At 30.0% G+C, this 230,686-nt stretch carries 173 protein-coding genes, 1 tRNA gene and 1 pseudogene (1 of these 175 only partly in view); 81 read left to right on the top strand and 94 right to left on the bottom strand.

Going from position 1 to position 230,686, the window contains the following annotated elements; all coding sequences use genetic code 11:
• Window positions 1-61: 61 nt before the first annotated feature.
• Together ACULEV_RS05845 and ACULEV_RS05840 are read right to left on the bottom strand one after the other, a co-directional pair.
• The gene (locus ACULEV_RS05845; protein ID WP_445457735.1) at window positions 62-685 is read right to left on the bottom strand and encodes a response regulator; all 624 of its coding nucleotides are present in this window, start codon (window positions 683-685) and stop codon (window positions 62-64) included.
• Complete coding sequence (locus tag ACULEV_RS05840) at window positions 682-2,577, bottom strand: sensor histidine kinase (protein WP_445457734.1); 1,896 nt, start codon at window positions 2,575-2,577, stop codon at window positions 682-684. Before ACULEV_RS05840 ends, ACULEV_RS05845 begins: the two co-directional genes overlap by 4 nt.
• A gap of 292 nt (window positions 2,578-2,869) precedes the next feature.
• On the opposite strand from ACULEV_RS05840, the gene ACULEV_RS05835 reads away from it, so the two are divergent.
• Window positions 2,870-4,027 (top strand): T9SS type A sorting domain-containing protein, encoded by a 1,158-nt coding sequence (locus tag ACULEV_RS05835; RefSeq protein ID WP_445457733.1) that lies wholly within the window; start codon window positions 2,870-2,872, stop codon window positions 4,025-4,027.
• A 131-nt stretch (window positions 4,028-4,158) separates the two neighbouring features.
• On the opposite strand, the gene ACULEV_RS05830 is transcribed toward ACULEV_RS05835, so the two are convergent.
• Window positions 4,159-5,931, bottom strand: coding sequence for a MutS-related protein (locus ACULEV_RS05830; RefSeq protein ID WP_445457732.1), 1,773 nt, complete (start codon window positions 5,929-5,931; stop codon window positions 4,159-4,161).
• Between the two features lie 212 nt (window positions 5,932-6,143).
• Between ACULEV_RS05830 and mnmE the strand changes: the two genes are divergently transcribed.
• The 8 genes from mnmE to ACULEV_RS05790 all read left to right on the top strand — a co-directional run bounded on the left by mnmE (window position 6,144) and on the right by ACULEV_RS05790 (window position 12,832).
• A complete protein-coding gene (gene mnmE, locus ACULEV_RS05825; protein ID WP_445457731.1) occupies window positions 6,144-7,565 on the top strand; it encodes a tRNA uridine-5-carboxymethylaminomethyl(34) synthesis GTPase MnmE in 1,422 nt (473 codons plus the stop codon).
• A 266-nt stretch (window positions 7,566-7,831) separates the two neighbouring features.
• Window positions 7,832-8,392, top strand: coding sequence for a helix-turn-helix domain-containing protein (locus ACULEV_RS05820; protein WP_445457730.1), 561 nt, complete (start codon window positions 7,832-7,834; stop codon window positions 8,390-8,392).
• A complete protein-coding gene (locus ACULEV_RS05815; protein WP_445457729.1) occupies window positions 8,389-9,534 on the top strand; it encodes a tyrosine-type recombinase/integrase in 1,146 nt (381 codons plus the stop codon). Before ACULEV_RS05820 ends, ACULEV_RS05815 begins: the two co-directional genes overlap by 4 nt.
• The gene (locus ACULEV_RS05810) at window positions 9,521-10,528 is read left to right on the top strand and encodes a hypothetical protein (RefSeq protein WP_445457728.1); all 1,008 of its coding nucleotides are present in this window, start codon (window positions 9,521-9,523) and stop codon (window positions 10,526-10,528) included. The genes ACULEV_RS05815 and ACULEV_RS05810 overlap by 14 nt, the downstream gene beginning before the upstream one ends.
• A 142-nt stretch (window positions 10,529-10,670) precedes the next feature.
• The gene (locus ACULEV_RS05805) at window positions 10,671-11,027 is read left to right on the top strand and encodes a helix-turn-helix domain-containing protein (protein WP_445457727.1); all 357 of its coding nucleotides are present in this window, start codon (window positions 10,671-10,673) and stop codon (window positions 11,025-11,027) included.
• Between the two features lie 198 nt (window positions 11,028-11,225).
• A complete protein-coding gene (locus tag ACULEV_RS05800; RefSeq protein ID WP_445457726.1) occupies window positions 11,226-11,456 on the top strand; it encodes a hypothetical protein in 231 nt (76 codons plus the stop codon).
• A 4-nt stretch (window positions 11,457-11,460) separates the two neighbouring features.
• Window positions 11,461-12,114: a hypothetical protein gene (locus ACULEV_RS05795; protein ID WP_445457725.1), complete on the top strand. Its 654-nt coding sequence runs from the start codon at window positions 11,461-11,463 to the stop codon at window positions 12,112-12,114.
• Window positions 12,115-12,124: 10 nt separating this feature from the next.
• Window positions 12,125-12,832 carry a hypothetical protein gene (locus tag ACULEV_RS05790; protein WP_445457724.1) on the top strand — a complete coding sequence of 236 codons (708 nt, stop codon included), beginning with the start codon at window positions 12,125-12,127 and terminating at the stop codon, window positions 12,830-12,832.
• Window position 12,833: 1 nt separating this feature from the next.
• Here the strand turns inward: ACULEV_RS05790 and ACULEV_RS05785 are convergent.
• The 20 genes and pseudogenes from ACULEV_RS05785 to ACULEV_RS05690 form a co-directional block, all read right to left on the bottom strand.
• Window positions 12,834-13,271, bottom strand: a pseudogene (locus ACULEV_RS05785) (IS1 family transposase); the annotation flags it as partial.
• A gap of 32 nt (window positions 13,272-13,303) precedes the next feature.
• Complete coding sequence (locus ACULEV_RS05780; protein WP_445457723.1) at window positions 13,304-20,194, bottom strand: AAA domain-containing protein; 6,891 nt, start codon at window positions 20,192-20,194, stop codon at window positions 13,304-13,306.
• An 11-nt stretch (window positions 20,195-20,205) separates the two neighbouring features.
• Window positions 20,206-23,862, bottom strand: a complete 3,657-nt coding sequence (locus ACULEV_RS05775) for an ATP-dependent DNA helicase (protein WP_445457722.1) — start codon at window positions 23,860-23,862, stop codon at window positions 20,206-20,208.
• Between the two features lie 104 nt (window positions 23,863-23,966).
• Complete coding sequence (locus ACULEV_RS05770; protein ID WP_445457721.1) at window positions 23,967-25,316, bottom strand: hypothetical protein; 1,350 nt, start codon at window positions 25,314-25,316, stop codon at window positions 23,967-23,969.
• Window position 25,317: 1 nt separating this feature from the next.
• Complete coding sequence (locus ACULEV_RS05765; RefSeq protein ID WP_445457720.1) at window positions 25,318-25,704, bottom strand: hypothetical protein; 387 nt, start codon at window positions 25,702-25,704, stop codon at window positions 25,318-25,320.
• 2 nt (window positions 25,705-25,706) lie between these two features.
• Entirely contained in the window at window positions 25,707-30,257 is a 4,551-nt protein-coding gene (locus ACULEV_RS05760; protein WP_445457719.1) for an Eco57I restriction-modification methylase domain-containing protein, read from the bottom strand.
• Window positions 30,258-30,260: 3 nt separating this feature from the next.
• A complete protein-coding gene (locus ACULEV_RS05755; RefSeq protein ID WP_445457718.1) occupies window positions 30,261-33,098 on the bottom strand; it encodes a helicase-related protein in 2,838 nt (945 codons plus the stop codon).
• Window positions 33,099-33,106: 8 nt separating this feature from the next.
• Complete coding sequence (locus ACULEV_RS05750; protein ID WP_445457717.1) at window positions 33,107-38,257, bottom strand: DEAD/DEAH box helicase; 5,151 nt, start codon at window positions 38,255-38,257, stop codon at window positions 33,107-33,109.
• A 991-nt stretch (window positions 38,258-39,248) separates the two neighbouring features.
• Entirely contained in the window at window positions 39,249-39,410 is a 162-nt protein-coding gene (locus ACULEV_RS05745) for a hypothetical protein (protein ID WP_445457716.1), read from the bottom strand.
• Window positions 39,411-39,493: 83 nt separating this feature from the next.
• Entirely contained in the window at window positions 39,494-40,369 is an 876-nt protein-coding gene (locus ACULEV_RS05740) for a PorP/SprF family type IX secretion system membrane protein (protein WP_445457715.1), read from the bottom strand.
• Between the two features lie 18 nt (window positions 40,370-40,387).
• Window positions 40,388-43,861: a PKD domain-containing protein gene (locus ACULEV_RS05735; protein ID WP_445457714.1), complete on the bottom strand. Its 3,474-nt coding sequence runs from the start codon at window positions 43,859-43,861 to the stop codon at window positions 40,388-40,390.
• A 141-nt stretch (window positions 43,862-44,002) separates the two neighbouring features.
• On the bottom strand, window positions 44,003-47,119 hold the full coding sequence (locus tag ACULEV_RS05730; protein ID WP_445457713.1) for an FG-GAP-like repeat-containing protein: 3,117 nt from the start codon (window positions 47,117-47,119) through the stop codon (window positions 44,003-44,005).
• Window positions 47,120-47,305: 186 nt separating this feature from the next.
• The gene (locus ACULEV_RS05725; RefSeq protein WP_445457712.1) at window positions 47,306-47,782 is read right to left on the bottom strand and encodes a hypothetical protein; all 477 of its coding nucleotides are present in this window, start codon (window positions 47,780-47,782) and stop codon (window positions 47,306-47,308) included.
• A gap of 500 nt (window positions 47,783-48,282) precedes the next feature.
• Window positions 48,283-48,930: a response regulator gene (locus tag ACULEV_RS05720; RefSeq protein ID WP_445457711.1), complete on the bottom strand. Its 648-nt coding sequence runs from the start codon at window positions 48,928-48,930 to the stop codon at window positions 48,283-48,285.
• Between the two features lie 309 nt (window positions 48,931-49,239).
• Window positions 49,240-49,611, bottom strand: a complete 372-nt coding sequence (locus ACULEV_RS05715) for a hypothetical protein (protein ID WP_445457710.1) — start codon at window positions 49,609-49,611, stop codon at window positions 49,240-49,242.
• 65 nt (window positions 49,612-49,676) lie between these two features.
• A complete protein-coding gene (locus ACULEV_RS05710) occupies window positions 49,677-51,080 on the bottom strand; it encodes a TolC family protein (RefSeq protein ID WP_445457709.1) in 1,404 nt (467 codons plus the stop codon).
• A gap of 29 nt (window positions 51,081-51,109) precedes the next feature.
• The gene (locus ACULEV_RS05705; RefSeq protein WP_445457708.1) at window positions 51,110-54,280 is read right to left on the bottom strand and encodes an efflux RND transporter permease subunit; all 3,171 of its coding nucleotides are present in this window, start codon (window positions 54,278-54,280) and stop codon (window positions 51,110-51,112) included.
• A 23-nt stretch (window positions 54,281-54,303) separates the two neighbouring features.
• A complete protein-coding gene (locus tag ACULEV_RS05700; protein ID WP_445457707.1) occupies window positions 54,304-55,434 on the bottom strand; it encodes an efflux RND transporter periplasmic adaptor subunit in 1,131 nt (376 codons plus the stop codon).
• Window positions 55,435-55,657: 223 nt separating this feature from the next.
• Window positions 55,658-56,236 carry a TetR/AcrR family transcriptional regulator gene (locus ACULEV_RS05695; protein ID WP_445457706.1) on the bottom strand — a complete coding sequence of 193 codons (579 nt, stop codon included), beginning with the start codon at window positions 56,234-56,236 and terminating at the stop codon, window positions 55,658-55,660.
• A gap of 99 nt (window positions 56,237-56,335) precedes the next feature.
• Window positions 56,336-59,182: a two-component regulator propeller domain-containing protein gene (locus ACULEV_RS05690; protein ID WP_445457705.1), complete on the bottom strand. Its 2,847-nt coding sequence runs from the start codon at window positions 59,180-59,182 to the stop codon at window positions 56,336-56,338.
• Between the two features lie 863 nt (window positions 59,183-60,045).
• Between ACULEV_RS05690 and ACULEV_RS05685 the strand changes: the two genes are divergently transcribed.
• The 8 genes from ACULEV_RS05685 to ACULEV_RS05650 all read left to right on the top strand — a co-directional run bounded on the left by ACULEV_RS05685 (window position 60,046) and on the right by ACULEV_RS05650 (window position 71,037).
• On the top strand, window positions 60,046-62,316 hold the full coding sequence (locus ACULEV_RS05685; protein ID WP_445457704.1) for a hypothetical protein: 2,271 nt from the start codon (window positions 60,046-60,048) through the stop codon (window positions 62,314-62,316).
• Window positions 62,317-62,597: 281 nt separating this feature from the next.
• Window positions 62,598-62,834, top strand: a complete 237-nt coding sequence (locus ACULEV_RS05680; RefSeq protein WP_445457703.1) for a hypothetical protein — start codon at window positions 62,598-62,600, stop codon at window positions 62,832-62,834.
• Complete coding sequence (locus ACULEV_RS05675) at window positions 62,834-63,187, top strand: transposase (protein ID WP_445457702.1); 354 nt, start codon at window positions 62,834-62,836, stop codon at window positions 63,185-63,187. The genes ACULEV_RS05680 and ACULEV_RS05675 overlap by 1 nt, the downstream gene beginning before the upstream one ends.
• A gap of 974 nt (window positions 63,188-64,161) precedes the next feature.
• Window positions 64,162-65,082 carry a tetratricopeptide repeat protein gene (locus ACULEV_RS05670; protein ID WP_445457701.1) on the top strand — a complete coding sequence of 307 codons (921 nt, stop codon included), beginning with the start codon at window positions 64,162-64,164 and terminating at the stop codon, window positions 65,080-65,082.
• 11 nt (window positions 65,083-65,093) lie between these two features.
• Window positions 65,094-65,273, top strand: coding sequence for a hypothetical protein (locus tag ACULEV_RS05665; protein ID WP_445457700.1), 180 nt, complete (start codon window positions 65,094-65,096; stop codon window positions 65,271-65,273).
• A 2-nt stretch (window positions 65,274-65,275) separates the two neighbouring features.
• Window positions 65,276-67,018 carry a hypothetical protein gene (locus ACULEV_RS05660; protein ID WP_445457699.1) on the top strand — a complete coding sequence of 581 codons (1,743 nt, stop codon included), beginning with the start codon at window positions 65,276-65,278 and terminating at the stop codon, window positions 67,016-67,018.
• Window positions 67,019-67,163: 145 nt separating this feature from the next.
• Window positions 67,164-69,839 (top strand): McrB family protein, encoded by a 2,676-nt coding sequence (locus ACULEV_RS05655; protein ID WP_445457698.1) that lies wholly within the window; start codon window positions 67,164-67,166, stop codon window positions 69,837-69,839.
• On the top strand, window positions 69,832-71,037 hold the full coding sequence (locus ACULEV_RS05650) for an McrC family protein (RefSeq protein ID WP_445457697.1): 1,206 nt from the start codon (window positions 69,832-69,834) through the stop codon (window positions 71,035-71,037). Before ACULEV_RS05655 ends, ACULEV_RS05650 begins: the two co-directional genes overlap by 8 nt.
• A 252-nt stretch (window positions 71,038-71,289) precedes the next feature.
• On the opposite strand, the gene ACULEV_RS05645 is transcribed toward ACULEV_RS05650, so the two are convergent.
• A complete protein-coding gene (locus ACULEV_RS05645) occupies window positions 71,290-74,286 on the bottom strand; it encodes a DEAD/DEAH box helicase (RefSeq protein ID WP_445457696.1) in 2,997 nt (998 codons plus the stop codon).
• A gap of 395 nt (window positions 74,287-74,681) precedes the next feature.
• On the opposite strand from ACULEV_RS05645, the gene ACULEV_RS05640 reads away from it, so the two are divergent.
• On the top strand, window positions 74,682-74,879 hold the full coding sequence (locus tag ACULEV_RS05640; RefSeq protein WP_445457695.1) for a YqaE/Pmp3 family membrane protein: 198 nt from the start codon (window positions 74,682-74,684) through the stop codon (window positions 74,877-74,879).
• A gap of 158 nt (window positions 74,880-75,037) precedes the next feature.
• Here ACULEV_RS05640 and ACULEV_RS05635 read toward each other — a convergent pair whose 3' ends face one another.
• Together ACULEV_RS05635 and ACULEV_RS05630 are read right to left on the bottom strand one after the other, a co-directional pair.
• On the bottom strand, window positions 75,038-76,879 hold the full coding sequence (locus tag ACULEV_RS05635; protein ID WP_445457694.1) for a hypothetical protein: 1,842 nt from the start codon (window positions 76,877-76,879) through the stop codon (window positions 75,038-75,040).
• Window positions 76,880-77,057: 178 nt separating this feature from the next.
• A complete protein-coding gene (locus ACULEV_RS05630) occupies window positions 77,058-78,134 on the bottom strand; it encodes a ligand-binding sensor domain-containing protein (RefSeq protein ID WP_445457693.1) in 1,077 nt (358 codons plus the stop codon).
• Between the two features lie 186 nt (window positions 78,135-78,320).
• Here ACULEV_RS05630 and ACULEV_RS05625 point away from each other — a divergent pair, with 186 nt between their 5' ends.
• The 4 genes from ACULEV_RS05625 (at window position 78,321) to ACULEV_RS05610 (ending at window position 82,407) form a co-directional block, all read left to right on the top strand.
• Window positions 78,321-79,169 carry a helix-turn-helix domain-containing protein gene (locus ACULEV_RS05625; protein WP_445457692.1) on the top strand — a complete coding sequence of 283 codons (849 nt, stop codon included), beginning with the start codon at window positions 78,321-78,323 and terminating at the stop codon, window positions 79,167-79,169.
• Between the two features lie 178 nt (window positions 79,170-79,347).
• Entirely contained in the window at window positions 79,348-79,908 is a 561-nt protein-coding gene (locus ACULEV_RS05620; RefSeq protein ID WP_445457691.1) for a 2'-5' RNA ligase family protein, read from the top strand.
• A gap of 174 nt (window positions 79,909-80,082) precedes the next feature.
• On the top strand, window positions 80,083-80,499 hold the full coding sequence (locus ACULEV_RS05615; RefSeq protein WP_445457690.1) for an SseB family protein: 417 nt from the start codon (window positions 80,083-80,085) through the stop codon (window positions 80,497-80,499).
• Between the two features lie 369 nt (window positions 80,500-80,868).
• Window positions 80,869-82,407 (top strand): hypothetical protein, encoded by a 1,539-nt coding sequence (locus tag ACULEV_RS05610; RefSeq protein ID WP_445457689.1) that lies wholly within the window; start codon window positions 80,869-80,871, stop codon window positions 82,405-82,407.
• Between the two features lie 408 nt (window positions 82,408-82,815).
• Here the strand turns inward: ACULEV_RS05610 and ACULEV_RS05605 are convergent, their stop codons facing one another.
• Together ACULEV_RS05605 and ACULEV_RS05600 are read right to left on the bottom strand one after the other, a co-directional pair.
• On the bottom strand, window positions 82,816-83,619 hold the full coding sequence (locus tag ACULEV_RS05605) for a lysophospholipid acyltransferase family protein (protein WP_445457688.1): 804 nt from the start codon (window positions 83,617-83,619) through the stop codon (window positions 82,816-82,818).
• A 92-nt stretch (window positions 83,620-83,711) separates the two neighbouring features.
• A complete protein-coding gene (locus ACULEV_RS05600; RefSeq protein ID WP_445457687.1) occupies window positions 83,712-84,359 on the bottom strand; it encodes an NUDIX hydrolase in 648 nt (215 codons plus the stop codon).
• Window positions 84,360-84,427: 68 nt separating this feature from the next.
• On the opposite strand from ACULEV_RS05600, the gene ACULEV_RS05595 reads away from it, so the two are divergent.
• The 6 genes from ACULEV_RS05595 (at window position 84,428) to ACULEV_RS05570 (ending at window position 88,154) form a co-directional block, all read left to right on the top strand.
• Window positions 84,428-84,871: a DUF4268 domain-containing protein gene (locus tag ACULEV_RS05595; RefSeq protein WP_445457686.1), complete on the top strand. Its 444-nt coding sequence runs from the start codon at window positions 84,428-84,430 to the stop codon at window positions 84,869-84,871.
• A gap of 81 nt (window positions 84,872-84,952) precedes the next feature.
• Window positions 84,953-85,417 carry a YHS domain-containing (seleno)protein gene (locus ACULEV_RS05590; RefSeq protein WP_445457685.1) on the top strand — a complete coding sequence of 155 codons (465 nt, stop codon included), beginning with the start codon at window positions 84,953-84,955 and terminating at the stop codon, window positions 85,415-85,417.
• Between the two features lie 65 nt (window positions 85,418-85,482).
• On the top strand, window positions 85,483-85,950 hold the full coding sequence (gene msrB, locus ACULEV_RS05585) for a peptide-methionine (R)-S-oxide reductase MsrB (protein WP_445457684.1): 468 nt from the start codon (window positions 85,483-85,485) through the stop codon (window positions 85,948-85,950).
• An 8-nt stretch (window positions 85,951-85,958) separates the two neighbouring features.
• Window positions 85,959-86,447 carry a DinB family protein gene (locus ACULEV_RS05580; protein ID WP_445457683.1) on the top strand — a complete coding sequence of 163 codons (489 nt, stop codon included), beginning with the start codon at window positions 85,959-85,961 and terminating at the stop codon, window positions 86,445-86,447.
• A complete protein-coding gene (locus ACULEV_RS05575) occupies window positions 86,435-87,115 on the top strand; it encodes an NRDE family protein (RefSeq protein WP_445457682.1) in 681 nt (226 codons plus the stop codon). The genes ACULEV_RS05580 and ACULEV_RS05575 overlap by 13 nt, the downstream gene beginning before the upstream one ends.
• A complete protein-coding gene (locus tag ACULEV_RS05570; RefSeq protein WP_445457681.1) occupies window positions 87,108-88,154 on the top strand; it encodes a D-alanine--D-alanine ligase in 1,047 nt (348 codons plus the stop codon). The genes ACULEV_RS05575 and ACULEV_RS05570 overlap by 8 nt, the downstream gene beginning before the upstream one ends.
• Here the strand turns inward: ACULEV_RS05570 and ACULEV_RS05565 are convergent.
• The 10 genes from ACULEV_RS05565 to ACULEV_RS05520 all read right to left on the bottom strand — a co-directional run bounded on the left by ACULEV_RS05565 (window position 88,151) and on the right by ACULEV_RS05520 (window position 96,098).
• On the bottom strand, window positions 88,151-88,528 hold the full coding sequence (locus ACULEV_RS05565) for a YchJ family protein (protein ID WP_445457680.1): 378 nt from the start codon (window positions 88,526-88,528) through the stop codon (window positions 88,151-88,153). The genes ACULEV_RS05570 and ACULEV_RS05565 overlap by 4 nt on opposite strands.
• 46 nt (window positions 88,529-88,574) lie before the next feature.
• Window positions 88,575-90,179, bottom strand: a complete 1,605-nt coding sequence (locus ACULEV_RS05560; RefSeq protein ID WP_445457679.1) for a class I SAM-dependent methyltransferase — start codon at window positions 90,177-90,179, stop codon at window positions 88,575-88,577.
• Window positions 90,180-90,366: 187 nt separating this feature from the next.
• Window positions 90,367-91,824: a sigma 54-interacting transcriptional regulator gene (locus ACULEV_RS05555; RefSeq protein ID WP_445457678.1), complete on the bottom strand. Its 1,458-nt coding sequence runs from the start codon at window positions 91,822-91,824 to the stop codon at window positions 90,367-90,369.
• Window positions 91,825-91,902: 78 nt separating this feature from the next.
• On the bottom strand, window positions 91,903-92,328 hold the full coding sequence (locus ACULEV_RS05550) for a hypothetical protein (protein ID WP_445457677.1): 426 nt from the start codon (window positions 92,326-92,328) through the stop codon (window positions 91,903-91,905).
• A gap of 74 nt (window positions 92,329-92,402) precedes the next feature.
• Window positions 92,403-93,524, bottom strand: a complete 1,122-nt coding sequence (locus ACULEV_RS05545; protein WP_445457676.1) for a vWA domain-containing protein — start codon at window positions 93,522-93,524, stop codon at window positions 92,403-92,405.
• Between the two features lie 143 nt (window positions 93,525-93,667).
• Entirely contained in the window at window positions 93,668-93,889 is a 222-nt protein-coding gene (locus ACULEV_RS05540; RefSeq protein WP_445457675.1) for a hypothetical protein, read from the bottom strand.
• Complete coding sequence (locus ACULEV_RS05535) at window positions 93,858-94,025, bottom strand: hypothetical protein (RefSeq protein WP_445457674.1); 168 nt, start codon at window positions 94,023-94,025, stop codon at window positions 93,858-93,860. The genes ACULEV_RS05540 and ACULEV_RS05535 overlap by 32 nt, the downstream gene beginning before the upstream one ends.
• Window positions 94,025-94,567, bottom strand: coding sequence for a hypothetical protein (locus ACULEV_RS05530; protein WP_445457673.1), 543 nt, complete (start codon window positions 94,565-94,567; stop codon window positions 94,025-94,027). The genes ACULEV_RS05535 and ACULEV_RS05530 overlap by 1 nt, the downstream gene beginning before the upstream one ends.
• Window positions 94,567-95,109 (bottom strand): hypothetical protein, encoded by a 543-nt coding sequence (locus ACULEV_RS05525; protein ID WP_445457672.1) that lies wholly within the window; start codon window positions 95,107-95,109, stop codon window positions 94,567-94,569. The genes ACULEV_RS05530 and ACULEV_RS05525 overlap by 1 nt, the downstream gene beginning before the upstream one ends.
• Complete coding sequence (locus ACULEV_RS05520; protein WP_445457671.1) at window positions 95,109-96,098, bottom strand: hypothetical protein; 990 nt, start codon at window positions 96,096-96,098, stop codon at window positions 95,109-95,111. The genes ACULEV_RS05525 and ACULEV_RS05520 overlap by 1 nt, the downstream gene beginning before the upstream one ends.
• A gap of 83 nt (window positions 96,099-96,181) precedes the next feature.
• On the opposite strand from ACULEV_RS05520, the gene ACULEV_RS05515 reads away from it, so the two are divergent.
• From ACULEV_RS05515 to ACULEV_RS05490, 6 genes are all read left to right on the top strand, one after another.
• Window positions 96,182-97,186, top strand: a complete 1,005-nt coding sequence (locus tag ACULEV_RS05515; protein ID WP_445457670.1) for an SIMPL domain-containing protein — start codon at window positions 96,182-96,184, stop codon at window positions 97,184-97,186.
• Window positions 97,187-97,316: 130 nt separating this feature from the next.
• Window positions 97,317-97,949, top strand: coding sequence for a Crp/Fnr family transcriptional regulator (locus ACULEV_RS05510; RefSeq protein WP_445457669.1), 633 nt, complete (start codon window positions 97,317-97,319; stop codon window positions 97,947-97,949).
• Entirely contained in the window at window positions 97,949-98,734 is a 786-nt protein-coding gene (locus ACULEV_RS05505) for a sulfite exporter TauE/SafE family protein (protein ID WP_445457668.1), read from the top strand. The genes ACULEV_RS05510 and ACULEV_RS05505 overlap by 1 nt, the downstream gene beginning before the upstream one ends.
• A gap of 60 nt (window positions 98,735-98,794) precedes the next feature.
• Window positions 98,795-100,204 (top strand): MBL fold metallo-hydrolase, encoded by a 1,410-nt coding sequence (locus tag ACULEV_RS05500; RefSeq protein ID WP_445457667.1) that lies wholly within the window; start codon window positions 98,795-98,797, stop codon window positions 100,202-100,204.
• A gap of 127 nt (window positions 100,205-100,331) precedes the next feature.
• Window positions 100,332-101,555 (top strand): redoxin domain-containing protein, encoded by a 1,224-nt coding sequence (locus tag ACULEV_RS05495; RefSeq protein WP_445457666.1) that lies wholly within the window; start codon window positions 100,332-100,334, stop codon window positions 101,553-101,555.
• Between the two features lie 168 nt (window positions 101,556-101,723).
• Window positions 101,724-101,804, top strand: a tRNA-Tyr gene (locus ACULEV_RS05490).
• Between the two features lie 62 nt (window positions 101,805-101,866).
• On the opposite strand, the gene ACULEV_RS05485 is transcribed toward ACULEV_RS05490, so the two are convergent.
• A complete protein-coding gene (locus ACULEV_RS05485) occupies window positions 101,867-102,559 on the bottom strand; it encodes an SIMPL domain-containing protein (protein WP_445457665.1) in 693 nt (230 codons plus the stop codon).
• 44 nt (window positions 102,560-102,603) lie between these two features.
• Window positions 102,604-103,236, bottom strand: a complete 633-nt coding sequence (locus ACULEV_RS05480) for a rhomboid family intramembrane serine protease (protein WP_445457664.1) — start codon at window positions 103,234-103,236, stop codon at window positions 102,604-102,606.
• Window positions 103,237-103,319: 83 nt separating this feature from the next.
• Between ACULEV_RS05480 and ACULEV_RS05475 the strand changes: the two genes are divergently transcribed.
• Complete coding sequence (locus ACULEV_RS05475) at window positions 103,320-104,192, top strand: lysophospholipid acyltransferase family protein (RefSeq protein ID WP_445457663.1); 873 nt, start codon at window positions 103,320-103,322, stop codon at window positions 104,190-104,192.
• A 1-nt stretch (window position 104,193) separates the two neighbouring features.
• On the top strand, window positions 104,194-104,778 hold the full coding sequence (locus ACULEV_RS05470; protein WP_445457662.1) for a non-canonical purine NTP diphosphatase: 585 nt from the start codon (window positions 104,194-104,196) through the stop codon (window positions 104,776-104,778).
• Here the strand turns inward: ACULEV_RS05470 and ACULEV_RS05465 are convergent.
• The gene (locus ACULEV_RS05465) at window positions 104,768-105,376 is read right to left on the bottom strand and encodes a trimeric intracellular cation channel family protein (protein WP_445457661.1); all 609 of its coding nucleotides are present in this window, start codon (window positions 105,374-105,376) and stop codon (window positions 104,768-104,770) included. The genes ACULEV_RS05470 and ACULEV_RS05465 overlap by 11 nt on opposite strands.
• A gap of 181 nt (window positions 105,377-105,557) precedes the next feature.
• On the opposite strand from ACULEV_RS05465, the gene ACULEV_RS05460 reads away from it, so the two are divergent.
• Both ACULEV_RS05460 and ACULEV_RS05455 read left to right on the top strand, forming a co-directional pair.
• Complete coding sequence (locus ACULEV_RS05460) at window positions 105,558-107,402, top strand: DEAD/DEAH box helicase (RefSeq protein WP_445457660.1); 1,845 nt, start codon at window positions 105,558-105,560, stop codon at window positions 107,400-107,402.
• A gap of 90 nt (window positions 107,403-107,492) precedes the next feature.
• The gene (locus ACULEV_RS05455; protein ID WP_445457659.1) at window positions 107,493-108,266 is read left to right on the top strand and encodes a carboxypeptidase-like regulatory domain-containing protein; all 774 of its coding nucleotides are present in this window, start codon (window positions 107,493-107,495) and stop codon (window positions 108,264-108,266) included.
• Window positions 108,267-108,337: 71 nt separating this feature from the next.
• Here the strand turns inward: ACULEV_RS05455 and ACULEV_RS05450 are convergent, their stop codons facing one another.
• The 5 genes from ACULEV_RS05450 to ACULEV_RS05430 form a co-directional block, all read right to left on the bottom strand.
• Entirely contained in the window at window positions 108,338-108,991 is a 654-nt protein-coding gene (locus ACULEV_RS05450; protein ID WP_445457658.1) for a TrmH family RNA methyltransferase, read from the bottom strand.
• A 30-nt stretch (window positions 108,992-109,021) separates the two neighbouring features.
• Window positions 109,022-111,244: a TonB-dependent receptor gene (locus ACULEV_RS05445; RefSeq protein ID WP_445457657.1), complete on the bottom strand. Its 2,223-nt coding sequence runs from the start codon at window positions 111,242-111,244 to the stop codon at window positions 109,022-109,024.
• Between the two features lie 72 nt (window positions 111,245-111,316).
• On the bottom strand, window positions 111,317-112,615 hold the full coding sequence (locus tag ACULEV_RS05440) for a tetratricopeptide repeat protein (RefSeq protein WP_445457656.1): 1,299 nt from the start codon (window positions 112,613-112,615) through the stop codon (window positions 111,317-111,319).
• Window positions 112,616-112,705: 90 nt separating this feature from the next.
• Window positions 112,706-113,251, bottom strand: a complete 546-nt coding sequence (locus ACULEV_RS05435; protein ID WP_445457655.1) for a DUF4331 family protein — start codon at window positions 113,249-113,251, stop codon at window positions 112,706-112,708.
• Window positions 113,252-113,276: 25 nt separating this feature from the next.
• Complete coding sequence (locus ACULEV_RS05430; RefSeq protein WP_445457654.1) at window positions 113,277-113,924, bottom strand: DUF4331 family protein; 648 nt, start codon at window positions 113,922-113,924, stop codon at window positions 113,277-113,279.
• Between the two features lie 107 nt (window positions 113,925-114,031).
• On the opposite strand from ACULEV_RS05430, the gene ACULEV_RS05425 reads away from it, so the two are divergent.
• From ACULEV_RS05425 to ACULEV_RS05400, 6 genes are all read left to right on the top strand, one after another.
• Window positions 114,032-114,562 (top strand): RNA polymerase sigma factor, encoded by a 531-nt coding sequence (locus tag ACULEV_RS05425; RefSeq protein ID WP_445458523.1) that lies wholly within the window; start codon window positions 114,032-114,034, stop codon window positions 114,560-114,562.
• Window positions 114,555-115,337, top strand: a complete 783-nt coding sequence (locus ACULEV_RS05420; protein ID WP_445457653.1) for an anti-sigma factor — start codon at window positions 114,555-114,557, stop codon at window positions 115,335-115,337. The genes ACULEV_RS05425 and ACULEV_RS05420 overlap by 8 nt, the downstream gene beginning before the upstream one ends.
• A gap of 183 nt (window positions 115,338-115,520) precedes the next feature.
• Window positions 115,521-116,867: an adenylosuccinate lyase gene (gene purB, locus ACULEV_RS05415; RefSeq protein WP_445457652.1), complete on the top strand. Its 1,347-nt coding sequence runs from the start codon at window positions 115,521-115,523 to the stop codon at window positions 116,865-116,867.
• A gap of 118 nt (window positions 116,868-116,985) precedes the next feature.
• Window positions 116,986-117,504, top strand: coding sequence for a CAP domain-containing protein (locus ACULEV_RS05410; RefSeq protein ID WP_445457651.1), 519 nt, complete (start codon window positions 116,986-116,988; stop codon window positions 117,502-117,504).
• A 155-nt stretch (window positions 117,505-117,659) separates the two neighbouring features.
• A complete protein-coding gene (locus ACULEV_RS05405; protein WP_445458522.1) occupies window positions 117,660-120,047 on the top strand; it encodes a CAP domain-containing protein in 2,388 nt (795 codons plus the stop codon).
• Between the two features lie 93 nt (window positions 120,048-120,140).
• Complete coding sequence (locus ACULEV_RS05400) at window positions 120,141-122,372, top strand: cation:proton antiporter domain-containing protein (protein ID WP_445457650.1); 2,232 nt, start codon at window positions 120,141-120,143, stop codon at window positions 122,370-122,372.
• Between the two features lie 62 nt (window positions 122,373-122,434).
• Here ACULEV_RS05400 and guaB read toward each other — a convergent pair whose 3' ends face one another.
• Entirely contained in the window at window positions 122,435-123,907 is a 1,473-nt protein-coding gene (gene guaB, locus ACULEV_RS05395; protein ID WP_445457649.1) for an IMP dehydrogenase, read from the bottom strand.
• A gap of 346 nt (window positions 123,908-124,253) precedes the next feature.
• On the opposite strand from guaB, the gene ACULEV_RS05390 reads away from it, so the two are divergent.
• Entirely contained in the window at window positions 124,254-125,762 is a 1,509-nt protein-coding gene (locus ACULEV_RS05390; protein WP_445457648.1) for a sulfatase-like hydrolase/transferase, read from the top strand.
• Between the two features lie 96 nt (window positions 125,763-125,858).
• Window positions 125,859-126,950: a hypothetical protein gene (locus ACULEV_RS05385; protein WP_445457647.1), complete on the top strand. Its 1,092-nt coding sequence runs from the start codon at window positions 125,859-125,861 to the stop codon at window positions 126,948-126,950.
• 568 nt (window positions 126,951-127,518) lie between these two features.
• Here the strand turns inward: ACULEV_RS05385 and ACULEV_RS05380 are convergent.
• The 13 genes from ACULEV_RS05380 to ACULEV_RS05320 form a co-directional block, all read right to left on the bottom strand.
• On the bottom strand, window positions 127,519-127,929 hold the full coding sequence (locus tag ACULEV_RS05380) for a DUF4259 domain-containing protein (protein WP_445457646.1): 411 nt from the start codon (window positions 127,927-127,929) through the stop codon (window positions 127,519-127,521).
• A 208-nt stretch (window positions 127,930-128,137) separates the two neighbouring features.
• A complete protein-coding gene (locus ACULEV_RS05375) occupies window positions 128,138-129,118 on the bottom strand; it encodes a phospholipase D-like domain-containing protein (RefSeq protein ID WP_445457645.1) in 981 nt (326 codons plus the stop codon).
• Window positions 129,119-129,776: 658 nt separating this feature from the next.
• Window positions 129,777-130,331 (bottom strand): DUF7010 family protein, encoded by a 555-nt coding sequence (locus tag ACULEV_RS05370; protein ID WP_445457644.1) that lies wholly within the window; start codon window positions 130,329-130,331, stop codon window positions 129,777-129,779.
• A 154-nt stretch (window positions 130,332-130,485) separates the two neighbouring features.
• The gene (locus tag ACULEV_RS05365; RefSeq protein WP_445457643.1) at window positions 130,486-131,133 is read right to left on the bottom strand and encodes an SGNH/GDSL hydrolase family protein; all 648 of its coding nucleotides are present in this window, start codon (window positions 131,131-131,133) and stop codon (window positions 130,486-130,488) included.
• 3 nt (window positions 131,134-131,136) lie between these two features.
• Window positions 131,137-133,569 carry a TonB-dependent receptor domain-containing protein gene (locus tag ACULEV_RS05360; RefSeq protein ID WP_445457642.1) on the bottom strand — a complete coding sequence of 811 codons (2,433 nt, stop codon included), beginning with the start codon at window positions 133,567-133,569 and terminating at the stop codon, window positions 131,137-131,139.
• A complete protein-coding gene (locus ACULEV_RS05355; RefSeq protein ID WP_445457641.1) occupies window positions 133,550-134,839 on the bottom strand; it encodes an HTTM domain-containing protein in 1,290 nt (429 codons plus the stop codon). Before ACULEV_RS05355 ends, ACULEV_RS05360 begins: the two co-directional genes overlap by 20 nt.
• Window positions 134,840-134,928: 89 nt before the next feature.
• Window positions 134,929-136,041 carry an imelysin family protein gene (locus ACULEV_RS05350; protein ID WP_445457640.1) on the bottom strand — a complete coding sequence of 371 codons (1,113 nt, stop codon included), beginning with the start codon at window positions 136,039-136,041 and terminating at the stop codon, window positions 134,929-134,931.
• A gap of 64 nt (window positions 136,042-136,105) precedes the next feature.
• Window positions 136,106-137,311: a DUF4856 domain-containing protein gene (locus ACULEV_RS05345; protein ID WP_445457639.1), complete on the bottom strand. Its 1,206-nt coding sequence runs from the start codon at window positions 137,309-137,311 to the stop codon at window positions 136,106-136,108.
• A 135-nt stretch (window positions 137,312-137,446) separates the two neighbouring features.
• Window positions 137,447-137,821, bottom strand: a complete 375-nt coding sequence (locus ACULEV_RS05340) for a hypothetical protein (RefSeq protein ID WP_445457638.1) — start codon at window positions 137,819-137,821, stop codon at window positions 137,447-137,449.
• A gap of 12 nt (window positions 137,822-137,833) precedes the next feature.
• Window positions 137,834-138,697 (bottom strand): hydroxymethylglutaryl-CoA lyase, encoded by an 864-nt coding sequence (locus tag ACULEV_RS05335; protein WP_445457637.1) that lies wholly within the window; start codon window positions 138,695-138,697, stop codon window positions 137,834-137,836.
• Window positions 138,698-138,727: 30 nt separating this feature from the next.
• Window positions 138,728-139,753, bottom strand: a complete 1,026-nt coding sequence (locus tag ACULEV_RS05330) for a quinone-dependent dihydroorotate dehydrogenase (protein ID WP_445457636.1) — start codon at window positions 139,751-139,753, stop codon at window positions 138,728-138,730.
• A gap of 180 nt (window positions 139,754-139,933) precedes the next feature.
• Complete coding sequence (locus ACULEV_RS05325) at window positions 139,934-140,428, bottom strand: hydrolase (RefSeq protein ID WP_445457635.1); 495 nt, start codon at window positions 140,426-140,428, stop codon at window positions 139,934-139,936.
• 4 nt (window positions 140,429-140,432) lie between these two features.
• Entirely contained in the window at window positions 140,433-141,206 is a 774-nt protein-coding gene (locus ACULEV_RS05320; RefSeq protein WP_445457634.1) for an MBL fold metallo-hydrolase, read from the bottom strand.
• A 108-nt stretch (window positions 141,207-141,314) separates the two neighbouring features.
• Here ACULEV_RS05320 and ACULEV_RS05315 point away from each other — a divergent pair, with 108 nt between their 5' ends.
• A complete protein-coding gene (locus ACULEV_RS05315; RefSeq protein WP_445458521.1) occupies window positions 141,315-142,772 on the top strand; it encodes a TonB-dependent receptor in 1,458 nt (485 codons plus the stop codon).
• Between the two features lie 160 nt (window positions 142,773-142,932).
• On the opposite strand, the gene bcp is transcribed toward ACULEV_RS05315, so the two are convergent.
• Window positions 142,933-143,385, bottom strand: coding sequence for a thioredoxin-dependent thiol peroxidase (gene bcp, locus ACULEV_RS05310; RefSeq protein ID WP_445457633.1), 453 nt, complete (start codon window positions 143,383-143,385; stop codon window positions 142,933-142,935).
• A gap of 70 nt (window positions 143,386-143,455) precedes the next feature.
• Between bcp and ACULEV_RS05305 the strand changes: the two genes are divergently transcribed.
• A complete protein-coding gene (locus tag ACULEV_RS05305) occupies window positions 143,456-144,115 on the top strand; it encodes an endonuclease III domain-containing protein (protein WP_445457632.1) in 660 nt (219 codons plus the stop codon).
• Window positions 144,116-144,135: 20 nt separating this feature from the next.
• Here the strand turns inward: ACULEV_RS05305 and ACULEV_RS05300 are convergent, their stop codons facing one another.
• The 7 genes from ACULEV_RS05300 to ACULEV_RS05270 all read right to left on the bottom strand — a co-directional run bounded on the left by ACULEV_RS05300 (window position 144,136) and on the right by ACULEV_RS05270 (window position 159,262).
• A complete protein-coding gene (locus ACULEV_RS05300; RefSeq protein WP_445457631.1) occupies window positions 144,136-144,279 on the bottom strand; it encodes a hypothetical protein in 144 nt (47 codons plus the stop codon).
• Between the two features lie 53 nt (window positions 144,280-144,332).
• Window positions 144,333-144,917, bottom strand: coding sequence for an RNA polymerase sigma factor (locus ACULEV_RS05295; protein ID WP_445457630.1), 585 nt, complete (start codon window positions 144,915-144,917; stop codon window positions 144,333-144,335).
• Between the two features lie 259 nt (window positions 144,918-145,176).
• Window positions 145,177-150,240, bottom strand: a complete 5,064-nt coding sequence (locus tag ACULEV_RS05290) for a glycosyl hydrolase family 18 protein (RefSeq protein WP_445457629.1) — start codon at window positions 150,238-150,240, stop codon at window positions 145,177-145,179.
• A 171-nt stretch (window positions 150,241-150,411) separates the two neighbouring features.
• The gene (locus tag ACULEV_RS05285) at window positions 150,412-152,472 is read right to left on the bottom strand and encodes a beta-N-acetylhexosaminidase (RefSeq protein ID WP_445457628.1); all 2,061 of its coding nucleotides are present in this window, start codon (window positions 152,470-152,472) and stop codon (window positions 150,412-150,414) included.
• 165 nt (window positions 152,473-152,637) lie between these two features.
• The gene (nagB, locus tag ACULEV_RS05280; protein WP_445457627.1) at window positions 152,638-154,575 is read right to left on the bottom strand and encodes a glucosamine-6-phosphate deaminase; all 1,938 of its coding nucleotides are present in this window, start codon (window positions 154,573-154,575) and stop codon (window positions 152,638-152,640) included.
• Window positions 154,576-154,634: 59 nt separating this feature from the next.
• On the bottom strand, window positions 154,635-156,218 hold the full coding sequence (locus tag ACULEV_RS05275; protein WP_445457626.1) for a RagB/SusD family nutrient uptake outer membrane protein: 1,584 nt from the start codon (window positions 156,216-156,218) through the stop codon (window positions 154,635-154,637).
• An 11-nt stretch (window positions 156,219-156,229) separates the two neighbouring features.
• On the bottom strand, window positions 156,230-159,262 hold the full coding sequence (locus ACULEV_RS05270; protein WP_445457625.1) for a SusC/RagA family TonB-linked outer membrane protein: 3,033 nt from the start codon (window positions 159,260-159,262) through the stop codon (window positions 156,230-156,232).
• A 299-nt stretch (window positions 159,263-159,561) separates the two neighbouring features.
• Here ACULEV_RS05270 and ACULEV_RS05265 point away from each other — a divergent pair, with 299 nt between their 5' ends.
• On the top strand, window positions 159,562-160,602 hold the full coding sequence (locus tag ACULEV_RS05265) for a sensor histidine kinase (RefSeq protein WP_445457624.1): 1,041 nt from the start codon (window positions 159,562-159,564) through the stop codon (window positions 160,600-160,602).
• Entirely contained in the window at window positions 160,592-161,290 is a 699-nt protein-coding gene (locus ACULEV_RS05260; protein ID WP_445457623.1) for a LytR/AlgR family response regulator transcription factor, read from the top strand. Before ACULEV_RS05265 ends, ACULEV_RS05260 begins: the two co-directional genes overlap by 11 nt.
• A 71-nt stretch (window positions 161,291-161,361) precedes the next feature.
• Here ACULEV_RS05260 and ACULEV_RS05255 read toward each other — a convergent pair whose 3' ends face one another.
• The 12 genes from ACULEV_RS05255 to ACULEV_RS05200 all read right to left on the bottom strand — a co-directional run bounded on the left by ACULEV_RS05255 (window position 161,362) and on the right by ACULEV_RS05200 (window position 185,380).
• Window positions 161,362-162,768, bottom strand: coding sequence for a carbohydrate-binding protein (locus tag ACULEV_RS05255; RefSeq protein WP_445457622.1), 1,407 nt, complete (start codon window positions 162,766-162,768; stop codon window positions 161,362-161,364).
• Between the two features lie 24 nt (window positions 162,769-162,792).
• Window positions 162,793-164,685, bottom strand: a complete 1,893-nt coding sequence (locus ACULEV_RS05250) for a glycosyl hydrolase family 18 protein (RefSeq protein WP_445457621.1) — start codon at window positions 164,683-164,685, stop codon at window positions 162,793-162,795.
• Between the two features lie 60 nt (window positions 164,686-164,745).
• Window positions 164,746-167,151: a carbohydrate-binding protein gene (locus tag ACULEV_RS05245; protein ID WP_445457620.1), complete on the bottom strand. Its 2,406-nt coding sequence runs from the start codon at window positions 167,149-167,151 to the stop codon at window positions 164,746-164,748.
• Window positions 167,152-167,595: 444 nt separating this feature from the next.
• Window positions 167,596-169,800: a beta-1,3-glucanase family protein gene (locus ACULEV_RS05240; RefSeq protein ID WP_445457619.1), complete on the bottom strand. Its 2,205-nt coding sequence runs from the start codon at window positions 169,798-169,800 to the stop codon at window positions 167,596-167,598.
• Window positions 169,801-170,026: 226 nt separating this feature from the next.
• Entirely contained in the window at window positions 170,027-170,785 is a 759-nt protein-coding gene (locus ACULEV_RS05235) for a glycoside hydrolase family 16 protein (protein ID WP_445457618.1), read from the bottom strand.
• A gap of 4 nt (window positions 170,786-170,789) precedes the next feature.
• On the bottom strand, window positions 170,790-173,093 hold the full coding sequence (gene bglX, locus ACULEV_RS05230) for a beta-glucosidase BglX (protein ID WP_445457617.1): 2,304 nt from the start codon (window positions 173,091-173,093) through the stop codon (window positions 170,790-170,792).
• Window positions 173,094-173,190: 97 nt separating this feature from the next.
• On the bottom strand, window positions 173,191-174,837 hold the full coding sequence (locus ACULEV_RS05225) for a glycoside hydrolase family 16 protein (RefSeq protein ID WP_445457616.1): 1,647 nt from the start codon (window positions 174,835-174,837) through the stop codon (window positions 173,191-173,193).
• A gap of 12 nt (window positions 174,838-174,849) precedes the next feature.
• Window positions 174,850-176,448, bottom strand: a complete 1,599-nt coding sequence (locus ACULEV_RS05220; RefSeq protein WP_445457615.1) for a hypothetical protein — start codon at window positions 176,446-176,448, stop codon at window positions 174,850-174,852.
• A 12-nt stretch (window positions 176,449-176,460) separates the two neighbouring features.
• Window positions 176,461-177,936, bottom strand: a complete 1,476-nt coding sequence (locus tag ACULEV_RS05215; protein ID WP_445457614.1) for a RagB/SusD family nutrient uptake outer membrane protein — start codon at window positions 177,934-177,936, stop codon at window positions 176,461-176,463.
• Window positions 177,937-177,946: 10 nt separating this feature from the next.
• Window positions 177,947-181,000: a SusC/RagA family TonB-linked outer membrane protein gene (locus ACULEV_RS05210; protein WP_445457613.1), complete on the bottom strand. Its 3,054-nt coding sequence runs from the start codon at window positions 180,998-181,000 to the stop codon at window positions 177,947-177,949.
• Window positions 181,001-181,226: 226 nt separating this feature from the next.
• Complete coding sequence (locus tag ACULEV_RS05205; RefSeq protein WP_445457612.1) at window positions 181,227-184,028, bottom strand: triple tyrosine motif-containing protein; 2,802 nt, start codon at window positions 184,026-184,028, stop codon at window positions 181,227-181,229.
• 110 nt (window positions 184,029-184,138) lie between these two features.
• Entirely contained in the window at window positions 184,139-185,380 is a 1,242-nt protein-coding gene (locus tag ACULEV_RS05200) for a T9SS type A sorting domain-containing protein (protein WP_445457611.1), read from the bottom strand.
• Between the two features lie 484 nt (window positions 185,381-185,864).
• On the opposite strand from ACULEV_RS05200, the gene ACULEV_RS05195 reads away from it, so the two are divergent.
• The 5 genes from ACULEV_RS05195 to ACULEV_RS05175 all read left to right on the top strand — a co-directional run bounded on the left by ACULEV_RS05195 (window position 185,865) and on the right by ACULEV_RS05175 (window position 190,786).
• On the top strand, window positions 185,865-186,299 hold the full coding sequence (locus ACULEV_RS05195; RefSeq protein ID WP_445457610.1) for a c-type cytochrome: 435 nt from the start codon (window positions 185,865-185,867) through the stop codon (window positions 186,297-186,299).
• 79 nt (window positions 186,300-186,378) lie between these two features.
• Window positions 186,379-189,168, top strand: a complete 2,790-nt coding sequence (uvrA, locus tag ACULEV_RS05190) for an excinuclease ABC subunit UvrA (protein WP_445457609.1) — start codon at window positions 186,379-186,381, stop codon at window positions 189,166-189,168.
• A gap of 64 nt (window positions 189,169-189,232) precedes the next feature.
• Window positions 189,233-189,595 carry a four helix bundle protein gene (locus tag ACULEV_RS05185; protein WP_445457608.1) on the top strand — a complete coding sequence of 121 codons (363 nt, stop codon included), beginning with the start codon at window positions 189,233-189,235 and terminating at the stop codon, window positions 189,593-189,595.
• 53 nt (window positions 189,596-189,648) lie between these two features.
• A complete protein-coding gene (rlmH, locus tag ACULEV_RS05180) occupies window positions 189,649-190,122 on the top strand; it encodes a 23S rRNA (pseudouridine(1915)-N(3))-methyltransferase RlmH (RefSeq protein WP_445457607.1) in 474 nt (157 codons plus the stop codon).
• 163 nt (window positions 190,123-190,285) lie between these two features.
• The gene (locus ACULEV_RS05175; RefSeq protein ID WP_445457606.1) at window positions 190,286-190,786 is read left to right on the top strand and encodes a hypothetical protein; all 501 of its coding nucleotides are present in this window, start codon (window positions 190,286-190,288) and stop codon (window positions 190,784-190,786) included.
• Window positions 190,787-190,847: 61 nt separating this feature from the next.
• On the opposite strand, the gene ACULEV_RS05170 is transcribed toward ACULEV_RS05175, so the two are convergent.
• Together ACULEV_RS05170 and folP are read right to left on the bottom strand one after the other, a co-directional pair.
• Window positions 190,848-191,579 carry a hypothetical protein gene (locus ACULEV_RS05170; RefSeq protein WP_445457605.1) on the bottom strand — a complete coding sequence of 244 codons (732 nt, stop codon included), beginning with the start codon at window positions 191,577-191,579 and terminating at the stop codon, window positions 190,848-190,850.
• Between the two features lie 27 nt (window positions 191,580-191,606).
• Complete coding sequence (folP, locus tag ACULEV_RS05165) at window positions 191,607-192,434, bottom strand: dihydropteroate synthase (protein ID WP_445457604.1); 828 nt, start codon at window positions 192,432-192,434, stop codon at window positions 191,607-191,609.
• Window positions 192,435-192,552: 118 nt separating this feature from the next.
• Here folP and ACULEV_RS05160 point away from each other — a divergent pair, with 118 nt between their 5' ends.
• The 10 genes from ACULEV_RS05160 (at window position 192,553) to ACULEV_RS05115 (ending at window position 201,726) form a co-directional block, all read left to right on the top strand.
• Window positions 192,553-193,095: a DUF1599 domain-containing protein gene (locus tag ACULEV_RS05160; RefSeq protein WP_445457603.1), complete on the top strand. Its 543-nt coding sequence runs from the start codon at window positions 192,553-192,555 to the stop codon at window positions 193,093-193,095.
• 127 nt (window positions 193,096-193,222) lie between these two features.
• A complete protein-coding gene (locus tag ACULEV_RS05155; protein WP_445457602.1) occupies window positions 193,223-194,338 on the top strand; it encodes a BT_3928 family protein in 1,116 nt (371 codons plus the stop codon).
• A gap of 338 nt (window positions 194,339-194,676) precedes the next feature.
• The gene (locus ACULEV_RS05150) at window positions 194,677-195,177 is read left to right on the top strand and encodes a TlpA family protein disulfide reductase (RefSeq protein WP_445457601.1); all 501 of its coding nucleotides are present in this window, start codon (window positions 194,677-194,679) and stop codon (window positions 195,175-195,177) included.
• Window positions 195,177-195,926, top strand: a complete 750-nt coding sequence (gene tpiA / locus ACULEV_RS05145; RefSeq protein ID WP_445457600.1) for a triose-phosphate isomerase — start codon at window positions 195,177-195,179, stop codon at window positions 195,924-195,926. The genes ACULEV_RS05150 and tpiA overlap by 1 nt, the downstream gene beginning before the upstream one ends.
• A 718-nt stretch (window positions 195,927-196,644) precedes the next feature.
• Window positions 196,645-196,869 carry a YgaP family membrane protein gene (locus tag ACULEV_RS05140; RefSeq protein ID WP_445457599.1) on the top strand — a complete coding sequence of 75 codons (225 nt, stop codon included), beginning with the start codon at window positions 196,645-196,647 and terminating at the stop codon, window positions 196,867-196,869.
• Between the two features lie 32 nt (window positions 196,870-196,901).
• Window positions 196,902-197,279 (top strand): hypothetical protein, encoded by a 378-nt coding sequence (locus tag ACULEV_RS05135; RefSeq protein WP_445457598.1) that lies wholly within the window; start codon window positions 196,902-196,904, stop codon window positions 197,277-197,279.
• A gap of 56 nt (window positions 197,280-197,335) precedes the next feature.
• Window positions 197,336-198,376 carry a glycoside hydrolase family 130 protein gene (locus ACULEV_RS05130; RefSeq protein WP_445457597.1) on the top strand — a complete coding sequence of 347 codons (1,041 nt, stop codon included), beginning with the start codon at window positions 197,336-197,338 and terminating at the stop codon, window positions 198,374-198,376.
• A gap of 249 nt (window positions 198,377-198,625) precedes the next feature.
• Entirely contained in the window at window positions 198,626-199,147 is a 522-nt protein-coding gene (locus ACULEV_RS05125; RefSeq protein ID WP_445457596.1) for a helix-turn-helix domain-containing protein, read from the top strand.
• A gap of 312 nt (window positions 199,148-199,459) precedes the next feature.
• Window positions 199,460-201,331, top strand: a complete 1,872-nt coding sequence (locus ACULEV_RS05120) for a PAS domain S-box protein (protein WP_445457595.1) — start codon at window positions 199,460-199,462, stop codon at window positions 201,329-201,331.
• On the top strand, window positions 201,328-201,726 hold the full coding sequence (locus tag ACULEV_RS05115; RefSeq protein ID WP_445457594.1) for a response regulator: 399 nt from the start codon (window positions 201,328-201,330) through the stop codon (window positions 201,724-201,726). Before ACULEV_RS05120 ends, ACULEV_RS05115 begins: the two co-directional genes overlap by 4 nt.
• 395 nt (window positions 201,727-202,121) lie before the next feature.
• Here the strand turns inward: ACULEV_RS05115 and ACULEV_RS05110 are convergent, their stop codons facing one another.
• Entirely contained in the window at window positions 202,122-202,820 is a 699-nt protein-coding gene (locus ACULEV_RS05110; RefSeq protein ID WP_445457593.1) for a DUF1826 domain-containing protein, read from the bottom strand.
• A 436-nt stretch (window positions 202,821-203,256) separates the two neighbouring features.
• On the opposite strand from ACULEV_RS05110, the gene ACULEV_RS05105 reads away from it, so the two are divergent.
• The 5 genes from ACULEV_RS05105 (at window position 203,257) to ACULEV_RS05085 (ending at window position 207,166) form a co-directional block, all read left to right on the top strand.
• A complete protein-coding gene (locus ACULEV_RS05105) occupies window positions 203,257-203,508 on the top strand; it encodes a hypothetical protein (protein WP_445457592.1) in 252 nt (83 codons plus the stop codon).
• Between the two features lie 281 nt (window positions 203,509-203,789).
• Entirely contained in the window at window positions 203,790-204,140 is a 351-nt protein-coding gene (locus ACULEV_RS05100; protein WP_445457591.1) for a hypothetical protein, read from the top strand.
• Window positions 204,141-204,224: 84 nt separating this feature from the next.
• Entirely contained in the window at window positions 204,225-204,599 is a 375-nt protein-coding gene (locus ACULEV_RS05095; protein WP_445457590.1) for a hypothetical protein, read from the top strand.
• A gap of 243 nt (window positions 204,600-204,842) precedes the next feature.
• Window positions 204,843-206,438 (top strand): RNA-directed DNA polymerase, encoded by a 1,596-nt coding sequence (locus ACULEV_RS05090; protein WP_445457589.1) that lies wholly within the window; start codon window positions 204,843-204,845, stop codon window positions 206,436-206,438.
• Window positions 206,435-207,166 carry a hypothetical protein gene (locus ACULEV_RS05085; RefSeq protein ID WP_445457588.1) on the top strand — a complete coding sequence of 244 codons (732 nt, stop codon included), beginning with the start codon at window positions 206,435-206,437 and terminating at the stop codon, window positions 207,164-207,166. The genes ACULEV_RS05090 and ACULEV_RS05085 overlap by 4 nt, the downstream gene beginning before the upstream one ends.
• Window positions 207,167-207,210: 44 nt before the next feature.
• Here ACULEV_RS05085 and carB read toward each other — a convergent pair whose 3' ends face one another.
• Window positions 207,211-210,063: a carbamoyl-phosphate synthase large subunit gene (carB, locus tag ACULEV_RS05080; RefSeq protein ID WP_445457587.1), complete on the bottom strand. Its 2,853-nt coding sequence runs from the start codon at window positions 210,061-210,063 to the stop codon at window positions 207,211-207,213.
• A gap of 305 nt (window positions 210,064-210,368) precedes the next feature.
• A complete protein-coding gene (gene rpmH / locus ACULEV_RS05075) occupies window positions 210,369-210,530 on the bottom strand; it encodes a 50S ribosomal protein L34 (RefSeq protein WP_008464848.1) in 162 nt (53 codons plus the stop codon).
• A gap of 165 nt (window positions 210,531-210,695) precedes the next feature.
• Here rpmH and ACULEV_RS05070 point away from each other — a divergent pair, with 165 nt between their 5' ends.
• Entirely contained in the window at window positions 210,696-211,211 is a 516-nt protein-coding gene (locus ACULEV_RS05070; RefSeq protein WP_445457586.1) for a DUF2892 domain-containing protein, read from the top strand.
• A 64-nt stretch (window positions 211,212-211,275) separates the two neighbouring features.
• Here ACULEV_RS05070 and ACULEV_RS05065 read toward each other — a convergent pair whose 3' ends face one another.
• Window positions 211,276-212,169, bottom strand: coding sequence for a lytic transglycosylase domain-containing protein (locus ACULEV_RS05065; protein ID WP_445457585.1), 894 nt, complete (start codon window positions 212,167-212,169; stop codon window positions 211,276-211,278).
• A gap of 3 nt (window positions 212,170-212,172) precedes the next feature.
• A complete protein-coding gene (locus ACULEV_RS05060) occupies window positions 212,173-212,844 on the bottom strand; it encodes an alpha/beta hydrolase (RefSeq protein ID WP_445457584.1) in 672 nt (223 codons plus the stop codon).
• Window positions 212,845-213,049: 205 nt separating this feature from the next.
• On the opposite strand from ACULEV_RS05060, the gene ACULEV_RS05055 reads away from it, so the two are divergent.
• A complete protein-coding gene (locus ACULEV_RS05055) occupies window positions 213,050-213,331 on the top strand; it encodes a GNAT family N-acetyltransferase (protein WP_445457583.1) in 282 nt (93 codons plus the stop codon).
• Between the two features lie 521 nt (window positions 213,332-213,852).
• Here ACULEV_RS05055 and ACULEV_RS05050 read toward each other — a convergent pair.
• The 3 genes from ACULEV_RS05050 to ACULEV_RS05040 form a co-directional block, all read right to left on the bottom strand.
• The gene (locus ACULEV_RS05050; RefSeq protein ID WP_445457582.1) at window positions 213,853-214,803 is read right to left on the bottom strand and encodes a hypothetical protein; all 951 of its coding nucleotides are present in this window, start codon (window positions 214,801-214,803) and stop codon (window positions 213,853-213,855) included.
• Window positions 214,804-215,168: 365 nt separating this feature from the next.
• The gene (locus tag ACULEV_RS05045; RefSeq protein WP_445457581.1) at window positions 215,169-215,402 is read right to left on the bottom strand and encodes a hypothetical protein; all 234 of its coding nucleotides are present in this window, start codon (window positions 215,400-215,402) and stop codon (window positions 215,169-215,171) included.
• Window positions 215,403-215,413: 11 nt separating this feature from the next.
• Window positions 215,414-216,580: a THUMP domain-containing class I SAM-dependent RNA methyltransferase gene (locus tag ACULEV_RS05040; RefSeq protein WP_445457580.1), complete on the bottom strand. Its 1,167-nt coding sequence runs from the start codon at window positions 216,578-216,580 to the stop codon at window positions 215,414-215,416.
• 222 nt (window positions 216,581-216,802) lie between these two features.
• Between ACULEV_RS05040 and ACULEV_RS05035 the strand changes: the two genes are divergently transcribed.
• The 9 genes from ACULEV_RS05035 (at window position 216,803) to ACULEV_RS04995 (ending at window position 222,429) form a co-directional block, all read left to right on the top strand.
• Complete coding sequence (locus tag ACULEV_RS05035; protein WP_445457579.1) at window positions 216,803-217,546, top strand: SAM-dependent methyltransferase; 744 nt, start codon at window positions 216,803-216,805, stop codon at window positions 217,544-217,546.
• Window positions 217,546-218,256 carry a ZIP family metal transporter gene (locus ACULEV_RS05030; protein WP_445457578.1) on the top strand — a complete coding sequence of 237 codons (711 nt, stop codon included), beginning with the start codon at window positions 217,546-217,548 and terminating at the stop codon, window positions 218,254-218,256. The genes ACULEV_RS05035 and ACULEV_RS05030 overlap by 1 nt, the downstream gene beginning before the upstream one ends.
• A 75-nt stretch (window positions 218,257-218,331) precedes the next feature.
• On the top strand, window positions 218,332-219,144 hold the full coding sequence (gene murQ, locus ACULEV_RS05025; RefSeq protein WP_445457577.1) for an N-acetylmuramic acid 6-phosphate etherase: 813 nt from the start codon (window positions 218,332-218,334) through the stop codon (window positions 219,142-219,144).
• A gap of 10 nt (window positions 219,145-219,154) precedes the next feature.
• Entirely contained in the window at window positions 219,155-219,619 is a 465-nt protein-coding gene (locus tag ACULEV_RS05020; protein WP_445457576.1) for a hypothetical protein, read from the top strand.
• 2 nt (window positions 219,620-219,621) lie between these two features.
• Window positions 219,622-220,326 (top strand): hypothetical protein, encoded by a 705-nt coding sequence (locus ACULEV_RS05015; protein ID WP_445457575.1) that lies wholly within the window; start codon window positions 219,622-219,624, stop codon window positions 220,324-220,326.
• A gap of 4 nt (window positions 220,327-220,330) precedes the next feature.
• Window positions 220,331-220,558 (top strand): DUF6095 family protein, encoded by a 228-nt coding sequence (locus ACULEV_RS05010; RefSeq protein ID WP_445457574.1) that lies wholly within the window; start codon window positions 220,331-220,333, stop codon window positions 220,556-220,558.
• Window positions 220,545-221,126, top strand: a complete 582-nt coding sequence (locus tag ACULEV_RS05005; RefSeq protein WP_445457573.1) for a DUF1572 family protein — start codon at window positions 220,545-220,547, stop codon at window positions 221,124-221,126. The genes ACULEV_RS05010 and ACULEV_RS05005 overlap by 14 nt, the downstream gene beginning before the upstream one ends.
• Before the next feature lie 108 nt (window positions 221,127-221,234).
• A complete protein-coding gene (locus tag ACULEV_RS05000) occupies window positions 221,235-221,600 on the top strand; it encodes a DNA topoisomerase IV (protein ID WP_445457572.1) in 366 nt (121 codons plus the stop codon).
• A 58-nt stretch (window positions 221,601-221,658) separates the two neighbouring features.
• Complete coding sequence (locus ACULEV_RS04995) at window positions 221,659-222,429, top strand: TerC family protein (protein WP_445457571.1); 771 nt, start codon at window positions 221,659-221,661, stop codon at window positions 222,427-222,429.
• 134 nt (window positions 222,430-222,563) lie between these two features.
• Here ACULEV_RS04995 and ACULEV_RS04990 read toward each other — a convergent pair whose 3' ends face one another.
• From ACULEV_RS04990 to ACULEV_RS04975, 4 genes are all read right to left on the bottom strand, one after another.
• The gene (locus ACULEV_RS04990; RefSeq protein WP_445457570.1) at window positions 222,564-224,303 is read right to left on the bottom strand and encodes a cytochrome-c peroxidase; all 1,740 of its coding nucleotides are present in this window, start codon (window positions 224,301-224,303) and stop codon (window positions 222,564-222,566) included.
• A gap of 55 nt (window positions 224,304-224,358) precedes the next feature.
• Window positions 224,359-225,804, bottom strand: coding sequence for an alkaline phosphatase PhoX (locus ACULEV_RS04985; protein ID WP_445457569.1), 1,446 nt, complete (start codon window positions 225,802-225,804; stop codon window positions 224,359-224,361).
• Window positions 225,805-225,970: 166 nt separating this feature from the next.
• Window positions 225,971-228,217 carry a multicopper oxidase domain-containing protein gene (locus ACULEV_RS04980; protein WP_445457568.1) on the bottom strand — a complete coding sequence of 749 codons (2,247 nt, stop codon included), beginning with the start codon at window positions 228,215-228,217 and terminating at the stop codon, window positions 225,971-225,973.
• A gap of 3 nt (window positions 228,218-228,220) precedes the next feature.
• Window positions 228,221-230,686, bottom strand: partial view of a heavy metal translocating P-type ATPase gene (locus ACULEV_RS04975; protein ID WP_445457567.1) — the 3' portion only. 54 nt of this gene lie beyond the right edge of the window; the window shows 2,466 of its 2,520 coding nt (coding positions 55-2,520); the start codon falls outside the window, past its right edge — the gene reads right to left on this strand; its stop codon occupies window positions 228,221-228,223.

The raw sequence follows: 230,686 nt of genomic DNA, 5'->3' as shown, positions 1-230,686 counted from the left end.
ATTACTCCAATCAGATTCGTTTATACCAAATTTATAAATGATTGAAATATCTAATTTCCCTTTAAATATGATTTTCATGTGCAAAAGCAATTAGGGCTTTCACAGATGGTAATTGCAATTTTTTTAGAATATTTTTGCGATGTGTATCCACCGTAAACTGACTGATAAACAACTGCTCTGCAATTTCTTTAGAGGTATGTCCTTGTTTAATATAGGTAATTATATCAAGTTCTCGTTTGCTCAATAGGCTTACATACAATGGTTGATTGGTTGTTGGTAATTTGAGAGAAGGTTTTGATAAAAATACATTTTCTCCATTTATAATATCATACAAAGTAGTTTTAAGTAATTGGGCATCTGTAGTTTTAGGAATATACCCATTAGCATCAGACGCTTTTGCATCGGCAATAATAGAAGCAGATTCAAACATTGAAATTATAACTACTTTTATTTGCGGGTAACGTTCTTTAATATACTTACAAAAATCCAATCCACCCATACCAGGTAATTGAATATCCAATAATACCAATTCAGGAGACGAATTATTGAATGCGTGTAAAGCATCTTCAGCCATATTATATATTGCTGTCAGTCTAAAATTTAAATCATCTTCTAAAATCCGCTTAAGCCCTTCAGCAAACAGTGAATGATCATCAACAATTATAGTATTGTATATTTTTTTCATAGTGTTGTTTGGATTTTAAATGGAATGATTATAATGACAGTTGTTCCAGTCTGACTGCTAGAAAAGTGAACTTGTCCGCCCCAACGTTCTGTGCGTGAATATACATTAGGAATACCCATCCCTTTTTGAGGTTTTTGAAGGTCAAAACCTTCACCATTATCTTCAACTATTAGTTGCACTTGGTCTTTATCAGTAATGAGTTGTATGGTGGCTTCAGTAGCGTTGGAATGCTTAATAGTGTTTAATAACAGTTCTACAGCAATTCTGGAAAGAGGTTTTACTAAATAATCAGGTATAAGAGTATCATTACCAGATACAATTAATTTAAAATCTATTTGATTTAATCGTTGTAAGTTGGAAATGGTTTGTTCGATAATGTTGGAAATTTTTTCATTATTGAAATCAGAAACCGTTAGTTTAGTAAAGAACTGCCTCACATCATTATTTGCTTTGGTAATCATATTTTTTAAACCAATATCAGAAGTATATTGGTTAGTGATAATCAATTTAATAGCACTAATGGTTGTACCCAAATCATCATGTAAATCTTGCGCTATTTTACGACGCTCTAAATCCTGTATTTCAATCTCTCTAAGTATTGCCGATGCTTCCTTTTCAGCTTTTTCTTTTATAAGACTCAAATTATTATGAATTGTATGTTTATATCGTATGGCTAAAACTATTGCAAAAAACAGCACTTCTAAACTAACAATCCAGTAAAAATAATTAGGATAAGTAATGGTATAATAATTAAATATCCCTGAATAGTTAAGAAAATATCCTGCTGGATTGAAATACAATAGTAGTAAGGCTAGGACAATTCCATAAAGAAAATAACCCTTCATATACATTAAATAAATAATGATACAGAAATTATTAACCATACTTAAAACAATGCAAACAATGGTTGAATACCACATAAATTTAAAAACATCTGCTCCAAAGTGTAATGATTCCATCTCAACAAAATATATAAGAGTATATACTATTGCTATCCATAAAAAGATATAGTTGAAAAAATGAGATGTTTTAAAAATTGATATAGGTATAGACCTTTTACGACCAATAACATATACAATTATTTTATAATGCAAAGACAAAGCGATAAGACTTAAGAAAAGGGAATGCAATCGGTTGATACTATAAAATAATATAGGTGAATCAACAATAGGAATCATTAACTCTTCAGACAACATTAATATTACGATACACAATAAATAAAAACCATAGTATAGAAAAGTTAATTCTTTTATGACAACGCTAAATAGAATGCTTAGCAAAGCAATTAAAAAAAAGCAACCAATAAAAAAACCTATCGTCCCATAGAAATTAATTTCCCATAACAAATTGTGTTTAGGTATTGTGAAATCGGTTATGGCATTTTGGGTGTGACGTACATTTGTTATCTTCATAAGAAGTTGCTGGTATTCACCATAGTTCAAATGAATTTCCGCAACAGGAAACCTTGTTTTTATAGAACGATCTTTAAGAAGAGTTTGATTGGTTACTTCTGTATGAAGTTGCCACTGGTCATTTTTAAATACATATACCGAAACTGAATCAGCCTGACTGTATAAAGCCCACCAATATTGATGATAATCTTCCGATATATTAACTACTTTCAGATATAGCCATGTATCATAAGGATTTAAACCTAAATTAAGAACACTTCCTTTTTTCCAATGCTTGAATCTTTCGTTTTTTAAGGCATTTTGTGCCAACTCAACACTTCCTACACTAGAACTATCTACCCAAAACGTCAAATACTCTGAAAGATCAAAGCCATTATGACCATTTACATAAAGTGTATCTTTATATAGTGTTTCCTGTTGAGCTGAAAGATCATTAAAAAAGCAAATGCTAATACTCAATATTAGATAAATGTGTTTCATTCTATAAATTCAATTATCAAATATCCAACAATTCATGAAACTTAAAAATACCTAAAAGTTGGTATAGTATCAAAATCATAAGGTATTTAATTTTATTCTAATTAAAATACTATAATATATGACCTTTAAATTACTACTCGTTCTCTTTAGATTTCTTGGTAATTCACAACTATCTCAATGAACTTGATTTTTCATTTAACCCTGAAAACATTGACCTTAAACGATGATGGATTTAAAACGCAATTAGTGAACAAGCAACTTTAAAAACAAATTAAACTTTAAATTTATAATTATGAGAAAAAAATTACTTTTTACATTCGTAGCTACAATATTAGTCTTGACGAATTCCAATTCGCAAATTACAGATTACATTTCAGGACTAAATTCGCCAACGAAAATGACATTAGACGGAACCACTATTTATATAAATGGATGGGAAAATATTTATTCAATAGACACTTCTGCTGGTTCGCCCTCTGCAAATTTAATTTATACATTACCCGCTAATTTTTATTGCTACAAAACGCAAAAACTAGGAAATGATTTATTTATTTTGGTTGAAAATTATATTGAAGCAACAGATGAGTTTTTTGGTAGCCAAATTTTAAAATTAGATTTAACCAATACAAGTGCTGGCACTCAAGTTATTGTTACTACTACAAATTTTATTTCTTCATTTACGCTTCATAATAATACCCTCTTTTATTTAGAAGAAATAGAAACAGCACCCGATGTTTTTACAATAAGCCTTTATAGTTTTGACGCCTTTGATGCTACCCCAATACCAACTTTAGAATTTAACAATTTAGATACAGGTGTTGTAGAAGACATGGATATTTATAATAATACCTTGTATATGTCTGCTCGGGATTTTGAAATGATAAAAAGTCTAGATTTAAGTTCTAGTGCCTCTACTTTAGAAGATTATGTCATAGGATTAAACTTTAACAAAGGAACATTTTTAAGTCAAAACAATGAGTTGTATATCTGTAATGCGCATCAAATAGAAAAAATAGATGTAAATGACTCATCTGCTGATTTGGTGTTTGTGGGCGATCAAACCATTTACCAAGACTTAGACGATGAGGGAAATCCTTATTATGCTAATTTTAGAGACGTAGTTCTAATAGGAAACACATTATATATGACCTTAGAAGAACAAGGAAGAATAGTAACATTAACTGACATGACTTTAGACAATGAGGCTTTTTCATCAAATAAAAATTCTTTGAAAGTGTATCCAAATCCTGTTAAAGACATACTACATGTTGACATATATAACGAAGCCATTAAAACGGTAGAACTATATAATTTAAATGGGCAAAAACTGGATACTTTTAATTTTGGCTTTGAATCTTTATCTGTAAATCATCTTTCTCAAGGGTTATACCTATTAAAAGTTAGCACTCAAGAAGGAAAAACACATGTATTGAAACTCGTAAAGGAATAATAAAATAAAGAATTTTTAGCTAAAAATAATTTTACTTTTAACTAAATTACTTCATTAACTTTCTTAGTCAAAAAGAGGTCGTCCGAAAAATACTTTTCAGGCAGCCTCTTTTTTATTTGACAAACTTATTTTTAAATAACTCCTATTTTCTTCATTAAAAAAGTAGCACTTTTATTTTTACAAATGCCATCGCGTAAAGTATAATCAAAATGCAAATCGTTATTATTTATTTCCACCTCAAAACATTTGTTAATTAATTTATTAGGAAATTCATCGGCTGTTAAACATACCTCAATATCATGAGTGGCTATAGCTCCTATTGCTTTTTGACCAATCATTTTTTTAATCACCTCTACTGTTCCAGAACGCTTATCATCGGAATTTGTGCCTCTTAAGATTTCATCTAATAATACAAACGAACGCTTCTCTTCTAATGCATTCATAATTTGTTTTAATCGCTTAATTTCTGCATAAAAATAAGATTCACTATCAGATAATGAATCAGACAATCGCATGGAAACTAAAATAGGCATAGGATGTACATTTGCCTGTGAAGCACAAACTACCGAACCTATTCTTGCTAAAACCATATTAACGCCTAAACTTCTTAGAAAAGTACTTTTACCAGACATATTTGATCCTGTGAGAATAATAAAAGACTTGGGTTGAAAATCAATCGTATTAGTTACTCTGCTTTTAGCATTTAATAGTGGATGAGACATTTTCGTAAAAGAAATCTCATGATTTTCATTCAGTATTGGAAAAGTAAAATCTGGATTGTTATAGGAAAAATTAGCTAAACTTTGTAAAACTTCAAATTCTCCTATAACGGCAAGCCAATTCTCTAAATCCTTAGCATGATTAGTCTTCCATTGTATAATTGCTCTCAGACTAATTATATGATATAAAAAAAATCCGTTTAAAAATATAGCTACTAAAGGATTAGCAACACTATCTAGAACGGAAAATAATCTCGATAATTTATGTAACGAAACACTCGCTCTTATAGATTTTGTTTTTAAATTATTTTGCAAAGCAATTAATTTCTTGGATTTAAACGCCTCTTGTTCAATATTAGCAATCATTAATCCGTATTGCTTTACTATTTTATCGATCGCAGTAGAATATTCATTTTCTAGTTTAATTCTCTTAAAAAATCTAGAGGCAAAACCTAAATTCAATAAAAAAGAAGCAACCAAATAAGAAAACAAATTATTTGAATCACTAAAATAATAAGCAAATGCAAGAAGAATAAATACTATTGGTAAAACATAAGACAAAACAACTGCTAACCTAGAAAAAGGTTTACTATTATAATTGCTCCATTCTATTAACTGTTTGTAATATTTTTCGGTGTCTTTACTAATTTTGGCATTAGCCATAAAATCTTGTCTCCATTCAATTTTTGAGGCTAGTTCTTTAATAGCTTCTTGGTTGTCAATTATAGCATCATTAGGAACTTGATTTAATAATGCATTTGCTAATGTTTTTTTACCAATGTAAGTATGCGTTCTATTTAAATTTTGGAATAATGAATTCTCACCAAAAATATCCAAATCATATCCATATTCATGATGCACATCAGTAAATTCCAATCCGTTTTCAAAAATATTCTTCTCATTATTTAAAAAGGCCAATTCGTTATCATTTATAGCTACGATAGCTTCTTTATGCTTTTTCAAATTATTCTTTTTATCATAATAACGCAATAAAAAAAAGAAAGCAACAAGAGAAATCAATCCTATAAACAAATACAATTGACTATATTCTTTATAAAGCGAATATCCTGAATAAAGGACAATAAGAATACTTAAAAACCGAAGAAAACTCAGTAAATTAATTTCTTTTTTAATTTTTTTTATTTCAGCTTGCTTCGCTTTTTTAAGGGATAAATAAAGGCTCATATCTATAATTTGAGTACAAATATAGTTTTTCAATGTCAATGTCTATTTTAAATTCAAGAACAAATTTTTAAACACAATTTATAAACTTTGGTAAACACTTATCTATCCAAAACTTTAATCAGTTAGTTGCTTTTATTTCTCTATTGGTACTTCCTTTCTCTTTCTTGTTCCCTTTCATTTTTAGTTTTATCTTTGCAGTCTAATTTATCAAAATGATTTCACAAGAAACTATTGTTGCCCTTGCTACTCCATCTGGTGCTGGTGCCATTGCAATTATTCGATTATCTGGTAAAGAAGCTATTAGTATAGCTTCACAAGTATTTCAATCGGTTTCTGGTAAAGACATTGGTAAACAAAAAACGCATACTATTCATTTAGGACATATTACAGAGGGTTCAAAAGTATATGATCAAGTATTGCTTTCCCTATTTAAAGGACCCAATTCTTACACGGGTGAAAATGTAGTGGAAATATCCTGTCATGGTTCTACTTTTATTCAACAACAAATTATTCAGTTATTACTTCGTAAAGGAGCAAAAATGGCTCAAGCAGGTGAATTTACTTTACGTGCATTTTTAAATGGCAAATTAGACCTTTCACAAGCAGAAGCTGTTGCCGATTTAATTGCCTCTGATAATGAAGCGAGTCACCAAATAGCGATGCAACAAATGCGTGGTGGTTTTTCTAACGAAATTGCTAAGCTACGTGAAGAGCTTTTAAATTTTGCTTCCTTAATTGAATTAGAATTAGACTTTGCTGAAGAAGATGTAGAATTTGCCGACAGAACTGCTTTTCATGAACTATTAGAACGTATTGAGTTTGTTTTAAAACGATTAATCGATTCATTTGCTGTTGGAAACGTAATTAAAAATGGAATTCCTGTAGCTATTGTGGGTGAACCCAATGTGGGAAAATCGACTTTATTAAATGCATTATTAAACGAAGAACGAGCTATAGTTTCAGACATTGCAGGAACCACTCGTGATACCATTGAAGACGAATTAGTCATTGAAGGAATAGGCTTTCGATTCATTGATACAGCTGGTATTCGTGAAACCAAAGATGTAGTAGAAAGCATTGGTATTCAAAAAACATTTGAAAAAATTGAGCAAGCGCAGGTTGTATTACTTTTAGTTGACAGTTCTCAGTTGTCAGTTATCAGTTTGCCTAATGTGAAAGTTGAAATAGCAAAAATCAGCAATAAATTCCCTTTAAAACCTTTAATCATTGTTTTAAATAAAGTAGATCAATTAACTCCTGAAGCAATTGCTACTTTCAGAAACGAGTTAACAGACAACTCGCAGCCTACAACCGACAACAGAAAACTGATAACCCTTTCTGCTAAACAAAAAACTGGCATCGACGAACTAAAAAACACCCTACTCTCTTTTGTAAACACAGGTGCTTTACGCAATAATGAAACAATAGTAACAAACACACGTCATTATGATTCTTTATTAAAAGCATTAGAAGAAGTACAAAAAGTAAAATGGGGTTTAGATTCAGGTATTTCCTCTGATTTAATGGCAATTGACATTAGACAAGCCTTATTCTATTTTGGTGAAATTACTGGTGAAGTTACCAATGATGAGTTGTTAGGGAATATTTTTGCTAATTTTTGTATTGGCAAATAATTGACATAAAATAAATATAAAAATCAATCAATTTTACAAACAAAACCCTTTAAAAACCTACTAAAAAGTAGGTTTTTTCTTTTTTCAACATCTTTCATTTTTTTTAAAATTTATCCCTATTTTTTAATTATTTGTACCTCCCTTGTACCTCTAAAATTATTTTTTTCTATATTTGAAAAATAAAGCGAATTTATGGCACTTATTTCTTCTTAAATAAACTTAAGAAAACGTAATTGTCTTTGTAGAAAAAAAATAAAATCTAGCGAATGAGTTCAAATCTATCCATAAAAAAAATATGCGAATGCTGTAAAAATGAGTTTATTGCTAAAACAATAAAAACACGTTACTGTTCGCATAATTGCAATAGAAAACATTACAAACTAGTCAAGAAAAAGGGTGAAATTGAAATCGTTGAAAAAGCAACGAAATTAAACATCACCTCTATTGAAGAAGTCAATAAGAAAGATTTTTTAACCGTTAGTGAAACTGCATTGATTTTGAATATGTCTAAAAGAACAGTCTATCGTTTAATACAAAGCAAAGAGCTCAACTCTTATAATTTTTCAACAAGAAAAACTTTAATTAGAAGAAAGGATATCGATTATTATTTCGAATTAAACATGAATACTTCTAATTTAAACCAAGAACAAATTAAAGAGAATATTACTCCCGATAATGCTTATAATTTAAATGAAATAGTTGAAAAATATAATATATCAAGTAGTGCCTTGTATAATATAATAAACAGGCTAAATATTCAAAAGAAAAGTTTTGGCAAGCACGTTCTAGTTAAAAAAGAGGATATAGATAAAATTTTTATATCATGATAAAAGTTACTTTACGAAAGAAAAAATTAAAATCTGAAAAGGAAAGTTTGTATTTGGATTATTATCCTGAAATCATCAATCCCAATACAGGAGAAAAAACAAGAAGAGAGTTTTTAGATTTACATGTTTTCATCAATCCTAAAAATCAGGAAGAAAAAAAATTCAATCAAGAAGCTTTTGAGGTGGCAAATCTTGTGAAATCAAAAAGAGAACTTCAGATAAGAAATAAAGAGTTTGGATTTAAAGAAAATATAAACATCAATATCGATTTTGTAAATTTCTATCAAAATATAGTAGATGAATATTATAATAAAACTAGTGAGTCAAATTACAACACTTGGAAGGCCTCTTTAAATCATTTTATAAATTTTTCTAATGGTATAATTATGACCAGTCAATTAGATGTTAATTATATTAATCGATATAGAACTTATTTATTAAATGTAAAAACCACTAGGAATTCCAAAGAACCAAAAAAAATATCTAGAAATACTGCTTCCTCCTATTATAAAAATTTCATTTATGTTTTAAAACAAGCCTATAAAAGAAACTTTATTGAAACAAATCTAGCTGATGAAGCTGAGTATATTAAAGAAGAAGAAACCCATAGAGAATATTTAACCGAAGAAGAATTAACTCACTTATGGCAAATTCCCATTAAATATGAAAAAGTGAAGCATATGTCACTTTTTTCTGCTTTGAGTGGTTTACGTTTTGTAGATATCAATAAGTTAGAATGGAAAGACGTCTACAAAGACAAACATCAAGGATATTATATTCAATTTAGAGAACAGAAAACAAAAAATATAAAAAACCATCCTATTTCAGAAACTGCCTATAATATTCTTAAATCACAGGAGACTTCAAAAGGATTAATTTTTGGAGGAATTAAATATTCACAAATCACTAGACCATTAAAAGCGTGGTTGGTCGATGGAAATATTACAAAAAAAATTTCTTTTCATAACTTTAGACACAGTTACGCCACGTTGCAATTAGCAAACGGAACAGATATATATACGGTATCCAAATTGTTAGGACATAAGAATGTTGCAACGACGCAGATTTACACAAAAATATTAGACAAAAATAAAATTGAAGCTGCTAACCGCATAAATTTAAATTTAGATGGAATTTCTTGATAAAATTGACGATATAATTGCAACTGAACATAAAAAAATAGAAGATTTAATAAAGAAAAAATTTAAAGAGTTTAAGAATCAAGGCAGAAAACCTGAGTTTGCAATTGACGAAACCAGAACTGTACTATTTGAAACATTTATAAAAACAAATTTTATCGATATATATCATTCTCATTTTGATACATATTATCATTTATTTAAAAACTCAATTGACACATATGATAATAAACAAGATGCAATTAAACTAGTGTTACAAAATGAAATGTATAAAGCATATCTTTCCTTTGATAAAATTAATAAGATACCAAACCACCAATACAGCGATGAATTTGACAACTTAACTTTTGAAAATTTCGTTATTTATTTATTGCAATACGATACAGCAAAACAAATTGAAGCTTTACTTTTAAAAAATAGTGATTTATATATTCTATTTTATAAAAACGATTATAGTGGTGATTTTTATTTAAAGCCTTTTGAAGGACATGTAATCAATAGTACTATTTACAAGAGACTCCATAAGAAATTTTATCCTAATGAATTTATCCCATATGCTAAAGAAGAAACTGACGAATATAACAATATTAGATATGTTATAATAACAGAAGAAACAGAAAAAAATACACCTAATGGTATAAAACAGATTAAAAATAATCAAAAGAAACATGATTTTAATGTAGATGAGCAAGCATTACTATTAAATCTTTGTATCGCTGATGATAATTCAATTCCTACAACTGAAAAGATTAAACTATTAATTTTAATAGGAGAAATTAAAGATAAATCAATATTTGAAGGTTCCTCTGCGTCAAATTTATTTTATCAGAAAGTGAATAAAGGCGTTTTTAGAAAAGGAAGTAGTAAAATAATGTTATCTATTGTTGATAATGTTTTGAATAAAATTGAAAATATCGAGTTAAATATTACAAAACAAAGATTAATAAAACATAGAATTACTTTAGTAAATGAACAAAATAAAACAAAAAATGTATAAAAACAAATAACAAACTTAAAAACAAAAAGTTGTAATTCAAATTGTTACCTTATCCGTAAACCATCCCTAAGCTATCCCTAAAGTATTTCTTAAGGGATTTTTCTTTTATACGTTTGCTGGGTCAATAATAAAAACCAAAATTATGAGCCAACAATTTTACATGCTCTCAGAAGAAAATATAAAAGTACTTGCAGAGCAAATTACAGCAAACATTCAAAACAAGTTGGAAGGAACAATTATTTCTACTCCATCTCCAACAACTTCTCCAGACGAATTTTTAAACATTGAAGAATTAACCAAACTTATCGGTTTAACAAAACCTACAATTTATGGTCATGTTCATCGTAATACCATTCCTTATATTAAAAAAGGTAAAATGTTGCGTTTCTCAAAATTAGATATTCTCCATTGGTTAGAAAACGGAAAGAACAATTCTAAAGCCGACTTGGAAGCAAAAGCTAACGAGTATTTAGCAAAAAAATCACTATTTAATCGTTAATCTAACGTAACCTTTACGCATATGGAAAGTTATTTATACACCTGTCATTATTGTAACAAGGAATATAAACCTAAAAGAAGAAAGAAACAAAAGTACTGTAGTAATAGTTGCAGAACGCTTGCTTTTAATCTAAAAAAGAAAACGCAACTTAGCCTTCCAACACAAAAAAATAAAACCAGTAAAACTTCGATTAAAAAAATGAGTGTTGCAGGCATTGGAAATGCTGCTGTTGGAACATTTGCAGCAAATACTATTACGAATTGGTTAACTAGAGATGAGAATAAACCTGCTACGAAAAAAGACATTAAGGAAATTAAAGAATTAGTCTTACAGAGGTATCATGAAATTCTAAATATGCAAACTGATCATTATGGTAACTATCCTTATTATGATATAGATTCTAGAACAGTAGTTTATCTAAAAAAATAAGAAAATGGAAAATTCAATAGATAAAGGATTTATTAAATTAAAACGAAATATACTTGATTGGGAATGGTATCAAGATAATAACACCTTTAGAGTAATGCTTCATTTGTTGCTTAAATCTAATTATACCACGAAAAAGTGGCAAGGTCACATCATTTATCCAGGAGAATTAATTACATCGACAAAAAATTTAAGCAAAGAATTAAAGCTATCCGAAAGCATTATTAGAACCGCTTTAAAAAAGCTTAAAACGACAAATTATATTGTTACTCAAAGCACAAACAAATTCACTAAGATAAAAATAACAAAATCAACTATTTATGATGAAATACCTATTTCAAGTAACCAACCAATTGAAGTTCCAAACACAAACAAAAAACAATCCGATAACACACCAATCACAACAACTAATAAAGTAAATAAAGAAATAGAAATTAAAGAAAGAATAGAAATTTTTAAAACACAAATTTTCAATTTCAGAAATCAATTTTCAATGGATGTCTTACAACAGTTTTTAAAATTTTGGACAGAAGAAAACAAGCAAACTGAGCGGCTGCGATTTGAAGAAGAAAAATTTTGGAATTTAGAGACTCGATTATCCAGTTGGAAAAATTATAATACTAACTCAACCGACAAAAAGAAGATATATACTAACCGATAAACAATACCACATGGAAATTGATATAAATTTATTGACTAAATCAAATGAATTTGAATTGATAAAACCTAGACTTCCTGAAACTATTGAAGCAAAAAAAATATATCAGTTTTTTAAAATTCAATACTTTAGAGATCATCAAGTGCCTTTTATTGAAAATATAGAAGCGAAACAATTGGTTTATACCTTAATTTACTATTTCCAAAACAAAGATAATTTCTTCAATTCCAACCTACTCTACCCTATCATTGGCACCAACTTTTCATTGCAAAAAGGGTTAATTATTATAGGTGGTTATGGCACAGGAAAAAGCACCATTTTAAAAACATTTCAAAACTTAATCAATTCAGTTTTCAAATCTCAAATTACTTTAAAATTCAATGCAGTAATTGATGTGGTTCAAGAATTTGAAACTACTATACAAGAAAATATATCAGCTTTTAATGAAAAATATAATAACGGATATCGAATATTTGATGATTTAAAAAGTGAAAAAGAAGCATCTCGGTTTGGGAAAAAGGATATATTTAAAGAAATACTTTTTAAAAGATGTGAAAATAAAAAAATCGCTTCTATTATAACAGCCAACTATCAAGAAGAAAATCCAAATAACATGGAATTAGCCATTGAAGAATTTTACAGGTATGAAGGCAGAGTGTATGATCGAATTATAGGAAGTTTCAACTTTATACAATTACAAGATAAGAGTTACAGAAAATAACTCAACTCCAGAAATAAATGCATAATACACATTGCAACTGTATGTAACTTCTAGAAAGACAAATGGTTTTGCGTTGCAATCGTTTTAAATGGGTTCGCATAGACAAATTATTTCTTTCAATTTGATTCGTACCAAAACGTGTTACTCTATGTATTACTTTATTTATTAAAGATTTATAATGTACTAACCCATCAGTGTAAATGGCTTTTGGTGTTGAAAGTAATAATGAATTAGTTACATATTGAATGGTTCTTTTGGTTCTTCTTCCTAAACTAAAACTCACTACTCGTTTTGTTTTCCTTTCCATAGCATATACTATCCATATGGGTTTGTCTTTTCGTTTTAAATAGCAACGCATTTCATCTACTTCATAGCTTTTATTCTTAAAGAAAATAGGATTCTGAATCTTTTTAGCAATAGCAATTATTCTTTTTAAAATATTTCTATTTTTATTAAAATTTTGACAATTTATTAACTTTTAAATTGAATATCAATAGCCGTCGTACCTTCTTTTACAATATATTTTTTTTGGGCAACATTGTAAACATTTACAAGTTGATGTTTATTAGTAACAATATTCTTCTCAATAAATTTACTGTCTCCGAATAGCTTTTCTTCTATTGTACTGGAATGAATAGTGATATCATCAAGTTTTACATCCATTTTGTTTTTTAAAATATCCTCAATACTGTGACTATTGTCTTGATTTATTTTTACAAGATTATTAATCCCTTGAGTGTTATTATCAGGATATAGGATAACTAAATAATCTTTTGCTCTACTTATAGCAACATTTATCAAATAATGTTTATGAACAAATGCACCATAACTTGGATGTGAAATCGAATGGTTTGGTGGATTTAGGACAAAATATACAATATCACATTCATCACCTTGAAAACCATGAACTGTATCTGTTATTATATTTAGATTATGATTTAAGTCTAGAGATTCAATCATCTTATTGATTAGAGTTGCTTGAGAACGATATGGGCAAACTATACCAATTGTCCATACCTCATCATTATTCATGTTTTTCTCAAAATGGATTATCATCTCTAAAACTAGAATGGCTGAGTAAATGTGATATGGACTTTTTCTTAATTTTGAAGGACTATATACAGAATCATCAAGATTTATTGGGAATTTTAATAATGTGATTTGTTTAATTCCCAGTTGTTGAACTTTTTCTGGCAGAGGTCTTACATTTTTTGAACTATCTTTTCGACTGGATCTATCATGTTTTAAACTATCATTATATGTAAATTTACTAAAAAGACTTCCTATTAATTCAATACTTCTATACTGTATTTTAAGGTTTTCGATTTTATTGTTTTCACCATAAATAGGAATTAACTGTTGCTCATTTACGTCAAAACTTTCTAAGCCAATTAACGAATATATATTTGCCTCCTTATTAAAATCAGAAGGTAAATCTTCGTTGTCAATATCCATTACTGGAGGAATTTGATACGGATCTCCACCAATCCAGTATTGTGTGATTTTATTTTCGAATTGACTTTTGCATTTATGCAATGCATACATTATATATGATAATGGTATCATAGATGATTCATCAAAAATCACATAATCCCAATCCATATCTGAAAGACGAGAAGTTATCAGTTCTTTTTCTTCAATTTTTAAAGTTATTTCCTCATAGGGTATTCTATGAATTGTACTTATACAAACACATTTAGGATAAGCGTCATAAATGAATGTTGCCTTATCTTTTAATAAATCTCTTTCAATCACATCATTTGAAAACGTTGCTCCATATCGAACAAGCCAATGATCATCATGACCTACTTTACTCATTATTCTTTCAGTAAGTACATCCGCTGCTTTATTGGTAGGAGTAAGAACTAACACCTTTAAATTAGGCTTTTCATTCATTAATTTTGCTAGTCTTTCAGCAATTGTTGTTGTCTTTCCTGTTCCAGGAGGACCAAAAATAAAATGGATTTCATGAGAAAGATTTTCTTTTAGGTTATAATTGTCTTCCCAGTCTTTTTCATGGCCCAGCCTTTTAAAAGCATTATATAATCTATCTAATAAATTTACTGATCTAGAAAATTTTAATTCAACTCTTTTTACATCTTTTAAATTAGCGTCAATTAAATCCTTTGGTTTTGATAGCATAGCCCATACTACCTGCCCTTTTTTAGAAATATCTTGTACTTTTACTTCTAGGGATTTTCTATTATTAAATGTAAAAATTGCAGTAAAGTCAGTACAGTATTCAATAGTTGGAGTAACGTTTCTATTTGGGTCTTTTAGTTTTATTAACCTTTGTGAGTCAACTTCCCATTCAGCAGCAAAAAATGATATTTCTTGCTCTGGCTTAGAAACATCTGATTCATTATCTTGTAGCTTTTGAATTTCAATAAAATCTAAAAACCATTTATAGGAATATTGGTTTATTGACAAACTTTCTCGGAGTTCTTTTCTATGTGCAATTACTTCTAACTCTTTTCTCTTTTCATCAACAATCTTTCTCATTTCATCATCAATTATTGGATTGTTAAGTAATTCGATAATTTTCATTTGATGAGACTGATGTAATTCTATTAAATCATCAATGGCATTTAGAGTTAGCCAAGTTGTTGTCTTTAAGAAATTAGAAATTTCTTGGAAACTAAATTTCCTAGGGCAATGAATGATATTTTCTTCAAAATGATATTCATCTGTATTTATGCTCTTAATGTAATTACCATCTAAACTCAATTTAATTGGTAAACCATTGTAATAATGGAGTGATATTTCAGGGTATTTTAGTTTCCATTCAAGATAAAAATTATATAACCACTCTTCTCTTATTGAAATTATTTGTTCAAGGTCATTTTCTTTCTTAATTTCAATTTTTCTTAATGAGTCCTTTAGAGCTTCCGACTCAGACCATGTGGATGCATCATAAACTTTTACATTTTCTACTCTAATGATGTCTCTTAAATCAATATTTAGTTTTAATAGTTCATGAAATATATTATTGTCATAATAGTAAATATTATTTTCAGTATTTAATACAAGATTGTATTCATTTGATTCTTGATTATTTATAGGAAGAGGCATGTTAAGAAAACCATTTTGAATACATTTTTTCACTAATGCTTTTAGTAAGTCATAGTTTTTATGAAAATTAGATAGTTGAAAATTAGGCTTCACATTGTTTATTAATAAAATTGTATTTGCTAAAAGTTCTACAGGTAATAATTCCAGTTCAGCAATATTAAATATCTTAAGAGTATTATCATCAATTAAAACTTCACGTAAAGTATTTATTAATGACCATGGTAAATTGAAACCAATTGCTGAAAGTAAAGAGGCTTTAAGTCGTCTTCGTTCTTCAATTTTTTCGTCCCAACTCCATTTAAAAATATGTTCTGGTAAGGATTCTTTTTCCTTATATGCGTATTTAGCTGAAACGTATAATGTAGGGTTGAAACCAAACACTGAAGACCATGAATTACTATAAGTTAAGAGATTACTACCCCTATAATGACAAAGTAGGAAGTCTAATATATTTATTTGCTCCTCTACAGATAGGTTTTCTTTTAATATAGGACCTAGTAAAGTGCCGCCTTCAATTACAGGCTGTAAATAAAGGCTAACACTTTCTAAATTGAAATATGGGGAAATACTAGATAATTTTAAAATAGCAGCGACCTTATCATATGCTTTATCTAGGTATGAATCAGTACTAAACAAGCTAAATATTTCATTTGAAAGTGCAAATTGACCATCAAGTTTGACTGTTGATTCACTATGTATTAATGAGTAATTTGATAAACTAATTTCCTTATCAATGTATTTTTTATAAAGCAAGATATAGCATAATTGTGATGCATTTGCTAAGTATCCATTACTTTTGATAGAACTATTTATTCGTAATAAAATATCTTCTTTATTTTCTGATTCATTCAAATTGAACAGCTGTCCAAGTTTTGACTTATCATACTGATAGTCATTGTGGAGTTTTTCAATAATAGACTCTATATGTTTTGAATATCCTGTTTCGTCAGAACTAAATATATCCGAGAGTTTTAAATGGTATTCATTTGCTTCTCCAAAATATATTGAATCACTATTTGAACTTATAGTATCATTTAAGTTGATAGCTTTTGTTTCATCTATTCTAATTGAAATTGAGGACTGAAGAATAGGTTTTGGAATTGAAATATCTGCAAAAGAAAGAGCAACCTTAATTACATTTTTGAGCTTTTCATATCCCTTGTAATCTTGTAAATTGATAGATATAAAACCGCATTTATTTAAGAACTCTATTTTTACTGAATCTTCTTGTGAAACAACTATTTTTGAAAGAGAATAAATAAATGTATCATCATTATCTAGCCACTCGTTAATAAAATATTCAACAAGTTCCTTGTCTTTTAGAGTAATAAGTCCTTTTAACTCATTTATGTTTGGCGATATAATTAAGTTTTGATGATATTTTTTTAAATGATTATCAATTGTAAAATCGTCTTTTAAACACCAAGCAATATTTTCATTGTCTTTTTTTTGCCTTATTGAGTAATCATTTTTGGCTTCTACAATAATAAATTTTTCAAATAATGGCATATTAGCATTAATACAAGCTTTAGCAAGTACAATTATATCTTCTTTGGCTATTACCATTTCCTTTTCAATCGACAAATTTTCGAATGTAGATTTGTTTAAACTAAATGGCAGTTCTTTTAAAAAAGGTAAAGATTCATGTAACGGTAAATCTTTTTTAAAATATAATTTATATAGGTCGGTTAACTTTTTATAATTGTCAGTTGTTAGCGAGGACCATTCTGGTTGATAATAAATTTCATCTGATGCGATTGAAAATTGGGTAGCAGTTGGTATAAATATGTTATTAGATAAAGATTGTGGTTGTTTTGTAGTTTCTTGAAAAGAAATAATATCCGCATAAAAAGATTTTATATCCTTTTTTATTAAACCTTTTTTATCTGAAATAATATTATCCCATAGTGGAATTACAACTTTAGTGTAGGCTTCTTCTTCAGAAATTAAATATTTGTGTAATTTTTCTGTGTATTCATGATTGCTAATAATAAATGGTTTTAGCCATAGTTTAGTTGCTTCTTTCAATAATGAACCAAGTGATACGATATCTCCTTGTTCGTTTGCAAATAGTCGTAGTACTTGCATTCGTTTTTTTTGATCCTCCCCAAAGTCATCTTTTGCTTTTTCAAGGGTTTGACAAATGAAATGTTTTTCGTCAATTGTTAAACTTGTTTTTTCAAATCCAGAGCTTAAATATTCATTAAGAACTTTATAATCATTATAGGAAATGGATTGTCTTGTCCTGATAAAATCTTCAATGTGTGGGTATTTTGAAAAGCCCTCTTTGGTACAAACAAACCCAGATTTCGTTAAAAGTTCTTTAAGGGATTCTAAACCCTCAAACAATAATAAATATTTAGTATCATCTTCAAGGTTCTTTAATTGATTAATACTTTTTATGTCACCATTGTCAAATTCAAATAAATCTAGTGCATGAAAATTATCTTTAAATATTTCCGTAGAGATACTTGTTCCTGTTACATTTGAAATATGGTTGTTTATTTCCAATAATATTGTATTTCTGAATTGTTTATTTGATTTTAATAATAGGTTAACTTTTTCATAAATTTCCTTTTCATGTAATAGATCAAGTATAGAAAATTGCTTTAGACCTAAAATACTCTCAACCGAATCTTTCAGTAATTCATCATTGCCCCAGTAGAACCATTTAATGTTTAATCCAAAAGTTTCTGGATTGATATCCAAGTTCGTGACTTTAATTCTTATATTTTGTGGATCTGTTTCAATGTCAAATCCATATTCTGAATTAGATACTACTGGAATATTTGATTTAAGATAATCATGAATATTACTGATTAAAGGTTCATTAATCCAAGTTCTATCAGTATCATCGCTAAGTTGTGAAAGTAATAATATTGGATAGATTTCAAGAAATTTTTCTCTTTCGGATTTAATTTCAGATGAAGAGAATTTTCTGATACTTTCGATTAATAATTTTGAAAATGTTTCTAATAACCTTTCATTAATTGCGTCTGAATGTAAAGAGGTTCTTGCTGATTTTTTATAAAAAGCATTTGAATGAAGAATAAATCTTAATTTGTGTTTCTCTTCACTAAGTGGAAAAAAAAGATAAAAGTTGGGAACATTATTTATTAATTCTAAAGCATTAATATAGTCGGTATATCCGAAAAGAAATTGAATGTTAGAATCACTTTCAGCTATTTTTTGTTCGCTCTCTGAAAGTTCACCACTCTTGCCGAATCTAATGTATTTATATTCATCGGAATTTTTTTCGATCACGTAACTTTCAAAGTTTAGTGCCGCATTTGTTATATCGTCACCATTTAAGTGTACATTTTGTAGCCCTCTCACCTTAGAATCAGCAACTTCATTCAGTATTGATAAAGAAAATCTAATTCCTTCTTTTAAATTATTATTTGCCAGAACTTTACTTTTTTCAGAACCTAATTTCAGAAAAAAAAGCGAACCTGATTTATAGTCGTCAAAAGGAATAACATCACTATACTTTGACAACCATTTAGAAAGATTTTTTACCTCACCTAATGAAAAAGCGTTATTACTTTCTTTGTAGTAAGCATCCCTTATTAGTTCATTAGGCTGAGTGGGAAAATTTGTGATTAATATTTTGAAAAACCAAGGTTCGTCACTTACTATTTTAAATTTTTTCTCTTCATTCTCTCTGTAGGTTTCATATTTTTGGGATTCAGGGGTAATTTTAGTACCATTTTCATCAATTAGAGCTTTAAGTTCGTTATTAGACCAGCTGAATAATATTGGTCCATAATTTTTGTCTAATAACTCATCTAATCCATTTTCTTTACCTACCAGCCTATGTGCTAACTTAAAGCCAATACCAAATTTCCCAATAGTATGTTCGTCTTCTGTTTTTGTTGAAACACCAACATTTAGTATTGATTCAATTGCTGGAAAATCAAATTGCCAACCGTTGTTTAGAACAATTAGATATTCATTTGGTTTTCCATCTTCATCAACTTCATTTTCATCTTCTCCCCATATCATTATAAAATGACTACTATTTGCATCCACAGCATTTTGTAAAAATTCATACACGGCCTGAGCATCTTGGGCCATATCAAGAAACCCTTTAAGAAATCCTTTAATTCCATCAACAACTCCTTTAGATTTTTGACCATGGTATAAATCGAAGAAACCAAAAACATTGTTACCTGTTTCACTATTGTAATGTTTTGTACCAATAAAGTGTTCATCTCTATTTAGGTCGTTTGTTTCTCTAACTTTTGTTTTAAAAAATGTTCGAAACTCTCTAATGTCTTTTATTTTCATAAAAATTTTAATTACAGTAGTTTTTGAATTTCATCTATAACTCTTTCAATTTCTTTGGAGTCGATACCACCTTTTTCGCTTTCTGTAGTAATGAATAGGTTTTCGTTTATACGATATCCGTTTTCTTCGTAAAACTTCTTTTTCTTTTCCCAATCAGCTTTGTAACTTGGAACAGAGAGCATTCCTAAATGTTCTAATATAATAATGTCCCCAGCAGCATCTATAAAGGTGAAGTCTGGGATTCTCTTTTGACCATTTTTACCTATGAATTCTCTTTCGTATTCAAATGGTAATTCGCGATATTCTAATTCATTTGAGATGATAACTTCTGATTTGCTTCTAACCAACAAACCTTCTTTTTTTGTTTTATGAATTAATCCCTCAACAAATGGAATGTGTGATTTTGCTTCTCTTATTGAAGGTTTAAACATCTGAGTATTTCTTTTTGATGTCTCAGAATGTTGTGGTTTGGACAAATTAATTATCCAATGCGGATTGTCACCTTCTATTAACAGAATTAATTTTCTTTTTGCTCTGGTTAAAGCGGTATAAATCAACTCTCGTGATATTATTCTTCCAGTTTTAGGAATTACCAGAAAAACATATTCAAAATCACTTCCTTGACTTTTGTGTACCGTTATGGTGTAGGCCAATTCAATATTGGCTTCATCTGTTTCTGCCTGCCCTTGTGATCTGTAACCGAAAGTGATGTTTTCATCCATCCCTGTAAAAGCGACATTTGCATGCCCTTTGTATGTATGCGATACGACACCTAACAGTCCATTGGAAAGCTGATGCTTCTCATTACCAGGATAACCGTCTTTCCATTCATTTTTGGTTTGTATTACTTTATCGTATTGACCAATTTTATAATCCCCAATTTTAGCTGCATCTTTTAAGTTTTTTCTAAATTGATTTTGAATTATTTGGTTCAGGCTGAATGTTCCCCAAAAAGGTGCCTTTACAGGGGTCAGGATTTGAAATGATTCAATTTTTGAAGTATCAATTTTATCACCATTTATTCCAATAAATTTATTTAGAGTAACTTCGTCATTTTCATCCTTAAGTTTTAGAACCTCAACTAAAGTTTGATTTATTTTTTTATACAATTCCTTTTCGGTTTGCCAGTTTTCTACTTTCAGGTCGTTCATGCTGTCATTATCTCCTAGTTTAGAAAAAATCAAATCTGCATTTTTACTAGGTTTTAAACCCGAGTACCAAGAAGCTAACGTAAGACAATCTGAATTCTCGCCTTCAACAGTTCTAACCACTTCTTTTAACCTTGCCAGTGATTGAATGGCTTCAGTATCTTCATCATCAGACTTAATAGATTCTATGTAATTACATAAATCTGAAAAAGGTCTTCCTGCACCTATTGGAGGTAATTGATAAGGATCGCCAACTAAAATAATCCTATTGATGTGTCCCAAATCTAATGCTTGAAACAATCCGTATAAATCATCTTCAGTTAGCATAGAGCATTCATCAATGATTACATTTTGTTCCCCTTTGTATTTTTCTGTTCCCGAGAATTTTGGTTTCATTTGAATCCAATCGAATCTTTTTTGTTTCGATAAGAATTGAGCAATTGTAAAAGCTTCAGCATTTGCCATTTTCCCTAATTTAACCCTAGCTTTGCCAGTTGGAGCTAATAAGAGAATCCCTTCTTTCATTAACTCTTTACTCCCAAAAAGCGCCCCTAGAACTGTTGTTTTTCCCGTCCCAGCTGGACCATGTAATACGGATAATTTTCTACTAGTTATTTGTTGTAAAGCTGTTACCTGATCTTTAAGGGCCGCTATATGTCTATCATTATCAAAGCTGAATATTTTACCACTTTTATTAATTACTTTTTTAATCAAATCAGCCCAATCTTCTTTAAGTGGTTCCAATTGTCTTTTACTTCTTGCTAAAAAGACTTTACGTAAATAAGTTTCAATTTCAGTATATATTTTTAATTGTATGGCTTCCGTTTCTTCTGTTTTAATGTATTCAAATTTTGTTTTAAAAAAATCAAGATTACTAACAATGTAGCGGGTTGGTACAACTGTTGTTCGTTGCAAATTTAATAGATTTAAACCTTCAGTAATTTCATTAATAGAGAGCAATGTATCTCCATTTGCAGCGGCTACTTTAAGAATACTAATTATTAAAGCTCTTATTCTTCTATTGTCTAATGGTGATTCGACAAGTTGTGGTTTTTCTGGTATACATTCACCCTGAATGGATGCATCCTCAAATAATCCATTGTCTATCGTTTCAACTGCTATTGGATAATGATCCTGATCTCCACTATCTTCTTCTGCTATCAAATATGGATTTGCTAGGATTTCCTTTTCTGAAACTTTAACACCTATTTTATTTCTAAGAATAGGATCAAACCAATTTTTGATTTGTTTATCACTTAATTCAAAACGTGATAATAATTGTAATAAGTTTTGTCGGTCTAGTGTTTCATTAATCCAGATATCTTTAAAATGTACAAATTCTTTACTATAGGGTTTACCATACAATGTAGTGGTACCATAAATTAAATCCTCCCAAAGATACCAAGGATTGTCTTTGGTTCCAAGTTTCTTTTCCTTTCTTAAATCCTCTTCTAAAGAATGGCCATATTGGAAACCTAATGCAATTAAAGCATTTGCAAATGATGGGAATGGTCCCATACTTTCTTTTACTTTTCCAATTTGTCTGTCAATCCAAATTAAGTTTTCTGTCCAATGTCCTTTAACAATGCCATGTTCCCTAATTCTTTCAACTATAGCTCGCAACTTTGCCAAAATGATAAGCATGGTACTGTCATTTACCCACTCGCTACCATAAGCGAACTCTTCGATGATTTCCTGACGACTACCGGTATCCTGAAGCGTTAGCTTAATCTCGTCAAGTAGTTCGTATTTTGTTTTTTTACCTTCTTTAGTTTTATGGATATAATCTTCGGGTAACTCTAAATATTCCTGATAAGGAATAAGAACTCCTTCGCTTTGAGGTTCATTAGGGTTGATGCCATGTGTGATTAATCTATCCCATAGTGGAAAAGTATGACTCTCTTTACTTTCATATTCTAGTACTGAAGATTTCTTTTTAATAACACCAACACCTGCAATTAATCTTCGTATATCTTCATCTATAGGATTAGCTCCTTTAACATAATAAATGGCTAGCGAATGATTTTCTTTTATGGGATCAAAAAATTTTTGAAGTACAGCATTTTGGGCTTTTGCAGTATATAGCCAAGAAGAGTTAAATGGAGGATTCTCATCATATGGTAAATCAGGATACCATTCTTTTAGTGTTTTTTGATTGCCTTTTAACATCCACCAAAATGGTACTACAAAACTACTAAAAGGTGGTACAGATACAGTAGTTGGTTTTAATGCTAAATGTGGTAAATCTTTACCATTAGGACGGTTATATGGATGATTGAAAGTTCTTTTATAAGCAATAGTATTCATGAACGCACCTCCTTCGGCTTTGCATGGTGGTAAAAATGTATCTTGAATTTTGTTCCAAGATTTGCCCGCATTTTTCTCTTCTAGATCCGCTTTTTTCTCTGCTGAAATTCGAGGTAAGTGTATACAATAAGTGTTTTGGGAAGGATGGTTACAAACTGTTCCATTCCATTTGTTATCGTGCCAAGCAATGCGTATTGATAAATGTTTGTTCATTATAGTATGTTTAACCTTTGTACAAAAAACTGTTATTAACCTCAAATATTTTCAGGATTTTTTAGCCAACTAATCAATAGTTATTTTACTTTTTAATTATTATGCTACAGTCTATCTTTCAATCCTAATAATTTAATTGCATTTTGATATAAACAGTCTTCTCTATTGTCATCTGGGTTTTGAACTTCTAACGCGTTATGAAAACAAATTTCAGCATTTTTAAAGTTAGCATTACAGATATTGAATTCTTCAAAAAAAGGACAGCGTTGATTTCTATCAGTTTGCAAATTATAAAATACTTTAACAATACCTAGAAAATAGATTAATGAATCTACCAAAGCTACATTTTTATGAGTAATTACGGCTTTCTTATCCTTGTACCTTATAATTGGTGTTCCTGTGGATTTTATCATTTTTAACCAATTATCTTTATTTCTTAATACTTCTGGATTTTCAAAAAATCTCTTACAGCTATGTGTTTGGGAAATATTAAGTAAAAGAGAAAAATAAATTTTTTGCGCAAATTGATAAAAACTTTGGTCTTCATATTTTTTGCATAATTTTAGAAAATCTGTAATATTCTTTAATGCTGCGTAATGTGTATATGAAAATGAAATAATTTCTGAAGGAGTCTTTAAGAACGCACTGACCAAATTATTAAGATTTAAATCTTCAAGATTGTTTTTGTTGTCCTGAAGAAAAATGAAAAAACGGCAAATCACATGAACTGGATTAGCTGAGCATAATGCTGTGTGAGTTAAAAGAACAAGCCCTTCAGCTATTTTTTTATATTTTTTTGCAAAAAAAAATTCAAAAAGCATCCAATACATCGGATCCTTATCCATGATAGAATTACCTGATGAAAATGCATTGGTTGTTAAAAATTTGTCATGTATATGTTGGTCATTTAAATTTGCAAAAAGACAAGCGGACAATTCAGCCATATGCTCTCTAACAGTCTTATTATTAATTGTATATAAAATTCGTCCATTTCCAATAACCACACTATTGTGATTGAGATCAATAATTGTATAATTTGGAAATGTATTAGTTGTCTCAAGCTGAATATTATTTTTGTCTGTACCTAGTTTTTTTTGAAACCTTTGGAGGGTTTCAATTCCATCATTCCATAATCCAGACTTTTTATTTTCTAATTTAAGAGGTAATTTGACTTTAGAATTATCTTCACCTCTTGATGCAGCTATTTTATTTATTCCAAGAACAAAATCACAAAATACTAAACCGCCCCAATTAGTGTAAAAATTTTGAAGAAAATGAACATATTCATGTATAAATAACATTTCTTTATTAGTTCCTTCAAAAGATTTTGAGCCATTAAAAATAGCATCTAGATCAATATCCTCTTTGTTGAAATTTAAATCAATATTAAAAGATGTCCAATCATAAGATATTCCAACACGTGAATTGTCAATGAAGACATAGTATTCTTCCATTTTAAATATTTTTTAATTTAACACCTCTCAACTTTTTACCTCCATAATTAAAGGAAAATAACTTATCATTCGAATCTGATTTCTCAATAATATGTGGCCAAACTCTTAAAACCGTCATAGCAAATTCAAAACGGTCAATCTTTTCATCCATTACTCTACAAACTATTGTTTTGTATCCTTCTTCAGATTGTTTAATTATAGGAATTGAAATTCCTTTTTTTTGAAAATCTACAACAAGAAAAATTGAGTCTTTTAAATCATTTTCAGTTATTTCATTGTCTTCCCAACGTTCAATTTTATATTTTTTTTGCTTTTGAAGATTATGAACATCTTCTAATATTTTCAACACTGGACGTGGGTAATTGGAATCAATGTATATTTTCATCATACTTATGATTGGTAGGCTAATACTGCTTCTATGTCTTCTTTGCTTATTTCATAGTCTTCAATGATTTCCTCAATTGATTCAGGTCCCGAATAGAAACGTAAAATTGTTTCTACATTTACTCCTTTTTGACTGATTATTGAAGGTTTTCCTCCACCAACTTTAGGTGTAATTTCAATTCGTTTCAAGCCTTTTGCAGGTGTAATTCTTTGTGCAATACCTGACGTATCGAATTCAATATCCCTGAAAAATTCTCTAACGATATCCAGATTAAATTGGTTTTTACCATTTAATGTAACGTTACCGTCTTCAAAGTCCCAAGTGATGTCACTTCCTGATACCCTTAATTTTTTATTTACATTATTTGTTGCAAAAGGAAATGACTTTCCAGTTTTATCTGCTAAGTCTTGTCTTGCTTTAAAAATGGCTCTTATGTTAAAATTATTTTCAATTAATTCACCAATAACCACTAATTCAATTAATCCATGGAAGCTGATACGACGATTATCTATATCTGTTTTAACTGAACCGTCTAAACCTTCATAGTCTATTTCTGCCAATTTATTAAACCAACGTCTTACTCTTTCTGTTGGTTTATTTATAATTCGAGCTACATCGGCAATAGTATAAATCCCCTCTGTATTAGTAAACTCTTTCATAATTGTATCATTTGAAGTGTCAAACATTGACACCTGATTGGTTTCTTGTTTTTGTACTTTAGTCTTTTTCTCCTTCACCACCTTCTCTTTCTTCACTGGCTTTTTCTTATCCCATAAGCCAGCTGCTACTTCTTCTGCGTGGATTTTATGATTGAGTTCTAATAGGCGTTTTAATACTTCTTTGCGTGTTTCTGGGTGGATGGTGTAACGCACACGGTCGTTTTCTGGTAAATAATCTACTTCATAAAAATCATGACGTAAGGCAATATCTTGCCAACCGTAAGCTTCTAAAACCGCTTCATCCATTTGTTTGTGCAGTTCTCGTAGTTTGATAATACCTTGCACTGCTTCCTCAAATGAAATGGTATTAGGTGTTTTTTCTAAGTGCTTTTGTAAGGCAAAGACTTGCTTGTCTTTTAAATCTAATTTATTTAATTGAATGCCATTGCTATGAAATAAATTATATGTTTTGGTTAAACCAAATTGAATGTTTATCATTAATTGCTTACGAAATTCACTATGATTAAATCCTATATCATTTAAAAATTTTTCATTGCAATTTATTGGAAAAGGAAAAGTTTCATAACATCTTGAAGGAGCATATCTAAAACCTTCTCCCATTCTGTTACCATATTTTACACTCCATTCATAATGTATATTGGACTGAAAAATAGTATAAAAATCAAAATTGTCTTTAGCAACTACAAATACAGTTTGTGAATAGGCATTTTCACTTGATAATTGAGAAACATTAAAGTGTTTGTAAGTTTGAGCAAGTACAAATACATTTTTTAAATTTTTTATTGCATTTCTCATTCCTGGTCTACTTTCTCCGTAAATCCACCATTTCGAAGGCAAACTACCTCTCAAAGCATAATCACCAATTATTTCAAAACCATTGTCATCAACTTTCCATCTTTGTCTTTCTGGTTTTACTAACCTTTCAATTTTTTCCAAGCAAATTGGATAATCAGAGGCGTAAGGTGGACCTATTTGTTTTTTTTGTTCTAAATCATATTCTTCATTTAATGGAAAGTCAAAAAAATTAATTATGTGTCTCGAGTTTCTTTGAAGATAATCGTCATTTAAATCATTACCATTTATAAATGGAAAAATTACATCTTTATTTTTACTATTACTTGAAATTAAAATATTAGCTTCTTCATTTGTCAGTAAAAAACCATCGCCTAAAAAATAATATCCTGTAAAAATTTGATTTTTATTTTCATCTAATGTAAATGGCTCTCCAATATCAAATCCATTACTTAAAAAGCTAGAAATGAAATTTACTCTTTCTTCATTTAAAATAACATTTTCTTTTACAACATTTCCCTTTTTAAAAGTAATCAAACTTACATTAACAGTGGCTTCTCCAGGCCATTTAATAGACTTAACGGCATGAATAATTGTAGCTTCTTTTTTTACTAATTCTTCCAATCCACCAAGTCTTAGGTCTCCATTTGATATACTACTTGTGGTAATTACGGAGAAATAATTATCTTTTTTTATGATATCGAAAATCCTATTAAAAAAATAAACAACTAAATCATTAATTCCTACATGAAAGAAGTTTCGTAGATATTCTAAAAATTGATCACCAAAAGCTTTTTTTAATTTTTTATCACCTAAATAAGGTGGATTCCCTAAAATACAATCAAAACCACCTTTTTGAAATACTTGCGGAAACTCTAAAAACCAATGAAAGAAGTGTTTTTCTTGTGCTATTGTCATACTGGCACCTCGGTCAATAATTTGTGCATTGGTTTTTAAGTAACTTACATATTGGCTGTGGGTAGTTAATTTTTCTTTGTTATCTTCAGTTTTAGGAATAAAGAATTGTGCTACTTGTATATCGGCTATTTGTTTTAATCTAAACCACTTTTTATCTTGTGTTAAATCGTGATAGGCTTTTTCCTTTTTAGCAATTTGTTCCGGGGTGTTTTCTGGTAACTGCGTAAACGTAGTAAAGTCTTTTTGCAAATCTTTTAAATCGTCATCGGCAGATGCTACATCAAATGTAGTTAATTGCCCTTTGGTTTTTCGTTCTAAGTCGTTTCGTTTTTTAAAAGCACTCGCGATGTCTTTGTCGTCACCTAGTAAGGTTTTAAAGGCTTCGCTGGCAATACCGTTTTCTAGTTCTTCAAAATGCGCTAAACCTACAATGGCATTTCCGTTTTTAATGTGGTGATCTAAAAAGTTCAACGGTTGCCCTGGTTCATGCGCCTCTAACCATAGCGCTACTTTACACAATTCTACCGCTAGTGGGTTTAAATCCACCCCATAGATACAATTTTTAATTACATCACGAACAGCTACACGTAAAACCGATGGTGTGGGTTGGTCTTCGTTACTGCGCACTCTTGCCAACTCAAAACCAATACGTCGCGCTGCAGATAATAAAATATGACCGCTACCACAAGCCACATCACAAACGGTAATGCTTAATAAGCCTTGTTCTGGATCGGCTTCTTTTAGTTTATCAGCAATGATGTAATCTAAAGAGTGTACGATTAATGGTTTTACCAATTCTTCAGGTGTATAGTGTGATCCTGAGGAAGAACGATCGTCTCCTTGTTTGAAATAAAACTCCCCATTTTCTACTACGGGTTCAAACTCTAATAAACCTTCGTACACCGAACCGAATTCCTCTACGTCTAAATCGGCATAATTGACACGGATGGTTTGTTTGTTTTCGTTTTCAAAAGTAACCAAGTATTTGAATACTTCTAAAACCGTTTTGTTGTTTAAAACCGTGTCGTTTAGACTTTGAATAGCGTTGTTACTAAATATACCTGAACCTAGTGCATCTATTCCTAAGGCTTTCCCTGTATTGGCATCTTCAAACAAACGGAAAGTCATGAGTAACGATTGCCAAAGATCGGTTTTCTTAGGATCGATGTATACCGCTTTGTTTACCAAATAGGTTAAGCGTTGGATGCTGTAAAACTTATAGTAGATGTCTTTTAGTTTCTTTTCTTCTTCGGTTAGGTTTTCCTTATAAATCAGATTACGTTCTTCGATTACCAATAAAAATAATACCCGATATACTGATCTTAAGATATGTAGATAGTACTGCTTCGCATTGATCTTATTCTCTTCAAAAGATTGCTGTAACTCTCTGTTTTCAGGTTGTTTTAATAAACCATTAGCCAAAGAAAGGATTGATCTTTCTACCGCTTGACTCAAACGTTCACGAATACGGGAACCTGATGCCAAAGCTTCGTTGTGGTAATACTCTAAAATAGCATCTTTGGCTTCTTCTTTAGTGTCTTTTAAACGCGAAGCATGCAATAAACGATAGAAAATAGCAAACTCGGCATAATGGCCTTCTTCTACCATTTGCTCTAAGTTGAACTCCAAATAACTTAAACGTGATAAACGAGTGGCATCACGCAACACTCTGAAATGGATTCCGTTGGTTACAAAACCATAAATGTGTTCGGTAGAATTGATGTATTCCTGCATTAACGCATGAGGCGATAATCTAGGGCCACTTTCTGCTTTTTTATCTAACGATTGTTCTGAACCTACAATGTGAATGGGGAAACCATCTTTATTGCTGGCTCTGTGGGAAATAGCATAGGATTTACCGTTAACTATTTCAGCATTAGACAGTGCCACTTCATAACCTAATTGGTTTAGTAGTGGTAATATCCAATACCTGCGGGTTTCGGTTACACCATTGTCGGTAGGCTGAAAAGCATTTCGTTTTTGTTTGAAAATTTGCCAATGCGTATTGATCAAACTCCAAGCATTGCTGATTTCATCACGTACTAATTCATTGGGTTTTAACCCAAAGTCTTGTGCCTTTTGATGGCTGATGTTATCTTGACGAATGCGATCTAAAATTTCACTCGTAAAGATATTACCTTGTATGTTAATAGTTGTGAATTTCATGACTTAAAAAATTGCTTTAGGTTTTGGTAGTAAAATATAAACGCCCATTACATCTGGTGGTAATACAGGAGTCGATTTTTCGTAACTTCTTCCACCAATTAAAGCTTTAAATCTTCCGTGTGCTTCTACTAATTTATCGGCACGTTCTGCTGCAATAGCTATGAAAGCGTCTTTTTTATTTTCAAAAGAATGCAATTCCTGGTCTAGTAATTGTTGTTGTCTTTCTAAAGGTAAGTTACTTAATGGAATTGCTTTAGCTACTAAATTTTGGACTTCTTTAAAATCGATAGCCTTTAAATCTCCATTTTGCTCTGAATATCCCCATAAACACATTTCTTCTGCCACGGATTCGTTTTTAGAACGAACTTCTTTTACTACATTTCTTACTCGGAACATCACAAGTGTAGTTTTGCTTGTTACACTTTCGGTTTGAATGACACTGGTACGCGCTAAATTATAATTATTCCCTTCATCATCAAAAGCATTACTGATTACATAATGACACAATTGTTCTATAAATCGATGATTACGACCAATGTATTGATATCCTTTTGGAGTGGGAGAATTGAATGCGATTTTGGTTTCTGTTTTCCCTTTTGCTTGTTCGGTTGCTGTTAATAAAGCCACTTGCAAATGTTTAGGCAAGTTAGTGACTTGTATTCTATAACCATCGAAATCTTGTGTTACTGAAGCTCCTAGTAAAGACAATGCATAAGTAGCAAAACTTTCTACCACTTGTGGATCTCCGATGGCTTCATCTACTTCTTCTAAATCTTTTTTGATGGCTTCTGCATCTACTGATTCTTGAGCAAAAATAGAACGTAAGTTTTCTCCTTTTTTCCTAGCCAATTCTAGTTCGTTATCAATCTTAATTTTATCCTCTTGGAACAGTGTTAATTGATCTGCTTCTGAACTAGTTTTTAAGATTTTATGCGTTAGTTCCGCCATTAGTGATTTGTTGTTTTCACCAATAGGGATAGTAACTCCAATACTTCTTTGAATTTCACGCACTTTACGAATTAACACTTCCAGAATGAATTTATCCATCGGATTGTTTTCTCCGTAAAGCATATAGGTTTTGATTTCCTTTGAAGTTTGTCCGAAACGATCGACACGACCTTCACGTTGTTCAATACGGTTTGGATTCCAAGGTAAATCATAATGCAACACCGCATTGAAAAGATCCTGTAAATTGATTCCTTCACTCAAACAGTCTGTTGCAATCAACACCCGTTTTTCATGTTCGCCCATTCTTTGGATTTCTTCTTTTCTTTGTTCATCAGCTAATTCTGAGGTGATGGCTTGTACCAAAACATTTTTTGGAAGTGCTTGTCTTAACTTTTCTTCAACATATTTAGCAGTAGCGATGTAATGACAGAAAATTATAGGCTGAAATCCTATTTTCAACCATTTTTGAATGATATCAATTGTATGCTTTATTTTTAAATCAGTATCCGGATTTTCAATTAGTAGTTCAGCCTTACTTAACAAGTTGGTTAAACCTTGTAATTCATTAGCCTTATAGTCTACAGCGTTTAACAAATCATTTCTTGAGAAATCTACTCCAAAGTCATTTTCTTCGAATAAGGTATTTTCAACAGCTTCTGTTCCAATTTCTACTTCTTCTTCCTCAGAAGTTACTTTAGTATGACGCTTTTCTAACATTTCTTTTGCCATCACTGGACTTGACATAGCCCCTTTGATTAAAGCAATAGCTGCCCATGAACGTAACAATTTGGTGTTCTCATTATCGGTTTCCACTTCCGAAATACCACGAGCAAATGCCACTAAATCATTGTAAAAAGCCTTTGTTGTTTCTGATAAAGTAAAACCAACTTCTTTGGAATCTCTATCAGGAAACAGCGTATCTTCATTCAACCATTTGCGGATGTTTTCTCTTTTTCTTTGAATGAAATATTTAGCAATGTTCTTTCTTTCCGCTTGGCTTAACTTTTCAAAATCTAATTCTCTGAATGATGGTTTTAACAAGCCTAATAACGATAAAAACTCCTCGTCTTTACCACTATGCGGTGTAGCAGTTAACAAGACTAAATGACGTTTTTCTTGTTCTGCAATATCATGAATTAAATTGTATCGCTGTTGTTGATTTTTAGAAGTAGCACCTTTTGGTAATGTGCAGGTATGTGCTTCATCTACCACTACTAATTCAGGGCAATCGTTTAAAAATATCCCTCTTCTTTTATCTGTTTTAATGTAATCTACAGAGATTACTTGATAAGGTAAATGATGGAAAACAGAACGGTCATCTGGTACCAGTCTATCTAATCTTGAAGCCGTACTCGAGCGAATGATTTCAGCATCAATATCTAATTTATCTTTTAATTCTTGTTGCCATTGTTCACATAAATGTGGAGGACAAATTACAGCAAACCTTTTAATTTCGCCGCGTTCCATTAATTCTTTTATAATTAATAATGCTTCAATGGTTTTTCCAATACCCACATCATCAGCAATTAAAAGACGAGTTATGTCTTGTTTTAATGCCATGACTAAAGGAACCACTTGATACGATCTTGGTCTAAAAGATAGTTTTCCCATACTTCTAAATGGTCCAGCTGCATTTCTTAATGAAAGACGGGATGCATTGTATAATAATTTGGCGGTTTCAAAATTTCCTATTTGATTAGGTGTGGGTTCTTTGAAAGTTGCTTTGTCAATTTTCTCAAAATCTTTAGCTAATGGCAAAAAAATACCGGTAATTTCTTCATCAGATCCTCCAAGAGGTTTTACTAAAACCACTTGTTCTTCATTAGAAGGTAAAACCATCCAATCGCGATTTCTGTAGCGGACTAAATTACCTGGTGTATATTTTGTATTCATTACAATCTTTATTTTACTTTTCTAAAAATGTCTTTTCTTCTAATCATCAAATCTTCAATTGGCTCTGAATAATGCCATCGAATGACGTCAATTGCTCCTTCTTGTAATATTTTATTGATCATTTCATCACTTTTCTTTACCTCATCTTTATCATGAACTGATCCGTCACAAAATAGTAATGTAGGACCAAAACCAGTATTAAAAACAAAATCGGCACTGATATAATAGTCCTTTAAATTCACCTGTGCTTTATCTGGTAAAACATAGCCGTTTTCATAAAGATATTTTATCAATTTTTGTTCTGTGCTACTGTTTTTATCATAAGCATCCAATAAATATTTGTATTGCTCTTCACGGTCATTATCAATTCCTTGAACCAATTCTACTTCGCAATCCATCAAATTCTCCAATGTTTCTTTAATATCATAACGATTTAATACTTGGTGGTGAATTTGGTTATAATAACTTAATAAATCTTGATAAGTTGCATGCGGTAACGATCTTCCAATTTCTGTTTCCTCTCTTGTTTCAGCATCAAAATGAAGAATTTCATAACTTGCTCTGAACCATTCTTTCATTTTAATAGGATCTGAAATCAATTGAGATAAGATCCCTAGTGAACCTTCAGAAGCTTCATTTATTAGAATATTTGGTTTTTCTTGATCTCCCATAATACTCACGGCAATTTCACTTTCTTCTACTAAAAATAATTTTTCAATACCGCGTTTTAAAGCATAACTCAATGAAATAACTTGATTTGGTGTAGCGCCAATATTCCCTAAAGGTTGAATGTACAATACATCTGATGTATCTTTTGTGTAAAGTGTTATATCTTTTGAGTTCTCTTGTAATTCTGGATTATTTTGAACGTTTCTTTCTTGTACCCAAACACCATTTCTTTGATCAATTTTAAATCCATCATCTTTAGATCTTTTTGCTTTTTTATTGACTTTAACCAAATTAGCCGTTTTACTAAAATAGAGTTGTAATAGTTTTTCTCCTCCTTTTTTTAAAACTACTGATTCTGTATTTTCAATTCCTTGTGGAAAATTAAAGTAGGATACAATCTCATATCCAGATCTACTTCTTTCTTCTTCGATACAAGAAATTTTTTGTAGCGGGATTCCTTCACATTCTGAAAATTCTATTACGTTTGAAAAATTGCTAATGGCATCCCCTTTTAATTGACTTTTGCTAATAGGGTCGATATTTGCTGTTTTAATTTCATCATTAAAATAGGCATATCCAGTTTTATTGGATACCATTATTTTTTCAGTTGCATTTTCCAAATCAGAAATCATCATCCTATTAATTCTAAACTTACTTCCCGAATGATATACTGTGTTAGCTGGTCCAAATTCAGATAGTGCTAAGTTTCTAGGGCGAGAAAGTACTTCAACGTCGTCTCTGTAACTTTTACCTAGTACCGCTCTGACAGGTAGTCTAGTGAAATTATAACCTGGTAAGAAACCTTCTGCTGCTAAATATCGGAATACATAAAACTCTGAATTATTTGAATTTTTTTGTTCCTTATTAATTAATAAATCAATTTGCTTTCTAGCAAATCTTTCTTGTTTTGCTGCTTCTTTTCTTTCGTCACTATCAACTTTATAAGTATGATTGTCTATTATAGCTTGTGCTTTATTTCTAAGTGTACAAGCATTTTGAAACATTCGAATCCAACGTGTAAAGGCATTTGAAAATTGTGTTGGAAATTTTTCAATTTTAGAGTCAATCCAACGTTTCGTAAACCAGTTTGTGTTTTTTAATTCTGGTAACATTGACAATGTTATTTTTTCAAACTCTTCCAACAATGATGCTTTATTGATAGCACACAAATGTTCTATTCTTTCTTGAATATCATTTTTAACAAATATCTTTTGTTCGTTGTTAAGATCTAAAACTTCTGCAGCAGAACTTTTCAATTCACTTATTTCTAAATTCATTAACAAAAAGGCATTCAAGTGAGAGGCTATTAATTCTTCATTAATTAGATCAATTCTCGGAGTCTGAACTGTTCCTGCCACCATTTCTGTTGCATTCTTAAAATAATTTACATCATGTGGTGACATGGTTGAACAGTAAGTGAACACCAATGCTGTTTGTCCTCCACGTCCAGCACGACCACTTCTTTGAGCATAATTTGCTGCATTAGGTGGTACGTTTCTCATATGCACAATATTTAAATTGGCAATATCGATACCTAACTCCATTGTAGGTGAACAAAACATTGTAGATATTTCACCTTTTCTAAAAGCATCTTCTCTTTCAATTCTTTGTGCAGAATTAATTTGGCCAGTATGTTCTTTTGCAATTAGTTCTTTATTGAATTTTGTAAAATCTGTTTTATATAAATTTTGAAAATAACTGTTTGGTTTCAAATCTTTTAAATCTGATTGGAAATTAAATCTAGTGTGATCCAATCGAATCGTTTTTTCATCTCCTTTTAGCCATAACAATTGATCCGCTCTAAGTTTAAAATAGCTAAGTTCAGGATTTCTTCTGTCTTGTTCAACAGTTATTAGGTTTGTAATATGTAATAAATTTAAAATACTTTGCATGAAAGTATCATAATTGTCTCTATTAAGCTTATCTAATCCTTCTTCTACTAGACAACGATTTATGTATTTTCCAAGATTAGAACGATGTCCCATCGAAATTATAAATTTACCTTTTGGCCTAGGGGAAGGAATAGACAATACCATTTCTGTTGGTTTGTCGATTTTTTCGTTATAATCTAACGACCATAATGAATCTGGATGAAGTCTATCTCTCATTAGAGATTCATTATTTGCAATATCTTTGAAAAACTTATGATCTAAAGCAAAATTAGTTCTAAAATAATCCAAAATATTTCTAAGAAACTCTTTTCGCTTTTCAACCGATATACGTGTTAAATATTCAATGTTTTGAAAACGATCTTCAAGGCTTACTAATTTATCAAGATTTTTATAGTCGATTTCTAAAAGAGCTACTTGTTCTAGGTTTGGTAAGGTATAACGCCAACCTCTTTTTAAGTCTTGAAAAATTCTATACTTTAAATATTCTTTTAAGGCTTCAATATTCCTTTCATCAGGAAATTCAGGATCACTAGATGGGTATAAAGCATACTGTACCTCTTTCAAATTTAAACTTTGAAACAAAAACTCGGCAATTTCATAAATTTCTATTGGTTTACTAGAATTTTGTAACGCATTGAATAATGCAGCTCTCAACCTTATTGTTGTGTAAAAATCATTGAAGTGTCCTGCTTGCAATGATGCATCTTGTCTATTATCTGTGAAACTCAGTAGTTTTTGATCTTGCAATGCTTCGCCTTGGTCTACCAAACTTTTTACAACAGCGTATGAAATTACAGATGTAGCAGTACTTCTTCCCTCAGAACCTAATCTTGATAACTTAGTAAAATCACTTGTCTTACTATCTTCATATATAATTTGAGCCGTTGGATCGATTCTTAATTTGGCAGGTATAAAATATCCTTTAATTGGAAAATTAGGTTCAAATGAAAATTGACCATCACTATTAAAATAGATTTCGTGTGGCATTAACATTTTGTAGTATGGAAGTAAATCTGATCCTTGTTTGTTTAACCATTGTGAAGGAACTAAATCAATGTAATCAAGATTCCAAAATTCCTCCCCTTCATCAAGAACTATATATCCATTTTTAAAATCTCTAATATCTGGATTTTTTTGATTAATTTCCTCTTTCTTCTTATTTACGAATTCTTTATTTGGTATGATGGGTATTAAATTACCCTCATCAACATTTAATTCTACACAAATAAAATCATAACCAGAATATCTAGAAAACAATAAAGGATATAGTTTTTTTTCTTTTCCATCAATCTTTAAAAAAGGTTCATCAGATGACGCAATTGTTCTTGTTTTTCTTGGCTCTAACGTCACAGAAATTGAACCTGTTTGCGAAATAAATTGATGAAAACGAAATGGTAAAAATGACTTCCTAGTTCCAGCTATTCTGTTTTCTTCATTTATTTTTTCAGCCCATTTTAGTAAATCAACAATGCAGCTTTTAATTTCCTCTTTAGGTAGAGATGTAACTTTATGAATTTCTTCTGTTATTTGATCAATATTCAAAGGTTTACCTCTTTCTAATGTTCCAAAATTAGATTTTAAAGCTACATTCATTTCAAGCCAATTGGCAAGATCATTCGAAACAAAATCATCTTCATTACCATTGACATCAATTCCTTTTTTAATAGCATTAGCCAGCATAAAAGAATTTACCTCTTTTGCTTGTGTACAAGGTTCTAAGTATTCATTAATTATAACTTCAGAACTAAATTGTTTACCAAATATTTGAGTTGCTACTTCTGCTACTTTTTTCTTTTTTTCTTCAGGTGAACCATGAGAAGCCATTGTAGCTGATGTCCCAATGAATATAATTTCGTTCATAGCTAAAGCTTGAACTCTTCGATTTAATATACTCACATCTGCCCCTTGTCTGCCTCTATAGGTATGTAACTCGTCATATACCAAATACTTAAGATTTTCTTTTATTGAATCTCTTAACCATTTTTCGGACTGACGTGTCATTATCAATTCTAACATCATGTAGTTTGTCAAAATGATGTCAGGTTGATCAGTTTTAATTTTTTCTCTTATATCACCTCCTTCTTGACCTGTATATTGTGCAAAGGTTATTGGAAAATCTTCCCCATAAGCATTAGCATATTTTTTAATTTCTTCAAACTGAGAATTAATTAAAGCATTCATTGGGTAAACCAAAATTGCTTTTACACCCTTCTTTTTTTCAAATCCTCTGCTGAATAAATCATTAAAAATTGTAGCTAAAAAAGTTAATGACTTACCTGAGCCTGTTCCTGAAGTAACAACAAAACCACAATCTTTGACTCCAAGTTCTATAGCTTCAACTTGATGTCGGTATAATCTATAAGATCCTAATGCTTTAGAAAGATTAGGATGAACGGTTGCTTCATTAATTAATTCTTCAAATGATTTGCCTTTTTCAAATGAAGGGTTAAATTGAATTAAAGGCTCAGGTATAATGTTTTTTACTAAAGTTTCATTCTGAATATATTTTAGAATCTTTGAATCATTTATATTAATAAAAGACTGAAGGTATTCTTTGTAATCGGATATAACTTGATTGTGCGTAATGAATGCATCCATTTTAGTTTGCTAATTTAATTGTAAAATTATGGAATTCGTAAATTTAAAAATTTTAAATAGTAAATCAATTTAAATAATACTGAACTTTGCATTAACAATAAAGAAAAACAAGTTTCATAAATATTATCCCTGAATTTTAAGTAGCCTCTATTATTTATTACCTATTTATTTGATTAAATTAATAGTATTTTAGTAAAAGAACCAAATATAACGTTTAAGAACTTCACTATATCGAAAATCTTACAATATCGGCAAAGTATCAATATTATGCTTTAACTTTAAAATATAAAAGCTAAGCATATACTTATGCAACTTATTATAAAATTGTATAAATACTAAATAAAGTATTTTATCTTAAAAAAAACTCATTTTTTATACTCTAATTGTGAATAAATAATGATATCTAAAAAGAAATATTTTTACATTTTGAAAATTACAGGACAAAAACCTATGAAGTCTTTGATGTTAAAAACCATTGTTAATTTTTTTTTTAAGATTAAAACGCTGTCGCTTTCATAAATTTGTACCTTACTTGTATCTCTACATTAAAAAAACCATGTATACATAAGTTTTTAATTTCTGTATTGGGAAGTAGTTTTTTTTAGTATACAAAAAGAAAAAGTTTCATTTTGAGCTAAGAATGTGATGCTTCCAGCATGACAAGCTTGTGGTTAAAGTTTTGTGTTTGAAAAAAAATTATAGATAGAACAAAACAAGTTTCAAAACTCAACTTAAAGCCTCTAACATTATAATTAATACCTTTTTGTTTCTAATAATAGTCTTTTAGAGTATAAATAATACCTTTTTGGTTATAATTATAGTCTTTTTGGTTATAATTAATAGCTTTTAGATTATAGTTATAATATCAGAGTGTATAATTTCAATCTTTTTCATTATAAATAATACCTTTTAGCTTATAATTAGAGTGTTTTAGGTATAAAACAAAAAAAGACCCCATTGCTGGAGTCTCATTTTTTATAAATTTAAATACTTATTCTGGCTTGTTAGCACTACCCTTTCTGCTTCTTTTAGCAAAACGTTGGCTCAAATCTTCATAGATAGGTTTTGCTGTTACAATTCCTTTACTATGAGCTTCTTTTACTTGTCCGTAATACAACATCGAAGCTTGTAATGCTTCACTACCTGCTAACATGATAGTGTCATTTAAATCTGAAGTAAGTTGCGAAGCTAAATTAGCAATGGGATTTAATAAAGAAACAACTGCTTCGCCTTTTATTAAAACTCAAAACTCAATCCAAATTCATGCGTTCCATTATCATACTTGTTGATGTCACTCAAATTGGATTCATAGGCATACCCTAATTGGAGTCGGTCTTTAATTGTGATATAAAAAAGTCCGCCTATGGCTCTATCCACTCTATAATTTACACCTACATCAAACTTTTCGAAAAACTCAAAAGTCCCGGTAGCCTCTGTAATAATTTCTTCTTCTGATAAACGCACTAATGTAGAAGGTATAAATGTAATACTATTTGCTATTTTTAAATGATAGCCTCCGCTTACATAAAGTTGGGCTTTATTATTAGCCTGAGTGGCTACTCCATTTTCATCTGCAACTCGGTCGGTCTCAAAAAGCCTAGGAACAGACAATGATGCAAAATAGTTTTCGTTTTTTAAATAAAAACCTACGCCCACATTAGGATTGAAATAATTGGTATTCTGAGAAAGGAAAGGATCAGCGGGTAAATGTAACTTTTCAAAATCTATATTGACAAAGGAACCTCCAGCTTGAATTCCAAATAATAAATCGGTTGCTTTTGCTACTTGAATTTTATAGGAAAAACTTGCAAACAAGGAAGTATTTTGTTCAATAAAAACTTTATCTGCAATAACAATAGCTCCTATACTCATTTTATCTTTTATGGGAATTCCCAAACTTATACTTTGCGTTTCAGGAGCATAATCAATTCCTAAAAACTGACTTCTAAAATTGGTTTTTATAGTTACTTTTTCATCAACACCAAAAGCGGCAGGATTAAAAAAATTAGTGGTGTAACGGTACAAAGAATAACTTGGTTCTACTTGGGCTATCCCTTTTAGTGAAATAATGAAAAGGAATAATATCGAAAAAAATATTTTATATAGTTTCATTTTATCTTTTATAAACAATTAGTAATTAATGTATAACCATCCTTTAATAAACAAGGAGCCATCACCGAAAATATTAATACTAAAATAGTAAGAACCCACAGGAACTAGTTCTCCTGATCCGTTTCTATTTCCAGCCCAATTGTTTTGATAGTTAATAGCGTCATAAACAGCAACACCATTCCTATCAAACACTTCAATTTTAGCCTTTGGGAAATTGGTGATATTTTCGATAACCCAAGTATCATTCTCCCCATCATTATTAGGAGATATTCCTAAAATAGGAGTAATATCAGGGTTTAGTTCTGTATCACAAGAGTCGGCTATATTATCCAAATCTAAATCGAAACCTGTAAAAGACACATAAGCAACAGCCGTACTGCTATTTCCATTATTATCAGTAACTGTTAACGATACCAATTGAACCTCATCCAGTCTAGGGCAATTAAAATTTGTTGTATTTAATGATATACTTTCTACACCACAAGTGTCATAACTCCCATTATCAATCATTTCTGGAGTGATGGTAGCATTTCCTGAATTATCAAGTGAAACAGTAATATCTTGAGTACTAACGATGGGGTTAGTATTGTCTTCAACTGTTACAAATGCAGTCGCATTATTAAGATTGCCACTTGCATCCGTTACTGTAAGGGTTACCAAAATAGGAGTTCCAATATCTGAACAGTCAAAAGAAGTTTTATCTAAAGAGAAAGACGTTATTGTACAATTATCACTACTTCCATTATTTATCATAGATGGTGTTATACTAACATTACCCGAAGCATCTAATGAAACTACTATATCTTGTGTAACTACTTCAGGATTTTCCGTATCAACAACAGTCACTATTTGTGTACAAGTTGCTGTGTTTCCAGCTGTATCGGTTGCTGTCCATGTTACAGTTGTATCTCCTATTGAGAAAGTTGTTGGTGCATCATTACTTACTGTTGGTACACCACAATTATCGGTTGCGGTTGCTACTCCTATTGAAGTAGTTGAAGTACATTGACCTAAATCTGTATTTATAGTAATGGCTGATGGACAAGTAATTACAGGATTTTCATTATCAACAACTGTGATTATTTGTGTACATGTAGCTGTGTTTCCAGCTGTATCTGTTGCTGCCCATGTTACAGTTGTATCTCCTATTGGAAAAGCTGTTGGTGCATCATCACTTACTGTTGGTACACCACAATTATCGGTTGCGGTTGCTACTCCTATTGAAGTAGTTGCGGTACATTGACCCAAATCTGTGTTTATAGTAATGGCTGATGGACAAGTAATTACAGGATTTTCATTATCAACAACTGTGACTATTTGTGTACATGTAGCTGTATTTCCAGCACTATCTGTAGCTGTCCATGTTACAGTTGTATCTCCTATTGGGAAAGCTGTGGGTGCATCATTACTTACTGTTGGTACGCCACAATTATCGGTTGCCGTTGCTACTCCTATTGAAGTACTTGAAGTACATTGACCCAAATCTGTGTTTATAGTAATGGCAGATGGACAAGTAATTACAGGATTTTCATTATCAACAACTGTAACTATTTGTGTACAAGTAGCTGTATTTCCAGCTGTATCTGTTGCTATCCATGTTACAGTTGTATCTCCTATTGGGAAAGCTGTGGGTGCATCATTACTTACTGTTGGTACGCCACAATTATCAGTTGCCGTTGCTACTCCTATCGAAGTATTTGAAGTACATTGACCTAAATCTGTATTTATAGTAATGGCTGATGGGCAAGTAATTACTGGAATTTCGTTATCAACAACAGTCACTATTTGTGTACAAGTAACCGTATTTCCAGTAGTATTTGATGCTGTCCATGTTACAGTTGTATCTCCTATTGGATAAACTCCTGATGCATTATTTGTGTTTGTGAAATCATTGGTAACAGATACATCACAAGAAATAGTTCCATAAATCCAAGCTGTAGCTGTATTGCTATTAACTAAAGTGCCATCATAACCGTTTCCTGTTGCATCATATACAGAAGAATCTCCAGAATCTTCATCCAAATGATAATAAGCTACTAAATTAGCATCTGCTTCTGAAACACAAGTATACATTGAAGCCACAATAGCTGCATTACTTCTTTCTTGGTTCCAAATTCGTACCTCATCAATTTTACCCTTAAAAACTTGGTTACCATCGGTTCTACAACCAATAGTCATACGATTATCATTTCCCATAGTACTTGAACCTCCACTAACAGTGTTTTGCAGTTCAACACCATTGATAAGAACGGTAATTATTTTTGAGGTAGCATTCCATCGAAAAGTAATATGTGTCCATTGATTCAAAGGGATGACATTTTGAGTATTTACACTATAAACATTGGAATTATCTTCTATAAAGATATAAAGTACACCAGATAAACTTACTAATGAGCTTACAAAATTATCCGAATTCAATTGTGCAAAAAATAATCTACTAGTATTAGTGGAAGACGCTCTATTGACCCACATTTCAACAGTAAAATCATTTGTACCAATAGTATTAAATACAGTGGGAAGTGGAGCTGTAATATGGTCATTTATTCCGTCTAGTTGAATAGCGTTTCCATTAGTATATCCTTCAAAATCTGGAAGTACTACATTGGCTTCACATTGCCCAGCATCATTATTTACAGTACTATTTTCTGGGCAAGCTACAGCTTTAATGTAAGCTGTTTTAGTAAGTGTTTTAGAACATCCATCAAGATCCGATACCGTTAAGCTAACTGTATAATTTCCTGAAGCAGTATAAGTATGAGAAGGGTTTTGTGTAGTTGAAGTTGGACTTCCATCACCAAAATCCCAAATCCAACTAGTAATTGGAGCTCCAGAAGTGCTTAAATTGGTAAAAGCAACACTTGTATTGGATTGTATCAGTGTTTGATTAGCTTGGAAATTAGGATTAGGTCCAATGACTTGTACCATATTGTTAAACACATCAGAATTTGAATTACCAAAACTATCTGTAACAGTAAGTGAAACCGTATAACTCCCAGAAGTAGCATATGTATGCGAAGGGTTTTGGTCAGTAGAAGTACTACCATCACCAAAGTTCCACAACCAACTAACAATAGGGGCTCCGTTTGCTACAGAAGCGTCAACAAAATTTGGTGTTAAAGGACCACAACCAAAATATCCTAATGATGGTCCACCAATATCAGCCACAGGAGCAGATATCTTAATATAAGCTACTTTGTTTTCAAAATCAGAAACTCCTGTTATAGTATCTTGTATGGTTAGCCTTACTGTAAATGCACCAAAATTAGTATAAGTATGAATTGGATTTTTAGCAGTTGATGTACCTCCATCTCCAAAATTCCACAACCAAGTATCAGGAATAACTGATTCATCTGTAAAAAAAACCGTATGTGGTATTGTATTTCCTACTACTGGACTTGCTGTAAATTCTGCAGTAGGTGCAGTTTGTGCTTGAAGTATTAAAATTTCAAAAAAGAAAAAGAATACTGTGGTAATAGTCTTTTTTATACTCATGATTATTATTTTTATACCACAAAACTATAGTATGTAGTTTGGTTGTAAAATACGTAGGGTAAGTAAATATTACGTAGGGTACGTAAATAACAAAGCACTGATAAAATATCAGTGCTTTGTTATAATTTAAAATAATTTCGATTATTCTTTGCTTATTTTCTTCAAAATAACTCCTTCATTAGTGTATAATTGAATAAGATAAGTACCTGTGTGTAAAGTACTCATCTCTAAAGTATAGGAAGTCATTGTATTATTTTCAAGAATATTCTTTTGTACCAAACGTCCAGAAAGATCGTAAATTGCTATACTTTGTATGCTACTATCAGAATTTGATTGGATCATTAGGTTATCTTTTACGGGATTAGGATATATTGCAAAACTTTCTTCAATAGAAGGAATGACAGTACTTAATGTAGAATCATACGCCTCATACCAAGAGATTCTATCACTAAACTTCCCAACAACAATATCTAAATCACCATCATTATCCACGTCTCCTCCAACTATACTTGAAGTACTATTTGAATTAGAGGTAATTAAAATCTTTGTGAATGTTGGATTTAAAGCTCCATCATTTTCATAATAATCGAAGGTATTGACATTAGCTACTAGAACATCCAAATCACCATCACCATCCACATCACCCACATTCACTGTCAGTAAATCGCTTACAGTAGATGAAATTACTATTTTTGTAAAAGTAGGATTCGTTACGCCATCATTTTCGTACCAAGCAATAGTGTTATCTGCTGTAGAAGTTGACAAAACATCTAAATCGCCATCATTATCAAGATCCCCCAAAGAAACCGATTTAACTGTCATAGCATTTGTCGTAATTATATTTTTAATAAAGCTCGGATGGGTCGCACCATTATTTTCATACCAAGATACTGTGCTGTCATATTGTGTAGCAACTAAAATATCTAGATCACCATCATTATCGAGATCTCCCATAGAAACATCATGTATACCACTAACCGTGGTACTAATAACATTCTGACTAAAACTAGGATCGGTAGCACCATCATTTTCAAACCAAGCCAAAGTTTGATCACTTTGAGAACCTGAAATAATATCTAAATCACCATCATTATCTAAATCACCAACTGCGACTATAAAAGCCCAATCTGCTGTTGTCGTTATAATGATTTTTGTAAACGTAGGGTCTGCATTACCATCATTTTCATACCAAGCTACGGTATCATCTTGAGAAGATGAAGAAACAACATCTAAATCACCATCATTATCTAAATCAGCCACCACTACACTTGTTGCAACATTAGCTGTTAGCGTAATTGTATTTTTTGTAAAAAAAGGATTTACTAGATTACCATCGTTTTCAAACCAAGCAATAGTGTCATCATTAGCGGATGAAGATACAATATCTAAATCACCATCATTGTCCACATCTGCCAAATTAATTTCTGTAACATAATCTAAAGCTGTCGTTACTGTATGATCAATGTAAGATACAGGTGAAGATAAACTAGCAGTCTGTACTACAAAACTAAACATTGTAGGTTGCTGCAAAAAGGAACCTTCTTCCGACGATAAGTTAGTGGTCAATACTACTGTAATAACCTCACCTGGTTTAAAATTACTTAAGGGATCAAATTGCAGTGTAGCTGTACCTCCTCCACTTAGAGTTCCTTCAATAATACCAGTTTGGGAACCCGTAATCAAAACAGCCTCTAAATTAATTGTAGTAGGATCAAGTGTTGTAGTAAAATTTATTGTAATAGAACTAGCTGTGGGAATACTTGTTGCCTGAGCTACAGGGGAAACAGTTGTAACTTGTAGTTTTGTAGTGGCTTCATACCAAGCAATTGTATCATCATTAGTTGAGGCTAAAAACAAATCTAAGTCGCCATCACCGTCAACATCACCAACACTAATACCATTAGCACCATCTGCTGAATGTGTTACTACTTGCTCTGTAAAACTGGGAGCTATTGCACCGTCATTTTCAAACCAAGAAACGGTGTCGTCATAATTTGAAACTGCAAAAATATCTAAATCGCCATCTCCATCAATATCAACAATAGAAACTCGTCTTGCTCCATCTGCAGCGTTGGTTAGTACAATTTTTGTAAAAGTTGGATTAGAACCACCATTATTTACAAACCAAGCAATAGTATCATCGTCTCTGGATGAAGCAGCAATATCATAATCGCCATCACCATCTAAATCACCAAATGAAACATCTGTTGCATTGTTAACAGATGTACTAATGATTCGTTCTGTAAATAAGGGATCTATTCCTCCATCGTTTTCAAACCAAGAAACAGTGTCATCATATCTAGAGGTAGAAAAGATATCTAAATCACCATCACCTTCCATATCTCCAACAGCAAGGGTGTAGGCTCCATTCGTGGCTGTAGTAATTACTATACGAGTAAATGTTGGATCAGCTGCACCATCATTTTCATACCAAGCTACAACGTCATCAAATAAAGAAGCCGATAATATATCTAAATCGCCATCGCCATCCATATCTCCTACTGTAACACTCGTAGCAAAATCAGCAGTATTGGAAACAACTATCTTAGTAAAAGAAGGTGTAGCATTACCATCATTTTCATACCAAGCAATGGTATCATCTTCGGCTGAAGCTGATAAAATATCCAAATCGCCATCATTGTCTAAGTCACCAACAAAAACAGCAGTAGCAAAATCGGCTGTGTTTGTCACTACATGTCTAATGAAAGTGGGTTGCTCAGTTCCATCATTTTCATACCAAGCAATAGTATTGATAATTGAAGCAGCAGTAACTACATCTAAATCGCCATCATTATCAATATCAGCGGTATAGAGATCTGTAGCATAATTTTCTAGAGTTGATATTTCTCTTTTTAAAAAGCCTAACGGAGCAGTAACAGCATTGGAAATAACTGTAAAATAAAAAACAGTAGGATTCGTTAACGCTATATTTCCTAAGGTAAGGTTACTAGTGACCACTATCGTAATCATTTCACCAGGTTTAAAAGGGATATTTGGATTAAAAGTTACAATTGCCGTTCCTTGACCAGAAAAAGATCCAGGAATCAATCCTGATTGTGATCCTGAAACAATAATAGTATTTGCATTTATGGTTGCTGCATCTGTAATGCTATCAAAAGTTAGTATAATATCCGTATTTGCTAAAATATGAGTAGCATTTCTCAAAGGAGTAGTGGCAATTAAATTTTGAGCAAGACTTTTTTGGTCATTCAAAAAAAGAGCTGCAATAATTACCAATAATAAGTAATATTTTTTCATCGCATTTGTGTTTTAGTTTGTGAGTACAATAGTATAATAAACATACACTAAAAACCATACGTACGATGGGTAAATATTACGTAACCTACGTATATCATAAAAAAGACCTTAACCACAATTTTGTGTTAAGGTCTTACTAATTAAATTACTAGGAACTCATGTAATGTAAGATTAGATAGAAATGAGTTATTTCTTCTTCCAGCCTCCTTCACCTCCTGCTCCTGCAAATGCTAAAACACCTGTAGGAACTCCTCTAAAATCACCAATAGGCATTCCGTCTTCTCTAAAAAAAACAGCCGCTACAACACCTATTCCTATTTCTCCACATGTTACTCCTACAGATGTTGTATTCTTCCATAAACCACTCCAATCTGCATAACCTGTGCTAAGGTTTCCATCACATTTTATATCAGCTATTCCAAAACCATATACTCTATGATCCCAAACATAAGGATAGTCTTTAGAGTCTTTTGGCGTACACATAAATCGTCCATCGATACCTAACATACTAAATTCAATTTTTGCATCTATAGGGTCTAATAACTTACCACTGTTAAGAATATAGTCCTCAATTTCACTATCAGACATTTTTCCCGTTAAAATCTTTTTAATTAAGCTATTAAAAGCTGCTGTCTGTTCTGGATTTTGTTTTAAATCATTCATATTTATTTGTTTTAAATTACTGGTTATTCTTTACTATATCCTTATAGAGTATACTATTTTGTTACTACTCAAATAATCAATTGATTAATAGAAAAACTTAGTAACAACTTACTCCAATTAAAAATGAATCATAACTATTTATTTTTGTGGCCAATTCATTTTCTGCCATATAATGTTCTTAAAAAAACACTACTACTGTAAGGATAATGCAATATCCAATTTTTATAAACACCATAAAATACGTAGGCTTAGCAATTATTGCGTAATCTACGTATGTTTAAAAATGGTGTTACAAACAAAAAGACCTTAACACAAAATAGTGTTAAGGTCTTTTCTAAGACTAAGTACTACTCACTCAAAACTCATCTTTTAATAAGTTTTTCTGTTTGTACTCCTTTATTAGTAGTTATTTTAATACTATAGTTAGCTACCTATAGCAACTCCTAATTGAGATGCATATTGTTTAGCTATAGTAACGTATTGATTTTCTGTTCCAAAAATTACAAAGACATTATAATTTCTTTATAATCGTTGGTCCATTGCGTTAAAGTGTCTAGAGAAGGTTCTAGTTCTAATTTAGCAATAATATTAGCGCGATGTTTTTCAATCGTTCTTTTAGAAACTTTGAGCGTTTCACATATCTCAGCTGAATTTTGACCTTGGGCAATAAGTCGAATGATGGTTCTTTCTGATGGAGTTAATAAGCCTACTTTTCTAAGTTCGTTATCTACAGTATATTTGATATCTTCCTGAAACGATTTGCTAAAATAAAACTCATCTAATAAAACAGCTTTGATACAAGTTTCAATTTCTTCAAGGTTGTCTTCTTTTAATAAATAACCGTGTGTACCTACTTTTTTTGCCTGAACTATAAATCCCTTTTCTTTGTGATAAGTCATTACAATGAATTTGGTTTCTAACTGTAAACTCTGGCAGTTTTTAATTACTTCAAAACCATTAAAAAAAGGCATTTCAATATCTAGTAGAGCAATATTTGGCTTATGTAAGGCTATCATTTCTACAGCAGCAGCTCCATTATTGGCTGTAGCCACAATGTTATAGCCCGCATTTTCTAGTTCTTCAGCCAGTCCTTTCAACATGATAGGATGATCATCAGCTATGATTAAAGAAATGTTTCTTTTGTTCATTTTTTCCTGCTTCAATTTAAAGAAAGGCAAAATACAACTTATCTATCAAATAGGAAAAGATAATTTCTATAAAACTATAATACATGTAATCTTTTGACGTCAATTACTTCTAATATAAATGATAGCTAATACCATAAGTAAACATGACAAGAATAAACCGATTTCGCTAAGCGTTATATTTTTATTTTTCATAATTCTTATTTTTAAAAAGTTGTCAATTATTATTGAGTATCTCACTAGTCTTTTTTTTATCTTTATTTTCATCTTCTTAATCTATTTTTTGGAAATAAGAAGCACTAAGAAAATTAGCTAGGGCAATGGTTTAACCCTTTCCCAAATCATAACTTCATTAAATAATCCACTTAAGATTTTTAAACACATTGTATTTATATCTATTAATTTTAATTTGGCTTCATGTTCTACTTTTTGTTCGTCGTTATAATAAGTACCTCCATATAATTTAGTGGTTGACTTTTTTATCATTTGAATAAGTATTACTTGATGCATTCTTTCCTTCTTTTCACATTTTTTAATTTTACCATAGTAATAAGAACCCTCTTTATAAATTTCAATACATAATTTACCTTTATTGGTTTCCCAATCTCCTATAAAACTATCTTGAGCAAAAATTTCACCCGTTATACATAATAATAGCAATCCTAAAAATATTTTTTTTATCATAATCTTAAAATTGAAGTGTTAAAAATTGCTCTTGCAATTACTAGCAAGAGCAATTCTATTTTATATTATTCCCATCCACCTCCAAGAGAGCGGTATAGTTCAACGTTTGCTGACAATCTTTCCTTTTTTAGTAAGGCTAATTCTAATTCAGCTTGTAATAAATTGCCTTGTACAATGATGACTTCAATATAAGTTGCTAATCCATTTTTAAATAATAATTCTGCATTTCCTACAGCTTTTTGTAAGGTTGCTAGTCTTTCATTGGCCAACTCATATTGCTCTTTACTTTTTTCAATTTTCACAAGTGCATTTGATACTTCGCTAACAGCAACAAGTACTGTTTGTCTAAATTGAATTACTGCTTGCTCTCGTTGTACTTTGGCTATCTCATATTGAGTTCTTATACTTTTACGATTTAAAAGTGGAGCTGTTAATCCTCCTGCAACCGAACCAAACAATGAGGCAGGAATGTTAAACCAATTACTAGATTGAAAGGAATTAACTCCAGTAGAAGCTGTAATATTTAAAGCAGGATAAAAATAAGCTTTAGCTACTCCTACAGTAGCATTTGCTGCTTGTAGAGCTAATTCCGCACTTTTCACATCAGGTCTTTTACTAACCAATTGAGCAGGAATACCCGATGAAAAATCTTCACTAACGAGTAATTCATCAAGCTTGCTATTTCTTATTTTAGCTTCAGGAAATGTACCTGTTAGCACACTAATCGCATTTTCTTGCAATTGGATATTCTGTTCTAACTCAGGAATTAATTTAGCCGCAATTAAACGTTGAGCTTCCGTTTGTTGTTTCGCTAAAAGCGTTACTTGACCTGCTTCATATTGCAAATTCACCATAAATAGAATGCTATCATTCAAAACCAAAGTCTTTTGCGCTATTTCTAATTGTGCATCTAACATCAATAAATCATAAAATCCTTTAGAAACGTTAGCTACAATCGCTGTTTGTGTTGCTTTTTTAGCTTCAGTAGTTTGCAAATAAGAAGCCAACGCTTTCTTTTTCTGATTTCTAAATTTACCCCAAATATCAGCTTCCCAAGATAAATTAAATCCTGCGCTGAAGTCTTCAATATGGTTTTTACCCAAAAATAAATTGGTGCTAATACCATTCAAACTATTTTCAGAAAGTCGGGTTGTTGATGCAGTCGCAAACGTATTAACTTGTGGCACTGAATTCCACTTGGATTGTTTGAACTGCAGATTAGCGATACTGATATTTTTTTCAGCTATTTGCAAATCATTATTTTTTTCTATGGCCTCATCAATTAAGCGAACTAAATCTTGTTCCACAAAAAAGTCCTTCCATTTAATAGTAGCAATAGATGCGGTATCAATAAATACTACATTTCTATAGCTTTGAGGAACAGCTACTGTTATTTCTTTTTGTTGAGCCATGGCACTAAATGTGGTTGTCAACAGCACAAGGACTCTATATATATTATTTTTTATCATGTTATTCTTGATTTTATTTTGGTCAAAAATTAATGTTCCTCTTTTTTCTCGTTGTTAAGTACTGCCAAAGGTTTTCCTGAAACTAATTCATGTAAATATTGAAACACAACAAATAAAACAGGAATAATAAAGACACCTAATAGCACTCCTGAAACCATTCCTCCAGCTGCTCCAATACTAATAGAGTGATTTCCTAAGGCTGAAGGTCCAGTCGCACGCATCATTGGAATAAGTCCCACAACAAAAGCAAACGATGTCATGATAATGGGTCTTAAACGTAGTTTAGCAGCTTCTAAGGATGAAGCCAACAACGATTTACCAGCACGTCTCCTTTGAATCGCAAATTCTATTATCAAAATGGCATTTTTGGCTAGCAATCCTATAAGCATAATTAAGGCAACTTGAACATAAATATTATTCTCAATTCCAGTTATACCAATAGCTAAGAAAACTCCAAATATTCCTGTTGGAATAGATAACAATACTGCTGCTGGAAGTATATAACTTTCATATTGTGCAGCTAATAAGAAGAACACAAACAAAAGACTTAATCCAAAGATAATAGCGGATTGCCCTGATGAAGTAAGTTCTTCTTTCGTAAGTCCAGAAAATTCTATGCTATATCCTTTAGGCAATTGCGTGTCTGCTACTTCTTGTACTGCTTGAATGGCTGCACCCGAACTAAATCCTGGAGTAGCAATAGCATTTACACTAATGGAATTAAAAAGATTATATCGAGAAGCCGTTTCTGGACCATTAACTGGTTTTAGTTTTACTAATGTGGAAACAGGAACCATTTCACCTAGTCTATTTTTTACATAAATACTTCTTAATGATTCAGAATTGTTTCTAGATTCCACATCTGCTTGTACAACCACTCTGTAATATTTACCAAATCTATTAAAATCAGAGGCTTGAGCACTACCAAAGTAAGCTTGCATCGTTTGCAAAATATCCCTAACATTCACCCCCAATTGTTCTGCTTTCACATCATCAACTTCCATTTCAAGTTGTGGATAATCGGCTTTAAAACTAGTAAAAGCAAAAGCAATTTCTGAACGTTTCATAAGTGCTCCAATAAATGTAGTACTGATGCCACTAAATTTACTAATACTTTGTCCTGTTTTATCTTTCAAAACAATATCTAAACCATCTACATTATTAAATCCAGGAACGGTTGGAAAAGTAAAGACAAAGAAATTAGATCCTTTTATAGTACTTAACTTTTGTCTTACTTCATTCATTATCGCATTGATATCTTGCACGTCTCCACGCTCTTTAGTTGGTTTTAATAAAATAAAGATTACTCCAGCAGACGGACTTGTAGACTGCGTCAACAAGTTAAATCCAGATAGAATATTCAATACTTTTTTCGATTGCATATCACCCAACTTATTTTCAACTTCTAGCATAACTCCTTTGGTTCTTTCTAAAGAAGTACCCGCTGGCATGGACATAGAAATAGCAATAAAACCTTGATCTTCTGAGGGAATAAAACCAGTTGGTGTCGTTTTTACCATATAAATTGTTGTTAAAATCACTACAACTAAACCACCAAGACTAAGCCATTTGAATTTTATTAAAAAACGAAGACTGTTTACATATTTAGTAGTCATTTTCGTAAAACCACTATTGAAACCTACAAAGAACTTTTCTTTAAAGTTTTTAGGTTTTGAATCTTGATTAGGACTATCGATATGACTATCTTTCAAAAATAAAGCGGCTAAAGCTGGACTTAAGGTTAAAGCATTAACAGCTGAAATCACAATGGCTATAGCCAATGTAAAAGCAAATTGTCTATAAAAAACACCTGTTGAGCCTTCCATAAATCCAACAGGCAAAAACACGGCTGACATCACTAAAGTAATGGAAATTATGGCTCCTGTTATTTCACTCATGGCTGATGTGGTGGCTACTTTTGCAGAAAGTTTCTTACTGTGCATTTTTTCATGGACGGCTTCTACAACCACAATAGCATCATCGACCACTATACCAATGGCTAATACCAAAGCAAAAAGTGTTAAAAGATTGACAGAGAAGCCAAAGATTCCCATAAAAAAGAAAGTTCCTAGAATCGATACAGGTACAGCAATCGCTGGAATTAAAGTAGCTCTAAAGTCTTGAAGAAATAAAAACACTACAATAAATACCAGAATAAAAGCCTCAATCAAAGTGGATTTTACTTGAGCTATTGATAAATCTAATGAGTCCTTAGTATTATATAAAATTATATGTTTTACATCTTTAGGAAAATCTTTTGAAACTTTTTCCATCATTTCTTTAATCGCTATCTGTACATCACTAGAATTAGATCCTGGCAATTGATAAATACCAATATTAAGTCCTGATTTTCCATCAATACGAGTACTACTCCCGTAAGTATAAGAACCTAGTTCAATTCGCCCCACATCTTTTAAACGTAAAACAGAACCATCCGCATTAGAATGAATCACAATATTTTCATACTGATCAGGTGTATTTAACTTCCCTTTGTATTTAATTACATACTCAAAAGCTTCATCACTACTCTCACCAAAACGCCCTGGAGCAGCTTCTAGATTTTTATCTTGAATAGCAGCCATAACTTCTTGAGGTGTTAAGTTATAACTTGCCATTTTAGCAGGATTTAGCCACACACGCATGGAATAATCTTTACTACCTCCAAAAATGGCAGCCTGCCCTACTCCAGGAATCCTTTTTAAATCTGGAATGATGTTTATTTGCGCATAATTGGCTAAAAAGGTTTGGTCGTATTCTTTTTCATTTTCAGTCAATAAATCCACTACCATCAAAAGACTATTTTGCTGTTTTGTAGTAGAAATTCCTGCTTGAACTACTTCTGCTGGCAATTGACTGGTGGCTTGTGATACTCTATTTTGAACATTTACAGCGGCTTGATCGGGGTCTGTGCCCAATTTAAAATTCACTGTAATCACTAAGGAACCATCATTACTAGCTGTGGAACTCATATAACTCATGTTCTCTACTCCATTTATGGCTTCTTCTAAGGATGGAGCTACAGAACGTAAAACCGTCTCAGCATTCGCACCAGGATAAAGAGCTACTACTTGAACTGCTGGTGGTGCAATATCTGGAAATTGTTGGAGCGGAAGGGTGTTTAACCCAATAAATCCTAGGATAACTATAAGTATAGCGATGACCGTTGACAGTACTGGCCTGTCAATAAATTTTTGTAACATATGTCGTTTTGTTATTTTTTAGATTAAAGTTTAGCTACTGGTTTTGTTGAGTTTTCTGGAATTATTGTAGCTCCATCTGGCAGACTTTCAAAACCCTTTAGTACAATTCGATCTCCTATTTTTATACCTTCTTTCACTAAATAATTACTACCGCTTTTTCCTGAAATTACAATAGGTTGTCTAGTTGCAGCATTCTTTTCATTTAAAAGAAATACAAAAAGCTTATCTTGAATTTCTATGGTGGCTTCTTGTGGTATAACAATCGTATTTTCATGTTCCATACTAATTTTCACCTTACCCGTGTTTCCAGATTTAAGCAATCCATTAGTGTTTGGAAATTTAGCTCTTAAAGTTATAGCTCCTGTTGTTTTATCAAACTGACCATCTACCATATCTATCTTTCCACTTTCGGAATATACCGAATTATCGGAAAGGACTAAGTCAACTGGAGGCAAGCTTTTTAATTTATCAGTAATTGTTTTTCCCTCAGTAAGCGACTTGAAACTGATAAAATCATTTTCTCCTAATGAAAAGTAGGCATACACCTCTTTTGTGTCTGATAGTCTAGTAAGTGCTTCTGGATCAAGTGGACTGATAAGACTTCCTTGTCTTCTTGGAAATCTTCCTATATAACCATTCACTGGAGCTTTTATTAAAGTGTAATCCAAATTAATACGAGCATTAGCTAAGATAGCATTAGATCGTGCTACATTGGCTTTTGCAATACTTAAATTTGATTGAGCTGTCTTTAATTGGTACTCTGAAACGACTTTATTTTGCACCAATGGGGTTAACTTATCTACCTCCATTTGTGCATTTATGGCAGCAGCTTCAGCAGCATTCAAACTAGCTTGTGCATTGTTATATTCTTGACGATAGCTATTGTCATTAATTTTAAATAAGGGTTGACCTTGTTTTACATAAGCTCCTTCATCAATAAATATTTGATCTAAGGTGCCACTCACTTGTGCTCTAATTTCAACATCTGTTTTTCCTTGAATCGCTACAGGATATTCAGTGGCTGTCGTTGCTGTACTATAAGCGATATTTAATACAGGTAAAGTTGGTGATGCTAGAGCTGGTGCATTGGCATTTTTATCTGTGCAACTAATTAAAAATAAAGCTAATATACTTAAAGAAGTAATTGTTTTCATAATTGAGAATGGTTTTGATTTTCTATGGTTTGTATTTGTTTTACTTGTTCTTTTTGGAATAAACGTTTCAGAATTCATGCTGATGTTAATTAAATTAAAAGGTTATGATATAGTCTGATTTCTGAAACAAACGTTTCAGAATCAGAGCTAGTTAAAAAAATTATTATTATGTTTCTTACTTATTTTTCTGAAATAAACGTTTCAGAATTTATGCAAAAAAAAACTATTTAAATATGTTTTTAATCAGAAATTCTGACATTTTTTTTATTTTGATTGGATTTTCATGAAGAATGTATGATTGCTTCCATCCTGTAAAAGATGTGGCAATATATTCAGCCATTAAGGCAGCATCTTCTGATGCATCCATTTCACCATCATCCATGGCTTTTTGAACTATTGTGGCCATAAATTCAATAAAAACATCATTGTTTTTACTCATTTGATTTCGTACTGTGGAATCATCTGGTGCAATTTCAAAAATGGTTTTCATTCCTAGGCATCCTTTATCGCAAGAAACAATCCAATCGGCTTTATCGGTAATAACTTTAATCAGAGCTTCTTTAGCTGATGTATGTTTGGCCACTTTTTCTTTCAGTTCCAGCATTGCATTATCAAAATAATTACTAATGCATTTCATAAACAATTGATGCTTATCTCCGATAGTGTTGTATAAACTACTTCTGTTAATCTGCATAGCATCTACAAGATCTTGCATTGAAGTAGCATTGTAGCCTTTCTCCCAAAAGACATTCATTGCTTTTTCAATTTTTTCAACCTCGTTAAATTCTACACAGCGTGCCATATAAATAAATTTATGGGACAAAGATAAAACTTTTTCTGAAACGCTTGTTCCAAAATTACTTTTTTTTCAAAAAAAATTTACATGTATTAGGAAAAGTAACTATAAAATAGGAAAAGTTAACTGTGTTATTGTTCCTACTTTTGATATGGAATTAATATTCAGTTTAGCATTAATTATTTTACTTCTTTCTAGTAAAGATTTCATTCCTAAGCTTTTAGATACTTTCATTTGATGTTCATAATCAAACCCTTTACCGTTATCTTCTATGACCACTTCAATTGTTGATTTCTTTTTATGAATGTCGATAGTTACGGAAGTGGCTTCAGCATGTTTTACAATATTATGTAACACTTCTTGTACTATTCTGTACAAGTGCAATGCTTTTTGATTATTTAAATAGTCATCAATATTTTCTATTTCAGCTGTAAAAAAAAGTTCAGTATTGGCATCAATAGTATTAATTAAATCGTTTATTCCTGCTGTAAAACCTAATCGTTCTAAGACAACGGGATGTAACCCTTGGGAAATAGTTCTTACATTTTGCAGCGTATCTTTGGCTAAAGCTTCCATACTGGCATCATTACTGTTTTTTGATTTACGTGTTAAGAGCATTAATTGTTGTCCTACGCTGTCATGTAATTCTAGAGCCACTCTTGTGCGTTCTTCTTCTTGTGCATTGATAATGTCTTGTGTAATTTGTGCTTGTCGTTTTAAAGCTCTTTTGTTCTTTTGATTTAAGTATAGTATTACCACTAAACCAAGACTAAAAATAGAAAGAAGCCAAAACCACCAAATTCTCCAAAAAGGATTTTTAATACGAATCGGAATCGTAAAGGGTTCTGATTGCCAAAGTCCATTTCCGTTATCGGCAGTAAATTCAAATTGATATTCTCCTGATGGAATATAGGAAAATACGGCTTTATTATCTAAGGAGGGTTGCGACCATTCATTTCCATCTCGTAAGCCTTTTAAACGATATTTGTATTTTATGTTTTCTGAGTTGGAAAAACTAACGGCTTCCATATCAAAAGTTAAATAGTTTTCATTATGAGAAAGACCGATACACTTGTTCTCTATTTTATCTTTTATAGATTCTGAAAATAACAATACATCATTTAGCTCTAAGGCAGGTGCTTTCTTATTTTCAACATACTGTTTTTCATCAAAAATAAACAATCCATTTAGTGTACTGGCCAATAGAATTCCCTCAGATGTTATTTTTAATCCATTATCTAAAATACCATTTGGAATAAAATTATCTCCAATTTTGTACTTTTTGATACTAACTGAATCTTTCTCTACTAATAAGGTAAAATTAACTTTACTAATTTCTTTTTTAGAAGCTAACCATAAATCATTTTTATGTACTTTCAATGCTTTATAGTCATTCCCAAAACGATCAATAGAATATGTTTTTACTTTAAACATTCCATTATACAAACTCACATGAAAAATAAATTTATCATTAAGTGCCACAAATTCATTCTCATTAATGGCATCAATAGAAGCAAAAATATCATGCTCGGAAGGGTTTAAACCTGGAATAATAGCAATCTTATTGTCTTTAAACTGTAAAATAGCAGCTAACTTAGTTAGAATGTAACGGTCACCTAAAGGAAAGATCTTAAATGTTTTTCTGGTTTCAATAATATACGAACTATCCTTAGTGAATACTCTTAAATCATCATCAATGGCCAAAAATGTTATTTTATCATCTTTGTAAATATCTAAATATGTTCCTTCACGAATAACTTCTGTTGTACCATTTTCTTTCATTTCTACAACCTTTTCATCGATGGCAATAAGTAAGGTGTTTTGTGGTGTCTTAACTATTCTATGAATTTTAGTATCTGGAAAAAGTATTTTTTCAATCTTATAATCATTAAGAATTACTACTCCTTTCTCTGAAGCTAAATATAATTTATTATTCCAATCTACTACATCTACAATTATCTCCGAAGGCAGCCCTTGCTTTGCTGTAAACAATTGCATGGATTTGTCTTTGAATTTAATTATCCCTTTGTTATAAGAAGCCAACCAATAATTATTTTCGGAATCTTTTATAAAACCATAAATATAGTTAGAAGGCAAACCATTATTCGTATTTATAAAATCAAAAGTGCCTTTCTCTTTATTAAAAAAACCTATTCCATTTCCTTCAAAACTAAGTCCTAGTGTAATACCATCCTCTTCTTGAATAATACTAAAAATTCTATTGCTATCAATAGCATGCCAATCTGGGACAAACTCCTTTATTTTATCATTTTCAAGGCAATACAAAACACCATAAGAACCTATCCAAACTTTCTTTTCTTTATCTATTACTACCTTATAGCAAATGTCATTAATCTTATGACTTTTACTGTCTATAACTTCAAATTGAAAAGGATTTAAAGTTATTTTTTTAACACCATTTTTTATAGAAGCTGCATAAATAGTGTTATCATCGTACCAAGCTGCACTAGTTGAAAATATATTTTCTCTATTTTTACTATAATACAGGATAGTAAACTTTTTATTTTTATAGTGTATTATTCCTCTATTACTAAAAATATAAATGCTTCCATCTTTTGCTTCTAGAAAGTCATTAATGGATCCAAATTTTTTAAAATCTATGGAAGAAGGTGTAGTGACTCTATCATTTTTAATAATACTAATGCCTTTAAAAGTACCTACCCAAATATTTTCTTTTGAATCTTCAAAAACTATGGGGCAAATATTGGAAGGCAATCCATCTTTTGTAGTATAATTTTTAAAGTCTTTACCATTAAAGCAACTTACTCCATTCACAGTAGCTACCCATATTTTTTTATTTTTTGCCTGTATAATTGAAAAAGTCTGACTATGCGCTAATCCTTCTTTAGTACTGTAGGATTTAAAATCGTAATTTTGAGTAAAAACAAAGGAAGAAAAAAAGAAAGTGATAAATAGAAGAACTTTTTGCATGTGTTTGTTTTTACTAAAACTCAAAAATAACTAAAAAAATGATACTATTATAATCAAGGAGTATACTTAAAGTAATAGTAAAGTATAAATTGAAAGTATTTAAAAAAATTATAATAAAAATTCTACTAAGCTTATCTTTTCAATAATTAGGAAAAGGATTAATAACAACTTCAATGGCAATAATTTTCGTTTCTAGAAGTCAAAACCTACCACTCACAATAGTAAACAAAAACCAACTACTACTCCATCTTATTTAGCAAATACTGATTAAAAAAACTCTTTGGATAATGATACCTAATTCAAACAACTCTGCCAAAACCACTAAAAAAATCCACTATGAATAGCTTTGACTGGATTTGACCGATTTTGACGTGTTTTGATGTATTTTGAATGGTTTAATAGGGCTTTATTCAGGGTTTGTTCGAGAGCGCTTCGAGGCAACACCAATAAAATGGGGCTTTTTAGCATCATTTTCCGAACAAACCTCGAACAAAAGACGAACGAAACTGCTACTAAACCCTATTTATTACTTGCCCCTTATTCTATAAAAAGATTGGATTGTTATTATTATTTATAACCTATGACTGTTATAATATATGCTATATATATACCTTATAAAGACGCTATATATACGCTATATATATTTAGTAACTTTATAGAAAATACACCTTTGTAGGTATTGACTAGTGTTTTTATAAATCTTACTTTTATGGTATGCAACGTTATTTTACGAGCACAAGTATTCGAAAAAACTAATCAAACAGGGGGTTATAACTCTAAAAACAGGTAGAAATACCTATTGGATACTGTTGCTTTATACAATAATTTTATATCTTTAAATACAACAAACTAAAACAACCCACATGAAAACAAAAATTACTCTTTTATTCGTCTTTTTAAGTTGCTATTTAGGTTGGTCACAAGAAACAAAGTTACTATTGCCCAATTTAGAAAATGAATTTACAGTAAGCCTAAATAAGGCAGACGATAACAGTATTACAGCGACGATTTCTGATTCTAAAAACAGTTCGATAATGCATGTTGTAAAAACTAGCGAAAATGCATCGGTAACGCAGTTTACCAATACTATTTTCTCTATTATTAGTGATAAAACCACTGATTATTATTTTAAAATACCGGCAACTTCATTAAAATTTAATGCAAAAAAAGAAAATTGTACAAAAGACTATTTTTTGAATGAATTTAAAAAAATAACAAAAGTTGATTTTATTACTTTAGTAAAACAGAACACTATTTTTAATAACGATACTGATACCACAACATTCAAAGAGTATTTAAAAAAAATAAACAAAAAGGATTCTGCAGCTGTATTCACAACCACTTCTCGTTATGCTTTTTATAAAAATGAGGATGACAGTGTAACCTTATATTTCGATAACAATAGCACTACACTTACAAAAATTGTAGACGAGAATACTTTTTATGATGCCCTTTTTGAGGAATATCATGACAATGATACTTTTTATAATGAAGTGTTATTAACGGAAACTGCTTTTGAAAAATACAAAAATACGGCTTTTGATACCCCAGCTAATCTTATCAAAATAGAAGAAGTTTATAATACTGTTGCTACTAGTGCTAGCAATTACTATTATTTAGGCAATTATACAATTAAAAACAGTACTACTACTGTAGAAGAAAGTGTAGCTGTTTCGGTATATAATAATTTCTCTGAAAATTTCTTTAAATTAAAAGTATGCAATGCATCCTATGATTGTAGTACAACTACTGAAATGCCAAACAACATACAAAAAGAAGTATTCTATGAAAGAATTCCATTTTTTTTAGGCAACTTTAACAATGAAAAATACACTATTAAAGAGTCGGAATTAGCCTTACTATACACCAGTTTGAAAAGCAAAAATGAGGTTAAAGTGTTAGAAAATAAAAATCAAGAATATGTGAATGAGTTAAGTGCTCTAGCAGATAAAATTGATAATTTGCAAACACAATATTCAGGTGTGATACAACTGAATAAAAAAATAAGAGTCTATGATGAAAATAATATTGAAAAAGAAAATCGTTTTTTTATCATAGAAGATGCCTATTTGCGTTTTTTTAATAATAAAGTAAAAGATGTAAAAATTAAAGGCTATTTAAATGACAAGCCAGCGCAAAAATTTAGAGTCTTAAATATACAATATAGTATTCCGATGCGTTCCTTTAGTAATTCTTTACAGTATGTTCCTATATCACCTAATGATGATGACGCGGATTATTTGTATATAAATGTCAATGATATTTTTGATTTTGATCATGACAGTTCTTGGAATTATTCGGTAAAAAATAAAGAATATGTTCTTACTCCTGAAAAACCAGTGAAGATAGAAGAACGTCAATTAATGGACTATTTTACAGCAGTAGTTTTTTCAGATTTTCTAGGATTAAATAATAATAACTCCAATGCCTTAATTCAAGCAGAAGGTAGGATAAAAATTCCCTTATGGATTTCCAATTATAGAAAAACAGCAGTTTTTAATGCTATTAGTACTGATGTAAATGCCACCATTTATAATGGTTCTGATGAAACCAATCGCTTGATTACTCCTATAGAAACAACTACTGTTGATGGTAAAACTAGCTTTACAATCCATAATTTTGATTATATTAAATTCAATAATATTAATGCGGGTATACACTTAGGGTTAATAAATGTAGAACTTAAAGGATTGAGTACCGAAGTTAATTTGGGATATGGACTACGTTATTATAGAGCTGGATTAAAATACATTGAAGATACTGCTGGAATAGATGTGATTAAAACCTATCAATTAAATGCTTTGTCTCATGAATTGCTAGTTAATTTTGAAATACGACCACAAATGAATTTTGGAGCCGACTTGAATCTTTGTTTGAATTGGTTAAATTCTAGAGGAGCTTCTGATGACATTTTAATTCATTTAAAAGATGCAGAAAGTGCCAATGATAAAAAAGTATTCCGTTTACAGTTAAACCTTTATAGTAAATTAAACCCTGATAAAACTAATGATGGCATCTATGCTAGAATTGGCGGCTTTTATCATTTGGCGGCTAAGGAATATTATCCGCAAATTTTAGTTGGGTATGCCACCAATTTATCCACATTTGTAAATAAATTTAAAAAAGGCAATTAAAGGCTGTATTTTTTTTAAAGAAAATGGGTTACCCTTACAAAATACAGTAATACAATATAGCGATGGGATGCCCATTATAGTAAACCGTAAAACTAATTCTTTTACGGTTTTCTCTTTGTAAAAACAGCTAAAAACACCTATACTCCTATTGCTGAAATGGTCTATTTTTGGTAGGTTTGGGAAATACTTACTAAATAGATGAGTAACAAATAAAACAAATTATTAGGGTATTAATTTCTATGTATTTTACTTGTATAATACCCTTGATTTATTGAAACATAATGACAAAATTCAATAACAAATATAAAATAGAATCTACCCGATTGCAACATTGGGATTATGGGCAAAGGGCGGTATATTTTATAACAATATGTACCGCAAACAGGGAACATTTGTTTGGAAAAATTGAAAATCAATATTTTTTTCCATCTGAAATAGGAAAAATCGTTGCACAAGAATGGATAAAAACACCTGATATAAGACCCGATATGAATATCGAATTAGGGAATTTATCGTAATGCCGAATCATTTTCATGGGATTATTTTTATTGGAAACAATGCATATAATGGTAATGACGCATTGCAATGTAGAGACGCATTGCAATGCGTCTCTACCGAAAATCCCGTTTCAAAAAATAAAACCAATGATGGATATAAAAACCAATTCGGGCCACAATCCAAAAATTTGGCATCCATTATCCGAGGATTTAAATCGGCCGTTACCGTTCAGGCACGACGCATCAATCCTAATTTTGGTTGGCAACCCCGATTTCATGATCACATCATCCGAAATCCAAATGCGTATGAGAATATTTCACAATACATCATTGACAATCCAAAAAAATGGAAGGAAGATGAATTTAATAAATAATCAATATGTCCTACAATAAATTACGGTAGAGACGCCATGCATGGCGTCTCCTATGACGTTTCAATAACATGACGTTTCAATATGACATTTCAAGGAATGGTTGAAATGAATGGGCAAAATGAATGGGCAAAAATGTATGTTGCAAACATATCCGATAAATCATGGTAAAAACGCATTACAATGCGTTCTCAATAACATGACGTTTCAATAATATGGCGTTTCAATACATGACATTTCAAGGAATGGTCGAAATACATTTTGCAAACATATCCGATAAATCATGGTAGAGACGCCATGCATGGCGTCTCAATGGATCGTTGAAATGAATGGTCGAAATACATTGTAATAAATGTGATGTAATAAATGACGGATGATAGGGAGACGCCAAGCATGGTGTTTCAATACATGGCGTCTCAATTAATGGTCGAAATGCATTTTGCAAACACATACGATAAATCATGGTAGAGACGCCATGCATGGCGTCTCAATAACATGGTGTTTCAATACATGACGTCTCAATGAATGGTCGAAATGCATTGTAATAAATGTGATTTAATAAATGTGATGTAATAAATGACGGATGAGAGGGAGACGCCAAGCATGGTGTTTCAACACATGTCGTTACAATAAATGGTCGAAATGTGATGTAATAAATGTGATGTAATAAATGACGGATGAGAGGGAGACGCCATGCATGGCGTCTCTACGGATAATGATATAAAAACAAATTTGGTTTACCATTCAAAAATGTAGGGGACAAAAAATACTATTTTTATTCTAAATGCGGGAAACCGTAAAACAAATCCCTGCATGGGTTTTATCTTTGTAAAAACAGGTAAAAATACGGGTATGGCTATTGCCGAAATGGTTTATTTTTGGTAGTGATTAAATTCAATGGAATTAGCAGAAAACAATCATTATTAAATGGTCATACCCTATAGAATTTAAAAATGCAAAAGAAACGGAACTTACTTATGAAAAAACATTACTTATTATTTATTTTGTTTATATCACAATTTATAATTTCGCAAAATTATGAATTAAAAAGAGAAGCACATCAATTAATTGAAAACAGAGCCTATTATTTAAATGGTGGATTAAATGCTTCTTTTGGGGGAAACTCTAGAACTTTTATAAAGATAGATTTACCACCAAATACAGTTGAATGGTATTATACTTTTTCTACAACTCAAGGGAAAAGTGGAACAAAAAATTTAACCTTAGCTATTCAATTAGTAAGTATGTTAAACGATCCAACTGGATTGTCATCAAAAGCATTATCTTCTTTTGATGTTCCAAGTGGTGAAGCATCTGCTGATATTTATTTACTAGATAATAATAATTTAAAAGGTTTCAGAGAAAAATATGATCAAAATGGGGGAACATTTAATTTTATTCCTGAAGGAACAGTACAAAATCTTAAACAAGCAATTGTGAAAGTAGATGATGTTAAAAGTGGAACTTGGTATCTAGGATTAAGAAACCCAAGTACTACAACTGGATTAAACATTAATATTGAAGTGGTAGCTATAACTGAAACCAAAGTTATAATTCCGAAATCTGATAAACAACAAAAAGCAGAATTATATACAAATCTAGGTTGGGCACAATTTGAAAGTGGAAAGTATGAAAAATGTATAGAATACTGTGACAAAGCGAATGCAGAATCAGAAATTGGAATCGCTTATGCAAATAAAGGATTAGCCTTATTGATGTTAAATAAAGATTCAGAAGCAATGGATGTGTACATAACTGCAATAACTACAATAAAAAAACAGCCTAATTCAACTTATTATTTACAAGGTGCTATTGATGATATAGATAAAGTTCTCAAATCAAATCCAAACATTGAAGGTGCGAAAGAGATTAAGCAAGTTTTATTGCAATCCTTTTAAATTATATAAGAATGTATAGAATAATAATTAGTAATTTTCAAGACCAACAACTTATTTCTCTTAAAAATTTACTGTTACCTTTGTTACTAAATGGTCAGGTTAGTGTTGGTGAAGTTGCAATGAGTTATGAAATGAAGGAAGAGATTTTGTGTAGGGTTGTTGAGGGAAATGTGGAATATAAAAAAGGTTAGGTATGTGGGGATTTTTAGTAAAATATTCAAATTTTTATGGAGAACAAGCTCCTGAAAACCCTTTAGAATTGATACTAGACATACCAAAAGGTGAACTTATAGCAACGATTGTTGCTATTAATACAAGATTAAAGCCTCCAACTTCTAATCATTTTGATGACTCCAGACAAACACAAATTGAATGTCTAAGAACCGTTTTTCTTGATAATAAAAATTCAATACAACAATCTTTTTGTTTATCATTAATTAGTAAATATCTTAAAAGACCACTAAACCATAATCTTTTCTCAAGAGTAACTTGTTTATATGCATTGCAAGAAATAATAAATCATGATGGTTTTGTGAACGAAACACCTGAATATAATTTTGATAATCGAGAAAGAATATTTAAATTTTTATTAATTGCCAACGATAAAATTTTAACAGGTGATAAAAATTATAAAAATGAAGGATATGAGCAATTAGGAAAAAACTTCTTTGAGTTTTTTATGTTTCGTGAATTACACCACAATCAATATAATGAATGTTCTAATGCCTTAAATATTTTCTATAAATCTTCTTTTCTTTTTAATATAATTGAAAACGATGATTTTCTTGGTCAGCACTTTAAAAACTATCTTACGTGGCATTATAATGTTGAAAGTATTAATGAATTAATTAAGCATAGTATTTGGACATTTATTAAAAGTAATGACGAAAGCCTTGGACTAAGATATATTAACGTTCCTGAAGATAATATTGATGCAGTAAAAATTCTTGATATATTTAGTTGTAAAGTTGAATATGAAATTCCACTAAAAAATGATTTAAAATTATTTGATTTTTTTCCGTTAAAAAAAAGCCCATTATTTAAAGGAAAACTAAAAGATGATAAAAAGATAATTAGTTATCTTATAATGGATGAGGGGCTTTATATTGAAAAAGTATATTCAATTTTCATGAATGATTTCTGGTTTGATTATTTAAAACCAAATGAAATTTGTACAAGAAAATATTGGGGTAGTTTTATAGGTTCTAAATTTTATGAACCTTTAATTGAAGAAATTTTAAAAGAATCATTTTCAAATACTCCAAACGTTATTTTAAAATCTACAAATCAACTCTTATTTAACATTGGAGATGGTTTAATTGAATATGCTGATTTTTATGTGAGAGAAAAACAAAATGTGGCTTTATTTGAAGTAAAAAGTGGCTTTATTCAATTGATCGATGGTTATAAAACTGTTAAAACAATTGAAGATTTTAAGAAATTAGATTTAGATAAATTTAATAAAGATTATGGTTTAACTCAGCTAGCAGAAAAAACTATAAAAAAGTTTCATAACTATAAAAAAGAAATTAAAGATTCAGGACTACATTTAAATAAAAAAGTGCAAATTTATCCCGTAATTGTTGTAAATGATCCAATAATAAGTTCAAGTATTGTAACTTTTGTGTTAAAAAGAAAATTTAACGAATTACTTGAAAAAGAAAATATTATTAGAAAAACTAAAGAACATAATATAAAGGATCTGTGTATCATAAATGTTAGCCATTTACAAGAAATGGAACAAAGTTTAAAGGATAAAAAAATTAACTTTTTCAATATTTTAGACTTATATTTATCAATGTCTGATTACAAAAATAGAGCAAATCAAAAAAATCATAATTATCTTAGAACATTTAATCATGTATTAAATATTAGAATTAAAGATAATTTAATTGCAGATCGAATTAAAAAGATTACTAATTGGTTAGAAGAGTAATATTATGAGAGGATTCAAATTATTAGCAATAAGATTTTTAAGGCATTTTGATAAAATCTCATAAAAATACATAAATGGGAATCCATTATTAAAATTTGAAGATTGGAAATAAAAGTATAGATTATATTTTATTAAAAAATAAATTATGACATTTCACGAAAAGATATTATCAGAATTATTATTATATAAAGAAACTCATCCTGAATTTCGATTTATACCAAGGCAACGAAATACCAAAGGTCGCTTAGAACAAGGGTTTTGGTTTCAAGGTAATGAAAACTATGCTTTTGTCGGTTTAATAGATAGAAGTGGAGGTTCTAACATGACTAGAAGTGTTGGACTGGTTTTTTGGGAAACCGATGATTATCTAGAATTTTCAATTGAAATAGTTCATAAAAATGAAAAAGATATTGAAATATTAAATTTATATGAAAAGTTAAAATCTCAAATAGGAGAATTTACTGAAGCAAACTCAGAAAAATTTAATAAATACATTGGTGATACTTCAGAAGGATTCAATACTGTATTTGATTTTTTGGATGTTTATTATCCTAAAATAGTTTCCATTTTTACAATATCAAGTCATCCCAATCTAATAATTGACGAAAACAAGTTTCAAAATTTATTGTCAAAAATTAATTCTTATAGGATAGAATTAAAAAATAATATTAACAAGTTACTAATCAATATAACTTGGAACAGTAAAGATTGGAAAGAAGAAAGTAGTGATGCAAGTAACCATCGTTGGGTTAAAGATGGAGGTACACCAGGAGAAAGTTTAAATTTTGCTAAAGATGCAGAGGGTAATACAGAAGAGCATATTTATGGTTATGCAAAATTTACTCATCAACCAAAAATTGATGGCAGTAGCATTTTTATATTTTATTCACAAGGTAAAATTGTTGGTTTTTATGGTAATGCTGAATTAACTAATAAAGAACTTGAAGAAAATATTGTTTTAAACCTAAAAGGTGACCAAAAATTAAGTTTTGTACTACACAATAAAATAGATAACGCTAAAGAACTTGGTTTTTTAGAAGATAAAGAACGAGTTGGAATGATTAATTTCAACTATTTAGAACATGATAAAACGGTTATCTCAATTCTTAACAAAGCATTAGAACTGAATCCAAATCAAGAAACTGAAATTTTAAGATTAAAAAGTTGGTTCATTGAAAAAACAAATTTTAATGAAAACAACGTTGATATAAATAAAACTATGCAAGAGACAAGCTTAAATCAAATTCTTTATGGTCCTCCAGGAACAGGAAAGACCTATCATACCATAAATAAAGCATTATCAATTATAGAAAATAAATCAGAAGAAGAATTACAATTAGAAAACAGAAAAGACATAAAAAACCGTTTTGATGGTTATTTAAACACTGGACAAATTGTGTTTTCTACGTTCCATCAAAGTATGTCGTATGAAGATTTTATTGAAGGAATAAAACCAATAATTGAAGAAGATGAAAATGAAAACAAACAGGTTTTGTATGATATTGTAGATGGGCTATTTAAACAAATTGTAGAAAGAGCAAAAAAAGAAAGAACAGAAACTAAAGAAATAATAGAAACTTATAACTTTGATGATGCATGGAATGATTTAGTAGGTGAATCAAAAAAACAATTGGAAGAAAATGTCCCTTTACAACTTTCTATACAAACACCACATCTTGGTTTAAAAGTAGTGGAAGTAACTGATAAAGGAAACTTGAAATTAAAACCTATTTATTCTGAACAAGCTAAAGAATATCTTGTCTCATTTGATAGAACTAAAAAACTGCAAAATGTTTTTTCAGACCTATCAATGGTTAAAAATATAGATAAAGAATTCAGAGCAGTTATTGGTGGATCAAATTCCACGGCTTACTGGTCAGTTTTAAACTATATTAATAACAAAATTAATAGTAATAAAAAATCAATAATTACTGAAGTGAAAGCTAAAAAAGTTCCTCATGTTTTAATCATCGACGAAATCAATCGTGGTAATGTCTCACAAATCTTTGGAGAGTTAATTACTCTAATTGAAGAAGACAAACGTTTGGGTAAAGATGAAGCTTTAGAAGTTACTTTGCCTTATAGCAAAAAGAAGTTTGGTGTTCCACCTAATTTGTATATCATTGGTACAATGAACACCGCTGATAGAAGTGTAGAAGCCTTAGACACTGCTTTAAGAAGACGTTTTAGTTTTGAGGAAATGATGCCTAAACTAGAACATTTGAGTCCTTCGGCTATGTATTGCAGGTTATTATGGAAATACAAAAATATTGAATGGGAAGATGAACCTTTTGTTTCTGAAGAAAAAAAATTATTTGATTTATTGGGAGTTACCCAATCTCTTCTTGATGAAAGAAAATTATTCTGGGAAGTAATGAAAAAAGAAAATACTCCCAAGAAATTAAACTATTTTGATAGTTATGATGAAGATTTTACGGGAATTAATCTAAAAACTCTTTTAGAAACAATTAATAATCGCATCGAAGTACTTTTAGACAGAGACCACACCATAGGGCATTCTTATTTTATAAAAGTAAACAATGTAAATGATTTAAAACATACTTTTAAAAACAATATTATCCCTTTATTACAAGAATATTTCTATGGAGATTATGAAAAAATAGGATTGGTTTTAGGAAAAGGATTTTTTGAAGAAGCAAAAAAATATAACAATAAAATATTTGCTTCTTTTGATACACAAAACTATCCTGAAAATGGTGCTATTTTAAGATTGAAAACAATTGATACCGATTTTGATATAATTGAAGCGATTAAAATTCTTTTAAGTAAAGAAGAAGAAAAAGTACCTACTAATGAGTAGTATTCAAGTATTTGAGCATAGTTTTCTTCCTATTGAAAAAGGAAAATTGGAACAACGTCATTTTGTGGCTTTGTCAAAACTCAATGCTTTGCACAATGATAAGTATTTTGATTTACGACACAATGGTATTAAATTCAAACAATTCGTTGGTGTTATTCAAGTAAATGGTCTAACGATTGAGATTCTACCTAAAATAGACAACGATGGTAAAGAGAAAAGTGTTTGGCATACTGCTCTAATTGAAATGCTTCGAGTTACTCGAAAACTAAAAGTACAAAAAGTAGATGAAGCGCATGTTAAAAAACAACAAATTCATTTATTAGACATTTATTTTGAATGGTTTTTAAATGAGGTACAACTCCTACTCCATCAAGGTTTAATTAAACAATATTATAAAGAAACTGGTAATGTAAAAGCCTTAAAAGGAAAACTAGAATTTGCGGGTCATATAGCTAAAAACTTGGTACATAAAGAACGTTTTTATACTACGCATCAGGTGTATGATAAAAATCATTTGGTGCATCAAATACTAGCACAAGCTTTGGATATTGTATGCAATTTATCCAAAGGAAATTATCTATATAGTAAATGTAAAACCATTCAACTCGATTTTCCTGAAGTAAAACCTATTAAAGCCAATGAGAGTACATTTTCAAAAATTCCAAAAAATAGAAAAACAGCTCCTTATGAAACAGCTTTAGCCATAGCTAGATTGATAATCTTAAACTATGCTCCTAATGTTCAAAGCGGTAATGAAAAAATGTTGGCTTTGTTGTTTGATATGAATTCGCTTTGGGAGGAATATATACTGGTACGACTAAAACAAGTAAATAATGATCTATCAATTTTAGGACAAACAAAAAAAGAGTTTTGGAATGGTGTTTATATAAAACCAGATATTGTAATTAAAAAAAGTAATGAAACATTTATAATCGATACGAAGTGGAAAAACATTGGGAATTCAAATCCTTCTACACAAGATTTAAGGCAGATGTTTGTTTATAATGACTATTGGAATTCTAAAAAGGCAATGCTATTATATCCTAGTACTTCCAATTCTTTTGATGGTTTTAAGGAATTTACAGGAAGAGAGCAAGAATGTGGTTTAGGAAGAATTTCTATTTTTAAAAATGGAACTGATAGTTTAGATGAAAATATTGGTGAGATTATTTTGAATTGGTTTGGGGTTGTTGAATAGAGATCGTTTAAGAACTACTAATGGGATGCTTACCAGTATAAGTTTGTAGAAGTAGTTTGTAAGATGCTGATTCGTCTAGGCGAACAGCATGACAAGATTGTGAGTAATGATGAATTAAAAGGTGAAAACTAAAAATTAAAAATGAGGAATATTGGGTGAGTTTCTTGTGGGATGCTTACCAGCATGACAAGATGGTGTTGATGACAAGATTGAGGATGTGGTTTGGTCAGGTGAAATTTTTAAATCACTTCCCTAAACAGCATCATACCCATCAAAAAGCGTTTGTTGATACACATCACCATTAAACTTATTAATTAATTCCCGTATAAATTCATAATGCTTTACATATTGATTAGGAATTAGCAACAGTTGTAAATTTTTAGTAGCGAGTAGCTCCTTTTTTATTTTGTCGGATTGCATCGTCTTTTTGTTGTGGTAATGCTCTGCCCCATTCAATTCAAAAACTACTTTGGGTTGGTTGTTTTCAAAAAGCACTCCATCAAATTCTTTTCTATTTACTAAAAGGTTGTTGCTTTCGTCAGGAAATAATTCCATGATTTTTACATTTCTCTTAAATCGGGTATCTTTTAGGGAACAATAATGCTGCATGGTTTTATAGAATTCATCTTCAAATTTGGAATTGTTAGAAAAACCAATGGTAAATTTATTTACAGTGCTTTGTGCTATTTCTGTAGTGCCATTATGATATGCATAAGCAATCAAAGCGTATAAATCATCATCTTTTCTAGATAATATATCAATGGCTTTGGGGTCAGTTACTACAATCAAGTTCTCTTTAGCTCTGGTGACTCCTACATTGAGTAATTGACTGTTGTTTTTAATCCAATCGTATGTCCTTTTGGATGTTTTGGTTGACAATGCCGTAGATATAATGATGGTTGTGTTTTCTTGTCCTTGCACTTTATGTATGGTACCACAACTCACAGAAGCATCAATTGCACCATTTCCTTTAGCTTCATTTAGATAGTGATTGATAACATCTTCCTGATTTCTAAAAGGGGTAAGAATAAAAACATCAGATAAGCTGTTGGCTTTTATGTAGTTTATTATAGCTATTGCTTCTACCAGTTGTGCATTTTTATGTTTTTGATTGACATTAGCTACCGAAAGTAATTTTACGCTACCACTCGTTTTAACTGCTGTTAGATTTAATCGTTGTTCATAAAAACGTTTGTTGGAGTAATCGATAATTTTCGCTCCACAACGGTAATGATAACTCAATAGAATTTCTCTAGAGATGGTATCTATTTTTTTATAGGTGGAAAGTATGGAATTGTTGAAATAATCATACTCTTTATCAATTTCAAACTGTTTCATTAGTTTTTCGTTCTTCTCTTCATTAAAAACAATAATGGGTTTGAGCTGGTTGGTATCGCCAATCAGCACCATGTTTTTACATTTAGAAATGGAAATTAAACTAGTTGGGATGTCACATTGCCCTGCTTCGTCCATAGTCAATAAATCAAATTTGAATTTTTGCCCTAGTCTTCTGCTTGAAATATTGGTTGTTAATATAATAGGAAATACTTTGGTGAATTTCTCTACATTTTTATCATCGCTTAACCATGTGTTAAACGCTTTTACTTGTTCGTTTTCTTCTTCAATGTGAAGGATTTCGATTAATTCAATATAATCTTTCCCTTTTAATCGCTTAATGTATTTTAAAGACTCATAATAAAAAAACTGTAGCAATTTATGATTGCCTTTAATGATTTCGAAGATTCCTTTTACATCATTATCGGTTACTACAGGAATGGAGTTTATTTTAGTTAAAAGTTTATTTTTTTCTTGTTCTAAAAGATAATAACTCCCTTTTTTTAACAATCCGTCAATAAATAATAGATTTTGTTCTAAATCGGTTCGTTCCTCATAATTTTGTAACTTGTTTACTAATTGTTGATTTTTTTCTTTAGAGTTTTCCTTTAGGTTGTGTAAAAGGGCTTCTTTTGGAACATCTGAGGTTTGAAATTCATAGAGCTTCTTAATGGTCTGCAAGGCTTCCAAGGTGCATTGTTTATTTCCCAAGCGAATAAACGGAAACAAAATTTCTTTATCCCGATACTTTCCTATATTCAATTTTTCTTTGATACCATCAATAGGCACATTGTTGTTTGAAGTGATGAGAAGGGTTTTAGCATTGGTTAAACAATTCACTACAATATTTAAAATGGTTTGTGTTTTTCCAGTGCCTGGTGGTCCTTGAACGTAGGTTACAGGATATTTCAAAGAGTTATAAATAGTTCGTAGTTGGTCAATATTAACGTTATTATCATAAAGAACAATGTGTGGTTCTTTTCTATTTTTTCGGTCTAATAGTGAGGAATTTTTAAAAAATGCTTTCAAAGGAATTTGCATTTCTTGGTTTTCATGTTCGCCATTTATTCTATCAAAAATGGGAGCTATATTAATTTTTGAATAGCCTAAAACAACCACTTCTGGTCTGGTATTTAACAATTCTCCTGATTTAAAATTATCCATTAACAAATTGATTATCTCTGGTTTATTGTTCAAATATTGTTCTTCAAAATCAGAAGGACTAAAATCGGTATAATAGGATAAAGAATATTTTACATCTTTTATGTAAAAACTCGGATTGAATTGGGTGGTTTTACCAATAAAAATTGTTTTCTTAACGGGATCATAGGTTAACTCTCGGTATGCAACAACAAACTTCCCTTTTGAATCTAAATCTATAGAAAATTCGCAAAGAGCTAGTTTGTAATCATAAAACTTGTTGTACTCATTGTTGTAAATTTCTTTAATGATATGTTTTTGTTGCTCATTTGATAATTGATAAGGACTTTGTGCTATTAATATCTCCAAATCAATTTCGGGTATCAAATGGGTTTTGTGAAGAAATGGGTCGTTATTGGCTTTATTGCACTCTAGGTAATAGTTTAATATATTGTTGTTGTATCTGTCAAATTCATAAACCTGTAAACTATCGTCTTCGTTTATTTTTTGTATCAATTGTATGGGAACATCGTAATGTGAAAACTTAAGTATTTCGGCTGATTGTATGCTTGAAATTGAAATAGTCCTTTTTAATAAGGGTTCATCTTTCATAACATTAAACATGTCCACCACAATTTTATCATCGCTAGTAATGTCTAAAATTGAAATCCAAAAAGACTTAACCTCATCTTGCTTGTTTTTATAGGTTATGCTGAGATATTTTCCTTCTCTTATGGCTTCTCCTATAGCAACTGTGATTTTTTTATTCTTCATTTTAATGGGTTTGCCATATATTGGAATATGTTGGTAAAGTACTATGTTATATCAAATATAAATAAGTTTGCTCTTTTATTCAATAATTAATAAAGATTTTACGTATAATAGCTGTAATGTTTATTACTAGTTTATGGAAATACAAAGTGATCAGTTGTCAGTCGCAGTATTCAGTCCTAGTTTGTGGAGCTTCTTGTGGGATGCTTACCAGCATGACAAGTTTGTGGATAAAGAAAGTGATCAGTTGTCAGTCGCAGTTTTCAGTCCTAGGTTGTGGAGTTTCGTGTGGGTTCCCTCCGTTGTCGGGATGACAAGATGGTGGATAAAGAAATATTTTTAGTAACAAATTATTAAAAACGACTACTTATACTAAGTACTGTTTAAATTATATTATCATGCGTTATGTTTTAGCATTTTTCTTTCCTTGGTTGAGTTTGATGTTGCAAGGAAAAATAGGTTCGGGAATTATTTGTTTGATTCTGCAACTTACTATCATTGGCTGGATTCCTGCTTTTTTATGGGCGGTTACTGCTTTGAACAGGATGTATGCTGATAGGAGAACAAATAAGATTATTAAGGAGATGAGGAGGTAGTGTTTTTAGTACTTAGTACTTAGTACTTAGTGGTTAGTACTTAGTTTTTTAGCTTTTAGTTCTCTTCCTTTGTGGTGAATAGAGCATGGATTTGTTTCTATAAAAAAAGGTTGCCTTTTCAGACAACCTTAACTAGCTTATAAATGATTTTCTAAAATTTATACATCATAAAAGAACAGTTGTTCTCTATGTGTTTCACTTTGATTTTGTCTTCCATTATGCAAACGGGTTTGTGCATATAATTTAAGTGCATAAGTACATCTCTCCATATCATTTGGTGGGTTATTTATTGGTAAACTCAAATTAGCATGACCCGTTTTAGTTGGATCTGTATTGTTACTTAAAGGCATAAAAGGTAGGTCGTTAACTCCTCTATTTACTGATCCACTGTTACTATTTAAATTAAGTCTGAAAGACAGTAAATGTGGATGATAAACTGTATATTTTGCATGAACTGTTCCGTTTATAGGACTACAAAGGGTAGTTTCTTCTAACTCTTTAATAGCTAGTTTTATAAACAAACTGTTATTGTTCATAATGACCGAATTTAATGTTTTCCCATTAGTTGGATGTATACTAATAGTTCCGCCTGGTAACATCTCTCCTATTTGAAAACGAATGGCAAATTTCTCAATTTGTATTTCATTTGCTGGATTTACTGCTACTCCAACTGGTGTATCTGGAACACTAGGTTGTGAAGTTAAAGCAGTTGTATTTAATGAAATTAATGTATCTGTGTCAATAATTTTAAATAGGGATAAGTCGCTTGTGGCATAGCCATTATTGGTTAGAGTACGCTCTATAGCATTGGTTACATCGAACCAACCTTCTGCATCAAAATCAGCTTGGTTACTTATGACTGGTAAGGTATCCAACGTTCCTGTAGGCACTTTTTTGTCCAGTTTTATTACTATACTTGGTGCAAATAATCCTGCCGTTACTCCAATAATTTTAGTAAAATTACTATCGGCTGGACTTGCAGTACCATTAGGTGTGGTAACATCACTAACAAGAAAACGATATTTAATGCGATTACCTGAAGCTGCTTTTAAAGGTGCTTGTCCAGTAAGTGCCACTGTACTAAACAATACATTTTTGTTTGCACCAGCATAGCCTTCCGCGTCAAAATCTTGTGCTCCAGTTCCGTATGATGCGCTGAAACTATCACCAAAGCCTGTCCATGCACTGTCAAAGGTTTCGTTTTCATCGATTACATTAATCTTTGAACATAAATTGACACAAAGACAATAATCTACGTTTTTACGTGCATCATCTTTAGTTTCATTAATTAAAGTTTCTCCTGCTAATGTTGCTTTGAAATAAACATCGGGGCCGTTTTGAAAACGAAGTGGTAATCCTGGATCTGTTTCTACATTAATCCATGGTGATAAAAATGTTTTCTTGAACGTTGCCGAATCATAGTCTATCCTAAAATGTCCATTGGAATTAGTTGTTACCGTTCCTAGATTATCATCCGTTAAGAAATCGGCATCCCAAGCTGTAACACTTGCTCCTTCTATTGGTTGATTGGTTTGACAATTGCGCAAATGACCACAAATAACCCAAGCATCAAAATATTTTCCTCTTATATTACACCATATTTTAAATGGAATAACATAGTTCCAAATATCTAGTTGTTGAGGAAAAACTGTAGCTAAATGTAATTGCACAGGTCTTATAGACTTGTCTCTTTTTTTAGCAAATGGAACTGTGGTACAAATGATATCAATATCGAAAGAATATTGCTCATATTTATCATCAATTGAAAATTCAAAATCACCATTCGCATCTGTAGTTGTTTTTGCAATTAATAACTCTTTTCTTTGCTCTGCTTCATCTGCGGTTACAATACGAAAACTATCTTTTTCATTTGCAACCACCTCATCTGTGTTATTTACTCTTCTCCATGGTAAATAAAGTAGAACTTCCATACCAAAAAGTGATTCATAACAATCTTCACAAATTTGTCCGCGAAGATTTCCTTTAAATGTATAACTCATGTTTTTTATTTTTTGTGCCTACTCTTTGTTTTGGGATTTTTGGCTTACTCCATTATTATTTGTTGTTTATGAAGCAAACTTATTGGTAATGCACAAAAATTCATAGAGGAGAAATGCCCTTTTTAGTGAAGAAAAGTCCTTATTCTTTTAAGGGGTTTGTAGTTATTTTTAGAGGTTATTACCAAGGTCCGTTTTTATTAATATTTATAAAGGTGTTGTTTTCCATTCTATAAAGTCCGTTTCCTCCTCCTATCCATAAGCGTCCTTGATTGTCTTGAAAAAAAGATTGTACTGCATGTAATGGTAGTTTTTCTTTTTTACTAAAATTAACTAATGTGTCGTTTTTATAGCGATATATTCCGAAACCTTCTGAACTAAACCAAACGTTTTCTGATTGATCTTCATAAATGGTCCATACTTCATTATTCCCAATTTTATTATTGGTATCAAAAACAGTAAATGTCTTTCCATCATATTTGGTGATGCCACTCTCCATAGAACCAAACCATAGATTTCCTTTTGAATCTTCTAAAATACTCGTGACACTTTTGTCTTTTTCTCTTCCCTCTGGAATAAACTGTTCGAAACTTATTCCATCAAATTTATAAGCACCCGAATAATTGGTTCCTATCCATAAATTCCCTTTTGAATCTTCTGCAAAACAAATTACTGAACTACTAAAATCATTATTAATGTGTACAGGAATAAATTCAGAACCTGTAAAAACACTCAATCCTCCATAGGTTCCTATCCAAATTTGTCCTTTTCGATCATTATAAATACTCATTGCTTTTCTATTACATAAACCTTTACTATTTCTGTAATTAAAAAATGTTTTACCATCAAATTTTGAGATACCTTCATTTGTTGCCAACCAAATATTGCCATAATTATCTTCTGTAATACCTGTAACTTGATTCCCCGACAAGCCTTCTTTTGTTGAAAAGTAAGTCAGGTTTTTACCATCATACCTAACTACTCCGTCATAATTAGTACCAAACCATAAGTTGCCATTTTTATCTTGAAAAATTCTTCTGATATATTCACTTATTTGTAAAAATCTATCTGGTCTATACTGATACTTTTCACCATACCAATATTGAAAGTTTTCCTCTTCCACTTTAATAGGTTCTTGCTTTTTCCCTATAGTATTATTTATAGCTGTAGTACTTTTAGATATTGTACTTTCTTTCTGCCCATTGCAAGACATAATCGTAAAAGAAAAAATAATAAAACTGAATAATTTGTTTTTCATACCGTTATTTATTAATTTGAAAATCAAAGCTAGGGTTATTCGTTTTTTTAGTCGTTTAAGAAGTGTAAAATAATGTAAATTACACTGTAAAAGATAATAAGCACTGACTTTATTAAATACATTTGCGAAATGGTTTTTTCTTTTAATAAAATAATTATACTGTACTGTATAGGTCTGTTTTTAAATTTGAATGTAGGTTTTTCACAAGAAAAAGTAACTGATAATCAAATGAAAGCAGCCCTTCGAATTGTGGGGCATCAATTATTACTTCAGTCCAATGATAGTACTTCCCTAGTTTTGCCGATTGAAAAAGAAAATAACAGGTACAAAATACATTTTGAAACAGATTTTCAATTTGACCCAGACTTTCTTGTGCATAGTATTGATAGTATTATAAAATGCACTAAAATTGCCAAAAGCTATTTAGTTGAAGTAGAAGAATGTGAAACTAAAAAAGTGGTCTATAGTTACGAAATAGGATGGCAAGGTAATACTGAATTGGTTCCTTGTAAAGAACGAATACCTCCCAAGAATTGCTATGTGCTATTTATAACTGTTTTAGAATTTTATCCTTTAAATACTCCAAACTTAAATACAGATGAAGCGATAAAAGAAGATACTATTCCAACGACTTCTATTTCAATTTCAACTTTTACAGGATTAGGATTATTTGCTATGATTACTCTAGCTTGTTTTATTTTTTACAAAAGAAAGTCAAAATCATCTTCCAAAATTTCTGAAAGTGTACCATTAGGTCGTTTTTTATTTGACAAAAAGAACATGACTCTTAGGTATCAAAACCAAATCATTGAATTATCTAGTAAGGAAACCGATTTGTTAGCTATTTTACTAAAATTTGTAAATGAAACAGTAGAGCGTGATGTTATTTTAAATGTAGTTTGGGGTGATGAAGGGGATTATATTGGTCGAACATTAGATGTATTCATTTCTAAATTACGTAAAAAAATAGAAGCAGACGATTCTCTTAAAATTGTTAATATAAGAGGTATTGGGTATAAACTTGTAGTTAATTAAGCTTTAAGTAAAAAAATGCTATTTATAATTCTCACACTTTTTAGGATAGTGTCATCTAGATTTTTTTTCCTACTCTATTTTCTTTACTTAAATTTGTTTTTATGTGTATCCATTTTACCAAGATTAAATAGAATTGGATCACTTTCATTATATTCTTTATATTCAAGATACTAACAATATGATTCAAACTTATTCTCTTGCATTTATACCTAGTGACACCGTTATTAATTTTGTAAAAGAGATGAAGAGCAAATTGGCTACAGAAATTGGTTGGTATCATAGTAAAAATGCATTGGCACACATTACAGTTTGTGAATTTAAAATAGAGGAAACGGCTCTTCCTAGGATTGAGCAACAACTAACACAAATTGCTAATGGAATAAAACCTATAACTGTTGTTCTAGATGCTTTTGATAATTATCCAAACGGAGCTTTTTTTATAAGTCCTAATGAAAATTCTAAGCGAGAACTAAAAGAGATTATGAAACAATTTAATACACGTTTGAAAATTCCAAATTCTTATAAGAGTAATGACCCTCATTTATCTATTGCCCGAAAACTAGATAGTGAGAAATTGGCAAAAGCAAATGCTCTTTTTACTCTTAACCCGATTTCTTTTAATTGTAATAGTATTTCTTTAAGAAAATTAAACCTTGAAATTAAGCAGTTTGAGATTGTAACTACTTTTTATTTTAATGATGAAGGTTTTAATGAAAGTATTCAAACAAGTTTGTTTTAAGCGGGTTAATTTTTTAAAAGAATACTAACCCAACAAGTTTCTATTCTCTATTCTCTATGTTCTATGTTCTATTCTCTATGTTCTATTCTCTATGTTCTCTTTCTTCTTTCTTCTTCCTTCTCTTCCCTATTTTAAATTAATTCTTATTTTTGCCATTCTAAAAAAAGAACTACTATGTCTGACAAGTTTACTCCTAATAATTCCAATCTTTTAAAAAACATTAAAAACTTTCAAAATAATCAAAAGCAAGAAACTTTTATGGCTGTTTTTAATGAATTACAAGGAGAAAATGCTTTTTTAATTATACCTACAGCTGAACCTGTTATGGGAGAAAATAAAGATGAAAATGGTTGGAGCACCATAGAAAAAGGGAAACAAATGACATTTACTTCGGTTTTTGAAGTGGAAGGTCAAAAAGTATTAGGAGCATTTACTTCTCAACAGACTCTAATGATTTGGGCAAAAGAGACTAAACCTTTTGTTTCTATTCCTGCAAAAGACGTTCTGGATATTGCCATGCAAAATGACATTAGTAAAATTATAATAGATAGTAATCAGGATACAATGTTTGTACTGGGAAGAAGTATTTAGGTTTTAAGGTGTTCCGAGTTTTTTCTTTTATGTATGAAATAGAACATGAATTATTTTGATTAATGGATTATTTATATTTAAAATAGCACGCTGATTTTGCAGATTTTAAAACTGTAGGGAATTATTAATTCTAAACAAAGTAGTTTTAGGATAACTAAACCTATTCGTTTATTTTAAAAAAACTGTTATTCTAGTGTGTATGAAATAAAATAGGAACAATGCTAATTAATATATTCTTCCTCTTTTTTAATCTTACTTAAAATTAGTTTACACTTTAGTATTTCAAAAAACAGGTATTTTTACCTATATGTGTTTGTTGTTAATTTTTTATCTTTGGTATACCAATTAAAAACTTAAATAAAACAAACAATGAAAAAAACAGTAGTACAATCTAGTATCGTTATTCTACTTGGGATAACGCTATGGGTTTCATGTAAACCAAAAGAAGAAGACAAGGAAGAGGAAGTATTAGCAGTAGTTACAAGCAATTTACCTCAAGACGTTTTACCATCGTGTGTAGTAGATTCAACCGATTTCAATTCTTGGTTTGAATCTGGAAAAGCAACAGAAAATGGAGCTGTAAAAGCGGCTAATAGTGTAACTTTTGGTCATAAAGACAATTGTGATTTTTACAAATGGTCGCAGCAAATGTTTTTATGGATTACTTCTCCAAGTAAAGTTCCTGGCAAAACTATTTTTGAGTCACCAGTATTTTATACAGTTTCTTCAGAATTTGGTGCAAATGAGAGAAAATTAATTCCACATACTCCAGGAATGATATTAAGTGCTATGCCAACCTTAGAAAAGAGTATTGGTGTAGATAGTAATGATAGTGAAGAAGGACAAGCTACTGGTGATGCCTTAATGTCTAAAGATAGTGCAATGGTATATTACATTACAATGGTAAATGATGTATATGCAGAATTTCTTTCGGCTGTTAATGCTGGAAAAATGGGCGGAAAACAGTTTCCTACAACACAAGCAGAATTAGATAGTATTATAAATTATGCTAAAACAAATGATGTTATTTTACCAGATGCAAATGCTTTGGCTATTGAACTTAAAACATCATGGGTAGAAGCAAGTACCATTGACTCAAAAGAGTTAAGCAATTATGTTGTTATTGATGCTTATATTCCAACGTATACTAAAACACCTACAAAATGGACTATATTAAATAAATCTGTAAAAGTTAAATTAGCTTTATTAGGAGTTCATATTGTAGGAAGTACTGCTGGACATCCAGAAATGGTTTGGTCTACTTTTGAGCATCAGAAAACAGCACCTGCATTAAGTTATACTTATTTAGACGTTAACAACAAAGTAAAATCAGTAGCTCCAGATACAGGAAGTGATTGGATAATAAATTCAAATGCTAATGATACTACCAATATTAATATTTCTCATATGAAATTTAAAGGAGATAGTATTTATGCTAATTTCTCAGGAGCACCTGCTAATAATACTGTTAGCCCAAGTAATTCTTCTAGAACTAAGCCTTGGGGTGTTGCCAATGCAGGAGTTCCAAATCCTGAAAATACTACTGTAGCTGCTTCAAACAGTCAGATTATTTCTATTAATAATTCTGTTCATTCGAAATTAGTAGGAAATGATGTTCGTAAAAATTACTTTTTCATAGGTTCTACTTGGACTAATAGTGGACTTGCTCCAAACGGAACTAGTTATTCGTCTACCAATACTGGAAGTGGTGTTGCTATAGGTACAAGTCAATTGGCTAATTCAACCATGGAAACTTACATTCAAAATGGGACCACTTATAATGAGAATGGTAGCTGTTTTTATTGTCATCATGATTTTACTTCTCCTTCTAATGATCCTAATCAGTTGAGCCATGTGTATGCTGATATTATGAGATGGAAACAAGCAACAGGAGTTAAAACAAAATAAAGTTATTTAACAAATTCTTAAAAGAAATAGGTTATATTTATCTTATTTTCTCCATTAGAAAAACAGATATAAAGATTTTAAAACTTCTTATTGATATTAAAAAAAAACTTTAAGTAGCAATAGCTATTTTATAGTTTTGTTTGTTTTTTGTTTGTATATGCTAGAAAGTTGAGTGTTTCCGCCTCTCTCTTTTTAGCATATCTTTTTTATAGTAGTTTGTAGTTAAGGTGATGTTGTATGTTGTATGTTGTATGTTCTATACTTTATATTTCCTCCATAGTTTTCTTAGATAATGAACATAGAATAAACACCTAAAATAGTCAATAAGTTGACATTTCAGAATTGTATAAAAGATTTATACTATTACATTGACGATGAAATGAGTTAATAAAAAGAAATGTGTTCTTTCTAGTATTTCCACATTCTTTCTTTATCTAGTTTTGCTTGTTCTTCTAACTCTTCAACTGGAATTACTTTTAGGAAAGAAGGATGTTGCTCGATAGCATACTCTATTTTCTCAACAATACTTTCTACTGTATCATTTTCGTAATCTATATCTAGAGGTGGTTTTATTACAAAAGATTGTAAAATACCTTTCTTTTTTATACGAAGTCCTTTTCTATCAAATGATCTTCTGAATCCATCTATGACAATAGGAACAACTATGGGTTTGTGCTGTAAAATAATGTGAGCTGTTCCTTTTCGCACTGGTTTAAAAGAACGTGTGGTTCCTTGTGGAAAAGTAACTACCCAACCGTCTTCTAAGGCTATTTTAATATTTTCAGTATCATTTGGATTTACTTCTCTCTTTACATCTTTACCTTCTGCTCTCCAAGTTCTTTCTACTGTAATTGCTCCAGCATAAGCTAAAATTTTAGGCAACAATCCTGCTTGCATTGTTTCTTTGGCTGCCACATAATACATGTTCAATTTAGGGTTCCAAAGATATCCTACATTTTTAATGTTATCTTCTCTTCCTTTTAAAGAAGCATTGAATACATGAAACATAGCAACAACATCTGCAAAATAGGTTTGATGATTTGAAATAAATAGCACATTCGTATCTGGTAAAGACCTTATGATTTCAGAACCTTCAATGTGAAGACTATTGAATCCTCTATAACGCTTGTGTGTAATACTTCCAGCTATTCGGATTAACCATTTTTTCAAAAACAATATATGTCCAAAAGGATTTCTCTTTAACAATCCCATATGTTTAGTTCAATTTATAAATAAAATAGGGCTACAAATGTAATAAAACCTATCTTTTTTATGTTAAAAAATTAATAAAACTTAAAAAAATACTATTCATTACTCATTGCATTTTTAACAGCTTCTTTTAACTCACTCATCATCATTGCAGTAGCTCCCCAAACAATATATTTTTCAACCATGAAGGCAGGAACTTCAATATCTGTAGCATAAGAAGTAGTCATTTTTACATTTGTAATAGAATTGTCATCTAAAAAAGAAAAAAGTGGAAGTTCTAACACACTCTTTACTTCATCGAAGTCTGGGATAAATGATAATTCTTCATGTGAAATACCCATAAATGGAGAAACCAAGAAATTACTTGGCGGAATATATACTTTACTGAAAGGTTTTACAATTTGTATTTTATGAGATGGAATTCCTACTTCCTCATGGGTTTCTCTCAAAGCTGTTTCTTCTAAATCTTTGTCTTCTATTTCTACTTTTCCACCTGGAAACCCTATTTGTGAAGAATGTACACCTGGATAAGTGTTTCTTACAATTAAAGCCAAATGTGTTACCCCTTTTTTAGGGTAAAATAACATTAAAACAGCTGCTTCTCTTGGATTTCTATTTTCATAGTTCATTTCTTTTAGAAAAGAAATACGTTCCAATGGAGCCATTTTTGCATGAGCATCTGCTGCTAGCAACTTTTCTTTTTCTATTTTTGGAACATATTTTATAAAATCCTGAAATAACATATTTTTTATTTTTTAGAACTTATAAAGTTACTTTAAATTTTTCAATTTTAATAAAATTTCAATAAAGAATGTACAGTAAAGAAGAAGCATTACACATGAAAAAAGCATTTTGGACAGCATTTGCAGAAGCTTATCCTAGAAAATGGCTTTTGTATAATACCAAAATAAAAGATTTTAGCTTTAAATTTTATATCGACAATAAAAAAGCACAAGTTTTACTTGAAATTGAACCAAAAGATGATGAAAAACGTATTATTTATTTTGAAAAAGTAGAATCGTTAAAAACTGTACTCATAGATAATTTTATTGAAGATGCAATTTTTGAACGTCATTTCTATTTAGACAACGGTAAGGAAGTGAGTCGAATATGGGTTGAAAAGGAAGGGGTGAGTATTAATAACAAAAATACATGGCAAGAAATATTTGACTTTTTTTATGAAAAAATGGATGCTTTTGAGCGTTTTTTCTATGAATATGAAGACTATTTAAAGGACTTAGAAATAAATACCTAAAAATTCTCTTTTGTTATCTAGCTGACATTACCTGTACTGCATTGTAAATATCTTTGTAAAGAATTTAATATATTAATCATTATGAAAAAGGTAATCTCTTTAATGTTGTTTTTTGTTTCTAGTTTTCCATTGCTAGCTCAGCATAGTACTGAACATTTAAATATAGATAAAACTAAAATTGCTGTTGAAGGATATGATGTTGTCGCTTATTTTAAAGACAACATGGCGGTTAAAGGAAATAAGAATTTCATTGCTATTGATAATGGTGTTACTTATTATTTTTCTAGTCAAAAACATAAAGATGCTTTTACTAAGAACAGTGCTTTATACAAACCACAATATGGAGGTTGGTGCGCTTATGCTGTTGGGAAAACTGGAGAAAAAGTAGAAATAGATCCTAAAACATTTAAAATTATCGATAATAAACTGTATCTTTTTTATAATAAATTTTTGACGAATACTTTAAAATTATGGAATAAGGAAGAAGCTACTTTATTAACAAATGCAGAGAAGAATTGGAAGACAATTACAAAAAATAAATCTTAAATTTAGCCTAATCTAAAATCTATTTCTATTAGAATTAGATTATGAAAATACAAAAAAATAAAAATATGAAAAAGATATTAATTTTAGTACTTTTGGTTGCATTACAATCGTGCCAATCTCAAACAAAAAAAGTTATGGAACCAGAAATTAAAAAAACCGATGCTGAATGGAAGGCAAAACTTACTGACCAGCAATATGAGGTTTTAAGAAACAAAGGAACTGAACGTGCTTATACAGGTGAATATTGGGACCACTTTGAGAAAGGAAAATATGTATGTGCTGCTTGTGAAAATGTTTTATTTACTTCTGATACAAAATTTGAATCGCATTGTGGTTGGCCTTCATTTGACCAAGCTATTAAAGGTTCTGTTATTTATGAAAAAGATTCTAGTTTTGGGATGACAAGAACAGAAGTAATGTGTGCAAAATGTGGTGGTCACTTAGGACATGTATTTGACGATGGTCCTCAGGAAACTACAGGCAAACGCTATTGTACCAATTCAGTTTCTATAAAATTTATTCCTACTAAATAAAATAATATATGCTTGTAACTGCTATACGAGAAAATTTTTTAGAAATCGTATGTCTTTTAGATCAATTAGATGCTAAAAAATATACTTTTTGCAATCCCGAATTAAGTAATGCAACCATTGGTGAACATACACGTCATATAATTGAATTATATCAATCTTTAATTGAAAATTATGAATTGGGTATTATTAATTATGATAAACGTAAAAGAAATATTCTCATTCAAACTTCTATTGAAGAAGCTAGAGTTGCTATTGAAGGCATTTTAGCTAAAATTGAAGCTCCTAATAAAGACTTGCAATTAGAAAATGGTGTACAAAAAACAAATTTTTCGGTTCAAACCAATTATTTTAGAGAGTTACTTTATAATCTTGAACATAGTATTCATCATCAAGCATTAATAAAAGTGGCAGTTTTAAAATATCAAGATATTGTTCTTCCTGAAAATTTTGGAATTGCTAAATCTACCATAGAATTTAAATCACAATGTGCACAGTAACTTATGTGCCTTTACCTAATGGTTTTTGTATTACCTCAAACAGAGATGAACAAATAGCCAGGCCAAGTGCAATTCCTCCAAAAGAATATATTATCAACAATCAAACTATTGTTTTTCCAAAAGATCAAAAAGCTGGTGGAACATGGTTTGCCCAATCTGAAACAGCAACTTTAGTATTACTAAATGGAGCTGCTGAAAAACACATTCCCAAACCTTATTACAGAAAAAGTAGAGGATTAATAGTCTTAGACTTAATTGCTTCTCCAAATGTTTTAATAACTTGGAATACTATTGAATTGAATGAGATTGAACCCTTCACAATTGTACTTTATGAAAATCATAAATTGTATCAATTACAATGGAATGAAGTCATAAAAAATACAAAAGAAATGCCTACTAATACTACACATATATGGTCTTCATCTACTCTATATTCTAAAGAAATTAGAGAAAAAAGAGCAGAATGGTTTAGTCAATTTCTTAAGGATACAGAAACACTTTCGGCAGATAAGTTATTGCATTTTCATCAATTTACCGAAAATGAAAATACTGATTTTGGCTTACAAATTAACCGAAATAATATATTGAAAACAGTAAGTATCACGCAAGTGGTTTCTTCTAATGGAACGTCAAATATAAAATACATAGATTTACTAGCAAATGAATAGTATAAAACTAGCCTATCACAAAATAACAAATTGGGAATATTGGCCTTATCAAATTGTATATCTCCCTATTTATTTTCAATATTTGTATTATGTTTTGCGTACAAGGTCTTTTTTTTATTTTAATGCTTCCAATCCAACTATTAAAAATGGAGGTTTTTTAATGGAATCTAAAAAAGAAATTTATGATTTAATTCCGCAAAAATACTATCCAAAAACTATACTGATTTCAAAATCTGAAACTGTAGATATAATTCTTGAAAATTGTGACTTGGAAAACATTGTTTTTCCCTTAATTGCAAAACCTGATGTAGGTTTAAGAGGAACAGCTGTAAAAAAAATAACAAACAAAGAAGAGTTGAAAGCCTATCATAATAGAGCAAATTTTAATTATTTAATACAAAATCTCATTCCTTATTCACGAGAAATAGGTTTATTCTACGTTCGTTATCCCAATCAAGAAAGAGGAACAATTACTGGCATAGTTGAAAAAGAATTTTTAATTGTTACTGGTGACGGAAAAAGTACCATAGAAGAATTATTATTGCAAAATCCTCGATTTGCTTTTCAAATACCTGTTTTAAAAACGGAATTAAATGAAAAAATAAATGAAGTTTTAAAGAATGGAGAACAATTAAATCTGGTTCCCTATGGTAATCATTGTAGAGGGTCAAAATTTATTGATGCTAGCCATTACATAACGCCTCAATTGATTGAGAGATTTAATACTATTTGTAAAGAAATTGATGGTTTTTATTTTGGTCGAATGGATATTATGTTTGAAAGTTATGAAGCGCTTGAACGAGGTGAGAATTTTGAAATAATTGAACTAAATGGAGCTTTAAGCGAACCTACACATATTTATGACCCAAAACACTCTTTATTTTATGGATGGAAAGAGCTAACTAGACATTTTCATTATATGTATGAAATTAGTAAAATAAGTCATGAGCAGTTTAATAACCCATATTTAAACTTTAAAGATGGCTTAAAAGAATTTAAAAAACATCATCAGTATTATGATATTATTTTAAAATTTTAATAAAACTTTCCATCTAAATAATACCAAATATCGTTTTCTAATTTAAAAGTTGATTTTTCATGATGCACTTGAGCTTGTAATTTTTCGTCCAAATAATAAGCTTTAAATTCTACTATATCTTCTTTTTCATTGATAATTTCTAACTTCAACCAAGTATTGGCTTTTGACCAATTCAAAATTTCTTTCTTAGAATAATATTTTCGTTGCGAAGAATGTGTGGTTCGAATTAAATAATCTGCCTCTTGAAGCACATAAGCGGTATATCTTGAACGCATTAATTCTTCTGGAATAGCAGGAACTTTTTGCTTTAAAAGAAAAGGCTCGCAACAAGCTGAAAATGCCTTACCTGACTTGCAATGACAATTAATATCCATTAATAATACTATTAAATATATTCATAGAATAAAAACATAATTAAAATTATCCTTTTAGTAGATTAATACTTACAGTACCATAATCTGTATTTGGAAATTTCTTAAAATACAATGGATCAGGAAATAAACCTGCTTCTGCTGCTACATTATGCAAAACATCAATCTCAACAATAAATTGATCTGAAAATCCATGAGTAGCATCATAAGCTGTGGCGGCAGTATTTCCTATATTTTGAGCGGTTAATTTTGGTGAAACTGTATGTAATTCGATAATTAACAATCCGTATTTTTGTACATAAGGTGACCATTTTTTTAAATGTTGTAATAAATTGTCTTCAACTCGATTGTTAGAAATTCGTTCTCCTCTATGTGCAAATGCACCTGTAGAAACACTAATTCTTTCTTCTTTTGTAACTTTAGGTTCTTCCCAAATTCTATTATGGTCTAAAAAAGTCCTAACATTAAGTAAATCTTTTAAATCGATATTGTAATTATCTAGTAAATCATTGGCTAACAAATCTGGTCTTCCAATGTCTCCCCAAATAACCTTTGCCCAAATATCAGCTTTAATTAAATTAGCTCTAGTTACCTTCAAAGCTGCTTGATTATAATCGGCACCAACTAAAAATAAAGGATGCTCTTCTAGCATTTTTCCACGCAATGTTTGTCGTTCAATGACTTCAAAAATATGCTGTAAAAAAGCTCCATTTCCACAACCCATATCTAGAATTCCTTTAGGCTGATCATTAATGGGTTTATTAAATAATTCGATAATAATGTCATCTATCACTTTAAAATAAGTAGCATGTGCTCCACCACTTCCCCAAACATTCATTTCTCTGTTCACATGAATCTCATCTTCATGTTTGGCTATATCTCTTAATGCATTTGGGTTACCAAATAATAGAGTATCGAGATTTTTAAACATTGGCAAATAAGAAACCGTTACACCATAAGCTGTTGCTCTTTTTGCAAAAAACAATCCAATTTCTGTAAATTGATAATTTCCGTTTTTTTCTGTGAACCAACCTAAGAAGGTGAAAAAGTTTAAGATTATTTTAAATACTTCTGGTTCTTTGTGAAACTCTTCAGCTCTAAAAGAGGTTTCCATAAAGTATTTATGAAACATACCTGTCATACCAAGGCTAACTATAATTGGGCTAACCAAGAAACCTTCAATATGCGTTATTATTTGTTTTTGGATTCTTTTTTCTTCTGGATTAGTTGAAAAAACTATATCAAAATTTCGCTTGTATTGGGAAAAGATTTTATCCAATTGTGGCATAAAATCGGTTGCAATTCTAACGGAAGTAAACAGTTGGGTTTCTTGCAATAAAACTACTACATCTTCATACAAAGGAAACAATGAAAATGCATAAGCTGATTTTTCATTAGTTTGAATTGTGACTAAATTAGTTTCATTATCTACTTTATATTCTAAAAATCCTTGAGAGGCTAATGTTCTTAAAGCAATATTTAAATAGCCTTCATTTGCATTAAAATGTTCTGCAAGTTCATTTAAGTTAACAGATTGGTTCTCTATAATATAATTACAAATATTTTTCTTAAATAAGGCAAATGCTGAAGGAGCTGTTACCAATCCGTCTAAATGTTGAAAAATTCTTTGACGGTATTCTTTTTTTTCAGTCATGTTTGTTTTTGTTGTTATCCAAATTTAATAAAATGGATTGAAAACTTATCTATTAACTGTATTATTTTCGTTTTTATAATCTATCTAATAGACTAAAACTAGGATAGTTTTTATTTTAATATAAAAAAACCTATACCAAAGTTGGAAACTTCACTATAGGTTTTACTAAATTATTTAAAAATAGATTTTACAGTTTACTTATAAAATTACTATACAAATCTTTGTACTGATAGCCTTTTTGAAAACGATTTTTAGATAATTTTTCATGTTCAACTAATCCCCAAAGTAAAAATTCTTTTAAGAAATATTTATCCTCTTTTGAAAATTCAGGTTGGTATTTTTGAATAATATCTTCTAAAGGATTTACTTCATCTAAAGTCTTTTGGTATTCTTCATTAGTAAAATTATCCAGTAATTCGAAACCACTTTCCGCAAAGAACCATTCTAATAATTCTGTATATGCGTTTTTCTCTTTTTCACGTTCTAATTTTTCAATTTTTGGAAAATAATTTGGAAATAATGTCTTTATTGCATCACCTATTAAATATTGAGCCACAATTGCTGCTCCTTCTTGTTCTCCTTCGTAAACCAATTCTACTTTTCCAGTAATCGCAGGAATAATTCCCATAAAATCAGCTAAACGAACAGTAGTTTTGTCTTCACCTGCTAATAAAGCTCTTCTTTCTGCTGTTGAAATTAAGTTTTCATAAGCTGTTATGCTCAATCTAGCAGAAACACCACTTTTAATGTCTACAAATTCGCTTTCTCTGGCTTCGAAAACAATTTGTTCTAATACATCTTTGGCTAAACTAGGCACATAGACAGTTTCATTTTGGTCTTTATCCAATTTCACTTCTTGTTCGGTAATTGCTTTTGCAATTTCTATAGTTTCAGGATAATGTGTTAATATTTGAGAGCCAATTCTATCTTTTAAAGGAGTCACTATACTACCTCTATTTGTATAATCTTCTGGATTTGCTGTAAAAATAAATTGAACATCAATAGGTAAACGCAATTTAAAACCTCTAATTTGAATATCTCCTTCTTGCAAAATATTGAATAAAGCTACTTGAATGCGTGCTTGTAAATCAGGTAATTCATTGATTACAAAAATACAACGATGTGCTCTAGGAATCATTCCAAAGTGAATCACACGTTCATCTGCATAATTTAATTTTAGATTAGCGGCTTTAATAGGATCTACATCACCAATTAAATCGGCAACGGTTACATCAGGAGTGGCTAATTTTTCATAGAAACGTTCGCTTCGGTGTAACCAAGTTATTGGAGTAGCATCTCCTTTTTCTGCAATTAGTTCTTTAGCAAAACGAGAAATAGGTTCTAATGGATCATCATTAATTTCTGAACCTTCTACAACTGGAATATACTCGTCTAACAATTCAATCATTTTACGTGCAAGTCTAGTTTTGGCTTGACCACGAAGTCCTAATAAATTAATATTATGACGAGATAGAATGGCTCTTTCTAATTCTGGAATTACGGTGTTTTCAAATCCATGAACACCTTCAAAAGTAGTTTCTCCTGCTTTTATTTTGTTACGTAAATTAGTTCGTAATTCGTCTTTTATATTTTTAGGTTGGTAACCTGATTTTTTAAGTTCACCTAGTGTTTTTATTTCTTTCATATGTAATTTTATCTTGTATTATTCTTCTTTTTTTTGGAACACAGATTTGAGAAATTATAGAAATTTTATTTTTTACTATTATTCTTTTGAAATTCTTAATTCTAAATCATTTTCTTTTACAAATTTTAAATATGAATGTAAGTTTATAATACATTCAAAACTCCAAAATTGATCTTTAATATTCTCTTCTCTATTCAATATTGTACTTTCTATTTTTTCTATAAACCAATTAATTTCTTCTTCTAAAATTAAAACTGCTTCATTATTCCAAGTCCAACCTTCTAATGTATTATAATCAATAATGAATTTAGGTAAAACTTCATTTTCAATATTAGAAATCAGTTCATCAATTATTTGTGAAAAATAGGCATCCCACAACCTGAAAAGGATAATTCCTTTATCATTTTGCTTAAATAATACATCTTTTGGATTAGCATAAAATCGTATTTCATCTTCTCCTTCAAAACCTTTATAAAAATCAAATTGTATATTTTCTAAATACATCTATATAAATTAAAATATTCCTGGCTTCTTTCTTACAGAAAACTGACTGAATACTAATAACTGAGCACTGAACACTATCTAATTTTCTTCTTCCTATTACTTTCATAATCCTCAAAAATCATTTCACCTAGTCCTTTTAAGCCTGTGTAAAACGCTTTTCCTTGATTGGCTTCCGTAAAATAATTAACAAATTTTTGTAAATAAGGATCTTTAGCAATCATAAAAGTCGTAATTGGAATATGCAATTTTCGAGCTTGTGCTGCTTGGTTGTAACATTTATCTACAATATATTGGTCTAAACCGTTACTATTCATGTAATATTCTCCATTTTTTTCACGCACGCAACTTGGTTTCCCATCGGTAATCATGAAAATTTGCTTGTTGGTGTTTCTTTTTCTTCGTAAAATATCCATTGCCAATTGCAATCCAGCAACAGTATTTGTATGATAAGGGCCAACTTGTAGATAAGGTAAATCTTTGATTTTAATAGTCCAAGCATCATTTCCAAATACTAAAATATCTAAAGTATCTTTTGGATAACGAGTAGTTATAAGTTCAGCTAATGCCATAGCTACTTTTTTAGCTGGAGTAATTCTATCTTCACCATAGAGAATCATACTGTGCGAAATATCAATCATCAATACCGTACTCATTTGCGATTTATGATGATTGTCTTCTACTACCAAATCTTTCTCGGTAAGCATAAACTCTCCTACTCCATTGTTAATTTGAGCATTTTTAAGACTTTCGGTTAACGATATTTGTTCCACGGAATCACCAAACTGAAATTCTCTTAAATCTCCTGTTTGTTCATCTCCTTTTCCAGATTGCTTGGTTTTATGATTCCCAGAACCTGCTTTATTAAGATTACCAAAAATTTGTTCCAAAGCATGTTGTCGAATGGCTCTTTCTGTTTTGGCAGTAATTGACATTCCTCCAGAACCATCTGGTTTTACTTCGTCTTTGATATATCCTTTTTTCTTTAAATCTTCTATAAAATCATCAATCGTATATTCAGGAGTGGTTAACTGATATTCCACATCTAACTGCCGTAACCAATCGATAGCTTCGTCAAAATCACCTGAAGTATGGGTAATTAATTCCTTGAAAATAGGGAATAATTTTTCAAATGGAGTTTGGAAGGGTGCTTCAAATTTGGTAAACTGAAACCCACTAGTGTAATCATTCTTTTTCATTAGTATAAAGATAAGCAATCTTGTAAACCAATAGAAATAACGAATATTAATTTTTAGTTAAAGAAGCTTTTGTTATTTTTAAGCAATTGATTTTTAAAATTGAAATTGAAGTCAAAATTGACATTGAAGTTGGTATTCCAATTTTATTCAGCAGCATTTAATTTTATATGCAAATGATTTAGCATTACTTGGTATTTTCCTAATTCCACTAACATAACATCATCATTTGTTATATCAATTAAATCATCTATTGTATCACTTATGTTTACCAATTTATCATTAGCTGTTTTAAATTCTTTCACAGCCATAGCATCAATTATTGTTTGTATTTCGTTATGTAGTTGGGTTAGTTGTTCCTTGTTCATTTTGGTTTTGATTAATTTGTCTTAATATGGCTTTTCTTTTTTCTTTCAGCATTTGCTTTGCTTCGTTTTCACGATTCTTTTTATCATCTGCTTTCTTTTTATGTGCTTTTCTATTGGTTTCATTTCTCCTTCCCATTACAAATAGCTTTGTTTAATTTTTATGAAAGTTTCGTCGGTTTCAATTAATTTTTGAATAATTGCTACTCTCAATTCATTTAAGTTATCAAAAGTAAGATGTTTTGACCAATTTTCTTCTGTGAGTACTTCTTTTATAATTTGAATTCTTTTGGCTGTAGCCAATGCATCTCTAATCAAGAAATTAACTTTGTAATTTAGATTGTTTTTATGTTGAAAAATCACTTCATTGGTATTCCAATTTACTTCAATATAAAATAATTTATCTTTGTCATTGTTAGGATAAAAATCTGACCAATTTGCATACCCAATTCTAGCAGTTGAATTATTAATTTTTGAAGTTGAATTAGAAAGTAATCGCCATCTACAATTTGCTGCTCTTCCCCAATGGTTTGATACTCGGTATACTCCTTTTTCTGTAAAATAATAAATACTTCCTGATTTGCTTTTGTAACTAATTTTTAATTTTTCAATTCCGCTTAGTTGTACTTCTTGAAATTCGCAAAAAGTGTGTTTATGAAAATTATGTTTATTGTATTGCATTAAAATTCGCCTAATTTAAGTTGCCAAACATTTTTAGTTTGTGTACCAAATTGTTTTTCACTTGGAAAAAAATATACTTTTTGATTGATAGTATAAGTAGTAGTTTTATTGTTTATCGTAGTGTTTATTTTATATTGAAATGTAAAAAAAGTATCAGAAATTGTATTGTTTTCTTCAAAATAACTAACTAAAATGGAAACATGTTGTTCTTTACATTGCGTTAGAAATTCATCTAGTGAAAGAGATTCATCTGTTTCATTAAATATATTCTTTAAAGTAATTTTAGAATTCAAAAATAAAGCTCCAATGCTTTTATCAATTTCAGTTTCTAAAGCGGAAGAATGTTCTGTCTCTTTATATAAATTAATATAATTGTAAAAATCTTTAATAGTATTTATAGCTTGATTTTGATAAGCCAATACAACTGGTTTTGAAAATTGACGTTCAATAGCAACAGTTTTAGACGCTTTGGAATCAGTAGAATTACTCTGCCCCATCATCAAAAAAGGAAAAAATATAAGGATGTAAAAACTATTTTTCATTATTCTTGAATTAATCGGATGAATGTAATTTTATTTGTGTTATCATTTTTAACTTCTACAATTTGCATTTTTTTTAAAGATGCTGTTGGAATAATGAGTTTTTGAGAAAATTCTTCTTTATTAAAATATTCTGCACCTAAATTATTTTTTAACATTACAATAACTTCTACATTGTCATGTAATATTTTTTGTAATTGTACTTTTCTAGTTTTCCAATCCTTGATATCACTTTTTATAAAACCTTGCAATATATTTACATAATCATTAGGTTCTAATATCATGTTATTGGTTTCTGGATTTTGCCTTAAATCTAAAGTCTTTTCTTTGTAAAAAGGACTTTTTGCAATGACTTTCGCATTTTCCTTTACTTCAACTTTAGAATCTTTTAAAAGAATTTGTTTTTCTATTTCATCGTCTACAACATATACTTTAGTTGATTTTGCAGCTATTGTATCACGACTATACTTTTCTTCTAAATAGATTGTTTTTAAATTTTCTGAACTGGTTTTCCATTTCCAAAAAACAAATAGTAATACTGAGAAAATAAGGAATCCTAAAACAAGATAAATTGCTTTTCTTGAAGTTGTACTACTATTCTTTGTTTCTTTTTCTACCTGTAGTCCTTGAGATATAAAAGTATGCTTGAATTCATCCCAACCAGCTTTACCAACATATTGTGAAAAAATATCCAACATGTCTTTTCTAGGTAATTTTTCATTAATTTGGGGTTTCAAATGTGTATAAATCCATTTTTCACTTACACTATTTTTTGTTTTCTCCTGTACATCATCAATAAGATTTAAAATATCTTGTGTGCTGAAATTTTTCCAATTTCCATCAAAATACAGATAGCGTTTTTTGTAGTGTTCTAAAACACTTTTTTTTAATTCATAAAAAACAGCAATATCCGTCATAATTATACTTGGCAAAATTAGTCTTACACTTCTATTCATTACTGTAAAACGACTGTAAAAGTACTGAAAAATCATTACAACTACTATACAGTGCTTTTGCTAAAATTTATTTTGAATGTCATCATACGTTTGCTTCATAATCATTAAAAAACATAAAAATGAAAACAAGTAACACACTATTAGCAATTACTTTAGCAACTAGCTCAATTCTTTTTTCTCAGCATTCGGGAAATGCAAATTCCGAATCTGCTCAAAAAACGACAAGTGGTAATTATAATTACCACAATCAGTACCAAAATAACCAAGTAAATACGATTCAAACCACAACAGGAAATGAAAATGAAATGTATATTGTTATTAAAGGTATATATAATGAGAAAGCCACCTCACAACGAGCGGTTTTCAGTGTGCTTCAAATTGGCAAAACAGCAGAAGAAACTACAAATCTGATGGATGCAAGATTAGAAACAGTTACCAAAGCTATTACAGCATTTAATCCAGAAATCGAAATAATTATAGATATGATTTCTTTTGTACCTATGTATGATTATGAGATTCAAAAAAAGATTTTTAACCCAAAAACATATAACGAAAAACCGTCGGGATTTGAACTGAAAAAAAATCTAATTATAAAGTTCAAAAAAACAAACGATTTAAATGCAATTATGAATTTTTGTGCCAAACAAGAAATATATGACTTAGCAAAAGTAGATTATGTAACGAGTAATTTAGATCATATTAGAGATGTTTTACAAGTAAAAGCAGCTGAAGAATACAAACAAATGTTAACCAATTATTCAGCAATAATGAATACTGATTTATTTAAAAAAGAAAAATCCTTAACAGAAGGTTACAATACCATTTATCCCATGGAAAGCTATAGAAGTTATTCAGCATTTAGTCAGGCTAGCATTAACTTTGAACCTTCAAGTAGTGTAAATAATATTAGAAAAAACAATACGCAATTTTATGATGCTGCTTTATCAAAAACACACACTTTTGTAGTAAATGCTGATATTACTGAGCCAACTATTCAAATCTTCTATGATTTAACCATTCGTATCAAATTGAAAGAAGATCAATTGCCAAAAAATACAATTATAAGAAATAATCGTTATTATATTGTTACTGCAAATGGTGATGTAAAACCACTAAACTTGTAATCATTATAAAAAAATACTCTTCTAAAATTTTAGACCTAATTTCTTTATTCAAAAGAATTAGGTTTTTTTTATGTAACAAAAGTAACACACTTAAATTTGATATAAAATGTATCTTTACAAAAAATATGTAATGAAAGAAATATTAGAACAAGCTTACGGTTATATTTTTGAAGAAGCATTACTTCATGAAATTGAAAAAGTTGCTATATATAAAGAATTTAAAGCAGATGACAATTTAATTGAGATAGGTGATTATATCAAATCGATGCCCCTTTTATTGCATGGTGCGATAAAAATTCTAAGAGAAGATGAAAATGGAGATGAATTATTACTTTATTTTTTAGAACGTGGAGATACTTGTGCTATGACATTAACTTGTTGCATGGGAAAATCAAAAAGTAAAATAAGAGCTATAGCAGAAAATGATGGTGCTATGCTAATGATTCCTGTTGAAAAAATGGAAGAATGGCTCACTAAATATAAAACCTGGAGAAATTTTGTTTTCGAAAGTTATAACGTACGAATGAATGAAATGTTAGAAGCTATTGATACACTCGCTTTCATGAATCTTGACGAGCGTTTATACAAGTACCTTACCGATAAAGCAAAAGTAATAGGAAATACTGAAATTAATAATACCCATCAACAAATAGCTTATGATATGCATACTTCTAGAGTAGTAATATCGAGATTGTTAAAAAGCTTAGAAATACAAGGTAAAATAAAATTACATAGAAATAAAATAGAAATACTAGCACTTTAATGGAACTACTCGGGTATCTAGGCGCATTTTTTATAGGTATAATTTTAGGTTTAACTGGTGGAGGTGGTTCTATATTAACGGTTCCTTTATTAGTTTATGTCTTAAGTTACAATCCCGTAATAAGTGCAGCTTATTCTCTTTTTGTAGTAGGAACATCATCGGCTTTTGGAGCTTCATTAAACTATAAAAAAAAATTAGTAGACATAAAAAGAGGAATTATATTTGCGATACCTTCTTTTATAGGAGTCTTTATTACTAGAAAATATATTGTCCCTGAGATTCCAAATATTATTCTTCAAACAAATTATTTTACATTAACCAAAAATACTTTTTTAATGTTATTATTTGCAGTAATAATGATCTTTGCTGCATTATCCATGTTAAAAAAACCGAAAGTTAATCTTAAAGAGATTACAGAAAAACATTCTCTAATTAAAATAATTTTTCAAAATATTAGCATAGGTATTCTTATTGGTTTAGTTGGAGCTGGTGGTGGTTTTTTAATTATTCCATCCTTATTGTTAATTGCTAAATTACCCATGAAAAAAGCTATTGGAACTTCATTATTTATTATTGCAATGAATTCGTTAATTGGTTTTTTAGGTGATTTACAAAATTTAGATATTGATTGGCCTTTCTTACTCCTATTTTCTGCTATTTCAATTTTAGGAATCTTTATTGGAACCTATATAGCTAAATATATTAATGAAGCACAACTAAAAAAAGGCTTTGCTTATTTTGTATTAGCAATAGCTTGTATAATTACATTTATCGAATTAATGTAACGCTTGTTACTTTCTTAAAAAATTTTATTTGTAAATTTGCAATTATAAAATTTATTGGACATGAAAATAGAACAAATTTACACAGGCTGTATTGCACATGCAGCTTATTATATAGAAAATAATGGTGAAGCTGCTATATTTGACCCACTTAGAGAAGTACAACCTTACATAGAAAGAGCTTTTAAAGATAATGCAAAAATAAAATACATATTTGAAACACACTTTCATGCTGATTTTGTTTCTGGTCATTTAGATTTAGCTCAAAAAACGGGTGCAAAAATAGTTTATGGTCCAACAGCAAAACCAAATTTTGAAGCCATAATCGCAGAAGACAATCAAGAATTTAAAGTAGGCAATTATACTATCAAAGCGATACATACTCCAGGACACACTTTGGAAAGCACTTGTTATTTAATTAGTGATGAAAATGGAAAAAACCATGGAATCATTACTGGAGACACCCTTTTTATTGGTGATGTAGGAAGACCAGATTTAGCTCAAAAAATAGTTAAAGAGTTAACACAAGAAGTATTAGCTGAACATTTATTTCATTCCCTTCGAAATAAAATTATGCCTCTTAGTGATGACTTAATTGTATATCCAAATCACGGAGCAGGAAGTGCTTGTGGCAAAAACATGAGTAAAGAAACTACAGATACTTTAGGAAATCAAAAGAAAACAAATTATGCATTAAGAGCTAATATGACTTTGGAAGAATTTAAAACCGAATTATTAGATGGTTTATTACCTCCTCCAGCCTATTTCCCTCAAAATGTACTGATGAATATCCAAGGATATGAAAGCTTAGACAGTGTAAAAGAAAAAGCAAATAACCCACTTACACCAGCTGCATTTGAAACAATTGCAAATCAGACTGAAGCTGTAATTCTAGATGTTAGAAATGAATATGATTACATCAATGAACACATTCCAAATTCAATTTTTATAGGATTACATGGTCAATTTGCTCCTTGGGTGGGTGCATTAATTAGAGATGTTAAACAACCTATTTTACTAATTGCTCCAGAAGGAAAAGAAGAAGAAACTGTAACTAGACTTTCAAGAGTAGGATTTGATAATACGATAGGTTATTTAGAAGGAGGAATTGATGCTTGGAAAAAAGCAGGCTATGAAATCGATTCTATTAATTCAACAACACCAGAAGAATTTGCAAAAGTTTATCAAAATGCAAAAATAATTGATGCTAGAAAACCAGGAGAATTCACAGCTGAACATATCGAAACAGCGACAAATATTCCTTTAGACTATATAAACGAGTACTTAGCTGAAATTCCAAAAAACGAACCTTTTTATGTTCATTGTGCAGGTGGATATCGATCCGTTATTTGGGCTTCAATAATGAAATCTAGAGGTTATCATAACATGATAAACGTTGAAAAAGGTATCGCAGGTATTAAAAGCACTACTATACCACTTACAAATTATGTTTGTCCATCAACATTAAAATAAAGACTATTTTTATGTATTAAAGTCAGGTTAAAACCTGACTTTTTTATGAAAATTTTAATCCTTAATTACACTAAAAATGTTAATAAATTAAATACATTTGCCTACAATTTAAATGACATAATTATAAATGAAGAAAATTTTAGTATTACTAGCTACCGCTTTTGCTTTTATATCATGTGAAAAAGCATTAGAAAATCAATATCAAATTACTGGAACAGTTAAAGGTCTTGAAAATGGAAAAAAAATGTTTATCGAGTTACAAGATGAAATGGGAAGACCTATTCCAAAAGACACTGCTATTGTTGAAAATAATAAATTTGAATTTAAAGGTGATGTAACAGGTTATGACATTGCTATTCTAAAATCAGAAGATGGAATGCAAGGAGTACCTTTCATATTTGAAGAAGGGAAAATTGAAATTGAATTTGATAAAGATAGTTTGCAAAAATCTAAAATTGGAGGAACTTACAACAATCAAAAACTTCAAGAATTTAATGAAAAATCAAATCTTGTAAATAAAAAAATTATTGATTTTCAAAAAAAGAATATCTCAAAATTACAAACTGCTCAGCAGTCACAAGATACAGTTGTCATGAATCAAATCATGAATGAATATAAAACTGTTCAAGAAGAAACGCAAAAGAGTATGAAAGAAACCTCTTTAGAATTTATCAAATCTAATCCTAAAGCTTATCTTTCTACATTAATACTTCAAAATTTATTAATGAGTAACACTCTTACTCCAGAAGAAGTTAAAGGTCATTACGAAAAGTTAGACAAATCTTTATTAGATACTAAACCCGCAAAAAACATTAAAAAGACATTAGATGCGGCAACAGCAATTACAATAGGTAAACCAGCTCCAGAGTTTAGTGCTCCATCTCCAGAAGGGAAAACAATTTCTTTAAAGGAATCATTAGGTAAAGTAACAATTATCGATTTTTGGGCTTCTTGGTGTAAACCATGTCGCATTGAAAACCCAAATGTTGTAGCAATGTATAATGAATTACATGAAAAAGGTTTAAATATAATAGGTGTTTCTTTAGATAAAGAAGCTGAAAACTGGAAAAAAGCAATTGCAGATGATGGTTTAGTATGGAATCATGTTTCCAACTTAAAATTTTGGCAAGATCCTATTGCAGAACAATATAATGTAAAATCTATTCCTGCTACTTTTATCTTAGATGAAAAAGGGAATATTGTAGCAAAAGATTTAAGAGGCGATGCTTTAAAAGCTAAAGTGTATGAATTATTAAAACTTGAGATGCCAATATCAGAGAACAAAACAATTGATGTGAATACTGTTCCAAATGAAGGTAAAACTTCTGAAAAAGGAATGGAAAAAAAATAAAATCTATCAATTAAGATATCTTTTAAAACAAATCTCCTATTGGGGATTTTTTTATGCTTTTCATTTACAAATAGTTATAAATAAATTAAAAAAATAGCAAACTTTTTATTTGGGAATATAAAAAACAATAGTATATTTGCCATCGCTAAGTCAAAATAGCGACAGGCTGGGGAGATACTCAAGCGGCCAACGAGGGCAGACTGTAAATCTGCTGTGAAAACTTCGCAGGTTCGAATCCTGCTCTCCCCACAAACTAAAACAAAAAAGCATCAATTCCTTGATGCTTTTTTTATTCAAACTCTTTTTGGTTTTTATTCTAACACAAAACTAATAGTAACATTTGCTATAACTTCAATTTCTCCAATAGCTAAAGTTTCATTTGCTCCTCCCATTTCCATACTCTTCATTGTAACATTTCTATACATTGGCTGTGGAAAATTTGGTTGTGTAGTATCTGAAATAAAAATAGCTTTTCCTATTTTTTGCCCTAAAACAACCACATAATCTTCTGCTTTCATTTTAGCATCTAAAACAGCATTCTTTCTGGCTTCTGTTTCATATTGCATTAATTTAGAAGTTCTAAACTCAACTCCTTGAATTTGATTTATCCCACTATTTACCAAATCCATCATAATTGCATCATATTTTGACAAATCTTTTAAATGAATTTTAATGGTTTGACTAGCAACATAACTATTCTTTTTAGTTTGGTAATCATAATTTTTATATAAAGAAACTCGTTGAGACTGAAAATCTGAAGTTGGAATTCCCTTATTCTTAATTGTTTTGATTACTAAATCAACTGTTTCATCATTTTTCTTTTTTACTTCAGTTGCATCTTGTCCTGAATATTCTACTCCAACAGTAATTATAGCTTCATCTGGTGTCACTTTTATTTTACCTTCTCCCGAAACAGTAATTTGCGGAATTGGATTACTTTTTTCTTGTGCTTGATTCATAATTGTTGTAAGTATTAATACGAATGTTAAAATTGTTCTTTTCATGATTTTTATTTTTTTTATAGTTTTATTCAAAAATATGTGCCAAATTAAAGTTTATTTGTTTTATGCATATAAAACAAAACAAGAATAGGAATCATTAATAACCCAATCATTTCTAAATTTGTTGTAAACAAAGAAGGTTCTCTTATTAAAGTTATTAAATAACCACCTATCGCTCCACCAAAATGAGCTGTGTGACCAATATTATCTCTTTTAGCTTTTATTCCATAAATAGAGTATAACAAATAACCTATTCCAAAAACATACCCAGGAATAAATCCATAAAAATACATCCTATGATTTACATCTAATAAAATAGAAGCATAAATAACTCCCATTACAGCTCCAGAAGCTCCAATTGCTCTGTATGAATAATCATCTTTATGTAAATATAGAGTTAGTAAACTACCCGTAATCATGCTACCAAAATATACATATAAAAAATAAATATTGCCTATTATACCAATCACATAAGGAGCAAAAAAAAAGAGCGTTATCATATTAAATAATAAATGCATAAAATCTAGGTGAAGAAAACCAGAAGTTATCATCCTAATTTGTTCACCAGAACGAACTCTACCTATATGAAATTCATATTTTCTAAAAAAATCATTATCATTAAACCCTTTGTAGCTAACCAATGCTGTTATTCCTATTACAGCTATTAAAATTATATCCATTAATTTTGTTTTTTCTGTAAATTTAATAATACTTTGGGTATTTCCTTATTATTTTAAAAAAGTATATTTGTAAAAAAAATAATATGCAATTAATCGTTTACCTTTTATTATATCCAATTCTGTTTCTCATCTCAATTTTACCATTTCGTTTACTTTATATTTTTTCAGATTTCGTTTGTTTTATAGTATATAGAATTATTGGTTACAGAAAAAAAACAGTAAGAGAAAACATAGCAATGGCATTACCACATTTATCATTTGAAGAGAGAAAACAAATTGAAAAGAAATTTTATTCGCACATGTGTGATATGTTTTTAGAAATGATAAAAACTATGACTATATCACGAGAAGAAATAGAAAAACATTATAAATTCACAAATCTAGACGTAATATCAGAATTAGAAAAAAAAGGAAAAAGTATCGCTTTACTTTGCGGACATTATGCTAGTTATGAATGGGTTATTTCAATGAATTATTATATTACTTTTAATGGATATGGAATTTATAAAAAAATAGCTAATAAATATTTTGACAAATTAGTTCATGACATACGTTCAAAATTCAAAGCAATTTTAATTACTACTAAAGAAACCATTTCAACAGCAGAATACAATCATAAAAACGGAATTTTAGGGATTTGGGGATTTGCAAGTGATCAATCTCCAAAGTCGTCTTTAAAATCACATTGGTACACTTTCATGGGGATTGAAACACCTATTCACGTAGGAGCTGAACTTTTAGCTAAACGCTTAGATATGAATGTTGTTTTTTTAAAAACTAAAAAAGTAAAGCGAGGATATTATGAAGGCACTATAGAAATAATGACAGAAGATGCAAGATCTGTACCTAATTATGAAATATCTGAATCATTTATTAAAAAAATAGAAGAACAAATTTATGAAGCTCCTGAATATTATTTATGGACACATAAACGTTGGAAACATAAAAAAACATAAAATGAAACTTGTATTTGCCTCAAACAATAAGAATAAAATAGCTGAAATTCAGCAAATGCTTCCTTCAAATATTTCAATTTTAAGCTTAGAAGAGATAGGTTGCTATGAAGATATTCCAGAAACTGCTTCTACAATTGAAGGAAATGCTATTTTGAAAGCAAATTATGTAACAGAAAAGTTTGGATATAATTGTTTTGCAGATGATACTGGCTTAGAAGTTGAAGCACTAAATGGAGATCCAGGAGTATATTCAGCTCGTTATGCAGGAGAACATAAAGACGCTAACGACAATATGAATAAATTACTTTCTGAGCTTGAAAACCAAAACAATAGAAATGCTCAGTTTAAAACAGTAATTGCTTTAAACATTGAAGGAAATCAAAACCTATTTACTGGTATAATTGAAGGTACAATAATTGACACTAAAAGAGGTGATAAAGGCTTTGGTTATGATCCAATTTTCGTTCCAAAAAACCACAATGTCACATTTGCAGAAATGGTAATGGAAGAAAAAGCGATTTTAAGTCATAGAGGAATTGCTACACGCAAATTAGTAGATTTCTTAAATAAATCATCTACGCCTTAATTGAAAAAACTGGCAAACTCCAATTAAAACGCACAGCAGCTAATCGGAAAATAATAATAAATAATGAAGTTATCAACTCGTTTATTGAATCATTTAGTCCTAAAAACTGAGCAATAAAAAACAAAATCCCGCCCATAATACAAATAGTGGCATAAATTGTTCCTTTACGAAGTAAAAGAGGAATTTCATTACATAATATATCTCGAATAAGCCCACCAAAACTAGCCGTAATTGTTCCTAAAGCAATACAAATTGTGGGATGCAAACCATATTCTAAACCTTTTTCAATTCCAATTAAAGTAAAAACTCCTAATCCAATAGTATCAAACAAAAACAATGAAATTCTAAGTTTATTTAAATAGTTTCTAAAAATCAATGCTATAATATATCCAACAATAATGAGGTACACATAATTTAAATCTTGCATCCACCCTACTGGAGTTCTACCAATCAATGCATCTCTTAAAGTTCCTCCACCTAAAGCAGTCACAAAGGCAATAATAAACACTCCAAACAAATCTAACTTTTTATTTATTGCTGTTAAAACTCCTGAAATTGCAAATACAAAAACTCCAATAAAGTCTAATACTTCAATCATATAACATTTTCTTGCAAAAATACCTAATAATAACTTATTTAAAATTAATAATTTTATTTAGCATGATAATTTTTGATCTAAGAAATAAAGAATAAAAACGCAATCGTTTGTAAATCAATCACAAACAAATTAGTTTATCCAATAAATAAGAGCTACCTTTGCACCCAATTTAAAATATTTTATGAATAAATTTGAACAATTAGGTCTAAACGAATCGCTTCTGCTCGCGATCAAAGACCTTGGATTTGAAAATCCATCGGAAGTACAGGAAAAAGCGATTCCCCTATTATTGGAAAAAGACACTGACATTGTAGCATTGGCCCAAACTGGAACGGGTAAAACTGCTGCATTTGGTTTTCCACTTATTCAAAAAATTAATGCTGAAAACAGAGATACTCAAGCATTAATTTTATCGCCTACAAGAGAGTTATGTCTTCAAATTACAAACGAGATTAAACTATACTCTAAATACATTAAAGGAATAAATACTGTTGCTATTTATGGTGGTGCAAGTATTACCGAACAGGCTAGCCAAATAAGAAGAGGAGCACAAATTATTGTGGCTACTCCTGGAAGAATGCAAGACATGATTAACCGTAATATGGTTAACATTAAAAACATTAGTTATTGTATACTAGATGAAGCTGATGAAATGTTGAACATGGGATTCTATGAAGACATTACTGCAATTTTATCGGATACTCCAAAAGAAAAAAGCACTTGGTTATTCTCAGCAACAATGCCTCAAGAGGTGGCTCGTATTGCTAAAGATTTCATGAGAAAACCTTTAGAAATTACTGTTGGTCATAAAAATTCTGGAAACGAAAATGTATCTCACGAATTTTATTTAGTAAGTGCTCGTGATCGTTATGCAGCTTTAAAACGTTTAGCTGATGCAAATCCAAATATCTTTTCTGTAATCTTTTGTAGAACAAAAAGAGATACACAAGCTGTAGCTGAAAAATTAATCGAAGATGGTTATAGTGCTGCTGCTCTACATGGAGATTTATCTCAAGCACAACGTGATGGAGTAATGAAATCATTCCGTGGAAGACAAATTCAAATGCTTGTTGCTACAGATGTAGCTGCTCGTGGAATTGATGTTGAAGACATTACACACGTTATCAATTACCAATTACCAGATGAAGTTGAAACTTACACACACCGTTCTGGTAGAACTGGTCGTGCTGGAAAATCAGGTACTTCTTTAGTTATTATTACAAAAAGTGAGTTACGTAAAATTTCTCAAATTGAGCGAATCATCAAAATGAAATTTGAAGAAAAACCTATTCCTTCTGGTATAGAAATTTGCCAAATTCAGTTATTTCACTTAGCAAATAGAATTAAAGATGTTAAAGTAGATCATGAAATTGACGCTTATTTACCAGCTATCGAAGAAGTTTTAAAAGATATTCCAAAAGAAGAATTAATTAAGAAAATGGTTTCTGTTGAATTTAATCGTTTTATTAATTATTATAAAAAATCTAGCGATTTATCTTCTGAAGGAGGAACAAGAAGAGAATCTGGAGTTATACCAACAGATGGTGCTGTTCGTTTCTTTATAAACATTGGCTCAAGAGACAATTTTGATTGGATGACATTAAAAGATTTCCTTAAAGAAACTTTAGACCTTGGTCGTGATGATGTTTTCAAAGTAGATGTAAAAGAAGGATTCTCTTTCTTTAACACAGATGCTTCTTTAGCTCCTAAAGTAATGGAAGTTTTAAATGCATTTAGCCTACAAGGAAGAAAAATAAATGTAGAAATTTCTAAAAACGAAGGTGGTGGAAGCTCTAGAAGAAGAGATCACAACGGACGTGGTGAAAAACGCTCTGGAGGAGGATTTAGAGGAGAAAGAAACTCTAGAGATGACAATAGACGTTCAGGTGGAAATGATAGAAAACCTGGAAGTGACCGCAAATTTGAAGTTAGAAAATCAGGTGATGGTGAGAGAAGAGGTAGAAGAAATGAAGGTGGTGAATCTAATGGATTTTTTGATAAAGCAAAACGCTCTAGAAGAAGTTAACAAAGTAATTCGTTAATTTTCTTATAAATTAATTACAAAGACTGTAAAATTTCTCTTTTTGATTCGTATTTTTGAATCAATATTTACCACATGAGATATTTTACAGTCTTTTTATTTCTATTCTTGACCCATTCTGTAATAGGTCAAACAGATACATTAACAGCAACTATACAAGGAACTGTTGTTCATAGTCAAACCAAATTACCTATGAATAATGTACATGTTATTAACACAACAAAAGTTAATGGCACTATAACTGATGGAAATGGTTTTTTTGAATTGATTGCCAAAGCAAACGATACACTCCTTTTTTCTTATCTTGGATTTGAAACCATCAAAGTTAAAGTAACTAATGACTGGATAAAAAACAAAACATCAAAAGTATCACTTACAGAAAAAGCATATGCTTTAGAAGAAGTTATTATTTCAAAATACAATTTAACAGGTTATGTTGAAGTTGATACTAAATTAATACCAGTTAGTGAAAGTGATTATCGATATAGCATTTCTGGTTTAGATGCCGGTTACGAAGCTGGAAGTAAATCACCAAGCGCAGTAACAAAAGTATTAGGAGCTATTTTTAATCCTGCAGATTTCTTATATAACGCTTTTGGGAAACGACCAAAACAAATGCGTAAATTAAAAGAAATGAAAAAAGATGATACAGTAAGAGAATTATTAGCAACAAAATTTGACAGGGAAACACTAGCTGCTCTTTTAGAAATTGATAAAGATGACATTCCTTTAATACTTCAAAACTGTAATTATTCTCAATATTTTATTAAATCTGCCAATGACTTACAAATACTTGAAGCCATTAGTTCTTGTTATGAAGAATATAAAATTTTGAAAAAAAACAACTAATTTTTATTAAAAAAGACTTATCAATAACTCTTCTACAAAGAAGCCTTCAATCTTAAAATTAAATTAAGCTACTATTTTTCATTAAAACGACTTTCAATAAAATCTATATCTTTAATTGTTTTTCTTGTCCAATCTAATCTTTTATCAATAATCTCATTTTCAGTCAATTGCCAATTAATAGATGAATTTCTAAGTCGATTGGTCAAATCTTGAATAATAATAGCGGCTGAAACAGAAATATTCAAACTTTCTGTAAAACCAACCATTGGAATCTTTAAAAATCCATCAGCATTATTCATTACATCCTCTGACAATCCTTCTTTTTCTGTGCCAAAAAATAAAGCAGAAGGTTTTGTAATATCAAATTCATGTAAAAAACAAGATTCATCATGAGGTGTGGTAGCTATGATTTGGTAGCCTCTTTTTCGTAAAGCATCAATACATAACTTATTACTACTAAACTCGTTAATATCTACCCATTTTTCAGCACCTAATGCAATTTGCTTGTCTATAGTTTTACTGTATTTTTGTTCAATTATATTTAATTCTTGTATACCAAAAACTTCACAACTACGCATAACCGCACTTGTATTATGCATTTGATACACATCTTCAACAGCAATAGTAAAATGCTTTGTTCTATTTGCTAAAACTTCGATAAAACGTTGTTTTCTATTTTCTGAAATAAATCCTTCTAAGTACTCTAATAATGCTAAATCTTTCATGGGGTTCAAATTTAGCAAACCAAATGAAAATTAAAAACTATAGGTAGCTTTTATTTTAGCAAAAAATGGTGTTCCTGGTGTAAAATGTATTTCTTCTACACTTTGAGGTTCATTTTGCAAACGTGATTCAGTTAAAAACTGTGTTTCATTCCATTTTGTATCAAATAGGTTTTGTATAATTAGTCCGATATTTATACTTTTTGACAATTGATAATTTAAATTCATATCTGTAACAACATAACCTTCTGCAATTACTGAATTATCTTCATTTGCAGGTCTATCGCTTAAATAGCGATATTGTATTCCTCCAGAAAAACGTTTATAATTACGTATACTAATTCCTCCTACTGAAGTTAATTTTGGTGCCAATGGAATATAATCTTCACCCTGTGGTTCACCTACGCTTCTTGCAAAAGCATAATTTGCATCAAAATCAAAAAACACAAAGTCATTTAATTGATAACGAATTCCTAAATCTGCACCTAATCTCTTTGATTCACCTGATGGCTCAACAATTCCTGCATCTCCAACATAAACAAATTCTTGATCAGAAAACAAACTCCAAATAGCTGTATTAATAATCAAACTAGGATTAGGTTTTAAAATCACACCTAAATCGGCACCATAAACATTTGGCAAAATTTCTTTATTTTGTTGTAAAACTACACGTGTATCATTTGAGTGAAAACCTATTCCTGTCTTAAAAAAATAAGTTGTTTTTTCGCTTTGAGCATAACTAAAATTCAATTTTGGTAACACTTTAGATTTATCATTTGAAAGTGTTTTATAATTAGGATTTAATTTATCTTGGTAATTAAATTTAAAATATTCAAATCTAATAGCTGGATTTATAGTAAATTTATTGAATTGAAAATCGGTGTTTATATAGCCGAAGAAATTTGATTCTTCAATATCTCCAAGCTGAATATAATTTAAAACTTCGTTTCGGTTTAATGTATGAGAAAGTTCAATATTTTTATTTGAATTTACCTTTATTCCTACACCAGATTGTAATTTCAAATTAAAAGTTTCATAGTCTTTTCTAGTATTGTATTCCGAATTAAAACCATACAACATTCTGTCTTCTTTTTGTTTAATTTGATCCCCATTAATTGGATCTTCTAAAAAAAATGTAAAATTAGAAAACAGAGTAAAATCATATTTTGAAAAATATATATTTGTTTTAATGAAACTATCTTCATCAATTATTTTATCAATTGCTGCTGACAAGTTTGTTCGCGAAGTATAACCTCCTTCTGTGTCATCAACTGCTCCAAAACGTGAAATTGTTCCATCATTAACTAAACGCATTGGAATTTGACCAGAAGCATCCCATTTACTTGTAAAATGCGAGCCTATAAAACTCAATTTGGTTTGATTTTCTAAAACCGTTGTATATTTTCCAAATAAATTAAATCTATTGAAATTCTGTGGTGATTCAAAAGGACCATCTGTAACAATATATTCGGTTGCTATATAAGCATTTGATTTTGAATTATTCCCCAATAAATCAAATAATCCTACTGTACGAATAGTATTAAACTGCCCAACTTCTACACTAACTTTACTTTGCTCTAATCTATCTTTAGAAGAAAAATCCACATAGGCTGCTGTTGCAAAGTTTCCCTTTGAAGCAGTATAAGGTCCTTTACCAAAATCTATTTTATCAATTGTTTCAGGAATAATAAAATGCAAATCGGCATAGCCTTGACCGTGTGCATGCGAAGGCATATTCACAGGAATTCCATCAGATGAAATAGCTACATCTGTTCCATGATCAATATCATAACCTCTTAAAAATAATTGTTCTGCTTTTCCACCACCAGCATGTTGTCCTATAAATAAACCTGGAACTTTTCGTAATATTTCTTGTGAAGAGTTAACAGGATTAGTAGATAAATCAATTTTTGTAAGATTTGAATTAATATTTATAGAAGGACTTAATACTACTTCAGATAAACGAAAAATAGCATCTTCTAATATAATAGTGACTTTTGAATCTAAAGAAGTTATCTCAATTGTAGCACTTTTATATCCTAATTTAGTTAATTTTAAAGTTTCACCTACAGTAACCTTTGATAAATTAAAATTACCAAATTCATTTGTATGAGTATGCAAATCTGAATTTACATTATATACATAAACATCGTTAATTGGTTTTCCAAATACATCTGTAACTTTTCCATTAAAGCCTTGCGAAAAAGAGCTTATTACAAATATATAAAGGGTTGCTATGGAATAATATAATTTCATTGTTTTACTAAAATTAATAAAGTGTGTAAAAATACTTAGTTTGTATGGTTTTTCTTTCCTTAAAAACGAGTTTTAAATAGTCATTATCTCTTTTTCTAAATTAGGCCCAAGCTCATAAATACTTTCTAGCAACTCTTTTTTATGAGAATTTTTCTCATTAAGCTTGTTATTAGCTTTTAAAATCAATTCGTTATGATACATAATTAAAGGCTCATGAGATTTATTTAAAGTATGTTTTGAAATAACATTATAAGCGTTTTTATAATCACCAATGTTATAATAAACCCATGCTAATAAATCATATGATTCTGGTGTAGGTCTATTAAATATTTCTTTTTCAGCTATCATCAAAGCTTTATCAGTTTCTCCTGGTGTTTCAGCAAATAACAATGCATTGTACTTGTTATACATGTCTCCATAATCGTTCTTTGATAGCGTACTAAAATAATCATTTAAAGCAAGTTGTTTTGCTCTTGCATCACCAACATAATCATAAATATCTGCTTTTAAAAGATATAAATCTGGAACAAGATGTTTTGTTTCAATATAATCTATAATTTCAATAGCCAATTTTGTATTCTTTTCATGAGAAAAAGCAATCCAAGCTATTCCTTTTAAGGCATACATATTATTATTATCAATTTCTAATGTCTTTAAATAATAATTATAGGAATCTTGAATTCTTCCAGCATGACCATAAAAATCAGCGATATTTGAATAAATCCATAATTTCAAATCCTCCTTTTTAGAAGTTTCTGCCATTTTCATAACTTTCTCCATAACTTCAATCGCTTTGTCTAAATTCCCATTATGATCATTCCATTTTGCTAACCTTATTAAATAATCAAAATCATTAAAATTTTGAATTTGATTTAATTTTTCTTTTGCTAAGTCATAATTTCCTAACTCCATATAAACATCAAATAACATTTTTTCAGTTCCTTTTTTGTTCTCACCAAGTTCATAAGCCTTTTCTAAATGAGACAAAGCTTCTTTAAAACGATGTTGTGAAATATAATTTTTAGCAATGGAACGATGAATAACTGCCTTTTCACCTTTTATTCGATTATTACAATCTAAAAGAAGTTTTTCTGAATGATACAAATCACGAATATTACCGTTAATTTCAAAAAGTTGAGAATATAATCCTGATAAAGCAATTAAGTAAGTATATTGATTAGGTGCATCGTCATACTTCTTTTGCCAGTAAACAATATCTTTCTTTATATTCTCTAGTTTATCATTTTTATTATAAGCTAAATACTTTTGATAATCATTTTTCTTAGTTATATGCAATTGTTGATTAGAATTACAACTAAAAATGAAAATAGCAAACAACAATAATGTAGATTTAATAATTTGTTTTCTCATGGTTTTAGGTTTTAGTTTGTTTAGTTTTTAAACAAAGAGCACCCAAAGATGCTCTTTGTCACTAGTAAATAAAGTTATAACAGCTATTTACTACCAAGGTGAAGCCAAATATGGAAATGAGGACAAGAAAGTTTTATCATTTGCATCAACATGATCGGAAGTTAAACCGGGATTATCAGAATTACTTGGACCACCAAAAATTAATATTAATTCTACATCAATAACATCATCTGCTAAAGCTCTACCTGTTAACACGTTAGTTCCATCATAAAAAGTAGTAGGAGCTGTTGTAGAAACATTTAAAACATCAGTTGCTAAAACTCCAGTAAAAGCTGATGCATCAAGTCCTAATAAATTTGTTGTATATCCTGGATTTAAAGCTAATAATCTAGTTTCAAAAGCAGATTGAAAGCTTGCGTCCATAGTAGAGGGAGTTGTTGTATTAAAAGCATCTTTACTTGAAGAGCCGACAAATACTGTATTGATTGCAGGTCTACCCATTTGATCTTGTTGTGTATAGGTTCCACTAAAATCTAATGGTTGTTCATAAGAAGTTGTATCATCATCACTACATCCTATAATAAAGGAAGCAATAATAATACAAGTGAATATTTTTTTATATTGAATTGATTTCATAATATCTATATTTTAATTTGTTTGTTTATTTTCTTTTAGTTTCAACCCACGTGTTTAAAGTTCCTGAACCACCTAACATAGATTTTGGTAATTCCACAACAATAGACATTACATTTGACCCAGCAAATGTGTCTGTACCAGGATTATTAAAACTTGAAGCATTTCCTGCAATAATTTCAGAATACTGTCCGAAATCAAAGAAAAATGGATCATCTCTTAAACCTGCAAATAGATTAACACCTGATTGAACTGAAGTTATTGCTTGCGACCCATAAGGTGTAATAGAAACACTTCCAAGTGAGTTACTTGTTTTAATTGTACTAGATGTTCCCGCAGTTCCTGGTGCAACTGGACCAAAGAAATACATTATACCATCTCGTGGAATAGCTTGAATAACTAAATCTTCAACATTATCCCCATTGTTATCTATATTGAATTCTACTAATACATCTTCATCAAAAGATGCAGAAACACTAGCCGTTGGACTCAATAATCCTTTTACATTAGCGACAAAAACTAAATTACTAGTATTTGCTCCTTGAAAAGAATAGAAATCTGTAATGTCGGCTGTTCCTCCTTGAACTGCTGGAGCATCTATATGGTCAGCTGCTACTAAAATAGTACAAGCTAAGCCAAGTAAAGAAAGCCCTAAAAATAATTTTGATTTTTTCATTTTGTTAATTTTTAAATGATTTATAACTACAGTTACGATAAAAACAAAACTTTGGTTTTAAAAAAATGATTTTTTTTTTAAATATGTTAGCATTAACTTTACAAACTATGGAACAAGAAATTTTAGTTAAACAATTACTTAATAAGGATAATAATTCGTTTACCTTATTATATGACAACTATTCAAAAAGTCTCTATGCGGTAATTTTCAATCTCATTAAAAACAAAGAAGAAGCTGAAGATGTTCTTCAAGAAGTTTTTGTTAAGATTTGGAACAATATTGATTCTTACAATGAATCAAAAGGAAGACTATATACATGGATGCTGAACATTGCTCGTAACACCACAATTGATAAATTACGTTCTAAAGGATACAACAATAGTCAAAAAAACCAATCAACAGATAACTTCGTATATATGCTTGAAGACAATTCAAAGACAGTCAACAAAATAGATGCAATTGGTATTAGTAGATTTATAAAAAAATTAAAACCAAAGTGTATCCAAATCATTGAATTATTATTTTTTCAAGGTTATACACAACAAGAGGCATCAGACGAGCTTGAAATACCATTAGGTACTATTAAAACGCAAAATAGAAATTGCATGAATGAATTAAGATTAATGATTAATGAATAGTAAAGAACTAATTGAATCAGGTACATTAGAATTATATGTATTTGGAAAACTTTCCGAAGAAGAAAATAAGGAAGTTGTAAGTATGGCAAAAAACCATCCCGAAGTTCAGGAAGAAATTTTAGCCATAGAACAAGCTGTAATTAACCTTTCGCAAAGTGTAGCACCACATTTATCAGTTACTAATTATGAAAAAATTAGAAAAAAATTACTTGCAAAAAATGATGCTATTTCTATAAATAGAAAACCTTCATGGACAAACTATGCAGGTTGGGCAGCCGCAGCCGTATTTGTTATAGGATTTGGTTTACAGTATTTTAAATTAGATGAATCTAAGGCTACAATTGATAAATTAGCTACAGAGAAAAGTATAATGCAAGAATCGATTGTCGATTTAGAATTTGAAAAACAAGAAGCTGAAAAAGTTTTAGCGATTGTAAGAGATAATAATAATATTCAAGTAGCCTTAGGAGGACAAGAAATAGCTCCTAATGCTTATGCAAAAGCTTATTACAATAAAGAAACCAAAGAAGTTTATATAGATGCTTCAGGTTTACCAATTCCTCCTGAAGGAAAAGTTTATCAAGTTTGGGGTTTAAAATTAGAACCTTTAACACCTAAGAGTATTGGTTTATTAGAAAATTTCACAGCAAACAACACCAAAGTTTTCAAAGTGGATAAAGCTGAAGATGCTGAAGCTTTTGGAATTACACTAGAACCAGCTGGAGGAAGTGTTAGCCCAACATTAGAACAACTTTATACTTTAGGAAAAGTTTAAAAAAAGATTTATAATAATAAAAATGCGTCAATATCGACGCATTTTTTTATTTCATGATTAATCTAAATAGAAATTAAAAAGCAAGTAATTTGACAAAAAACAATAAAAAATAGTAAACACATAACTCATAACTTGTAACTTATAACTATTTTTGCACTTTGTAAAAAACAACACAACTACCACATGTCACAATTATCAGAACTAAATGCTATTTCTCCAGTTGATGGAAGATATAGAAGTAAAACCCAAAATTTAGCACCCTATTTTTCTGAAGAAGCCTTAATCAAATATCGTGTTCTTATTGAAGTAGAATATTTTATTGCTTTGTGCGAATTACCCTTACCACAGCTTACTGAAGTTGATGCAAAAGTATTTGTTCCATTAAGAGAAATGTACACTAATTTTTCAACTGAAGATGCGCTTTGGATTAAGGAAACAGAAAAAACAACCAATCATGATGTAAAAGCAGTTGAATACTTTATCAAAAGTAAATTTGATGCTTTAGGATTAGAAAAATATAAAGAGTTTATCCATTTTGGGTTAACTTCACAAGACATTAATAATACTGCAATTCCTCTTTCAACAAAAGAAGCTTTTGAAAATGTATATATGCCTTCTTTAATTGCTGTTATCCAAAAATTAAAAGAATTAAGTATAGAATGGTCAGCTATTCCAATGCTTGCACGTACACATGGACAACCAGCTTCTCCTACTCGATTAGGAAAAGAAATCCTAGTATTTGTAGAACGTTTAGAAGAACAAATGCGTTTGTTATTTAATGTCCCTTTTGCGGCTAAATTTGGTGGTGCAACGGGAAATTATAACGCTCACAAAGTTGCCTATCCAAATATAGATTGGAAACAATTTGGAACCGATTTTGTAGAGAATAGTTTAGGATTACACCATTCTTTTCCAACGACTCAAATTGAGCACTACGATCATTTTGCGGCTTTCTTTGATGCTTTAAAAAGAATCAACAATATAGTTTTAGATTTAGACCGAGACATTTGGACCTATGTTTCGATGGACTATTTCAAACAAAAAATAAAAGCGGGTGAAATAGGTTCGTCAGCGATGCCACATAAAGTAAATCCTATTGATTTTGAAAATAGTGAAGGAAATTTAGGTATTGCTAATGCTATTTTCGAACATCTTTCCGCTAAATTACCTATCTCAAGATTACAACGTGATTTAACAGATAGTACCGTTTTAAGAAACGTTGGAGTTCCTTTTGGGCATACTATAATTGCTTTTGAAGCTACTTTAAAAGGATTGAATAAATTATTATTGAACGAACCAAAATTTGCAGAAGATTTAGAAAAAAATTGGGCAGTTGTTGCAGAAGCAATTCAAACTATTTTAAGACGTGAAGGATATCCAAATCCTTATGAAGCTTTGAAAGAATTAACTAGAACAAATACAGTTATCAATAAAGAATCGATTCATGCTTTTATTGAAACTTTAACAATTTCTGATGCTATTAAAACAGAGTTAAAGCAAATTACACCTAGTAATTATTTAGGAATTTAAATTATTACACACAATATTATATAAAATCCATTAGCACCCACTAATGGATTTTTTTCATTAACAGCTTATTAACAACTGGCATAGAATTTGATAAATTTCACAAATAAGACTTAAAATTATGAGAAATACAATCACCCTACTCGTTCTATTTTTCAATTCAGTTGTACTTTCAGCACAAGAATTAAACCTTAATTATGATGATTTAGAAAACGATGTTTTAGAATTAATTAATGCACACCGAAAAACCTTAAAATTGAACAAACTAGAGAAAGACGATGTGTTACTTAAAGCAGCTCAAGATCAAAGCAATTATATGTTGACAATTAAAAAATTATCTCACGAACAAAATAATGTCAATAAAAAACATCCTAAAAATCGCATCAAATTTCATGGTGGTGAAAATTTTAACACCTATGGTGAAAATGTATTATACTTAACCGTTGAGCCTAAAACCTATTCTAAAAATGATATTGCAATTCTAGCCGAAAGAATCTATCAAGAATGGAAAGATTCTCCTCCGCATTATAAAAACATGATTAGTAATGAATATAAATATGCTAGTTTAGCATTTGCATTTGATTCAAAAAGCAAGCGTTTATATGCTACTACAGTTTTTGGTAACAAAAATGACAATTAGTCGTCTTTTATAATAGACACTTCATTTTTTATCGTGAAGCTCTTAACCACATTGATTCTAAAGTTATATGAGAAAGAATATGAAGTATTACCTTTTTTTCTGTTTATTCCTACATTCTTTTTCTAATTCTGCACAAGAAATTACTCTAGACTACAATCAACGTAGGTACTAAAGTCATTGAACTGATTAATCAGCATAGAAAAATTTTACGATTACAGGAATTGAAAAAGGATTTAGTATTACTAAAAGCTGCTAAAGATCATAGCACTTATATGCTCGAAAATAATATATTATCACATGAACAAAAGAATATTGCTAAAAAATTTCCAAAAGATAGAATTCTATTTTATGAAGGAAAAATGTTTGATACTTTTGGTGAGAATATACTATATACAACTATTCCGTTTACAAAATATACTGAAGCAGAAATTAATGTTTTAGCAAGAAAAATTTTTCTTCAATGGAAAAATTCTCCTCCTCATTATAAAAACATTATTTATCAAAATTATGAATTTACTGATATTGCATTTTCGGTAGATAAAAATTTAAAAAGATTATATGCTACAAATGTATTTGGAGCAAAAGGTTTTATTATTCCCAACCAACTTTCAGATAATGCCTTTGGATTAAGCGAAAAGAGTATTTATTGCAAAAAAATCGAGTTAAGTGATCAAATTCACATTGGAAATAGCTTAAGAATAGAAGGAAACGATGTGATATTATATTATCATGATATTGAAAAGTTTAAAGAAATTTTTAATGAACCTAGCGATGCTATTGCGATAGATTTTATTGAAGAAAATCAGTTTAAATGTGGTTCTAAAAATGAATTAGATGTTTCATCTATTTATGATGGAACATTATCCAAACCTATCTATAGAGATGAACTATTAGCCCAAAATAGAGCCCAAAATAAATTTAAGTTGATTACCAAAGTAGGTGAAGTTCCTGAACATTTAAGAGGAAAAAACTTAACTTTGAATGCTGTTTTTGTTTTTACTAACTGTGCCTGTGCTTATGTTTCATCTATAAAAATTAATTCTAAATCATTATCTCTATTTCCAATTGAACCCAAATTAGAAATTCCGAAAAATACAACCCTTAATAATAAAGGTATTATTAAAACTGAAGAACATTCTTTTGCTTTTGGGCGAAATGAAATAATTGAAAAATTAGAAAACGCAGAAGCTTATTTCAACACACAAGAATATTTTCATTCTGATGATTCTTTTGATATTGAAATCACTTATGATACAATCGCAACTGGTTATGAAGAAATTACTACCAAAAATATTGAAATTCAACCAGAAAATGAAATTACTGAAGAAGTAGATATCGTTCCATTTGAAATAATTAATGAAGAAATACATTCCACACAAATTTATAGCTATAGTTCTGTTGAAGGAAATGAATCATTAAATAAAAATTTATATTTAGAAAGAGTCAAATCCATTGAAAAATATGGGCTAGAAAAATTAAATATAACAATTAAACCATCAAAAATAGTTGCAGAAGAAAATTGGGAAACCTGTTATATTCAACTAGAAATGGAAAATTTAAGTGCATTAGCCAAAAAATCTAAAAATGAAATTAGAAATTACATTAATGCAAATAGAAATGATTGGAATGATTATTTGAACAAACAGCGTCTATCTAAACTCATAGCCAATTATTATGGAGAATTAAAAACGACAAATCCTAATGACAAATATTACCTTGAATATTTGTACGAAATTAATTTACGAACTGGCATTTATGAGAAAGACAATAACAGAGCTAATTTGGCTCTAGCCAAAATTTATCAATTAGATTATAATCAATGTATTTTTGAAGAGCTAGTTTTTAATGAGATTATGACCAATGAAAAATTAGTTCAAAATGCAACTGCAGTTTTGATTAAGAATTACCATTATAATCATTTTAATACTGTTCGTTTTTTAAAATATTGGCTAAGCCAATTTGAATCTTTAAATGAAAAAGCAAAGCTTAATTTACTTACTCTATATTGCGTGACCAATGATGAATTGTTAGACAGTTGGGATATTTCCACCACTAAATTAGCCAATGTTACAAAACCAAAAGCCTTGACAGATAAATTTGAAGTATTTAAAAGCAATCTAGATTTAACAGCAAATTACAATTATGTAGCACTTTATTTTTCTAATCATATTAATGATTATGAAGGCATTAACTATTATTTTGATAAAGTATATTATAGTTTCAAAGAAAATATTAAATCATCAAATGATAGAGTTAATCTAGGACTGTTTTTAAATAATTGGAGTTCTTATACTACAACAATAAAGTTGCTAAAAGCTGAAATGAAAAAGCCAGAATTTACAAAACAAGAAGCTTTACTATTAGCACAAACTTATCCAATAGAAATTGAGGATAATGGAAGCTCCGATTCTGATTTAGAATATATTCTAAAAAAAGTATATCATTTAAATAAAAAAACTTGGTGCGAATGGCAAAACAATAATAAAAATCTTCTAAGAAACTATATTATAAAAAGAGAATATTGCAAGATGTGCAATCAATGATGATTCATTTTTTTATCATTATTTTCTGTTAATTTTCACTAAAAACATTGTACTTTTCTTCCTATTTATTACTTTTAAGGAAAAGTAAAAAGAATGCCATTACCTTTATTTACTAGCACTGCTGTTCATCTACCTGATTTAATCAATGATCTTGGTTTAATACTTGTTACAGCAGCAATTGCAGTATTGGTTTTTCGAAAATTAAAACAACCTCTAGTATTAGGCTATTTAGTTGCTGGTTTTTTAGCTAGTCCAAATTTTAATTTTTTCCCAACGGTAAAAGATATTCATAGCATTGAAGTTTGGGCAGAAATTGGTGTTATCTTTTTACTCTTCAGTTTAGGGTTAGAATTCAGTTTTAAAAAATTACTAAAAGTAGGCGGAACAGCTTCTGTAACTGCTTTAACACAAATTGTAACCATGCTCATATTAGGTTACTATGTTGGAAAATTAATGGGTTGGGAAAATATGAATTGTATTTTTCTAGGTGTTATTCTCTCTATTTCTTCAACAACTATTATTTTAAAAGCCTTTGATGAGTTAGGTGTAAAATCCAAAAAATTTGTTGAAAATGTAATTGGTGCGCTTATTGTTCAAGATATTGTTGCCATTTTGATGATGGTTTTATTATCAACTATAGCTGTAAGTCAGCAGTTTTCTGGCAGTGAACTTGTTAAATCTTTACTTAAACTTTTCTTCTTTTTATCAATTTGGTTCATTTCAGGTATTTTTTTCATTCCTACCTTATTAAAAAAGTTAAAGCATTTATTTACTGATGAAATGCTACTCATTGTTTCATTAGCACTCTGCTTAGCAATGGTTATTTTTGCTTCAGAAGTTGGTTTTTCTCCTGCATTAGGTGCTTTTATAATGGGTTCAATTATTGCCGAAACCAATGAAGCCGAACATATTGAACATCTTGTAAAACCAGTTAAAGATTTATTTGGTGCCGTCTTTTTTGTATCTGTTGGTATGCTAATTAACCCAGATACTTTAGTGGAATATGCAATTCCTGTAATGCTTTTAACATTGATAACCATTTTTGGACAATCTATAAGTTCAACTATTGGCACTTTAATTTCTGGACAACCATTAAAGCAATCTATTCAAACTGGAATGAGTTTGTCGCAAATTGGAGAGTTCTCTTTTATTATTGCCACTTTAGGAGTCTCACTAAAAGTAACCAGTGATTTTTTATATCCTATTGTAGTAGCTGTTTCTGCAGTAACTGCATTTACAACTCCTTTTATGATTAAATTTGCAACACCAACAGCTGAATTTATCGAAAAAAAATTACCTAAAAAATGGGTAAAAAAAATTGAGCTCTATAGTGCTAATTCACAAGCTATAAAAACTGTAAGTACATGGCAAATTGTAATAAAGGCTTATTTATTACAAGTTGTACTATTTTCTATTATCATTTTTGCTATAATTCTAATTTCTAAAAACTTTTTACTGCCATTAATGGACACATTTATTTATGGAAATAGTATTGCAGCATTCATAACATTACTAGTTTTAGCTCCTTTTTTATGGGCTTTATCTTTAAAAAGAGTAGCAAGAGAAGAAGTTCAAGAATTATTAAAAAACAGAAAATATTATGGTCCTGTCATCGTTTTAGTCTTTTTACGTATTTGTATTGCCTTATTATTTATTGGAATCATGCTAAATAATTTCTTCTCACCAGGAATTGCGCTACTTGCTTTTGTGATTTCCATTATTATAATTATGCTGTTTCCAAAGAGAATCAACCAATTGTATCATAAAATAGAAGATCGTTTTATAACCAACCTCAACGAAAGAGAAGTTAAAACTAAAAATATAAACCGAAATAATTTATCCCCTTGGGACGGTCACATGGCTAATTTCACTATTAGTGCAGAATCGGATTTTACTGGAAAAACACTGGAAGAAATTAAAATTCGGGAAACCATTGGAGTCAATATTGCTTTAATTAAAAGAGGTGAATTACATATTTACATTCCATCAAAAGATGAAAAATTATATCCAAATGACGAAATAAGCATAATAGGAACAGATGCTCAGGTAAAACTTTTTTCTGATTACTTAGAAGAACATAAGCTAAAAATTGAAGAAATAGAAGAATCTATAATTGCCTTACAACAATTTGAGTTAATTAACCAGTGGTTTATTGGCAAAACCATCCGAGAATCTGGAATACGAGAAAAAACAAATGGATTAGTAGTAGGAGTTGAACACAATGGAAGACGCATTTTAAACCCTGAATCCAATTTAATTATGAGTAAGAATGATATTATTTGGGTGGTGGGTGATAAAAAGAAGATTAAAACCTTTTTTGAATAAAAAGAACCAGTTCTAAAAATCTGTATCGATGATTTAGAACTGGTTATTATATTTTGTATTTACTAACGAGAGTAATTAGGAGCTTCCTTAGTAATTGTTACATTATGAGGATGACTTTCCCCTATTCCACTAGTTGTAATGCGAACAAAACGACCTGTTTCTTGTAAAGTTGCTACATCTTTAGCACCACAATAACCCATTCCTGCTCTTAAACCTCCAATGAATTGTTGCATGCTTTCATTTAATTCTCCTTTATAAGGCACACGACCCACAATTCCTTCTGGAACTAGTTTCTTAACATCGTCTTCTACATCTTGGAAATATCTATCTTTTGAACCTTCTTGCATCGCTTCTACAGACCCCATACCTCTATAAGATTTGAATTTTCTACCTTCAAAAATGATAGTTTCACCTGGTGATTCTTTTGTTCCTGCTAATAAAGAGCCTAACATTACACAATCTGCTCCAGCAGCAATAGCTTTTGGAATATCTCCTGTATAACGAATTCCTCCATCAGCAATTACTGGAACGCCACTCCCTTTTATAGCTGCAGCTACTTCTAGAACCGCAGAAAATTGGGGAAAACCAACACCAGCAACTACACGAGTTGTACAAATTGAACCTGGTCCTATTCCTACTTTTACACCATCTGCTCCATTGTCTACTAAATACTGAGCCGCTTCTGGAGTAGCAATGTTTCCAACTACTACATCTAATTCTGGAAAAGCTGCTTTTACTTGTTTCAAAACATCTACCACACCTTTTGTATGACCATGAGCTGTATCAATAATGACAGCATCTACACCCGCATTTACAAGTGCACTAGCTCTTTGAACTGCATCTGCTGTTACACCAAGTGCTGCAGCAACACGCAAACGACCATAAATATCTTTATTTGCATTTGGTTTTTGAGTCAGTTTTGTAATATCTCTAAAAGTAATTAGACCTGCTAATTTATTTCCTTCAGAAACCACTAATAATTTTTCAATTTTATGATCTTGCAATATTTCTTCTGCTTGTTGTAATGTAGTTCCTACTTTGGCAGTAACCAAATTTTGAGAAGTCATTACTTCTGTAATTGGTCTTTCGTTTTTCTTTTCAAAGCGTAAATCACGATTGGTTACAATTCCTTTTAATGTCATGGTATCGTCTACGACAGGAATTCCACCTATACCATGTTCTTTCATGGCTCTTTTTGCATCACCTACAGTTGCCGTTAAAGGTAAAGTTACAGGATCGATTATCATACCCGATTCGGCACGTTTTACTTTACGCACTTCTGCTGCTTGTTGCTCAATCGTCATATTTTTGTGTAATACTCCTATTCCTCCTTCTTGAGCCATAGCAATTGCCATAGCACTTTCGGTAACGGTATCCATTGCAGCGGAAACAATAGGAACATTAAGCGTAATATTTCTTGAAAATTTGGTTTGAATACTTACTTCGCGTGGAAGTACTTGAGAATAATTTGGAATTAGTAGGACATCATCGTATGTAAGACCTTCTCCGATGATTTTAGTAGAGTGTGCTTTCATCTTGCAATTTGTAGTTAAATTGCAAGCAAATGTAAGGAAAATTTAGAAGTAGAGAGGAGAAATTTGAAGTTTTTTTGTTTTTTAAACTATGTACTACTCTATTCTAAAAATACATTTTCATTATTTCAGCTATTGAAACTTTAAAACGCTGCAGTAAAAAACAAAAAACAGGTATTTCTACGCTATTATAACAATTCATTTTTTTAGACATTAGCAATTATAAAAAAAATATTTACAACACTACTGAAATAATCTTCTGGAACCAATGCATAAAAAACGCAGGAAAAATGGATTATGAATGTGAAAGGTTATACATTTTGGCACAAACATTTAATAAACAAACAATATGGATTTTAAACAAAAATTGAAACAAGTTGGTGAAAAACCAGACCTAATTCTTATCATTACAGATGAGCAAAGAGCTACACAACATTTTCCTCCAGGATGGGAAGAAAAAAATCTTAAAACACTAACCTTTCTTAAGCAAAACGGGTTTAGTTTTGACAGAGCATTTTGTAATACTTGCATGTGTTCTCCTAGTCGTACTACATTATTTACTGGAATTTACCCTGCAAAACATGGTGTGAGCCAAACTCTTACTGAAGGTGGTTTATTATCTCCACAAGAGCCTACATTAGATACTTCTTTGCCCAATATGATGAACACCCTTTGGGCAGATGGCTATGATGTACAATATCGTGGTAAATGGCACATGAGCAAAGGAGTTGCTCCAAATGGTACAAAAACCAATTATGAAGACCTTACCGCTGAAGACATTTCTCTATACGGTGCCATGGGTTGGGTAGCTCCAGATGCAGGAGAAGATGTTAATCCGTTAAATTTTGGTGGTGGATTTGCTAATCATGATGCTAAATATACCGCACAAGCAATTGCTTATTTAAAAGAAGTAAAAGAGAGACGAAAAAATGGAAATCATCGTCCTTATTTATTAATTCTTTCTCTGGTAAATCCGCATGATGTTTTGGCTTATCCTAAAACGGCTGGTACTTCTGGTTATTATCCTGAAAGTTGGTTAAATAGAGAAGTTGGACTTCCTGATACCGTAGACGAAAAGTTGCTTCTTAATAAAAAACCTATGGTTCAGGAACAAATTAAACTGAATATGGCTGTTAGTCTTGGGGAAATTAATTCTACAGAAGATAAACTCAATTACATCAATTTTTATGCTTCTCTTTTAACCAAAGTGGATAAAGAAATAGGCTATTTTGTTGATGAATTATACAAAGAAGATGCAGAAGGAAAGAAATTAGCCGATACAGCCATTGTAACTTTCACCTCTGATCATGGAGAAATGGGATTGGCTCATGGTGGCTTACGCCAAAAAACGTTTGTGACTTATGAAGAAGCTTTACGCGTTCCTCTTGTTATGTCTAACCCTATTTTGTTTGATACTCCTGAGAAGCAAAATTCTATGAAATTGGCTACGCTGGTCGATATTATGCCTACTTTCATGGAACTAGCTAATGTTTCCAATCCACCAACAGGTTTAGCTGGAACGAGTTTGCTTCCAATTATTGAAGAAGGAAAAGCAGTACAAGAAAGTATGTTATTTACTTATGATGATATAAAAGCTGGGTCAAACAGTAATTGGAACATTGTTAAAGCAGCTAACCGCATTCGATGTATTAGAACCGAAAAATGGAAATATGCTTATTATTTTGATGCTTTTAATGCTTATTTTCAGCAATATGAATTGTATGATTTAGTAAATGATCCTTCTGAATATACTAATCTTGCTTATGATCCTGCCTATGATGAGATTAAGCAAGAATTAGCGGCTCAGTTACATCAGCTTGAAATTGAAAAATTAAGAGTTAATACTCCTTCTTCTTAGCGTATATTTTTAAGCTATAACTAACTACTGAGGGTTTTGGAACTCTATATTCCTTAATCCTCAGTTATTTTATTCATCATTAATAAAACAAATAGTATGTCACAAATAAAAAGTAATACCGTAGAAGAAGTTACCTATATGCCTTTTAACTATCCTTCATTGGGTTTAACCCAAAGATATACCATTATTGAAGGAATCAGAGGTGTTTCTGGGTCAGAAGATGAAGTGTATGTATCTGGTGCATTAGTAAGTAACGATTTACCTCAGCAATTACAAACAGAAGTGAAAGATGTGTGGCAAGGGTTGCTTTATAAAGGCAAACTTGAAGATGCTCATAAAATAGAAAATTGGCACATCCTAAATTATAAATTAGAAGAAGGTGATGATGCTATTGTTTATAATACTTCTTGTTATGGACCCAACAATGGAGAAAATGGCAATATAGAAGTGGTAGGTGCTTACATTAAAAGTTCTAGTCCAAAAACTAATCTTGGTTTTTATTATACTGGTCCTATTGATGGCAGTGGTACATGGACAACGGTAACGCCTAACAATGGAAATAATAGCAATGTATTTATGCATAGTGTTATGGGCGGACTTGCAGTGGGCAATTACCAATCGAATGATGCGGATGAAAATACAGTCAATGCCAATGCGTTTGTGTATGATACCCAAACAAAAGAATATATTGCTTTTAGTATTGATGACTTAAATGCACCTACTTTATATGGAATTTGGCATAATGGTGGTAATAGTTATACTATGGCTGGTGGTAATTCTACTCGCAAAATTGGAGATAAAGTTTCTCAGGCTTTTTTAGTAGATTATGATAAAGAAACGAAGGTGTTTAGTAATATCCAATTCTTTAGCTATCACAATGAAACTACTCCTACTGTAGATACACATTTTGAAGGTATTACTTTAAATGACACTAATGACGGATACAATATGCCTTGCGATTGGTTAAAAGGTGTTACAGAAGGAGCCTCTTTTGTTACAGTGAAACGCAATGAGGATGGTACTTTCGGTCAAGCCCAATGGAAAGATATTGCCTATCCAGGTGATAGTGTTAAAATAACCAGTGCCAATACGGTTTACCAAAATAATATACTTGGCATTTATGTTTCAGCAGAACTCAGTAATAAAGAAGTAGTGACTGCTTCCTATTGTGCAACTATTTTGGAATAAAAAGCGGTATTGTTCTCTATTTTTACTGAAATTGGGAATTTTTAAACAGGAAAGAGGCTATCTAAACGCAATATTTTGGGTAGCCTCTTTTGTGGTTTCCATTTTTTCTTATTGAAAACCTCCGTTATGTAACTAGAATAGTATTGTAACTTGCTGTTTCCATTTTAAATTGAATCATTTCTAAGCATTTCAATCGATTAAAAGGGCTAAAAACCTAAAATTTTAGGTTCCTGAGGTAAAATTTTAAGTCTACTAACCTAAAATTTTAAGTCCCAAGGGTAAATTTTTACGTCTACCAACCTAAATTTTTATGTCTCAAAGGTAAAATTTTATGTCTACCAACATAAAATTTTGGGTCTCTGGGATAAAATTTTGAGTTCCTGACTTAAAATTTTAGGTTATAGCGATAAAATGCTTCTGTTTTTATTTCCTTAAAACAAGAGAAGAGCGTCTCTTTTGTAAAAACCTCTCTTAAATAGCTTTAAAAAGAGGTTGGGTTTTGTTTTTTTGAAAGTGATTTTTGAGAATTGGGAGTTGTGTAACAGATACTCCTTGCTGGCGGTAGGTTTTATTTCAATCGCTCTATCAATTCTTCTATATTCCCTTTCCATTTTGGATAAAGTTCTTCATTGTCTGTCCAAAGTTCATTTAATTCAGAACTGTCACTGATAACCATTTCCAATGCCTTTACAGCATTTGACTTTAAATCCGTTAAGTCTAGATGTTGATTTTTTTCTACAAACTGGAAGAAATTTTCATCTTCTGCGTCCACTCTCGGTTTTGTTCCATTAAGAATGCTGTCAATATATGATGCTGAAACTGTTACAGCGTGACAGTCATCATATCCCAAATAATCAGCATTAATTGCCGTTTCAAAAGCGCTTTTGAAAATTTCTTTTGGATTGTCAGAATTGTCAATTTCATCAACATAATCATATGCTGTGTCATCGTCAAATATCCCGTGTCCCCATGCTCCCATAAATTTGTGTTTTTAAATTATTATTTGTTTTTTGTCAGATTCCGTTCGGTATAAACTTACCGCTAACGTCTTGGCACTACAGCGGGTTTGGGACTAAATTAAGCCCTATTTTCGGATTTGCCAAATCATCCCAAATACAAAACCATCTTTCCATTAAGCCAAATGCCCAAATCCGTTGTAGTGGCTGTTGTGCGTCGTTCTTCTTTCTTCATTGGAATTTCTTTATATCTGTTTTCATAACTTTTGTTCGTCCGTAACCATTTAATTCTAGGCAATGAACAGTCATAATTCCTGTTTGGTCAATAGTAATTGTATGTTCAATTTTCGGCGTGCCTGCTAGTGCAATTTTTAGGTTGTCCAAAGTAAACTGAAGAATGTTTTGATGGATATAATCATATTTTTGAATTGTAACTTGTAATGATGTCGCATTACTTACTGGTGTTGTCCCATTTATTTTTACCGTTATAGGCAAAGGAGCAAATGCAGGAATTACCATTGAATAACCATTCTTAAAATGTATTCCAATTTCAAAAGGACAAGTTTCAAATCTTTGGTTGTTTATTTTTTGTACAATAGTAGTTCTTGCCTTTTGTATTTCAGGTTGCTTGTTATTTAGTCTTAATAGTTCAGTATAGATTTTAGCAACAGCCAAATCGTTGCCCTGTTGTTCTTCTTTTTTAGCTTGTAAGATGTAGTCTGTCGTTAGATACTCATTTGAATTAATACCAAAGTCCATTTTTTGTTTTGCAGAAATATTGTCAACTTGTTCGTGACTTTGTATTACCTTTTCAAATTCTTCAATATATGCTTTTACGATTTCACTATCATTTAAAACTACAATATTCTCCCAATTTCTATTTTCTGCGTAATATGTCCAATTGTATGAACCTGTTATAACTGTCTTGTCGTCTATAATGCAAAATTTATGATGCACCATATTTTGAGTGCCTGAATAATAAAAACAGCCTTTTTTATTTATAAGTTCTTGAAAGTTTACACCTTCTCTTTTGTTATTTATTCTGTCATTTAATACAATTAAAGAAACTTTAAATTCTGGATTGTCAATTTTTTTTATAATTGCGTTAAATAAGTCGTGGTTAGTAAACCAAGTAACCGCAATTTTTAAACTGTCTTTCGCTTCGTTAATCTGTGCAATAAGTTCGTCTTGTATGTTTGTGAAAAGTTGCATTTTCGATATTTCTTTCTCCGTTTATATTTAAAAGTCTTTAGTCAGTAGTGTTTTTTATAGAATGACACACAACTAGTATATATCCGCTACTTTATAGCGCATATACAACCATTTGTATATGGCTATGCGATATTTATTTAATTTTATTCCTACAAACCTAAACTATTCTTTTCAACTCTACAATACGTATTTATACGTATTTTTCATGCTTTTTTATCCGTATTTATACTTACTTAAGGTAAAATAGGGTTCAAAAAGTGTTTTACAAGATGTGTTTTGTTTGTTTTCTTTTTGTAAAAATAGAATGCTTTTTTGGGTTTATTTTACGGGTTTCCGTAAAGGGTATTTTTTTTGTAAACAACAAAAGAAACTGTCCAAAAAGTATTTTTTGTCAATATGTTCACCTAGGTGAATAAGATTCTAAATCATATAAGATTCTGAAATAAATTCAGAATGACAAGAATATACTTTTTGACAGCTTCTATTTTTTATTTTAATTGTAAACACGGAAGGGATTTCCGTGTTATCATTGTGGTGATAAAGCTAGATTGTTTGCTTTCTTACAGGTTTTGATACTCATTCCTTTGAGTGAAGATTCAATCAGCTGAGCTATTGAGATTTTTTTTGCATTTTACCTTTTTTATCAAAAAGTAACTAACTATTGTTTTGCTATTTTTAATTTATCATTTTTGTAAATAACATAAATAACGATACCAAATAGGGTTTCTATTAAACCTCCTGTTAATGCAGAAATAAAGGCTTCAGCTTCTATTTTGAATAAAATGTATGCTGCTAATCCTAAAATGCTTCCTAAAATCCAATACATACGCAACCCATAAATACTTGCAAAAGTTAGATATCTTCCAGCAATTATCAGTAACATACCTTGGAAAAACCATTCTACATGTACTAAAGACAAACCATAAGCTAACGGAATGCACATAATCATCCAAATTGTTCCTTCCATTGCTAGTTTTCCTAGAGGATTACTTTTATTATGTCCTCCTTTAATGCCTATAAGTTTTCCGAGTAAAGTAGCCAATGGAAATATCAACATTCCTCCAATTATTAAAGTCCATATACCTTTTTGAGGAGAATAATAATTCACCATCAAACTAGCCGTTATCCAAACTATTCCAGAAATAAAAACACCTATTGAACCATGACCATAGCCAGTTCTCATATCACTTTGGGCTTCTTGTAAATTATTCATATTTAATTTTAATTGGGAATTATTTGTTTTCTGTTTATATATTCCTACAAACCTAAACTATTCTTTTCAACCTTGCAATATGAATTTACAGCTATTTTTTTAATTTATTTAATGACAGAAAATCCCTTAAAAGTAATTTAAGAAAATATAGCGTTTATTTTTTTTGTTCAGAAAATAGATGCTCTACAATTACTTTTGAGGCTACTTTACTTCCTTCTAATGAAGGATGAAATGCATCTGCACTAAAGTATTTAAAACTGTTAGTCTTATCTATATATTCTTTCCAAACCTCTCCTACAGGAAGTAAGATGGCATTATTCATGGTTGCAGCATCTTTGTAATTTTGGATTACCTTTTCAAAAGTTTGATAATTATGTATAGAGGGCCAAACCATAAAATAACAGAGTTTAGCATTATTTAACTCACATAATGTACTGTATTTCTTTCCATATTCAATTAGCATTTTTCTACCCTCATTTTGAGATGAAGGACCTTGTTGAATAATTACAAAATCATACTTTTTGGTAGCAATTCGTTTTTGTACGGTTCCTTCATTCCAATGATCTTCTATGGCATAATTAGGAAAAGCAAGCATTTCTACATTAACTTTTATCCCTTTTTGTTTGGCTTCATTCTTTACAAGCTTTGGTAGATTGTTGGTATAAGTAAGGCTATTCCCAATAAATAAAATAGTATATTTTGGTTTTATTTCAACTGTATTAAACCTATTCTGATTAAATGGGTTAAAATAAAATACTAGTAAAAGTGTAAAAAGTGTATTCAGCTTATACATGTTATACATAGTTTAAAATTTAAACTCAATGGTTGCATAAAAAACTCTTGGTTCTGATGGAATAATTCCTGGTCCTGGATAACCTGTTGCTCTTCTAGTAAAGTACCAATTGTTCAATACATTATTTATTCCTGCTTCCAATTTTAAATGTTTCCATTTATAAGAAGTAGAAAAATCTAATACATGATAAGCTGGTATTTCTCCAAAAATTCCATAAGTATCATCATTTTGTTCTGTTTTATTATTCAGTGCATCTGTAAATTGTGAGGAAACATAAGTAAATTGCAAACTAGTTAAGAAATTTTTGTATCCTAATCCTGTTCCTATTTTCACATTATAATTGGGTACAAATTCTACTTTATTCCCTTCTATCGCATTTACTTCTGATTTTAAATATTCAGAATCTGTAATGGCTATATTTGAAAAAGTGCTCCAAATGAAATTTTCATTATCTCTGAAGAATGTTTTTGCAATATTCCAATCTATTAAAGATTCAAAACCATAGGTTAAAGCGGTTCCAATATTGTTGCGAAAACGAACAGGCATGGCTTGTGTAGGACTTAAAATAAAAGATTCTCCTATTTTATCATTGTAATATAAAGCATAAACACTTGCATCAAATGAGACAAAATCTAACATTTTTCCTCTTATACCAATATCTGAAGTATACCCTTTTTCGTCGGTTATATCTGCACTAATTTCAAAATTTGGAGCTGCTGTTCTAATATCATTAAAAGTTACCGAACGATAATTTTGGGACACATTACCATATAATTCAAGTCCGTTTTTCATTTTGTAACTTAATCCTATACCAAAAAGAAAAAAATCTCTTTCTTTAATATTCTCTTCATTTATAGTTTGATCGAATAAAACATTTCCTGCTAAATCAGTATTAATTCTTCTGTAAAAACCATTGGCTTGAGTTTTAATGTTTTCATAACGAAAACCCGGAGTGACAGAAAAAGATTCTGAAAGTTTAACTATATTCTCTCCAAAAATGGAAAAGTTTAAATTAGGATAGGAATAATCAGATTGACTTCTATAATTAGGAAATTCGTCTGTAGCGAGATTAAAATTAGCATCACTTCCTGAACTTCCTGGACCTTGAACACCTGAATTCTCAGCTTGGTAATATTTGGCTCCAATTAAAAATGCGTTACTATTTCCTAATAAATCATATTTTTTCAAATAACGTGCTTCTGCTCCCCAATTTACAAAGTCTCCTAAAATTAAATCACGCTCTGTTCCTGGTGTATCTGGATTTGCAACTCTATTTGATCGATATCCTAAAGCTTTTCTTGAAGCGTTTAAGCCAAACAATTGTAAGGAAAAATCAGCATTATGCTCAAAATGATGTTTAAAACGTAACGCAAAAAGATTCCAATTTACATCAAACCAATTTCTAGCACGATTACTTTGTTTTGGGTCTTCTGCAAACATTACATCTGTCAATCCTCCTGGTTGTTGAGCTAAATAATCAAAATAAGTATAATCAAAATGCAAAGATGTATTTTGGGAAAACTGATAATTTAAGTTAGCAAAGAAGGACTTTGAATCAAACTTAGAATTAGGTCTAAAGCCATCTCCTTTTTTATAATTATAAAAGGAATAATAACTAAATTTTCCTTTGGTTCCACTTAAACTTGTAAAATTGGTAAACAAATTATAGGAACCAACTGTACTTCTTGTTACTATTTCAATAGGTTGTAAACTTGGTTTTTTGATTTTAAAATTCACCATTCCTCCAAACTGTGTCCCATATTGTAAAGAAGCCGCACCTCTTACTATTTGTATAGCTTCTAATGCTTCTGTAGGTGTTGCATAATAACTTTCAGGATATCCTAAAACATCTGCGCTTATATCATAATCATTTTGACGTGTATTAAAATTAGAGGTTCTATTTGGGTTTAACCCTCTTCCTCCTATTGATAATTGCAAACCGCCATCATTACTTTCGTTAATGGTTAATCCAACGACTTGCGCATACACCTGACGAGGATTATTTGTAGCTTTATTAGCCGTAATTTTATCTAATGAAATTACTTCTGTTTTCTTACCTGCATAAATAGCAGTTTCTTCTATGTCTTTCAGTTTATTTAAAGCAAACTGTTTCTCTTTTTCTTTAATAATAACTACTTCTGAGAGAGAAGTGGCTAACTCTTCTAATGTTATTTCTAAATCTTGAAAGGTTTCATTAATTATGACTTCTCTAATTTTATAACCTTGTAAGAAAAAAACAATGGGATTTTCACCTTTTGCCAATGAGGTTATTACAAACTCTCCATTAGCATTACTAAAATAATTTTGATAAGTAGCTTTATTATATATTTCTACATTTTCAAGTCCTTTTTGGTTGGTATCTTTAATTATTCCTTTAACGCTTTTTTGAGCCAAAGTACTAATTGAAAAAAGTAATATAAGTATACTAAAAACCTTTGATGTCATCGTTAAATGGTAAAATCCACGTTTTGTGTTGGAATGATTCATATTCTTTTGCTAAATCTATTTTGGGATCAATATATCGTTTGCTTAATCTTCCGTTTAATGCAACATAACTATCAACGTTTATAATTGGATCATTTACTCCAATTTTTCTATAATGATTATGAAGAAAATGTGCATATTGTAGGATAAAATCGGGTTGAAAAGCCATTTGTTTTTCCTGAAAAGCTGTTAAAAAAAGACTATTATCTACAAATCTTTTTTTCTTAGTTTCTGCATCAATAACATAAAATTGGGTGTAACCTGCTTTTTCCATTAGCATAACTCTCCATGAGAATCGATAGCCTTCTTCTGTCCAAAATAATTCATCTGGATATAATGCATATCGAAATGGAAAAGCTAATTGAAATACCATAAACAAGGCTAAAAAGGCAATTTTTGCTTTTGTAAATGTTGTATTTTGCTTTTGGTTAAAAGTTTGGCTACTATAAAATGATAAGCTGTCAATTTTTACTATTTTCAAGATGAAATCCATACATTTTTTATGAAAACTTGCATCAAAAAACAGTAAAGTACTAATTATCATTACGTAAGGAAATACGCCTATTGGGAATAATATTTTGGTTATAACATGAAATAATACAACTAGAAGAAAGGCAAAATTTCTTGTTTTTTTATTGTATAATAGGAATGGGATGCTCAAATCGTATATAGCACCTATCCAACTGAAACCATATTGTATCCATGTTTCATGCAATAGGCTTCCTATTATTGGAACATTAGACTGGTTTGGTAGCCAAATTTTTAATGGCATAGCATCTATAAGCCAATCTGAATTTAGTTTTGCTAGTCCCGCATAAAAATAAACTATGGCTAGCATTAGTTTTAAAATATCAATTGTATAGCTTGGTACTTCTTGAGATCGTATTTTTTCGTTTTTATAGGCATCTACTGAGTGTGTAGCATTTGCTGGTAAAAAAATGAGAATGAAACTTATTACAGATATAAAATAATAATGGTTTAAATAAGTAGTTTTATCCATTAATTCTATATAGGTAAAACTTAAAAAGAAGCTTATTATTGCAAATTTATATTTGTAACCAATAGCTACAAATAAAGCTGATAATCCGCAGATGATAAATACTATGTATGTGTAGGTTCCTATTGGTTTTACCCACTCAAAACCATAATAAGTAAAGTGAAATTTTGGTTGGATATAAAATTTATCAACCCATCCATAACTTACAAATCTAATAATGCTAAATAGCATCATTAAACCAAACGCTAGCCTAAAAAAAGCTAGCGTTATGGACTGTGATTTTTTATTTAAATAGTTTTTAAACAATTTTAATAAGTGTGAGATTAATCTCCATCTGCATCTACATAATCAACTGTTATGTTTAATGCTTGCATCATATCTAGTTTAAAATATACAACGTTTTGTTGTAAGGCATCAAAACTACTTAACATTGCTGTGTTATTAGTGTTTACTTGATTTGCAAAACTATCGTTTAAAGTAGCATTTGTATCATTAATTGTTGAAAACTGATTATTGATAATATCGCTAAGATTTTGACCGTTTCTAACTGTATTTAAATAATCTAAATATGATTTTAAACTTATACCAATTATATTACTGTTGAAGTGTTTTCCATTAAAAAAATCTTGTGCTGCTTTTACAGATTCATTTAAAAGAATTTTTGAAATGTCTCCTTTATACAAACCTTCTACTTTTTCTGGATATACAGTTCCATTAGAATATACTCCAGCTGGAATACCTATTTTACCTGCTCTTATATCTTTTTCATAGTGTTTAACAAAATTGTTTACTGTTTTGTTTACTGAACTACTCACTGAATTTCCGTTACTATTAATAAAAGCATTTCTGTATGATGTATTCCAATCAGTAATTATTAAATCAATATTTGTTTTTAATTGACTTGATAAATCTGTTAAATATTGTTTGTATCCTGTAGCATTGGTATTTGACACATAGAAATCAATTATTTCTGTATCATTATTTGCCAAACCATTTATTAGGTAATCAATTGCAGGAAAGCCTTGTTTGTCATATTGAGATAACAAAGCAAAGTTATAACCACCGTTTGTAATATTTGACTCTATGCCAACTACATTAGTTGGATAAACATTGGTTGCACTATTTAAATTAATTTCTTCTGCCTTTCCAATATTAAATGCTCCTACATACTGATAAGCTTTATAGGCTTCTAACCATGATGTTCTTAATGCATCTAAATTAGTTTGATCAGGATTACTGGTAAAAGTTGTAGTATTGGTATGTAATGCATTTACTTTTGATTGGTAATCATTATATCTTGGAATAATTAAATTATCTGCCCAATTCATCAATAATTCTGTTCTGTTGTAATCATCACCACTATTATTACTATCATCTCCTCCAGAACAAGAAGCTAGAATAAATATGGGAATAATTAAAAAAATGATTTTCTTCATCATATAATTTTTTTGCAAAATTAATTTAAAATAGTTGCAATAACAATTTAGCTACTATTATTTTTTAGTTAACTGTTTCTGCTTGTGCAACAGTAAATCCAAAGCGAGTCGCTATTTCAATAGCAATGCTATCTAAATGAATGTTTAGGTAATCAACATCCCATAAACCATTTGTTCCGTCTGTTAATTCTGCTAATAAAGCATCAACTTCTGTTTTTGTGAAGTATGGTGCATTTGTTTCAGGATTATTAGTATAACGTAATGACATTATAAAACCATAAGCTTCAGAAATTGCATGAAAAGCTTTAGCACCATTGTCAGTAATTAATTTTGATTTTCCATTTTTTAAATAGTAAACAGCTCTTACAGCTGGAACTTTTGCTAAATTACTTTTTATAATTGCAATTTGCTCATCTCTTACAGTATAGTTGTTTGCTACAATAGCTGCTCTTCCTTTTCTAAATGCTACTTCAATGTTCTCTTTTATAGAACTAAAATCTGCATCAGCGTCTACTTGGTTAATATAACTATCCCAGTATTTTCCTCCACCTGCACCATAAATATAACCATAAGCTTCATCCCATTTATGCTCCATATTAGTATAGTTATATCCAGAAACTAATACTTTATTTGTATTGTCTTCTTTACTTGTAGATTCGTCTAAAACTGCACTACTTAAATAATTATTTACAATTTGGTCCATAAAGCATGCGCCCATCATACCTTTTAATAATACTTGTTGTGGTTCTAATCCATTAGCAGCAAAAAGACGTGTAGAAGATCCATCAACATAATAACCAGCAACATTTGCTGATGCAACAGCTCCTTGACTTGCAGCATTTGCATCATCGAATTGTGTTTCAAAATAACTTCTAACTTCAGCTTGTTCAACTATTGAACCTCCTCCGCCAAGATTTACAAAGTAATCTTTAGAAGCTGCCGTTTTATTTCTTAATTGTTTCCCTGATGCGTTTAATTCAGTTGTTGAGAAAGGGTTATTTGTATTAGCATACATATTATCTAATACGGTAACATCAACAATTGCACTTACTGCTGCTTGATCTTTAATGTAATTACCCATTTCTTGTAACATTAATAATCTGCTTGATTGACCTTCGAAATCTACTGTTGTAGTTCCATTTCTTTCAAATGTGTAAGTTTCAGGAACTATAAGTCCTGGTTCTTCAATAACAGTATCGTCATCTGAACATGAAGTAAATGTGAATAAAGCTAGTGAAAGTGATCCTAAAATGTACTTATTAAAACGCATTTTGTTGTTTATTTAGATTTATTTAAAATAATTTATGCTGCAAAAATATAAAGTAAAAAGTAATTTACAAACTTTATTTAGAATAAATTAAAATTACAATGCGTCGTAAAGACTAAATAACTTATTCTTAATTACTTAAAATAAATGCTTAATAAAACAAGCTAATGCACAAGAAAAAAAGACATACATTCCTACAAGACCTGAAAACATAGTCACTCCCATACTTGTTTTATCCTTGACCGCATTACCTAAAGCTTGAAACGAGACTAAATGAAGGGCAAAAAAAGTAAGTGTGTATATGCCTAAGGTTATCCAAAAAAAAGAGGTATAAAAAAGTAAAATGCCTAATGCTAGAGAACCAATCATGGGCATATAAAAAGAATAGTTCACAAATAAATCATTAGGACCTTTATATTTACAATAAAGTATAATAAAATAAAGAGTTATAAAAATAAATGAAAATAAAGGTATAAAAACAGTATACAAACCTAAATATTCTAAATACGGCATAAGATCAACCTTTTAATGGTAGTTATTAAAAATCTTTAGTGCTTCATTATAGGCACTTTCAAAACTAATTGCATGACAATTCGTTTCAACTTTATTAGCAGTGAAATAAGAAAGCATTTTCTCTGTTGGCATGTTTCCTGTTAAATCATCTTTTGCCATTGGGCAACCACCAAAGCCTTTTATAGCTCCGTCAAAACGATTACAACCTGCTTTGTATGCTGCATCAATTTTTTCAAACCAAGAATCTGGTGTAGTATGTAGGTGTGCTCCAAATTCTATTTTTGGGTATTTTACAATTAAATTTGAAAAAAGATAATCAATTACATCTGGTGTAGAGCTTCCAACTGTATCTGATAAAGATAAAATTTTAACACCCATTACTGCTAATTTTTCGGTCCACTCACCTACTATTTCTACATTCCAAGGATCTCCATAAGGGTTACCAAAACCCATAGAAATATAAGTAACTACCTCTTTATTAGTTTTATATGCTATTTCTAAGATTTCTTGTAAGGTTACTATCGATTCGGCAATAGTCTTGTGAGTATTTCGCATTTGAAAATTTTCAGAAATAGAAAAAGGAAACCCTAAATACTTTATTTCTGGATGAACGGCTGCTAATTCTGCTCCTTTAGTATTAGCTATAATAGCTAACAACTTACTTTTTGTTGTAGATAAATCCAATTGAGCCAAAACTTCAGCTGTATCTTGCATTTGAGGAATTGCTTTGGGAGAAACAAAACTTCCAAAATCAATAGTATCAAAACCTACTCTTAAAAGCGACTGAATATATTGCACTTTTTTTTGAGTAGGAATAAAATCTTTGATGCCTTGCATAGCATCTCTAGGACATTCTATAATTTTGACGTTTTTCATGAGTAGCCAAAGATAGGAAAGAAATCTATTTTACGAAATCGTTTTTGCTTTTAAAATAGCTTTATTTATGTCTTTAATTAACTTTGGTCCTTCATAAATAAATCCAGTATATAACTGAACTAAACTTGCACCAGCTTCTAACTTTTCAAGTGCATCTTTAACAGTGTGAATACCTCCAACTCCAATAATAGGAAACGATTTATTACTTTTCTCAGAAAGAAAACGAATCACTTCTGTAGAACGATTAGTCAATGGTTTTCCTGATAAACCACCTGTTTCTTTTTGATTTTCAGATTGTAATCCTTCTCTTGAAATGGTTGTATTTGTGGCAATTACACCTGCGATTTTCGTTTCATTAATAATATCAATAATATCTAGCAATTGTTCGTTAGTTAAATCAGGTGCGATTTTAAGTAATATGGGTTTTTGTACTGGCTTAGCCAAATTTTTTTCTTGCAACGTTTGAAGTAGTTCTGTTAAAGGCTTTTTATCTTGTAATTCACGAAGATTAGGTGTATTTGGAGAACTCACATTTACCACAAAATAATCAACATGAGGAAAAAGAGCTTCAAAACAAATCTCATAATCCTTTACAGCTTCTTCATTTGGAGTACTTTTATTTTTACCAATATTTCCACCAATTAAAACTCCATTATTCTTTTTTAACCGTTCAACAGCTTCTAAAACTCCACCATTATTAAATCCCATTCTATTAATAATTGCATGGTCTTTTTTTAAACGAAATAATCTTTTTTTAGGATTACCATCTTGACCTTTAGGAGTTAATGTTCCTATTTCAATAAAACCAAAACCAAAGTTAGAAAGTTCTTTATATAACTTTGCATCTTTATCAAAACCTGCTGCTAAACCAACAGGATTTTTAAATTTTAATCCAAAAACTTCCGTTTCTAATTGCTTATTTTTTACTTCATAAATACTATTAAAGATAGCACCAAAGCCTAATTTATTTAAAAAGCGAATAAGCGAAAAGGTAAAATAATGCACTTTTTCTGGATCAAAAAGAAAAAGTATTGGTCTTATAATTAACTTATACATATTTAGTAGTTGTGTGGTATAAAATATAGAAAATACCTAATAAAAGACTGTCCAAAAATAGTTGTTTTCTCAATCTGATTGTTTCAGTTTCTGAATAAGGTTAATAAACCAATTATTAAAAATTCTGATTTATATAAGCAAACAAAATGACACGTTCAGACTTTTCAGACAGACTCTTTATTATTTCATTCTTTGTTTTTCGTAAAGAATTGTTTCAACAGTTTCAAAATCGGTAGATTTATCCTCGTTATGAAAGTATTTTACTAAAATTTGCCCCCAAAGTTCTGTGTTAGAAAATTCAGCAATAATCCATCTGTGATTTAAAACTTTTGCTTTATTAATTATAAAGTTTTTACCATCTATAGGCTCATAAGGAATTAAAGGATTTCCTTTTGGCTTAGTATTTAAATCTAGAATATCTTCATTTACTTTTTGCATCACTTTTAAATAATCTAAGTTATTAGAATAAAAGTAATCTTGAGCATCTTGATCTTTTTCGATATCGAAATAATCATTATAGCCTACAATTGAAATGGAATCTCTAGCAATTTTCAATCTATCTTTAGTCAATTGAACTTCTTTTTCTTTTGCATCTAAAATCTTATTAGAATTTACATACTGAAAAATATTAAGCAAAAGTGAAAGAATAAATAAGTATAAAAAAGTGTTTTTCATGTGGTTAAATTAAAATTTCTAAATTATCGTAAGCTACAAAAACATTTTCTGGTAATTTTTTCTGAATTTCTTCATGAAAACCAAAAAGATGACTTATGTGTGTTAAATAAGTTTTTTTTGGTTGAACCAAAGATATAAAATCTAAGGCTTCTTCTAAATTAAAATGTGCATGATGCGGCTCTTCTCTTAAACAATTTATAACCAACACCTTACATTCTTTTATTTTATTAATTTCAGCAATTTCCACAGTCTTTACGTCTGTTAAATAAACAAATTCACCTATTTTATAACCAAAAACCTGTAAATTTCCATGCATAACATTTATAGGTTCAATAAGTTGATTTTTGATTTTAAAATTGCCATTCTCTTTTACTTCGATTGTAATTACTGAAGGTGTTCCTGGATATTTATTTTCGTTTTTAAAAATGTAATCAAATCTTCTTTCTAAATTCTCTAATACTCGATTATGTGCATAAATAGGAATATCACCTTGTTTAAAATAAAAAGGACGAATATCATCTAACCCAGCTGTATGATCTGCATGTTCATGCGTCATCAACAAAGCGTCAATTTGGCTACATCCAGATGTTAACATTTGTTGTCTAAAATCTGGACCACAATCAATTACAATAGAAAAATCTTCCGAATAAACCCAAACTGAAACTCGTAATCTTTTATCTTTACTATCATCACTAAGACAAACTGAATGATTGCTACCAATAACAGGAATACCTTGAGAAGTACCAGTTCCTAAGAAATAAACATTTAAAACCTTCATATTGTACAAAAATAATAATAATTGCACTATTTTTTATCATTTTAATTAACTTTGCATAATTAGAAATTACAACTACTATTATCCTAAAGAATAGATTTAATGAAAAGTATTATTACAGACATAAAAGTAAGAGGTGATAAAGCTATTGAACAAATTCCTTCAATTAAAGACAAAGCTTTACGTATTAATTTAAACGAAAGCATTTATGGTACCTTTGCTGAAATAGGTGCTGGTCAAGAGACAGTACGACATTTTTTTAGAGCAGGTGCTTCTTCAGGAACAATTGCAAAAGCCATGTCTGCTTATGATAAGGATTTTAGTGATGCTATTTATGGTATAGAAAAAGATGGTAGATATGTTACTGAAAGTAGATTAAAAAAAATGCTTTCTCATGAAACAACACTAACAGAAAGCAGACTAAAAAGAGATAAACATCCAAATAAAATTTTCTTTAGTTATGCTAATACTGTAGCAACAATAGATTTTGCAAAACAATATAAAGGACATGGTTGGGTAGGAATTAAATACCAAGTTGAGCCAGATGAAGATTATAATGAAATTACACTTCACATTCGTTTTAAAGAAACTGATGCAAAATTACAACAAGAAACATTAGGCATTTTAGGTGTTAATCTAATTTATGGTGCTTTTTACAAATACAATAACCCTAAAAAATTATTACGTTATCTATATGATCACTTAGACAAAGATCAATTGGAAATTGATACTATTAATTTTTCTGGACCTCGATTTGCTGAAGTAGATAATCGATTAATGAGTTTGCAATTAGTTAAAAATGGAATGACCGATGCCGTCATGTTTGGTCCAGATGGAAATAATATTTTACCAGCTGCTGTACTTTACAAAAAAAACATCCTAGCATTAAGAGGAAGTTTTAGACCTGTTACTAAGGTAAACATGAATATGTATATGAAATCATACAACATGTTTATAGAAGAGAAAAAAGTAGATGTTGATAACACATTTGTTGTCTTTGAAATTACACTTTCAAATCTTAAAGCTGAAGGTGAAATTGATGAAAGAGATTTTCTAGATAGAGCCGAATTATTATGCTCATTAGGACAAACTGTAATGATTTCAAATTTCCAAGAATATTATAAAGTTGTCGAATATTTTTCTAATTATACCAAAGCTAGAATGGGATTAGCCATGGGCGTAAACAATCTAGTAGACATTTTTGATGAAAAATACTACAGACATTTATCTGGTGGTATTTTAGAAGCTTTTGGAAAACTCTTTTATCGTGATTTAAAAGTGTATTTGTATCCCATGAAAGATGATGAAGGTAATTTAATTAATTCTGAAAACTTAAAAGTGCACCCTAGAATGAAAGAATTATACAAATTCTTTAAGTTCAACGGAAAAGTAGTGGACATTACTGATTTTGACGAAAAGAATTTGGATATATTTTCAAGAGAAGTTTTAAAAATGATTGGAAATGGACAAGAAGGTTGGGAAGATATGCTTCCTGAAGGAAATGCTGAATTGATAAAAAAACACCGATTATTTGGTTACCAACCTGTTTCGAATGAAATAACTAAATAGAAATAAAAAGACTATAGTACATAACTAAAACTTTAACAAGAACGGCAGAAAAGTTGTATCCAACTTATAAAGAGTAGTCGTATATTTGTAACGGTTAATAGCAGTAATTTTTTCTACTCGAGAAAAAGTTTAAAAGCCGAAGTATTCACTTCGGCTTTTTTTATTTTAAAATTTGAGCTGCGTGCTCTTTTGTTTTTACTTTTTCAATAACTTCTTCAATAATTCCTTTTTCATCAATAATAAAAGTAGTTCTATGAATACCATCATATTCTTTTCCCATGAATTTTTTTGGTCCCCAAACTCCAAATGCTTGAATAACTGATTTATCTTCATCTGCTAATAATGGAAATGGTAAATCATATTTTTCAATAAATTTTGTTTGAGCTTTTGCACTATCAGCGCTTACCCCAAGTAAAGCGTAGTTATTAGTTTTAAAGCGTTCAAAATTATCTCTTAAATCACATGCTTCTGCTGTACAACCTGGAGTACTTGCTTTTGGATAAAAGAAAACTACTAATTTCTTCCCTTCATAATCTGCTAAAGTATGTTTTTTACCTTCTTGATCTAATCCTGAAAAGTTAGGAGCTTTATCTCCTTTTTTTAATGTTGTCATTTTATTTATTTTACTATGTTAAAAGTTTAACTTTGCGTTAAAATTATTATTAGACTATAAAAATACAAAAATGACAAAGAACGAAAGAGTAACATTTGTTATAAATACGTTAAACGAATTATATCCTGAAATACCAATTCCATTAGATCATAAAGATCCTTACACCTTATTAATTGCTGTTTTACTTTCTGCACAATGTACTGATGTTAGAGTAAATCAAATTACACCTTTATTATTTGCAAAAGCAGACAATCCATACGACATGATAAAAATGAGTGTTGAAGAAATCAAAGAAATCATTCGTCCTTGTGGTTTATCACCTATGAAATCTAAAGGCATTCATGGATTATCTGAAATTCTTATTGAGAAATACAATGGAGAAGTCCCTCAAAGCTTTGAAGCACTTGAAAGTTTGCCAGCAGTTGGTCATAAAACAGCAAGTGTTGTGATGAGTCAAGCCTTTGGAGTACCTGCATTTCCTGTAGACACACACATTCATAGATTAATGTATCGATGGAATCTAAGTAATGGAAAAAATGTACAACAAACAGAAAGAGATGCAAAACGATTATTTCCAGAAGAAACTTGGAATGATTTACACTTACAAATTATATGGTATGGAAGGGAATACTCACCAGCTAGAGGTTGGTGTTTAGAAAAAGATATAATTACAAAAACGATAGGTAGAAAATCAGTTTTAGAAGAATATCAAAAAAAGAATGCTTCATAGACTATTATGAAGCATTCCAATTAATTAGCAATAATCTCAAAAGACATCTTACCAATTTTTTTAATACTTAAAGCTTTTGAATAATTAAGTATAAACGCAATTGTTTCTTTCTTTGGTAACATGCTTTGTGAAGCTAATTTTTCTTTAGAGTAAAGTTTTGCCATTAATTATAATATTTTATTAATAATTTAATAACGGCAAAAAAATAATTTTATTATTAATTAGTCAAAATAATTTGATTTTTCTCAATAACCTTTCTCAAATTCATTAAAGCATAACGCATTCTTCCTAATGCTGTGTTTATACTCACTCCTGTTGAATCGGCAATTTCTTTAAAACTTAAATCTTGATATATACGCATTTGTAGTACTTCTTTTTGATCTTCAGGAAGCTCTTCAATTAATCTTGACAAGTCAAATTCAACTTGATCTAGAATAATTTGGTCTTCAATGTTTAAGTTATTATCTGTTAGATAAGAGAAAACCGAATGCTCATCGTTGTCTCTTTGCATTGGCATTTTTTTCGATTTTCTAAAATAATCTATAACTAAATTATGAGCGATTCGCATTACCCATGGAAGAAATTTCCCTTCTTCATTATACGATTTCGACTTTAATGTTTTAATTACTTTAATAAATGTATCTTGAAATACATCATCACAAACATCTCTGTCTTGAATTTTAGTATAAATAAATCCGTAAATTTTTGATTGGTGTCTCTCAATTAAAATACCTAAGGCAGATTCTTCACCTTCAATATAATTTTTAACCAGAAGTGCATCTGAAATTAAACTATTAGCCATAATAATACCTTTTAAATTAATTTGGGTTAGTATTTTTAAAAAGTATTTTTATTATATAAGCTTTAGTTTTTAGTGATTATTGAGTTCAAATTTAACATTTTTTTTTATTAATAAACAAATACACAATAAAAAATTAACAATTGAGTTGAAAAAAAATTCAATTTTAACACAATATAGTATGTAGTTTAAATAAAAAATCCCATTATATCAAATGATGTAATGGGATTTTAGTAACAACCAAATTTAAATATTGAGAGAATTAATATACTTTAACTTCAGTAACAATTCCTTCATTATCAATAATTTTGACAACATAGACTTGTTTGTTTGTAAATGAATCATGTGAAATTTCAACTTTATTATCCGTTCCATTATAATTTTGAGAAACAACTAACTGTCCAAAAAGATTATAGACTCTAACTTGTTGTATAAGAGAATTTTTAGTTTCAACTTTTAATTTATTATCATAAAGAAACCCTTTAGCAGAATTTTCTTTAGCTCTATTAATAGTATTGGATACAATAGGTGAAGCTAAAAAATAAGAACCATAGGCATTTGAAAATTCATAAGCTAAAGCACATGAAGCAGCTGCATCCCAATTCACAGACCAAGTCATTACGCCTCTTAAGTCTGGATATGGACCACCCGATTGCATTGTGTAAGTCCTTCCTGAAAAATCAGTTCCAAATCGTAAATAGTTCAAAGCCTTAATTCCTTCGGTTGGAGATAAATATCCTGTTCCTGCAGCTCTTTGACACGCAGGTAATCCTACAATCACTTTTGAAGGTGGTAAAGCATCAAAATGAAATCCTGTTGTGCCTACATTAAACCCTTTCATTAGCATGTCTGTCATAGAGGTTATAAAATTTGGTGTTGCTGAAAAATAGTTTTGATTATCTAAACCACCAACTGGACCAGTATTATACAATTGAACCATCAGCAAATCTAATTCATTTCTTAAATTGTGTAATACGGGTAAAAATGAACCAGCAGTTCCACCATAACTTTGATAACCAACTTGAACATAAAATGTTTCTGGAGCAGATGTCAATATAAATCCTGGTCCATAAAATTGTTTTAATTCTTTGAAAGCATCTACTATATTTTTAAGTCTTGGATATGTTGAAATTCCATTATACGAAAAATCGGTTAAACCAGCCGCTCCAAAATCCATTGAACCTCCTTCAAAATCAATATCAACTCCATCAAATTGATACTCGTCTATTATGCTTTTTAATCCATTAACAAATATATTTTTTTGTGCAACTGTTTGTAAAACTACATGCCCATTTTGACCTCCTATAGATACAATTACTGGAACTCCACTATTTCTTAATGTTTGAATATCATTTTTCAATAACTGTTTATCAAAAACACCATTAGACAAATATCTATTGTCATTTGTTGTCAAAACTGGTGTATAACCATCTCGATTGACCGTTTCCACGAATGCATAGGCAACCACATTAAATTTGCTTCCTACCATTTGATTAAAATACATGAATGTAGCTTCAGCATTTTCCCATGAATGAGCATATCCTAAAACCACTTTAGAAGGCAACGGAATGAATCTATTATTTGATATATTCGATATCGTAATGGTTTTATTTAAACTTGAAATAGCTTGCAAATTATCTGTTGCACTAATAACCACAGGATAAGCTTGATAAGCAGTTGGCATAAAGTTATAAGTAAAAGTCCCATTTACACCAGCTATCATTGCATGTGTACTTCCATTTATTGTGATTGTTACCCCTAAAATAGAACCATCAGTGTCTGTAGCTGTTACAGAAATTGGAACTACTTGAAACGAATTTTGATTTATAGTTGTATTTGATGGGCTAATCCACGTAATAACTGGTAATTGATTTGGACAGTTTGAACCTAAACAAGTTAAAGTAAAATTATAAGTTTTAGTATCTGTTGTACCATTTGAAGCTGTGGCAGTTACTGTTAAGACATGATTTCCAGAAAACTGATTAGCAACTGGTGTCCAGCTAGCATTATAATTACTTGATGAATTTATACTACTTAAATTTTGACCATCTAGACTAAATACAACTGAAGAAATTGTAGTTCCATCGTTATTACTTAAACCTACATTGGCCACAAAATTAATAGCTTCTCCTAAATTTAATGAAACTGTAGGACTTGTTGGTGCTGTAATTGTAACAACTGGTGCTGTTGCAACAACACTTTGCGTGTTAAAATTAAAAGTTTGCGGTGTTGTAGGAAGATTTGCTTGAGGGTATGATGGCAAATAAGTAACATCATTGTTTTCCCATGCATTCAACTTCAAACTTAAATAAGTGTTATAACCACTTAAAGCTGCATTTTCAAAATGATAATTGCCTTGTGCATCTGTTAGAGTTGATAAATTTACCCAATTGTGAGTGTTATCTGTCCATGGTAAAACTAAATCGACTTTTGCTCCTGCCACAGGAATTGTTCCATCTTTTACTGTTCCACTGATTAAATAAGTAGAATTTGAAACTTGAAGTATAAAATCTTGAGTTTGATTGGCACTTAAATTAGTAAATGAAGCTAAAGCAGGTAAAAATATTTGACCGCTATTTGATGCTGCTACCGAATAATTTTGATTAGGAACTAAGCTTGCAAAGGAGTAATTACCACTACTGTTTGTCGTAGTTGTGCTTGCTACTCCATTATTTGTTAATGTAACTGTAACTCCTGATAAAGCTGTAGTTCCGTTTTTAACAGATCCAGAAATTGATACTGTTTGATTTGGACAGTTTGAACCTGAACAAGTTAATGCAAAATTATAAGTTTTAGTATCTATTGTACCATTTGAAGCTGTGGCAGTTACTGTTAAGACATGATTTCCAGAAAACTGATTAGCAACTGGTGTCCAACTAGCATTATAATTACTTGATGAATTTATACTACTTAAATTTTGACCATCTAGACTAAATACAACTGAAGAAATTGTAGTTCCATCGTTATTACTTAAACCTACATTGGCAACAAAATTAATAGCTTCTCCTAAATTTAATGAAACTGTAGGGCTTGTTGGTGCTGTAATTGTAACAACTGGTGCTGTTGCAACAACACTTTGCGTGTTAAAATTAAAAGTTTGCGGTGTTGTAGGAAGATTTGCTTGAGGGTATGATGGCAAATAAGTAACATCATTGTTTTCCCATGCATTCAACTTCAAACTTAAATAAGTGTTATAACCACTTAAAGCTGCATTTTCAAAATGATAATTGCCTTGTGCATCTGTCTGAGTTGATAAATTTACCCAATTATGAGTGTTATCTGTCCATGGTAAAACTAAATCGACTTTTGCTCCTGCTACAGGAATTGTTCCATCTTTTACAGTTCCACTAATTAAATAGGTAGAATTTGTAACTTGAAGTGTAAAATCTTGAGTTTGATTGGCACTTAAATTAGTAAATGAAGCTAAAGCAGGTAAAAATGTTTGACCGCTATTTGATGCTGCTACCGAATAATTTTGATTAGGAACTAAGCTTGCAAAGGAGTAATTACCACTACTGTTTGTCGTAGTTGTGCTTGCTACTCCATTATTTGTTAATGTAACAGTGATACCTGATAAAGCTGTAGTTCCGTTTTTAACAGACCCAGAAATAGTATAGGTAACATTTGATTGAGTTGAACCAGTAACATTATAAGTTACATTAGATGTTAAACTTCCTGAAGCAATTGTTATTGTTTGTGGAGAAAAAGTAAATGAATTTTTACTGTAACTTAAAGTATATGCTAAATTAGTAGCTGTGTTTGGAAATTGCACATTCCCATTTGCATCTGAAACTGCTGTAACTGTTGAGTTATCTGAAGTCTTAGTTAATACTGTAGAAACTCCTGAAATAGCATTATTTAATTGATCTTTAAATGTGAGTTTTACAGTGACAATTGTAGGAGGTGGTGGTGTAACTCCAGAAAAAGTAGTATTTATTTGGCCTAATAGTGCAGCAGGTTCTGGGCTTCCTGGTCTTGTGTCTTGAGAAAGTTCCCAAATCATTGCACCACCTAAATTCTTTAAATTAATGAATTTTGCCTTTTCATCAATTGATTTCTTATCATCATAAGTTATAAATTGATGTGTTGTAGCATTATAAAGGTAGGGCACTTTAGCTGTGTTATCCCAATATCTAACCCAACCAGCTCCAGCCGAAGCAGGTAATAGATTTTCTGGATTAGCTGGATTTAAATAGTGATGTCCTGTGGTTCCACTATTTCCTGCAATATCGCAAAATTCTATACTTCCAGTAAATTCACAAAAACCATTATCCCAAGTGCCTTGAGGTGCTTGAGGATTTACACAGCTCCCTGTTGTTCTAGGTGCAGAAACAAAAAGACCTGGTAACGAAGGTATAATTCCATTATTAGCTACTGAATTAAACATTTTGCCATAAAAAGGAATTCCCATTACTAATTTATTACTAGGAATCCCTAATGTGTTTAAATAAATATTGGTTAAATGGTCTAAAGATTCATTATTAGCATTTAAAGGGTCATTTGCATTTCCACTTCCATATAATGGAGCATTGTAACAAGTTTTATCATACCAATTACCTCCTAAATCGTAACCAAAAAATGTAATAAAATCACAATAAGTGGTAATATCATCAGTCATTCCAAATTGAGCTTTATTTCCAGGTCCAATAAACTGATTAGGGACATTCACTACGCTGTTTCCAGCTGCAATAGATATTAATTTGTTAGGCATTGCTAAACGCATTTCCTTTAGTAAATATACTAAATTCTTATGGTCATTTGGTGTGTGAGGTTGTGCAGGTGGAGTAATACCGCCTATTACTTCTGTTCCATCAATTCCTCCAACAATTGGAAATTCCCAATCAATATCAAATCCATCTATAAATGGGTATGTTGTTAGAAAATTAGCCATGTTTTGTGCAAAAGCTGCTCTTGCTACAGGTGAAGCTGCAATTCCTGGCAAATCCTGTGATTTTGTCCAACCTCCAATAGATATTAAAATTTTTAAATGTGGATAGGTTTGTTTTAATTGCATTAAATCATAAAAGTTACCTTTCGGAACTGCGTTCCAAGGAGCTCCACCTTCAGTATGTTCAAAATCTGCATAGGTGTCTAATGACTTAATTTTTGCACTTTGAGGATTTGCTGGATCAAATTCTGTTCCAAAAAAAGCATACATAAGATGTGTTAACTTGTTTCCGTCAATTTTAGAAACATTAAAATCTCTTGCGTAAATTGCCCATTGTGCATAATAACCAATCACTTTTTTGTTATGATTAGGTTGTGCATGCATTAGTAATGGACAAATCAGTAAGAAACTTAACAAATAATAAAGTTTTCTGATCATTTTGTTTGTTTTTAGTTAGTAAATTGTTTGTTTGTTAATTGCAAAAATTACAATCAATGTGAATTTACAACCTAAAAAAAACCTAAAAAAAATAAATCAACCAAACGCATAAAAAGTTAAACAAACTGCATGAATCTCTCAATATTATGTATTTAATAAAAAAGTATATTTTTAATTAAGATTATCTATTATTTTCTCCAAACCACTGCAAATTGCTAATTCAACATCGGCATAGTTCTTTGAATTACATTTAGCAAATAGTTCATTAAGTAACGATTTATCTATTTGCTTTTTATCTTCAAAAGCAAATAATAATTCTTTTGACAAATTGCTTAAACTTTGAGAAAGCGGTAAAACTGGCTGAATTAATGGAGCATTCTCACTTAAATGGACTAAATCTGAGTGCATAAAAATCCATTTTTTTAAATAATGATTAATTCTACTTAAATCTTCTGGTTTTTTCTCTTGCAAATATTTATCAACTAGCTCATTAAAATCGATAGCATTTGAAGCATCCGAAGTACAAGCATCTGCAAATAAAGTAAATGGAGAAAACATCTGATATTCTGTTCCTCCTTTATTTCTTGTATAAATCTTTAAAGGTTCGCAAATATTAGATAAATTTTCTAGTGAAGAAATATCTTGATAGTTACTAATGTTCCTTAAAATCATCTTTTTATTTTTAATATGACTAATTCCAAGTTCCTCTAATCTATTAGAAACAAATTGTAATCTCTTTTTCATGCTTTTTAAATTGATAGCTTTTTCATTTGACCAAAATAACTCTGCAATAGCTGCTGTTCTAGGCCAAATTCTAGAATCAATATTTTTAGATGTAACTAATTCACTCCACATTGTAACTTCACCTCCTAAAATTCTATCTTTTTCTTCTTTTGTTAAAACTGCTTCTTTTGGAATAATTGGAGAAAGATAATGGTCATTTACACTTTGCATTAAATCAATATAATAACCATTTGACAATATCGTTTTATATCCTTTTTTTGCTGCATTTATTAATGATTCTCCAGCTGGTGAACCTTCATTTGGACCTTTCCATGAATGAATTATGGTTCCTTTTGGCATTTTATCGTTCATGATTTCTTCCCAACCTATGATTTCTTTATTATGCTTTTTTAACATTGGTACCAACTTTAAGGTAAAAAAACTTTGTAATTCATGATTGGTTTTAAAGTTATTTTTCTCTTTAAATTTTTGAATTACTGGATTTGCATCCCAATCTTTTCCTTCATTTTCATCACCACCAATATGAAAATATTTTCCAGGAAATAATGGGCAAACTTCGTCAAAAATTTCGCTTAATAATTTGTAGGTTTCAGGATTTGAAGGATCTAGTGTAGGAGTAAAAACACCCGCATTTCTTTCAATAGTATATTGTGTTTGCTTTTGCTCTTTAGGGTCTTTTACATATTTACTTCCTATTTCTGGATATGCGGTTAAAATAGCTGTAGCATGACCCGGAACATCAATTTCAGGCACAATTAATATTCCTCTTTCATCTGCATATTTTACAATGTTTTTTATTTCTTCTTGTGTGTAATAATTGCCATCTGAAGCTAATTCGGTTAATTTCTTTTTATTCTTTAATTCAATTCTCCAACCTTGATCATCCACTAAATGCCAATGTAAGACGTTTAATTTTACTGCAGCCATAGCATCAATATTTCTTTTCATAACATCGACAGGTTGAAAATGTCTGGCTACATCAATCATTAAACCTCTCCAAGTGAAAGTTGGAAAATCTGAAATTATAAGATTAGGAAAATAAAAAGAATTACTATCGTTTTGCAATAATTGCAACAGTGTTTCCAAAGCATGTAATACACCTATGTCTGTTGTAGCATTAATAGTAATTTTATTTGAAGTAATTTCGATTTTATAACTTTCATCTTCATTTATTCCAACACTACCTTTTTTAAGACTATTAATTTGTAATTGTGCATTAGGCTCTTCATTTGTCTTTTTTATATAACCTTGACTAAAAAACATTCCTGTTCTTCCATCTAATCTGCGTAAAAAATTAGTAGTTCCAGTAAAAACTCTAGGATTAACTACTCCTGTAATATTAACTTTAAAATTGCTTTTTAAAAGAAATTTACCTTCGTTTAAGGCAATATTTTGAGGCCAAGGCATTAGGTTTAATTGTTCTATTTTTGTTTGGGAAAAAGCATTTGAACAAAATAAGATCAATATTATAAAGTTTTTAAAATTCATTTGTTTTTTATTTGCTTAAGTTTTTAAATTACTTTTTTATTTTAAATTATTTGTTGTAGAGTTTTATAGTTTTTAAAGAGTTACATACTATTTAAAATGAGAAAGAAGAGAATGAAAAATTCACTCTCTTCATACTTCTCTCCCTTAACTCAAATAAAATATTTTTTAATAGAGAAATCTTTTAAATGCCTCTATTGCTTCATATTCAGCTAATCCTAATTCGTCATATAATTTAGCTGTGTTTTTATTCCTTTCTTCTGCCCTAACCCAAAATTCTCTAGAGTCGTTTCCTTGAAACATTACTCTGTCTTTTTGAGATTGGTGAAATAAAATCGCATGTCTTTTTAAGAGTACCTCATCTGGACTTAAAGGAACAGCCATATCTATATCGTGTATGTCCCATTCATGCCATGCTCCTCTATATAACCACAACCAGCAATCATTCATAAAAGATTGTGACTTTAAATTTTTCATAGCTGTAAAAATTGCATTCAAACAAACTTCATGAGTACCATGTGGATCGGCTAAATCACCCGCAGCAAATATTTGATGTGGTTTTATCTTTTTAATAATATCACTTACCATATTAATATCTTCTTTTCCTAATGGATTTTTCTTTACTTGTCCTGTTTCATAAAAAGGAAGGTCTAAAAAGTGAATATTTTCATCTTTTAATCCAATATATCTAGTTGCTGCATATGATTCTCTTCTTCTGATAAGTCCTTTCAATTTTCTAACATCTGGAATATCTATCTCATTTTCATTTTTATAGTTTAAAAAAGAAATAATTTTAGAGAAATTAATATTACAATTTTCCTCAGTTACAAAATCATTACAAACCTCAGCAAATTTTAATGCCTCTTCGTCTGTTACTGCAATATTTCCAGATGTTTGATACACCACATGAACATCATGACCTTGTTTAATTAATTTTGAAAAAGTCCCTCCCATAGAAATCACATCATCATCTGGATGCGGGCTAAATAAGATGATTCTTTTCTTTTCTGGAAAAGCTCTTTCTGGTCGGTTAGTATCATCTGTATTTGGCTTTCCACCAGGCCAACCGGTAATTGTATGTTGTAAAACATTAAACATATTAATATTCAAATTATAAGCTGAACCTTCTTGAGCTAATAAATCTGACATTCCATTATTGTTATAATCTCTATCCGTTAATTTTAGAATGGATTGTTTTGTTTTTTGGCAAAGCCAAACTATTGCTTTACTCTTTAATTCTTGCGTCCAGATACATTCTCCTACTAACCAAGGAGTTTTAAAACGAGTTAGTTCTAATGCAGCCGATTGATCTAAAACAAAAGTAGCATTATTATGATTCTGTAAGAAAGTAGCTGGAACTTCAGAACTAATTTCACCTTGAACTGTTCTTTTAATTATGGACGCTTTATTTTGTCCCCAAGCCATTAAAACTATTCTTTTTGATCTTAATATGGTAGAAACTCCCATTGTTATTGCTCTTTTTGGGACGTTATCAATACCATTAAAATCTGAAGATGCATCCGATCTAGTAATATGATCTAGCGTAATTATTCTAGTTCCAGAATTGATATGAGAACCTGGTTCATTGAATCCTACATGCCCTGTTCTTCCTATTCCAAGTAATTGGAAATCTAGTCCCCCAGCTTTTTTAATATTCATTTCATAATCAATACAATATTGATTTAATTCATCAATAGGTATTGTTCCATCTGGAATATTTATATTTTCTGGATTAATATCTATGTGATTAAATAAGTGCTCATGCATAAAATGATAATAGCTTTGTTTATTCTCTTTATTCATTGGATAATATTCATCCAAATTAAAGGTAATTACATTATTAAAACTCAATCCTTCTTCTTTATGCATTCTTACCAACTCTTCATACACTTTTATAGGTGAAGAACCAGTAGCTAAGCCTAATACGCATGTTTTATCTTTCTCTTTTTTTGCCTTAATTAATTGTGCAATTTCTTGAGCTATAATTTTAGAAGCATCAAAAGAATTTTTAAAAATTTCACAGTGAATTTTCTCAAATCTTGTTTCTTCAAATTTACCAGCGCTTTTAAAGCTAATATTCTGTTTTATTTCCACAGCACTTTTCATTTTATGTAATATTTATTATACATATTTTATTTCGGATTCCTTAAATTTTTATGTATATATTAAAAATTAGGTCCTGTTGTATCCCACCATACTCTTGTACCGCCATTATCTGGACCTCCTAAGTTTGAAATTCCACTTGCTACACCTCCTGGATTATTTGTTCTTTCTGATTGTACAAAGTTAATTCTTCTTGGTCCAAATTGTGTTGTAATAGTACCTCCACTATAATTTACTAATACGGGGAAAAGTTTTGGATATCCAGTCCTTCTATAATCTGACCATGCTTCTTGCCCTTCAGGAAAACCTCCAATCCATTTTTGAGTAATGATTTTCTGTAATTTAACTTCATTTGTATCTGCATCATCCCAAGCAATTGTTACATTATTAACTGGAGCAGAATTATTTACTGGAAAATTAGGATCTACGTAAGCAATAGGTGTTTTTACATTATCTACTTTATAAGCCGCAGCTCCCGAAACTCCTCGTTGGTTAAAAGACATTTCTATACCTTGCTCGTAAAAATCTTGAGCTGTTCCACCCATATTCCATCCTCTTAAAGCTCCTTCTGCTCTTAAAAAATAGGCTTCTGCCGTAGTCATTAAAACAATTTCATTTGAACTAACAACCGAACCTATTCCTGAGAAATCTTGATGATCTGCTTTGGCAATTAATTCGATACCTGTACGAACACCTTTATATTCACCTGGAAATTGGGTTGAAACATTAAAATAAGATGCTATTCTAGGATCTTCATAACCTTTTAAAATAGATTCCATATCGGCAGACATTCTAATGTCTAACCATGAATTACTTATTGTTGCAATTGGATTTGTATACACTGGTGATACAATTTTAAAAAGATCTTCATTTACAGTCATTACACCAAATTCATGAGCAATTGCTTTTTCTGCTTCTAGTTTTGCTAAAACTGGATTAACTTTAACAATTCTCATTGCTAATCTTAAACGCAATGTATTTGCAAATTTTACCCAAGCTTTATAATCACCATTATATCCTGATAAGTCTGTTGAAACAAATGTTGATTCTTCACCAGCATTATATCTAGTTGTCAATTCTGCAACTGCAAAATCAAGTTCTTCAAACATTTGATTATAAACTTCTTCTTGAGAATCATATTCAATAGTAGTTGCTTGCGAACCAAAATCGGAATAAATAATAGGACCAAAAGTATCTGTAACTCTATGCATACCTTCTACTTTCAAGATTAAAGATAGCGCATAAAATTGATTATACCTATCCTTTGTTTTATTAGCAATATCGTAAGCATTAAACATGACATTTCTATAAGCATAATCCCAAATAAATCCATTCCAACCATCAACCAATGAGTAGGTAGTATTATTCACACCACCAGCAAATGGTGTTGGAGTTGCCATATAACCAGACCAAATGTCGCAATTTAATCCTTGCTGTAATTGATAAACCCATTCAGGTGTTAATACTTGAATATTATTAAACATTGGAGCAAATCCTCCTTTAATATGATTAAAATCTTGTTCAAAAAGTTCAGGTGTAATACCATTAGGATTAGTATTAATCTCTTCAAAATTATCTGTACAACTACTCACTACGGTAAGAAGCGAAATAATTATAGTTGTTTTTATTATATTATAAAGTTTCATTTTGTTTTTGTTTAGAAAGTTATATTTAAATTAAGACCTATACTTCTAGTAGAAGGCAAACCATAAATATCAACACCTTGTAAGCCTTCTCCTGTACTCAATGCAATATTTGGGTCAAAAGGAGCATCTTTATAAATAAAGAATAGATTTCTAGCTATTAGTGAAACACTTGCTTTTTCAATAAAAGGCAGTAATTTAGAATTTATATTATAACCAATCGAGACTTCTCTAACACTAACATTTGTTGCATCATATACATATTCTCCAGAGATTCCTGCTCTTCCTCCCACTTGGGTATAATAGGATTGTGCATCTACACTAGTTATTGGCACTCCATCACTAGCTCTTACACCATTTATTGCTACTCCACCAGCATTTCTAGCATCTCCAGAAGCTTTAGAAACTCCAAAAGCATCATTTTGAGCTTGAGTTAAACTCATTACATCTCCACCAAAACGACCATCTAATAATATGTTTGCTGTAAAAGAACCTAATTTAAATGTATTTGAAAAGCCTAACATAAAATCTGGATTTGAATTACCCACTTCCTCGAAATCTGTTCTTTGAAATGTTCCATCATCATTTAATAATATTCTTCCTTGATCATCTTTTTTAAAGTTGATTCCTTCAATAACACCAAAAGGTCTTCCTTCTATCAACGCATATCTATAGCTATTTACACCAGCTTCAGTTAAATTTAATCTACCTCCTAATTCTGTTGGAATTCCATTTACTCTATTTTTATTTTTTGAAAAATTAATAGTTGTATCCCAAGAAAATTTGTCATTTCTTATAATTCCCCCTGTAACAATTGCTTCAATACCTTTGTTTTCTATATTTCCAGCATTAAAACCATAATAAATAACTCCTTCTCTATTTCCAACAGGTGCTAATACTTGCAAATATTGATTTTTAGTTTCTGAATTATAATATGATATTTCAAAACTTAATCTATTATTAAACATTCTCCATTCGGTACCAAATTCATATTCGGATTTTAATTCTGGTTTTAAAGTAGTTCCAGTTTTTGGTCCAGCATTAGGTCTAGGGTCTCCTATTCCTGTATTATAATAATATGTTTGTGAAGTAATAAATGGGTATATATCATTTCCCACTTGAGCAAAAGTGGCACGAACTTTTCCGAAATTTATAAACTCAGGCATCTCAACCATTTCACTTAATATTCCTGTTAATCCAACAGATGGATAGAAAAATCCTATATTATCTGAATTAACTAAAGTTGATGACCAATCATTTCTTCCTGCAAGATCTAAAAACAACCTATCTTTGTAACCAAAAGTTGTCGCTGCAAATACCGATTGAATTTCTTTTCTAGAATCTATTGTTTGATAATTTCCATTATTATTATTAAAATTATGTAATGTAAACCAGTTTGCATATTGTAATCCTGCACTAATTCCTGAGTCTAAACCTGTTTTTTGATTAATTAATGTATTAGTAATACTTGTACCAATATTTGCATTAAAACTAAAATCTTCATTAAATTTTGTAGTAATAGTAGCAATCAAATCTGCATATCTTTGTGCGCTAAATGAATTTTCGTTAATATATCTTCCGTTTAAATGAGAAAGCGTTCCTTGTGTTGTTGCATATATTTTTTTATCAAACGAACTTGTTATTCTATTATAACTATATCTTGTAGCAATACTTAACCAATCTGTTGCTTTATATGTTAAAGCTAAAGCTCCATTAAAATAATGATTTTCATCTTCTGATTTATTTCTATTTATTGCCCAATATGGGTTTTGCATAATATCTCTATTAGTCATCCAATTTTGAGCCATTAAGTTTCTTGTAGGGTCAAAAACTTCAAAATTATTTTTATAATAATTAAAATCATTTCCTCTTGGCATAAGATAAACACCTGTAAGTGGGTTAAAATAAAATCCATTAACTGGTTTATTAATAATTGATTGAGAAGTGTAATTTGCATTAGCAGCAAAAGTCAATTTATCTTTAAAAATTTTTGCTGTTTGACGAATACCAAAATTATTTTTCTTTAAATTATTTTCTGGCATAATTCCAGAAGCGCTCACATTAGCAAAAGAGAATGCAGTTGAAGAAGTTTCCGAAGCCATAGAGTAACCTAATGATGTAGTTTGAGTAACAGCTGTTTCAAAAAAATCTTTAACATGATTTCTTGTTTTTTGAGCCGCTCCCCAACTTTCATCTGCTCCAGGTGCTGCTATATAATCGGTTTGAAATTCTGGTAAATAAGCAGCTGTTTCAAAAGTGGTTACTGATGATGCTGTTATATTTACTTTCCCTATTTTACCTTTTTTAGAAGAAAGTAAAATTACGCCATTAGCACCTTGGCTACCATATAATACAGAAGCCGCTGCACCTTTTAAAACTGTCATTCCATCATAATCATCTGGATTAATTAAAGACACAACATCACCACCATCTTTATTTCCACCTGCTAAACTACCAAATGTATCATTAGGCTGACCTGAACCAGAATTTAACATAGGAATACCATCAATTACGTATAAGGGTTGATTATTACTCACGGAAGAATTTCCACGAATGATTACTTTTGTAGATCCTCCTGTTCCTCCTGCACTTTTAGTAACTGTTACACCTGCAATTTTACCTGCAATTGTATTAACAAGATTAACATCTCTTACTCTAGTAAGCTCTTCAGCTTTTATCTCCTGAGCTGAGTAAGTCAATGATTTCCTTGTTTTCTTTATACCTAATGAAGTGACTATAACTTCTTTTAAGTTAGTGGTACTCGATTCTTTAAGTTGTATTTTAATGTCTGTTTCTTCACCAATTAAAATACTTTGCGTTTCATAACCAATATAGGAAATTATTAAAGTTTCTCCTACTTTAGCTTCAATAGAGAATTTTCCATCAAAATCTGAGTCTATTCCTCTTGTTGTTCCTTGAATAACAATATTAGCAGATGGTAATGGTATACCTTCAAGGTCAGTCACTATACCATTGATTGTTTTTGCTTGTGCAAAAGAAAATTGCGATACAAAAAGAATCATAATAAGTAAAATAAATTTTTTCATTAAAATAATGTGTTTGTTTGTTAGTTAATAATGTAAATTTATTCTTATGCTATTTCAAAAAAAAATATATTAAACAAACGGTAAATTACATTCAACAAACGACAAAATTCAATCAACAAAATGTTTTTTTTGATTCATCAAAAAAGTTATAAAACAACATTTCTTTAAGAAAAATAATTATTCCTAAAGAAAAGAATTTAATTATTTTTTATTAAAAAATATAATTTTATACAATAATTTAACTAAAATTGTAAATCATTAAAACATATTTTTTATCAATTTTGAAATAAATAAATCATGTGAATAAAATAAACTTTGAAATAAAACTTAAATATCATTTTTGGTTTTGGGGTATGTACTTTATTCTAAACACATTTAGATGGGGTGCTTATTTTAATAATTATGAGTACTCTTTTAAATCTAACATTATTGAATTTACATTACATATTCCTCTAGTGTATTTCAATCTACTATTTTTAGTCCCTAAATATGTTTTAAAATCTAAATATTTAAAATATGCCATTGCACTTTTATTCAGTCTTTTTGTTATTTATTTACTAAAAACTGGTCTTACTTATTTTTTAATCTCAGAGAATATATGGCCTGAAGCTAATAGAGAATATAAACCCTTTGATATTAATCATATTGTTGCTGTTTGCATTGGTGAGCTATATGTGCTTTCAATGGCTTCCTCAGTTTATTTTACACTTACTTGGTTAAAAGAAAAAGAACGAAATAGAGCTTTAACAGAAAGTCAATTTAAAATAAAATTAAAATATTTAAAGACTCAAATTCAACCACATTTTTTTTTTAATACCTTAAATAACTTATACTCACTATCATTAGCTTCATCCGAAAAAGTACCAATGGTAATTTTAAAACTTTCTAAATTAATGGAATATGTTTTATATGACATTAAAGAGACCAAATTTGTATCTTTAATTAAGGAAATAGATTACATCCAAAACTATATTGAAATTGAAAAACTTCGCTTTAATGATATAGATGTAAGCATTAATATAAATTCAAATATAGATTCAGTAAAAGTTCCTCCATTATTACTGATTTCATTTATTGAAAATGCTTTTAAACATGGTGGAATAAATAACAAAAATTTAAGAATAAAAATCAATGTTAAGATAGATAATAATTCTATGTTAAATTTTGAGATACTAAATAATTTTGTATCTTCACAAAACCCCAAATCAAAAAAAGGAATTGGTTTACAAAACACTATAAGTAGACTAAAATTGCTTTTTAAAGATAACTTTATTTTAGAACAAAGTATAAAATTTGATTATTTTATTACTCTTTTGAAAATACCAATTTATGAAGATTAAATGTGTTTTAGTAGATGACGAACCACTTGCTGTTAAAGTACTGCAAAGTTATTTAGTTAATTTTCCTGACTTTGAAGTTACTGGCATTTTTTATAATTCTATAGAAGCATTGGATTTTATAAAAAATAATGCTGTAGACATTGTATTTTTAGATATAAATATACCTATGATGAATGGGTTTGAATTAATTAAACTAATTGATACTAAAGTAATAATTACAACTGCCTTTAGAGAATTTGCTGCTGAAAGTTATGATTTAGATGTATTAGATTATCTTGTTAAACCAATTCCTCTTCCTAGATTTATTAAATCAATTAGTAAAATTACGGCAGAATTTGATTTGAAAAATAATATTAAATCTGAAAATTTGAGAGTAGACCATCATATTTTTATTAAATCTGATAAAAAAATGATTAAAATCTTAATTGAAGATATTTTATTTATAGAAAGTATGAAAGAATACATCAAAGTTGTTACTACAGATAAATCATACATTACACTTCGATCTCTAACCTCCTTAACAGAAGAATTACCCATTGATAAATTTATTAGAATTCATAAATCATTCACAATAGCAATTGATAAAATCAAATCTATAGAAGGTAATAGAATTCAAATCCTCTCACACAAACTACCTATTGGAAGAAATTATGGAAAAGATGTTAAAAATAAAATTTTGAATAATTGATTTAACAAACAAATTTTTATAAAAAAACAGTACCAAAATTGATACTGTTTTCTTAAATAAACTATTCTTTTTTATTTTTTTATAAATTTTATTTCCTTTTTTATATCTCCTTTTTCAATTATAATAGAATAAATACCTGGTTTTAATGCAGTAACATCTAAGTTGTTGTCATTTTGTTTTGGCAAATCAATAATTACCCCTGTTTCAATAGCAATTATAGTAATTTTCGAATCACTAATATCAGCAGTAAAATGAAGTGTGTTTTGTACAGGATTTGGATAAATGACTAAATCTTTACCTTCTTCTGAAATTCCATCTCTAGATACTATATTATTTACTTTAGTAATTCTTATCCAATTTAGATTTACGCCACTATTTTGTATATAAATTCCAAAATTATAAGTTCCTGCATTTACATTTACAGTATGTGATATGGTTTGCCAATTTTGCCAACCACCAGTATTTGGGAGATTTAAAGAACCTAATTGAATACTTCCTGCATTCAAATCAGCAGATATCTTGGCACCATTCACTGCACTAGCCACTCTATATTCAATTAAATAAGAACCTGAAGTAGGAAAATTTATATTGTTATAAGCCATCCAATCACCTGTATCTGCATATCCAACATTTAAACCACCTCCAGCATCTGTAGTTGGTTCCGTTTGAACACCATTCATAGACGAGTAATTTTCTGCTTGAATAAATACAGAAGGAAGGCTAGCAGTTTTTTGGTAAACTCTAACATAATCTACTAGCATTTTTGCTGGAAAACCATTATTATCGATGTTGTAACCAGGCCAATTTCCTCCAACAGCTAAATTTAATAAGATAAAATAATTTTGATGGAATTCATTTGTGCTATTTACTCCATTTGCAATATTAACTTCGTGATATTTAACGCCATCGATAAACCATTTGATTAAATTTTCGTCCCATTCTATTGTGTAAGTATGATAAGCAGTAATATTGTTTACTGTAGTATTTCCTCCATAAGAAACATAGCCATTATGATCCCAATGAATTGTACCGAATATTTGGTTTCCAGTATTAACATGTTCCATGATATCAATTTCACCACATTTTGACCAACCAACATTAGGATCATTGATATTGTTCCCTAACATCCAAAAAGCTGGCCATATTCCTTGAAATGCAGGCATGGCAATTCTTGCTTCTATTTTTCCATATTTCCAAGATTTTTTACCTTGCGTTTTCATTCTTGCGGAGGTATAATTTGCTCCTCCATAAGATTCTTTTTTTGCAGTAATAACTAAATTTCCATTTTCAACAGTTGCATTTTGTTGTCGATAAAATTGCAATTCATTATTGCCCCAACCACTATTACCAGTTTCAAAAACCCAATCTGAACTAATCGAATTTGTGAATTCATCTTGCCATACTAGTTGCCAATTTTGACAAAAAGCTGTATTTATAAAAAAAAGTGAAATAAGAGTAATGGTTATATTTGTTTTCATATTTATTAGCTTTAATTAATCTATTTATTTTTTTACGAACTTTTTAGTTATTCTTTGCCCTTCAATTTCTAACACCACTGCATAAATTCCAGGTGCTAAAGTTGATACATCAAGACTTTTATCATTGCCAATTGGTAATTCCAAGTAAATACCTCTTTGAAAATCAATAATTTTAAGTTTAGTATTTTTTAAATCTGTAGAAAAGTTTAGAGTATTTTCTACTGGATTAGGATAAATGAGGATACTTTTCTTTTCCTCACTAACAACTTGTCTAGCTAATGCATTTCCGACTTTTGTAATTCTTATCCAATTTAGGTTAACACCACTACTTTGAATATAAACACCAAAATTGTATGTTCCCGCGTTTACATTTACTGTTTGTGAAATGGTTTGCCAATTTTGCCAAGCACCAGTATTTGGTACATTTACTGTTCCTAATTGAATGGTTCCTGCATTTAAATCAGCCGATAAACTTGCTCCATTTATGGCACTAGCTACTCTATATTCTATTAAATAAGAACCAGTAGTAGGAAAAGTAATATTATTATAAGCCATCCAATCACCTGTATCTGCATATCCAACATTTAAGCCACCTCCCAAATCTGTCGTTGGCTCTGTTTGAATCCCATTCATATTAGAATAATCTTCTGCTTGAATTAAAATGGAAGATGCGTTTGTTACTGTTCTAACTCGCAAAGAAGTTGTTACATCATTAAAATTATTATCTACCAAACAAGTATCGTCTGTATTAACAATTATTGATGAACCTGTAAAATTATTATTAGCATATAAAACTACTTCATAGCCGCTCTGAACTTTAATTGATGATATATCATTGTCTAATATACCTAATGATTGTAATTGACTTAAAGTGTAATTCCCAACAGGTAAATTCACACTATAACCTCCGTAATTGCAATGTTTATAAACAGTAGCAACACCATTTTGCGGTGGTTGAGTGCCATTAATTACTTCGTTTATAGCTGACAATAATGATTTTGAACCAGTTGCGTCTTGAGCTAGTTGCCAAATCATAACTCCACCAGCATTTTGAATTGCAAAAGTAGTTTTTTGTTTTATTGTTGGGATTCCATTATAATAAATTGTATTGGCTACTTGGTCTGTATTTTCAGCACCTGGATAAGTATTTACAATATCTGCATAAGAAATACCTTGGTTAGCAGAACTACCAAAACCATATCCATAAAAAGGCACACCTATTATTGCCTTATTGCTTGGTAAACCTCTACCTGTCCAATAATTAAATTGGTCTACTGCTAAACTATAAGGAGAGTGTTGTCCTGGATTACTTGGATTCCATGGTCCAGTAGCATCATAAGCCATGATATTAATCCAATCAAAATAGGCAAAAGTATAAGATGGCACATTTGCTCCACCATAACCTTGTGAAAGTGCTGCAGTTATTTGCTTATTATTTGCATGTAAACTTGTTGCTAAATCAATTATAAAACTCCCATAATCAGCATTTATTGCTGGTCCTTCTAAATCGACATCTATACCATCAAAATTATGGGCTATAACATAATTTGTCAATTTTTGAACAAATGATGCTCTGTTACCAGCACTCATTTGATTAAAAAAATTATCTCTTATAGCTCCTCCTTCTGAAATAGCTCCTCCTCCAATGGATACAAACACTTTTACATTGTTTGCATGTGCAGTTTGAATTATAGTATTGTTTGCTGTTAGAAAAGTTAAATTTCCATTTGCATCTGGATTTTCAAACGCAATATTTATATGTGTTAATTTATTGTATTGAATACTATTAGAAAAAGCATTTAAATCAATCCAATTTGGTATATAACCAATAACTTTTTTTTGCGAAAAGGAAAAGTTTAAAATTCCTAATAGAAAGATAAAAGCAAACTTATATGATAATTGTTGAAATTTTGTCATGATTTTATTGAGTAAAAATTAAGAACCTTAAAACATAAAATTTTAAGGTTCTTAATTGTGTTATTTTTTTATAAAACGTCTTTCTTCCATTTGACCATTATTATTCATAAGAATTGAATAAATCCCTGGTTTAAGAGTAGAAACATCTACACTTTTGCCTTCATTTTTTGGAATAGGTATGAAAGCTCCTGTTTGAACATCTACAATTGTTAATTTTGCATTCTCAACAGCAGTACTAAAGTACAGAGTATTTTCAACAGGATTTGGATAAAGAACTAACTCTTCTTTAGGCTCTTCTAAAAAAGCTTCTCTTGCAAAAGTATTGTTTACTTTAGTAATTCTTATCCAATTTAAATTTACTCCAGAAGTCTGAACAAAAATTCCAAAATTATATGTTCCAGCATTAACACTTACAGTTTGAGAAACCGTTTGCCAGTTTTGCCAACCACCAGTATTTGGAATATTAACATTTCCTAAAATAATAGCTCCAGCATTTAAATCGGAAGAAATTACAGCACCGTTTACTGCGCTCGCTACTCTATATTCTATTAAATAAGAACCAGTAGTTGGAAAATTAATATTATTATAAGCCATCCAATCACCTGTATCTGCATATCCAACATTTAAACCACCTCCTGAATCTGTTGTAGACTCAGTTTGAATACCATTCATTGCTGAATAATCCTCAGCTTGAATTAAAACACTAGACGAACTACTAATTGATCTTACTCTTAAAGAAGAAGTTATATCATTAAAATTATTATCTACTAAACAAGTATCATTACCACCTACAATAATTGAGGAGCCAGAAAAATTATCATTATTATACAAAACTATTTCATATCCACTATTTACTTTTACTGAAGATATATCATCATTTACAATTCCTTTTGCTTGCAATTGACTAAGGGTATAATCTCCTAGCGCTAAATTAATAGCATAACCACCATAATTACAATCTTTATAAACTGTAGCCACTCCGTTATCTGGAGGTATTGTACCCGTAATAGAATAACTTCCTATTGAACCATAAGCAGAATAACCCCCATAACCAGCATTTCCAGCACCATTTCCATCTACACCAATAAAATATTTTCCCGCTGTTAAATTTACATTCATAGTGGCATTCAATGCAAATGGATCTGAATTCCAATAAGTACCTATTTGTGTTCCTGATTCATTAAATAATCTGATTAAAAGATGAAGGTTGCCATCTCTACTAACCGTATTTGCATTAATAACTACATTGCCTCCTCCTGTTGTAAAAGTAAAGAAATCATAATCTGCTTCACTTGATATGATACCATTTCTTTGATTTATAGATCCGTTAGAATTATAAGTTAAATTAGTAGCACCTGAAGTTCCATTACTGTAGTCATCACCTCTGTAACCAATACCAAATTTAGATCCCGCAATTATAGCTACATCATCTTGTAAATTATTAGCATAATTGTATTCTCCTTTACTCCATTGTACAACTGGTCTATAATAACCAGCTCCCATAATAGGTGCCCAAGCCGTTCCTTCTATTCCTAAAAAATAACCTTCGTTTGGATTAGTACGACCATCGTGTCCTAAATCAAAAGTATGTCCGATTTCATGCGAAGAAGCATCTCCTCCCGATTTTCCAGAAGTGATAAACACCCAACATGGCACGTCATTATTCCAATTAAACGATCCTATATAAGCAACTCCACCAGCTCCTGGAGCAGCAGTATTTGTAGGTGTTATTACCACTCTCATTCTTCTATTTTTTGGATAAGAATTAAAAACAGACTCATTAGTTGTAATATTTAAGTTAAAAGGTCTATAATCTTCTGATACTACTTCCCAATGTTGTTGAACTGCAGCATCACTCATACCAGAATGAGCCGCGTTAATTGCGTTTCCATTATTCCACAAATTACCTGCAGGCATATAGTAACCATCGAAATCTAATAGAATACAACCAGCAGCTCCTGGCAAGCTCTGTAAATCTAATAGTGCTGGTGCAATGGCTTCGTTTTGCAATTCATTAGCTTTTTCAGAAACATTACTCTTCTCTTTTTCAGGAACGTTTTCATAATTAACACATATTAAACTATTTATATCAACAGATTTTACAAATGCGTTTCCTTTTGCATCTGAATAATATTTATAAGCTTGATTTGTTGATTTAATAATAATATGTCCTTCTAAAGATTTAGCAGTTGCATTAATATAAAAAGATCCATTATTTTTTTTAGTTTCACCAATTAAATATTCGCTAGAACCACTCGATTTTTTAAAATTAATTTTACCTATTAAACTTTTATTTTCTGATACTTTTAATAAAATATCATTTTCAATTCCTTTTGATGAATTGGCCTCCAAATTGTTTTTTAAATTCTTTAGAAAAGTCTTATTAGATCCTAAAGACATTTGAGACATAGCAAGATTGCAACATGCAATCATTACTACCAAAGTAGTGTAGATTCTTTTTTTCATTTTTTGTTTGTTTAAGTGTTTGTTTGTTTTTATAAATAGTTTTTACTTTTAAATCATATTTTAGTTTTTATCTTTTTATGAATACAAATTTTATTATATCCAATAGCTCATTAATAGAATTAGTTTTCAATTATATGATTTAGAATTAATTCTAAATCATATAAATTTATTTTTATAACATATAATAAAAAAATAAATTAAACGAACGTCTCTATTATTCCAACAAACAGCATAAATTAATCAATAACAGGTATTAATTGATAATTACATTTTGATAGAATGTTAATCTTCATACTGCTTTTAATTTATTGAAACTAATGTTCTTTTTTAAAGATGAGAAAACTAAATAATTTATAAAATGGAAGCAAAACAGTACCTTATTTTGATACTGTTTCACTTCAATAAGTCTCTTCTAATTTGCACTTTAAATTTTAGTGTGAATTATTATTTCTTTATAAATCGTCTTTCAATTTTCTTACCATCTTTATCAAATACTAATGAATAAATACCTGGTTTTAAACTTGAAATATCTAGACTTTTACCACTAAGTTTTGGTAAATCTAAATAAATACCTCTTTGAAAATCTATAACCTGTATTTTAGAATTATTTATATCAGTAGTAAAATTCAAAGTATTCTCAGCTGGATTAGGATAAATAGTAAAAACTTCTTCAGTATTAGTAGAAGTTGTTCTTAATGCATTATTAACTTTAGTAATTCGTATCCAATTTAAATTTACTCCTGAGTTTTGAATAAAAATTCCAAAATTGTATGTCCCAGCATTAACACTTACAGTTTGAGAAACCGTTTGCCAGTTTTGCCATCCTCCAGTATTTGGAATATTAACATTTCCTAAAACAATAGCTCCAGCATTTAAATCGGAAGAAATTACAGCACCGTTTACAGCGCTCGCTACTCTATATTCTATTAAATAAGAACCAGTAGTTGGGAAATTAATACTATTATAAGCCATCCAATCACCTGTATCTGCATATCCAACATTTAAACCACCCCCTGAATCTGTTGTAGACTCAGTTTGAATACCATTCATTGCTGAATAATCCTCAGCTTGAATTAAAATGGAAGATGTATTTGTTACAGTTCTAACTCGTAAAGAAGTTGTTGCATCATTAAAATTATTATCTACTAAACAAGTATCGTCTGTATTAACAATTATTGATGAACCTGTAAAATTATTATTAGCATATAAAACTACTTCATAGCCACTCTGAACTTTAATTGATGATATATCATTGTCTAATATACCTAATGATTGTAATTGACTTAAAGTATAATTACCAGCAGGTAAGTTTATTGCATAACCACCATAATTACAATCTTTGTAAGCTATCGCTACTCCTGTATTTGGATTTGTGCCATAATAACCTCCAAAAGTTGCAATAACTTTTGTTGGTTGAGGGGAATGAAGTGAAGGAGATTGGTCAGCTACATCATCATAAGCAAATCCGTATGCTAAATTATCTACACTAATACCTGGTAAATGCCAAAATTTAGCGTAGTGATTTGTTGGGTTAGCTTGATAAAATTGAGAACTGTTATACCAATTTTGTTGACCAGGATTAGCGCTTGTGACATCTACCATATGTCTATTGATTGCTGCTGTTAACTGAGCTTGAATAACTAAATCTAAATCCCCATCAACTAAGCGTCTATCTAAAACTCCTTTTCCTTCTAATGCTTCTTGAGTAGTAGGTCTATTTTGTACTCTTCCTGTTCTCCCTACAAACCCACCTGATTGTCCCACAACTTCTAATTGTTCACCATAAATTCTACCTTTAAACACACCTGCATCACCTGCATAGAAAATTAAATCTTGTGTTTTGTACTTGTTCCAAATAGCATCAATGTATGATTTTAAATAATTTGCATAAGGTCCAACTGTTGTTCCTCCTGTTCCATCTGCAAAAGCTGGTGTTTTAGAAGGAGCAGTAATTTCTCCAGTAGCATCATTCACACAACCTTGAAATTCTGCTGGAACATTCGCTTTAAAAGCAGCAACAATTTCAGAATGAGATTTTAGTTCTCCTACTTTCTTTTGGTACCCATTTGCTCCCAATAATTCTAATCCCATTGGATATTTATATGAATCCACTCGTGAAGGGTTACCAAAAAACCCATATTGATTATTTGTTAATTCAATTATTTCATATAAAATACCTTGATTTGGATCGGTTACATTTAAAGGATTTGGTGATGTATAGCCAGAAGGAGCTCCGCTTGCACCAAAAAAATAGAAATATAATTGTTGCCCTTTAGAAATAAAAACTCTACATCCTGCAATTTGTGGAAGTGTAAAGGTTTTATTAGGTATTTCGCTTAATTTAGAAAAGCAATTGGCATATCTAGAATTTTGGCCTGGTCCTGTATTTCCTCCTATCGTTGGTCCTAAAACAGTATTATAGGAAGGACTCATTGGTAAAACTTGACTTGTTTTTGGGTTAACCCAAACATGTTGATTTGTATTGTAATCAATTCCTACAATAGCAACATACAATTCGGAATCATTAAAAGAAGAATTATTTTTAATTTCAAAAGGAATAGGTCCTTGGCTATAACCTATAGCAGTCAATAAGAAGAAGATGCAGAAATGCACCCATCTAAAATAAATAGTTTGTTTTGTTTTTTTCATGTTTTTGTTTGTTAATTGTTTATAAATAGTTTAAGTATTACATAAGAAATAAAAATTATTAAAAGGTTAAAATTTTATATTTGAAATTTCTACTTGAAATTTTTTACTCATTAATAAGTTAATAGTAGTACTAAAATAATTTATAGTTAAAACTGCATTTCTACACAAAAAAAATAGTTATCCAATTTAAATTACTTCAAATTGTGAATTACAAAACAAAAAATAGTTATTGATATACTTTTATATAATCAATGCTAAATTCTTGTGGTAAGACTGTATTATCAATTGAAGGGCCTCCAAAATTTCCTCCTATTGCCATATTAATTAAAAAATAAAAAGGCTGATTATAAGGCCAAGTATTCTCATTCTTTTCTTCTGGTTTAAAAGTATATACTAAATTAGAATCTACGTAAAAAGCGATTTCTTCTTTATTCCAATCAATAGCATAAATATGAAATCCTTCTTCTATCGTTTCAATCTTTGTTTTTTTAGTATTAATTGTATTTCCATGGCTATCTTGTGTGTGTAATGAGGTAAAAATATAATCGGGCTCTTTTCCTATATATTCTAAAATATCTATTTCTCCACATTTTGGCCAACCAACTTCAGAAATATTTGCACCTAGCATCCAAAAAGCAGGCCATAAACCTTTTCCTTGTGGAAGTTTAGCTCTTGTTTCAATTCGCCCATATTGAAACTCTTTTTTGTTTTTTGTAGTAATTCTAGTTGATGTATAGGTTGTACCATCATAATTTGCAGTAATAATCAAATACCCGTTTTCAACTTTATGATTTTTTTTAGTATAAATTTGAGATTCGTTATTTCCCCAACCACAAATATTTGGGCAACCATTTCCTAATTCAAAATTCCATACATTCTCATTCAATTGATTGCCATCAAAATTTTCTTCCCACACTAATTTTTTAGAATTATTTTGTGCCAAAGCAAAATTGAAAACCAATAGTATTATCCAATAATTTCTCATCTAATTATTTCTTTAAAAATTGAAAATTTTCTTCCATTACGTTATCTGAACTACCACCAACAAATACTTTAAATTCTCCTGATTCTGCTTCCCATTTAGAATTAGCTGAATAAAATTCTAACATTTTCTCATCAATTATAAATGTTATTACTCTTGCTTCTTGAGGTTTTAATTCAACAAGTTCAAACGCTTTTAATTCTTTTACTGGTCTTGTTAAACTAGCAATTAAATCTCTAATGTAAAGTTGAACTACTTCTTTTCCTTTAATATTACTATTATTTTTGAGAGTAATTGAAACTTCAATTTTTTCATTATTTTGAAATGATTTTTTACTTAATGACAAATTAGAATATTCAAATTTTGAATAACTTAGCCCATGTCCAAAAGCAAATAAGGGAGTATTTTGTTCGTCAATATAATGTGACCAAAAAACACTTTCTGGTTCATTCATTGAAGGTCTTCCTGTATTTTTATAATTGTAATAAAGAGGAACTTGCCCTACATTCCTAGGAAAAGTCATTGGTAATTTACCACTTGGATTATAATCTCCATATAAAACTTGTGCAATAGCATTTCCTGATTGTGTTCCCAAATGCCAAGCTTCAACTATTGCTGGTATATTTTCTTTGGCCCAAGGAATCGCTAAAGGTCTACCGTTATTCAATACTAAAACAATATTTTTATTTACTTTATAGACAGCTTCTAGTAAATCTTGTTGCACGCCTGGCAATCCTAAATCAGACCTGCTTCTTCCTTCACCCGATTGCAATCCATGTTCCCCTAATACCATAACCACTACATCAGCTTTTTTAGCAACTTCTATAGCTTTTGAAAATTCTGATTTATCTGTATCATTTATTTTAGTTTCCCACATAAATTGAGTTCTACCAATAACAACATCTGCACCTTTAGCATAAAATAATTGGTTTCCTTCATACGCATTCATTCCTTCCAATACAGAAATGGCACTTTCATCATCTGCGCCAATTCTCCAACTGCCTAATGGACTTGTTTTATCATTTGCAAGAGCACCAATTAAAGCTATTTTCTTTCCAGATTTTTGTAAGGGTAAGAGGTTATTATCATTCTTAAGCAATACAATAGATTTCTTTGCTATATCTAAAACTCCATCCTGAAATTCTTTCTTACCAACTGTTGCTTTTTCATAAGATTCATCACAATACTTATAAGGATTTTCAAATAAACCTAACTCAAATTTTGTTCTTAGAATCCGTCTTGCAGCATCTTCTATATCTGACTCTTTTACTTTTCCTTCTTCTACTAATTGCTTTAAATGATCAATATATGCATAGGATTCCATATCCATATCAGAACCAGCATTAATTGCAATTTCAGCAGCATTTTTACTATCTTTTGCATAACCATGAGGAATCATTTCGTTAATAGAACCCCAATCTGAAACTATAAAACCATCGAATTGCCAATCATCTTTTAAAATATCTCGTTGCAAGAATTTATTACCCGTGGCAGGAATTCCATTTAAATCATTAAAAGAATTCATAAATGTTCGAACACCAGCATCAACAGAAGCCTTAAATGGAGGCAAAATAATATTTTGTAAAGTTTGCTCGCTTACATCTACAGTATTATAATCTCTACCTGATTCCGCAAAACCATAACCTGCAAAATGTTTTGCACAAGCTAAAACCGTTTTATTTGAGGATAAATCATCACCTTGAAAACCTTTAATTCTTGCTTCTGCAATTTTACTTCCTAAAAAAGGATCTTCACCAGCTCCTTCCATTACTCTTCCCCATCTTGCATCTCTGGAAATGTCAACCATAGGTGCAAATGTCCAATTAATACCAACTGCTGATGCTTCTTCAGCAGCTATTTTAGCAGATTCTTTAATTGCTTCTAAATCCCAACTTGCTGCTTCGGCTAATGGAATTGGGCTAATCGTTTTATATCCATGAATAACATCAAATCCAAATAATAAAGGAATACCTAATCTTGTTTCTTCAACCGCAATTTTTTGTAAAGCATAAACTTCTTTAGCTCCTTTAACATTTAACATAGAACCGACATGTCCTTTTTTCAAGTCTTCATACTTTTTAGCAGCCTGTCCTTCTTTAGGAGTTGGACCTGTAATTTCCCAAAAACCATTATATTGATTCATTTGACCTATCTTTTCCTCTAGAGTCATCAATTTTAAAATAGAATCTACTTTACTATCAATGGAATCTTTATCCTTAGAAGAAAAAGAATTTGTCTTTTTTGAATCACATCCAATGAGTGCTATAAATAATGTGATTAATAAACTATATATTATGGGATTGAATTTCATTAGAAGATAAATAATAAGTATTCAATCCTCATGAAGGTTATTTATATTAACCTTCATGAGATTGAAAAAATGATAAGAAAAAAATATTTTACTGATATTATTGATATACTCTTACATAATCAATTTCCATAGCAGATTGAGTGAATGAAGAATCAATTGCTCCTCCAAATGTTCCTCCCATTGCTACATTAAGAATTAAAAAGAAATCATGATTAAACGGTAAAGCATTTGAGTTTGGAACAGAATGGAATAAAACATCATCAACAAATATTTGAATCGATGTAGGACTCCAAATTGCTTTATACACATGAAATTCAGAACTTGCATTTGCAATTGTTGTAGTATTCCCATTACCATTTCCTCCAGAATTACCTGGATAATGCAATGTTCCATGAATCACATTAGGCACATTTCCTTTGTGCTCCATAATGTCAATTTCACCACAACCTGGCCATGTATTTGTTGCATAATCTTCACCAAGCATCCAAATTGCTGGCCATGTTCCACCGCCTATAGGTAGTTTAGCTCTAACTTCTACTTTACCATAAGTAAATTCAAATTTATTTTCAGACTTCAAACGTGCTGAAGTATAATTAGAACCTGACTTTATAGCTGTAATTACTAAATTTCCACCAGAAACCGTTGCATTTGCAGGAGCATCAGTATATGTTTGGGCTTCTGCATTACCCCAACCACCAGCACCAAGGTCATAACCCCATTTAGTAGTATCTGGAGCTCCATCAATATCAAATTCGTCAGAAAAGACTAAATTAGTATAATCTACTACTGGATTTTGTACAGGTTGTGTAGTTGTAAAAGTATGATACCATGCTAAAGATGGATCACTACCCATAATAGCTCTTACAACCATTCTATTTGCAGTAATAGATAAAATCTCATATGTACTTTGTCCAATATAATAGCCCATAAAACCATTATCTGAAAAATTCATTAATGTACCTCTGGTTTGTGTTGCCGCATTTGCATTCATAGTAACTACAGATTCAGATGGGCTCAATGATACAATTTTAACACCAGAAGTATCAAAACCTAAACATAAGTCGTCTCCTCCATTACTTCCTCCACCTACACTTTTAAAAGCTGAATTAAAAAAAGTACTTCCTCCATTATCTAACTCATATTTTAAGATTTCTCCATCTTTGGTAAAAGTTAATACATTTTCATATAAACAATCCGAATCTGAACTTGCTGCTTTCTCCCAAGGTGCCGCTTGATAATAAAAGCCATAATAATTCTGACTTTCATCGCTATTATTTGGTCCTACACCTAAATGTCCTGACTCTGAGGCTGACCAATACCAATTTTTACTAGTTCCTCCTGTTAAAAATGTAATAGCTTCTTCATCAGTAAAGTCGCTTCTAACTTGAACAGTCATAGAAGTATTTGTTTCAACACCTCCTTTACCAGAAGCTATAACTGTAACTGTATACTGATTAATTCCTGTTTGTGTAAATCTTTTTTGATAAACACCAGAAGGAGAATTCTGAGAAGTTCCATCACTAAAAACATACTTATAGGAAATGGCATTATCAGCATGTGCTTCAAAAATAACAAGTCCTGAACCGTCTCCATAAGGATTTGCATTATCTACTCCTTGAATATCAGCCTCTATTACTAAATTTGTAGGAGCAGTTAAATCTCCAAATGAATTATCTTCTTCCTGACAACCTATTAGCATCAAAATTGTGGTAATAAGTACAAAATATTGATTTATCTTTTTCATTCTAATCTAATTTTAATTGTGAAAATATACGTTATCAACATACACTGTTGGACTTCCAGATGGAGTACCTACATATATAAGTTGTGCAATATGTTCTCTTGTTGTTAAACCGGTAAAATCACTCAATGGAATATCTAAACTAACCCATTGCCCTTGAGCAGGAGCCGTAAATGTAATTTCATGTTCTACATCATCACCTCCTCCAAATGCTCCATTTGCTCCAAAATCAACCAATTTAATTTTAAAATTTGTAAAATCTGCTGACCAAATATCTGTATGAAAATGTGTCATTGCTGTAGCATTTATAGGTGTGGTTGTCGCTTCAACTCCCACAAAATCTAATGAGCTATATCTCTTTGTAGAATTACCAGCAACTAATACATCATCTAAATTTGCACTTGACCAACTAGTTCGCCATGTATCAACAGCTACATTAGTATAGGCATCACTAAACATAGATATTACATTTCCTGCAGGAACAGTTGGTGTAGGCGCAGCGATTATAGGTGTTGCTGCTTGATTATAAAAAAACACATTATCAACATAAACAGTTGCACTTCCTGATGGAGCAGCAACATAAATAAGTTGAGCAATATGAGCTCTTGTAGTCAAATTTGTAAAATCACTTAATGGTATATCTAAACTAACCCATTGCTCTTGAGCTGGAGTTGGAATTGTAATTTCATGCTCCACATCATCTCCTCCTCCATATGAACCATCTGCACCAAAATCAACTAGTTTAACTTTAAATTCAGTAAAATTTGAAGACCAAATATCAGTATGAAAATACGTCATAGCAGTTGCATTAATTGGTGAGGACGTTGTCTCTATACCTACAAAATTCAAAGAATTATATTTTTTTGTAGCATTTCCATTGATTGAGATATCTTCTAAAACTGCTTGAGACCAAGATGTTTGCCAAGTATCAACAGTAACATTCGTATAAGCATCACTAAACATAGATATTACATTTCCTGCTGGTACTATTGGAGTTGGAGCTGCATCTAAATTAGTTATAGTTACATCTTCAGTATATTCAATTGTTGCTACTCCACCACTCAATGCTACCACTTTAATTTGATAAGTTCCAGGAAGCATATAAGTATAAGAAACTGTTTCACCTTCCATAAAATCTACTGGAGTTTGATTTAGATCTTCCCCGTAATATACTTGAAAATATGCTTCTAAATCGGCAGTCGCTGATACAGTAACAGATAAACTTGCTCCTGGTGTAATTGTTACATCCAAATTTGTTGGAGCCAAGAAAGATACTGTTAACTCTTGTATAGCTTCTGTTTTCTTTCCGTCAAGAGTTGTACCCACAATTTTCACTTGATAAGTTCCTTCTGCATAAATATGTTCAACAGATGAACCAGGATTAACAAAAGCTGGTTCAACAGTTCCGTCTCCAAAATAAATTTCATATTGAGTAACTCCTTCTCCTCTTGGTAAAATAGTAACTTTACCTGAATTATCTTGCTTGATAGTCATTAATGCTGAAATATTTTTTGGTGCATTAATACTTTCTAAGTTTACATTATCGTCATCATTTGCACACCCTATAAAAAGCGTAAAAACAAAAAAACTGATTACTATTTTTATTTTATTCATATAGCTATTTTTTTAATAATTAGGATTTTGTTGCCAATTACCATTTGAAAATTGAATCTCTTCAAAAGGAACTGGGAAAATTTCATTTTTTCCTGCTGTAAAACCTGAAATAGTACCAACTGCTCTATTAGTTCTCACTAAATCAAAGAAACGATGTCCTTCACCTACTAACTCTAATCTTCTTTCATCTAAAATAAAATCTGTCAAAGCAGCACCAGAAGCTGAAATATCGTGATTAGTATCTCCAAAAGCTCTTCTTCTTACTAAATTAAGATAAGTTCTAGCTTTTCCATCATCAATACCACCTCTATTAAAAGCTTCAGCTGCCATTAATAAAACATCTGCATAACGAATAGCTCTATAATTATTTGGATTGGTTAAGTTTTGATCACCAACATTTGAATCTCCTTGACGAGGCAAATATTTTCTATTAAAAAACCCTGTATGCTTATAACCTTCTCCATAAGTTGCTCCAGTTGATGCAGCCCAATCAACAATATTTAAAATGGCAACATCTCTTCTATTATCTCCAACCTCAAAAGCATCATAAGCTTGTTGTGTAGGCACATTAAAGCTATAACCAGAATCAAACATAGGACCATTATAATTTCTAATACCATTAAAACCAACTGCTACATTACCTTCACTACATTGAAGACATCCAAAACCAGCTCCTTGAGCATCTGAATATTGAACCTCAAAAACTGACTCTGGCCCATTTTCAGCATTATTTTCAAATAAAGTAGAATAATCGGAGACCAAAGAATAATTACCATCAAAAATAACATCCTCTAAAACATTAGCTGCATTAACAAATTTGTCTTGATATAAATACACTTTACCTAATAATGCTTGTGCAGCACCTTTAGTAGCTCTACCTGTTTGTGGTGCTGTTGGACTTAAATTATCAATTGCGAACAATAAATCACTTTCAATATTGGCATATACTTCAGATACTGGAGAACGAGGAATAGTCTCTACATCTTTTACACCAAATCTTTGATCCACTTTAATAGGTATTGGTCCAAACCATTTCACTAACTCAAAATTATAATACGCTTTCAAAAAACGCGCTTCGGCTATAATTTGATTTTTCCCTTCAAAGTCAGTTTTATCTTTGAATTCTAAAATGTAACTTGCTCTATAAACTCCTGCAAACATCCAATTCCAAATATCTTTTAAATTTGAATTTACTGGTGTATGTATCATATCATCAACTTGTTGGAATCCTACAACATCTGTTGCACTTTCTCCACCAGAAAGCGTGTTATCTGATGCAATTTCGCCAAGCAAAACATTCACATAAGAAGATTGCAATAAATCATAAGCTCCTATTAATGCATTTTCATAATCTTCTTTTCCATTAAAATAATTTTCAGAATCTATTGCATAAGGAGGATCTTCATTAACAAACTCATCAGAACAAGCTGAAATTGCTGAGAGTACTACTATTAGTACTAATCCTATTTTTATTGTATATTTTTTCATAGTTGTTTTTTTAGAAATTAACATTTAAACCTAACATGTACGTTCTTGGTGTTGGGTAAAAACCATAATCAATTCCACCAGAAATAGGATCACCGCTATTTGCTGCAGGATCAAATCCTCTATACTTAGTAAAAGTGTATACATTATTAACTGAAGCATATAATCTAACTTTTGTAAGTTTAATTTTTTCAATCAAACTTGAAGGCAATGAATATCCCAATTGAATATTTTGAATTCTTAAAAAAGAAGCATCTTCTACAAAATAATCAGAAAACACATTATTTGCAGAAGCTCCAGCAGTAACTCTTGGTACTTCATTAGACGTTCCTTCGCCTGTCCATCTACCTAGAACATAATTTAGTTTATTTAATCTGTTTTCAGTTCTTTCATAATTACGAATCATATCGTTTCCAATTGATGCATATGAATAACCAACAAAATCAAAGTTTTTATAACTTAAGTTTAAATTAAATCCTAATGTATAATCTGCTATAGGTTTACCGATAAAAGTCCTATCATTCAAGTTTATAACACCATCACCATTAATATCTTTATACCTAATATCACCAGGTGACGCTTCAGCTCCTAATGCAATTTGTGAAGGATGTGCGTTAACTTCAGCTTGATTTTGGAAGATACCATCAGTTTGATAACCATAAAATGCTCCTATAGTTTGTCCCTCTTGCATTCTTGTTGGAGAGGGTTGTCCAATTCCAAAGGCACCACTTTCAATAAAACCAGAACCATTATTTACTTGAGTTACTTTATTGTTAATTGAAGTTATATTAAAGCCTATTCCATAATTAAAATCCTTAATGTTATCTTTATAATTTAAAGCCAATTCAAATCCTTTGTTTTCTACTGTACCAGCATTAACTGTAGGGTTACCAGAACCTGGTGCACTTCCCCCTGCTGTCCCAGAAACAGGAGTGCTTCTTATTAATAAATCTTTTCTAGTATTATTATAATAATCCGCTGTTATTTCTAATTTATTATTAAACATTTTAGCATCTAATCCAACGTCAATTTTTGTATCTGTTTCCCATTTAACACTTGGATTGGTTAAAACTCCAACAGCTGTACCAGTAGTTAGCGTACCATTATAAATATATTCTGATTCTCCAGTTAAGAAAGATCGATAAGCATCACCAGGAATAGCATCATTTCCAAGAGTACCATAACTAGCTCTTAACTTTAAAAAATTAATTTTCCCATCATTATTAAAGAAATCTTCTTCTGAAATAATCCATCCACCTAATACTGATCTGAAATAAGCAACACTAAATTCAGGACCAAAATTTGAAGATTGATCTCTTCTGAAAATGAATGATAATAAATATTTCTCTCTAAAATTATAATCTAGCGTACCAAATAAAGAAGGTCTTTTATAGGGAGTAGACTTATAAGAACGATTTGTTTTTATAGGATTAGTAGGTAATCCATTTGCTAAAGCTATATCAGCATATTCCCATGAATTGTTAGGAACATCATAACCAGTTGCAAATAATCCCTCTCCATTAGCTTCATGCAATGTTCCTCCTATTGTTACTTTAAACTTATGATCATTAAAAAGTGTTTTTTGATATTCAGCAAATAAATCAAAAGTATAATTACTAAATTTTTCCGTATTTTGATTTACTGTACTTTGGTCTTCATTATTGAAAACTTTACCTTGACCATAATATATTAACATATTGAAAGTTTTACCTACACTATTTGCTCTTTGAAAACCATATCTAGTTGTCAATTTTAAATCATTAATTACCTCATATTCTAAACTTATTGATCCATTTAAACGCTCTTGATTATAACTATTATAGGTATTTTTAATCTGTGCCAATGGATTAATAACCTCTAAACCATATCCTGGTGTATCAGGAACTAGAGTATAATCTCCATTTACATCATATACAGAAAATACGGAAGGAACATTAATAGCATTAAATAAAACTGAACCTAAACCATTTTCATTTAAACCTTGTCTATTAAAATCTGTATAAATAAAGTTAGTTTTGATTTTTAGGTTATCAAATAAATCAACACCAACGGCCAATCTTGCTGTACCTCTATCGAAACCTGATTTTTCTAAACCAACAATACCTTCTTGATTAATTTTTGAAGCACTAAAAGCATAAGTTATTGTTTCAGAACCTCCAGAAATTGAAATATCATTATTCATTATTGGAGCTTTTTCAAATACTTCATCTTGCCAGTTAGTACCAACTCCTAAACCTTCAACATTTGGATAAGGTAAGGACAAACCTGCATTTGCATAACTTTCATTAAGTAATAGAGCATATTCTGTAGCATTTAACAAATTTAATTTCCTCGTTGATTCTTGAAAACCAGTATAAGAATTGAATGAAACTTTTGTCTTAGTATTTTTCTTACCTTGTTTAGTTGTTATCAAAATTACCCCATTTGCTCCTTTAGCTCCATAAACAGAAGCCTGAGCATCTTTAAGAACAGTATAAGACTCAATATCAGAAGGGTTTAATAACTCCATATTTCCCTCATAACCATCAATAAGTACTAAAGGTCCATTATCTCCATTAGAAGAAATACCTCTTATCCTAATATCAATTCTAGAACCGGGTGCACCTGAACTTGCTGAAACATACACTCCAGCAACTGTACCTTGTAGTGCTTGTTCTGCTTTAATAGGTCTCAAATCTTCTATAGTTTTACTATCTACAACAGCTACAGATCCAGTAACATCTTTTTTAGCTTTGGTTCCATAACCAATAACGACTACTTCTTCTAAAGCTTTTAAATCTTGAATCATATTAATTTTTATGACTTCAGTTTGTGTTACTTTGTATTCATAATTAAGATAGCCCACATAACTAAAAACTAAAGTAACTCCAACAGGAACTTTTGAAAGAGTAAAATTTCCATCAAAATCTGTAGATGTTCCAATCTTATAATCTTTAGCAAAGATATTAACACTAGGTATAGGTTCACCTGTACCAGAATCAAAAACACTACCAGATACATCTACGGTTTGAGAAAAACCAATTGATGTAAATAAAAGAAGTGTAATTAGTAAAAAATTTGATCTCATAATTTGTTTTGGTTTATAATGTTAAAAGTAGAGGATTGTTTTAATATTAAGTTAAAAATAACCTCAACAAAAAATATACATCCTAAAAAAAACATAAATTAATTGAATTTTTAATAAAAAAATAGCCTGTTTTTAAGCATTATATAATCCGTAAAATTACAAGAAATGGTAAACGAAAACGTTGATGTTGTGGTAATGTATAGGTTTAAATAGTGTTGTATAGGTACTAAAAAGACAAGATATATTCTACCAAACCTTGTTCGTGATCTAAATTCATCTTTTTACGCAATCTATATCTTTTTATTTCTACACTTCTTACCGAAATATTCAATAACGGAGCAATCTCTTTAGATGATAAATTCAATCTAAGATAAGCACAAAGTCTTAAATCATTAGGAGTTAAAGAAGGGTGATCTTGTTTCACTTTCTTAAGAAAATCATTATCTGCATTGTCGAATGCTTCTTTAAAAATACTCCAAGAATCTTCTTTATTTATGTTTTTTGTTATTGTACTAATAACAGATTTTACACTTTTATTAGTAAGTTCTGGTGCATTCTTTAAATCCTCTTTTATTAAAGCTAACAACTCGTCTTTTTTAATTAAACTCATTGTCGAAACTGCCAATTCTCTATTTTTACTATCCACATCTTGTGTTAACTGCTCATTTTTGATTTTCATAAGCTGTTGTGCATTTTCCAATTCTTTTATTTCTAATAATAAATTATTCTCTTCAATAAGCTTTTGTTCTTTTTGTCTGTAATAACTTTTATATGTTTTATGTATATAATAAGCCAAAACCAGAAATAAACAGGAATAAATCAAAAGAGCCATATTGGTGGTATACCAAGGTTTTAAAATGACAAATTTATACGTCACTATATCATCTGGCTTAGAATTTGCTATTTTAGCTCTCACCTTAAAAGTGTATTCACCAGGCGATAAATTTTTAAAATTAGAACTTGTCTTTGCTGACCATTCACTCCAGTCATTTTGAAAACCTTCTAATAAAAATTGATATTCTGCATTAATATATTTATTATACTCAGGCACTGAATAACTAAAAATAATATTGTTTTCATTGTATTTAAAAGTTCCATTATCACTAATTGGACAACTGATTAATTTCTCATTCAATTTATTAATTGCAATATTTGTGATTGATAATTTATAATTCTTAAATGTTAAATCATTTAAGTTTATCGTATAATATCCATCTGTTGTACCAATTAGATAGGTTGAATTATATAATTGCGTTATATTTTCATACCCTAACATGGAATTCGTTAAAGAAGCAGGAATTGGAATAACATTTTCTTTCAGTTGATTACTTAATTTACTCAATGAAAAATAATGAATGTAATTTTTAGAAAACAACCATAATCGGTTTGAATTATCAACTATTAGTTTTCCAGAAGTGTATTCATCTTTTTCAAAAACAGCACTCAATACTTTATCTTTTTCAAACTTTTTAGTCTTTTGATTTAGCTTAAACACACCTTCTTTATATGCATAGTAGATAGTGTTATTAAAATTAATTAAACTTGAGTTTTTACCCTTTGTAGGAGATTCATAGGTATAAAATGATTTGGCTTCAGTCAAATTTTCATTTAATTCAAGTCTAAAAACCCCTTTATATTCATGACTTACATAAACTTCAAGCAAATTTGTTATTTCAAAATGTTTTGAAGAATAATCAAAACCTTTAATTTTATGACTAAACTCCCACTGATTATTATTTCTTTTTAAGACGGAAAGTCCGCTGTAGTTTCCTTGTAGTAACAAATCATCTCTATTAGGAATTTTTTCAATTTTCCATGTTCCAGAATTTGTAAAAATGGGTGTTGCTTCTTCATTATCTATTAAAAAAGTACCTAAATTATGACCACAAAACAAATAATTTTCATTTTTAAATAATGACCAAACCTGACCTTTAGTTCCTTTTACAAATTGAAAAGAAGAATCATTTTTTATCTTTTTTACAAACAAACCTTGATTAGTTCCTACATATAAATTATCCTTAAAAATAATCGAAGCATACACAGTACCAAGTATACCTGTATCATCTGAAAAACTTTTAATAGGAGATTGTAGATTAATACAATTAATACCATTATCTAAACCAATCCACAAATTTTTATCTGCATCTTCAAATAAAGATAAGGCTGTATTATTACTTAACCCTTTGTTCTGAGTAAGATGATATTTAATTTCACCTTTATTTGTTAAAATAAACACACCATTTGAAATTGTTCCAACTGCAAAATTACCATCCGATAATAATAAACTACTGTACACATTACTAGAAGCAATTTCAGAATCAGCTTCTGTAGAAAACTTAGTTAATTTACCATTGTTAAATTTATAAAAACCAATAAATTCAGTCTGAACTATTAACTCTTCATTGATGAAAAATAAATTAATAATTTTATTGTTTAAAAACACAGGATCATCAGAAATTAATTTGCTTTTTCCTTTCTCAATTTCATATAATCCTTTATTAATTACATGAAAATAAATAGCATTATTTACCACAAAAGATTTTATTATTGTAGGGCTTTCTGAAATAATATTAAATGCTTCAGTTTTTGTATCATAAATATAAATTCTATCAAAAGATTGAAAAATAATCCATTGTTCATAATTTAATATATTCCAAAATTGTTCATCATCAATTAATTTATCTTTTATTTTAGAGCTTAATGATTTATATTCCAATTCATTATTAGTTTTCCTAGACCAATAACCAAATTCCATATATGCACCTGTATAAATTTTATCATCTATCGCATAAACAGAACGTAAAATAGTTTCATTTGGAGAGGGATACAATATCCAATTTGCTCCGTTAAATTCTAACAAACCTTCGTTATTTGCAAAAAAAACTGAGTGCTTTTTATCTTGAGTAATCATCCAGTTTTGATTACCTGCTAAATATACACTTTGAGGGTACTTTACAATAGGAGGCAATTCTTGTGCATAAGAATATAAAACACCTAATAGAAAAAGTAAAAAAAATTTAAGTCTCAAAATAATTATAGTTTAAACGGATTAAAATTATTTAATAAATTATTACTTCATAAAAGTAAAAAAAAAGGCATGCACTGCATACCTTTTTTAATTTTAAATAATATGAAGGATTAGTTTTTGATGAATATTTTTGTTGTAATTGCTTCTCCTGCTACTAAATTCACAAAATATTGTCCAGATTGTAATTCTGAAATATCTAAAGAAAAAAGCTCATTTTGAACTGATTTATCAAAAAGAATTTGTCCTAATTTATTATAAACTAAAACCTTATCAATTACTTCATTGGATTGAAAATTTAAAATATTAGAAGAAGGATTTGGATACATCTTAATATTCGATAAATTAAAATCTTCAGTATGTAAAGCGGCTGAAGTAAAATAAATATTATCAAAATATACTGTACCAGCAGTAGCAGCTAAAACATCAAATTTATATTGAAACCATGTAGAAGAATTGAATCCTAAATTTGTAAAGTATGACATCGGAATAGTTACACTTTTCCAAGTATTCAAGACAATAGCCTCTTGCTCAGGTAATCTGTAAACATACTCCATTACTGGACTATTAGAAATTAAATACAAACCAAAAGTGGTAGCATCGCTTGTCCAATAATCAAAATGTACATATTGTGCAGAAGAAACATCAGTCTGAGTATATCCTGCTCCAAAACCTGCTACAGCAAAATCAATTTTTATGGCATTATTAATTCCTGATCCAGAATCTAAATCAACATCAGTTGCAGTTCCGAATGAATATTGGTATGTGTTTGGATAAGATTCACCATACATACTTACAACAGTCGCTGGATCTGCCAATGGAACTGGTGCAGGCGTAGATGGTGTAGGCAATGGCGGTGGTGGAGCTACATTAGTTCCTCCTGCAAAATCATCAATCCAATAGGTATCTGTTTCATTATTGGCAAAATCTGTAAAAAGAACAACTTTGGAATAATTCCCTAATCCAGATCCAAAATCTAAACTTACAGACTGCCAAGCGGTGCCAGAAGTTGTAAAAGGCAATTCAACAGTAGCTGGTCCAGCAACTCCTCCTTCAAATTTCAATAAATGATTACCAGAAGTTGTTCCTGCTGATGGTTTAATCATAAATGTAATCGTATTATTAGCATCATCAGATAAATTTAAATTTTCAGCTAAGTTTAATTGTGCTGTATCATAGAATTGACCACCACCTACAACTTGTGCTACCATATTTCCAGAATCATCTATAATTGTTACACTACATCCATCATAGCCAGTCATTAAATCCAAAGGATCTGAAAAATCAAGTGGAAATGACTGAGAATACCCATTCATTATTCCGAAAAATAAAATTAAAAAAGTAATTTTTTTCATAATATATATTTAAATAGGTTAAAAATTAAGAATATTTAAATTTAATCACTAAAAAGAAACAAAATAGAAAATGACAGATATAGAAACTATACACATTTATTTTAATTTTAAAAAATTATTAAAACAATTAAAAAGCCCGAAAAATCAGTTATAATAATGGTTTATGCATTTTATAAAAAGAATTTAAAAAATAATTTACAACGGTTTCGTATAGGTAATGTATAGGTAAAAGACAATCTTTTAGTTCGTTTAAAAGCGCATTATTTTTAGAAAAAAGACATTTGTAGCAAAATAAATACTGTTTAAGCATATAACTTATTTTAGATCATCCTCTTTAAAAAACAAAAACACAATTCTATGCACTCAATAACTTGAATCATATAAAAATAGGTAATGAAAATATTTTTTTCTCATCACATGATATTTATCATTTATTACTCATTTTCATAATAATAATTTTGTGAAGTAATAAAAACAATCAACAATGAAAAAAGTTATTGCCTCATTTCTATTTATTTTAATTTGTTATTTAACATTTTCTTCTTTTTCATTTCATGAAAGTGAAAAATATACAAAAGCTACAAAATTGCAAGATATAAATAATGGTAAGAAATTATATGAAAAGTCTTGTATGATGTGTCACACAGCAAACGGACAAGGGCAGGGAACAAGTTTTCCTCCTTTAGCAAAATCAGATTACTTAAACGCAGACCCAAATAGAGCCATTCGAATTGTTATTTACGGTATTCAAGAACCTATTGTAGTTAATGGAAAAAAATATGAAAACTTCATGATTCCTCATAAAGATTTTTCAGATCAAGATGTTGCTGATGTATTGACCTATGTTTATTCAAATTGGGGAAACAATAAAACTAAAATAACTGCTGAAATGGTTAAAAAACAAAGAACAAAAAAATAAAAAAAATATTTACCTTTACATTTGAAAAATCGTTTAGAAATTAAACGATTTTTTTATTAATGTAAAAAAGATAAATACGTTGAATAAAGTAGATTTTTCAAAACTAGAGCCTAAAAAAAACATCCTTATTAAAGGAGCACAATTGCACAACCTTAAAAATATTGATGTAGCCATTCCAAGAAACAAATTAGTTGTAATTACTGGTTTGTCTGGATCTGGTAAATCGAGTCTTGCTTTTGATACACTTTATGCAGAAGGACAAAGACGTTATGTGGAAAGTTTATCTTCTTATGCAAGACAATTTTTAGGTCGTTTAGATAAGCCAAAAGTAGAATATATAAAAGGTATAGCACCAGCTATTGCAATTGAACAAAAAGTTAACACCACAAATGCTCGTTCTACAGTAGGTACTTCTACTGAAATATATGACTACTTAAAATTATTATTTGCAAGAATTGGTAAAACTTACTCTCCTATTTCTGGAAAAGAAGTAAAAAAAGACACCATTTCTGATGTCATCAATGAAGTAAAATCATTCGAAATAAATTCCAAATGGTTATTACTTGCTCCTATTCATTTAGAAGAAGGAAGACCATTAGAAGACAAGCTAAAAGTATTGCTTCAACAAGGTTTTGCCCGTATTCTTGTGAATAGTGAAATGATGAGATTAGATGAAATTGACCAACACTCATTAGACAACAAAGATATTTTATTAATAATTGATAGAATTATTGTCAAAGAAGAAGAAGAATTTTATAACCGTTTAGCTGATGCCATTCAAACTGCTTTTTATGAAGGTAAAGGAGAATGTTATCTACAGGAATTAGATAGTCAAAAAAGACATCACTTTAGTTCTAATTTTGAACTAGACGGTCTCACATTTTTAGAACCTAATGTACATTTATTTAGTTTTAACAATCCTTATGGAGCTTGTCCAAAATGTGAAGGTTATGGAAACATAATAGGAATTGATGAAGATTTGGTTATTCCAAATACTTCTCTTTCCGTTTATGAAAATGCTATTTTTCCTTGGAGAGGAGATAGTATGAGTTGGTTCAGAGACCAATTGGTCAACAATGCATACAAATTTGATTTCCCTATTCATAAATCATTTTTCGAACTTACCAAAGAACAAAAGCAACTCATTTGGGATGGAAATAAATACTTTACTGGTCTAAATGATTTCTTTAGCGAATTAGAAGAGAAAAATTATAAAATTCAAAATAGAGTATTACTTTCTCGTTATAGAGGAAAAACCAAATGTACCCTTTGCAAAGGAAAAAGATTACGTCCTGAAGCTAATAATATTAAAATATCCAATCATACTATTACAGAATTAGTCGATTTGCCAATTGTAAATCTTATTGAATTCTTTAAAAAATTAGAATTAAATGAATATGATACAAAAGTAGCCAAACGTTTACTTATAGAAATTAATAATCGTTTAGGTTTTCTAGCCAATGTAGGATTAAGTTACCTAACATTAAACCGAAATTCTGCTTCACTTTCTGGTGGAGAATCACAACGCATTAACTTAGCCACTTCACTTGGAAGTAGTTTAGTAGGTTCTATGTATATTTTAGACGAACCAAGTATTGGTTTACATCCAAAAGATACAGAACGTTTAATCGAAGTATTGAAAAATCTTCGCGATTTAGGTAACACAGTTATTGTTGTTGAACATGATGAAGACATCATGAAAGCAGCCGATATGATTATCGATATTGGTCCTGAAGCAGGAACACTTGGTGGTCATTTAGTTGCACAAGGAACTTATGACGAAATTTTAAAAGCAGATTCATTAACAGCAAAATATTTAAACGGTCAAGAAGAAATTAGTGTACCAAAAACACGAAGAAAATTCAAAAACCATATTGAAATCATTGGTGCAAGAGAAAACAACTTAAAAAATCAGAATTTCACTTTCCCGTTAGATTGTTTAACTGTTATAACAGGTGTTTCTGGTAGTGGAAAAAGTACATTAGTAAAGAAAATTTTATTTCCAGCCCTACAAAAAAAATTAGAAGGTGTTGGTGAAAAAGCGGGACAATTCACTGAATTAGCTGGAAATTTTGCAAACATTAAACATATTGAATATGTGGATCAAAATCCTATAGGTAGAAGTTCCCGTTCCAATCCAGTTACTTATATAAAAGCTTATGATGATATTCGTGACTTGTATTCCAAACAGAATTTGTCAAAATTAAGAGGCTATCAAGCTAAACATTTTTCTTTCAATGTAGATGGTGGACGATGTGAAACCTGCAAAGGAGATGGAGAAGTAACTATTGAAATGCAATTCATGGCCGATGTACATTTAGAATGTGAAACCTGCAATGGAAAACGTTTCAAAAAAGAAGTTTTAGAAGTAACTTTTGAAGGAAAAAACATTGATGATATTCTAAAAATGACCATTGATGATGCAGTTGAATTCTTTACCGTTAACAAACAAAATAAAATCACTCAAAAATTGCAACCCTTACAAGATGTAGGTTTAGGATATGTCCAATTGGGGCAATCTTCTTCTACACTATCTGGTGGAGAAGCACAACGTATAAAACTAGCTTCTTTTCTTGTAAAAGGAACAATTAAAGACAAAGCTTTATTTGTATTTGATGAACCAACGACAGGTTTGCATTTTCATGATATTAAAAAATTATTAAAATCATTTGAGGCTTTGATTGAAAAAGGACATTCTATAATTGTTATCGAGCACAATTTGGATTTAATCAAATGTGCCGATTATATTATTGATATAGGTCCAGAAGGTGGTGAACATGGTGGCCAATTAATGGCTTTTGGTACACCCGAAGAAGTAGCTAAAAATAAGAATTCAGTTACTGGTAAGTATTTGAAGGAGAAATTATGATAATGTGAAAATTTGTAAATATGTCAATAAGTCAATTACAGATTCTTTAATAATTTAAAATCATATGTTCAAATTTGAAGAGAAGTATAAAAATAATTTGATTCTTTTGAAATCTTTTGATTTTGCCAAGAAAGTCGTCGTCTATTGTGAGCTATTAGAATCTAAACGCAAATTCGTAATAGCCAATCAGTTGTTAAAGTCTGGCACTTCAATTGGCGCAAATATTAAAGAGGCGCAAAATTCAGAAAGTAAAGCAGATTTTGTTCACAAACTAAAAATTGCTATGAAAGAAGCTGAAGAGACTGAATTTTGGTTATTTTTATGCAATGACTTGGAAAATTATCCAAATTGTGAAAATTTAATAGAAGACATCTTTGAAATATTAAAAATCACAAACAAAATAATTGCCTCATCAAAATCAAAGTAATATTAAAAATAGAATTATTATTTTGCACATTTTCAAATTGACCCATTATCCCAATGAACATCAAACTACTAACAATCGGAAAAACCGACAACAAAGACTTACAATCTTTGATTGATGAGTACACAAAACGTTTGTCTTTTTATGTCAAATTTGATGTAGAAATTATTCCTGATATTAAGAACGTAAAGAATTTAAGTGAAGCACAGCAAAAAGAAAAAGAAGGAGAATTAATTCTTTCTAAAATAACACCAACAGATCATTTAATCCTTTTAGATGAAAACGGAAAAACATTTTCAAGCGTAGGCTTCTCTAATTTTTTACAAAAAAAAATGAATGCTGGTATAAAAACCCTAGTATTTGTAATTGGTGGTCCGTATGGTTTTAGCGAAAACGTCTACAAACAAGCTGCAGGTAAAGTTTCGCTATCAGAGATGACTTTTTCACATCAAATGGTACGTTTATTTGTTATTGAACAAATTTATAGAGGTTTCACTATTCTAAGAAATGAACCTTATCATCATCAGTAAATTTAACTTTTAAATTAAAATCATAACAACTATCTTTTATTTCTTACAAATGTTTAAGGAATAGTCATTAATTGCCTTTTTGCTTAATTTTTTTTTGCCATTATTTTTTTTTAACATATATTTAGCAAAAATAAATAACACTTAACCCAAACTAATAAAAGTTATGAAAAAAGTCATTATTGCCCTTGCATTAATCTCAAATTGTATTGCATTTGCTCAAATTAAAGTTATTGAAACTACTCCAGTTGTGAGATTAGGTTCTATCGGCCAAAATGATATGTTTATTCAAAATGAAGGTAACGAATACACTTTCTTCTATAAAAATGTAGAAAAAGAAGAAGAAACAAACACAAGATCTTTTTCTTTCAAAGATTTAGATAATGACTTTGTAAAATTACAAGAAATTATTGTTTCTGGTTTCAATGCAAATCCATTATTAGATATAAAATTAGAATTACCTAATCAATTTGTTTGGTTACATTATTCAAAAAATTTAGACCGTACTTTTGTACAATTTATGAGTAAAAATAAAAACAATGAAGTAACTGGTGTTTCTAAATCATTCAACTTAAGCCAAATTGATAAACTTTTTGAGAAAAAAGGAGTAAATGGAAATGGTAAAGACAAGAAAAAAGCAGATGATGTAATGTCAGAATTCAAATAAAAAGAAATAAATATAAACTATTAAAAAAGGGTATCAAAATTAAATTGACACCCTTTTTTAATTATAATGTACAACCGCATTCAGGTAATTGTTCTTCATCATAAATAAATTCATAAGAAGACAATTGAATTTGATCTGACGTTAATTGCCATGCTAAAACTTTATCTTGGATATATTCACCATAAGACAAACGTTTATCAAAATTCAAATGAATAATAGTTGTTTTACCGTTACTCATAAAATCAGCAAAATCTTTTATATATGCTATAAATTCTTCTCGTTCCACTTCATTACCATCAACTGTTATGGCATTGTCCACATTAAAATTAACTGTTAGATTGTAATAATCAATGTATAAATCGCCATGTTCTTTAATATAAAACTTTGAAAAATCTTTATCATACTTATATTGCACATCAGTAAAAGGTAAAAAAGCTAAACTTTTTGTAATACTGTCTGAATAAGAGAACACATTCATAGCTTCATCATTCTTATGACTCGACCTTTTTTTCTTAGCTTGTAATGCTTTTATTTCAGGAATTAATAACCCTAATGACAAACGTTTATCAATATTAAAAATCCAGTTCGTTGTACTTATACTGTTTTTAGCATTCACTTCAACCAAAGTCTCCTTATCATTTGCTTCATAAAACATATATATAGGAGAATGGTCTTCTATAGTTTTTATTACAGAAACACCCGCTTGAGGCAATAATACATCTTCTTTTTTACAAGAATATAAAATTGATAATACTAAAACAGCAACCAATAAACCTTTTATATTTAACTTCATTTTGTATTTTTTTAATTTTTAAATTCTTTATATTTTTTTACTCATTTCTATCAATTTCACACATTCAATAGCTTCTTTCACGTCATGAACTCTTAAAATTGAAGCTCCTTTTTGCAAAGCGAGAACATTTAAAACTGTTGTTCCATTCAAAGCCTCATTTGGTGTACATTCCAATAATTTATAGATCATGGACTTTCTAGAAACGCCAACAAGGATAGGTAATTCTAAAAAACTAAAGTACTCTAATTTTTGAAGCACTTCATAATTGTTTTCCAATGTTTTTGCAAAACCAAAACCAGGATCAATAATAATGTCATTTAAACCAAAACTTCTTGCCTTCTGAATTCGCTCTGAAAAATAAAACATCATTTCTTTAACAACATCTTCATAATTAGCTAAGGACTGCATCGTTTTTGGATTACCTTTCATGTGCATCATAATATAAGGAATTTGCAATCGAGCAATGGTTTCTAACATCTTTTCATCTAGCATTCCAGCAGAAATATCATTTACTATAGCTGCTCCATTTTCTATCGCTTTTTCAGCAACATGACTTCTAAAAGTATCTATTGAAAGTATCGTTTCTGGAAATTTTGTTAAAACCAATTCTATTACAGGAAGCAATCGGTTTAATTCTTCTTCTTCAGAAACAAAGTTGGCTCCTGGCTTTGAAGAATAAGCACCAATATCAATAAAAGTAGCTCCATCCGTTAGCATTTTTTCAACCTGATTTAAAAGAATTGTTTCCTCTTTATATTTACCACCATCAAAAAAAGAATCAGGTGTGGTATTTAAGATTCCCATAACTTTAGGAATAGATAAATCAATTAAATTACCTTTACAGTTAATTGTCATAAAAAGGGTATGGTTTATTATTGATAGTTTAAAATCTAAAAATCTTTATACTTAATACTTCAATCTTAATACTATATTCTTTATTTTTGAAAAAAATTCATACAAATATACCAAATAAATGAAGAATACTTCACAACAATATGATGCAGTAATTACAATTTGTCGCGATTTATTTACCAAAAAGACAAAAGATTATGGTACGGCTTGGAGAATATTACGTTTACCATCTTTGACCGATCAAATTTTCATAAAAGCACAGCGTATTCGTGGGTTACAAGAAAATGAAGTTCGTAAAATTGATGAAGATGAAACTTCCGAATTTATAGGAATTATTAACTATTGTATCATGGCATTGGTACAAATTGATAAAGGTATTGCTACTCAACCTGATTTAACGTATGATCAAGCGGTTCAATTATATGATGAAAAAATAGCATTAACTAAAAAGTTAATGGAAGATAAAAATCACGATTATGGAGAAGCTTGGAGAGACATGCGTGTGAGTAGCCTAACCGATTTAATTTTACAAAAACTCCTTCGAGTAAAACAAATAGAAAATAACCAAGGAAAAACCTTAGTTTCAGAAGGTATTGATGCAAATTACCAAGACATGATTAACTATTCTGTTTTTGCATTAATCCATTTAGGAAAAGCAGATTAGAATATCTAGATTGAAATATTAAGTATAGCTATATAATTCTAGTGTACTGATGATAATGAGGATATATCAAGAACAATATGATTTAAACGACCTTAAACTCTTACAACAACATTAAATATTTAAAAAAATGAACTTTAGAAATATAACCACACAAGCTGCAAGAATATTAGTTGGATTTTTATTTATCATTTCAGGGTTAATAAAACTAAACGACCCTTTAGGATTTTCATATAAGTTAGAAGAATATTTTAGTGCCAATGTTTTAAACATGGAATTCCTAATTCCTTACGCATTAATCATTGCCTGTTTTGTAGTAATTTTTGAAGTAGTTTTAGGAGTCATGCTACTCATTGGTTTTAAAACCAAATTTACTGTGTGGAGTTTACTTGCAATGATAGTATTCTTTACTTTTTTAACCTTCTATTCTTGGTATTTTGATAAAGTAAAAGATTGTGGATGCTTTGGAGATGCTTTAAAATTAACCCCTTTTGAATCTTTCATTAAAGATTTAGTATTAACAGTATTCATTTTAATTCTTTTCTTCAATCAAAAATTCATCAAACCATTATATGGAAAAACGGCACTTAATTTAACCGTTTTTGCTTCTTATTCGCTGTGTTTGTTTATGGCATTTTATGTATTACAACACTTACCATTAAAAGATTTTAGAGCCTATAAAGTAGGAAATAACATCCAGAAAGGTATGGAAATACCAGAAGGAGCTCCAAAAAGCGAATACGAAATGGTTTTCATTTACAAAGTAAATGGTGTAGAAACTGAGATTCCTTATGCTGATGTTATGGCAAATAAAGTACCAGAAGGAGCAGAATTTATAGATCGAAAAGATAAAGTAATCAAAGAAGGATACATACCTCCTATTCACGATTTTAGCATAGAAAAAGATGGTTCTAATTATGTAGAAAGTATTTTAGAAGAACCAAAAGTTATCCTTTTAATTTCTTACGATTTGAATAAATCGAAAGAAAAAGGGATGAAAAAATTAGAAGAATTGAATAAAAAAGCAGCAGCAAAAAACTATTTAGTAATCGGATTAACAGCCTCAGATCTTTCAATTTCTGAAGCTTTTAAAAAGGAATTTGGTCTAACTTTTGACTATTATTTTTGCGATCCAACTACTTTAAAAACAATTGTTAGAGCAAATCCAGGAATTGTAGTTTTAGAAAAAGGAACTATTGTTCAAAAAGTACATTATAATGATATTGAAAAAGTAGTTTTAAAGTAAATTAATCATTTAAAAAAGGTAATCTTTCTATTTACTTTTCTTTTATTCAGCTGTGAATCTGTTGTAGATTATATTTTAAAAATAGACCTACATAGAGGAAAAAAACTTAAACAATGGAATTGTTATGCAAAGTATAATGATTTTATAGTAGTAGACATAATGATGATACAAATAATGATAATTTATGCGGAAATACAGTTAGTAAATCTTACCAAATAGCTATATATTAGTACTCAAATTAGAAAAAGTTAGTTGGCTAACAAATAACTGCTTTTCACTTTTAATTAAGAAAGATACAAAATAGAAAACGTAATTTTGAAACACAAAAAAAAACAAAAATGAAAAAAATAATTGCGCTATTCAGTTTAGCATTATTCATTACCTCTTGTTCATCCAATGCACAAGATACTGAATTTAAAAAAGAAGCTTTAGAAAATGTAATGACAACAACAGATAATGAATCCATTACCTTTCAAGAAATTATAAATAAATACAAAGGTCAAACAGTAGTTATAGATGTTTGGGCATCATGGTGTTCCGATTGTATAAAAGGAATGCCAAAAGTAAAAACATTACAAGAACAATTCCCAGAAGCCACTTATTTATTCATTTCTATGGACAAAAATTATGATGCTTGGATAAAAGGTATTGCAAAATATGAAGTAAAAGGAGAACATTATCTTACATCAGATGGAATGAAAGGTGTTTTTGGTAAATCAATCAAACTGGATTGGATTCCAAGATATATGGTCATCGATAAAGAAGGAAAAATAGCTTTATTTAAAGTAATTGAAGCAGACGATAACAAACTAATAGAAACTCTAAAATCTTTACAATAATGAGAAAAAATATTGTTGCAGGAAACTGGAAAATGCACAAAACACATACAGAAACCTTAGCTTTACTTGATGAAATAGTATTAAAAAAACAAGATACAACTACAGAAATCATAGTTGCTCCTACTTATGTAAACTTAAAAGCAGCAGCAGATAAAGTAACAGGAAAAGGAATTACAGTAGCTGCACAAAACATGCATCAAGCTGAAGGTGGTGCATTTACAGGAGAAATTGCTGCTTCTATGTTAACAGACATTAATGTAAAAACCGTTATCTTAGGTCATAGTGAAAGACGTGCTTATTTTCATGAAACAGATGCCTTATTAGCCAATAAAGTAGATACTGCTTTAAAACACGATATGCGTATCATCTTTTGTTTTGGTGAAGAATTAAAAGACCGTCAAATAGACAATCATTTTAATATAGTAGAATACCAATTAAGAGACGGACTTTTTCACTTAGAAAAAAAGGATTGGACAAACATTGTTTTAGCATACGAACCAGTTTGGGCAATTGGAACTGGTGAAACAGCATCTCCAGAACAAGCACAAGAAATGCACTTATTCATTAGAAATTTAGTAGCAAAAGTTTATGGTAATGACATTGCAGACAATCTTTCTATTTTATATGGAGGAAGTGTAAAACCAGACAATGCAAAAGAAATTTTCTCAAAACCAGACGTAGATGGTGGTTTAATAGGTGGTGCTTCTCTAAAAGCTGACGATTTCTTAGCTATCGTAAACGGATTTTAATTAATTTCTAAAAAATAGTGTCTAGTACTAAATAATCATCGATACAGATTATAGACAAAATAAATTAAACAGCATCAAAAACGTTTTTGATGCTGTTTTTAGTTTTATAGGTTTTCTTACTATTATATTTTGCTCGTGCATTTGATTTGGCATAAGTATATGGTTTGACAAATGAGGTCTTTTCTTATTATATACGAAGAGTTAAACCTAACATCTTATCCGTTATATTAGACTTATCTCCACTGAGTTTAAAAAAATCAGGTCCAATTCCTCTTTTTATAAAAATAAGAAACATAAACCTTCAAAAAGGTTATACTTTCACTCTTCTACCTTAAAATCATGTAATTCTATTAACTAATTATGTAACAGATTCGACTATTAAATTCTCATCTTTGTATAGTAAATGGATATTTTTTGTGCAAAAATAGTCAAGATGAAAATAATGTAGAATCATAAAAAGACATTCGAGATATAATCAAATGAAAATCTATACTACATAATGTTGAAAATTACGAGTAACTGTGACCAATGAAATTGAATAGAAAGAAGAAGCAGAATACAAAGTTTTCAAAACACTTGACATCTGTTATGTAAAGAACTTAGCAATGGATTGCTATAAAGAATAAAGCCAGTATTTCATTTACTAGATACAAGTTCTGAATAATCAACACTCTTAAGTAAATGACTTATAACCTTATAACAAATAAACTCTACATATATGAAAAAAAACATGGGATTAGCGGACCAAATTATCAGATTTGGTCTAGCCATAATTATCACCGTATTATACCTTACTAATTTTATCACAGGTACTTTAGCCTTGATTTTACTAGTAGTATTAGGTATTTTAATAAGCACAAGTCTTTTTAGTTTTTGTCCAATTTATCTTCTATTTGGAATAAGTACAAAGAAAAAATCAAAATATAAAAAAAGGTCTTATTAAAATAATTACAAACACTTTTAAATAACAATAAAATGGAAACACAAAAAAAATTAGGTATTTGGATGGATCATGCTAACGCTAATTTAATTGATTTAGATTCCAAAAAAACAAGTCACTCTATAACATCAGAATTTACTTTTAGTACAAAAGAAGAAATATTGACTAGAAGCGAAAAAAGTATGCATAACAAACGTCAACAAATGCAAGAAGCTTATTACAAAGAAATTGCTAACGAAATTTTGAAGTATAATCATGTATTATTATTTGGCCCAACAAATGCCAAAACAGAACTACATAATTACTTAAAGGAAGATTTACATTTTAAAGACATACAAATTGACATTGAAACTTCAGATAAAATGACAGACAATGAAAAGGAAGCTTTTGTAAAAAATCATTTTCAAAACTAGCCTTTAAATTTCTCTTGAATCATAAAGATGCCTCTTTAACTAAAATAAAATAAAAAATGATTACAATCAAAAGAGAAGGTATTATTCTTTCAAAAACCAATCTGGATTTTGAAAATGATGGAGTATTAAATCCTGCTATTATTCAAGAAGGAAATACAGTTCATGTACTCTATCGAGCTGTTCGAAAAGGTAATTATTCAACTATTGGTTATGCCAAATTAGAAGGTCCTTTAAAAGTGGTGGAGCGAAAAAAAGAACCTCTAATCATTCCAACTACAGATGATGAAGTTCATGGAATTGAAGATCCAAGAATAGTAAAAATCGACAATATTTATTATTTAACCTATTGCGCTCATGATGGAGTAAATGCATTAGGGTCTTTTGCCACTTCTTCAGACCTAATTCACTTTGAAAAACAAGGCGTAATTGTTCCTCGACTATCTTATGAAGAATTTAGCCTGTTAACAGAATACGATAAAGATTTAAATGAAAAATATAAACGCTTTTATATTTATGAAAACATTAAAAATAATTCAAATAAAAAAAGGCTACTTTGGAACAAAAATCTAATTTTTTTTCCCAGAACTATCAAAGATAAATTTACCTTTTTACATCGAATAAGGCCTGATATTCAAATTGCTTCTGTAAAAAATCTCAAAGAACTAACAAAAGAATTCTGGAAAGACTATTTGCTACATCTTAATGAACATATTTTGATGACTTCAAAATATGAACATGAAATGAAATATATAGGTGGTGGTTGTCCTCCAATTGAAACAAAAGCGGGATGGCTTCTTATATATCACGGTGTTCATGATACAGCCGAAGGCAAAGTATATTGCGCTTGTGCTGCATTGCTCGATTTGGAAAATCCAAAAAAAGAAATAGCCCGATTACCTTATGCCTTGTTTAAACCCGAATTACCATGGGAATGTTCAGGCTATGTAGATAATGTTGTTTTCCCAACAGGAACATCTCTTTTTGATGATATATTATATATTTATTATGGTGCGGCCGATAAACGAATAGCGGTCGCTTCAGTAAATTTAGAAGAATTAATTGCAGAATTATTACAATATCGAAAAGACAAAAGATGATTTTATTCATATTTTCGCCAATATTATGGAAGGACAAACTGTTGCTCAAAAAAAGAACCTTTCTGAAAGAATCATTGCTGAATAGAAATTGATGTTCCGAAAATAAGCAACCTTTTATTTAAACCATTCTTTGTAGCAATTTTAACCAAAATTAGAAATTGCTACAAAAAGTGTAGCAAAAATTTTATTTTAAAAAAAATGCTACATAAATTGTAGCAAAATAAAAAAAAATTAAAAATTGCTACAGCTATGAAAAAAAATAAAGAAGAAAAAGCATTAAGAGACTATTTTGGAATTACACAAGATGATATGGCCATGCTATTACAAGTAACTCGTAGTCAATATTCGCTATTTGAATTAGGGAAAAGAAGTTTACCAAGTAAAGCTACTATTCAACTTGCAGAAATGTTATCTTATATTCAAGAAGCTACTTTAAATACAAAACTTTCAGTTAAAACTCTAAAAGAGCAAACAGCTGCTAAACAAAAATTTTGGGAAGAAGAACTAATTGTAAACACTCACAAACAAAATGCCTTGGAAAACAAAATAAAACGAATTTCAAAAAAATACGAAGCAGCTAAAGCTGTTTTGCATCTTGCAAATTATTTAGAAAAAAGTAAAAACCATAAAGATTTAGCTACCATTTATCGTTCGCAAGCGTTGAGAGACATTGAAAAAAATAACGAAAGAGTTCAAGAAAAACTAAATATGCAATTGAAAAACCTAAGCTTTTACGAACAACAAATTCAAAAAGCATTGAAAGAATTATAAAAAATTCTTGATAAGATTTACATTCTAAATTTTATAAGTTACTACAAGACCAATCTACAAGGAGTGCTTTTTGTGAAGAGAAACACAACAAAAAAAGAGACTAACCTCCTTTTATAACAACAACATAACTCATTTTTTTTTACCGAATTTTCTTCTAAAATTTAAAAAGAGTTTTGAATTTGCAAACTTTTGTCTTAAATTTACCTAACTGTCACAAGCAAAACATACTATATAGTCAATGCTTCAAGACAAAGGAATGTTACAACTAATTTTGGTTTACCTGTAAACTAATTAATGCTAAATATAATTGTCATGGAGAAAATAGCAGACTATAAGTATGCTCTCGATGAGTCATCAATTATTGCTATTACCGACCAAAAAGGAATCATCAATTATGTAAATGATAATTTCTGTAATATTTCAAAATATACAGCTGAGGAGTTAATCGGACAAGATCATCGTATCATAAATTCAGGATATCACCCAAAAGAATTTATTAAAGAACTTTGGACCACTATTGCTAATGGCAAAGTATGGAAAGGTGAACTGAAAAATAAAGCAAAAGATGGAACTGTTTATTGGGTCGACACCACTATTGTACCCTTTTTAAATGCGGATAACAAACCTTATCAGTATGTTGCCATTCGTTCCGATATAACAGATAGAAAAAAGGGAGAAGAAGAACTTAAAAAAATCCTAAAAGAAATTTCTGATTATAAGTATGCGCTTGACGAATCGGCTATTGTTGCCATTACAGATCAAAAAGGAATTATAACTCACGTAAATGCTAACTTTTGCAAAATATCAAAATATTCCATTAAAGAATTAATTGGACAAGATCATCGTATCATAAATTCAGGATATCACTCGAAAGAATTTATTAAGAAACTTTGGAAAACTATTGCCAATGGTAAAGTATGGAGAGGAGAACTAAAAAATAGAGCAAAAGACGGTTCTACTTATTGGGTAGACACTACGATTGTTCCTTTTTTAAATCAGGCTGGTAAACCCTACCAATATGTTGCTATTAGATCAGATATTACCGAAAGAAAAAATGGAGAAGAAGAACTAAAAAAAATATTAAAAGAAATTTCTGATTATAAATATGCACTTGACGAATCGGCTATTGTTGCTATTACTGACCAAAAAGGAATTATTACTCACGTAAATGCCAACTTTTGTAAAATATCAAAATATTCCACCGAAGAACTAATTGGACAAGATCATCGCATTATAAACTCAGGATATCACTCAAAAGAATTTATTAAAGAACTTTGGAGAACCATTGCCAATGGTGAAGTTTGGAAAGGTGAACTAAAAAACAGAGCAAAAGACGGTTCTACTTATTGGGTAGACACTACGATTGTTCCCTTTTTAAATCAGGCTGGTAAACCCTACCAATATGTTGCCATTAGATCAGATATTACAGAACGAAAAGAAGGAGAAAAACAAATCAAGAAAAGCAATATAAAAGCTATTGAACACGCACAAATATTGGAATTAAAAAACACTCAACTTGTTGATTTCTGCAATATTGTTTCCCATAATTTAAGAGCACCATTAATAAATATCTCTATGTTAGTGGATTATCTTGAACAAAGCGAAGATGAAATAGAACGCAAAGAAGTACTAACAAAAATAAAACCAGTAGTCAATCATTTAATGGATGTTTTCAATGAATTGGTAGAATCGATACAAGTAAAACAAGACACAGAAGTAAAATCAGACCCTATCGTTTTAAAAGATTGTTTAGAAAAGGTTTTAAGAGGTTTTGAAACTCAAATTCAAGAATATGAGGCAACTATTCAAATCGACTTAAATGAAGCGGCTACAATCTATTTTCCTCAAAAATATATGGAAAGTATTTTATCAAATTTAATAAGTAATGCTCTTAAATACAGATCTCCAAACAAGAAGCCCATAATTACAATAAAAACTAAAAAAGAAGCAAAAAACACAGTAGTATTATCAGTATCCGATAATGGATTGGGTATCGATTTAGTATTACATAAGGATCAAATTTTTAAAATTCGTAAAACATTTCACAAACATCCCGATGCAAAAGGATTTGGTTTGTTTATGACAAAAACCCAAGTGGAAGCCATGAATGGAAAAATTTGGGCTGAGAGCCAACCTGAGATAGGAAGTACCTTTTTCATAGAATTTAAAACCCAAAATATATGACCCAAATAAAAAATCTAGCACTCGTTGATGACGATGATGTCTTCGTTTTCCTAACAAAAAAAACCATTGAACAAACTAAACTAGTTGATCTAATAAAAGTTTTCGGAAATGGTTTAGACGCAATAAATTTTTTGAAAGAAAACAAAAACAATGTTGACGTTTTACCTGAAATTATCCTTTTAGACCTTAGTATGCCCATAATGAACGGTTGGCAGTTCCTTGAAGAATTCACTAAAATTAACCCTTCGTTAGGAAAAAAGATTACCATTTACATCTGTTCTTCTTCTATTTCTCAGGACGACATTACTAGGGCAAAATCCATCAATGAAGTTTCAGATTATATCATTAAACCTATAACTAAGGACAAATTAATAGATTTGATAGAAAAGCTATAGAAAGAGAAATGTTTTAAATTTTAAACAATAAAAAAATTAAGAGTATTAAGTTCACTCATACTTAAACTTAATTCCTTAACGATTCAAACAAAAACTTCTCGATACGCTACGCACTCGAAGTGACGTGGATTATGTAGCGAAAATTTTTTGTAATGAGCACTCCGTCAGTTCGAGTGTTTTTTATGGAATGAAATAAAAATATATCGAGAACTCCTCAACTGAGAACAAAACTTCTCGATACGCTACGCACTCGAAGTGACGTGGATTGTGTAGCGAAAATTTTTTGTAATGAGCACTCCGTCAGTTCGAGTGTTTTTTATGGAATGAAATGGAATAAAAAATGTATCGAGAACTCGTGTCTACTAGAAACAAAAACTTCTCGATTATATTTTTTTTTAGCAAATCAACAACAAACGATATTCACCCTCATTTTCCTTTGGTGCTCTGTGAATACAAGGCAACACCTGCTGTTCTGGATGATCTACAGCCAAGCGACAAAGGTGTCCTAGTCCTAAAACAATTGGCACAGCATTAGATTGTACCTCATAATGCAAATCAAAATAATTGTCTCTTAAAAAATTGTCAAACTCATCCGCTGGACCATCATATAACTCTTTAAGTTTTGCGCGAATTTCTGGAATTAGAATTTTTTGTTGTGCTTGTGCATTGGAAATAATCTCACTTGCTGCTCCATAATACGTACATAAAAAAGTATCTGTAGCAATGGGCGAACGGTCAACATGATAGGAATACACATCTGTAGCTATGAAATCAAAGACATCATCTCGTTCGTAACATTTTAGTAAATTAAGTGTTGGGGAAGCTCCGTAATCCGATAATAATTGAAAATCATTTAAAATAATGGCTCTTGCAACATTTCCTTTTTCTGATAGTTGGAGTGCCAATAAATCTTCAGGATAAATTTCTGTTACATCTTCTTTTAATTGCAATTGCGTTACTATCTCTTTAAAATCACCTTCCAAATTTCTGTCCCAACATAAAGCATTCTTTTCTCCCTTAAAATCTGTTTGTACTAGTTCCTCAAAACTCGATACCCTTCCAATTTGGTTGTTTTCAGAAAATATGTTGCTCATAGTATGTGATTGTGAAATTGAATTACGTAATGCATTACAAAATTATGGAATTGCAAGAAGTTGTAGCATTTTTATTGCTATAAACTTTTGCCTAATTCAACTTTATATCTTAAACAAAAACTTCTCGATACGCTTCGCACTCGAAGTGACGTGGATGATGTAGAGAAAATTCTTGTAACTAGCACTTCGTCAGTTCGAGTGTCTTTTATGGAATGAAATGGAATAAAAAATGTATCGAGAACTCGTCTACTGAAAAAGAAATATTCTTAAAAAGTTACGTTTTCCCGTAAAAAACACAAAAACCTTCTCCCTATTTTTACAAAAAAAAGAAGACAAAATCTCAAAACTACGTAAAAATATATATTGTTAATGTAAAATATAAAGTTTAGATTTGGTAACAAAAAATCACTAATTATTCTCTAATTTTAAACTAAATTTGAATATAAAATGGAAAATAAGAGGCATTGTTTTTGGAAGTTTATATCCAAACAAGATTCATATTCACGTTGGGTATGGAATTGGATTTATGGAAGGAGGTAATTTATTAATGGTTGAAAGAGAAAAAGTACCTACCGATTGCAGAATGCCAAATACATATGTTTGGATATTAACAGAAGAAATTGGCTATAAAAATATAAAAATTGAAAAAATGTCAGATTCTGATATTGAAGACAATATTTTTATATAAAAACTTAAAATTTAAACAGTAAGAAATTAAGAACAACTCTTACTGAAAAGATAATTCCTTAATAGTTAAAATGTATAAACGAAAAATAATTAGTATTCACATTCTATTATTTATACTATTATCAACTCTATTGGTTCTATCGGCTGAATCATTATTAAGTATAATTGCTCCTGGTCTTCATGATATTTTCATGTGGATAAATTTAATAATCTATGGAACAATTTTTATATTTATTACAATTCTTATTTCTTATTTGATTTTTCTAAAAAACACAAAGCAAAATGAAAGATAGACCAGTTTTGATTTCAGTAATCATTCTAAGTTTGATTATCGAGCTAATTTTAATAGTATTAGTCTATAACAAAATAGGAACTCAAAGACTACCTTCTCAAATAGGGAGACTATCATTTCAACTAATTTTCATAATGTTAATTCTAACACGACGATCTAATATTTCTCTTTTTGTACTTACAGCATATCATATTTTTACTGGATTATTTATACTATATTCAAGTAATTCAACAGAATGGTTTGGAAAAATTTTAATTATTTACCATTTTGGAATTGGAATACTAATTTACTTTCATGATTGGATAGAAAGTAAATTAAAAAAGGAAAAACATAATCCATAAAAAACTACTAACCATTATTTTTAGGAATTTTAATACTAACAGCTTTTTTATAAGCTTTAAAAAATGAAAGTTTTAAACTAAAAAATGAAACTATTAATTGAATTTCCAATGCAAATTGTAATAACTTATCACGGCATAAGTAATCTTGACGAAACTTTAGATGAAAATATATCCTATTTGATTGGAAAATATTTTTATCAAAACAATATTGATTTCAAGATGCTATCTCTTAATTTTATTGCATCCAAACCAAATATAAATGACAAACTAATTCGATATGAGATTGAATTAGGAGTCAATAAATCTGAATTTCAGTATGATTGGATTTTAAAAGAGCTTGAAATGGAAGGCTACGAAAAAGGATTAACCATAAAAACTCCTGAAAATGAAATTATTTATGCTGATGAATATACAGCTGACATTACATTTAGAAGAAAATTAAAAAAATATAATTTTTAAAAACTACGTTTTCCTGTAAAAAACACCAAAACCTTCTTCCTATTTTTACTAAAAAAGAAGCCAAAATCTCAAAACTACGTAAAAATACGTAGTAAAAACTATGAAAAATACGTATAAATACGTATTGTGAGTGTGAAATGGAAATATTATGTTTGTAAAGAAGGGATAGTTTTTAAATTTAAATAAATACTTTTTATTATTACTCATTTTAATAGTTATCCTTAATTCAATAAAATTTTAATTATGAGAAAATATTTTAAAAAAGCATTGACAAATATAATTAAGCATGGAGACACTGACATATTTCCATTCCCATTTGAAAGATATCTATTTGAAGAGAAATTTGATGAAACATTAAATATTTTAGAAAAATTTCATAGTAATTTAGAAAATGCAATTAGTGAATCACCACCATTAACTCTTGTAAAATTGAGTCCTGTAGGATATTATGGTTTTAGACAGGCAACTATGATAGAACCTTTTTGGAATGCCTATTTTTTAGGTCTAATAATTTCTTTAGCTGAAAAAATTGAAAAAACAAGAATAAAAGAAGATGATAAAAAAGTATTTTCTTATCGCTATGAATGGAATGATGAAAAAGGATCTCTTTTTAAAGATACTACTTGGATAAGTTATAAGAAACAATGCATTGAATATTCAAAAGATTTTGATGTTGTATTACAAACTGACATTTCAAACTTTTATCCTAGAATAAATCATCATAAATTAGAAAATGAATTAAAACGTGTAGAACCAAACACAGATATTCCTAAAAGAATAATAAAATTATTAAGTGTTTTTTCTGGAACCATTTCTTATGGTCTTCCAGTTGGAGGTCCTGCATCTAGAATTCTTGCAGAGCTTGCTCTTAATCATACTGATTTCCACTTAAAATCAAGAGGTATCGTTTTTTGTAGATATGCTGACGACTACACAATCTTTTGCAACTCCGAATCAGAAGCATATAAGATTCTTGTATTATTATCAGAAAAATTGGCAAATGATCAGCTTGGTTTACAAAAAGGTAAGACTAAAATAATGTCATCATTAGAATATAGAGAAATTCATCAGTTTCTTGACCCTAAACCAGCTGATGACGAAATCTCTGAGGAAGAACAAAAATTACTAAATATATCTATTCGTTTTGATCCTTATTCTGCAACTGCTGTTGAAGATTACGAATCTTTGAAAGATGCTGTTAGACAGATTGATATAATTGGAATACTTTCTAGAGAGGTCAACAAAACTAAAATTGATCAAACTGTTACTAAACAAGCAATTAATTCAATAAAAGTTTTAACAGATGAAAATCAAATACAAGCAGTTAAAATACTTTTACATCAAGATAATTTAATGACTCTCTCACCAGTTTTTACAACAATAATGAGATCAGTTAGAACTATATATGAAGAACTCACTGAGGAAGGAAAAGATATTGTTGACAAATCTCTTCTTGAATTATTTCATTCTGAAAGCTATCTAACTAAAATTGAATTAAACTTAAATTATATAGTCCAAATTCTTTCCATTCGTCATTCTCATCAAAAAGAAGAACTTTTTGTTAGGTTGTTTGATACTGAAACTAACCATTTTCTAAAAAGACAAATTATTATAGCAATGACAAATTGGGAAAGTCACTATTGGCTCGTAGATATAAAAAATCAGTTTACTTCTTTGACAACTTGGGAAAGAAGAGCTTTTATTTACTCTTCATATTGTCTTGGAGATGAAGGAACACATTGGAGAAAAAGTAATAAAAATTTACTTAGTAATGAAGAATTATTAATTAGAGATTGGTGTTCAGATAGAAAACAATCTAATAAACCAATACTTGTATGATTAGTGAAAGAGATATATCTGAAAAATTTAGTGCTATTTGGAAACAAAATTTACCATTAATGACCCCTAGTTTCATGAGAGTTTTTAATGAAGCCCAAATAAGAAAAATAAACAAAGAACCAATACCACCTGGAGAAAATATTAGATATGATATTGTTGCAGAAACATCATTCAATTTGTTAGAAATATCAATTGCTGAAAAAAAAACTGTTGATGAAATAATTTCCAATATTAAGATATTTAACAAAATTATATCTGAAACAGCTAAATCAATATGGACAACTGGCAATTATACTATAGCTGATTTAAAATTAGACAAAAATGAACTTGCAGAAATTCGCAAAATTTGTAGCAATACATTAGAGTTTATAGAATTAATCAAAAAAAATGAAATTGAATTTAAACCAAAATTAAAAGGATATAGTTTTATTCCTGATTTAACAGCTGATTTATCAATAGATGATACTTTATATGAGATTAAAACAGTAAATAGAAATTTTAAATCCAGCGACATAAAACAATTGTTTATTTACCTTGCATTAAAACAAGTAAGTGAAAATAAAAATTGGAAATATGCTGGACTTTATAATCCTCGAAAAGGAACATATTGTAAATTCAATGTAAAAAGTTTAATCTACAATTTGAGTGGAGGACAAACTCCAAATGAAACATTTGAAAATTTACTTAATGGATTAATTAGAGATATTGAAGTTGATAGTAAGTTTTAAATTAAACCAAAAAAATCCCAATCTCTCGATTGGGATTTCTATTTCTATTTACTCAAATACATTTTTCTTCTTGAATACAACTCATAGAACTGGTCGTCTTTTAAGTCATCTATAAACAAGATGCTTTCTCCAGTCGATTTCATTTCTGGTCCTAAGGCTTTGTTTACGTTTTTGAACTTGCTAAACGAGAACACTGGTTGCTTAATTGCATAGCCTTTTAATTGTGGGTTAAAAGTAAAGTCGGTTACTTTGTTTACTCCTAACATTACTTTAGTTGCATAATTCACATAAGGCTCTTGGTACGCTTTTGCAATAAAAGGAACGGTACGAGAAGCTCTTGGGTTGGCTTCAATGATATACACCGTATCATCTTTAATTGCAAATTGTATATTAATTAAACCTACTGTTTTCAATGCAATGGCAATTTTCTTAGTGTGGTCTTTTATTTGTTGCATTACAAATTCTCCTAAGTTAAAAGGAGGCAAAGTAGCATTACTATCTCCAGAATGCACGCCACAAGGTTCTATGTGTTCCATAATTCCAATAATGTACACATTTTCTCCATCGCAAATAGCATCAGCTTCAGCTTCAATGGCACCATCTAAATAATGGTCTAATAACAATTTATTTCCTGGAATCGATTTTAGTAAATCAATTACGTGTTCTTCGAGTTCTTGCTTGTTAATTACAATTTTCATTCCTTGTCCACCTAACACATAAGAAGGACGAACTAATAATGGAAAATCCAAAACATCAGCTAAAGCAGATGCCTCTTCCGCACTTTCAGCAATTCCAAATTGTGGAAATGGTATTTTTAATTCGGTCAATAAATCGGAGAAACGACCTCTGTCTTCTGCTAAATCTAAAGCATCAAAAGAAGTTCCAATGATTTTTACACCATGTTTCGATAATTTTTCTGCTAATTTCAACGCGGTTTGTCCACCTAATTGCACAATAACGCCTTCCGGTTTTTCATGTTGGATAATATCATAAATATGTTCCCAAAAAACAGGTTCAAAATATAATTTATCAGCCGTATCAAAATCGGTAGAAACCGTTTCTGGGTTACAGTTAATCATGATGGTTTCATAACCACATTCTTTTGCAGCCAAAACTCCGTGTACACAAGAATAATCAAATTCGATTCCTTGTCCTATTCTGTTTGGTCCAGAACCTAAAACAATTATTTTCTTTTTATCAGTTACAATACTCTCATTATGAACATAACGTGTTCCATCTGCTTTTTCAATTTCAGCTTCAAATGTAGAGTAATAATAAGGTGTTAATGCTTTAAATTCGGCAGCACAAGTATCTACTAATTTATAAACTCTATTAATTTTTTGCTCTTGACGTAATTTATAAACTTGGCTTTCCAAACAACCCATCATGTGTGCAATTTGTCTATCACCATATCCTTTTTGTTTGCCTTCTAATAGCAATTCTCTAGGAAGTGTATCTACTTTATAATTTGAAATTTCTTTCTCTAAATGGAATAATTCTTCATATTGTTTTAAGAACCACATATCAATTTTAGTAATCTCATGTATTCTACTCAATGGAATTCCCATGGCAATGGCATCATAAATGACAAAAACTCTGTCCCAACTTGCGAATGTTAATTTCTCAATGATTTGTTCGTAGTTCTTATATCCTTTTCCGTCAGCTCCTAACCCATTTCTTTTGATTTCCAATGACTGAGTAGCTTTATGAAGCGCTTCTTGGAACGAACGTCCAATTCCCATAACTTCACCTACAGATTTCATTTGAAGCCCTAACGTTCTATCAGAACCTTCAAATTTATCGAAGTTCCATCTTGGTATTTTTACAATTACATAATCTAATGTAGGCTCAAATAAAGCTGAAGTTGATTTTGTAATTTGATTTTGTAATTCATCTAAGTTGTATCCCAAAGCTAATTTCGTAGCAATTTTTGCAATAGGATAACCTGTTGCTTTTGATGCCAAAGCCGAAGAACGTGATACACGAGGATTAATCTCAATAGCTACAATATCTTCTTTTTCATCTGGTGAAACGGCAAACTGAACATTACAACCACCTGCAAAGTTACCAATGGCACGCATCATTAGAATAGCCATATCTCGCATTTTTTGATACGTTTTATCAGATAAAGTCATCGCTGGTGCAACAGTAATACTATCTCCAGTATGAATTCCCATTGGATCCATATTTTCAATCGTACAGATAATGACTACATTGTCGTTTTTATCGCGTAATAATTCTAATTCATATTCTTTCCAACCCAAAAGTGCTTTATCAATCAACACTTCGTGAATAGGAGACATTTCTAAACCATAAGTTAGTTTTTCGTCAAATTCTTCTTTAGTATGTACAAAAGCTGCTCCTGTTCCACCAAGTGTAAACGAAGGTCTAATTACTAAAGGAAAACCAAATTCTTGCGCAATTTCTTTTCCTTTTAAAAAGGAATTAGCTGTTTTTGCTGGTGCTGCTCCTACTCCTAATTGTTCAAGAAGTTGCTTGAATTGTTCTCTATCTTCAGTGATATTAATAGCATTGATGTCAACACCAATTAATTTCACACCAAAATCTTTCCAAATTCCTTTTTCATCTGCTTCAATACACAAATTCAAAGCTGTTTGTCCTCCCATTGTAGGTAAAACTGCATCAATTTGTGGATGTGCTTTTAAAATTTCAATAATAGATTTTGTGGTTAAAGGTTTTAAGTAAACATGATCTGCCATAGTTGGATCTGTCATGATTGTCGCTGGATTAGAATTAATAAGAATTACTTCTAAACCTTCTTCTTTTAAGGAACGAGCCGATTGCGAACCTGCATAATCGAATTCGCACGCTTGACCAATTACAATAGGACCTGACCCTATAATTAAAACCGATTTGATAGAATTGTCTTTTGGCATTGTGTAGTTATTGTTGTTGTGTAGTTATATATATTCTCTATTTATGTCTTTCAAAATTAACCTTAACCTAGATGGTAGCGGAAATTCTTTTTATTATTTAGTCTTGCTATCCTTTATTATTTACTATTCTGTAAAAATAAAAAGATTATCTCATTGTTCTACTATTTTTAAGGTATTCGATGAATCTTATTTGTAGCAAACAGTTGTAAAGAGCTTCAAAAAAATAGTAAAATTTAAGAACAGATTAAAAAAAAGGTGTTACTAAAAAATAGTAACACCCTTATATTGTTGCTTGGCAAGGAACATTATTTTTTATGTCTAGGTTCGCTAGAAACAGTCAATTTGTGTCTTCCTTTAGCTCTTCTACGAGCAAGCACTTTTCTTCCGTTTGCAGAAGCCATTCTATCCATGAAACCGTGCTTGTTTCTTCTTTTTCTTTTTGATGGTTGAAATGTTCTCTTACTCATTGCTTGTATTTTTAAAATCTATAAATAAATCGAATTTTTTATCTCTTGGCTTACCTTCCTGTAAAACCGAGTGCAAATATACAAAGTCTTTTTTCATTAGCAAGTACTTTTTTAAAAATATTTTTAATTGATTTTATTACCTTTGCAACACTTAAAAAAATAATTATGTTCAACAAAAATATTAAATTAATCATTGCAGGATTATTAATTGCTTTAGGAATTTATCAAATCATTGAGAGAAGTATTGGAAATGGAATCTTCTTGATATTATTGTCAACCATTTTTATCTTCTTATATTTTAAAAACGAAATGATTTTATTGGCTTTTTTAAAGTTGAGAAAACAAGATATGGATGGTGCTAAAAAATGGTTAGACAAAATTAAGAGTCCAGAAGGGGCTTTAGTAAAGAAACAACAAGGTTACTATAATTACTTAAATGGAATTATGGTTTCTCAAACGAATTTAACCCAAGCAGAGAAATTTTTCAAAAAAGCAATCCAATTAGGTTTATCAATGGATCAAGATTTGGCTCTAGCCAAATTACAATTAGCCGGAATTGCTATGACTAAAAGACGTAAAATGGAAGCTAATACTTTATTGACTGAAGCTAAAAAGCTAGACAAACATGGTATGCTGAAAGAACAAATAAAAATGATGAAAGAACAAATGAAGAAAATCTAATTCTTTCTTTTATAAAACAGAAAAAGCACTCAATGAGTGCTTTTTCTGTTTTATAAAATCTTTCTTATTCTTTTGAATAACCTGCTGTAGGTATTGCAATTTCATATTTCTTTTTTGATTTGTTTGGCAATGATTTATCTCTTAACCAAGGATTATGAATTTTTAAAATTTTATAATTAATTCCTTGCGAAAGAGCAAAATCTGCTAAATCTGTAACTGTTGAATCAACCTCAATTTTCTTCACCGGTATTTCAGAATACAAAGCGTGAGCTGGTATTTCAAATCCGTATTTTTGAGGGTTTTTCATAATTTCTTTTAAAGCTAATATTCTGTAAACATAGCGTGCCGTTTCTTCGGTTAATAAAACATCATAATAGCTATTTACCTTTTGAGATTCTAATTGACGTTGCACTCCAGCCATTCCTCCATTATAGGAAGCAGCAGCTAAAGTCCAATTGCCAAATTTCAAATAGGCTTCTTTTAAATAGGAACAAGCAGCTTCTGTCGATTTTTCTAAATCATAGCGCTCGTCTACAAAATCATTTACTTCCATTCCTTTTTCTTTAGCCGTTGTAGGCATAAATTGCCACACACCTCTTGCTCCTGCTGGTGAAACAGCATTTACTAAACTACTTTCAATTACTGCTAAATATTTGAAATCATCTGGAATTCCGTTTTTAGCTAAAATGGGTTCGATTATAGGAAATACTTTGTTGGCTCTTTTAATTACCAAAGTAGTATTAGTATGATAATTAATATTAGTTACCATTTCTCTATCTAATCGTTCTTCCACATCAGCCATAAACGTAGGTACTTCTTCTTGTGCAAAATTCATTTGTGTAGGATAATCTACATGTGCTATTTGTGCTACATTAGTTTTAGTAGCATAAATAAATAAAGCACTGACTGCGATTACAGCACAAATTAATACGAATCTTTTAATAACATCCTTCTTCATAATTTATTTCTTTTCTGTTAGGTAAATAATTTTCGGCAAATTTTCATTAAGCCATTTGTATTTATTAATAATCATAATATGTGTTCCTCCTTTTACAACGATAGCATTTTGTATGTTTTGTATCGGAAAAACTTCATCTGCGTCACCATGAATGTGAATTACATTCTCATCTGCTTTGTCTCTAGACCATAAAATTACACTTTCTATCGCCCAATCCAAATATTTTTTGTCTCTCACACTCAAATATTTTTCATATAACTTTAATCTACTAGAAATTATATTTTCTCCAAAAGCATATTTAACTAAAGTTTCAACATTTGATAACAAACTAGTAGGTATCAATTTATAAGCCAAAGTTTTTTTAGCAATCTTCATTCGACTTGGCATCTCTTTGTTTGTCTTAACACTGGAAATGATAATTATCTTTCTAGTGTTAATCCATTTTGACATTTCCTGAACTAAAATACCTCCAAAAGAAACTCCGATTAAAACTGGATTTTCATGTTTAATTTCTTTTGTCATTCTTAGTGCATACTCTTCCAAGGTTTCTTTTGTTTTAGGAACAAACCATTCTAAAAAATACATTTCAAATTCATCTTCAGGTAATTTTATATTTTCAAATATGATAGGACTTGCTGCTAAACCAGGCATGAAGTAAACAGGTATTCTAGACATTGTAAAGAAGATTAACTTTAATCAAAGTATAAAAGTACTATAAATCTTTCATTTTTCAGTACTTATTTAACTTTTAAGAATAAAAAATCATAAAAGTTAAAATAATTTGAATTTGATTATCAAATCGTTAACTTTGCCTTGTATTTTTTTAACCAGTCAATATTTTTTTATTGATTGTTAAATTTAAAATCTAAAGCATTAACCGATGGAAATTAAAGACAATGAGTTATTAAGACAATTTGAGATTATTACTGACACAGGATTAGTATCTATCGAATATTCGTTACAAGAGCGTAAAATATTTTTAACTAAATTTTGCGAAAACGAAAATTCAGACGAAGAACTACATGAAGAATTTATTAAAAATGTATTAGCTATTGCTGAAGAAAGGAAACTAAAAGTTGTTCCAACTCATTTAAAAATAATCAAGTTTTTTAGGAAAAATAGGAAATATCAAGAAATGCTTCCACCAGGAATTAAAATATAATAAAAGAAGAGGCTGTCCCAAAATAAGGGCAGCCTCTTCTTCTATACTAAATAAATATCTATTTAATTTAAAAATATTCTACTCTATTTCTCTAACTCCTTTTGCAAATATCCATTTCATAAATATTTTTTCTCCTTCACGAGTTTTCATGTATTGAAATTTTGGAGAAAGTACTAATGAAACTATAAAAGCTGGCCAGCTATCCAAAAACCTATTAAAGTAGTAAAGAGAAAACAAATGATACAACAACAAAGTTTTATTATGAATTTCATAAAAATGCTTCCCAATTTCACAAAGTTATATTTTTTTCAAATCATCTGAAAAACCTATGATATACAAAATTCCACTTTACCTACAAGATCTTTCCTATTTAACAGACTATATAAGAACAAAGTATATATAAAAAATAATAAATTAAAACCATCATATAGGCTTACAAAGAATTAAATTAAGGAAAACTTTAGACCTCTATAATCATCCGTAATTCTACATTCAACTCTCTACTTTGATTCCATCATATATTATTTTCCTAAATAAATGAATGTATTGGTAGCTGTAGTTCCAATGCTTTGACCGAAAGAGTCAATTTGTACAATTTTTAAAAAAGATTTAGCCGAGTCAATATTACCAGTCGTCGTACTGGAAGTTATTCTTACTCTTATATCCGTGTCAACTGCTGGTTTTATTAAGGCTTTCGTGGCTACATCCCCAAGATCTCCATAATTAACGGTACGAGAATCCCCAAAAAATCCGATATTTGCAGATGGCAAAATTACGCCAGTTGTAGCGTTTTGCAATTCATAAAAAGCAAATGCGGAATATCCAGGAGTCCCGATTGAGCCTATCATACACTCAATCTCGTAAAGTTTATTAGCTTTTAATGTAACTACACCCGCGTTTATAGTCATATTTCCAGCAACAGCCGTAAAACCTGTTAATGTTTGAGCACCATTAGGTATTGTTGAAGATAACTTAGCATATAGATATTCCGGTGTATTGTCAGCCATTGGCAAATTAGCTCCAATACCCAAAGCAGTAGCTTGAGCTTGTTGGGTGGCTGTTAAACTTGTTTTTGCTCTACCATCCAATTTTACATAACCGTTAAAATCTGAACTCCAAAGAGCATGTATTATTTGACCATATTCCGCAATTTTTTCACCTGCAATTCTTTGCCAATTTGAACCATCAAAATAATAATAACCTATTTCTGTAATATTAGCTGTTGCAGCATTTGTAGAACCACTTAAATCTGTTACAAACAAAATAGCTCCAAGTTGATCCGTTGAATAGGCTGTTTTATCAATAAGTTCTGCCCTTGTAATTCTAGGAGGTATTACTCCATCTGGAACTGTAGTTACTGCTGGTTTACCAGTAACATCAAGTGTTGCTTTTGGAGTTATATTATCTATACCCACTTGTGAAAAAGATAGAATAGATAATAAAAGACAAATTAATAATATTGAATTTTTCATTTTTAAATATTTAATATTATAAACTTGAACTCAATTATTATGTTTAATTTATTAAACTCTAATCAAATTTAAAATATGATTTAGCAGGTAATGCATTATGAAATTTTAATTATAGAACTCAACTTAATTAATTAGTATTCATAATCTTAGTTAGTCGCATACAATTAAGTACAGAGTAATACAAATATAAATAAAATTATAATTCTTAGAAAATTTTCAAAGAAAAACAAGTTCAAGCTATTATGTAAAATAACTATTCTTTATTACACAAATCCCTAAAAAACAACAAAATAAAAACATTTAATGAGTTCAATTCAGTAAAAAATACAAATCAACAAATTTTTTAATGAATCTAATAGCTTAGCTTAATGAATCTCTCTAATTCCTTTTGCAAATATCCATTTCATAAATATTTTTTCTCCTTCATGAGTTTTCATATATTGAAATTTTGGAGAAAGTACTAATGAAACTATAAAAGCTGGTCCAGCTATCCAAAAACCTATTAAAGTAGTAAAAGTCATTATCAATAAATAAGCTGGAACATAAAAAACCGTAAAACCAAATAGGTTGTATAAGAATGCTTTTGTTTTTTTACTCATAACACTATATTTTAATCTTCATTTTCAACTTGAAACTTTGTTCGTTTGCTTCCAGCATACATTTCGTATTTAACAAAACGTGCTTCTAATTTTCCATTAAACAGTTTAATTTTTCGACTTGGTTTTAAACCTACAAACTTCAACGCTTCTAAATTTGCAGTAATAAACCAAACATTTGTATTTGGATATTTTTGCTTCATAGTGTCTCCTATTTCTCTGTAAAAACGTTCCATTTCTATATCCAAACGTTCTCCATAAGGAGGATTGAAAACCATGTGCAAAGGTCCTTCTGACATTTTCTCTGTTTCAAAGAAATTCGCTTGACGAATAGAAATATACTCCTCTAAATTTGCATTGCGAATATTATCTTTGGCTTTTGTTACAGCACTTGGAGCTTTATCATAACCTGTAATCGTGTAATGAAACTCTCTTGTTTTCTTTAGTAAAGATTCTAAAACCTTATCAAACAACTCGCTATCCCAATCTTGCCATTTTTCAAATGCAAATTCTTTACGATTTATATTCGCAGGAATATTACAAGCAATCATAGCTGCTTCTGCTAGTACTGTTCCACTACCACACATAGGATCAATGAAATGAGTTGTTCCATCCCAACCAGAAAGCAACAACATTCCAGCTGCTAGAACTTCATTTATAGGAGCAATATTAGTAGCTGTTTTATAACCTCTTCTATGCAACGATTCTCCAGAACTATCTAAAGAAACAGTCACTAAATCTCTATCGATATGTACATGAATGCGTAAATCTGGAAAATCTTTATCAATATCTGGTCGTTTTCCTGTTTTATCTCTAAATTGATCTACAATAGCATCTTTAGTTTTTAAAGCCACGAACTGACTGTGATTAAAATGCTCTGAATGCAGCGTAGTTTCTACTACAAATGTTTTATATTCGGTAAGATAATCTGACCAATCTATTTTTTGAATTCCTTCATACAAACTCTTATCATTATAAGCCTTAAATGTTTTTATAGGTTTTAAGATTTTTAAAGCTGTACGCAAAGCCAAATTAGCTTTATACATAAATCCTTTATCACCAATAAAACTTACTACACGCGTTCCTTGCTCTACTTTTTGAGCTCCTAATTGTATTAATTCTTTGGCCAATAACTCTTCAAATCCAAATAAGGTTTTGGCAACCATTTTAAAATTTTCCATTTTCAAAAATCAATTTCAATTGCAAAATGAATTGCAAATGTGTGAAATACCATAAAACCAAAATCTAAAAAAGTATAAAAATTGGTATTAAAGTGCAAAAATACATTAATTTTCTTCTAAAAGTAGCTTTTATTGTATTTGAAAAGAATGAAAGCAGATATGTTCCAATGAGAGCAAAAAATTATGTAATTTTGCAAGATTAATTTGGTGAGCAAAAGAATAATGATAGAAAATAAAAATTTGAGTACACAAAAATGGTATGCCTCTTGGTTTGATAGCCCTTTTTACCACATATTATATAAAGATAGAAATTACAATGAAGCCCAACACTTCATGGATAATTTAACAGGTTATCTAAACCTTCCTGATCATGCAAAAATATTAGATTTAGCTTGTGGAAAAGGAAGACACTCTATTTATTTAAATTCGCTAGGTTATGATGTAACTGGTGCCGATTTGTCTGAAAATAGCATAGCAGAAGCATCAAAAGCAGCAAATGAGACTTTACGTTTTAAAGTTCACGATATGCGTGATACTTGCAAAGAAAAATATGATGCTATTTTTAACCTTTTTACCAGTTTTGGGTATTTTGAAAAAGACGAAGATAATTTAACCACCATAAAAGCCATTCATAATAGTCTAAGCGAAACAGGTTTTGCTTGTATCGATTTTATGAATGTAGATTATGTAATTGCTAATTTAGTTCCTGAAGAAGTAAAAACGGTTGAAAATATCGATTTTCATATAAAAAGATATGTAAAGGAAAATCACATTTATAAAGAAATTCGTTTTACCTCAGAAGGTGAAGATTATCATTTTACAGAAAAAGTACAAGCATTACGACTAGCCGATTTTGAACAAATGATGGAAGAATCAGGAATTTATTTATTGGATATTTTTGGTAACTATAAATTACAAAAATTCTTTAAAAACGATTCGGAACGTTTAATAATGATTTTTAAATAATGGATTATAGTATCTATATTTTACCGCTACTATCTGTATTGATAGGCTATTTTATTGCTCTTTTTTTACGTCCAAAAAGCAAAAAGAATTTAAAATTATTATTAGCTTTCAGTGGTGCTTTTTTATTGTCTTTAACGGTAATGCATTTATTACCAGAAGTCTATGAAACTGATTTACATCATACTCACGACCATCATCATAATCACAATAGCGCAATAGGAATTTTTATTATGATTGGAATTGTATTTCAAATTGTTTTAGAATACTTTTCAAAAGGAGCTGAACACGGTCATGTTCACGGTCATCAAACCATGAATCAAATTCCATGGTTATTGTTTTTTAGTTTGTGTTTACATGCATTATTAGAAGGAATGCCTATAAGTAATCAAAATCACTTAGCTTATGGAATTGCGATTCATCATTTTCCAATTGCTATTATTTTGACCACTTTCTTTTTGAATGCTCATTTGAATAAAAAAGCTATTTTCTTTTTCATGATTATTTTTGCTTTTATGACACCTATTGGAACATTTTTAGCCGACAATCTTCTTTTTTTAAAGAATTATTACACTCAGATTTCTGGAATTGTAATTGGTATTTTATTTCATATTTCTTCTACTATTATCTTTGAAAGCAGTGAAGGGCATAAATTTAATTTGGCAAAACTTACTGCTATTATTTTAGGTATTATTTTGGCTTATTTTATTTAAGGTATAATTTCCAATATTAAAATTCCAAATTCCAAAAAAAATCTTCGTATTTTAGCTACTTCTCAACTTAAAATAATGAGCTTCACTAAAACCACTGAACAATCCTCCAAATACGAACATTTAGAACAAATGTCAGTTAAAGATTTGTTGACCAATATTAATAAAGAAGATCAAACTGTTCCACTAGCCGTAGAAAAAGCAATACCACAAATTGAAGTTTTAGTTACAGAAATTGTTTCTAAAATGAAAGAAGGCGGTCGACTTTTCTATATTGGTGCAGGAACTTCTGGTAGATTAGGTATAGTAGATGCATCAGAATGTCCTCCTACTTTTGGAGTGCCTTTTGATTTAGTTATTGGAATTATTGCTGGAGGAGATTTAGCCATTAGAAAAGCAGTTGAAAATGCAGAAGACAGTACTACTCAGGCATGGTTAGATTTACAAAAATGGAATATTACTACAAAAGATGTTGTAGTAGGAATCGCAGCTTCAGGAACAACACCTTATGTGATTAAAGGTCTAGAAAAATGCAATGAAAAAGGAATTAGTACTGGTTGTATTACTTGTAATGCTGGAAGTCCGTTAGCTTTAACCGCACAATTTCCTATTGAAGTGGTTGTAGGACCAGAATTTGTTACAGGAAGTAGCCGAATGAAAGCAGGAACTGCACAAAAATTAGTTCTAAACATGATTTCTACTGCAACGATGATACAATTAGGCAAAGTAAAAGGCAATAAAATGGTCGATATGCAATTGAGTAACGATAAATTAGTAGATAGAGGTACTAAAATGATTATGGAAGAAATTGCGGTAGATTATGAATTAGCAAAAAAGTTATTACTTAAATATGGCAGTGTTAGAAACGCTGTTACTAATTATAAATCTTAAATACACTAACATGAAAAAAATAGTTATACTACTTAGTTTATTGATTACTAATTTCATTTTTTCACAACAAATTGAAATTAGAGACAATAAATTTTATATAGATGATAATTTAGTTTACAAACATGAAATTACAAAAACATTAGCAGCCAATCCAGCGGCATTAAACTTATATAAAAAATCACGAACTAAAGAATCAGTTGGTGGTCTTTTATTAGGAGGTGGAATAGGATTAATTATTGGAGATGTGGTAAAAGGTTTAGTTTCTGATACCGATTATCCTTCTGGTTTTACTTATGTAGGAGCTGGATTAATAGGAGTTTCAATTCCAATTCTTTCAGGAAGAACTAGAATGAGAGATAAAAGTATCGAATTATATAACGAAAGTGTAAAAGGAAATAGTCCAAGTTTAGGTTATCATTTTGATATGAAAGTGATTACTAATACAAACGGAATAGGTTTAAATATAACCTTTTAAATTTGAAGAAAAGAAAAAAATACTACAATGGAAAAGTTGTACTTTTTGCTACTTTTACCACTATTGTTTTAGTGAGTTGTTATTTTTTGTTTTCTAATAAAACGTTTCAATATTGTTCCAATGAAAATTATTTACTAGGTATTCATGATTCATTACCTGTAATTGAAATTAACTATAACAATTATAGAAATGACATTTTAGAAGAAATTTCTTTAAAACTGAATAAAGAAACCTGTTGCAAAACTCATGAGTTTCTTTTGAAATTAAGTGCAAATGAAACGGTGAATGTAACACTTTTTAATTATTGCAGGAGTTGTGGTATAATATGTGGTAATAGGTCATTTACTCGTATTTTATTAAATCGAAAAAATCAGGTATTAGTTAATGAAAGACCGATACCTAATGATTCTTTAGTTAATTATCTACATAAATTATTAAAAAAACCTATTACAAGCTATGATTATGTAGAAAACGTTTCAATAATGTGGGATTTAACAACTAATAAACAAGAGATTGAAAAAACTTTTATAGCCATTAAAAAAGCTTACCAATTATATTATGAAGAAATAGCTTTGCAACGATTTGGAAAGCATATTTGTCAACTAACAAAAAAAGAAAAAGAAGAAATAAAAAGGAATCAATCTAGTATATATCTTGGTGCTGGAAATCGAATTTTTGAACTGATTCCTCCACCTCCAAAACAATAATAATATGGGAACAAATAGAAAATTATTAGCCAAAGGCATTAAATACTTATCGGGTTGTTTGCCCTTAATGGCTATTGGACCAATAGTGATTAATAGTTCGTTTAAAAATGAGGATAGCCCATATTATCCTTATGTATTATCAATTGGAATCTTATTATCAGCTATTGCAATTTATCTGGGATTTAAAGGAATTAATACTATAATGAAAAGTTTATTTGATGGAAACAAGTAATATTTATTTAGAAAGTGTAAAAAAGCAAATGCTTTATTACAAAACTGTGGCAGAAAAAGCAATTGAGCAATTAGAAAATGATCAATTATTCATTTCAACAAATGAAGATACCAATTCTATTGCAACAATAATTAAACACTTGCATGGGAATATGCTTTCACGTTGGACTGATTTTTTAACAACTGATGGAGAAAAAGAATGGAGAATGCGAGATGCTGAATTTGATTCCAATTTTAAAGAAAATGACAAAAATAGTTTAATGCAACTTTGGAATGAAGGTTGGGCTTGTTTTTTTAATGCTATACATGCTTTACAACCAGAAGACTTATCCAAGATTATTTACATTAGAAATGAAGGTCAGACTGCTTTAGATGCTATCAACCGTCAATTAGCTCATTATCCATATCATATTGGACAAATTGTATTTTTTGCCAAAATGTTGAAACAAACGGAATGGAATAGTTTATCTATACCAAAAAACAAATCGAATAGTTATAATGCCGATAAGTTTGCCAAAGAAAAAAGCTTGAAACATTTTACTGATGATGAACTGAAAAAATTACAATAGCCCAGATAGAAGCGACATCCTTTTAATTGCTTTGACTAATCTTCTATGTTATTGAAGTTTTATGCAATTAAAAGATATAGCGAATAGCTGGAAATAGCTCCTAAAAAAATGAAAAAAATAATTATACTTCTCGTTTTAACATTAGTTTCTTGTTATGAACAAGAACGAAATTGCAGTAATTTTAAAACTGGAAATTTCGAATTTACTAGAGAAATTGATGGAAAAATGGAAACCTCGTATTTTGAAAGAAATGATTCTATTCAAATTGAAACTTTTAGAGAAAAGAAAGATACTTCATCGGTAAGATGGGTTAATGATTGTGAGTTTATTTTACAAAAAATAAACCCTAAATCCATGAACGAAAAAAATGCGGTTCAAATAAAAATTCTAACTACTAGCAAAAAAGGTTATACTTTTGAATATAATATTGTAGGTAAAACAAAAAAACAGCGTGGAACTGTAACAAAAAAGTAATAATTTACGTTTAACAACTTTAATTTTAAAACAAAAAAACAAATTAACCTTATTTACTATGGAAATTTTAACCAATCCAGATGCTTGGATAGCACTTTTAACCTTAACTTTTTTAGAGATTATACTGGGAATTGATAATATTATTTTCATCTCAATTGTAACAGGAAAATTACCTGAAGAAAAGCGTAAAAGAGCTACACGAATAGGGCTATTTCTAGCAATGTTTATGCGGATTGCATTACTTTTTGGTATTACTTTATTAATTGCAATGAAAGCTCCTTGGTTTAGCTTTGATTTTGGTTGGTTTTCTGCAGAAATTACAGGTCAGGCATTAATTTTACTTTTAGGAGGATTATTCTTAATTTATAAAAGTACTAAAGAAATACATGAGAAAGTAGATCATAAAGGAGAAGAAGAAAAGGTAATGAAAACAAAAGCAGCTGCTACTTTTGGTAGTGTAATTGGTCAAATTCTTCTTATTGACTTAATTTTCTCTATTGATAGTATTCTAACTGCTGTGGGTATGACGAATGGTGTAGAAGGAGCATTAATAATTATGATTACTGCTGTAGTAATTTCTGTTGGTGTTATGATGTTATTTGCTGTTCCTGTTGGAAATTTTGTAAACAAAAATCCTTCTATTCAAATTTTAGGATTGGCTTTCTTGATATTAATTGGTTTTATGCTAATTACAGAAAGTATGCACTTATCACATGCTGAGTTAGCTGGACAATATGTGGGTGCTGTACCAAAAGGTTATTTATACTTTGCTATTGCCTTTTCATTAGCTGTAGAATTTTTAAATATGAAAATGAGAAAGAAGAAATAACTTTCTATTTAGTTAGTTACCTACAACAGTACTTTTTTAAATCAAAAATTAAAAGAGAATAATCTAATAGATTAATTTCTACAATATATAATAAAACAATAAACTCTCATTTTGTGAGAGTTTATTGTTTTTTGTTAATACTTATCTGTTAATGTCTTTAAAAAAGCAATTAAATATTCTTTTTCCTGATTTGTGAGATTCAATTTATCAGAAGGAAGTGTTTGATATTCTAATTCTATTCCTAATCCAGAAGCACCTCCTTTATTATAGAAATCGATAACTTCTTCTAAAGTTGTATATATTCCGTTGTGCATATAAGGTGCTGTTTTTTCGATATTACGAACCGTGGGTGTTTTAAAAAAGTATTTTCGCTCTGCAGTTTTATAAATGTTATATCGACCTAAATCATCATCAATTTCAGCATTAATTGTATCTTTAGATTTGGGCACACCTATTAACTCTAATTCAGATTCTTTGAATTGTGTGGGCACTAAACCATTAAATAATGGAGCAAAATGACAAGTAGCACATTTACCTTTACCCATGAAAAGATTAAAACCATTAATTTCATTTTGAGTTAATGTGTTTTCCTTTCCTTGCATATTTAAGTCAAATTTTGAGTTAAATGGAGTTAAGGACATAATATAAGATGCAATTGCATTTCGGATTAAATGATTATTTATGTTTTTTTGGTACACTTTTTTAAATAAATCTACATATTCTGATTTTTCTAAAACTCTTTTTTCTAGGTCATTTAAGGATAAATGAAACTCATTTGGATTGTTAACCACATCTATAATTTGTCCTTCAAGACTTCCTGTGCGCTTGTCATGAAAGAAACCTTTTTGTAAGGCAGCATAGAATAAAGTAGGAGAATTTCTAGTAGTTCCTGGTGATTTAGCTAATTCATCTGTAAAATACAATTCTTTTTTGTGGCATGTAGCGCAACTTATATCTTTTTTATTTGATAAAGATTTATCTTCAAATAATAGTTTTCCCAAAGCTACTTTATTCTCTTGAATTGGGTTTCCCTTTTGATCTGTAAAATAATTAATATTGAAAGTCTCATTGGTAAACAAATTTTCTATATCATAATTTATAGCTTGTTTGAATGGAAACTCTACTTTCCAATCGGTTACTGTTTTATTCCATATTTCCAATGCTTCATGAGTATGATTTTTAATAAAAGAATATCTATCGAATTTTTCAAAGTTTTCGTTACCTAAAAAAGCAATACTACTTTCAATTTGGTTTAACCAATTTTGATATATTTCTTTGTTTCTAAATTCATTCTCATAAATTGTAATTATTTCTTTCAAAGCAAGATATACTGTTTTACTTTCTTCTAAAGAGTTTTCTAAAACTGGTGAATCGAAACCAGTAATGCCTGTTAATGCAACTCTATTAATTGCATCTCTTATAATCCAAAGTATATGATGGTTTTTTAAAAAATTAAAAGTCTGATTTTTATGTAAAAATTTAAATTTTGTACTTACTAAAGTCACTTGTTTTTCAAGTTCAACTAGATTTACATTTTCATTATATAATGTTTCTTCAATAACTTGAAAACCACTTGGCTCTTTTATTTTTACATCTGTAAAATCTTCTTCTTCTATTTTTAGAATATTGGGTTGATTAAAGAAAATATAATTATCAGCATCTAGAAAAGCTAGAATAGGTTCGCACGATTTAAAAAGCATTCGAGCTTCTAAATAATATACTTTTTTATCTTCAATATTTGAGGTTTCATTAAGTTTATCTAATGCGATAGAAGCATTCCATAAATTTTCTTTAAATTGAATTTCAAGTTTTTCTAAAGAAGATATTTCTTTGTATTCTTCCTTTTTCTTACAACTAAATGTAAAAAAAGCCAAAAGGCTATATAAACATATAGCCTTTAAGTTTTTTGTTTTCAACACTTTACGCATATTATCTTTCTAAACCTTTGATAAGATATAATTGACTACCTCTATCGCTATCAGAATTTGGATTAGCGTTTGGATCTGTAAATGCAGCATTATGCCAACTATGATTTTGAGTACATATTAAAAAGCTTCCCTCTACTCCTATGATATCTGAAACATCAATCATTCCTGTTAATTCCCATAAACTAGATGCAGAACCCAATCCTGCAATTTCAGCATTAGTTTGATCACATTCTAAAACTACTTTTAATGCTCCTGTATTTAAGTTATATTGATATAAATAAGAAAAATGAGTTTTATCTGCTGTATCAGGGTAACCATTAGGATCTTCCATGATGTAGGCATAATCTTTTGTTACTACAATATTATCTGGACTATGAAATTGTCTAGCAACTCCTGATAATTTATCACCGTCTAATACACAAGTTATTGTTGCTACTGTAGGATTATTTGCATCTAAAATTACCTTATAAATTCTTCCGTAAAAAGAACCTTTACCTGTTAAAGCTGTTGATTTTCTACCTGTAACGGCAAAATAAATTTCTCTATTTGCACCTGCAGAACCTTTTCTATAATCGATATCTTCCACTCTTGAAAAGCCCATAATACCTTTATCTCTAGATTCTTGTTCTAATTCATTAAGTGTTCTTTCTGTATATTGAACAAATTCTACAGGATAAGTTACTCCTTCTTGCATGTCCATTTCGTAATCAATACCAGATTGAGTCACTTTTAATCCATAAAGACTTCCACCTGCTAAATCTCCTCTATTACCTACATACATAGCTAATTGTCCAGATGGTGTTGTATCATCACTAGTGTCATCACCAATAAACACTACTGTTTTTGAAGGATAAGCGTCTTTACCTATAACAACTGCATTTTCAGTAGACCATTGTCCTAAAGCAGGAAGTATAGTTGCTAATTCAGCATCCTCAGCATTTTTAAATGGATCCAACGCAAAAACACCTTTTGAGGCTCCACCCCATTCTCCACCAGATAAAAATAAAGGACCAAAACCGTGCTCGTCTGGCATAATTAAAGAACCAGAACATTGTGCTGTATTTGCTGTTGCTGCAGCATTTAAAATATATTCTCCTTTAACTGGTTTAAAAGTTTTATCAAATGATATTCTGGCAATAGAATAATCTGCTTCAATATTATTAATTAAAGAGAAAGTTCCATCGTTCATTTTTATCAATCCCATTCCATCTGCCATTGAACCATAAACAAAATTTGGAGATTCTGATAATTGATCTTCAGAACTTAATAAAGAATAGATTTCTAAATTTTCAAATCCAGTTTTTTTAGATAAAAAAGCTGTAGTTACAGAATGATTTTTAAGTGTTACTTTTTCTGTTGTTTCTACTTCTGTAGTATCATCATCGTTACAAGAGAACACAGTAAAGGATAATGCAACTAAAAAAAGTGATTTAAAGTTTGTTTTCATAATAAATAATTGGTTGTTTTTTTTCGTTGAACAAAGCTACTTCTCGTTTGTAAACAAAAAGTAAAACAACCATTACCATACCTATATCTATAGTTTATGAAAAGTTTAAATAAAGGTTACTATCTTAATTTTTTATTAAATAAACATGAATTCAATAATTAAGTGATTAATAATTTAGGTTTATACCAAAACCAATTCCCATGTCGCTATCATAATGAGTTGTTATTCCCATATTTTTACCAACAATATATTTAAAACCAGCCATATATTCCTTATCTGTATTTACCATAAAAGCCATTCGCAAACGTTTTGAAAGAGGAATATCTTCTCGCATTAATTGTGCTCTTACATTTCCATCATGATAGACTTCTGTTTGAAAGATGACTAACATAGGTAAGGTATAAGCAAAACCTAAACTAGCTTGAATTCGTTTATCTTTTGTACTAGTTTGCCCAAATAGATTTTCTTCAATTTCTCCATCATCCAATTTTCTATAGCGAGCATCAAAACCTATGAAAGGCATAAACCATTGATTTCTTCCAATATATCTCCCAATATGAGTTTCTGATTCATATCCATGATGCTTGCTGTAACCCAATCTCCATTCTGTTGTAATGCTCCAACGCGTATTTTGCAACATCATTTGTCCGTCATTTCCATTAGTAGCAAAATCATTTTCTGCCATGAAATGAAACTGATTGCTTTCTGCTTGTAGCTTTTTATAAGCTTTTTCTTTATTGGGCAAGTAAGGATTAGGTTGTGAATTTTCGTAACTAAATACACGATTCATTCCAGCCATCATGTGGTATAAAATATGACAATGAAAAAACCAATCGCCATCTGCATTGGCTTCAAATTCGATAATATCAGTTTCCATTGGCATAATATCTAATACATTTTTTAAAGGAGCATAATCTCCTTGACCGTTAAGTATTCTAAAATCATGACCATGTAAATGCATGGGATGACGCATCATTGAATTATTAAATAAGGTAATACGAAGTATTTCACCTTTTTTAATTAAAATTTTATCAGTTTCAGTTAACACTTTATTATCCATACTCCAAACGTAACGATTCATATTTCCTGTTAATTCAAAACGAAGTTCACGAACGGGAGCCTCTTTGGGTAAAGTAGTTTTAGTTGGTGATTTTAACATTGCATAATTCAAAGTCACAATATCTGATTTCATTGCTGACATGTCGTGATTAGAATGATCCATTTCCATATCTTTTCCATCTATGTTCTCTTCTCTATTTTCTTTTTTCTTTTCAAAAACTGATATTTCAGGATACATGACTGTATTCATATCCATCTTTTGAAAACTCATATCCATTCCCATATCGTCCATTGTTCCATCCATATTCATCATGTCATTCATCATTTTCATCCCTTCAAAATATTTCAATTTTGGCATTGGGCTAACCAATTGCTTAATTCCTTTTCCTATATAAATAGAAGTTGATTTCGTTCTATCTTCTGGAGTGGCTAAAAACTCATACGAAGTGTTTTCTGCTGGAATAGTTACAATTATATCATAAGTTTCAGAAACACCAATAATCAATCGATCCACTTCAACAGGTTCTACATCATTTCCATCACTAGCAACTACTGTCATTTTTCCACCAGCATATTTTAGCCAAAAATAAGAAGAAGCTCCACCGTTGGCAATTCGCAATTTTACTTTATCACCTCCTTTAAATTGCGACAATTGACTTTCATTTTTGCCGTTTATTAAAAACTTATCATAATACACATCACTCACATCCATAGCTAACATACGTTTCCATTCATTAGTTAGTTTAGTCTTAAAATGACCTTCACGAATAGCTTCGGCATAACTTTGTGTAGTTCCTTTTTTAATAGCAAACCAATCGGAAGCGTTGTGTAACATTCGATGAATATTATTTGGATTATAATCGGTCCATTCGCTTAAAACAATAGGAACTTCTGGAATATCATCAATTCCTTTTCTGAAAGTAGGATCATCTGATTTTTTCTTTAAAATTAAAGAGCCATACATTCCAATTTGTTCTTGCATACCACTATGACTATGATACCAATGCGTTCCAGATTGAATAATTGGAAAACGATATACATGTTTAGTTCTTGGTTCAATAGGCATTTGAGTTAAGAATGGCACACCGTCTTCTTTATTAGGCAGATACAATCCGTGCCAATGTAAGGAGGTAGATTCTTTCAATTCATTATACACATGAATTTCTGCAATATCACCTTCTATAAAAGTCAAAGTTGGCATTGGAATTTGTCCGTTTACAGCAATCGCTCTTTTTTCTTTTCCTGAAAAATTGACAATTGAATCTCTAATATGCAAATCATATCGCACTACATTTTGTCCAAATATTGCAGATGTTAATAATAATGTAAAGAGTAAACAATATATTTTATTCATTTTTTAAATTTTTACAGTACGTAATCGCAAGGCATTAACAATTACTGAAACAGAACTAAAACTCATCGCTAAAGCAGCAATCATTGGTGATAATAAAATTCCAAATACAGAAAACAAAGCTCCTGCTGCTACTGGAATTCCTATTGTATTATAAATAAAGGCAAAAAACAGATTTTGTTTGATGTTTTTCATTACAGCATGGCTTAAATTCTTCGCTTTTACAATACCTTTCAAATCTCCTTTTACTAAAGTTATTTTTGCACTTTCTATAGCCACATCTGTTCCTGTTCCCATAGCTATTCCTATATCTGATTGTGCTAATGCTGGTGCATCGTTGATTCCGTCACCTGCCATAGCCACAATTTTCCCTTTAGCTTGTAATGCCTTTATATATTCTAATTTATCTTGAGGAAGACAACTTGCTTTAAAACTAGTTAGGTTTAATTCTGTGGCAACTGCTTTAGCCGTGTTTTCATTATCTCCAGTAAGCATAACCACCTCAACACCTTGACGTTTTAGTTCTTTAATAGCCTCAAAACTTGTTTTTTTTATGGTATCAGTAATGGTAATATAACCTACTACTTTTTTACCAATTGCTATATAAGAAACCGTTTTTCCTTGTTTTTGCTCCGAAATGACTTGTTGTTCTATTGTTGAAAAATCTTGAATTTCTTCTTGTTCCAATAGCTTTGCATTTCCTAGAATTATGGGCTCTTGATTAATTATACCTTTCACTCCTTTTCCTGTAACCGATTCAAAGTATTCTACTTTAGAAAAAGTAACATTTTTAGCTTTAGCAAATGTAACTACGGCTGTGGCCAAAGGATGTTCGCTTCTTTGATTTAGTGAAGCAATTTTTCCTAAAACTTCTTTTTCATCACCTTCCTTTACTACAATTTTCTCAACAGATGGTTTTCCTTCTGTCAGTGTTCCTGTTTTATCGGTAATTAAGATATCAATCTTATCCATTTTTTCAATGGCTTCAGCATTTTTAATTAAAACACCCGATTTTGCTCCTTTTCCTACTCCAACCATAACAGACATAGGTGTTGCTAATCCTAAAGCACAAGGACAAGCAATAATTAATACAGCAATAGCATTTACAAAAGCATAAACTAATTTTGGTTCTGGTCCAAATTGCCACCAAAGGAAGAAAGTGACAACTGAAATTAAAACAACTATTGGAACAAAATATCTCGAAATTTTATCTACTAAATTTTGAATTGGAGCTCTCGAACGACTAGCATCGCTAACCATTTGCACAATTTGTGACAATAAAGTTTCTGACCCTACTTTTTCAGCAATCATTAAGAAAGATTTTGTTCCATTAATAGTTCCAGATTTTACTTCATCCTCTTCTTTTTTATCAACAGGAATAGGTTCACCAGAAATCATAGATTCATCAATAGTACTATTCCCTTCAGTAATTTTACCATCTACTGGTATTTTCTCTCCTGGTTTTACTCGAATAATATCACCCTTTTTAATATCATGAATGGAAATCACTTTTTCTTCTCCATCAATTACTAATGTAGCTTCAGTTGGAGCTAATTTCAATAATTCCTTAATTGCACTACTCGTTCTACCATGTGCTTTTGCTTCTAAAAGTTGGCCTAACAAAACTAAGGTTAAAATAACTGCTGTTGCTTCAAAATACAAATGAACCGTTCCTTCTGAAGTTTTAAATTGGTCTGGAAAAACAGCTGGAAAAAGCATTCCAATAATACTGAATCCGAAAGCTACTCCTGTTCCTATTCCTATTAAAGTAAACATGTTTAAGTTCCAATTGACAATGGATTTCCATGCTCTTACAAAAAATACCCAACAAGCATAAAAAACTACAGGAATGGTTAAGGCAAATTGCACCCAATTCCATTTTTCTAAATCCATTATTTGGTACAATGGATTATTTGGAATCATATCTGACATGGAAATAATGAAAACTGGAATACTAAAAAGTAAAGCTATTTTCATTTTGTGCCATAAATCATTGTATGTTTTATTTTCTTCTGAATCTGTAGGCTCCATTGGAACTAAATCCATTCCACATTTTGGACAACTTCCTGGCTCATCTTGAATAACTTCAGGATGCATGGGGCAAGTATATTGTGTTTTTTGAATAAGTTCTTTCACCAAATCCATTCCACATACAGGACAATCTCCTGCTTTATCATAAACTTTATCTCCTTCACAATGCATGGGACAATAATATTTTCCTGCTGGATGGCTGTGGTTCTGTTCATGGTGCTTCTGCTCTTTTTTTTCTGTAGAACAACAACTTGTTGGTTTTGATTCTGTTTTGAAATTCGTGTTTGGTAATGAAATTTGATATTTACTATCTTTTCCTCCTATTGCTTCTTGCAGAACAGCTAATTCAACATGTTTTGACATCACTATTTTAGCTTGTTTCTCTTCTTTAGAAACTTCAACTTGAGTAACATTTTCGACCTTCGATAAATCCTTTTTAAC

The sequence above is a fragment of the Flavobacterium sp. HNIBRBA15423 genome (assembly GCF_052655965.1).
This window is presented reverse-complemented; position numbering and strand designations above follow the sequence as displayed.

What these genes read in the sequence shown, in the direction of transcription:
- ACULEV_RS05845 (WP_445457735.1), bottom strand. Translation starts at nt 685, where the DNA reads ATGAAAAAAATATACAATACTATAATTGTTGATGATCATTCACTGTTT.
- ACULEV_RS05840 (WP_445457734.1), bottom strand. Translation starts at nt 2,577, where the DNA reads ATGAAACACATTTATCTAATATTGAGTATTAGCATTTGCTTTTTTAAT.
- ACULEV_RS05835 (WP_445457733.1), top strand. Translation starts at nt 2,870, where the DNA reads ATGAGAAAAAAATTACTTTTTACATTCGTAGCTACAATATTAGTCTTG.
- ACULEV_RS05830 (WP_445457732.1), bottom strand. Translation starts at nt 5,931, where the DNA reads ATGAGCCTTTATTTATCCCTTAAAAAAGCGAAGCAAGCTGAAATAAAA.
- mnmE (WP_445457731.1), top strand. Translation starts at nt 6,144, where the DNA reads ATGATTTCACAAGAAACTATTGTTGCCCTTGCTACTCCATCTGGTGCT.
- ACULEV_RS05820 (WP_445457730.1), top strand. Translation starts at nt 7,832, where the DNA reads ATGAGTTCAAATCTATCCATAAAAAAAATATGCGAATGCTGTAAAAAT.
- ACULEV_RS05815 (WP_445457729.1), top strand. Translation starts at nt 8,389, where the DNA reads ATGATAAAAGTTACTTTACGAAAGAAAAAATTAAAATCTGAAAAGGAA.
- ACULEV_RS05810 (WP_445457728.1), top strand. Translation starts at nt 9,521, where the DNA reads ATGGAATTTCTTGATAAAATTGACGATATAATTGCAACTGAACATAAA.
- ACULEV_RS05805 (WP_445457727.1), top strand. Translation starts at nt 10,671, where the DNA reads ATGAGCCAACAATTTTACATGCTCTCAGAAGAAAATATAAAAGTACTT.
- ACULEV_RS05800 (WP_445457726.1), top strand. Translation starts at nt 11,226, where the DNA reads ATGAGTGTTGCAGGCATTGGAAATGCTGCTGTTGGAACATTTGCAGCA.
- ACULEV_RS05795 (WP_445457725.1), top strand. Translation starts at nt 11,461, where the DNA reads ATGGAAAATTCAATAGATAAAGGATTTATTAAATTAAAACGAAATATA.
- ACULEV_RS05790 (WP_445457724.1), top strand. Translation starts at nt 12,125, where the DNA reads ATGGAAATTGATATAAATTTATTGACTAAATCAAATGAATTTGAATTG.
- ACULEV_RS05780 (WP_445457723.1), bottom strand. Translation starts at nt 20,194, where the DNA reads ATGAAAATAAAAGACATTAGAGAGTTTCGAACATTTTTTAAAACAAAA.
- ACULEV_RS05775 (WP_445457722.1), bottom strand. Translation starts at nt 23,862, where the DNA reads ATGAACAAACATTTATCAATACGCATTGCTTGGCACGATAACAAATGG.
- ACULEV_RS05770 (WP_445457721.1), bottom strand. Translation starts at nt 25,316, where the DNA reads ATGGAAGAATACTATGTCTTCATTGACAATTCACGTGTTGGAATATCT.
- ACULEV_RS05765 (WP_445457720.1), bottom strand. Translation starts at nt 25,704, where the DNA reads ATGATGAAAATATACATTGATTCCAATTACCCACGTCCAGTGTTGAAA.
- ACULEV_RS05760 (WP_445457719.1), bottom strand. Translation starts at nt 30,257, where the DNA reads ATGAAATTCACAACTATTAACATACAAGGTAATATCTTTACGAGTGAA.
- ACULEV_RS05755 (WP_445457718.1), bottom strand. Translation starts at nt 33,098, where the DNA reads ATGAATACAAAATATACACCAGGTAATTTAGTCCGCTACAGAAATCGC.
- ACULEV_RS05750 (WP_445457717.1), bottom strand. Translation starts at nt 38,257, where the DNA reads ATGGATGCATTCATTACGCACAATCAAGTTATATCCGATTACAAAGAA.
- ACULEV_RS05745 (WP_445457716.1), bottom strand. Translation starts at nt 39,410, where the DNA reads ATGTTAGCAGGTAGTGAAGCATTACAAGCTTCGATGTTGTATTACGGA.
- ACULEV_RS05740 (WP_445457715.1), bottom strand. Translation starts at nt 40,369, where the DNA reads ATGAAACTATATAAAATATTTTTTTCGATATTATTCCTTTTCATTATT.
- ACULEV_RS05735 (WP_445457714.1), bottom strand. Translation starts at nt 43,861, where the DNA reads ATGAGTATAAAAAAGACTATTACCACAGTATTCTTTTTCTTTTTTGAA.
- ACULEV_RS05730 (WP_445457713.1), bottom strand. Translation starts at nt 47,119, where the DNA reads ATGAAAAAATATTACTTATTATTGGTAATTATTGCAGCTCTTTTTTTG.
- ACULEV_RS05725 (WP_445457712.1), bottom strand. Translation starts at nt 47,782, where the DNA reads ATGAATGATTTAAAACAAAATCCAGAACAGACAGCAGCTTTTAATAGC.
- ACULEV_RS05720 (WP_445457711.1), bottom strand. Translation starts at nt 48,930, where the DNA reads ATGAACAAAAGAAACATTTCTTTAATCATAGCTGATGATCATCCTATC.
- ACULEV_RS05715 (WP_445457710.1), bottom strand. Translation starts at nt 49,611, where the DNA reads ATGATAAAAAAAATATTTTTAGGATTGCTATTATTATGTATAACGGGT.
- ACULEV_RS05710 (WP_445457709.1), bottom strand. Translation starts at nt 51,080, where the DNA reads ATGATAAAAAATAATATATATAGAGTCCTTGTGCTGTTGACAACCACA.
- ACULEV_RS05705 (WP_445457708.1), bottom strand. Translation starts at nt 54,280, where the DNA reads ATGTTACAAAAATTTATTGACAGGCCAGTACTGTCAACGGTCATCGCT.
- ACULEV_RS05700 (WP_445457707.1), bottom strand. Translation starts at nt 55,434, where the DNA reads ATGAAAACAATTACTTCTTTAAGTATATTAGCTTTATTTTTAATTAGT.
- ACULEV_RS05695 (WP_445457706.1), bottom strand. Translation starts at nt 56,236, where the DNA reads ATGGCACGCTGTGTAGAATTTAACGAGGTTGAAAAAATTGAAAAAGCA.
- ACULEV_RS05690 (WP_445457705.1), bottom strand. Translation starts at nt 59,182, where the DNA reads ATGCAAAAAGTTCTTCTATTTATCACTTTCTTTTTTTCTTCCTTTGTT.
- ACULEV_RS05685 (WP_445457704.1), top strand. Translation starts at nt 60,046, where the DNA reads ATGAAAACAAAAATTACTCTTTTATTCGTCTTTTTAAGTTGCTATTTA.
- ACULEV_RS05680 (WP_445457703.1), top strand. Translation starts at nt 62,598, where the DNA reads ATGACAAAATTCAATAACAAATATAAAATAGAATCTACCCGATTGCAA.
- ACULEV_RS05675 (WP_445457702.1), top strand. Translation starts at nt 62,834, where the DNA reads ATGCCGAATCATTTTCATGGGATTATTTTTATTGGAAACAATGCATAT.
- ACULEV_RS05670 (WP_445457701.1), top strand. Translation starts at nt 64,162, where the DNA reads ATGAAAAAACATTACTTATTATTTATTTTGTTTATATCACAATTTATA.
- ACULEV_RS05665 (WP_445457700.1), top strand. Translation starts at nt 65,094, where the DNA reads ATGTATAGAATAATAATTAGTAATTTTCAAGACCAACAACTTATTTCT.
- ACULEV_RS05660 (WP_445457699.1), top strand. Translation starts at nt 65,276, where the DNA reads ATGTGGGGATTTTTAGTAAAATATTCAAATTTTTATGGAGAACAAGCT.
- ACULEV_RS05655 (WP_445457698.1), top strand. Translation starts at nt 67,164, where the DNA reads ATGACATTTCACGAAAAGATATTATCAGAATTATTATTATATAAAGAA.
- ACULEV_RS05650 (WP_445457697.1), top strand. Translation starts at nt 69,832, where the DNA reads ATGAGTAGTATTCAAGTATTTGAGCATAGTTTTCTTCCTATTGAAAAA.
- ACULEV_RS05645 (WP_445457696.1), bottom strand. Translation starts at nt 74,286, where the DNA reads ATGAAGAATAAAAAAATCACAGTTGCTATAGGAGAAGCCATAAGAGAA.
- ACULEV_RS05640 (WP_445457695.1), top strand. Translation starts at nt 74,682, where the DNA reads ATGCGTTATGTTTTAGCATTTTTCTTTCCTTGGTTGAGTTTGATGTTG.
- ACULEV_RS05635 (WP_445457694.1), bottom strand. Translation starts at nt 76,879, where the DNA reads ATGAGTTATACATTTAAAGGAAATCTTCGCGGACAAATTTGTGAAGAT.
- ACULEV_RS05630 (WP_445457693.1), bottom strand. Translation starts at nt 78,134, where the DNA reads ATGAAAAACAAATTATTCAGTTTTATTATTTTTTCTTTTACGATTATG.
- ACULEV_RS05620 (WP_445457691.1), top strand. Translation starts at nt 79,348, where the DNA reads ATGATTCAAACTTATTCTCTTGCATTTATACCTAGTGACACCGTTATT.
- ACULEV_RS05615 (WP_445457690.1), top strand. Translation starts at nt 80,083, where the DNA reads ATGTCTGACAAGTTTACTCCTAATAATTCCAATCTTTTAAAAAACATT.
- ACULEV_RS05610 (WP_445457689.1), top strand. Translation starts at nt 80,869, where the DNA reads ATGAAAAAAACAGTAGTACAATCTAGTATCGTTATTCTACTTGGGATA.
- ACULEV_RS05605 (WP_445457688.1), bottom strand. Translation starts at nt 83,619, where the DNA reads ATGGGATTGTTAAAGAGAAATCCTTTTGGACATATATTGTTTTTGAAA.
- ACULEV_RS05600 (WP_445457687.1), bottom strand. Translation starts at nt 84,359, where the DNA reads ATGTTATTTCAGGATTTTATAAAATATGTTCCAAAAATAGAAAAAGAA.
- ACULEV_RS05595 (WP_445457686.1), top strand. Translation starts at nt 84,428, where the DNA reads ATGTACAGTAAAGAAGAAGCATTACACATGAAAAAAGCATTTTGGACA.
- ACULEV_RS05590 (WP_445457685.1), top strand. Translation starts at nt 84,953, where the DNA reads ATGAAAAAGGTAATCTCTTTAATGTTGTTTTTTGTTTCTAGTTTTCCA.
- msrB (WP_445457684.1), top strand. Translation starts at nt 85,483, where the DNA reads ATGAAAAAGATATTAATTTTAGTACTTTTGGTTGCATTACAATCGTGC.
- ACULEV_RS05580 (WP_445457683.1), top strand. Translation starts at nt 85,959, where the DNA reads ATGCTTGTAACTGCTATACGAGAAAATTTTTTAGAAATCGTATGTCTT.
- ACULEV_RS05575 (WP_445457682.1), top strand. Translation starts at nt 86,435, where the DNA reads ATGTGCACAGTAACTTATGTGCCTTTACCTAATGGTTTTTGTATTACC.
- ACULEV_RS05570 (WP_445457681.1), top strand. Translation starts at nt 87,108, where the DNA reads ATGAATAGTATAAAACTAGCCTATCACAAAATAACAAATTGGGAATAT.
- ACULEV_RS05565 (WP_445457680.1), bottom strand. Translation starts at nt 88,528, where the DNA reads ATGGATATTAATTGTCATTGCAAGTCAGGTAAGGCATTTTCAGCTTGT.
- ACULEV_RS05560 (WP_445457679.1), bottom strand. Translation starts at nt 90,179, where the DNA reads ATGACTGAAAAAAAAGAATACCGTCAAAGAATTTTTCAACATTTAGAC.
- ACULEV_RS05555 (WP_445457678.1), bottom strand. Translation starts at nt 91,824, where the DNA reads ATGAAAGAAATAAAAACACTAGGTGAACTTAAAAAATCAGGTTACCAA.
- ACULEV_RS05550 (WP_445457677.1), bottom strand. Translation starts at nt 92,328, where the DNA reads ATGTATTTAGAAAATATACAATTTGATTTTTATAAAGGTTTTGAAGGA.
- ACULEV_RS05545 (WP_445457676.1), bottom strand. Translation starts at nt 93,524, where the DNA reads ATGAAAAAGAATGATTACACTAGTGGGTTTCAGTTTACCAAATTTGAA.
- ACULEV_RS05540 (WP_445457675.1), bottom strand. Translation starts at nt 93,889, where the DNA reads ATGAACAAGGAACAACTAACCCAACTACATAACGAAATACAAACAATA.
- ACULEV_RS05535 (WP_445457674.1), bottom strand. Translation starts at nt 94,025, where the DNA reads ATGGGAAGGAGAAATGAAACCAATAGAAAAGCACATAAAAAGAAAGCA.
- ACULEV_RS05530 (WP_445457673.1), bottom strand. Translation starts at nt 94,567, where the DNA reads ATGCAATACAATAAACATAATTTTCATAAACACACTTTTTGCGAATTT.
- ACULEV_RS05525 (WP_445457672.1), bottom strand. Translation starts at nt 95,109, where the DNA reads ATGAAAAATAGTTTTTACATCCTTATATTTTTTCCTTTTTTGATGATG.
- ACULEV_RS05520 (WP_445457671.1), bottom strand. Translation starts at nt 96,098, where the DNA reads ATGATTTTTCAGTACTTTTACAGTCGTTTTACAGTAATGAATAGAAGT.
- ACULEV_RS05515 (WP_445457670.1), top strand. Translation starts at nt 96,182, where the DNA reads ATGAAAACAAGTAACACACTATTAGCAATTACTTTAGCAACTAGCTCA.
- ACULEV_RS05510 (WP_445457669.1), top strand. Translation starts at nt 97,317, where the DNA reads ATGAAAGAAATATTAGAACAAGCTTACGGTTATATTTTTGAAGAAGCA.
- ACULEV_RS05505 (WP_445457668.1), top strand. Translation starts at nt 97,949, where the DNA reads ATGGAACTACTCGGGTATCTAGGCGCATTTTTTATAGGTATAATTTTA.
- ACULEV_RS05500 (WP_445457667.1), top strand. Translation starts at nt 98,795, where the DNA reads ATGAAAATAGAACAAATTTACACAGGCTGTATTGCACATGCAGCTTAT.
- ACULEV_RS05495 (WP_445457666.1), top strand. Translation starts at nt 100,332, where the DNA reads ATGAAGAAAATTTTAGTATTACTAGCTACCGCTTTTGCTTTTATATCA.
- ACULEV_RS05485 (WP_445457665.1), bottom strand. Translation starts at nt 102,559, where the DNA reads ATGAAAAGAACAATTTTAACATTCGTATTAATACTTACAACAATTATG.
- ACULEV_RS05480 (WP_445457664.1), bottom strand. Translation starts at nt 103,236, where the DNA reads ATGGATATAATTTTAATAGCTGTAATAGGAATAACAGCATTGGTTAGC.
- ACULEV_RS05475 (WP_445457663.1), top strand. Translation starts at nt 103,320, where the DNA reads ATGCAATTAATCGTTTACCTTTTATTATATCCAATTCTGTTTCTCATC.
- ACULEV_RS05470 (WP_445457662.1), top strand. Translation starts at nt 104,194, where the DNA reads ATGAAACTTGTATTTGCCTCAAACAATAAGAATAAAATAGCTGAAATT.
- ACULEV_RS05465 (WP_445457661.1), bottom strand. Translation starts at nt 105,376, where the DNA reads ATGATTGAAGTATTAGACTTTATTGGAGTTTTTGTATTTGCAATTTCA.
- ACULEV_RS05460 (WP_445457660.1), top strand. Translation starts at nt 105,558, where the DNA reads ATGAATAAATTTGAACAATTAGGTCTAAACGAATCGCTTCTGCTCGCG.
- ACULEV_RS05455 (WP_445457659.1), top strand. Translation starts at nt 107,493, where the DNA reads ATGAGATATTTTACAGTCTTTTTATTTCTATTCTTGACCCATTCTGTA.
- ACULEV_RS05450 (WP_445457658.1), bottom strand. Translation starts at nt 108,991, where the DNA reads ATGAAAGATTTAGCATTATTAGAGTACTTAGAAGGATTTATTTCAGAA.
- ACULEV_RS05445 (WP_445457657.1), bottom strand. Translation starts at nt 111,244, where the DNA reads ATGAAATTATATTATTCCATAGCAACCCTTTATATATTTGTAATAAGC.
- ACULEV_RS05440 (WP_445457656.1), bottom strand. Translation starts at nt 112,615, where the DNA reads ATGAGAAAACAAATTATTAAATCTACATTATTGTTGTTTGCTATTTTC.
- ACULEV_RS05435 (WP_445457655.1), bottom strand. Translation starts at nt 113,251, where the DNA reads ATGAAATCAATTCAATATAAAAAAATATTCACTTGTATTATTATTGCT.
- ACULEV_RS05430 (WP_445457654.1), bottom strand. Translation starts at nt 113,924, where the DNA reads ATGAAAAAATCAAAATTATTTTTAGGGCTTTCTTTACTTGGCTTAGCT.
- ACULEV_RS05425 (WP_445458523.1), top strand. Translation starts at nt 114,032, where the DNA reads ATGGAACAAGAAATTTTAGTTAAACAATTACTTAATAAGGATAATAAT.
- ACULEV_RS05420 (WP_445457653.1), top strand. Translation starts at nt 114,555, where the DNA reads ATGAATAGTAAAGAACTAATTGAATCAGGTACATTAGAATTATATGTA.
- purB (WP_445457652.1), top strand. Translation starts at nt 115,521, where the DNA reads ATGTCACAATTATCAGAACTAAATGCTATTTCTCCAGTTGATGGAAGA.
- ACULEV_RS05410 (WP_445457651.1), top strand. Translation starts at nt 116,986, where the DNA reads ATGAGAAATACAATCACCCTACTCGTTCTATTTTTCAATTCAGTTGTA.
- ACULEV_RS05400 (WP_445457650.1), top strand. Translation starts at nt 120,141, where the DNA reads ATGCCATTACCTTTATTTACTAGCACTGCTGTTCATCTACCTGATTTA.
- guaB (WP_445457649.1), bottom strand. Translation starts at nt 123,907, where the DNA reads ATGAAAGCACACTCTACTAAAATCATCGGAGAAGGTCTTACATACGAT.
- ACULEV_RS05390 (WP_445457648.1), top strand. Translation starts at nt 124,254, where the DNA reads ATGGATTTTAAACAAAAATTGAAACAAGTTGGTGAAAAACCAGACCTA.
- ACULEV_RS05385 (WP_445457647.1), top strand. Translation starts at nt 125,859, where the DNA reads ATGTCACAAATAAAAAGTAATACCGTAGAAGAAGTTACCTATATGCCT.
- ACULEV_RS05380 (WP_445457646.1), bottom strand. Translation starts at nt 127,929, where the DNA reads ATGGGAGCATGGGGACACGGGATATTTGACGATGACACAGCATATGAT.
- ACULEV_RS05375 (WP_445457645.1), bottom strand. Translation starts at nt 129,118, where the DNA reads ATGCAACTTTTCACAAACATACAAGACGAACTTATTGCACAGATTAAC.
- ACULEV_RS05370 (WP_445457644.1), bottom strand. Translation starts at nt 130,331, where the DNA reads ATGAATAATTTACAAGAAGCCCAAAGTGATATGAGAACTGGCTATGGT.
- ACULEV_RS05365 (WP_445457643.1), bottom strand. Translation starts at nt 131,133, where the DNA reads ATGTATAACATGTATAAGCTGAATACACTTTTTACACTTTTACTAGTA.
- ACULEV_RS05360 (WP_445457642.1), bottom strand. Translation starts at nt 133,569, where the DNA reads ATGACATCAAAGGTTTTTAGTATACTTATATTACTTTTTTCAATTAGT.
- ACULEV_RS05355 (WP_445457641.1), bottom strand. Translation starts at nt 134,839, where the DNA reads ATGATGCTATTTAGCATTATTAGATTTGTAAGTTATGGATGGGTTGAT.
- ACULEV_RS05350 (WP_445457640.1), bottom strand. Translation starts at nt 136,041, where the DNA reads ATGAAGAAAATCATTTTTTTAATTATTCCCATATTTATTCTAGCTTCT.
- ACULEV_RS05345 (WP_445457639.1), bottom strand. Translation starts at nt 137,311, where the DNA reads ATGCGTTTTAATAAGTACATTTTAGGATCACTTTCACTAGCTTTATTC.
- ACULEV_RS05340 (WP_445457638.1), bottom strand. Translation starts at nt 137,821, where the DNA reads ATGCCGTATTTAGAATATTTAGGTTTGTATACTGTTTTTATACCTTTA.
- ACULEV_RS05335 (WP_445457637.1), bottom strand. Translation starts at nt 138,697, where the DNA reads ATGAAAAACGTCAAAATTATAGAATGTCCTAGAGATGCTATGCAAGGC.
- ACULEV_RS05330 (WP_445457636.1), bottom strand. Translation starts at nt 139,753, where the DNA reads ATGTATAAGTTAATTATAAGACCAATACTTTTTCTTTTTGATCCAGAA.
- ACULEV_RS05325 (WP_445457635.1), bottom strand. Translation starts at nt 140,428, where the DNA reads ATGAAAAACACTTTTTTATACTTATTTATTCTTTCACTTTTGCTTAAT.
- ACULEV_RS05320 (WP_445457634.1), bottom strand. Translation starts at nt 141,206, where the DNA reads ATGAAGGTTTTAAATGTTTATTTCTTAGGAACTGGTACTTCTCAAGGT.
- bcp (WP_445457633.1), bottom strand. Translation starts at nt 143,385, where the DNA reads ATGACAACATTAAAAAAAGGAGATAAAGCTCCTAACTTTTCAGGATTA.
- ACULEV_RS05305 (WP_445457632.1), top strand. Translation starts at nt 143,456, where the DNA reads ATGACAAAGAACGAAAGAGTAACATTTGTTATAAATACGTTAAACGAA.
- ACULEV_RS05300 (WP_445457631.1), bottom strand. Translation starts at nt 144,279, where the DNA reads ATGGCAAAACTTTACTCTAAAGAAAAATTAGCTTCACAAAGCATGTTA.
- ACULEV_RS05295 (WP_445457630.1), bottom strand. Translation starts at nt 144,917, where the DNA reads ATGGCTAATAGTTTAATTTCAGATGCACTTCTGGTTAAAAATTATATT.
- ACULEV_RS05290 (WP_445457629.1), bottom strand. Translation starts at nt 150,240, where the DNA reads ATGATCAGAAAACTTTATTATTTGTTAAGTTTCTTACTGATTTGTCCA.
- ACULEV_RS05285 (WP_445457628.1), bottom strand. Translation starts at nt 152,472, where the DNA reads ATGAATTTTAAAAACTTTATAATATTGATCTTATTTTGTTCAAATGCT.
- nagB (WP_445457627.1), bottom strand. Translation starts at nt 154,575, where the DNA reads ATGAAAAGTGCTGTGGAAATAAAACAGAATATTAGCTTTAAAAGCGCT.
- ACULEV_RS05275 (WP_445457626.1), bottom strand. Translation starts at nt 156,218, where the DNA reads ATGAAACTTTATAATATAATAAAAACAACTATAATTATTTCGCTTCTT.
- ACULEV_RS05270 (WP_445457625.1), bottom strand. Translation starts at nt 159,262, where the DNA reads ATGAAAAAATTTATTTTACTTATTATGATTCTTTTTGTATCGCAATTT.
- ACULEV_RS05260 (WP_445457623.1), top strand. Translation starts at nt 160,592, where the DNA reads ATGAAGATTAAATGTGTTTTAGTAGATGACGAACCACTTGCTGTTAAA.
- ACULEV_RS05255 (WP_445457622.1), bottom strand. Translation starts at nt 162,768, where the DNA reads ATGAAAACAAATATAACCATTACTCTTATTTCACTTTTTTTTATAAAT.
- ACULEV_RS05250 (WP_445457621.1), bottom strand. Translation starts at nt 164,685, where the DNA reads ATGACAAAATTTCAACAATTATCATATAAGTTTGCTTTTATCTTTCTA.
- ACULEV_RS05245 (WP_445457620.1), bottom strand. Translation starts at nt 167,151, where the DNA reads ATGAAAAAAAGAATCTACACTACTTTGGTAGTAATGATTGCATGTTGC.
- ACULEV_RS05240 (WP_445457619.1), bottom strand. Translation starts at nt 169,800, where the DNA reads ATGAAAAAAACAAAACAAACTATTTATTTTAGATGGGTGCATTTCTGC.
- ACULEV_RS05235 (WP_445457618.1), bottom strand. Translation starts at nt 170,785, where the DNA reads ATGAGAAATTATTGGATAATACTATTGGTTTTCAATTTTGCTTTGGCA.
- bglX (WP_445457617.1), bottom strand. Translation starts at nt 173,093, where the DNA reads ATGAAATTCAATCCCATAATATATAGTTTATTAATCACATTATTTATA.
- ACULEV_RS05225 (WP_445457616.1), bottom strand. Translation starts at nt 174,837, where the DNA reads ATGAAAAAGATAAATCAATATTTTGTACTTATTACCACAATTTTGATG.
- ACULEV_RS05220 (WP_445457615.1), bottom strand. Translation starts at nt 176,448, where the DNA reads ATGAATAAAATAAAAATAGTAATCAGTTTTTTTGTTTTTACGCTTTTT.
- ACULEV_RS05215 (WP_445457614.1), bottom strand. Translation starts at nt 177,936, where the DNA reads ATGAAAAAATATACAATAAAAATAGGATTAGTACTAATAGTAGTACTC.
- ACULEV_RS05210 (WP_445457613.1), bottom strand. Translation starts at nt 181,000, where the DNA reads ATGAGATCAAATTTTTTACTAATTACACTTCTTTTATTTACATCAATT.
- ACULEV_RS05200 (WP_445457611.1), bottom strand. Translation starts at nt 185,380, where the DNA reads ATGAAAAAAATTACTTTTTTAATTTTATTTTTCGGAATAATGAATGGG.
- ACULEV_RS05195 (WP_445457610.1), top strand. Translation starts at nt 185,865, where the DNA reads ATGAAAAAAGTTATTGCCTCATTTCTATTTATTTTAATTTGTTATTTA.
- ACULEV_RS05185 (WP_445457608.1), top strand. Translation starts at nt 189,233, where the DNA reads ATGTTCAAATTTGAAGAGAAGTATAAAAATAATTTGATTCTTTTGAAA.
- rlmH (WP_445457607.1), top strand. Translation starts at nt 189,649, where the DNA reads ATGAACATCAAACTACTAACAATCGGAAAAACCGACAACAAAGACTTA.
- ACULEV_RS05175 (WP_445457606.1), top strand. Translation starts at nt 190,286, where the DNA reads ATGAAAAAAGTCATTATTGCCCTTGCATTAATCTCAAATTGTATTGCA.
- ACULEV_RS05170 (WP_445457605.1), bottom strand. Translation starts at nt 191,579, where the DNA reads ATGAAGTTAAATATAAAAGGTTTATTGGTTGCTGTTTTAGTATTATCA.
- folP (WP_445457604.1), bottom strand. Translation starts at nt 192,434, where the DNA reads ATGACAATTAACTGTAAAGGTAATTTAATTGATTTATCTATTCCTAAA.
- ACULEV_RS05160 (WP_445457603.1), top strand. Translation starts at nt 192,553, where the DNA reads ATGAAGAATACTTCACAACAATATGATGCAGTAATTACAATTTGTCGC.
- ACULEV_RS05155 (WP_445457602.1), top strand. Translation starts at nt 193,223, where the DNA reads ATGAACTTTAGAAATATAACCACACAAGCTGCAAGAATATTAGTTGGA.
- ACULEV_RS05150 (WP_445457601.1), top strand. Translation starts at nt 194,677, where the DNA reads ATGAAAAAAATAATTGCGCTATTCAGTTTAGCATTATTCATTACCTCT.
- tpiA (WP_445457600.1), top strand. Translation starts at nt 195,177, where the DNA reads ATGAGAAAAAATATTGTTGCAGGAAACTGGAAAATGCACAAAACACAT.
- ACULEV_RS05140 (WP_445457599.1), top strand. Translation starts at nt 196,645, where the DNA reads ATGAAAAAAAACATGGGATTAGCGGACCAAATTATCAGATTTGGTCTA.
- ACULEV_RS05135 (WP_445457598.1), top strand. Translation starts at nt 196,902, where the DNA reads ATGGAAACACAAAAAAAATTAGGTATTTGGATGGATCATGCTAACGCT.
- ACULEV_RS05130 (WP_445457597.1), top strand. Translation starts at nt 197,336, where the DNA reads ATGATTACAATCAAAAGAGAAGGTATTATTCTTTCAAAAACCAATCTG.
- ACULEV_RS05125 (WP_445457596.1), top strand. Translation starts at nt 198,626, where the DNA reads ATGAAAAAAAATAAAGAAGAAAAAGCATTAAGAGACTATTTTGGAATT.
- ACULEV_RS05120 (WP_445457595.1), top strand. Translation starts at nt 199,460, where the DNA reads ATGGAGAAAATAGCAGACTATAAGTATGCTCTCGATGAGTCATCAATT.
- ACULEV_RS05115 (WP_445457594.1), top strand. Translation starts at nt 201,328, where the DNA reads ATGACCCAAATAAAAAATCTAGCACTCGTTGATGACGATGATGTCTTC.
- ACULEV_RS05110 (WP_445457593.1), bottom strand. Translation starts at nt 202,820, where the DNA reads ATGAGCAACATATTTTCTGAAAACAACCAAATTGGAAGGGTATCGAGT.
- ACULEV_RS05100 (WP_445457591.1), top strand. Translation starts at nt 203,790, where the DNA reads ATGAAAGATAGACCAGTTTTGATTTCAGTAATCATTCTAAGTTTGATT.
- ACULEV_RS05095 (WP_445457590.1), top strand. Translation starts at nt 204,225, where the DNA reads ATGAAACTATTAATTGAATTTCCAATGCAAATTGTAATAACTTATCAC.
- ACULEV_RS05090 (WP_445457589.1), top strand. Translation starts at nt 204,843, where the DNA reads ATGAGAAAATATTTTAAAAAAGCATTGACAAATATAATTAAGCATGGA.
- ACULEV_RS05085 (WP_445457588.1), top strand. Translation starts at nt 206,435, where the DNA reads ATGATTAGTGAAAGAGATATATCTGAAAAATTTAGTGCTATTTGGAAA.
- carB (WP_445457587.1), bottom strand. Translation starts at nt 210,063, where the DNA reads ATGCCAAAAGACAATTCTATCAAATCGGTTTTAATTATAGGGTCAGGT.
- rpmH (WP_008464848.1), bottom strand. Translation starts at nt 210,530, where the DNA reads ATGAGTAAGAGAACATTTCAACCATCAAAAAGAAAAAGAAGAAACAAG.
- ACULEV_RS05070 (WP_445457586.1), top strand. Translation starts at nt 210,696, where the DNA reads ATGTTCAACAAAAATATTAAATTAATCATTGCAGGATTATTAATTGCT.
- ACULEV_RS05065 (WP_445457585.1), bottom strand. Translation starts at nt 212,169, where the DNA reads ATGAAGAAGGATGTTATTAAAAGATTCGTATTAATTTGTGCTGTAATC.
- ACULEV_RS05060 (WP_445457584.1), bottom strand. Translation starts at nt 212,844, where the DNA reads ATGTCTAGAATACCTGTTTACTTCATGCCTGGTTTAGCAGCAAGTCCT.
- ACULEV_RS05055 (WP_445457583.1), top strand. Translation starts at nt 213,050, where the DNA reads ATGGAAATTAAAGACAATGAGTTATTAAGACAATTTGAGATTATTACT.
- ACULEV_RS05050 (WP_445457582.1), bottom strand. Translation starts at nt 214,803, where the DNA reads ATGAAAAATTCAATATTATTAATTTGTCTTTTATTATCTATTCTATCT.
- ACULEV_RS05045 (WP_445457581.1), bottom strand. Translation starts at nt 215,402, where the DNA reads ATGAGTAAAAAAACAAAAGCATTCTTATACAACCTATTTGGTTTTACG.
- ACULEV_RS05040 (WP_445457580.1), bottom strand. Translation starts at nt 216,580, where the DNA reads ATGGAAAATTTTAAAATGGTTGCCAAAACCTTATTTGGATTTGAAGAG.
- ACULEV_RS05035 (WP_445457579.1), top strand. Translation starts at nt 216,803, where the DNA reads ATGATAGAAAATAAAAATTTGAGTACACAAAAATGGTATGCCTCTTGG.
- ACULEV_RS05030 (WP_445457578.1), top strand. Translation starts at nt 217,546, where the DNA reads ATGGATTATAGTATCTATATTTTACCGCTACTATCTGTATTGATAGGC.
- murQ (WP_445457577.1), top strand. Translation starts at nt 218,332, where the DNA reads ATGAGCTTCACTAAAACCACTGAACAATCCTCCAAATACGAACATTTA.
- ACULEV_RS05020 (WP_445457576.1), top strand. Translation starts at nt 219,155, where the DNA reads ATGAAAAAAATAGTTATACTACTTAGTTTATTGATTACTAATTTCATT.
- ACULEV_RS05010 (WP_445457574.1), top strand. Translation starts at nt 220,331, where the DNA reads ATGGGAACAAATAGAAAATTATTAGCCAAAGGCATTAAATACTTATCG.
- ACULEV_RS05005 (WP_445457573.1), top strand. Translation starts at nt 220,545, where the DNA reads ATGGAAACAAGTAATATTTATTTAGAAAGTGTAAAAAAGCAAATGCTT.
- ACULEV_RS05000 (WP_445457572.1), top strand. Translation starts at nt 221,235, where the DNA reads ATGAAAAAAATAATTATACTTCTCGTTTTAACATTAGTTTCTTGTTAT.
- ACULEV_RS04995 (WP_445457571.1), top strand. Translation starts at nt 221,659, where the DNA reads ATGGAAATTTTAACCAATCCAGATGCTTGGATAGCACTTTTAACCTTA.
- ACULEV_RS04985 (WP_445457569.1), bottom strand. Translation starts at nt 225,804, where the DNA reads ATGAAAACAAACTTTAAATCACTTTTTTTAGTTGCATTATCCTTTACT.
- ACULEV_RS04980 (WP_445457568.1), bottom strand. Translation starts at nt 228,217, where the DNA reads ATGAATAAAATATATTGTTTACTCTTTACATTATTATTAACATCTGCA.